The sequence below is a fragment of the Peribacillus simplex genome, assembly GCF_030123325.1.
In the GTDB taxonomy this organism is placed as follows: domain Bacteria; phylum Bacillota; class Bacilli; order Bacillales; family DSM-1321; genus Peribacillus; species Peribacillus simplex_D.
In genome coordinates, this window is the sequence record NZ_CP126106.1 from 1,870,779 (window position 1) to 2,101,464 (window position 230,686).

193 protein-coding genes and 15 pseudogenes (2 of these 208 only partly in view) are annotated in these 230,686 nt (G+C 37.6%); 165 read left to right on the plus strand and 43 right to left on the minus strand.

The features are described 5' to 3' along the window. Nucleotides 1-512: the 3' portion of a stage V sporulation protein K gene (gene spoVK / locus QNH43_RS09030; protein ID WP_076368565.1), read on the plus strand. Its footprint begins 445 nt before the window's first position; the window shows 512 of its 957 coding nt (coding positions 446-957); its start codon lies beyond the left edge, outside the window; its stop codon occupies nt 510-512. A gap of 37 nt (nt 513-549) precedes the next feature. Here spoVK and QNH43_RS09035 read toward each other — a convergent pair whose 3' ends face one another. Beyond that, entirely contained in the window at nt 550-1,158 is a 609-nt protein-coding gene (locus tag QNH43_RS09035; RefSeq protein WP_283917541.1) for a trimeric intracellular cation channel family protein, read from the minus strand. Nucleotides 1,159-1,326: 168 nt separating this feature from the next. Here QNH43_RS09035 and hflX point away from each other — a divergent pair, with 168 nt between their 5' ends. The 4 genes from hflX to glnA all read left to right on the plus strand — a co-directional run bounded on the left by hflX (nt 1,327) and on the right by glnA (nt 5,825). After that, nucleotides 1,327-2,580, plus strand: coding sequence for a GTPase HflX (hflX, locus tag QNH43_RS09040; RefSeq protein ID WP_283917542.1), 1,254 nt, complete (start codon nt 1,327-1,329; stop codon nt 2,578-2,580). 12 nt (nt 2,581-2,592) lie between these two features. Continuing rightward, on the plus strand, nt 2,593-3,861 hold the full coding sequence (locus tag QNH43_RS09045) for a methionine gamma-lyase family protein (RefSeq protein WP_283917543.1): 1,269 nt from the start codon (nt 2,593-2,595) through the stop codon (nt 3,859-3,861). 186 nt (nt 3,862-4,047) lie between these two features. Next, on the plus strand, nt 4,048-4,452 hold the full coding sequence (locus tag QNH43_RS09050; protein ID WP_076368569.1) for a MerR family transcriptional regulator: 405 nt from the start codon (nt 4,048-4,050) through the stop codon (nt 4,450-4,452). A gap of 38 nt (nt 4,453-4,490) precedes the next feature. Continuing rightward, the gene (gene glnA / locus QNH43_RS09055; RefSeq protein ID WP_076368570.1) at nt 4,491-5,825 is read left to right on the plus strand and encodes a type I glutamate--ammonia ligase; all 1,335 of its coding nucleotides are present in this window, start codon (nt 4,491-4,493) and stop codon (nt 5,823-5,825) included. Between the two features lie 112 nt (nt 5,826-5,937). Here the strand turns inward: glnA and QNH43_RS09060 are convergent. Beyond that, a pseudogene (locus QNH43_RS09060) lies at nt 5,938-6,202 on the minus strand (tyrosine-type recombinase/integrase); the annotation flags it as partial. A gap of 380 nt (nt 6,203-6,582) precedes the next feature. Here QNH43_RS09060 and QNH43_RS09065 point away from each other — a divergent pair. From QNH43_RS09065 to QNH43_RS09135, 16 genes and pseudogenes are all read left to right on the plus strand, one after another. Further along, nucleotides 6,583-6,969 carry a peptidoglycan recognition protein family protein gene (locus tag QNH43_RS09065; protein ID WP_283918323.1) on the plus strand — a complete coding sequence of 129 codons (387 nt, stop codon included), beginning with the start codon at nt 6,583-6,585 and terminating at the stop codon, nt 6,967-6,969. 138 nt (nt 6,970-7,107) lie between these two features. After that, nucleotides 7,108-7,377 carry a hypothetical protein gene (locus tag QNH43_RS09070; protein WP_283917544.1) on the plus strand — a complete coding sequence of 90 codons (270 nt, stop codon included), beginning with the start codon at nt 7,108-7,110 and terminating at the stop codon, nt 7,375-7,377. 184 nt (nt 7,378-7,561) lie between these two features. Further along, the gene (locus QNH43_RS09075) at nt 7,562-8,314 is read left to right on the plus strand and encodes a DeoR/GlpR family DNA-binding transcription regulator (protein WP_283917545.1); all 753 of its coding nucleotides are present in this window, start codon (nt 7,562-7,564) and stop codon (nt 8,312-8,314) included. Between the two features lie 553 nt (nt 8,315-8,867). Further along, nucleotides 8,868-9,848, plus strand: a complete 981-nt coding sequence (locus QNH43_RS09080; RefSeq protein WP_283917546.1) for an ABC transporter substrate-binding protein — start codon at nt 8,868-8,870, stop codon at nt 9,846-9,848. An 80-nt stretch (nt 9,849-9,928) separates the two neighbouring features. Beyond that, a complete protein-coding gene (locus QNH43_RS09085; protein WP_283917547.1) occupies nt 9,929-11,494 on the plus strand; it encodes a sugar ABC transporter ATP-binding protein in 1,566 nt (521 codons plus the stop codon). A gap of 80 nt (nt 11,495-11,574) precedes the next feature. Beyond that, nucleotides 11,575-12,477: an ABC transporter permease gene (locus tag QNH43_RS09090; protein ID WP_252281280.1), complete on the plus strand. Its 903-nt coding sequence runs from the start codon at nt 11,575-11,577 to the stop codon at nt 12,475-12,477. A 55-nt stretch (nt 12,478-12,532) separates the two neighbouring features. After that, nucleotides 12,533-13,567, plus strand: a pseudogene (locus QNH43_RS27755) (glycoside hydrolase family 32 protein); the annotation flags it as partial. A 999-nt stretch (nt 13,568-14,566) separates the two neighbouring features. Beyond that, entirely contained in the window at nt 14,567-15,580 is a 1,014-nt protein-coding gene (locus QNH43_RS27760) for a glycoside hydrolase family 32 protein (protein ID WP_434060192.1), read from the plus strand. Between the two features lie 117 nt (nt 15,581-15,697). Beyond that, nucleotides 15,698-16,663, plus strand: a complete 966-nt coding sequence (locus QNH43_RS09100; RefSeq protein ID WP_283917549.1) for a carbohydrate kinase family protein — start codon at nt 15,698-15,700, stop codon at nt 16,661-16,663. Between the two features lie 85 nt (nt 16,664-16,748). After that, a pseudogene (locus tag QNH43_RS09105) lies at nt 16,749-17,099 on the plus strand (iron chelate uptake ABC transporter family permease subunit); the annotation flags it as partial. Nucleotides 17,100-17,358: 259 nt separating this feature from the next. Beyond that, on the plus strand, nt 17,359-19,161 hold the full coding sequence (locus QNH43_RS09110; protein ID WP_283917550.1) for a cache domain-containing sensor histidine kinase: 1,803 nt from the start codon (nt 17,359-17,361) through the stop codon (nt 19,159-19,161). Between the two features lie 5 nt (nt 19,162-19,166). Further along, on the plus strand, nt 19,167-20,333 hold the full coding sequence (locus tag QNH43_RS09115) for a response regulator transcription factor (protein WP_283917551.1): 1,167 nt from the start codon (nt 19,167-19,169) through the stop codon (nt 20,331-20,333). After that, on the plus strand, nt 20,333-21,607 hold the full coding sequence (locus QNH43_RS09120; RefSeq protein ID WP_283917552.1) for an ABC transporter substrate-binding protein: 1,275 nt from the start codon (nt 20,333-20,335) through the stop codon (nt 21,605-21,607). Before QNH43_RS09115 ends, QNH43_RS09120 begins: the two co-directional genes overlap by 1 nt. Before the next feature lie 145 nt (nt 21,608-21,752). Beyond that, entirely contained in the window at nt 21,753-23,216 is a 1,464-nt protein-coding gene (locus tag QNH43_RS09125) for a glycoside hydrolase family 68 protein (RefSeq protein WP_283917553.1), read from the plus strand. A 104-nt stretch (nt 23,217-23,320) separates the two neighbouring features. After that, complete coding sequence (locus QNH43_RS09130; protein WP_283918325.1) at nt 23,321-24,859, plus strand: glycoside hydrolase family 32 protein; 1,539 nt, start codon at nt 23,321-23,323, stop codon at nt 24,857-24,859. A 317-nt stretch (nt 24,860-25,176) separates the two neighbouring features. Continuing rightward, on the plus strand, nt 25,177-26,577 hold the full coding sequence (locus tag QNH43_RS09135; protein WP_283917554.1) for an MFS transporter: 1,401 nt from the start codon (nt 25,177-25,179) through the stop codon (nt 26,575-26,577). A 177-nt stretch (nt 26,578-26,754) separates the two neighbouring features. Here QNH43_RS09135 and QNH43_RS09140 read toward each other — a convergent pair whose 3' ends face one another. Beyond that, a complete protein-coding gene (locus QNH43_RS09140; RefSeq protein ID WP_283917555.1) occupies nt 26,755-26,898 on the minus strand; it encodes a hypothetical protein in 144 nt (47 codons plus the stop codon). Between the two features lie 602 nt (nt 26,899-27,500). On the opposite strand from QNH43_RS09140, the gene QNH43_RS09145 reads away from it, so the two are divergent. The 3 genes from QNH43_RS09145 (at nt 27,501) to QNH43_RS09155 (ending at nt 29,531) form a co-directional block, all read left to right on the plus strand. Beyond that, on the plus strand, nt 27,501-27,941 hold the full coding sequence (locus tag QNH43_RS09145) for a hypothetical protein (protein ID WP_283917556.1): 441 nt from the start codon (nt 27,501-27,503) through the stop codon (nt 27,939-27,941). Nucleotides 27,942-28,636: 695 nt separating this feature from the next. Then, the gene (locus QNH43_RS09150; RefSeq protein ID WP_283917557.1) at nt 28,637-29,218 is read left to right on the plus strand and encodes a cupin domain-containing protein; all 582 of its coding nucleotides are present in this window, start codon (nt 28,637-28,639) and stop codon (nt 29,216-29,218) included. 94 nt (nt 29,219-29,312) lie between these two features. Beyond that, the gene (locus QNH43_RS09155; protein WP_283917558.1) at nt 29,313-29,531 is read left to right on the plus strand and encodes a hypothetical protein; all 219 of its coding nucleotides are present in this window, start codon (nt 29,313-29,315) and stop codon (nt 29,529-29,531) included. 123 nt (nt 29,532-29,654) lie between these two features. On the opposite strand, the gene QNH43_RS09160 is transcribed toward QNH43_RS09155, so the two are convergent. The 5 genes from QNH43_RS09160 to QNH43_RS09180 all read right to left on the minus strand — a co-directional run bounded on the left by QNH43_RS09160 (nt 29,655) and on the right by QNH43_RS09180 (nt 33,293). After that, nucleotides 29,655-30,344: a DUF421 domain-containing protein gene (locus QNH43_RS09160; RefSeq protein WP_283917559.1), complete on the minus strand. Its 690-nt coding sequence runs from the start codon at nt 30,342-30,344 to the stop codon at nt 29,655-29,657. Between the two features lie 620 nt (nt 30,345-30,964). Beyond that, complete coding sequence (locus QNH43_RS09165) at nt 30,965-31,375, minus strand: cupin domain-containing protein (RefSeq protein WP_283917560.1); 411 nt, start codon at nt 31,373-31,375, stop codon at nt 30,965-30,967. A 19-nt stretch (nt 31,376-31,394) separates the two neighbouring features. Beyond that, a complete protein-coding gene (locus tag QNH43_RS09170) occupies nt 31,395-31,523 on the minus strand; it encodes a hypothetical protein (RefSeq protein WP_283917561.1) in 129 nt (42 codons plus the stop codon). Between the two features lie 40 nt (nt 31,524-31,563). Continuing rightward, complete coding sequence (locus QNH43_RS09175) at nt 31,564-32,271, minus strand: SDR family NAD(P)-dependent oxidoreductase (protein WP_076368621.1); 708 nt, start codon at nt 32,269-32,271, stop codon at nt 31,564-31,566. Nucleotides 32,272-32,882: 611 nt separating this feature from the next. Beyond that, nucleotides 32,883-33,293 carry a MerR family transcriptional regulator gene (locus QNH43_RS09180; RefSeq protein WP_230303436.1) on the minus strand — a complete coding sequence of 137 codons (411 nt, stop codon included), beginning with the start codon at nt 33,291-33,293 and terminating at the stop codon, nt 32,883-32,885. Nucleotides 33,294-33,627: 334 nt separating this feature from the next. On the opposite strand from QNH43_RS09180, the gene QNH43_RS09185 reads away from it, so the two are divergent. From QNH43_RS09185 to QNH43_RS09205, 5 genes are all read left to right on the plus strand, one after another. Beyond that, complete coding sequence (locus QNH43_RS09185; protein ID WP_283917562.1) at nt 33,628-34,668, plus strand: NAD(P)-dependent alcohol dehydrogenase; 1,041 nt, start codon at nt 33,628-33,630, stop codon at nt 34,666-34,668. Between the two features lie 175 nt (nt 34,669-34,843). Further along, nucleotides 34,844-35,797 carry an alpha/beta hydrolase gene (locus QNH43_RS09190; protein ID WP_283917563.1) on the plus strand — a complete coding sequence of 318 codons (954 nt, stop codon included), beginning with the start codon at nt 34,844-34,846 and terminating at the stop codon, nt 35,795-35,797. Nucleotides 35,798-36,094: 297 nt separating this feature from the next. Then, a complete protein-coding gene (locus QNH43_RS09195) occupies nt 36,095-37,303 on the plus strand; it encodes a multidrug effflux MFS transporter (protein WP_283917564.1) in 1,209 nt (402 codons plus the stop codon). A gap of 43 nt (nt 37,304-37,346) precedes the next feature. Continuing rightward, on the plus strand, nt 37,347-37,973 hold the full coding sequence (locus tag QNH43_RS09200) for a GyrI-like domain-containing protein (protein WP_283917565.1): 627 nt from the start codon (nt 37,347-37,349) through the stop codon (nt 37,971-37,973). A gap of 323 nt (nt 37,974-38,296) precedes the next feature. After that, nucleotides 38,297-38,512, plus strand: a complete 216-nt coding sequence (locus QNH43_RS09205; protein ID WP_283917566.1) for a hypothetical protein — start codon at nt 38,297-38,299, stop codon at nt 38,510-38,512. A gap of 260 nt (nt 38,513-38,772) precedes the next feature. Here QNH43_RS09205 and QNH43_RS09210 read toward each other — a convergent pair. Next, a pseudogene (locus QNH43_RS09210) lies at nt 38,773-39,165 on the minus strand (FMN-binding negative transcriptional regulator); the annotation flags it as partial. A gap of 42 nt (nt 39,166-39,207) precedes the next feature. Next, nucleotides 39,208-40,110, minus strand: coding sequence for a DMT family transporter (locus QNH43_RS09215; protein WP_283917567.1), 903 nt, complete (start codon nt 40,108-40,110; stop codon nt 39,208-39,210). Nucleotides 40,111-40,269: 159 nt separating this feature from the next. On the opposite strand from QNH43_RS09215, the gene QNH43_RS09220 reads away from it, so the two are divergent. The 6 genes from QNH43_RS09220 to QNH43_RS09245 all read left to right on the plus strand — a co-directional run bounded on the left by QNH43_RS09220 (nt 40,270) and on the right by QNH43_RS09245 (nt 46,252). Then, complete coding sequence (locus QNH43_RS09220; protein ID WP_283917568.1) at nt 40,270-41,646, plus strand: aminotransferase-like domain-containing protein; 1,377 nt, start codon at nt 40,270-40,272, stop codon at nt 41,644-41,646. Between the two features lie 234 nt (nt 41,647-41,880). Further along, on the plus strand, nt 41,881-42,456 hold the full coding sequence (locus QNH43_RS09225) for a LysE family translocator (RefSeq protein ID WP_283917569.1): 576 nt from the start codon (nt 41,881-41,883) through the stop codon (nt 42,454-42,456). A 16-nt stretch (nt 42,457-42,472) separates the two neighbouring features. After that, nucleotides 42,473-43,249, plus strand: a complete 777-nt coding sequence (locus tag QNH43_RS09230) for an AraC family transcriptional regulator (protein ID WP_283917570.1) — start codon at nt 42,473-42,475, stop codon at nt 43,247-43,249. 177 nt (nt 43,250-43,426) lie between these two features. Beyond that, nucleotides 43,427-43,804: an FAS1-like dehydratase domain-containing protein gene (locus QNH43_RS09235; protein WP_283917571.1), complete on the plus strand. Its 378-nt coding sequence runs from the start codon at nt 43,427-43,429 to the stop codon at nt 43,802-43,804. Nucleotides 43,805-44,403: 599 nt separating this feature from the next. Further along, complete coding sequence (locus QNH43_RS09240; RefSeq protein ID WP_283917572.1) at nt 44,404-45,573, plus strand: MFS transporter; 1,170 nt, start codon at nt 44,404-44,406, stop codon at nt 45,571-45,573. 364 nt (nt 45,574-45,937) lie between these two features. After that, nucleotides 45,938-46,252: an MTH1187 family thiamine-binding protein gene (locus QNH43_RS09245; RefSeq protein ID WP_283917573.1), complete on the plus strand. Its 315-nt coding sequence runs from the start codon at nt 45,938-45,940 to the stop codon at nt 46,250-46,252. A 464-nt stretch (nt 46,253-46,716) separates the two neighbouring features. Here QNH43_RS09245 and QNH43_RS09250 read toward each other — a convergent pair whose 3' ends face one another. Then, a complete protein-coding gene (locus QNH43_RS09250) occupies nt 46,717-47,169 on the minus strand; it encodes a hypothetical protein (protein ID WP_283917574.1) in 453 nt (150 codons plus the stop codon). Nucleotides 47,170-47,928: 759 nt separating this feature from the next. Then, nucleotides 47,929-48,558 (minus strand): LysR family transcriptional regulator substrate-binding protein, encoded by a 630-nt coding sequence (locus QNH43_RS09255; RefSeq protein WP_283917575.1) that lies wholly within the window; start codon nt 48,556-48,558, stop codon nt 47,929-47,931. A gap of 26 nt (nt 48,559-48,584) precedes the next feature. Between QNH43_RS09255 and QNH43_RS09260 the strand changes: the two are divergent. The 8 genes and pseudogenes from QNH43_RS09260 to QNH43_RS09300 form a co-directional block, all read left to right on the plus strand. Continuing rightward, nucleotides 48,585-49,004 (plus strand): annotated as a pseudogene (locus QNH43_RS09260) (fumarylacetoacetate hydrolase family protein); the annotation flags it as partial. Between the two features lie 13 nt (nt 49,005-49,017). Further along, nucleotides 49,018-49,407: a 5-carboxymethyl-2-hydroxymuconate Delta-isomerase gene (locus QNH43_RS09265; protein WP_283918326.1), complete on the plus strand. Its 390-nt coding sequence runs from the start codon at nt 49,018-49,020 to the stop codon at nt 49,405-49,407. A 1,060-nt stretch (nt 49,408-50,467) separates the two neighbouring features. Further along, nucleotides 50,468-51,304 (plus strand): helix-turn-helix domain-containing protein, encoded by an 837-nt coding sequence (locus tag QNH43_RS09270; protein WP_283917576.1) that lies wholly within the window; start codon nt 50,468-50,470, stop codon nt 51,302-51,304. Between the two features lie 855 nt (nt 51,305-52,159). Further along, nucleotides 52,160-53,632 carry an aldehyde dehydrogenase family protein gene (locus QNH43_RS09275; RefSeq protein ID WP_283917577.1) on the plus strand — a complete coding sequence of 491 codons (1,473 nt, stop codon included), beginning with the start codon at nt 52,160-52,162 and terminating at the stop codon, nt 53,630-53,632. A gap of 119 nt (nt 53,633-53,751) precedes the next feature. Then, the gene (locus QNH43_RS09280; RefSeq protein WP_283917578.1) at nt 53,752-55,149 is read left to right on the plus strand and encodes an APC family permease; all 1,398 of its coding nucleotides are present in this window, start codon (nt 53,752-53,754) and stop codon (nt 55,147-55,149) included. 47 nt (nt 55,150-55,196) lie between these two features. After that, entirely contained in the window at nt 55,197-56,576 is a 1,380-nt protein-coding gene (locus QNH43_RS09285; protein ID WP_283917579.1) for an aminotransferase family protein, read from the plus strand. A gap of 211 nt (nt 56,577-56,787) precedes the next feature. Continuing rightward, entirely contained in the window at nt 56,788-57,915 is a 1,128-nt protein-coding gene (locus QNH43_RS09290; RefSeq protein ID WP_283917580.1) for a class II histone deacetylase, read from the plus strand. A gap of 888 nt (nt 57,916-58,803) precedes the next feature. Beyond that, complete coding sequence (locus QNH43_RS09300) at nt 58,804-59,868, plus strand: sulfite oxidase (protein WP_283917581.1); 1,065 nt, start codon at nt 58,804-58,806, stop codon at nt 59,866-59,868. Between the two features lie 747 nt (nt 59,869-60,615). Here the strand turns inward: QNH43_RS09300 and QNH43_RS09305 are convergent. Beyond that, nucleotides 60,616-60,786: a hypothetical protein gene (locus tag QNH43_RS09305; protein ID WP_283917582.1), complete on the minus strand. Its 171-nt coding sequence runs from the start codon at nt 60,784-60,786 to the stop codon at nt 60,616-60,618. A 400-nt stretch (nt 60,787-61,186) separates the two neighbouring features. Next, nucleotides 61,187-62,227: a YeiH family protein gene (locus tag QNH43_RS09310; protein WP_434060165.1), complete on the minus strand. Its 1,041-nt coding sequence runs from the start codon at nt 62,225-62,227 to the stop codon at nt 61,187-61,189. Between the two features lie 119 nt (nt 62,228-62,346). On the opposite strand from QNH43_RS09310, the gene QNH43_RS09315 reads away from it, so the two are divergent. The 6 genes from QNH43_RS09315 (at nt 62,347) to QNH43_RS09340 (ending at nt 70,023) form a co-directional block, all read left to right on the plus strand. After that, nucleotides 62,347-63,243, plus strand: coding sequence for a LysR family transcriptional regulator (locus QNH43_RS09315; protein ID WP_283917583.1), 897 nt, complete (start codon nt 62,347-62,349; stop codon nt 63,241-63,243). Nucleotides 63,244-63,737: 494 nt separating this feature from the next. Further along, a complete protein-coding gene (locus tag QNH43_RS09320; RefSeq protein WP_283917584.1) occupies nt 63,738-65,252 on the plus strand; it encodes a long-chain-fatty-acid--CoA ligase in 1,515 nt (504 codons plus the stop codon). A 33-nt stretch (nt 65,253-65,285) separates the two neighbouring features. Further along, a complete protein-coding gene (locus QNH43_RS09325; RefSeq protein WP_283917585.1) occupies nt 65,286-66,341 on the plus strand; it encodes a TauD/TfdA family dioxygenase in 1,056 nt (351 codons plus the stop codon). A gap of 93 nt (nt 66,342-66,434) precedes the next feature. Continuing rightward, nucleotides 66,435-67,727 carry an MFS transporter gene (locus QNH43_RS09330; protein WP_283917586.1) on the plus strand — a complete coding sequence of 431 codons (1,293 nt, stop codon included), beginning with the start codon at nt 66,435-66,437 and terminating at the stop codon, nt 67,725-67,727. A 171-nt stretch (nt 67,728-67,898) separates the two neighbouring features. Continuing rightward, entirely contained in the window at nt 67,899-68,897 is a 999-nt protein-coding gene (locus QNH43_RS09335; protein WP_283917587.1) for a TauD/TfdA family dioxygenase, read from the plus strand. 178 nt (nt 68,898-69,075) lie between these two features. Beyond that, the gene (locus QNH43_RS09340; RefSeq protein ID WP_283917588.1) at nt 69,076-70,023 is read left to right on the plus strand and encodes an alpha/beta hydrolase; all 948 of its coding nucleotides are present in this window, start codon (nt 69,076-69,078) and stop codon (nt 70,021-70,023) included. Between the two features lie 127 nt (nt 70,024-70,150). On the opposite strand, the gene QNH43_RS09345 is transcribed toward QNH43_RS09340, so the two are convergent. Further along, nucleotides 70,151-70,924: an SDR family NAD(P)-dependent oxidoreductase gene (locus QNH43_RS09345; RefSeq protein WP_283917589.1), complete on the minus strand. Its 774-nt coding sequence runs from the start codon at nt 70,922-70,924 to the stop codon at nt 70,151-70,153. Nucleotides 70,925-71,400: 476 nt separating this feature from the next. Here QNH43_RS09345 and QNH43_RS09350 point away from each other — a divergent pair, with 476 nt between their 5' ends. The 4 genes and pseudogenes from QNH43_RS09350 to QNH43_RS09365 all read left to right on the plus strand — a co-directional run. Further along, nucleotides 71,401-72,456, plus strand: a complete 1,056-nt coding sequence (locus QNH43_RS09350) for a TauD/TfdA family dioxygenase (RefSeq protein ID WP_283917590.1) — start codon at nt 71,401-71,403, stop codon at nt 72,454-72,456. 116 nt (nt 72,457-72,572) lie between these two features. Next, nucleotides 72,573-73,862, plus strand: coding sequence for an MFS transporter (locus QNH43_RS09355; RefSeq protein WP_283917591.1), 1,290 nt, complete (start codon nt 72,573-72,575; stop codon nt 73,860-73,862). Nucleotides 73,863-73,898: 36 nt separating this feature from the next. Further along, complete coding sequence (locus QNH43_RS09360) at nt 73,899-74,054, plus strand: hypothetical protein (protein ID WP_283917592.1); 156 nt, start codon at nt 73,899-73,901, stop codon at nt 74,052-74,054. An 85-nt stretch (nt 74,055-74,139) separates the two neighbouring features. Then, nucleotides 74,140-74,351: pseudogene (locus tag QNH43_RS09365) on the plus strand (succinyl-CoA--3-ketoacid-CoA transferase); the annotation flags it as partial. Between the two features lie 103 nt (nt 74,352-74,454). Here QNH43_RS09365 and QNH43_RS09370 read toward each other — a convergent pair. Further along, nucleotides 74,455-75,360: a LysR family transcriptional regulator gene (locus tag QNH43_RS09370; protein ID WP_283917593.1), complete on the minus strand. Its 906-nt coding sequence runs from the start codon at nt 75,358-75,360 to the stop codon at nt 74,455-74,457. 141 nt (nt 75,361-75,501) lie between these two features. Here QNH43_RS09370 and QNH43_RS09375 point away from each other — a divergent pair, with 141 nt between their 5' ends. From QNH43_RS09375 to QNH43_RS09430, 12 genes are all read left to right on the plus strand, one after another. Then, nucleotides 75,502-76,290 (plus strand): SDR family NAD(P)-dependent oxidoreductase, encoded by a 789-nt coding sequence (locus QNH43_RS09375; protein WP_283917594.1) that lies wholly within the window; start codon nt 75,502-75,504, stop codon nt 76,288-76,290. Nucleotides 76,291-76,477: 187 nt separating this feature from the next. After that, nucleotides 76,478-76,954: a 2,4'-dihydroxyacetophenone dioxygenase family protein gene (locus QNH43_RS09380; RefSeq protein WP_283917595.1), complete on the plus strand. Its 477-nt coding sequence runs from the start codon at nt 76,478-76,480 to the stop codon at nt 76,952-76,954. A gap of 225 nt (nt 76,955-77,179) precedes the next feature. Then, nucleotides 77,180-77,962 carry an SDR family NAD(P)-dependent oxidoreductase gene (locus QNH43_RS09385; RefSeq protein WP_283917596.1) on the plus strand — a complete coding sequence of 261 codons (783 nt, stop codon included), beginning with the start codon at nt 77,180-77,182 and terminating at the stop codon, nt 77,960-77,962. 138 nt (nt 77,963-78,100) lie between these two features. Beyond that, nucleotides 78,101-79,243: an acyl-CoA dehydrogenase gene (locus tag QNH43_RS09390; RefSeq protein ID WP_283917597.1), complete on the plus strand. Its 1,143-nt coding sequence runs from the start codon at nt 78,101-78,103 to the stop codon at nt 79,241-79,243. Nucleotides 79,244-79,511: 268 nt separating this feature from the next. Next, nucleotides 79,512-80,867 (plus strand): acetyl-CoA carboxylase biotin carboxylase subunit, encoded by a 1,356-nt coding sequence (gene accC, locus QNH43_RS09395; protein WP_283917598.1) that lies wholly within the window; start codon nt 79,512-79,514, stop codon nt 80,865-80,867. A 206-nt stretch (nt 80,868-81,073) separates the two neighbouring features. Continuing rightward, nucleotides 81,074-81,565 (plus strand): acetyl-CoA carboxylase biotin carboxyl carrier protein, encoded by a 492-nt coding sequence (gene accB / locus QNH43_RS09400; protein ID WP_283917599.1) that lies wholly within the window; start codon nt 81,074-81,076, stop codon nt 81,563-81,565. Between the two features lie 38 nt (nt 81,566-81,603). After that, nucleotides 81,604-83,154, plus strand: coding sequence for an acyl-CoA carboxylase subunit beta (locus tag QNH43_RS09405; protein WP_283917600.1), 1,551 nt, complete (start codon nt 81,604-81,606; stop codon nt 83,152-83,154). 157 nt (nt 83,155-83,311) lie between these two features. Continuing rightward, nucleotides 83,312-85,393: a methylmalonyl-CoA mutase family protein gene (locus QNH43_RS09410; protein WP_283917601.1), complete on the plus strand. Its 2,082-nt coding sequence runs from the start codon at nt 83,312-83,314 to the stop codon at nt 85,391-85,393. After that, nucleotides 85,390-87,570: a methylmalonyl-CoA mutase gene (scpA, locus tag QNH43_RS09415; protein ID WP_283917602.1), complete on the plus strand. Its 2,181-nt coding sequence runs from the start codon at nt 85,390-85,392 to the stop codon at nt 87,568-87,570. Before QNH43_RS09410 ends, scpA begins: the two co-directional genes overlap by 4 nt. Then, nucleotides 87,571-88,605, plus strand: a complete 1,035-nt coding sequence (gene meaB / locus QNH43_RS09420; protein WP_283917603.1) for a methylmalonyl Co-A mutase-associated GTPase MeaB — start codon at nt 87,571-87,573, stop codon at nt 88,603-88,605. 88 nt (nt 88,606-88,693) lie between these two features. Next, nucleotides 88,694-89,542 carry a 3-hydroxybutyryl-CoA dehydrogenase gene (locus QNH43_RS09425; protein WP_283917604.1) on the plus strand — a complete coding sequence of 283 codons (849 nt, stop codon included), beginning with the start codon at nt 88,694-88,696 and terminating at the stop codon, nt 89,540-89,542. Nucleotides 89,543-90,044: 502 nt separating this feature from the next. After that, nucleotides 90,045-91,229: an acetyl-CoA C-acetyltransferase gene (locus QNH43_RS09430; protein WP_283917605.1), complete on the plus strand. Its 1,185-nt coding sequence runs from the start codon at nt 90,045-90,047 to the stop codon at nt 91,227-91,229. A gap of 593 nt (nt 91,230-91,822) precedes the next feature. On the opposite strand, the gene QNH43_RS09435 is transcribed toward QNH43_RS09430, so the two are convergent. Continuing rightward, nucleotides 91,823-93,142, minus strand: coding sequence for a helix-turn-helix domain-containing protein (locus QNH43_RS09435; protein ID WP_283917606.1), 1,320 nt, complete (start codon nt 93,140-93,142; stop codon nt 91,823-91,825). A gap of 360 nt (nt 93,143-93,502) precedes the next feature. Between QNH43_RS09435 and QNH43_RS09440 the strand changes: the two genes are divergently transcribed. The 9 genes from QNH43_RS09440 to QNH43_RS09480 all read left to right on the plus strand — a co-directional run bounded on the left by QNH43_RS09440 (nt 93,503) and on the right by QNH43_RS09480 (nt 103,720). After that, nucleotides 93,503-94,015 carry a flavin reductase family protein gene (locus QNH43_RS09440; protein WP_283917607.1) on the plus strand — a complete coding sequence of 171 codons (513 nt, stop codon included), beginning with the start codon at nt 93,503-93,505 and terminating at the stop codon, nt 94,013-94,015. Nucleotides 94,016-94,096: 81 nt separating this feature from the next. Then, nucleotides 94,097-95,560, plus strand: a complete 1,464-nt coding sequence (locus QNH43_RS09445) for a 4-hydroxyphenylacetate 3-hydroxylase family protein (RefSeq protein WP_283917608.1) — start codon at nt 94,097-94,099, stop codon at nt 95,558-95,560. 28 nt (nt 95,561-95,588) lie between these two features. After that, nucleotides 95,589-96,179, plus strand: coding sequence for an FAD synthetase family protein (locus tag QNH43_RS09450; protein ID WP_283917609.1), 591 nt, complete (start codon nt 95,589-95,591; stop codon nt 96,177-96,179). A gap of 30 nt (nt 96,180-96,209) precedes the next feature. Then, nucleotides 96,210-96,641, plus strand: coding sequence for a RidA family protein (locus QNH43_RS09455; RefSeq protein ID WP_283917610.1), 432 nt, complete (start codon nt 96,210-96,212; stop codon nt 96,639-96,641). Nucleotides 96,642-96,735: 94 nt separating this feature from the next. Beyond that, nucleotides 96,736-97,425, plus strand: coding sequence for a DUF1028 domain-containing protein (locus QNH43_RS09460; protein ID WP_283917611.1), 690 nt, complete (start codon nt 96,736-96,738; stop codon nt 97,423-97,425). Nucleotides 97,426-97,479: 54 nt separating this feature from the next. Beyond that, nucleotides 97,480-98,721 carry a M20 family metallo-hydrolase gene (locus QNH43_RS09465; RefSeq protein ID WP_283917612.1) on the plus strand — a complete coding sequence of 414 codons (1,242 nt, stop codon included), beginning with the start codon at nt 97,480-97,482 and terminating at the stop codon, nt 98,719-98,721. Nucleotides 98,722-99,129: 408 nt separating this feature from the next. Then, nucleotides 99,130-100,590, plus strand: a complete 1,461-nt coding sequence (nhaC, locus tag QNH43_RS09470; protein ID WP_283917613.1) for a Na+/H+ antiporter NhaC — start codon at nt 99,130-99,132, stop codon at nt 100,588-100,590. A gap of 179 nt (nt 100,591-100,769) precedes the next feature. Next, nucleotides 100,770-102,149 (plus strand): aminotransferase family protein, encoded by a 1,380-nt coding sequence (locus QNH43_RS09475; protein ID WP_283917614.1) that lies wholly within the window; start codon nt 100,770-100,772, stop codon nt 102,147-102,149. Nucleotides 102,150-102,238: 89 nt separating this feature from the next. Beyond that, a complete protein-coding gene (locus tag QNH43_RS09480) occupies nt 102,239-103,720 on the plus strand; it encodes an aldehyde dehydrogenase family protein (RefSeq protein ID WP_283917615.1) in 1,482 nt (493 codons plus the stop codon). 255 nt (nt 103,721-103,975) lie between these two features. Here the strand turns inward: QNH43_RS09480 and QNH43_RS09485 are convergent, their stop codons facing one another. From QNH43_RS09485 to hppD, 4 genes are all read right to left on the minus strand, one after another. Further along, nucleotides 103,976-105,133: a homogentisate 1,2-dioxygenase gene (locus QNH43_RS09485; RefSeq protein WP_283917616.1), complete on the minus strand. Its 1,158-nt coding sequence runs from the start codon at nt 105,131-105,133 to the stop codon at nt 103,976-103,978. A gap of 50 nt (nt 105,134-105,183) precedes the next feature. Further along, the gene (gene fahA, locus QNH43_RS09490) at nt 105,184-106,479 is read right to left on the minus strand and encodes a fumarylacetoacetase (RefSeq protein WP_283917617.1); all 1,296 of its coding nucleotides are present in this window, start codon (nt 106,477-106,479) and stop codon (nt 105,184-105,186) included. After that, nucleotides 106,476-107,417 (minus strand): hypothetical protein, encoded by a 942-nt coding sequence (locus QNH43_RS09495; RefSeq protein ID WP_283917618.1) that lies wholly within the window; start codon nt 107,415-107,417, stop codon nt 106,476-106,478. Before QNH43_RS09495 ends, fahA begins: the two co-directional genes overlap by 4 nt. Nucleotides 107,418-107,480: 63 nt before the next feature. Then, entirely contained in the window at nt 107,481-108,602 is a 1,122-nt protein-coding gene (hppD, locus tag QNH43_RS09500; protein ID WP_283917619.1) for a 4-hydroxyphenylpyruvate dioxygenase, read from the minus strand. 241 nt (nt 108,603-108,843) lie between these two features. On the opposite strand from hppD, the gene QNH43_RS09505 reads away from it, so the two are divergent. From QNH43_RS09505 to QNH43_RS09565, 13 genes are all read left to right on the plus strand, one after another. Next, complete coding sequence (locus QNH43_RS09505; RefSeq protein ID WP_283917620.1) at nt 108,844-109,089, plus strand: DUF1450 domain-containing protein; 246 nt, start codon at nt 108,844-108,846, stop codon at nt 109,087-109,089. Nucleotides 109,090-109,265: 176 nt separating this feature from the next. Continuing rightward, nucleotides 109,266-109,907, plus strand: a complete 642-nt coding sequence (locus QNH43_RS09510; RefSeq protein WP_283917621.1) for an Ntn hydrolase family protein — start codon at nt 109,266-109,268, stop codon at nt 109,905-109,907. Nucleotides 109,908-110,253: 346 nt separating this feature from the next. Then, complete coding sequence (locus tag QNH43_RS09515) at nt 110,254-110,928, plus strand: GntR family transcriptional regulator (protein WP_076368675.1); 675 nt, start codon at nt 110,254-110,256, stop codon at nt 110,926-110,928. A gap of 18 nt (nt 110,929-110,946) precedes the next feature. Next, the gene (locus QNH43_RS09520; protein ID WP_076368676.1) at nt 110,947-111,831 is read left to right on the plus strand and encodes a hydroxymethylglutaryl-CoA lyase; all 885 of its coding nucleotides are present in this window, start codon (nt 110,947-110,949) and stop codon (nt 111,829-111,831) included. A gap of 133 nt (nt 111,832-111,964) precedes the next feature. Beyond that, nucleotides 111,965-113,128 (plus strand): CaiB/BaiF CoA transferase family protein, encoded by a 1,164-nt coding sequence (locus QNH43_RS09525; RefSeq protein ID WP_283917622.1) that lies wholly within the window; start codon nt 111,965-111,967, stop codon nt 113,126-113,128. Between the two features lie 199 nt (nt 113,129-113,327). Beyond that, the gene (locus QNH43_RS09530; protein WP_283917623.1) at nt 113,328-114,659 is read left to right on the plus strand and encodes a CitMHS family transporter; all 1,332 of its coding nucleotides are present in this window, start codon (nt 113,328-113,330) and stop codon (nt 114,657-114,659) included. Between the two features lie 225 nt (nt 114,660-114,884). Continuing rightward, nucleotides 114,885-115,421, plus strand: coding sequence for a gamma carbonic anhydrase family protein (locus tag QNH43_RS09535; protein WP_283917624.1), 537 nt, complete (start codon nt 114,885-114,887; stop codon nt 115,419-115,421). A gap of 308 nt (nt 115,422-115,729) precedes the next feature. Continuing rightward, complete coding sequence (locus QNH43_RS09540; RefSeq protein WP_283917625.1) at nt 115,730-116,035, plus strand: YerC/YecD family TrpR-related protein; 306 nt, start codon at nt 115,730-115,732, stop codon at nt 116,033-116,035. Between the two features lie 868 nt (nt 116,036-116,903). Next, on the plus strand, nt 116,904-118,349 hold the full coding sequence (locus tag QNH43_RS09545) for an amino acid permease (RefSeq protein ID WP_283917626.1): 1,446 nt from the start codon (nt 116,904-116,906) through the stop codon (nt 118,347-118,349). A 100-nt stretch (nt 118,350-118,449) separates the two neighbouring features. Further along, a complete protein-coding gene (locus QNH43_RS09550) occupies nt 118,450-118,917 on the plus strand; it encodes a RidA family protein (RefSeq protein ID WP_283917627.1) in 468 nt (155 codons plus the stop codon). Between the two features lie 502 nt (nt 118,918-119,419). Beyond that, nucleotides 119,420-120,829, plus strand: a complete 1,410-nt coding sequence (locus tag QNH43_RS09555; protein WP_283917628.1) for a processed acidic surface protein — start codon at nt 119,420-119,422, stop codon at nt 120,827-120,829. Nucleotide 120,830: 1 nt separating this feature from the next. After that, nucleotides 120,831-121,469: a class D sortase gene (locus tag QNH43_RS09560; protein ID WP_283917629.1), complete on the plus strand. Its 639-nt coding sequence runs from the start codon at nt 120,831-120,833 to the stop codon at nt 121,467-121,469. 92 nt (nt 121,470-121,561) lie between these two features. Continuing rightward, nucleotides 121,562-122,904 (plus strand): IS3 family transposase gene (locus QNH43_RS09565; protein WP_283917481.1). Its coding sequence is split into 2 segments (ribosomal slippage): nt 121,562-122,003 and nt 122,003-122,904, totalling 1,344 coding nucleotides; the frame shifts between segments, so codons are not numbered across the junction. A gap of 93 nt (nt 122,905-122,997) precedes the next feature. On the opposite strand, the gene QNH43_RS09570 is transcribed toward QNH43_RS09565, so the two are convergent. The 3 genes from QNH43_RS09570 to QNH43_RS09580 all read right to left on the minus strand — a co-directional run bounded on the left by QNH43_RS09570 (nt 122,998) and on the right by QNH43_RS09580 (nt 126,260). Then, nucleotides 122,998-123,405, minus strand: a complete 408-nt coding sequence (locus QNH43_RS09570; RefSeq protein ID WP_076368684.1) for a DoxX family protein — start codon at nt 123,403-123,405, stop codon at nt 122,998-123,000. A gap of 495 nt (nt 123,406-123,900) precedes the next feature. Further along, on the minus strand, nt 123,901-124,482 hold the full coding sequence (locus tag QNH43_RS09575; protein ID WP_283917630.1) for a YitT family protein: 582 nt from the start codon (nt 124,480-124,482) through the stop codon (nt 123,901-123,903). Between the two features lie 287 nt (nt 124,483-124,769). After that, nucleotides 124,770-126,260, minus strand: a complete 1,491-nt coding sequence (locus QNH43_RS09580) for a DHA2 family efflux MFS transporter permease subunit (RefSeq protein WP_283917631.1) — start codon at nt 126,258-126,260, stop codon at nt 124,770-124,772. 534 nt (nt 126,261-126,794) lie between these two features. Here QNH43_RS09580 and QNH43_RS09585 point away from each other — a divergent pair. From QNH43_RS09585 to QNH43_RS09605, 5 genes are all read left to right on the plus strand, one after another. Then, nucleotides 126,795-127,613 carry a TIM barrel protein gene (locus QNH43_RS09585; protein WP_283917632.1) on the plus strand — a complete coding sequence of 273 codons (819 nt, stop codon included), beginning with the start codon at nt 126,795-126,797 and terminating at the stop codon, nt 127,611-127,613. Nucleotides 127,614-127,634: 21 nt separating this feature from the next. Then, nucleotides 127,635-128,978 carry an amino acid permease gene (locus tag QNH43_RS09590; protein WP_283917633.1) on the plus strand — a complete coding sequence of 448 codons (1,344 nt, stop codon included), beginning with the start codon at nt 127,635-127,637 and terminating at the stop codon, nt 128,976-128,978. A 134-nt stretch (nt 128,979-129,112) separates the two neighbouring features. Beyond that, the gene (locus QNH43_RS09595) at nt 129,113-130,126 is read left to right on the plus strand and encodes an SIS domain-containing protein (RefSeq protein WP_283917634.1); all 1,014 of its coding nucleotides are present in this window, start codon (nt 129,113-129,115) and stop codon (nt 130,124-130,126) included. A 386-nt stretch (nt 130,127-130,512) separates the two neighbouring features. Further along, nucleotides 130,513-131,295 carry a fructoselysine 6-kinase gene (frlD, locus tag QNH43_RS09600; protein ID WP_283917635.1) on the plus strand — a complete coding sequence of 261 codons (783 nt, stop codon included), beginning with the start codon at nt 130,513-130,515 and terminating at the stop codon, nt 131,293-131,295. Nucleotides 131,296-131,362: 67 nt separating this feature from the next. Continuing rightward, a complete protein-coding gene (locus QNH43_RS09605) occupies nt 131,363-132,091 on the plus strand; it encodes a GntR family transcriptional regulator (protein WP_076368691.1) in 729 nt (242 codons plus the stop codon). Between the two features lie 45 nt (nt 132,092-132,136). On the opposite strand, the gene QNH43_RS09610 is transcribed toward QNH43_RS09605, so the two are convergent. After that, a complete protein-coding gene (locus QNH43_RS09610; RefSeq protein WP_283917636.1) occupies nt 132,137-132,301 on the minus strand; it encodes a hypothetical protein in 165 nt (54 codons plus the stop codon). A gap of 42 nt (nt 132,302-132,343) precedes the next feature. After that, on the minus strand, nt 132,344-132,850 hold the full coding sequence (locus QNH43_RS09615) for a DinB family protein (protein WP_283917637.1): 507 nt from the start codon (nt 132,848-132,850) through the stop codon (nt 132,344-132,346). 299 nt (nt 132,851-133,149) lie between these two features. On the opposite strand from QNH43_RS09615, the gene QNH43_RS09620 reads away from it, so the two are divergent. The 3 genes from QNH43_RS09620 to QNH43_RS09630 all read left to right on the plus strand — a co-directional run bounded on the left by QNH43_RS09620 (nt 133,150) and on the right by QNH43_RS09630 (nt 136,500). Continuing rightward, nucleotides 133,150-133,356, plus strand: coding sequence for a hypothetical protein (locus QNH43_RS09620; RefSeq protein ID WP_076368693.1), 207 nt, complete (start codon nt 133,150-133,152; stop codon nt 133,354-133,356). A 703-nt stretch (nt 133,357-134,059) separates the two neighbouring features. Beyond that, the gene (locus QNH43_RS09625; protein ID WP_283917638.1) at nt 134,060-135,433 is read left to right on the plus strand and encodes an aspartate aminotransferase family protein; all 1,374 of its coding nucleotides are present in this window, start codon (nt 134,060-134,062) and stop codon (nt 135,431-135,433) included. Between the two features lie 206 nt (nt 135,434-135,639). Continuing rightward, a complete protein-coding gene (locus QNH43_RS09630) occupies nt 135,640-136,500 on the plus strand; it encodes a MurR/RpiR family transcriptional regulator (RefSeq protein ID WP_283917639.1) in 861 nt (286 codons plus the stop codon). 74 nt (nt 136,501-136,574) lie between these two features. Here QNH43_RS09630 and QNH43_RS09635 read toward each other — a convergent pair whose 3' ends face one another. Next, complete coding sequence (locus QNH43_RS09635; protein ID WP_283917640.1) at nt 136,575-137,978, minus strand: amino acid permease; 1,404 nt, start codon at nt 137,976-137,978, stop codon at nt 136,575-136,577. A 216-nt stretch (nt 137,979-138,194) separates the two neighbouring features. On the opposite strand from QNH43_RS09635, the gene QNH43_RS09640 reads away from it, so the two are divergent. The 6 genes from QNH43_RS09640 to QNH43_RS09665 all read left to right on the plus strand — a co-directional run bounded on the left by QNH43_RS09640 (nt 138,195) and on the right by QNH43_RS09665 (nt 144,913). Further along, nucleotides 138,195-139,004 carry a nitrilase-related carbon-nitrogen hydrolase gene (locus QNH43_RS09640; RefSeq protein ID WP_283917641.1) on the plus strand — a complete coding sequence of 270 codons (810 nt, stop codon included), beginning with the start codon at nt 138,195-138,197 and terminating at the stop codon, nt 139,002-139,004. Nucleotides 139,005-139,313: 309 nt separating this feature from the next. Continuing rightward, a complete protein-coding gene (locus QNH43_RS09645; RefSeq protein WP_283917642.1) occupies nt 139,314-139,910 on the plus strand; it encodes a TetR/AcrR family transcriptional regulator in 597 nt (198 codons plus the stop codon). A gap of 124 nt (nt 139,911-140,034) precedes the next feature. Next, on the plus strand, nt 140,035-140,742 hold the full coding sequence (locus QNH43_RS09650) for an aspartate/glutamate racemase family protein (protein WP_283917643.1): 708 nt from the start codon (nt 140,035-140,037) through the stop codon (nt 140,740-140,742). Nucleotides 140,743-140,891: 149 nt separating this feature from the next. After that, on the plus strand, nt 140,892-142,211 hold the full coding sequence (locus QNH43_RS09655) for a purine-cytosine permease family protein (protein WP_283917644.1): 1,320 nt from the start codon (nt 140,892-140,894) through the stop codon (nt 142,209-142,211). A gap of 27 nt (nt 142,212-142,238) precedes the next feature. Then, entirely contained in the window at nt 142,239-143,333 is a 1,095-nt protein-coding gene (locus QNH43_RS09660) for an S-methyl thiohydantoin desulfurase family protein (protein WP_283917645.1), read from the plus strand. Next, a complete protein-coding gene (locus QNH43_RS09665) occupies nt 143,333-144,913 on the plus strand; it encodes a hydantoinase/oxoprolinase N-terminal domain-containing protein (RefSeq protein ID WP_283917646.1) in 1,581 nt (526 codons plus the stop codon). Before QNH43_RS09660 ends, QNH43_RS09665 begins: the two co-directional genes overlap by 1 nt. 278 nt (nt 144,914-145,191) lie before the next feature. Here QNH43_RS09665 and QNH43_RS09670 read toward each other — a convergent pair whose 3' ends face one another. After that, complete coding sequence (locus QNH43_RS09670; protein WP_283917647.1) at nt 145,192-145,659, minus strand: DUF2306 domain-containing protein; 468 nt, start codon at nt 145,657-145,659, stop codon at nt 145,192-145,194. Nucleotides 145,660-146,003: 344 nt separating this feature from the next. Here QNH43_RS09670 and QNH43_RS09675 point away from each other — a divergent pair, with 344 nt between their 5' ends. Further along, a complete protein-coding gene (locus QNH43_RS09675) occupies nt 146,004-146,354 on the plus strand; it encodes a hypothetical protein (RefSeq protein WP_283917648.1) in 351 nt (116 codons plus the stop codon). A gap of 115 nt (nt 146,355-146,469) precedes the next feature. On the opposite strand, the gene QNH43_RS09680 is transcribed toward QNH43_RS09675, so the two are convergent. Together QNH43_RS09680 and abc-f are read right to left on the minus strand one after the other, a co-directional pair. Next, a complete protein-coding gene (locus QNH43_RS09680; RefSeq protein WP_076368721.1) occupies nt 146,470-147,303 on the minus strand; it encodes a DUF2935 domain-containing protein in 834 nt (277 codons plus the stop codon). 420 nt (nt 147,304-147,723) lie between these two features. Then, entirely contained in the window at nt 147,724-149,361 is a 1,638-nt protein-coding gene (gene abc-f, locus QNH43_RS09685; RefSeq protein ID WP_283917649.1) for a ribosomal protection-like ABC-F family protein, read from the minus strand. Between the two features lie 447 nt (nt 149,362-149,808). On the opposite strand from abc-f, the gene QNH43_RS09690 reads away from it, so the two are divergent. Then, nucleotides 149,809-150,579, plus strand: coding sequence for a GH25 family lysozyme (locus QNH43_RS09690; RefSeq protein WP_283917650.1), 771 nt, complete (start codon nt 149,809-149,811; stop codon nt 150,577-150,579). Between the two features lie 268 nt (nt 150,580-150,847). Here QNH43_RS09690 and QNH43_RS09695 read toward each other — a convergent pair whose 3' ends face one another. Then, a complete protein-coding gene (locus QNH43_RS09695) occupies nt 150,848-151,027 on the minus strand; it encodes an H-type small acid-soluble spore protein (RefSeq protein WP_076368724.1) in 180 nt (59 codons plus the stop codon). A gap of 419 nt (nt 151,028-151,446) precedes the next feature. Between QNH43_RS09695 and QNH43_RS09700 the strand changes: the two genes are divergently transcribed. From QNH43_RS09700 to QNH43_RS09720, 5 genes are all read left to right on the plus strand, one after another. Further along, entirely contained in the window at nt 151,447-152,196 is a 750-nt protein-coding gene (locus QNH43_RS09700; RefSeq protein WP_283917651.1) for a TerC family protein, read from the plus strand. Nucleotides 152,197-152,533: 337 nt separating this feature from the next. Continuing rightward, nucleotides 152,534-152,746, plus strand: coding sequence for a BCCT family transporter (locus tag QNH43_RS09705; RefSeq protein ID WP_283917652.1), 213 nt, complete (start codon nt 152,534-152,536; stop codon nt 152,744-152,746). A 216-nt stretch (nt 152,747-152,962) separates the two neighbouring features. After that, complete coding sequence (locus QNH43_RS09710) at nt 152,963-154,066, plus strand: endospore germination permease (protein ID WP_283917653.1); 1,104 nt, start codon at nt 152,963-152,965, stop codon at nt 154,064-154,066. Beyond that, a complete protein-coding gene (locus QNH43_RS09715) occupies nt 154,038-155,546 on the plus strand; it encodes a spore germination protein (protein ID WP_283917654.1) in 1,509 nt (502 codons plus the stop codon). The genes QNH43_RS09710 and QNH43_RS09715 overlap by 29 nt, the downstream gene beginning before the upstream one ends. A gap of 5 nt (nt 155,547-155,551) precedes the next feature. Next, entirely contained in the window at nt 155,552-156,685 is a 1,134-nt protein-coding gene (locus tag QNH43_RS09720) for a Ger(x)C family spore germination protein (RefSeq protein WP_283918328.1), read from the plus strand. Nucleotides 156,686-156,836: 151 nt separating this feature from the next. Here the strand turns inward: QNH43_RS09720 and QNH43_RS09725 are convergent, their stop codons facing one another. Then, nucleotides 156,837-157,976: a LuxR C-terminal-related transcriptional regulator gene (locus tag QNH43_RS09725; RefSeq protein WP_283917655.1), complete on the minus strand. Its 1,140-nt coding sequence runs from the start codon at nt 157,974-157,976 to the stop codon at nt 156,837-156,839. 277 nt (nt 157,977-158,253) lie between these two features. On the opposite strand from QNH43_RS09725, the gene QNH43_RS09730 reads away from it, so the two are divergent. From QNH43_RS09730 to QNH43_RS09740, 3 genes are all read left to right on the plus strand, one after another. Beyond that, the gene (locus QNH43_RS09730; RefSeq protein WP_283917656.1) at nt 158,254-159,006 is read left to right on the plus strand and encodes an SDR family NAD(P)-dependent oxidoreductase; all 753 of its coding nucleotides are present in this window, start codon (nt 158,254-158,256) and stop codon (nt 159,004-159,006) included. Between the two features lie 51 nt (nt 159,007-159,057). Beyond that, nucleotides 159,058-159,801: an SDR family NAD(P)-dependent oxidoreductase gene (locus QNH43_RS09735; RefSeq protein ID WP_283917657.1), complete on the plus strand. Its 744-nt coding sequence runs from the start codon at nt 159,058-159,060 to the stop codon at nt 159,799-159,801. 440 nt (nt 159,802-160,241) lie between these two features. After that, entirely contained in the window at nt 160,242-161,441 is a 1,200-nt protein-coding gene (locus QNH43_RS09740; RefSeq protein ID WP_283917658.1) for a C40 family peptidase, read from the plus strand. 378 nt (nt 161,442-161,819) lie between these two features. Here QNH43_RS09740 and QNH43_RS09745 read toward each other — a convergent pair whose 3' ends face one another. Continuing rightward, nucleotides 161,820-162,290, minus strand: coding sequence for a DinB family protein (locus tag QNH43_RS09745; protein ID WP_283917659.1), 471 nt, complete (start codon nt 162,288-162,290; stop codon nt 161,820-161,822). Nucleotides 162,291-163,558: 1,268 nt separating this feature from the next. Here QNH43_RS09745 and QNH43_RS09750 point away from each other — a divergent pair. The 4 genes from QNH43_RS09750 to QNH43_RS09765 all read left to right on the plus strand — a co-directional run bounded on the left by QNH43_RS09750 (nt 163,559) and on the right by QNH43_RS09765 (nt 166,257). Next, nucleotides 163,559-163,681 carry a hypothetical protein gene (locus tag QNH43_RS09750; RefSeq protein ID WP_283917660.1) on the plus strand — a complete coding sequence of 41 codons (123 nt, stop codon included), beginning with the start codon at nt 163,559-163,561 and terminating at the stop codon, nt 163,679-163,681. A 35-nt stretch (nt 163,682-163,716) separates the two neighbouring features. Beyond that, the gene (locus QNH43_RS09755) at nt 163,717-164,196 is read left to right on the plus strand and encodes an MFS transporter (RefSeq protein WP_283917661.1); all 480 of its coding nucleotides are present in this window, start codon (nt 163,717-163,719) and stop codon (nt 164,194-164,196) included. Between the two features lie 552 nt (nt 164,197-164,748). Further along, nucleotides 164,749-165,135, plus strand: coding sequence for an SMU1112c/YaeR family gloxylase I-like metalloprotein (gloA2, locus tag QNH43_RS09760; protein WP_283917662.1), 387 nt, complete (start codon nt 164,749-164,751; stop codon nt 165,133-165,135). Nucleotides 165,136-165,372: 237 nt separating this feature from the next. Beyond that, nucleotides 165,373-166,257, plus strand: a complete 885-nt coding sequence (locus QNH43_RS09765) for a DMT family transporter (protein ID WP_283917663.1) — start codon at nt 165,373-165,375, stop codon at nt 166,255-166,257. A 319-nt stretch (nt 166,258-166,576) separates the two neighbouring features. Here the strand turns inward: QNH43_RS09765 and QNH43_RS09770 are convergent, their stop codons facing one another. Beyond that, nucleotides 166,577-167,263, minus strand: coding sequence for an ArsR/SmtB family transcription factor (locus QNH43_RS09770; RefSeq protein WP_283917664.1), 687 nt, complete (start codon nt 167,261-167,263; stop codon nt 166,577-166,579). A 778-nt stretch (nt 167,264-168,041) separates the two neighbouring features. On the opposite strand from QNH43_RS09770, the gene QNH43_RS09775 reads away from it, so the two are divergent. The 3 genes from QNH43_RS09775 to QNH43_RS09785 all read left to right on the plus strand — a co-directional run bounded on the left by QNH43_RS09775 (nt 168,042) and on the right by QNH43_RS09785 (nt 172,447). Then, on the plus strand, nt 168,042-168,806 hold the full coding sequence (locus QNH43_RS09775; protein WP_076368744.1) for a hypothetical protein: 765 nt from the start codon (nt 168,042-168,044) through the stop codon (nt 168,804-168,806). A gap of 707 nt (nt 168,807-169,513) precedes the next feature. Continuing rightward, nucleotides 169,514-170,926, plus strand: coding sequence for a DHA2 family efflux MFS transporter permease subunit (locus QNH43_RS09780; protein ID WP_283917665.1), 1,413 nt, complete (start codon nt 169,514-169,516; stop codon nt 170,924-170,926). Between the two features lie 630 nt (nt 170,927-171,556). Next, nucleotides 171,557-172,447 carry a DUF4240 domain-containing protein gene (locus tag QNH43_RS09785; protein WP_283917666.1) on the plus strand — a complete coding sequence of 297 codons (891 nt, stop codon included), beginning with the start codon at nt 171,557-171,559 and terminating at the stop codon, nt 172,445-172,447. A gap of 641 nt (nt 172,448-173,088) precedes the next feature. Here QNH43_RS09785 and brnQ read toward each other — a convergent pair. Together brnQ and QNH43_RS09795 are read right to left on the minus strand one after the other, a co-directional pair. After that, nucleotides 173,089-174,453: a branched-chain amino acid transport system II carrier protein gene (brnQ, locus tag QNH43_RS09790; protein ID WP_283917667.1), complete on the minus strand. Its 1,365-nt coding sequence runs from the start codon at nt 174,451-174,453 to the stop codon at nt 173,089-173,091. A 463-nt stretch (nt 174,454-174,916) separates the two neighbouring features. Beyond that, the gene (locus QNH43_RS09795; RefSeq protein ID WP_283917668.1) at nt 174,917-175,063 is read right to left on the minus strand and encodes a sporulation histidine kinase inhibitor Sda; all 147 of its coding nucleotides are present in this window, start codon (nt 175,061-175,063) and stop codon (nt 174,917-174,919) included. 820 nt (nt 175,064-175,883) lie between these two features. Between QNH43_RS09795 and QNH43_RS09800 the strand changes: the two are divergent. After that, nucleotides 175,884-176,471: pseudogene (locus tag QNH43_RS09800) on the plus strand (IS110 family transposase); the annotation flags it as partial. An 852-nt stretch (nt 176,472-177,323) separates the two neighbouring features. Here the strand turns inward: QNH43_RS09800 and QNH43_RS27765 are convergent. Then, nucleotides 177,324-177,479 (minus strand): annotated as a pseudogene (locus QNH43_RS27765) (hypothetical protein); the annotation flags it as partial. Between the two features lie 213 nt (nt 177,480-177,692). Here QNH43_RS27765 and QNH43_RS09805 point away from each other — a divergent pair. From QNH43_RS09805 to QNH43_RS09855, 12 genes and pseudogenes are all read left to right on the plus strand, one after another. Beyond that, nucleotides 177,693-178,277, plus strand: a complete 585-nt coding sequence (locus tag QNH43_RS09805) for a TetR/AcrR family transcriptional regulator (protein ID WP_283917669.1) — start codon at nt 177,693-177,695, stop codon at nt 178,275-178,277. A 111-nt stretch (nt 178,278-178,388) separates the two neighbouring features. After that, nucleotides 178,389-178,736, plus strand: coding sequence for a DoxX family protein (locus tag QNH43_RS09810; RefSeq protein WP_283917670.1), 348 nt, complete (start codon nt 178,389-178,391; stop codon nt 178,734-178,736). 19 nt (nt 178,737-178,755) lie between these two features. After that, nucleotides 178,756-179,955, plus strand: coding sequence for an FAD-dependent oxidoreductase (locus tag QNH43_RS09815; protein WP_283917671.1), 1,200 nt, complete (start codon nt 178,756-178,758; stop codon nt 179,953-179,955). Nucleotides 179,956-180,078: 123 nt separating this feature from the next. Continuing rightward, a complete protein-coding gene (locus tag QNH43_RS09820) occupies nt 180,079-183,315 on the plus strand; it encodes an amino acid adenylation domain-containing protein (RefSeq protein ID WP_283917672.1) in 3,237 nt (1,078 codons plus the stop codon). 29 nt (nt 183,316-183,344) lie between these two features. After that, nucleotides 183,345-186,797: a type I polyketide synthase gene (locus QNH43_RS09825; protein ID WP_283917673.1), complete on the plus strand. Its 3,453-nt coding sequence runs from the start codon at nt 183,345-183,347 to the stop codon at nt 186,795-186,797. A 99-nt stretch (nt 186,798-186,896) separates the two neighbouring features. Next, nucleotides 186,897-187,589: a 4'-phosphopantetheinyl transferase family protein gene (locus tag QNH43_RS09830; protein ID WP_283918329.1), complete on the plus strand. Its 693-nt coding sequence runs from the start codon at nt 186,897-186,899 to the stop codon at nt 187,587-187,589. A gap of 293 nt (nt 187,590-187,882) precedes the next feature. Continuing rightward, entirely contained in the window at nt 187,883-188,035 is a 153-nt protein-coding gene (locus QNH43_RS09835; RefSeq protein ID WP_283917674.1) for a hypothetical protein, read from the plus strand. Nucleotides 188,036-188,064: 29 nt separating this feature from the next. Further along, the gene (locus QNH43_RS09840) at nt 188,065-188,850 is read left to right on the plus strand and encodes a tyrosine-protein phosphatase (protein WP_283917675.1); all 786 of its coding nucleotides are present in this window, start codon (nt 188,065-188,067) and stop codon (nt 188,848-188,850) included. Nucleotides 188,851-189,015: 165 nt separating this feature from the next. Further along, nucleotides 189,016-189,180: a DUF2087 domain-containing protein gene (locus tag QNH43_RS27770; RefSeq protein ID WP_434060193.1), complete on the plus strand. Its 165-nt coding sequence runs from the start codon at nt 189,016-189,018 to the stop codon at nt 189,178-189,180. A 717-nt stretch (nt 189,181-189,897) separates the two neighbouring features. Next, entirely contained in the window at nt 189,898-190,563 is a 666-nt protein-coding gene (locus tag QNH43_RS09845) for a cyclase family protein (RefSeq protein ID WP_283917676.1), read from the plus strand. A 126-nt stretch (nt 190,564-190,689) separates the two neighbouring features. After that, nucleotides 190,690-190,971, plus strand: a pseudogene (locus QNH43_RS09850) (transposase); the annotation flags it as partial. 1,185 nt (nt 190,972-192,156) lie between these two features. Further along, nucleotides 192,157-193,359, plus strand: coding sequence for an IS110 family RNA-guided transposase (locus QNH43_RS09855; RefSeq protein ID WP_283914941.1), 1,203 nt, complete (start codon nt 192,157-192,159; stop codon nt 193,357-193,359). Nucleotides 193,360-193,605: 246 nt separating this feature from the next. Here QNH43_RS09855 and QNH43_RS09860 read toward each other — a convergent pair whose 3' ends face one another. Next, nucleotides 193,606-194,856 (minus strand): MFS transporter, encoded by a 1,251-nt coding sequence (locus QNH43_RS09860; RefSeq protein WP_283917677.1) that lies wholly within the window; start codon nt 194,854-194,856, stop codon nt 193,606-193,608. A gap of 195 nt (nt 194,857-195,051) precedes the next feature. Here QNH43_RS09860 and QNH43_RS09865 point away from each other — a divergent pair, with 195 nt between their 5' ends. The 12 genes and pseudogenes from QNH43_RS09865 (at nt 195,052) to QNH43_RS09920 (ending at nt 205,987) form a co-directional block, all read left to right on the plus strand. Beyond that, nucleotides 195,052-195,903: a LysR family transcriptional regulator gene (locus tag QNH43_RS09865; RefSeq protein ID WP_283917678.1), complete on the plus strand. Its 852-nt coding sequence runs from the start codon at nt 195,052-195,054 to the stop codon at nt 195,901-195,903. Between the two features lie 177 nt (nt 195,904-196,080). Continuing rightward, a pseudogene (locus tag QNH43_RS09870) lies at nt 196,081-197,355 on the plus strand (IS110 family transposase). A gap of 485 nt (nt 197,356-197,840) precedes the next feature. Continuing rightward, nucleotides 197,841-198,023: pseudogene (locus QNH43_RS09875) on the plus strand (DUF6366 family protein); the annotation flags it as partial. 447 nt (nt 198,024-198,470) lie between these two features. After that, complete coding sequence (locus QNH43_RS09880; RefSeq protein WP_283917679.1) at nt 198,471-199,046, plus strand: TetR/AcrR family transcriptional regulator; 576 nt, start codon at nt 198,471-198,473, stop codon at nt 199,044-199,046. 110 nt (nt 199,047-199,156) lie between these two features. Next, the gene (locus tag QNH43_RS09885) at nt 199,157-200,005 is read left to right on the plus strand and encodes an alpha/beta fold hydrolase (protein ID WP_283917680.1); all 849 of its coding nucleotides are present in this window, start codon (nt 199,157-199,159) and stop codon (nt 200,003-200,005) included. A 14-nt stretch (nt 200,006-200,019) separates the two neighbouring features. Further along, on the plus strand, nt 200,020-201,078 hold the full coding sequence (locus QNH43_RS09890; protein ID WP_283917681.1) for an alkene reductase: 1,059 nt from the start codon (nt 200,020-200,022) through the stop codon (nt 201,076-201,078). Nucleotides 201,079-201,246: 168 nt separating this feature from the next. Next, nucleotides 201,247-201,489, plus strand: a pseudogene (locus QNH43_RS09895) (2-oxo acid dehydrogenase subunit E2); the annotation flags it as partial. Nucleotides 201,490-201,531: 42 nt separating this feature from the next. Then, a complete protein-coding gene (gene lpdA, locus QNH43_RS09900) occupies nt 201,532-202,944 on the plus strand; it encodes a dihydrolipoyl dehydrogenase (RefSeq protein WP_283917682.1) in 1,413 nt (470 codons plus the stop codon). A 209-nt stretch (nt 202,945-203,153) separates the two neighbouring features. Next, nucleotides 203,154-203,486, plus strand: a complete 333-nt coding sequence (locus QNH43_RS09905; RefSeq protein ID WP_283917683.1) for a hypothetical protein — start codon at nt 203,154-203,156, stop codon at nt 203,484-203,486. Nucleotides 203,487-203,752: 266 nt separating this feature from the next. Beyond that, complete coding sequence (locus QNH43_RS09910) at nt 203,753-204,766, plus strand: NADP-dependent oxidoreductase (RefSeq protein WP_275732205.1); 1,014 nt, start codon at nt 203,753-203,755, stop codon at nt 204,764-204,766. 10 nt (nt 204,767-204,776) lie between these two features. Further along, entirely contained in the window at nt 204,777-205,793 is a 1,017-nt protein-coding gene (locus tag QNH43_RS09915; RefSeq protein WP_283917684.1) for an NADP-dependent oxidoreductase, read from the plus strand. Nucleotides 205,794-205,795: 2 nt separating this feature from the next. Next, on the plus strand, nt 205,796-205,987 hold the full coding sequence (locus QNH43_RS09920; RefSeq protein ID WP_283917685.1) for an SDR family NAD(P)-dependent oxidoreductase: 192 nt from the start codon (nt 205,796-205,798) through the stop codon (nt 205,985-205,987). Nucleotides 205,988-206,196: 209 nt separating this feature from the next. Here QNH43_RS09920 and QNH43_RS09925 read toward each other — a convergent pair whose 3' ends face one another. Next, a complete protein-coding gene (locus QNH43_RS09925) occupies nt 206,197-206,439 on the minus strand; it encodes a hypothetical protein (RefSeq protein ID WP_283917686.1) in 243 nt (80 codons plus the stop codon). A gap of 492 nt (nt 206,440-206,931) precedes the next feature. Between QNH43_RS09925 and QNH43_RS09930 the strand changes: the two are divergent. The 4 genes and pseudogenes from QNH43_RS09930 to QNH43_RS09945 all read left to right on the plus strand — a co-directional run. Next, nucleotides 206,932-207,069: pseudogene (locus tag QNH43_RS09930) on the plus strand (helix-turn-helix domain-containing protein); the annotation flags it as partial. Between the two features lie 145 nt (nt 207,070-207,214). Next, on the plus strand, nt 207,215-208,000 hold the full coding sequence (locus tag QNH43_RS09935; RefSeq protein ID WP_283917687.1) for an SDR family NAD(P)-dependent oxidoreductase: 786 nt from the start codon (nt 207,215-207,217) through the stop codon (nt 207,998-208,000). Nucleotides 208,001-208,600: 600 nt separating this feature from the next. Beyond that, a complete protein-coding gene (locus tag QNH43_RS09940; protein ID WP_283917688.1) occupies nt 208,601-209,128 on the plus strand; it encodes an RNA polymerase sigma factor in 528 nt (175 codons plus the stop codon). Beyond that, nucleotides 209,112-210,206: a DUF4030 domain-containing protein gene (locus tag QNH43_RS09945; protein ID WP_283917689.1), complete on the plus strand. Its 1,095-nt coding sequence runs from the start codon at nt 209,112-209,114 to the stop codon at nt 210,204-210,206. The genes QNH43_RS09940 and QNH43_RS09945 overlap by 17 nt, the downstream gene beginning before the upstream one ends. Before the next feature lie 846 nt (nt 210,207-211,052). Here the strand turns inward: QNH43_RS09945 and QNH43_RS09950 are convergent. The 3 genes and pseudogenes from QNH43_RS09950 to QNH43_RS09960 form a co-directional block, all read right to left on the minus strand. After that, nucleotides 211,053-211,279 (minus strand): annotated as a pseudogene (locus QNH43_RS09950) (IS4 family transposase); the annotation flags it as partial. A gap of 198 nt (nt 211,280-211,477) precedes the next feature. Beyond that, complete coding sequence (locus tag QNH43_RS09955; protein ID WP_283917690.1) at nt 211,478-212,641, minus strand: DUF418 domain-containing protein; 1,164 nt, start codon at nt 212,639-212,641, stop codon at nt 211,478-211,480. 119 nt (nt 212,642-212,760) lie between these two features. Next, a pseudogene (locus QNH43_RS09960) lies at nt 212,761-213,035 on the minus strand (PadR family transcriptional regulator). A 658-nt stretch (nt 213,036-213,693) separates the two neighbouring features. Between QNH43_RS09960 and QNH43_RS09965 the strand changes: the two are divergent. The 11 genes from QNH43_RS09965 to QNH43_RS10015 all read left to right on the plus strand — a co-directional run bounded on the left by QNH43_RS09965 (nt 213,694) and on the right by QNH43_RS10015 (nt 224,052). Further along, on the plus strand, nt 213,694-213,888 hold the full coding sequence (locus tag QNH43_RS09965) for a DUF6366 family protein (RefSeq protein WP_283917691.1): 195 nt from the start codon (nt 213,694-213,696) through the stop codon (nt 213,886-213,888). Between the two features lie 606 nt (nt 213,889-214,494). After that, the gene (locus QNH43_RS09970) at nt 214,495-215,697 is read left to right on the plus strand and encodes an IS110 family RNA-guided transposase (RefSeq protein WP_283914941.1); all 1,203 of its coding nucleotides are present in this window, start codon (nt 214,495-214,497) and stop codon (nt 215,695-215,697) included. A gap of 648 nt (nt 215,698-216,345) precedes the next feature. Beyond that, entirely contained in the window at nt 216,346-216,900 is a 555-nt protein-coding gene (locus tag QNH43_RS09975; RefSeq protein WP_283917692.1) for an RNA polymerase sigma factor, read from the plus strand. Next, nucleotides 216,893-217,654: a hypothetical protein gene (locus tag QNH43_RS09980; RefSeq protein ID WP_283917693.1), complete on the plus strand. Its 762-nt coding sequence runs from the start codon at nt 216,893-216,895 to the stop codon at nt 217,652-217,654. The genes QNH43_RS09975 and QNH43_RS09980 overlap by 8 nt, the downstream gene beginning before the upstream one ends. A gap of 1 nt (nt 217,655) precedes the next feature. Then, entirely contained in the window at nt 217,656-218,531 is an 876-nt protein-coding gene (locus tag QNH43_RS09985) for an ABC transporter ATP-binding protein (RefSeq protein WP_283917694.1), read from the plus strand. A 5-nt stretch (nt 218,532-218,536) separates the two neighbouring features. Beyond that, nucleotides 218,537-219,799 (plus strand): hypothetical protein, encoded by a 1,263-nt coding sequence (locus tag QNH43_RS09990; protein WP_283917695.1) that lies wholly within the window; start codon nt 218,537-218,539, stop codon nt 219,797-219,799. A gap of 11 nt (nt 219,800-219,810) precedes the next feature. Beyond that, complete coding sequence (locus QNH43_RS09995) at nt 219,811-220,950, plus strand: hypothetical protein (RefSeq protein WP_283917696.1); 1,140 nt, start codon at nt 219,811-219,813, stop codon at nt 220,948-220,950. 293 nt (nt 220,951-221,243) lie between these two features. Further along, complete coding sequence (locus QNH43_RS10000) at nt 221,244-221,663, plus strand: helix-turn-helix domain-containing protein (protein WP_283917697.1); 420 nt, start codon at nt 221,244-221,246, stop codon at nt 221,661-221,663. A gap of 275 nt (nt 221,664-221,938) precedes the next feature. After that, entirely contained in the window at nt 221,939-222,454 is a 516-nt protein-coding gene (locus QNH43_RS10005) for a DinB family protein (RefSeq protein WP_283917698.1), read from the plus strand. 326 nt (nt 222,455-222,780) lie between these two features. Then, complete coding sequence (locus tag QNH43_RS10010) at nt 222,781-223,167, plus strand: MarR family winged helix-turn-helix transcriptional regulator (RefSeq protein WP_283918330.1); 387 nt, start codon at nt 222,781-222,783, stop codon at nt 223,165-223,167. A gap of 51 nt (nt 223,168-223,218) precedes the next feature. Beyond that, nucleotides 223,219-224,052, plus strand: a complete 834-nt coding sequence (locus tag QNH43_RS10015) for an MBL fold metallo-hydrolase (protein ID WP_283917699.1) — start codon at nt 223,219-223,221, stop codon at nt 224,050-224,052. Between the two features lie 451 nt (nt 224,053-224,503). Here QNH43_RS10015 and QNH43_RS10020 read toward each other — a convergent pair whose 3' ends face one another. Beyond that, complete coding sequence (locus QNH43_RS10020; RefSeq protein WP_283917700.1) at nt 224,504-225,280, minus strand: SDR family oxidoreductase; 777 nt, start codon at nt 225,278-225,280, stop codon at nt 224,504-224,506. Between the two features lie 127 nt (nt 225,281-225,407). On the opposite strand from QNH43_RS10020, the gene QNH43_RS10025 reads away from it, so the two are divergent. From QNH43_RS10025 to QNH43_RS10055, 7 genes are all read left to right on the plus strand, one after another. Continuing rightward, nucleotides 225,408-226,319, plus strand: coding sequence for a helix-turn-helix transcriptional regulator (locus QNH43_RS10025; RefSeq protein ID WP_283917701.1), 912 nt, complete (start codon nt 225,408-225,410; stop codon nt 226,317-226,319). Between the two features lie 69 nt (nt 226,320-226,388). Beyond that, nucleotides 226,389-226,739, plus strand: a complete 351-nt coding sequence (locus QNH43_RS10030) for a hypothetical protein (RefSeq protein ID WP_283917702.1) — start codon at nt 226,389-226,391, stop codon at nt 226,737-226,739. A 41-nt stretch (nt 226,740-226,780) separates the two neighbouring features. Beyond that, the gene (locus QNH43_RS10035; RefSeq protein WP_283917703.1) at nt 226,781-227,068 is read left to right on the plus strand and encodes a Dabb family protein; all 288 of its coding nucleotides are present in this window, start codon (nt 226,781-226,783) and stop codon (nt 227,066-227,068) included. Between the two features lie 181 nt (nt 227,069-227,249). After that, complete coding sequence (locus QNH43_RS10040) at nt 227,250-227,561, plus strand: hypothetical protein (RefSeq protein WP_283917704.1); 312 nt, start codon at nt 227,250-227,252, stop codon at nt 227,559-227,561. 239 nt (nt 227,562-227,800) lie between these two features. Next, the gene (locus tag QNH43_RS10045; RefSeq protein WP_283917705.1) at nt 227,801-228,796 is read left to right on the plus strand and encodes a LacI family DNA-binding transcriptional regulator; all 996 of its coding nucleotides are present in this window, start codon (nt 227,801-227,803) and stop codon (nt 228,794-228,796) included. Between the two features lie 193 nt (nt 228,797-228,989). Next, nucleotides 228,990-230,438 (plus strand): sucrose-specific PTS transporter subunit IIBC, encoded by a 1,449-nt coding sequence (locus QNH43_RS10050; RefSeq protein ID WP_283917706.1) that lies wholly within the window; start codon nt 228,990-228,992, stop codon nt 230,436-230,438. A 69-nt stretch (nt 230,439-230,507) separates the two neighbouring features. Further along, nucleotides 230,508-230,686 carry the start of a sucrose-6-phosphate hydrolase gene (locus tag QNH43_RS10055; RefSeq protein WP_283915929.1) on the plus strand. It continues 1,294 nt past the right edge of the window, so the window shows 179 of its 1,473 coding nt (coding positions 1-179); the start codon lies at nt 230,508-230,510; its stop codon lies beyond the right edge, outside the window.

Sequence of the window (230,686 nt, forward strand, 5' to 3'; positions counted from 1 at the left end):
TTAAAAAGGCCATTGGCGGGATCCTATTTATTGATGAAGCCTATTCCTTGGGAAGAGGCGGCGAAAAGGATTTTGGAAAAGAAGCCATAGATACACTTGTCAAACATATGGAGGATCGGCAGCACGAATTCATTTTAATCCTTGCTGGTTATTCGAGGGAAATGGATTATTTCCTCAGCCTTAATCCTGGCCTTCATTCCAGGTTCCCGCTTGTTATTGATTTTCCGGATTATACGATTGAACAGTTAATGGAAATAGCCGATCGGATGCTGCAGGAAAAGGAGTATCTAATGAATCGGGATGCCGAAAGGAAATTAAAAGAACATTTGATCATATTGCGTTCATTCCGGGGACCTATTTCATTTTCCAACGGACGGTATATCCGCAATGTACTTGAAAAGTCTATTAGGGCGCAGGCAATGCGGCTTTTACTGGAAGATTCATTTGAAAAATCCGATTTACTGACGCTAACCAGCCAAGATTTGATTTTCGAGGATGATGAGAAAGAATGACATGGAAAAGCCCACCAATATGGCGGGCTTTTTAAATTTATGTTTTAGGCACCCATTTCTTATTAGGAAGATGCCAATTATTGGTGTAAGAAAGGACTCGCAATATCGTGATGACGGCAAAGAGCGTATAAAGCTGCCATGACTGGGATAATACACCACTGCCTAAAGCCAAGCCTGCAATGATGGCCCATACTACGTAGATTTCTTTTCTGAAGACCAATGGCTTTCTTCCAGCTAGCACGTCACGGAGTATCCCGCCGCCGCATCCGGTTAATGCAGCTGATACAATGATGGCGCTTATTGGATGATTAAGTTCCACAGCATACATCGCCCCTTGGATGGCAAAGGCTGAAAGGCCAATGGCATCACTGAGGTTTCCCCATCTGTCCCAGTGCTTTGAAAGGTTTGTAGGAAAAACAAAAACGATGGTAATGGATACTAAAGCGATGACAAAATAGAAACTTTGATCCCATAACGCTGAAACGGGGACACCAATCAACAGATTGCGGATTGCCCCTCCGCCAAAGGCGGTTATGATTCCTAAAATATAAACTCCTAAAATATCATATTCTTCTTCCATGGCGATGATGGTTCCGCTAATAGCGAATGCAATCGTACCTATGAAGCTTAAAACTTCCCATGTCATATGAATGTCCCTCTATGTCTTTTCGATTTTGATGGTAAAGCCAAATTTGATTTTAGCATGTTATCGGAATTTTTAAAACGGTTAAAAGCTTCGTTTTGAGGAAATTTTTATATATTCAATTTTTTTGTTATGATTAACTGAAATCTACCAGAAGGTGGTGCATGTGATTTGGAAGAAGCAAAAAAGGAAACGGCCGTATTGATTGGGTGTCAAACAAATGAGGCTAATGAACGTTTTGAATATTCACTCGATGAACTGGCTTCTTTGGCGAAGACGGCGAATGGTGAGGTTTTAATGACCATCTCCCAGAAAAGGGAAAGTGTCGATCCGGCTACATATATAGGAAAAGGAAAAGTGGAGGAACTTCGGAATCTGGAAGAGGAGCTGGAGCCGGATTTATTTATCTTTAATGATGAACTATCCCCGAGCCAGATCCGGAACCTTTCGAAACAATTGGAAGCAAGGATCATTGACCGGACACAGCTGATTTTGGATATTTTTGCTCAGCGGGCGAGATCCAGAGAAGGGAAGTTGCAAGTTGAACTTGCCCAGCTCCAATATTTATTGCCGCGTTTGGTCGGACAGGGGACGGCGATGTCCAGGCTAGGAGGCGGAATCGGCACAAGGGGGCCAGGGGAAACGAAGCTGGAAAGCGACCGACGCCACATCCGTGGGAAAATAGATGAAATCAAGCAACAATTAAGTGGAATAGTGAAGCATCGTGAACGCTATCGTGATAGAAGGAAACGTAATAAGACCTTTCAAATAGCACTTGTGGGATACACGAATGCAGGTAAATCAACGCTGTTCAACCGTTTGACAGAGGCGGATTCATACGAAGAGAACCAATTGTTCGCTACATTGGATCCCATGACACGAAAGGCGATTCTTCCTAGTGGATTTACCGTGCTGCTGACGGATACGGTTGGATTCATACAAGATTTGCCCACATCTTTAATTGCCGCATTCCGTTCTACCCTGGAAGAAGTGAAAGAAGCGGATTTGTTGCTCCATGTGGTCGATTCCTCAAGTACGGATTACTTTAATCATCAGAAAACGGTGCAGGATTTGCTAAATGACTTAGATGTCCCTTCCATTCCACAGCTAACGTTGTATAATAAGAAAGATAAGATTCACGCTGATTTTGTCAGGTCGGCAAGTCGTGCTTCATTAATGATCAGTGCCTATGAACAATCGGACCTGAATCAAATCATGGAAGAAATTGAAAAGTACGTGATTGAAGAAATGGTCCCGTATCATGTTTTCCTGCCGTCGAGTGAGGGTAAATTATTATCACAGCTGAAAAATGAAACCATATTGCGCACTCTCTCCTTTAATGAAGAATCGGAAAGGTATGAATGCAAAGGTTTTTGTCTAGCTGATCATCCAATAACCGGGCAGCTGGAGAAATATTCATTATAAAGGGGAATTTTGATGTATCAGCAGTTAACTAATGGAGAAGTGTTGAAAAACATTGCCCAGGAAGTGGAAGCAATGATTTCTCCGTTACATAAGCAAGTGGAAGAACGAATTGAAGAAAATCAATTCCGCGTATTACAAAGTTATCAAGCACATAGAGTGAGTGATTCCCATTTCATCCCGACTACAGGGTATGGATACGACGATATGGGTCGCGATACGCTTGAATTGATATATGCAGATGTATTCGGAGCGGAAGCTGGATTGGTGCGCCCCCAAATTATTTCAGGCACACACGCCATCTCCACCGCTCTTTTCGGCATATTGCGCCCAGGGGATGAATTGTTATACATAACTGGAAAGCCATATGACACTTTGGAAGAAATTGTAGGCATCCGGGGTTCGGGTATCGGATCTTTACGTGATTTTCAGATCAGCTATAATGCCGTTCCGTTAGAGGAAACTGGTACCGTTGATTTCGAAGCCGTCAAACAAGCCATTCAACCAAATACGAAGATGATCGGTATACAACGGTCAAAAGGGTATGCAACACGTCCTTCCTTTACGATTGATGAAATAAGGGAAATGATTTCTTTTGTAAAAGACATTAACCCTGAAATCGTCGTGTTCGTGGACAACTGTTATGGAGAGTTTGTTGAGACACAAGAGCCATGTCACGTCGGAGCAGATTTAATGGCAGGTTCACTCATTAAAAACCCCGGTGGCGGGATAGTGAAGACCGGAGGATACATTGTTGGTAAAAAGGACCTGGTTGAAGCTTGCTCCTATCGGCTAACATCACCAGGAATAGGGGCTGAAGCAGGTGCGTCGCTTTATAGTCTGCAGGAAATGTACCAAGGATTCTTCCTTGCACCACATGTCGTGGGTCAAGCTGTTAAAGGAGCCATGTTCACAGCTGCCTTTTTAGAAAAACTCGGTATGAATACATCTCCTAAATGGGATGCGAAGCGAACTGACTTGATTCAATCCGTCCAATTTAATGACCGGGATAAGATGGTTGCCTTCTGTCAGGCCATCCAATATGCATCACCAATCAATTCACATGTGACTCCATATCCTGCCTATATGCCAGGATATGAAGACGATGTAATCATGGCTGCGGGCACCTTTATACAGGGGGCGAGCATTGAACTTACGGCAGATGGTCCGACAAGGGCTCCATATGTTGCATACGTTCAAGGCGGCTTGACGTACGCCCATGTCAAAGTAGCCGTATTGACTGCAGTGAATGCGCTAATGGACAAAAAGCTGATTCAATTGTAAATGAAAATAGGTTTAGGGGATCCAAATACAATTGGATTCCTGAAAAAGCAATAGTCATAATATTTGAGTAGTAACAAATCATTTAATTTTTCTGAAAAAAACACGTCATAAAATGTAACATCATATTGACAAGTTTAATAACATGATATAAGATAATTTTAGATAAACAAAAGGAGGATGCTAAGAATGAGCGGCAACAACATTCGGCGTTCGATGCCTCTTTTTTCCATCGGAATCGTCATGCAGCTAACTGAGTTGTCTGCACGCCAAATTCGGTATTACGAAGAGCATCAACTTATTACTCCTATGAGAACAGATGGAAATCGTCGGGTTTTTTCATTAAACGATATCGATCGACTGCTTGAGATTAAAGACTTAATCGAACAAGGGGTCAATCTGGCCGGCATCAAAAAGATTTTCACTGTAAAGGAACAGAATTTACCTAAAACTCAAGAATTAGAACAAGCGGAAAAGATAAGACAGGACCTAAGTGACGAGGAGCTTCGCAAGCTTCTGCGTGCCGAGCTTTTACAAGGAAGCAAGCATCGAACATCTCTTCGACAAGGGGATATGTCACGTTTTTTCCAATAAAAATATGATTTATGAATGATTATTAGGGGGAATAGAAATTGGCAAAGTTCACACGTGAAGACATCACTCGTTTAGCGAAAGAAGAAAATGTTAAGTACATTCGTTTACAATTCACTGACATTTTAGGGACAATTAAAAACGTTGAAATCCCAGTCAGTCAATTAGAAAAAGCACTTGATAATAAAATGATGTTTGACGGATCTTCCATTGAAGGATTCGTACGTATCGAAGAGTCTGATATGTACCTATATCCTGATTTAAATACATGGGTTATCTTCCCTTGGACTTCCGAAAAAGGTAAAGTCGCACGTTTAATCTGTGATATTTACAATACGGATGGAACTCCTTTTGATGGAGATCCACGTGCAAACCTAAAACGTGTTCTTGCAGAAGCAAGAGAAATGGGCTTCACAGATTTCAATCTTGGACCTGAACCTGAATTCTTCCTATTCAAACTGGATGCAGCAGGCGAGCCGACTCTAGAATTGAACGATAAAGGCGGATACTTTGACCTTGCACCTACTGACCTAGGAGAAAACTGCCGTCGTGATATCGTTCTTGAGCTTGAAGAAATGGGATTTGAAATCGAAGCATCCCACCACGAAGTAGCTCCAGGACAACATGAAATTGACTTTAAATATGCAGATGCAGTTTCAGCTTGCGATAACATCCAAACATTTAAATTGGTTGTTAAAACGATTGCCCGTAAACATGGTTTACACGCAACATTCATGCCAAAACCATTGTTCGGTGTTAACGGATCTGGTATGCACTGTAACGTTTCTCTATTCAAAGGCAACGAAAACGCATTTTATGATAAAGAAGGTAAATTGGAATTAAGTAAAACAGCTGAGCAATTTATCGCAGGTATCATTAAGCATGCTCCAAGCTTCACTGCGGTAACAAACCCAACTGTTAACTCATACAAACGTCTAGTTCCTGGTTACGAAGCTCCTTGTTATGTTGCATGGTCCGCTAAAAACCGTAGCCCACTAATCCGTATCCCAGCTTCACGCGGAGTAAGTACTCGCGTAGAGGTACGTAGTGTCGATCCAGCAGCAAACCCATACTTGGCACTTGCAGTTCTGCTAAAAGCTGGTCTTGACGGTATCAAGAACGACTTGACTCCTCCAGCTCCAGTTGACCGCAACATCTATGTTATGAATAAAGAAGAACGTGAAGAAGTAGGTATCGTTGATCTACCAGCTACTTTATATGCTGCATTGGAAACATTAAAATCTGATGAAGTAATCAAAGAAGCATTAGGTGAACATTTACTTGAACACTTCGTCGAAGCAAAAGAAATCGAGTGGGATATGTTTAGAACACAAGTTCACCCATGGGAACGCGAACAATATATGTCAATGTATTAATATCTCAAACCCTTGGCACCTTTGGTGTCAGGGGCTTTTTATTTGTGGGTGAAAAGGGAAAATAAAAAGGGTGGAAACTTGTCCACCCACAATTTACCCACAATCAAACGAATTATTTTAAAATATTCTTTGTGTATTCCTCAAATTTATTAATTGTATCTGTTTCAATCTTCTTCGAAATTGTGGGCATAAACATCGGCAGTTATTTGCATGTTGCCGTGTCCTAGACGTTCCTGGATGTATTTCATATTAGAGCCGGACTCTAATAATAAAACTGCGTGGGTGTGCCTTAAACAGTGAATAGGAATCGGCGGATGTTCAGCTTTTTTTAATATCCTTGAAAAAGCGTTAAATAAACTTGATTTAGGCATGTAATTAGTACGAAAGTATTTTTCATTTAACACACGGGTGCATTAATGAAATAAGGAAAAAACGCCTTAAAACGAGGCGTTTTTTTTATGCCGAACAAAAAAACATTCATAATAAAAGGAGTCGATGTGAAATGATCTTTAATAATCTTCCACAATTAGTCGATAAAAGAGGCAAATTAAAGTTAAAAGGCACTTATTCAAAGCGCACGAAAACAATTACTCACCGGGTAAGGCATCATTCATTAACAAAGAAGAATTTGGCTGGGTCTGATGCTGCAAGCTTCGCGGGTTACCATGTAAACACGCTGGGGTGACCTGGAGTAGGATATACATTTATTATCGAGCCTAAGAATGTAATTAATACTCCAAACGGTAAAAGGGTTAGGATTGTGTATGTTCATGATATTGACAGCCGGACTTACCATGTAGGGAGTAGCAATCAGTTCTCCCTTGGTATCTGTGTTGCTGGTGATTATCGATTTGACACTATGGATGATGCCACACTTGCCAGTATTGCAGAACTTCACGCTGCGCTTGTAAAAGATGGGATAGGAAAGTTTGATAATGCCCATAATGAAATGCCAGGTTATAGCTGGAAAGCGTGTTGTGAGTATAACTACAGGGATGCATTTGATTGGAAGGGATCAAAAAATCCATCCAAAACAGCACCGGCACCTGACGTTTATACAATCCAAGAAGGAGACACTTTATGGAGCATTGCACATAAGGATGGAGCGGGTGGCGGGTTCATGCCCTCAAGGCTGCCTAATTAAATAAAGTGTCTAACTTTTTGGGTTCACTTCAGATGAACAGCTCTTTTTTTATTAAAGGGGGAAGATAATCTGATAATAAAAAAAATACATATTTATCGAGATTTGGTAAAATTAATTAGAGGAGAAGGGTGGTTAATCATGAAAAAATATTTAGGGGTTATTTCGTTTGCTTTAATTATCTTGGTTATTTGTGTCTTTGCTGGAACTATAACACAAGTAATTAACCCTGGAGTAACGACTTTTCGTGTATTGATGATTTGTGGAATCATTATATCCTTCTCTTTCTCTTTTCTCAGTGAGAAAGGACTTTGGAGAAAATTAGCTTTAGGTCTTAGTATATTTGTTGGTTTAGTTTACTTTATGGCTGTTGAATTAATGAGAATAATATTCCAGGGTAATGGATTTTAAATGTTTATTGAACAAACAGGTGCGTTACTTCATTACCAGGAGTTGATCAACAGCTCCTTTTTTCTTATGGGGGGGTACCCCTAATAGTTCTCACATGTCACTGCAAATTCTATATACTTAAATTAATTAAACTAGAATACACGAAGCAGCTATAAATAGAAGTGTAATACGAGGAGGAGATATCATGCTTATTACGGAACGGCATCAATTAATTTTAAAGCTATTAAAAGAAAAGGAGAATGTTAAGATTCATGAGCTAGTAGAATTAACGAATACTTCAGAATCTACTTTGCGTCGTGATCTAGACCAATTAGAAAAGCAGAACTACTTAAAACGTGTACATGGTGGAGCTTCACTTTTACATAGTAAACGAGACGAACCAAGTGTGTTTGAGAAAATAACGCAGAACCTTGAGGAAAAAGATAAGATAGCAAAATATGCGGCAGAACTAATTTTGGACGGCGACTGTGTATATCTTGATGCTGGAACAACAACGTATCAGATGATCAAACATTTAAGACAAAAAGATATCGTTGTCATTACAAACGGAATTGATCATTTAGATGCATTACTTGAAAATGATATATGTACATACTTTATTGGTGGATTTGTTAAAAAGATTACCAAAGCAACAGTTGGACGTTATGCATACGAAAGTATAAAAAAATACAGATTTGATAAGTGTTTCATGGGTGCGAACGCTATTCATTATAATTTTGGATTGACTACCCCAGATCCAGAAGAGGCGCAAATGAAAGAAAGAGCCATTTTTTTGTCACGTGAGGCCTTTGTATTAGCAGATCATACAAAATTTGGAGAAGTATCATTTTCTAAGTTTGCAGATTTAAACCAGACAAAAGTTATTACGAATGAAGAAGGTACAATAACGTTAGGAAAATATAAGGAGAAAACAGAAATAATTATTGTGAGGGACTAAAACTAAATTTGCTATCGTTGAAGGAAAGCTGGTATTCAAACTGTCTGATTCAGACATTTAGAATACCAGCTTTTTTTTGAAGGAGATTCTGAAATTATTTTTTTGGGAATTTCCCCCTTTGTTGTATCAATATAATAAAGAATGCTTGATTTATTGTAATGTGGCCAAATAACAAAGAGGGAAAATCTGCTCCATGTAATAAACATTCCATTTGAAAGTTTAATATTTTATGTTATTAATATATTTTTTGGAATAATTGGCGCTATTGACAATTATAAACAGCTTTAATATAATCAAAATCAATCAAAAACAATCATATTCATTCAATTATAATTCTAATATGTAAAGGGTAATTATATTGTTATACAAAAGATGAAAGCGTTATCAATTAATTAAGATGTCATTTGAAAAAACTATCAAAATCAACCATATTTCCATTATTTCAACCAAAAATATTCATTTAAGGAGGTGATCTAGTTTAAGAGATTGAGAGCGGTAACAATTTCTCGTCTGTAGATAATTATTTTCATCTTCAAAAACTAGGGGGATTAATATGGTTAAATATGTAAAAATACTAGGGGTACTAGTTTTGGCGTTTGTAATTGCCGCGATGACGGCATGTAGTGGGGCTAGTGAATCATCAAATGGATCAACAGACGGTAACGAAGGACAAGAAGGTAACAAACAATTAAAGATCGGTGTAGCGGTGGGTAGTTTAGCAAACCCTTTCTTCGTCTCCATGGGTAAAGGTGCTGAAGAAGCAGGAAAAGAATTAGGTGCTGAAGTTCTAGTTGAAAGCGCTGACTATGATTTAGCAAAACAAGCAGCTCAAATTGAAAACTTTATTACGAAAAAGGTAGATATTATTCTTTTAAATGCTGTTGATACAAAAGGAATTGCGGCAGCTGTTCAACAGGCCAAAGCTGCTGATATTCCAGTAGTTGCTGTAGATACTAATGCTGAAGGTGGTGTCGATGCCACTGTTACTTCAGACAACTATCAAGCTGGTAAACTAGCCGGAGAATATGTGATTGAACAATTAGGTGGAAAAGGAAAAATAGCTATTATTGATGGACCTCCTGTTTCGGCTGTATCTGATCGTATTCAAGGATTTGAAGATGCAATAAAGGATACCGAAATTAAAGTAATTGCAAAGCAAAATGGAGAAGGGAATCGCGAAAAGGCATTAACGGTGATGGAAAGTATTTTACAAGCTAATTCATCAGGCTCTATTGACGCTGTATTTGCGATTAATGATCCAGAAGCAATTGGTGTTGAAATTGCTCAAGAGCAAGCGAATCGTAAAGATGAATTTTTCATTGTCGGAGTAGACGGTGCTCCTGAAGCCACAGAAGCAATGGCAAAGGAAGGAAGTACAATTGCTGCAACTTCAGCTCAGTCACCTAGTAACATGATCAAAAAAGCTGTTGAAATCGGAATGAAAGTGAAAAATGGTGAAGAAGTTGAGGAGCTTATTAAAGTTCCAGTTGAGATTGTAACTCAAGATACATTAGATTCTTACAAAGGTTGGTAAGAATCTTTCAATAAATAGGCTGATAAGGATTCCTCCTTTAATCAGCCTATTCAAATCCATATAAGGGGTGAGATAAAGGTATGGCTGTCAATGAAATGTCCCTTAAAGGCCAACAAAGTCTAAAAAAGCCAGTGTTGAATATGGAAGGGATTAGTAAAACGTTCTCAAATGTAACCGTATTGAATAATGTGAGAATTGAACTTTATCCAGGTGAAGTACATGCATTAATGGGAGAGAATGGCGCTGGAAAGTCAACTTTCATGAAAATCCTCGCAGGCATTCATACACCTGATGACAATGGTGGGAAAATCTACTTAAAAGGTCAACCAATTTTATGGAAGGACCCTACAGATGCAAGGAACAAAGGAATTAGTGTTATTCATCAGGAGTTAAATCTTTCTCCTAATTTAACAATAAGTGAAAATATCTTAATGGGTTCGACCTTTCCTAGAAATGGTTTAGGAATGGTGAAATGGGATGAGGTCCATGAACGTGCCCAAGAGGTGTTAGATTCAATGGGGTCGAATCTAAATCCTCGCCAATTGGTTTCGACCTTAAGTGTTGCTCAACAACAAATGGTCGAGATCGCTCGAGCATTATCCTTTAATGCAGAGGTACTCATAATGGATGAACCAACCGCCTCTTTAACAGATAAAGAAATAAAAAAGCTGTTTGAAATTATTGATGATTTGAAAAAGCAGGGAGTTGCCATTGTATATATCTCTCACAGAATGGAAGAGATCTTTAAAATTTCTAATAGGTTCACTGTATTACGTGACGGCGAATGGATTGCAAGTGGGCCGATTGAAGAGACAAATCCTGATCATCTCGTAAAGCTAATGGTAGGACGGGATTTAAAGGACTTGTTTAATCGGTCAAAAGCTTTTGGTACAAAAAATCCAAAGGAAGTTTCACCTGTACTTGAATTGAAAAATGTTTCTGATAACACGATTGTAAAGAATGTATCTTTAAAAATTTACCCAGGTGAAATTGTTGGTTTAGCGGGGCTTGTTGGAGCTGGTAGAACAGAATTGGTTAGGGCTATTTTCGGTTTGTCCGAGGTGAAAAGTGGCGAAATATTGGTTGATGGTCAATCTGTTAGAATCAAATCCTCAATAGATGCTATTGCTAATAGGATTGCACATGTGCCTGAAAGCAGGAAAGAACAAGGGTTATTTTTATCAATGTCCGTAAAAGAGAACATCATAATGGCTGAATTGAAAAAACACGCTAAAGCAGGAATTGTAAGTTGGAAGCAAGCAAATGAAAGCGCTAACCAATATATTGAAGACTTAAATATAAAAATAGCTTCCCCAGAACAGCAAGTATCAAACTTAAGTGGTGGGAATCAACAAAAGGTAGTGATCGCTAGGTGGCTATCAATTGCACCAAAGGTATTACTACTTGATGAGCCAACACGAGGGGTTGATATAGGTGCCAAGACTGAAATCCACAAGATAGTTTCAAAGCTTGCAGATGAAGGGTTGGCCGTTTTAATGATATCATCTGAACTTCCTGAAGTATTGGGGGTAAGTGATCGAATACTTGTCATGAGTGAAGGAAGGTTAACAGGCGAGCTTTCGAAGGAAGAAGCTACACAGGAAACAATTATGCGTTTAGCTACCAAAGGGGGGAGAGAGAAATGAGAGGGAATACGCAAACTATTACACATTCACAACGCCAAAATATAGGAAATGTCCTTTATTCTTTATGGAATAGGCTTGGCATGATCATGATTTTATTATTATTGTGTGTAGTACTTTCATTTACAGCACCAAATTTTTTAGATACAGCCAATTTATTGAATGTATTAAAACAAGTTTCTATTATTGCTATTTTAGCTGCTGGGATGACAATTGTTATTTTAACTGGTGGTATTGATTTATCAGTTGGTGCAACAGTTGCTCTATCTGGCGTTATCTCAGTCATGGTCTCTTCTGCAGGAGTTAATCCTATTATTGCGATGTTATCAGGCGTACTAGTAGGGTATGCAGTAGGACTGATTAATGGATTTCTCACAGCCAAAGCAAAGTTACCAGCATTTATTGTTACACTAGGCAGCTTCACATATGTTCGTGGACTCGCTTATGTCATTAGTGGTGGTTATCCAATTGTTTTACAAAACGAAACATTTAAATTCATCGGTGGTGGAAGTATTTTTGGAATCCCCACTCCTATTTATATCATGTCTTTAGTATATGTTGTGATGTTTTTTGTTCTTAAATATACGATGTTTGGTCGTCATATATATGCGATTGGTGGCAATGAAGAGGCAGCTCGGTTAACTGGAATTAAGGTTGAAAAGTCTTTAATCAATGTGTATTCGATTAGTGGTTTACTAGCTGGTTTAGGAGGAGTCGTTTTGGCGGGAAGGTTGTTTTCTGGACAGCCAACTGCTGGTCAAATGTATGAATTAGACGCAATTGCTGCTGTTATACTAGGAGGAACAAGTTTAACAGGTGGAAAAGGGAAAATAATAGGAACAATTATTGGGGTTTTAATTATGGGGGTAATCAGTAATGGGTTAACTCTAATGGATGTCAACTATTATTGGCAGTTAGTTGTAAAAGGTGGAGTTATTGTAGCAGCCGTTTTATTAGATCGATTGCGCGGAAATGGTCCAGCATAACGATCACATGTCATTTTAGATTTTAAAAAAGGGATGTGAAATAAAAGTGAAGAGGATTATTAGTATTCTACTAATATGTTCAACTGTCACTTGTTTACCATTTAATAGTGCATATGCAGAAGACCCTGGGTATTATAATGAACCATACCGTAATCAATTTCATTTTTCTCCTGAAGCTAACTGGATGAATGATCCGAATGGTATGGTTTTTTATAAAGGTGAATATCATTTGTTTTATCAATATCATCCGTATGGAACGACATGGGGACCGATGCATTGGGGGCATGCTGTCAGTAAAAATCTTGTAAATTGGGAGCATTTGCCGATTGCTTTATCGCCGGATGAAAACGGTCAGATTTTCTCGGGGAGTGCTGTTATTGATTGGAACAATACAGCTGGCTTTGGAAAAGAAGCAATGGTTGCCATCTTTACGCATGCAGGGGATAAGCAAGTCCAAAGTATAGCGTATAGCCTAGATAAAGGAAGAACTTGGGAAAAATATAAAGGGAATCCCGTAATGCCAGACCCTCCTATACAAGATTGGCGCGATCCTAAAGTATTTTGGCATGAAGAATCAAACCAATGGGTTATGTCGTTGGCGGCTAAGGATAAGATCATGTTTTATACCTCACCTAATTTAAAAGAGTGGGAGTATGCAAGTGAATTCGGCGAAGATGGTGGAATACAAGCAAATAGCTTAGACAGAACTTCTTATACCATGTCATCCCAGACAGGTGAATCATTTAGCTATGAGGGAGATATTACCCTTAATGAGAAGAATGGGAGAGAAGGGACAGGCGGTTTAGTTTTTCGGTCAGATAGGAGTGCAAAGAACGGCTATGTTGCGAGCTTAGATGCCAAAAACGATGTCATAACATTAAGTAAGAATGTAGATGGAACAAACGAGGAAATTGCGAGAAAACCTTTTACCCTCAAAACTTCGACTACCTACCATGTGAAGGTGGAAACAGATGGGGATCAAATTCAAGTCTCTGTAAACGATCAATCTGTTATAAAAAAAACAGATATGGAATTCGATTATGGATACTATGGATTGTCAGCGTGGAATTCAACGGCTGCCTTTCGAAATGTGGAGTTCAAGAATACATCTAACTTTGAAACCAATTTATCAAAATGGACAGATGTAAACGGAAGCTGGGAGAACACGATGGATGGAAAAACTGGAACCTCTACGGAGGATGCTTTTGTAATGAGTGGTCAAACAGGGGATAACTTTTTTTATGAAGCAAACATTGAGATATCTGGGGAAAAAGGTGGCAATGGAGCTGGCTCGCTCGTTTTTCGTGCAAATCCTAATGCAACAAACGGTTATATGGCGAATATCGATGCTTTAAACGATACAATAAAAATCATGAAAATTGAAAATGGAGACATATCCATTCTAGCTGAAAAAACAATAAATCTAGATACAGATAAAAGGTACCATTTAAAAGCAAGCACTCATGGAAAAAATATTAAAATTTCTTTAGATGGTAATCTCATTCATGATGTAAATGATTCAACTTTTTCATCAGGGCTTTTTGGCTTAAATGTTTGGAATTCATCCACGTTATTCCAAGATGTTCAAGTTGGTAAGAACATCATGACAAATGAGAAGGAAATTACTAATCATGATTTTGAGACAGGTGATCTAACTGGGTGGAGTACAATCGAAGGTAATGCTTTCACAAAAGATCATGTGACAAATGTACCATCATACTGGGGAGGGGATTTCGGCCACCAAGGAAACTACCACTTATGGGGGTTTACTGATCTTCAAAAGGGAGATGACGCAACAGGTGAACTGCACTCCTCATATTTTAAACTAGATGGCTCTGGAGAAATCAACTTTCTGTTGGGCGGTGGTAATGATATCAACAACCGCTATGTTTCGTTAGTGAGAGCCTCTGATGATCAAGAATTAATTCGACAAGCCAATACCAAATTTAAAGAAGAAAAATATCAAAAATACGTCTGGGATGCTTCTAAATATATTGGAGAAGTGTTATATATTAAAGCTGTAGACCAAGCTACAGGTGGTTGGGGTCATTTAAACATGGATGATGTTAATGTTTATAATGAAGGGGCCATGCCAAATGAAGTAGACCAAGTTGCCAAAGAGCCTGAGAAAGACGATTCGAAAGAAAGCGGCATCCTTACGGACTGGTCTGCTGTTTCTGGAGAGTGGGTACCTTCTACTCATGGTAGTAACGGAGGGATTTGGGAATGTCCTACTCTAATCGAATTACCAATTGATGGTGACCCTTCAAAAACAAAATGGGTGCTACAGGTAAGCATTAATGATGGCGCTCCTGCAGGCGGGTCAGGTATGCAATATTTTGTAGGTACCTTTGACGGGAAAACGTTTAAAAATGAAAATCCTTCCGATCAAGTGTTATGGACTGACTACGGGGCAGATTATTATGCCGCAGTAGATTGGAGCGGAATTGAAGGTAAGAATGGCGAAAAATATTGGATTGGCTGGATGAGTAATTGGCAATATGCAAATAACACACCAACTTCGACTTGGAGGAGTTCAACGACATTGCCAAGAAAGATGGAGCTAACTCAGACAAATGAAGGTTTACGTTTAAAACAAACACCTGTTTCTTTAAAATCCATTCGAGATAAGAGTGAAAAAATTTCATATAAAAATAAAGTCATATCTGGTGAAAGTAATCTCCTATCTAAACTATCAGAAGATACATTTGAAATGATAGCTGAGTTTGATGTAGATGATATAAAAGCAACTGAATTCGGCTTTCAAGTTCGTAAAGGAGCAACTGAATATACGACTATTGGCTATGATGTTACCACCAAACAGTTATTCGTAGACCGTTCAAGTTCAGGAAGCTTTGATTATGGGAACAATGTGGTCGGTAAGCATGACGGACCGTTAAATGCATTAAATGGGACTGTGAAAATGCATATTTTCATTGACCGATCTGCTGTAGAAGTGTTTGGAAACAAAGGTGAAACGGTTATTTCTGATCAAATTTTCCCGGATCCATCAAGTAAACGATTACAAATTTATAGTAAGGGTGGAGAAGTTACATTAAAGTCTTTGAAAATATACCCTTTAAAGAGTATATGGAAAAGATAATGACTAAATTTCAATCCTATTAAAGAGGGGTTGATAGTAAGAGTTTATGAAGGCTGTCGAAAATGATCGATAGCCTTTCAATTTACCTAAATCACAAGAATGGAGAGTGTAATGTAAATGAATAAAACAAACCGCGCAGTCATATGCGTTGGGGAGCTTTTGATCGATTTTTATTGTACAGATATTGATGTTAATTTAATAGAAGGTAATCATTTTCTAAAGAAAGCCGGGGGTGCACCAGCGAATGTCGCAGCTACTATTTCAAAGCTAGGTGGGGAAGCGAGTCTTATTGGAAAAGTAGGAAATGACCCATTTGGATTATTTTTAATAGAAACGATAAAAGAGGTGGGGGTTGATACATCGATGATTGTTACTGACGATTTAGCACCAACTACTTTAGCATTTGTTTCTTTACAAGCAAATGGTGAAAGGGATTTTGTATTCAATAGAGGAGCGGATCGAAATTTAACAGAGGATAACTTATACCTAGATAGATTAAGTGGTGCAAAGATCATTCACTTTGGATCTGCAACTGCATTTCTGGAAAACCCTTTTAAAACAACTTATTTAAAGGCAATGGAATTTGCAAAAAATAGGGGGATATTTCTATCGTTTGACCCTAACTTTCGACATGATTTATGGAAAAATAGAGTGGCAGAATTTATTAGTTTAGCTAGAAAGGGTATATCAATGGCTGACTTTGTAAAAGTAAGCGAAGTAGAGCTTGAACTAATCACGGGAAAAATGGATAAATATGATGGAATAGCAATGCTCCATCATTTAGGGGTAAAAATAGTGGCTGTTACCCTTGGATGGGAAGGCACTCTTCTTTCAAATGGAAGTGGAATGAGTGTAATAAACAGCGTCGAAGTAAATTCAATTGACTCAACTGGTGCTGGTGATGCATTTGTCGGTGCTGCTTTATTTCAATTTGCAAATCTTGAGTCCTATGACACAATTCTTAGTGATTTTAGTAAACTTAAAGAGATCATTCTTTTTGCAAATAAAGTAGGTGCCGTCGTGTGTACGAAGGTAGGAGCGATTTCTTCTCTACCAAACGAAGAGGATATATATAAGATTTAGTCTTCATCGTATTGTTTCGGATTGTGAAAGAATCGCGGTACACCTGGCTTAGGAGGTCTAGGTGCATCGCGATTTTTAGTTTATATTTACACTGTACAAAGCGAATCGGCTGAATCTTCTTGGGATGAGTGGACATGTGCCGATAGGCATAGGTGTCTCAGTTAAAAAAGAAAGGGCGGTCCTGCTGCTGACTCGGTTGCACTTGCAGCAGCAGCTGTCTCTGTCACAGGAGGCATCGCCTTCGTCGGGCTCATGGCTCCGCACGGTTTGACCTCGAAATCAGCTCTTCCTGCCGGTAGCGATTCTGATCGGCGCCTGGCTGCTGCTTCTAGCAGATACCATCGGGAGAAACATTGAACCCGAAGGCATACCTGTGGGGATTATGATCGCTTTAATAGGGGCTCCTTATTTTATGTATTTGTTGATGAAGCAGTAGGAGAAAAAGCACATATTATTGTAAAAGCTGAAGATGTCTTCAGCTTTTTTGTTTGACTTATCATCTTCAAATCTCTGGCGCAGCGCAGATTGGAACATAATATAAGCCCGAACTGCGAAATATAAGGATACATGCCCTTACATGAATCCTACTTAAGCATGATTGACTTGGTTTTTTGATTTGATATAGTTTTAGGATGCTAAAGTGAGCAAATAAGATCAGACTAAAAAAGAGCCTTCTGCGAAAGGGGGTGCCTCCTGTGAAAAGCATACAAAGCCGCTTATTGATCATGCTGCTGATTTTCATCGTTTTTCCCTATTTCCTGTCCGTTTTTTTCATCTACACTTATACAAAAAACAGTGTGGAGCAGTATGAACTTGAAAACAGCCGGGAGCAGCTACAGAAAAATGCGGATGAACTGGAGCAGTATTTTGACGACATGATTGATTTTCCATATATTCTGTATCGCAACCCTGATCTGTTTCGGATTTTTAATAACGGCTTTGAAGACTCCATTTATTTCAGCCCCAAGACCATGGAAAAGAGTCTCGAAACCTTTTATCTAATGAGAAACGAATTCCGGCAAATCCGTTTCTATATTGCTAAAAACAATGAGTCATTTACAGTCTATAATGCAGTGGTCAGCACACACAGGTATCAGCCGAATTTTCTGAACCAGGACCCGATCAAACAGCTGTATACATCTGACTCACAATATTTGATTGAGCCGCCCCACCCTCTTGAGAATTACAATAATGCAGCCATTGTTCCAAAATCGGACAAAACGATGGTGATGACTTTTCACCACAAAATTACAGACGTTCTTTCTAAAAAGTTTCTTGGGATGATTACAATCGACATTGATTTGGGCGAGTATGCCCGCATTTGTAATAACCTTGTCCAGGGAGACGCATCTTCTGTCTTGCTTATTGATTCCTTTGATCGCGTCATGTATGCAAATGATCGTGCCCTGATTGGAAAACCTCTTCCTGCAGATGAAAAGCAGCGTCTTAACGGGAATAGGAGCCGGCATGATGACGATATTCTCTTATCAAAGGAGTTATCAGGTTCACTGAAAGGCTGGAAATTGATTAAGATCATGTCGAGTCAGGCTTTATATGAAGATGTCAGGAAAACCGCCTATACCAATATCCTTGTCGGCATCGGTGTAGGAATACTGGGTTTGTTGATGATAGGCATTATCTCAAATAGGATTACACGTCCCATTACGAGGCTGAGCAGCAAAGTCCGCTCCATTGAAGGCGGAAATATGAATGTTCCTTTTGATGATACCAAAAGCGATGAAATTGGCCATTTGGAGTCACATATGAAGGATATGATGAACCGGATCAATTCCCACATTGATCGTGAATATAAGCTTGAAATTGAAAACAGGAAGAACCAGTTCAGGGCGTTAAAATCACAGATCAATCCTCATTTTCTGTTTAACGCTTTACAATCCATCGGCGCTGTTGCCCTCAGGTCGAATGCACCAAAGGTCTATCAATTGCTGACTTCGCTGTCCAAAATGATGCGCTACTCAATGCAGGCAGATCAAAGGGTACGGGTTCGGGATGAAGCTGAGTATGCAAAAGCGTACCTCTCCCTTCAAACAGAGCGTTTTGGTGAAAATGTAAGTTACTCGGTCAATATCGATGAGTCCATTTTGGACATGACTATTCCAAGTATGATTCTCCAGCCCCTAGCAGAGAATTTCTTTAAACACACGTATGAGGAAGGTTACAGCAACGCTCATTTGTCCATTAACGGGGAAAAACAAGGAAACGATCTGTGCTTTACTGTAGAGAATGATGGTCCGGGTCTGACGGAAGTAGAGCTTCAGACTCTGCGGGAACATATCTATACACCCCCTTACGAAGGGACTTATTCGCTTGAACATATAGGCCTGAAGAATATTCGTGACAGGCTGCTTCTGGGGTATGGACCAAGTGCAGAAATGAAAGTAGATTCGAATGACGGACAGGGGTTTTCTGTCAGCATGAGGATCCCGATAAAGACCGTCCTTGGGAATGATAAAGACTTACTTCAGGAAAGGAGATGAACACGGTGAAAGCACTGATAGTCGATGATGAATTCAATGTGCGGGACGTCATACGCCATTTAGGCCAGTGGGAAACATACGGCATCACCAAGCTATTTGAAGCTAAAAATGGCCATGAGGCAAAATCACTGATTGAGAAAGAACGCCCGGAGATTATCTTTACAGACGTGAAAATGCCCGGTATGGGCGGAATCGAACTGATTGAGTGGCTGGATTCCATTTCCTATCCGGGGAAAGTTATTTTCATTACTGGATATAACGATTATTCCTATATGCGCAAAGCCATTCAGCACAGCAGCTTTGATTACCTGCTGAAGCCTATTGAGTATGAAGCGTTCAATCATACACTGGAAAAATCGGTACAAGCCTGGAAGGATGACTTTGAACATGCTGAAGTGCTGGAAGATGTGAAAAAACTGCGGAGAAACCAGTTAGCCACTGCGATATGTCTGGGGGACCGTTCAGACGCAATCAGCCTTGCCGAGTTTCTTCCTGAATCGGAGGGCTATCAGCTGACACTGCTCTCCTTTTACCAGATGCACAATCCGGATCTCTATATCCAAAAGCTTTCAGATGAGCTTACGGACCGCAAATTAGGAAATGCGTTTTCCCTTCAGACGGATCTTAACCTCTGCCTTGTTATCACCATTCGCAATCAATGGCTCTCCGTTGAGGAATGGATCAGCAAGGAGTTCGATATCCCTGTAAGGCTTGTAACTGAAGAGCAGGTCGAAACTTTATCGGATATCAGGACCTCGTTTCAGGCTCTGCAGAAAAAGTTCGAGGAACAAAACTTCCGAACCATCCACCGTCTGGATGAAATAGATGCCGCCCGCCGGATGGAAGACATGGTTTCCTATGTTGACATGTATTATATGGAGGATTTGAGTCTGGAAAAGCTGTCGAATGTCTTCTTTTTAAGCCGTGAGCATATCTCAAGAAAATATAAGCAAGAAACCGGAATGACCCTGTCCAAATACATCACGGAGCTTAGAATCAGTCAGGCAAAATCGTGGCTGAAAGAAACAGACAAAAGCATTTACTCCATCTCGACCATGCTTGGCTATCAAGATGAAATCTACTTTTCAAAGCTATTTAAAAAGGTCGTCGGCATGACGCCTTTTGAGTTCAGGAACAGGAACGATCAACATGAATCTAAAGGGGTGACATGATGAAAAACAGGTTTTTATCCCTTTTGTTAATCGGAGCCGTCAGCCTGCCTCTTTCTGCATGTCAGGACGTAGCCCCACCAAAAAAAACGGAAAAGACTGAGCGGAAAATCACGCTGGATTTAAGGAATCCGAAAGTGGAAATCTCCACTCAATTTGAAGAAATGACGCGTGCTTATGAACGGGAAAATCCCCACGTCAATATCAGGGTGTATACTGTTGGAGGCGCAATGGATGACCTCGCCGACCTAAAAGCCGAAATGGCGACCGGCACTGGTCCGGATATCTTTACAAACAGCGGCTATGAAAATGCCAAGCTGTGGCGGAACTATCTGGAGGATCTCTCAGGGGAGCCCTGGATTAATCAAGCATACAAAGAAGCCCTGACGCCGGTCACATTGGACGGGAAAATTTACGGAATGCCGGTTAACCTTGAAGGGTATGGCTTTATCTATAATAAGGATCTATTTAAACAAGCTGGCATTACTGAACAGCCTGCCACTCTTTCTGAACTGACAGCAGCTACCGAAAAGCTGCAGAATGCAGGCATTACTCCCTTTGCTACAGGCTACTATGAAGACTGGAAATTGGGCGACCATCTGTTGAATGTTGCTTTTGCCCAGCAGAAGGATACTGATGCTTTTATAAGAAATTTAAATAACGGAACGGAAAAAATCAGTACCAATCAAACATTTAAGGATCTCCTTGCCCTGCTGGATCTCACCATAAAGTACGGAAACGATAATCCTCTGACAACGGACTATACAATGGAAGTGAATCTGTTTACCTCCGAAAAAGCAGCCATCATTCAGCAAGGCAACTGGATTCAGCCGATGATCGATCAAGCTGCGCCTGACATGAACATCGGTTTTATGCCGATTCCGATTAATGACCGACCTATAGAGGAAGCCCTTGTCGTCAGCGTTCCAAATTATTGGGCTGTAAATAAACAGTCCATTCCTGAAAAGAAAAAAGAAGCCAAGAAGTTTTTAAATTGGATGGTGTCGTCAGAACAAGGCAAACGGTTCATGACAGAAGAATTCAAATTCATTCCTGCGTTTAAGAACATTAAAACTGATGATATAGGACCGCTCGCAGAAGAAACTCTTCGAAATTACAAAGATGGGAACACCGTCCCATCTAACTGGTTTCACTTCCCTGTTGGAATTAGAGAAGAATTCGGAGCCGCGACTCAGCTCTATGTCGGGAAACAGCTGAGCCGCAATCAGCTGCTCAATGAATATCAGAAGTCCTGGGAGAGGTTTTCGAAGGAATAGCCTCTTGCCGGGGCTTTTTTTGCCTTCCACAATTGCGATATCAATATACGACTAAATTCCAATCAATATGTGGCATACCTCTCTTTTCAGGAATCACCTATAATTCTATTGTACTAGCAAATACATAAAACCAGGAGGAAGACTTATGAACTTTAGCAGGATTGCCACACAGGCAACAGCAGTAATACTCAGTACTGGCATTCTATTAAGCGGTACTGTTACCCAATCATTTGCAGCTACAAAGGATCCGTCAGATTACAAAGAAACGTACGATACTTCACAAATCACTCGTTCAGCTATGAAAGATATGATTAATCAGCACGGTGATACTAGATATACCATTCCTAAGTTTGACGAATCCACAATTAAAAACATCCCTTCTGCCAAAAAAGTAACGGAATCAGGAGAAACCATTGATTTAGATGTGTGGGATACATGGCCATTGCAAAACGCTGATGGAACTGTTGCAGAATACAAAGGATATCATATCGTTTTTGGATTAGCAGGCGATCCTAAAAACGCGAGTGATACGTTCATCTACATGTTCTACAAAAAAGTGGGCGACAATTCCCTTGATGCTTGGAAGAATGCTGGAAGAGTATTTGATGACAATGATAAAAACGTTCCAAATGATCCTTACCTAAAAGAGCAAGCCGAAGAGTGGTCAGGTTCTGCAACCTTCACTGAGGACGGGGAAGTTCGCTTATTCTATACAAACCGTGAACCGTATATACCTGAGTCAGGAAATTATGGGAAACAAACCTTAACGACCGCTCAAGTAAACCTTTCAGAGCCAGATTCAAAAACATTAAAAGTGGATGGTGTTGAGGATTACAAATCCATCTATGAAGGCAAAGACAGCAAGTACTATCAAACTGTAGATAAATTTGTAGAGGACGGAAATTCCGCTGATAATCATACCTTCAGAGACCCTCACTATGTAGAAGACAACGGCCGCAAATACCTTGTATTTGAAGCAAATACGGGTACAGAATATGGCTACCAAGGCGAAGAATCGCTATACAATAGAGCTTACTATGGCAACAGCAATAAATTCTTCCAGGATGAAAAAAGCAAACTTATGCAAAGCCCTAAAAAAGAGTTAGCTGAACTTGCAAACGGTGCAATTGGAATTATTGAAATAAACGACGATTATACATTGAAAAAAGAAATGAAGCCATTGATTGTTTCAAATACGGTCACAGATGAAATCGAACGTCCAAACATCTTTAAAAAGGACGGCCAGTGGTATTTATTCACAAGTTCAAGAGGATCAAAAATGACCATTGATGGAATCGATAATCAAGATATTTACATGTTAGGCTACACGTCTAATTCCTTAACTGGTCCATATAAACCATTAAATAAAACGGGCATCGTCCTGCATCAGGATCTAGATCCATATGACATCACTTGGAACTATGCTCACTATGCGATCCCGCAGGCTGGCAGTGATAATGTTGTAGTGACTAGCTACATGACAAACAGAGGTTATTTTGAAGACAATAAATCCACCTTTGCCCCAAGCTTCCAGCTTAACATTAAAGGGAAAAAAACATCGGTAGTAAAAGACAGTATTCTTGAACAAGGCCAGATTACGGTTAAGTAGTTACCAGTGAAAAGAAAAAGAAAATGTCAGGAAACTTGGCATTTTCTTTTTTCTATTTTAAAAGAGAGAAGTGGTGAGTTTAAGTGAACAAAAAGAAATATAAGATGGTTGGATTATTCATTCTTGGATTATGGATGGTTATTAGCACAGGAATTTTGATTCATTCATTTTATAAAACAAAAGAAGCTAATCCGCCAGATAAGGTAGAAAAGCACTCATACCGGGCTGCCTACCATTTTACTTCTCCTGATCATTGGAAAAACGATCCACAGAAGCCAGTTTTCTATGAAGGAAATTATCATTATTTTTACCTTTATAATGGAGATTACCCGAATGGCAACGGCACAGAATGGCGACATGCCACCTCTAAAGATTTGGTTCACTGGAAGGATGAAGGAATTGCCATTCCAAAATATACGAATCAAAATGGGGATCCATGGACAGGGTCAGTCGTTGTAGACAAGGAAAATACAGCTGGGTTTGGGAAAGACGCTTTTGTGGCGATCGCAACACAACCCTCAAAGAATGGCCAGAAACAAGAACAATTTCTATGGTACAGTACGGACAAAGGAAATACGTTTACCTCTTACAGTGACGAGCCTATTATGAAAAATCCAGGAACGAAGGATTTTAGAGACCCAAAAATCATCTGGGATAACACGAATCAAAAATGGATCATGACCATGGCCGAAGGATCGAAAATAGGTTTTTATGAGTCGGATAACCTGAAAAATTGGCGCTATACGAGCAGCTTTTCCACTGAGAACAATGGAGTTTTAGAGTGCCCTGACCTTTACCAGATCCGCGCTGATGACGGGACAGTAAAGTGGGTGCTGGGAGTCAGTGCAAACGGAAAAGCAGCAGGGAAGCCAAACACCTATGCATACTGGACAGGAACGTTTAATGGAACAGAATTTCTTCCAGATAACAATGAACCGCAATGGCTAGACTACGGTTTCGATTGGTATGGCGGAGTAACGTTTGAAGGTGTCAAGGCAAGTGACAAATTAGACAAACGCTATGCCCTCGCTTGGATGAATAACTGGGCCTACGCCGATAATACGCCGACATTAAAAGAAGGGTTTAACGGAATGGATTCGATCGTCCGTCAAATTGAACTAAAGCGTGAAGGCGAGAACAAGTATTATCTTTCTTCACAGCCTTCAGAAGCATTAAAAGAATTGACAAGCTCAACGAATTCTTTTGATAAAATCGAAGTGGATGGCTCGGAAACACTTGATGTTAAAGGAGATGCCTATCAAATAGAGGCAGATCTATCATGGTCGGATTTTAAGAATGCAGGATTCAGGCTCAGGGAGTCAGATGATCAAAAACGCCACGTTGACGTAGGCATTTCTGCAGAAGAAAATTACTCTTATGTCAATCGAGCATTCACAGATCAACCTGACGAAACGAATCAGTTCGTTGAAAGTACTGCACCATTTGATGCCAGTAAGAAGAAGGTTCATTTAAAGATTCTCGTCGATAAAACGAGTATTGAAGTTTTTGTGGATGATGGAAAGGCTGCTTATTCAAACTTAATATTCCCTCATCCTGAAGATAAAGGAATTACTCTCTTCTCCGAGGGCGGCAAAGCGATCTTTAAAAATGTGAAGGTTACACATTTTGATTCGATTAATTGAACCTCATCTGAAAGACATCCCTTACGGGATCAGTGATTTCTTTATTCCCCTGCTTTCTTCTCGAAGCAGGGGATCTTTCAACCAAAAGAACTATTGTAAGCAAAAAAATGAATATTTTTCTGTTTTTTGTATCAAAATAATTCAAAGGCTTTTCGATTTCTGGTGAATTTAGTCTAATGTTGTCGGAACTGTTTTCATAAGAAGACAAAATTTTATTTGGGATATAATCGGAAAAACACCCAAAATATGCTTCTGCTCCAGTCTGACTTTATTTCTCATTCTTGCATATTTGTATCCCATGGAGATGATAGGATTAAATGAAATTTAACAAGAAAAAAATCAACGTTGTAGATATTCAAAAAGCGAAGAAAAGTGTGTTTGCTACAGGGGTAGGAAACGCTATGGAGTGGTTTGATTTTGGTTTATATTCCTATTTAGCTGTTATCATTAGTCAAAACTTTTTTAGTGCTGTTGAGAATGATGAGCTAAAATTAGTGTTCACCTTTGCAACATTTGCGATTGCCTTTTTAATGCGCCCAGTAGGCGGTATTATATTTGGTAAAATCGGAGATAAATTAGGAAGAAAGGTCGTTTTAACAACCACGATTATTTTAATGGCTTTTTCAACATTACTTATTGGTTTATTACCTACATATGATCAAATCGGTATATGGGCACCTATACTCTTATTAATAGCTAGAATTATTCAGGGTTTTTCAACTGGTGGCGAATATGCTGGTGCAATGGTCTATATTGCAGAATCTTCTCCAGACAATAAACGTAATATGCTTGGAAGTGGATTAGAAATTGGTACGCTCATTGGTTATATACTCGCTTCACTACTTGCCAGTACACTCTTTATCATTCTATCTGATCAACAGATGGCCTCATGGGGTTGGAGAATACCGTTTCTACTCGGCTTACCTTTAGGGCTTATTGGGTTGTACTTAAGAAAAAGTTTAGAAGAATCACCGATTTTTGAAAATGAACTTTCTGATGTTGAAGCCCAAGAGGAAAGCTTCCTATCTATTTTTAAAAATCACAAAAAAGATATTCTTGTATGTTTTGTAGCTGTTGCATTCTTTAATATTACAAGCTATATGCTATTATCATACATGCCTTCTTATTTAGATGAGATTATTGGATTATCCAGTACAGTAGGAACCCTATTAATTACGATTCTAATGATTATTATGGTGCCACTTACTTTAATGTTTGGAAAGCTCAGTGATAAAATTGGAAATAAGACTGTTTTCTTAATCGGTTTAGGCGGATTAAGTCTATTATCTGCCCTTGCTTTTTATTTAATAAACTTGAATGCTTTAGTATTTATTTCGTTAGGTATTCTAATTCTAGGTGTTCTGCTTTCAATTTATGAAGGCACAATGCCTGGATCGTTACCAACCATGTTCTATACTGATATTCGATATCGAACTTTATCAGTGACTTTTAATGTCTCGGTTTCAATATTTGGTGGAACTACCCCTTTAGTTTCCACATGGTTAGTTCACCAAACGGGGAATAACTTAGCACCTGGTTTCTATCTAACAGCCGTGAATATTATCGGATTTTTAGTGATATTATTCTTGTTCAATAGTACTTCAGGAAAATCCCTAAAAGGTTCTTACCCAACAGTTGCTTCTAAATCTGATTATCAAGAAGCTGTTGAAAATCCAAAAGATTCCCTATGGTGGAAAACGGAACAAAGAGAAAAATAAATGGAATTAAAAAGCACCCATTCAATGGGATGACTACCCGAAATACAGACACTCAAACATGAGCGCCTGTATTTCGGGTTTTTGTTTTACTTATTGAGGTGTTCACGAATAATAAAGTAGATTAAAAATTTAAAAAAGAATTAAAAGAACTAATCTACTTAAAAGCGATGGAGTTATTTAAAGTTGAGCTTGAAGTTGCTCTTGTTTTTGTTGCTGTTGTTGAAGCTGGAATTGAATATTTTCTAATTTACAGTTACTATCATCGTGATGGTCATGATCGCAGTGTTTTTTCTTCTTACAACAATCATCGTGATAAGACATAAAATTATCACTCCTTTTTTTGCTATACTTTAAGTTACTTTTCAAGGTCGCATTCTTTTGGACAAGTATCCCTGTATTCCTATTATATGAACATTTTCAAAAAATGAATGAGATTCTCCCTATTAAAAATTAAATGTAGAGTGAAATTCAGAAATTATACTAAGTATGGTTTGCTCCGCATTCCGTCTTTTGTTGAAATATATATCCTAAGCGTCTACCCCGTTGGGTAGGCGCTTTTTAATACCTTCTTTCGAGGTGCCTATTTGCAGAAAATCATGCAACAAGTATTAATTTTTACATCTATTTTGGTGCCAATCGTAGCAGTGATGGTTCAGGTGGTTAAACAGACGGTTAATTTGAGTAGGTTCAGTTGCCTTTCCATTCACAGATATGGATATTGTATTAAAGTTATGGGCCTGGGCTTTCGCTGGACTAGGTTGAACTGGTTTTTATGAGTTAATTGCAAAAGAGAAGGAACTTCAAAAAAAGCTGCCCATGGGTGGCATTTTATTTTAATGCAATGTAAAACGTATATTGTATACTTTGTACAATTAACTGGGCAAGATATTTAATATGGTTAAAAAGTGAAGAAGGAGTGAAGTATGCTTTTTCATATTTTTGTTGGTTTTATACTTCCTTGGGTATTAGGGTTATATTTGTTTAGATATCAAACAAGGCTTTTCATTATTTTTTATCCGATTGGTTCAGCGACAAGTTTTCTAATAAATGAAATTGGATTTGCTTACTTTTGGAAGATGGATAAAGAAACTGGTGCAATTTTATATGATTTAGGCTTTTATCCTATAGCGTGTTGCTTATTTATTGCCAGCATACATTTTGAAAAAATGTTTGTTATAACAAACTTTTTAGTTTTTACATTAGGTACAAATTTCTTTGAATTAGTAATAGTCCTACTTGGCAAATTAGAATATCGGAATGGGTGGAATATATATTGGTCTGCAGTCAGTTATTTACTGGCCTATTTAATAGTTTATGGTTATTACAAAATAGTACAGAAGTATTTTGCATTAAAAACACCCTAATGATTTAGGGAAATGATGAAACGCTTTAGGGCGTTTTTCTGTTACCCAAATTGAAAAAATTAAAAGGAGACGATGGAAAATGACGTTAGCATTGCAAACGTTATTGGATCGTTCAATTAAAAACATGAGTTCAGGTATTAATTCAGTTGTGAAAGCTCAGCATTAGAAATGATTAAACGTACCTACAAAGAAGGTATTTATGATCAAATCAGCGCAGGTTATCGCTCCATGGAAGAACGGGCAGCCCAAAGGTGACAAATGCTAAGCCAAAAAACAGCCGTTATGATGCCGGTCTTGTTGTGGACGTTTATAAAGGCCCTAAAACCAAATCAGTGCTAATTAAAGCTCATAAAACAGTACTTAATAAGCAGCTCTATAAAAAAATGTTATGGATGTTAAATGGGAAGCTAAAACTAAGTCTGCCATGCTGCACTTTATTTGGAAGGATTTAACCCTGCCTCATCCGATTCTATCTTTGGAAAAGGTACTGAGTCGGCTTTATAAAAATTTCAGAAGGCACGTAGAATTTCTGCAGATACGGAAAGCTGGTAAAGGCCCTTTACTGAATTTTTTGCTGCATAATCGAGAGCCCTTACTCGCTTTGAGTAGGGGCGTTTTATTTATAGCTCTGTTTAAAGTACATTCACTTAACAAGTGCATATGATAATTTCAAAAACTGTGAAGGGTTGAGAAAGATGTATTATGTTCCTTATATCCATCCCTATCAATATCAAAATCCATATTACGTTAACGTACCAATGTATAACTATGTAAGAAATCCTGATTATTGGAGTGTTAATAATGCTAACCAATTGGGTTATTTACAATCATCAAACGGAAGAAATAATATTGAGGTAAAAGATTATGGACCAAAACCATTTGTGGTGAATATCAATGACGCTACGAAACAAAACAATACCTACCGTACGGCTTTATGGACAGGAAAACACTTGCAAGTTACATTAATGAGTCTTAAAGTTGGTGAAGATATTGGTTTAGAAATTCACCCTGACGTTGACCAATTTTTACGTATTGAACAAGGTCAAGGGTTGATTCAAATGGGTAATAGACAGGATAATTTAAACTTCGTAAAAAACGTCTATGATGATTTTGCAATAATGATACCTGCTGGTACATGGCATAATGTAACCAATACAGATAATATTCCGCTAAAACTTTATTCGATATATGCTCCTCCTAACCATCCATTTGGCACTGTTCATGTTACCAAAGCAGATGCATTGGCTGAAGAAGAAGGTCATCGGATATGGCAATAGATTAACCCTTAAAAAAATCCCTTCCCTTTAACTTGGAAGGGATTTTTTTCTGATTTTAATGGGGACGTTCGTTCGTATGTAATGGATGTAAAGGATGGATTTTTCTGATGGGGACAATTCGTGTCAGAGATGGCAAGCAGCATTGATTATGCCAGGACATAAAGCCATAAATAAAAAAATAGGTGAGGTTGAGGGAAATTCAAAAGATTTGCATGGATACTGTGTGTATATTCATCGTGTCACAAATTATGTATTCAAAAGAAAGATAGTTCCTTTGAGTATATTCAGTTTGGTGAAATCATTATTAGTGTAATCGTTGAGGAATAATAAAAGCCCTTACTCACTTGAGTAGGGGCTATTGTTAACTTCCGTTAAAGGGTGTAGTTGAATTTTTGATTGCAAAAAACAAAAAATCTTCAAATTTTTTATTTGTATATTAAGAATTTTTTTGGGGATATGGCTGTATATAGAATCCAGCTGTTTCTGACCATTCTCCATATAGGATATTCTCAAATGTTTTATAATTTCTTTTCTGAAGCTCTTCCATAAGCCACTCTTTTGATTTTTTCATGGATTGAAGTTCTTCCTCTTTTATTTGGCCTTTCTCAATTACTAATATAGAAGGGGCTTCATCATCAGGATTGAGACCAAGAATATCTGGTGTGACGCTTCCTGCCTTAGTATAAAGATTTACACTAATTTCCCCAGCAGGCTCAAGATATAAATCACGCACTTCCCGGAGAGTAAACACACCCTGTTTCCGCAGCATGGTACGAATCTGTTCAAGATCCAGGTGGTTTTTTTCCATTTGCTTTATATCAAATTTGCCATTGCGAATGATTAAAGAAGGGCGTCCTTTGAGCAGTTTCTTCATGCCATCTCTTTTTAGAGCGCAAACCTCCATGATATATATGGAAATTCCCCAAAGGCAAATTGCAAATACAATCTGCCAAATGGACACTTTTTGGTCGTAAATACCTTCTTCTAGAATGCCGCCTAATACTAAAGCGTAAATAAAGTCAAAAGGGGTTACCTGAGACATTTCCTTTTTTCCAAGAAGTCTTGTCACTGCAAGGAGACCAACCAGCCCAATTATCAGCTTCATTGCTATTTCCAGATAAATCATTATATTATATCACCTCATTTTCTTTCTTTTCTTTCTCTCTCCCCTTTAAACGATCATTTAAACCAAATAGTCTTTCGAATACAAAAAACCCCTTCTCAATCGAGAGGGGATTTTAAAATTATCTATATATTTCTTGAAGAAGACTTAGATTCTAATACAATAAAATACATAAGAAGTGGAGGAGTAACTAAAGTTGTAACAATAATAACTATAAAAATCGATGTGAAATAGTCCGGTAATAGTAAAGTCTCTTGAAGACCAGTCGCAGTTAATATTAAAGCTACTTCATCTCTAGAAACCATGCCTGAGCCATTCATTAATGAGGAGTTACCTGTGAAGCCAGTTAGCTTAGCCCCTTATGCTACCCCGATTAATTTAGTTAAAGTAGCGACCAAAGATAGAATAATAATAAATCCTACTTGGTTTCTGCCCCCCACTAAATGAAACATTCAAACCTATGCTTAGAAAAATGAAGAACCTTGAAATTGGCATGATTCCACAAATACCCATGAACAGAAAAAAGGATATGATGCAAACAGCCAATGCCATCATCATCAACCTGTGAAAGGTAAAATGTCCGGCAAGGACCCTGTGAAAGAGTCCAAGAAGTATCCGGCCAATTATTTTAATCTGTGATATTCCTCATCTGTTACTGGTTCCAACCATTCCGGCGTACCTGCAGTAACTGCAATGTGTTCAAACCAGCTGTCTTTTGTAGCACCATGCCAGTGTTTTACACCATCATGGGTAACAATAACATCTCCGGCTTTTAAGAATTGAGCAGGTTTTCCTTCTTCTTGGTACCAACCTTCGCCACCAGTCACTAATAAAAGTTGAAACCCATTACGATGAATATGCCAGTTATTTCTACAACCTGGTTCAAAGGTTACGTTCCCAACACCAACATTTACTTTGGGATCTGCAATTAATGTCTTAAGATAACTTTGTCCGACAAAAAATTGAGCAAATGCTTCATTTTTTTCACCCACCGGGAAAATAACGCCATTTTTTACTTCTTCATGCTTTGCCATTTTACTACCTCCAATAACTTCATTTTTTATTATTAACCATCTTGAACAGGAAAATTATCCTTTCCTTAATGGCTACATCAGATAGTTGCTCAATAGGAAAGGCAATTGCACCAGCAATGCGGTCAGCATCAATTGCGGATGGTTTCATCCAACACAGCTAAACACTTAATATTTCTTAAACTGTATTGTTACCAATCCATTAGTTTTCCACCTCTGAAAAATTTTCCGTTTGGTCCTTCAGATCCGATTGTTGCTAACCATAAGAAAGACTCAGCTGCTTGCTTAGGTGTCGTCGGGGCAGATGGTCCACCCATCTCTGAGCTTACCCATCCTGGATCGACAGCGTTTATTTTAATATCACCTTTGACTTCTCCAGCAAGCAATTGTGTCAATCCGTTTAAGGCAAGCTTAGATAACTTATATGCTCCCACTCCTGGATATGACAATTGGCTCATTACGCCATATTCTGAGGAAACATTAATAATTCTGCCATAGCCGTGTTTTTCCATGATGGGAATAAAGGAACGGATTACATGGTAAACTCCAAAAAAATTGGTTTCCATTGTTTTCTCCAGAATGGAAGGGTCCATAGCCACTAACTTTTTATCCTCATCCAAATACACGCCTGCATTATTAATCAATACATCTAATCTTCCATATCGCTCATTTACAGTGATCGCGGCCTGAAGAATGCTTTCTTGATTGTCTACATCCATTACCAGAAAAGATACGTCTAAATCAGACTTCTTAAGTTTATTGGCAATTTTATGACCCATTATTGGATCTCGACTTGTCAAGATGACCATAAAACCTTCCAAAGCCAATTGTTTGACCAGCTCATATCCAATTCCTCGATTACCGCCAGTGACAAGTGCAACTTTTGTATCCTTTAACATTTTCCAATATCCTCCCTTTTTTGCCTGCTAATCATAGGCTAGCGTAGGTTATTGCACAATCTAGAAAAATGAAGGAATCAACCCTATTCCCCGAAGAATCTTTAAAAATATCATTTATCACGCTTCGTAGTAATTATTATTAGTTACATGACTAAGTATAAGGGTTAGAGTGGACTCTAATTCAAGGGGGGAATTTATAAATAATAAATAATTTTTCTATTGGCTTATTGTTAACTTTGGCTCTTTTCGTAAAGATTGTTGTTTTTAAAACGAAACGATTTAAGGTTGATTGGAGCGCAAGTGCGAGACTCCTGCGGGAGCAGCGGGACAGGTGAGACCCCACAGGCGTTTTCGCCGAGGAGGCTCACCGCCCGCCCCGCGGAAAGCGAGCATCTGGAGGGGAAATCAACCACACCGCTTTACTTGGTAAATAGCAACAAAGTATGCGAAAACAGCCTTAACTTTAGATTTGGTCACTTTGTATCGTTAAATGAAGTGGGAGTAGAGCACATGCGGTGGTTTTGGAAAAGCATTGCTTTATTGGCACAGTAAATATCATAAATAGAGCAACCGATCCTACAAATTAGGTTTGAAGGATCGGTTGCTCTATGTTAATTAAAATTCCCAATTTTATCGTTTTTATGAATATCTTCCGTTCCAGCCTCCAAGGCAGTTTTATAATAGTTACATTTAAGGTTTATTAGTTCCATAGTTTTGTTCATTTCTTCCAACTGTGCTTCTACAGCAGCTTTACGTTCTAAGAACATGTCATATCTTTGCTGTAAGGTGGAATCCCCATCAGTACACCAATCGATGAAATTTTTAATTTCTTTAATAGGCATCCCGGTGGATTTAAGACATTCAATGATTTTTAAAGCGTTAATGTCGGATTCCTTAAATAGTCGTGTTCCGTTAGGTGTTCGTTCTACAAAAGGCAAAAGTCCCTCCTTGTCGTAGTAACGTAAGGTATATGTTGTAAGGTTCAATTCTTTTGCAACTTCACTAATTGAATATTTGTTCATTGTTTTCACTCCTATTCTCCTCGAGCATAAATTTCGAGTTAACTCTAAGGTGTGAAGCGATTTTATCATGGGTATTGCTGAGTGTCAAAATCACCTTTTAACTACATAAATGTGTTAAAGCCCTCTATTGCTAGCTGAATTGTCACCTGAACGAATGGGAAAAAAATATAAAAAATGACTTGACTTAGAGTTAACTATAAGGATTAACATTGATTTGCAAGAGAAAAGAGGGGGGCTAGAAATGAGGGAATGAAAGCTTTCAAACCTAATTTTTCATTTCTTCTTTAGTCACAAAGCATTCTCTTGAAAAATACATTTAATTGGAGAGTTTTAAATGGTAACTGCTAAAGCAAGAGCTGTCGACGGTCCTGACAAACCGTTTCGAACAGCAGAAATTAAAAGACGTGACCTAGATTTACATGATGTTTTAATTGAGATTAAATTTGCAGGCATATGTCACTCAGACATCCATTCTGCGCACGGCGAATGGGGTCCCGTTAACTATCCACTTGTCCCGGGGCACGAGATTGCGGGAATCGTTACCGATGTAGGAGCTGAGGTAACAAAGTATAAAGTCGGTGACAGAGTAGGGGTCGGATGTATGGTTGACTCCTGTGGAAAATGTGAGAACTGCCTTAAAGGGGAAGAACAATACTGCCTTAAAGGACATGTTCCAACTTACGCTGGTGTCGACAAATATGGTGAGCCTACACAAGGTGGTTATTCAACACATATCGTCGTAACCGGGGACTTTGTTGTAAGAATTCCCGATAACATTGAACTTGACGTCGCAGCACCATTACTTTGTGCAGGCATTACAACCTACTCACCATTAAACCATTGGGGAGCTGGTCCAGGCAAGAAAGTAGCGGTTGTTGGCTTGGGAGGTCTTGGCCATATGGCAGTCAAGATTGCACATGCTATGGGTGCAGATGTGACCGTTCTATCACAAACATTGAATAAAAAAGAGGACGGCTTGCAGTTTGGCGCAGATAACTACTATGCTACTAGCGACCGAGATACATTTGAGAAGCTTGCAGGATCTTTTGATTTAATCATCAACACAGTAAGTGCAAAGATTGATCTTGATGCGTATTTCTCCTTACTCACCCTTGATGGCACTATGGTGAATGTCGGTGCTCCTGGAGAGCCTTTATCCCTAAACGTGATATCCCTCATCGGTCATCGTCGTTCATTTGCAGGTTCCGCGATTGGTGGCATACGTGAAACTCAGGAAATGTTGGATTTCTGTGCAAAACATCATATTGTTCCAAAGATTGAAGTAATCTCTGCTGATCAAATTGATGAAGCATATGAGCGTGTTTTAGCATCGGATGTAAAGTATCGATTTGTTATTGACACTAGTACAATCTAAGTTGCTAAATTACGGTCTAAACTGCCTGTAAGACAGCGTTAGAACAATCTATAGGTGGATTATATAAAAAATACTCCTTATCAGCCGAACTTTATAGTTAACATGTGGTTAATATCCATATTACTAGCTGTTTGTGGTATCTCTTAAAAAAATTGAAGAAGAAGGCGATGAAAAAGTGTCACAGACAGATAACTATATTTTTGAGTTAAGTAATAAAGTAACCAGAAAATCCGTTTCATACAAAAACAGGTTTGGAATCAAAATTGCAGCAGATCTTTACACACCAAAGGATTTTGATGAGACAAAGAAACACGCAGGTCTTATTATAGGTGCGCCTTATGGTGGTGTAAAAGAGCAGGGGTCTGGTATTTATGCTCAAAACATGGCAGAGCGTGGTTTTGTAGCTCTTACATTTGACCCATCGTACAACGGATACAGTAGTGGAGAGCCACGGCATATTTCTTCTCCAGATCTATTCGTAGAAGATTTCAGTGCAGCCATTGATTATTTAGGTACACGTCCATTTGTAGATAAGAATCAAATTGGTGCAATAGGTATGTGTGGTAGCGGTGGTTTTGCGATCAGTGCAGCGCAGGTAGATAGGCGCATCAAGGCTATAGCCACTGTCAGTAAGTATGATATATCCCGTGTAGCAGCCAACGGCTGGAAGGATTCATTTACTGAAGAAGATCGCAACAGTATACTGGAAGCAATTGCCGAGCAACGTTACGTGGATTTTGAGGCAGGCCAGCCAACGCTCGCCCAGCGAGGAGCACCTATTGGATTTGATGAAAATACAGACCCTATTGGTCGCGAGTTTGGCGAGTTCTATTCTACGCCTCGTGGGTATCACCCGAACTCCATTACTCAATTTACCGTAACAAGCAGCATGTCATTTATGAACTTCCCTCTGCTTACACACATCAAATCGATTTCGCCGCGCCCGATTTTGTTTATCATAGGCGAGCACGCTCACTCACGTTACTTTAGTGAGGATGCTTACGTATTAGCTGAAGAACCAAAAGAGCTGTACATCGTTCCAAATGCAGGACATGTTGATTTGTACGACAAGACAGATTTCATTCCTTTCGACATGTTGGAATCATTCTTTTCCGAGAATTTGAAGTAATGAACATAAACTAACGGGGGCATTGAACCAGAAGGATTATGCCCCTGTTTGGTTTTTCCTGGCACTAAAATCAGTTTAATATACGTATATTGCTTCTCAAGGTTAAAGAAGAGAACGGATCTTCTTATTGGAACATTGTAATTGCACAATTTCATACTAGCAAATAGTTCCGGATTTCTTAAGATAAGTAATATTAATGAGCAATAAACGGTTAAATTACTGTTATTATTGCAGCTTCCTCATTTAGCAGTATACCCCGTGTCAAACAAAATAGAATGCCAAAGGAGCTGTGTATATATGGATTTTAAGACTTCTAACAATTCTTTTAGAACTGCCTTGTTGTTAGCAATATTTTCTGCACTGGGGCCATTTACCGTTGATATGTATCTCTCATCGCTGCCCCAAATGATGAATGATTTTAATACAGCGGCATCTTTCATTCAAGCGAGCCTAACTGCCAGTTTGTTAGGGTTAGGTCTGGGGCAGCTCGTTGCAGGTACTTTAAGCGATGTTCATGGCAGGCGTAAGCCTTTGCTAATTTCGATGCTGCTCTATTTTATTATTTCTATAGTATGTGCATTTTCGCCAAGCATCGGTATATTTATTGTTTTACGCTTCATTCAAGGATTTGTTGCTTCCGCAGGGCTTGTTATTTCTCGCGCGATTGTTCGTGATCGCTACAGTGGAGTAGAAATGGTCAAATTCATGGCATTGTTGACGATGATTAGTAATGTCGCTCCATTGATTTCCCCTACTGCTGGAAGCGCGGTGACTACGTTCACTTCATGGATCGGTGTGTTTATTTTTCTAGGTTTTTTAGGGCTTTTTTTAACAGGCATATCCATATGGGGAATAAAAGAAAGCTTGCCTGTTGAGCAGCGTGTTCCCAGCAATTTTAGGCAAGTATTAAGAAACTATGGTTCCTTGCTTCGAGATCGGAGCTTTATGGGGTATGCGCTTGTCAATGGCATATTGTTCTCTGGTGTATTCGCCTATGTTGCCGGCACTCCATTTATTTATCAAAATATGTATGGCAAATCGCCTCAACTGTTTTCGGTTCTTTTTGCCTTAAATGGGCTTGGGATTATTCTGGGATCACAGCTTGTCAAACGACTGGCAGGGAGGATGGACGAACACCGTATCTTTCGGATTGGACTGCTGTTAGCTTTCATCACTACCACTGTGATCTTGTTTGTCGTGCTAGTTCACGGACCTTTTGCTGCTTTGTTCATTGCAATCTTCTTATTCGCAGCAGCTATTGGAATGATTGGACCGGTTTCATTTACACTGGCTATGGAATCACAAGGGCATATTGCCGGGAGTGCGGCCGCCATATTAGGCTCGCTTCAATTTGCGTTAGGGGCTGTTACTTCCCCTTTAGTAGGTATCGCCGGAGAAAATTCCGCCGTACCCTTCGGAATAACTATTTTTATGACAAGTATTCTGGCTGTTATCTCCTACGTTATCTTGGTGAGAAGGTCATCAACAGCTTCACAATATATGTAACTTTCAAACATCATGAAAAAGTATAAAGAAGGGAACAAAACTAATGAAATACGAATGGAGAAAACAAGAAAAGAATTTATATATTCCAAAACAAAAACCTGAACTAGTAACAATTCCAGAACAGAAATTTTTTTTGATAAAGGGAAAAGGAAATCCAAATGAGCATGTATTCGCTGAAAAGATAGGTGTTCTTTATTCATTGGCTTATGCGGTCAGAATGATGCCGAAGCAAGGATACACTCCAGATGGATATTTTGAATATACTGTATATCCATTAGAAGGAATTTGGGATTTAACAGAAGAGGGAAAGAAATTAGATACATTGAATAAAGATGAATTATTATATACTATCATGATTAGACAACCAGATTTCATAACAAAAGAAATAGTAGAGAGAGCATTTGAAAATGTAGAAAAAAAGAAACCACATCCATTTCTAAATGATGTAAAGTTCGGTACCTTTCAAGATGGTTTATCAGTCCAAATGCTTCATGTAGGTCCTTATGATGATGAACCTCAAAGTTTTAAATTAATGAATGAATTCATAAAAAATAATAATCTTGAAAGAACCGCATTACAACATAGAGAAATATATCTTTCAGATTTTAGAAAAGTTGAACCTGCAAAATTAAAAACCGTTTTGAGATATAAGGTTAAGCCAATAGAATAGCATAATCTCTTAGCTCCTAACATGAATTCATTATTTAATGTAGGAAAGATGTTAAGTAGTGTACTTAAAGTTACAGGCATCAATAGGGTGTAAGAGACCATAAAAAATGAAGTGAACCTATAAAGTTTTCCATAATCGGCTGTGATTGTGTTCGGGTGCTATGATAATATGGCTCATAGTTAAATGAGGGTGTAAAAGAGGAACTAAACAGCCCACCATTATTATATATTTTACCTTTTGAAATACATCTATTACTTGGGGTGCTTTTCTTTGCAGGGAATTTGTCCCTTTTGTCAAATTAGTTAAACAAAGGGGATGAAAAAATGAATGATGATTATGAGAAAATCGGTATTTTATTATCCAATATGACAAACGAAGTAGTGTCGAGTAGAGTAAGGGTTAGAGCTATAGTAGAATTACTGGGTGAAAAAGGACTAATAACCCGCGAAGAATACGAAGATAGGTTTAAAAAGGTTTTTGAACGAGATGCAATTTCGTATAGAAATGATCTATTGAAAGAAGTCAAAATTGATGAATAAAAGGAGAAGGCATCCACTAATTTGGGTGCTTTTTTTATTGCGGAGAACGATGAACCATGAAGCATGATGAAAAAAAGAAACCGGTTAAGAAGCCAGTGAAGCCAAGAAGTGGAGATCTGGAAGACCAATGAATATGAATGCTTTTACAAATAAGTATTTTACAATATGAAATTTAAGCTAGAAGATTCCTAATGTGCAAAAAGGAAAAGAGCGTTAATCCTTATGTGATCAACACTCCCGTTAGTGCAGTACCATTCATGTTATTTTTTTAGATTTGATTTCATTATTAATGAAATCTGTTGCTCATTCGCATTTGAAATTTGTTCCAGTTGATTAACAATTAACTTTTGTTTTTGCAATGGATGATTTTGGCTTTAACTTAGCTTTCCCTTCTATTTTGTTGATTTTTATTTTGCATCCTTGGACTACTTTGTTCATTCCAGCGAGAAACTCAGCATCTACATCTTGCAAACCGCTGTCAGGAGCTTCGTACTTCGATACCAAATCATGTAGGACGCTTATTAACTCATGTTCATCCTCTTGCAGTTCGCCTTTCTTTCTCCGTAAAAATGAACGGTCACTTAATTCCATGTTGGTGCTGCTTTATCCGTGTCATACCAAGATGGAGAGATATAACAATGCAGGCTATGAAATCTATACAATTTTTAGTCTTCTATAAGCTAACTTTCATTCAGTTACCTTTTCTCTGTTACAGCTCCGTTTTTTGATACGGGAGCATTCTTGCCTAATATAACAGAAAAGACAACAATCACTGCTATTACAAGAGTGAAAATTGTGATGGATTCATCTAGAAATACAGTTGCAAATAGAATCATCAAAAATGGTTGTAAATATTGAACCTGACTAACTCTTGCTATCCCGCCCAAAGCCATTCCGCTATACCAAGCAACATATGCTAGAAATTGACTAACCACTGCGAGATAAATAAAACTAATCCAAGCATGTATTGGGGCATGAAGCATTTCAGTTGTCAGATTCAGCCCAACTGGAATAATGAAAAATGGAGCACCGATCATAATTGCCCATGCAATCACTTGCCAGCTACCTAATTCTTTCGCTAATTCTCCCCCTTCTGCGTAACTAAGTCCCAGAATGATCACTGCTGCCAGTAAGGCTAAATCGGCCAATTGCAATTGGCCGAATCCAAGATGAAGTGCATACATAATTACCGCTAAAGAGCTGATCATACTTGAAATCCAGAATTTGAGAGATGGGATTTCACCTGCCCTAAATATAGCAAATCCGGCTGTCGCTAACGGTAACAGAGCCAATTCCACAGCTCCATGAGAAACAGGCAAGGATTCCATTGCCCAAGAAGTGAGGAGAGGAAATCCTAAAACTGCACCAAAGGCAACAATGAGTAAACGTTTGAATTGTCGAAGAGTAGGTGGTTTTTCCTTTCGAACAATCAGTACAACGGCTACTAAAATAGCTGCTACGACTGTTCTTCCTAAACCAACGATCGTCGTCCCAAAATATTCTACTGCAATACTTGTAGAAGGGAGTGTTAAGCTAAAACAAATGACCCCCACTAATCCCAATAATAATCCGAATTTTTCTCTTGTTTCTCCCTGCATCTTTTCTGACCCCCATTTATACTTTGTACCACACCTGTACCGTTTTTTTACTTATCTTAAAAACAGTTTTGATATAATTAACATACTATGAGTACATTCAATAAAAATAAACCATTTTTTTACCTATCTGTCCTGGTACAGTTGGAGGGGGATCATTAAATGAATTCAAAATATATAAAGATCATGGAAGACATTAAGCTTCGACTAGAAGATGGTTCGCTAATTTCAGGCAGTAAACTGCCTTCTGTTCGTCAGTTATCTGAGTATTTTTCATGTAGCAAAAATACGGTCATTAAAGCATATGTAGAACTTGAAAAAGAGCATTTAATTTATTCTGTTCCTAAAAGCGGCTACTATGTTGTGAATGAATACCAAAAAGCGACGGAAGAAAATGAGGTGATTGATTTTTTGTCTGCCGGTCCAGATAAAAATGTTATGCCCTATGTGGAATTTCAACATTGTATGAATCAAGCAATTGACCATTATAAAGAAGAGCTTTTTACATACTCTGATCAACAAGGACTTTACTCACTAAGAGTACAGTTGGTGAAATATTTGCAAAATTTACAGGTTTTCACTAAACCAGAAAGGTTAGTCGTTGTATCTGGCTCGCAGCAAGCCCTTAATTTATTAGTGTCCATGCCATTTCCAAATGGAAAAAACAATATTCTAATTGAACAGCCCACTTATTTCGGATTCATTGAGTCGATCAATCTGCATCAAACTACTACTTTTGGAATTGAATTATCAATGGAAGGGATTGATCTTGATCGTCTGGAATACATTTTTCGAAATAATGATATAAAATTTTTCTATATTATCCCGAGATTTCACAATCCACTTGGACATTGTTATACGAATAATGAAAAGAAAAAAATCGTTGAGTTAGCTGAAAAATACGATGTATATATTGTGGAGGATGATATATTAGGAGACCTTGATCCAAATCCAAAATCAGATCCTTTATTTTCTTTTGATCCCTCTGGGAGAGTGATCTATATTAAAAGCCTTTCAAAAATTTTTCTCCCAGGGTTAAGGGTTGGTACTGTCGTTCTTCCTGCTTTAATGATTAACAATTTCATACGATATAAATTCAGTTCGGATTTTACTAGTTCAGCACTTTCTCAAGGCGCGCTAGAAATCTATTTAAAAAGCGGTATGTTTAATAGCCATCTGAAAAAAGTTAAAGAGGTATATAGGACTAAAATGCAAATTCTTCAAGAAGCATGTCAATTATTGCTGCCGGCCAATACTTCTTTTTCAAAACCGACTTCCGGATTCTATCTATCCATCAGTTTGCCCGAAAATGTGAAAGCAAAACAGGTGGTCCATATGTTAAATGAGCAGCGTATATATGTTGATGATGCCTCAAGGATGTTTTTAGCAGAATATAAAAAGGAAAATCTCGTTCGATTATGCATCTCACAAGTGAACGAGAGTCAAATTAAACTAGGGGTAGAGCGATTGGCTCAGTGTATTGCTTTACTTGACAGTAGAAAAAAACATAATACGCCAAATAACTTTTTACTCATATAGTATTGGTGAGTTTTCCCTTAGAAATTTAGCACTGTTCTTTTTGAGTTCATAATGATAATGAACCTTTATGTGCTCCCATTTCATATAAGGCAAGATGAAGGGGTAAAGCCTGTAGAATGATTGAAATATTCAGTATGTTTTCTATGAAGTTACTCTAATGATCCTGCAATAATATACTATATACCAATTGATTTTAAGATGTAATATATGGGTTACTTGAAAGGAGTTTTCCTCATGAATATTACATCTTTTTTAATTTACTGTTTTATTGTAACTTTTACACCAGGGCCTACTAATATCGTGATATTATCCACAGTGCATAATATGGGGACAAAGAAGGCGATGGAATATACGTATGGAGCAACTATTGCTTTTGGATTATTACTTGTTATTTCCGCAATGCTAAATACTATGCTAGTAACGATAATACCCAAAATTTTGATCGTTATGCAGATAATCGGAAGCTTTTATATGTTCTACCTCGCTTATCAAATTTACAAAATGGATACATCAAAACCAACTGTAAACCAAACTGCCACTTTTATATCAGGCTTCCTTATGCAGTTTTTAAATCCTAAGGTGGTTCTATTTACAATGACTGTAATTCCCAGCTTCATTATGCCACACTATACCGCAATGCCTGCAGTGACAATAAGTGTTGTTTCTATAACCATAGTTGGATTTTTAGCATTTATTACATGGGTTCTTTTCGGTACGTTCTTCAAGGAATTTTTACAGAAGCATGAAAAGTTTGTTAATGCCGTGATGGCATTATCTTTAGCTTATTCTGCTATAATGATTTGGTTATAGATAAGGGGTGAATGGATTGGACAAATTTATCTATAAAAAATCTGCAGGTATTACGGCGTTGTCAGCCAGTATTACTGATTTTACGTATAAAAAGCACTCTCACAAGGAATATGCGATAGGTGTAACATTGCGTGGTATTCAACATTATAACTTGGATGGAAGTTTACAATTGTCATATCAAAATGGTGTTATGCTTTTTAATCCAGAACAGGCACATGACGGAATGGCACATGATAAGGCAGGTCTAGATTATGTTATGCTATATATTGAGCCACAATTGCTTTTAGAGGTTATTGAGAAAAAGGATTTAGTTCGATTTTCAACTCCCATTGTATATGATTATAGAATTGAAAAAAGAATATTAAATCTTTCTAATGCTATTTTAAGTGAAAAAGATGAGGCTTTGTGCAGTGAATTACTCTTATCCCTCGCAGATAGCCTTATTCAAACTAATCTTTCTACAGACTTTAAGAAAGATAACGCTTCAATTAGAAAAGCAAAGGATATGTTTCATACCAATTTAGACAATGTACTTAAACTTGACGAGATATGTAAAGAGCTTAATTTATCTAAATTCCAGTTTATCAGATTATTCAAGGCGCATACTGGAATTTCACCATACCAATACTTTCTTAACTGCAAGATAGAACGTGCAAAGCAGCTAATAGAAAAAAACGGAGATATTTATTCAGCAGTTGCTGATTGTGGTTTTGTTGATTTACCCCATTTAAATAAACATTTTAAAAGCGTATATGGAATAACGGCATTTGAATATATGTCACATTTAAAATGAGGAGGGGTAAATTCAGACTAATTAACAAGGTACCAAAAATTACAGCATTTTAAATTAATGATTCCACACTAGACGTTACCACGGCTATCTAAACTGAAAAACTTCAAGAAATATAATGACGGAAATCGTGTATGTCTACACGATTAAATTTGGATAAAAATAAAAGGGGGAATAAAGTTGTCTTTAAACGTAGGGGATGTTATTACATTTGAACGGACATTCACTAAAGAGGATGTTGAATTGTTCACAAAAGTATCATGGGATGAGGGGAATCACCATATTACTCCCGATGAACAGGGGAGACTTGTTATTCAAGGGTTGTTGACTGCTTGTTTACCAACAAAAGTTGGTGGAGAAAACAATGTACTGGCTCGTACCATGAATTTTGAGTTTATTAAACCAGTTTTTACAGGAGATACAATAATATGTGAAGTAACGATCGAAAAATTTGAAAAGAAAGATAATGGTAGAATATCTATTTTGGCAACTTTCCTATGCACAAACCAGAATGAGGAACAAGTATTAAGAGGAAGCTTTGCGGGAGTCATATTATAACCGTGTATACTTAGCTGCTTAATTTTATTCTGATTATTGTTTTTGAACTGATTCTATAGCGCCTACCCCGAAGGTAGCAGCATGGGTGACTGAGACGCAAAACTACACAGGGGACAAATGGGGGGCGACTGTCATTATCGGTGTGCAAATTCGCTAGATATAACAGTGAACATAAGTGTAAATCCAAATGATGATATAGTTACAGTATTTTGATTATTCAGATAATTGGTTATTTAAGGAGGAATAGCGATTATTAGGTTGTTATCTTTGCTTTCAATGAGTTTTAGTAATTTTAAAGCATCCTGTCGAGGATGTTTTTTTATTGGAATAAATACACAATGATAAAAACTTTGATGTTAATTCCTGTAGATTGACAATAAAGTTGCTACATTTACAATAAAGTCATTTAATTTTAAATAAAGCTGTTTAAAAATTAGCTTGTTTATAAGGAGGGGTTCTGATATGATTGTTTGATAAATTTTTTAAGGGGTTTAGAGAGGGTGAGTCAATTGACTAAAAACCTTAGACAATTGAAAAATGTTTCGGTGTTCCAAACGCTTCTAACTTAGAAAAATAATTTAGAAGCGAGGAATAGCTATATGGAAAATCAAAGAATCTTTAATAAATCATTTCTTTTTTTATTTATAAGCAACTTTTTAGTTTTTATTGGGTTTGAAATGTTGCTGCCTATTTTGCCTGCCTATTTGTTAAGCATGAATGCATCTTCCATTCAGGTAGGTCTAGTCACATCATTATTTACGATAGGTGCTGTTTTAATCAGGCCTTTTGTAGGTTACTATTTAATTGATAACCAGAGGAAAAGTCTGGCCATTTGTGCAAGTGCAGCTTTAATGATCATTACGATACTATATCCGTTTCTTAATATTATATGGCTTCTGCTATTGTTACGGCTTTTCCATGGTGCTGCGTGGGGTGTATCAACCACAGCTTATAGTACAATAGTAGTGGATTTGATTCCTAAGAAACGCTTAGGAGAAGGAATAGGGTATTTTTCTATATCCACAACGGTCGGAGCTATCATTGCACCGAGTATAGGTATTCTTATCTATGACTCTTTTTCCTTCGATATTTTGATATGGTCATCAGCAGTACTGAGCTTATTGGCAGTAATTGCGCTTCAATTTGTATCTTCACCTATTAATGTAAAGCGTAAGAAGAAACCCTTTCGCTTTTTGGATATGATTTATGAAAAAGAAGTATGGTTCCCAGCATTACTGACGGTTATTACAACACTGGGTTTTGGGGCCATCATTACATTTTTGGTTCTTTTTGGAAAACAAAAGGGAGTAGATCATATTTTTCTATTCTTCCTTATCAATGCAACTGTCTCAACTTTACTACGTCCGTTCACAGGGAAATGGTATGACAAAAAAGGGCCTTGGTCTATTATCATTATGTCAGCTGTGTTAGGATTTTTTTCACTTGTTATCCTGTCTTATATGACAAATGATTCTCAACTTATCATTGCGGCGATTTTATTTGGGGCAGGTTATGGAACTGTTATGCCATGTTTACAAACATGGACTGTTCAAAAGGTAAGTGAAGAAAAAAGAGGAGCAGCCAACGCAACCTTTTTTTCCAGTTTTGACGTTGGTGTTGGAGTTAGCGCATTTGTATTAGGAATTTTAGCTGAATGGATCAGTTTAGCGATGATCTTCAGGTTTGTTAGTCTAAGTTTTATTGTTGTTGCGGTTTTAGTCTATAAGGATTATATAAATGAAAAGTATGGCATGAATAAATCGATCTAAAACAAATCCACCTCTATTTTAATAGAGGTGGATTTGTTTGCTGGAATTATAATACCAATACGGCTATAACTGGAATATATCTAGTTCTACTCGTACTCCTATAAGGGATGTATAAAAAAAGCAGCTAATGACCTAGTCAGCAGGACAAGTGTTAAAAATCAACGATTCCTTTTTTATTTGACCGGTTTTACAGTAATTTTCTTGCCAGTAGAGGTGCTTTCATTTACGAATCTCAAGCTTCGAAGCTCATATCAAATTTCCCAGGTGCGAAGTTTAAGTTATAATAGTAAAAAACATCCGTCTATATAAGATGGATGATGTAAGCTTCTTGATTGAAATACATATAAAGGATTGGTGAATAAGAATGGCAATAGTTGATGTAACGGTTATTCCTGTCGGTACACAAACTCCAAGTGTTAGCAGTTATGTGGCAGATATTCAAAGAGTATTAAAGCAATATGAAAATAAGGGAGAAATCCGTTTTCAACTGACTCCCATGAATACAATCATTGAAGGCGAGCTGCCTAAATTGTTTGAAGTGATCCAAGCGATGCACGAAGTGCCGTTTGAAAAAGGTCTTGCTAGAGTTTGTACGAATATCCGAATCGATGACCGTCGTGATAAAGAACGCAGGATGGAAGACAAAGTAAAGCGAGTGAATGGCATGCTTGAGGAATAGTGAATTGTATGAAAGGGCATAAGGTCAAGATAATAGTTCATAGCTGTTTGGAACCAGAGGAATCCTTAAGAGACTTCATGCGGATACTTTCTCAGTGTAGTGAGCAATTATACAAACACCTCGATTTTCGTCAATATATTGCTGTTTTCGGAGATATATCCTGAATCGCGTCGATATATTGTGTTTTTCGGAGATATATCTTGAATTTCGTCGAGATATCGCTGTTCTTCTGGGATATATCCCGAGTTTCGTTGATGATTTTCAATTAAAGTCAATGTATTAATAGCTTTAAAGCCTTGGTATTACTGATTCCTCAGTTCCCAAGGCTTTTTTATCATTATTTAATGAAAGGGAGCTAACTAACTGGCCGCATTTCATACATTTCCATATTATATCTTGCATAGGAGATTAGGTATTGATATAAATAGGGCGCCAAAAAAGATATAAACAGTTGTCTAGATAATTTATAAACGTTCGCCATAAAGCTCTTTTTCTTCATTTGGATGAAAAAGAGTGAATCCTTTTGAACAATACACAAACCTTCTATCTATCTCGAATCCAGCCTTATTCAAAATTTCAACTGTCCCATGTGAACCAGTCCCAGCATACCCGCAACTACAACCAGATAGGTGTAGCTCATTTCCTTTTTTGTCTATAAGGATGAGATCGCTATCGAGCAAAATATTATCTTTATTCATTTCTTTAGTAATTTTAGCAATTTTAAAACGATCAAAATGATCTTTAACTGCTTCGAATAATGCAATACTTTTATTGGTAATACCGCGGTCTTCGCCGTAATCTTTTATGACGAATACTTCCCGCTCATATGATTTCTTATATAGATGGTACTTTTGGTAAGTGACGTCATTAATTTTATAAATTAGTGGACTATCACTATCCATTTTTTGATTAAACATTGCACCCCTCCTAAATAGTTAGTTTATTAAGTTTATTAGGAGAAAAAGAGATTAGTACTAAGAATCTGATATGAGGCAAAGTTTTTTCATTTTTAATTTTCGTTATGGAATTAATAGGAATGATCATGATGTCTAGAAGGGTGTGAATGGGGCTGTAATTTTCATGATAATTTCAACTATAGCAGTAATATTTACAGAGATAAAATTAGTTTCCTCAAATGAATGATAAGGGCAAGAAGAAATCTAGACCCATTCTACTTCTCTCGTTGTCATAAGCCAAAGCTCCTGGCGGGGGGCTTTTTTACTTGTATAAAAAGCAAAGCATATATGGAGGTGACAGATTCGAAAAACAAAAAAGCAAGATTTATTAAAGTTTTCCTTGTTGCCACACTGCTAAGTGCGTAGTCGCTTTCAAACTCATAAGCGGTCCTGTGTTGCGGTCATTCTAATTTCAGCAGTCGGTTTAAAGTTAGCAGTTTAATTGTATACAGTAAAACAGAAAATAAATAATATCCCTTAGTAAACAAAAAGATATTTGGGTATAGAGGAATCAATATGGCCAGTTTGCTTGGTATAAAAAAGTTATCGCAAGTAATGGTCAGGAATTAGACTGCAAATAATTAGTAAGAAGGCCAATTCATTAAGTCTTACATGTAGATTTGATGAATTGGCCCTTTTTGGGTTTAAAAGAATATTAATATCTTTCAAGTGGATGATAGTCTCTTCCTTGTCTGTACAAAACAATATGTCTATTTACCTTTACTGGTTAATGGTAGGATTGAATGTCTCAATAAACCGTTTAGCACTTTTCGATAGGTAACGGTCTTTCAGCCAAACCACAGCAGATTTTGATTCAAGGATGAAGTCTTCTATTTCTATTATTTTTAACCCGTTGAGCGGATAAGACAGCAAAGCTGATTCTGGCAGTAAAGTTGCTCCTACTCCTTCCCTTACAAGAAATAAAAGTATGGCTGCATCTGGACACTCACAAATAATATTGAGCTCAAACCCGCGTTTTTTATATTCATCCACAACTAGTTCATATAATCCTGCGCCGCTTGTCTGCTGCAGCAGCATAAGGGGAATCTCTAAAGTATCCTTCATTTTCATTGTTTTTGGCAATTCCCATTCACTCGGCATGACTAATACAAACTTATCTGTGGGCAAAGGAAGAAAAGAAAAATCGCTCATATCGATAGGAAGGCGTACTAAAGCAAAATCAATTTCTCTGTTCCGTAGATATTGAGCTAAAAGAAAAGAATCTCCTGACTTTATATTGAATGTCACAAGAGGATACTCTTTACGAAAGAATCGAAGCCTTTCAGGGATATAAGAAAAGCATGTTTTTACAGTGCCGATTGATAGTGACCCTATGAGTCCGTCATCCACTTCTTTTACTTCTATCTCGGTTTCGCTATACGATCGCGAATGATTATGCCATTCGTGACTATTTGGAGAATTATTATCGCCCTAATTTGAAAGTGAAAAATCGAGATACATGTACACCAATTGGACCATGGCTTGTCGATAAAGAGGATATTGCAGATCCAATGAACCTGAAGCTACGTACGTTTGTAAACGGCAAGCTGGCACAGGAAGGTACGACTCGCGACATGATTTTTGATATCCAAGCACTTATTGAATATTTAAGCAGCTTTATGACGTTAAATGAAGAAGACATTATTTTAACCGGCACACCGGAAGGGCTTGTTGATACAGCTGTTGGCGATGAAGTTGTGACGGAAATTGAAGGAATCGGACGGCTTGTTAATACGATTGCTGGCGATAACATTTTTTTAGGAAAGGAAAATGAGAAAGCCGTTATTGATCGGTGAAAGGGATGAAAACATGCCACATATTATTGTTGAATATACCGATAACTTAAGAAAAGAAGCAGACATTCCCAATTTACTCAAAGAATTAAATAGTGTTTTGATTAGCCGTAGCGATATTTTTCCGACTGGAGGGATCCGTTCAAGAGCTTTTGAACTTAAGGATTATCGAATAGCAGACGGTGCAGAAAACGATGCATTTGTTCATACGATTTTGAAAATCGGATCGGGTCGGTCGGATTTGGATAAGAAAGGGGTCTGTGACGAACTATTCGAGGTAATCAAGGGGCACTTTACCGACCTGTTTGCCCGACGTTACCTGGCTTTGTCCATGGAGCTGATTGAATTTATTGAGGCTGGCACTTATAAGCACAACAATATCCATAAGCGTTTCAGAAATAGTTAGGTGCAAATACGAAAATTACTCGTATATTTTCGTGTATTGACTATTAAAGGGCAGGTTATCTCATGAAGGAAGCCTGCCCTTAAAAAGTGAGTTATTTTAAAATTACTAGATCTAGACTTTTATTCTATTAGCTTTATAACTATATTGTACACATACCTCTTATTTGGACGGCTATTATAATCTGAGTTTTTTGTTTTTAGGAATGGATTTTTAAATGTTTTTACATCTAAACTTAGACAATAGGGAAGAGGATGCAGGATGGTTTATATAAAAATTTTATTATTTATTGGAATCAGTGCTTGTTATTTGTTAACCGGATATTTGTCTTTCTTGAAAGAAGAAAGAAAAGAAAAAAGTAAGCAGAATCAATATGATATTAATATTTAAACTCCTGCAAAATTAATTCACTCCTGTTACCAAGTATCAACTTGTTGGGGAAACTACATTTTTCAGAAGCAAGGGACAATCCCCGACAATACTAGATAGGCTTTGTGAATCCAAAGGACCCATTATGAGAAAATAATTAGATGTGGGACATGGTTTGCTGCGATGAATTATGTTTAAACCTTTGTCCTTTCCATGGTTTTGAAAATACCTTTCAATTTGTTACTCGTTGTATGATTTGATAATGGGAAGTTGAAAAAGTACTTACATTGATAGAAGGATTATACATGAATCTATGGATTTTGTAATTTTCCTTATTTATAAGCTGCTCTGATAAATAAATTGAAAATATGTAATCATTTAGTTATGATTCAGATAAATAAGAATATCGACGATTGTTCGTTTTGCACATATGGTATCTTAACTAAAATGATAGCCAAAAATGCAAACACTCTCTTATTTCTTAACCATATTTACTATTCGGAAATGACTCGGATTTTCTGTGTGGTTCCCATGCCATTAAAAGATTTTTTAGCGCTGGTTCCTTTATAATCCTTAGCTTTTTAATTTTCTCCATGCTGTAAATACTATTATTTAGACCCCTTACAGTAAGAAAATTTATGGGTAATCATGATTATTAAAATGTTGAAAAGCATTAAAAGGAGAGATATGAACTGTGATTAATCTTCAGCATACAAAAACTAATAGTTACCTCCCATTGCAGCCGGAATTTGAAATTCTTACGGATTATTATTTAGAGCATAAAGAGAGAAATAAACAAAATCAATCTACTATCCTTTTTTATCAATTCAAAATGAAAAAAGATATGTTCAATGTCATCACAGTTATACCTGATGGTTGTATTGATATCCTATTTTGCTGTAATGAGAAAGCACCATTCGCTAATGTATGTGGAAGCGTATTACAGACCAAATCGATTAATCTTCATGCCGACAATGAATACTTTGGGGTAAGGTTCATGCCAAATCAAGAAACACATAAAATGAATTACTCCATGAAAGAAATAATCGATAAAGAAGTGCCGTTACTTGACATGGTTTCATTGGATTCCCAGATTGTTGAAAGACTAATCTCTGAGCGGAACTTTTTAGGTAAAATTAATCTATTTAACGAAACAATTAGAAAGTTTATTTTTAATGTCGATTCATCCTCTAAAGCAATAGAATATGCACTACATAATATTTACATGAATAGAGGAAATATCACAATGATCCAATTGGCAAAAGAGATGGGGTATTCAACTAGATATTTGCGTAAACAATTTGAAGAACATGTAGGGATTTCACCAAAATTATTCAGTCAAATTGTGAGGTTCCAATCTTCCATAAGCATGCTCCTCAAAATCAATCACTGTACGCTCAAAGATGTTATTATGGAAAATGGCTATTATGATCAAGCACATATAATAAATGATTTTAAAAATTTTGGTTATATGACACCCAATAAATTCACTGAAAAATTCTCAGCAGGGTATACATATTCTAGTTTGTAAACAACGTGGGCGAATGAAGATGATATAAGTAGCTCATACAAAAGAGAGCAAATACGTGCACATAAAAACCTGTTTAAACAGACGATGAAAAATGAGTATATTTAGAAATGGCCTTTTCTCGGTATTAAATCGGGGAAAGGCCGTAAATTTTTCTCCGAATTTCTTGATCTTGTTATCAGGCTTTGGTTGTGGATTGGAGACCTTAATCTGAGTGAATCAAGGCATTCTTGCAAAAGTTTTCCGTTAGTTGAATCAATTTCAAAGTATATCTAAGACTGCTGATAAATAGGAAAAGTAGAGCCCTGTGCAATGAAAGTAATTCAGTAAAGTATCGCTACATGCTGGTATGAAAGCTTCTTCTCTCATAAATGACAGAAAAATTGTATCGGCCTCTGCCAAAAACCATGGAAGCAGCATGTCAGGCTATCGGTCAATACATTAATTACTATTATAACGAGAGATTTCAGGGTTATCAAAAGCTTTTGGCATGGCTCCTATGCATAAAAATCCTAAATACTACCGAATCTCTTCGGCCATAAAAAGGCTTTTTTTTCGTAGTCATTCGTTGAAAAGTCTATAAATATTTACATTCAAACAGTTTCATTCAGGTTAAATTATCTAAAAAATAAAAATTATCTAAATGTTCCGCTTTCTCCAATAAAAATATTTTTGTTTTTGATATTGTTTAATTAGCAAATTGAAATACTTTATTGAGTTTTGGATCTTTTTATAACACTTGAAACAAAACGATTATAAAGTATTTATCAATTCTTTTTAACGAGAGTTAATAAGAATTGGTGAAATTTAAAAGTATCTTGTTAAAAATTTTTTCACAAGGGGAGAGTTACTATAACAATGACAAAAGTATATCAACTGTTTATTAATGGAAAGTGGGTTGATGCCCTCTCGGGTAAAACATTCGAGTCAATTAATCCAGGTACGGGAAAAGTAAATGCTATTGTGGCAGAAGCCGGAGTGGAAGACGTAGATCTTGCAGTAAAGACAGCGCGACAAGCGTTTGAAAAAGGTCACTGGGCAGAGATGGATCCAAGCGAGCGCGGGCGCTTGCTGTATAAGGCTGCATTAAAAATGCGGGAAAAATCTGATTTTCTTGCTGAAGTAGAATCGTTGGATAATGGACTGCCTATTAAAGAAACAAAATTTATCGCCATGCCAGCGACGATCGATGTTTTGGAGTTCTACGCTGGATTAACAAACAAAGTACATGGAGAAACCTTGGCATCTCCGGGAAACCGACTTAATTATACGTTAAGAGAACCACTCGGCGTTATTGGCGCAATTGTTCCGTGGAATTTCCCTTTAATGCTAACAATGTGGAAGCTGGCTCCAGCGCTTGCAGCAGGAAATACTTTGGTCATTAAGCCAGCTGAACAAACACCGGTCAGTATATTGGAGTTAGTTAAAATATTCAAGGAAGTAGGACTGCCTGACGGTGTTATTAATGTTGTTCCTGGTTTTGGACATACAGCGGGGGATGCCTTAGTTTCTCACCCGGGGATTGATAAGATTGCCTTCACGGGATCCACTCGGACAGGACAGCTAATCATGCAATCAGCCAGTAAAAATTTAAAGCCCGTTACCTTGGAATTGGGTGGGAAGTCGCCAAACATAATTTTTGATGATGCGAGTTTGGAAGATGCAGTGAACATGTCTGCCTTTGGTATTTATTTTGCGCAAGGACAGGTATGTGCAGCGGGATCCCGCATATTTGTTCAAGATTCTATCTATGACCAATTCATGGACTTGTTTGTTAATAAAGCTCAATCAATACGTGTCGGCAACCCTCTTGAAACCACTACTCAGATGGGTCCACAGGTTTCAGATAAACAGTTACAGCAAATTGAAAAGTACGTATCGATTGGTTTGAAAGAAGGAGCAAAACTTGTGACTGGTGGAGAACGCTTTACAGAGGCAGGGGATGGTTATTATTTTACGCCGACAGTCTTTGAAAATGTTACAAACGATATGACGATTGCCCGCGAAGAAATCTTCGGACCTGTTGCTTCTATCATTCGATTTAAAGATGAAGCCGATGCTCTTGAAAAAGCAAATGATACCGTTTACGGACTGGCTTCAGGGGTTTGGACGAATGATTTGAAGCGTGCTCATCGAATGGCCCGCGGAATCAAAGCCGGAACAGTATGGGTAAATTCATACAGTTACTTAGATAGCGTAGCACCTTTTGGCGGTACAAAACAGAGTGGCTTTGGACGTGAATTGGGAACACAGGCTATGGATATGTATACTCAAACGAAGCATGTGTGGGTTGACCTGAATGAAAAAGCCTTGAACTGGTATGGAGGATAAAATTCACCTTTTATAAGCCAACTTGTTATAACACCCAGTTAAATTACGCTTAATTAATCCCCATTCGCTTGCAGAAGGTTTAATATCTCTCATGATCCGCCACGTATTTATCTTTGGAGGTGTATATTATAGAAACGCAAAAATCAAATGAGAGTGTACCAATCGCACCTGGTACAACAGATTTAAAGCGAACTTTAAAGATGTGGGATCTAGTTATTTTCGGGTTCGGATTTATGGCGCCAGTTGCTGCGATGTCACTATTTGGAATTATAACATTAGCTTCACAAGGACACTCTGTACTTTCCTATATTATTGGATTTGTTGCCATGTTATTTACAGCGTACAGCTTCGGGAAAATGGTGGAAGCTTATCCTGTTGCCGGATCTACTTATACTTATGCACAGCGTGCGCTTCATCCAAAGTTAGGGTTCATAGCTGGATGGGGAATGATACTCGATTATCTTTTAATTCCAATGCTGACTTTTTTAATCAGTGCTAATTTTGCGAACGCCCTTGTACCGAGTATCCCAATTTGGGCCTGGATTCTCATCTTTGCCTTACCTATTACAATTGTAAATATAATCGGTATAGAGATTGCAGCAAAAGTAAATTCAATCTTAGTCCTCCTCATGGTCATAGCTGTATTTACATTCATTATCAGTGCCAGCCAATATATTGTGAAGGGCAATCTTTCACTTATTCAATTTAATGCCCTTTATAACCCAGGTACATTTTCTAGTGGTGCGGTCATTAGTGGGGCTGCTATTGTTATTGTTGCCTACTTAGGGTTCGATGCCATTACTACGTTGGCAGAAGAAACAAATATAGAGGGAAAAAAAATTGGCTCGGCTATTATGTTTACCTGTATCATTCAAACCATTTTTTATGTTTCAGTCACGTATTTGGCTGTGATCCTGCTAGGAAACTATTTGTCTATTCAAAATCCAGATACAGCATTTTTTAATGTTCTTGATATTATTGGCGGTTTATTCCTTCAGACCTTCATTACACTTATGATCATAGTTTCTGGAGTGGCAAGTGCATTGGTAAGCCAGTCAGCAACAAGCCGGTTGCTTTTGGGTATGGGACGAGACAATGTAATCCCTATTAAGTTTTTTGGGTACATACATCCAAAATACAAAACTCCGGTTAATAATATTCTATTAGTGTCTATCTTGGGAATTATCGGTGCTGTATTAATGAACATGAAACTAGTATCAGATCTGGTATCATTTGGCGGGTTACTGGGATTTACTTTTGTAAATATAAGTGTGATTAATCACTATTATTTTAAAAATAGACAAAGAAATATCTTTAAGTTTTTAATTGTTCCGCTAATCGGTATATCGGTCTGTTTATATATATTATGGGGCCTTTCAATAACTGGAAAAGTGGTGGGATTTACATGGATGGGGATTGGTTTTATATATCTTATAGCAAGATCTGCGTATTCAAAAGAATTAAGAGGCATCAAACAAAGGCTGATCAACAAATTGGTTAAAGATGAAAAATATTAATTATTTTTTTAGAATATAAAATTAAGATACTATAGGAGGAAATAATTATGTCACAAGTTTATAAACAACATAACTTGACCCATAAACAATTATCCGAAATTGATAGAAAACACTACCTACATCCGACTACACCACCAAAAGCTCATCATTTATCTGGGCCATCGACCATTTTTTCGGAAGGAAAAGGAATTTATCTTAAAGACCTAGAAGGCAAGGAGCGCATCGATGGTGTATCCATGCTTTGGAATGTCAACCTTGGTTATGGCAACGAAGAGCTTGCTGAAGCCGCAAAACAACAGATGCTCCAGCTTTCATACAGTTCTTCATTTAGTGGACAGTCAAACGAACCAGCAATCCTTTTGTCTCAAAAAGTAGCTTCGTTGGCACCTGGTGACTTGAATGTTTGCTTCTTTACATCTGGAGGATCAGAATCTAATGATACTGCCTTTAAATTGGCTCGCTTTTATTGGAAAGTAAAAGGGCAGCCACACCGTACAAAAATTATTTCACTTGAACAATCATTCCACGGTGTTACTCTAGGAGCCACAAGTGCAACAGGTATTGAAGGCTTCCAAAAATTCACGACTTCCAATGCTCCAAACTTCCTTACAGCTGCAGCACATGCTTTAAAGGCTGAACTTGGTGATAAAAACGATCCAAATTATGCACGTTCCATTCGCGGACTGATCGAATCAGAGGGAGCAGATACCATAGCTGCTGTCATTTTGGAGCCGATTCAAGGGGCTGGTGGAGTTCGATTCCCTCCAGATGGATATCTCCAAGCAGTACGAAAGCTTTGTGACGAACATGGTATATTATTGATTGCAGATGAGGTTATTTGTGGATTTGGTCGGACAGGTAAGATGTTTGGTGTTGATAATTGGGATATGGTGCCTGACTTTTTATGTGTTGCAAAAGGTATTTCAAGTGGATATGCACATCTTGGAGCAGTTATTATGAGAGAACATGTTAGGGAAGCATTTGTACAATCAGATGAAATGATGTTCCATGGATTTACGTATAGCGGCCATCCGATGGCCTGTGCTGTTGGGTTAAAAACAATTGAAATTTTGGAAAGAGATAATATCGTTGAAAACAGCAGGCAACGTGGCGAAGAGTTATTAAAAGGTCTTAAGTATCTGGAAAGTAACCATAAACATGTAACAAATGTAAGAGGTCTGGGTCTTCTAGCGGGAATTGAGCTGTTAAAAGATCCCGAAAGTGGATTATCTTTTGATCCATCAGAACGTGCAGCAGGGCTTTATACAGACTTGTGTATGGAGTTAGGATTACAATTACGTTATTTTGATTGGAAGGGTTCAAACACCATTGCTCTTGCACCGCCACTTATCATTAGAAGTAATCAGATTGAAGAGATTATCAACAGAATGTCAAATGCCCTTAAAATATTTGAAAAACAAGTGTAGTCGAAAGTAAGTCCGTGGATAGGTGAAATTAATGGTTCTTTTATTTTTTGGTGGAGCAGGTACATTGGCAGTTTCATCCGGAATAACTTCTATTATCATGACAGCGCTTGCAAGTATATCAATAGTATGATTCGAATGTAATTAAATAGCGGGATGCCAAGTTCTTGCTTGTTATTTATATATATGTAGTGCAGTTAAGGGAGGAGTTACAATGGGATTAATGACGGGATTTATATATGATGAAAGTTACTTTTGGCATGACACTGGAAATGGTGCATTATTTCTGCGACCCGGAGAATGGATTGAAGCTGACGAACACGGTGAGAGTCCAAAAAGTAAAAGACGAGTAAAAAACCTTTTGGAACGAAGCGGCTTTATGAACGAGTTACAGGTTATTAAACCACGTGCAGCCACAAGAGAAGAGATTGAGAGGAACCATAGATCTTCGTATGTAGAAAAAGTTAAACAATTAAGTGATGCAAATGGTGGAGATGCAGGTGATTTAGCTCTTGTTGGAAAAGGTTCTTATGAGATAGCACTTTTATCTGCAGGTGGTACAATAACCGGAGTTGATGCAGTAATGGCAGGGCATGTTCAAAATGTATATGCTCTTACAAGACCTCCTGGACACCATGCTGAAAAGGAGAAAGGTATAGGCTTTTGTTTGTTTAACAACGTTGCAGTGGCTGCACGGCATGCTCGTGAAAAATATGGTTTAAAACGTATCATGATTTTAGATTGGGATGTACATCACGGCAATGGAACAGAAAGTTCATTTTATGATGACCCTGAGGTACTAACTGTTTCCATTCATCAAGAACTTAATTTCCCACCTGATAGAGGATTTGCCGAACATATAGGTGAAGGTCAAGGAAAAGGGTTCAATGTAAACATCCCTTTACTTGCTGGAACTGGCAATGCGGGGTACATTTATGCATTAGAAAAAGTTGTGCTGCCTTTAGCAGAGCAATTTGAGCCTGAGCTTATTATCGTAGCAGCTGGTCAAGATGCAAGTGTATTTGATCCACTTTCCCATATGATGGTCACCGCAGATGGATATGGCATGATAACTTCAATTGTGAAGAATCTAGCTGAACGTATTTGCGAAGGGCGCTTAGTCGTTTGCCATGAAGGTGGTTATAGTGCTGCATATGTACCATTTTGTACATTGAGAATAATTGAATCTTTAAGTGGATTAAAAAGTAAGGTTACAGAAGATCCATTTTATGAGTCCATTAAAGGACTTCCTACGAATGTGTTGGCAAAGCACCAAAAAGAGGCGGTTGAAAAAGTAATAAGTATTCAGTCACAGTTTTGGCGATTTTTAGTCAATCAATAGTTTGTAAGAGTAAAGAGAAAAATTGCAGCAAGATAAAAGCGGATAAAAAAAGAAACAACCGTTAACCCCATTATGGGTTAAACCCTATTTTAAATAGTTTCAGAGCATCCGTTCATTGGGTGCTCTTTCTTTTAGGGTAAGAAGGGGAATTGAGGGTATCCAAGGTTGTTAGAAATCACATAGGTATTCAGCTAAACCCTTAATTCCGAACAATTTTAAGTGAATTTATATGGTGTTGAAAAAGAGGGTTACATATGGAAAACTCATTCAGTTCCATTTCACAGAAAGCAGCTTTATTAAATAGGTGCCAGTTGAAGCAGAAGAATATGACAACCCCTCTTTGACATAACATTTAGGAAAAAGATAAGGGTGTGACAATGCTGAGTAGGAAGAAAAACGACCAAATCGTTATTTATATAATAAAAGGCTCAACAATTAAAAGGTTTTTAATCCTAGATCTAATTATTGGATCAGGAATTTTTTATGTGGTTAAATTCATTTCTTCAAGCGTATTAATAGCGAGTGCGAGCAGTTTTATTGGAACAGAAGGAATTAAAAAGGCACCGAAAGTTCTAAAAAATGCAATTGGATTAATAACCTAAGAGCTGGAAAATGGGATTGACTCCTGACCTTACTAGTTGCATATTCGAAATAATAAGGATGTAAGTTAATGGGGTTTGAATCATAAAGAAGGAACTGGATTTCATGTTTGATTTTGAATTTATCGAAGCTGCCAAGAAAATTCACAGCAAATTGCCATTTAAATATAGTTCAATATGATCGACCTTAAGATTAGTCAAACTGGATTTAAACAGATTGTGTGTAGGATAAAATGGGCAGTGACGAACGTATACATCTATAATGATTCATATTAATTAGGAGGGAATCATGAGAAAACCTCAAAAAGTGAAACCTTATTTAACTACACGTAGTTTGCTGCCTGAAAATCAGGAAACACCGATTCAATTCATCAATAATGATAGTATGGAAAACCAATTATTTTATAGAAGGAACCACTTTTCTTATCCGACTCTTACTAATTCAAACTATTGGCTCCCTATAAATGGGTTAGTATCCGTTCCTTTACTTCTGTCCATGCAAGACATTCTTCAATACCCATCAATAACGCTGGAAGTTGTCCTTGAATGCTCGGGAGACAAGCGTAATCTATTCGAACCTAAAATATCTGGGGAACAATGGGGGAAGGGAGCCATTAGCCAAGGGAGGTGGAAAGGTGTACCATTAAGGACTTTACTTGAACTTTCTGGACTAGGTGATGGGGCTAAAGAAGTTGTCGTGGAGGGTTATGATTATGGAAATAGGACCGATCTAGATGAGGTTTACACCTACACCAGGAGTTTGCCTATCGAGAAAGCACTGCATCCGGATACCATTATTGCATATGAGTATAATAATCGGCCCATTCCTTTTAAACATGGTTATCCACTGAGGTTAATAGTTCCGCAGTGGTATGCAATGGCATCTGTTAAGTGGATAAAGCAGATAATTGTTATTAATTCAAAATTCAATGGGCCCTTTCAAACAATTGATTACGTGTATTATCCAAATGATGACAATGATCAAAATGCATTTCCAGTCACTACAATAAATATCAATTCGACCATCCAAAAACCGCTGGATATGGACATTATAAATACTGGCAATCATGTAATAAAAGGGATTGCATGGACAGGAAAAGGAGTTATTACAAAGGTGGAAATTAGTATGGATGATGGCTATACATGGAGAAAAGCTGATATATTACCTCGTAAGAATATTGGTTATGGATGGGTTAGCTGGTCATTCGAATGGAACATATTGAAAAAAGGTGAGTACACGATTAAATCCAGGGCAACAGATTCATTTGGTCAAGTTCAACCTAATATACCTTATTGGAATAAAAAAGGTTATGGGTATAATGCCATTGATAAAATTAAGGTTAAGGCAGAATAACTTTAATTTTAATTTAAGGAAAGAAAACGGCTGAAGAAACTTTTGTTACCCTGGTAGTAGAATCAAGAAGAAATATAAGTTACCCAATCGAGTTCAGGGATAGGAGGAAAAATCAGCCGTGATTATCTTCTCATGGATTAAATCGATTGAGTTAATCCATGAAAAGAAAAATTAAAAGGAACGTAAAATATCCTGAATGAACTAAAGGGCAATATAGTTCCATAAGAATACTATGTCATTCTAACAACGCGTTAGGCTAAATTCACCATTTTCGAATTTTTGACCGTTTCCCCCACAACCCTCATTTACACCACAACAACAATTTATTTTTCGTATGTTCATATAAATAAAAAAGGTACTCCTTTTCCTTAGAACATTACCTACCACTGACCAGTATCCTGAAACTACACTAGAGAATGTTCGTAGTAGAATCATTTAATCAAGTTATGGACTGGCAGCTGTTCTTCTACATCCTAATTCACCTACAGGTCAAGGTGAACCCTATTCACCTTTTCTACAGATTTTTTGAACCATAATGGCCTATCAATGCGGACTTCCAATGCTTTTTGTTATTTATATACAATGCATTACCGTAACCTCCGTAATGAAAATTGACATTGTGTAACCTGACCCATCCTAAACAAACCATCCCAATGAGCGGATGAGTCCTTTAAAACGAATCCAGCGATGAAATGCCTTGGTATCGTCAACAATATTCGAAAGGTATCATGTGATAAGGAATCTAAATTAAAACGGATACTCATTTAATCCTGTGCCGAAAAGATCGAATTCAGGATTTCTTGACTGAGTTATTGGAGGGGCTTCGGATTGTTCATTAGGTGAGCTGACAGCAGCTTCACCTTCAACTGACTCTACAGAGGTTTCGTGATTATCTTTATTCAATGGGTTATCAAGCATACTTATAATCATCTCCTTTTTCATTAGATTAACGTAATTATAAATTCCCTAGATATTTTAATTTTATGCTGAAAATATGGTGATGACAGGAATGCGTTGATCCTGTTAAGACCTTGTAAGCAATCGTGTCGTGCGGTAATCCGTTCCAAACTCTAAGAGTTACTCCCACTTTGGAAGGTAAAATAGTTATTTCGAAAGCAATAACTTTACTAAACACCATTAAAGAACTAAGAATTAGTTGAGCAAAACCCTACAGGAATTATTCAGAATTTCAACAAGAAAAATACGTTTTTGCTTTGATCCATGCATCTATAATGAGTTGAAAAAATATTCGGTTAGAACATATTCATGACGTCATATATGTATTGCAGTGGGTAAAAATCCACCTTTTTACTCTTTGTTAAAGACTAATATACGTTAGTGATGATAAAAGTAATGATGTAATAATAATGGCAATAAGTGGCCGTATTGCTTTGGTACGTAATTCTTTCAAGCTAATATTTAATCCTAATCCGGTCATTGACATTGTTAACATAAATGATGTGAAGTCTGCAATATCAGACAACACTTTTTGTGATACCATTACCTTATTACCAATGATATAGCTTCCCACAAAACTCATAATGATAAAGCCAATTAAAAACCATGGAAACTCGAATCTTGCCTCCCCTTCTTTTTTTCCTTTCTTTTTCATCCAAAGCATGAGGATAAAGCAAACCGGAATTAATAGGAAAACTCGTGTAAGTTTGGCAAGTAATGCGTGAGCAAGAGCATCCTGGCCTGCCGGGGCAGCAGCTAAAGCAACATGGCCTATCTCGTGTAGGCTGATTCCAACCCAATTTCCGTAGTTCATAGGACCAATAGATAAAAAAGGATATATTAACGTATAGATTATTGAAAACACTGTGCCGACTAATGCGATGATGCCTACTCCCATAGCCGTATCTTCATCTTTTGCTTTTATTATTGGCGATACGGCCGCGATGGCAGCCGCACCACAAATGCCTGTGCCGACACTTAATAATAAAGAGAGATTAAAATCTGCCTTCAGCCATTTTGCAATGATCATAAGAATAACAATTGAAAAAATGATCGTTATTGTCCCTCTTAGCAATAGAGGGAAACCCTGATGAAATATCACAATCATGTTAAGCTTTAATCCATAAAGTATGATGGCAAATCTCAATAGTTTTTTTGATGAAAATTGAATACCAGTACGTAATTTTTCCGGATATCCAAAGACCTGTCTATAAACCACAGCTAGTAAAATGGCACACGCAAGAGGTCCAATATGATTTAGACCTGGCAACGCTGCCAAAATAAAACCTAACACGGCTATGATCAATGTAAAACCAATTCCAGAAATCAAAGAAACATTTAGCTTTTTTGCCGCTTTTTTCTGCTCATTTGGACTGGGAGTTATTAACGCTTTTTGTTCCAATGTTTTTCAACCCCTTATTTGGATTATTTGTAATTTATCGTAACTAATGATTTACAATAAGGAAAATAAATGATTATTATAGTTATAATAAGTAAATACGATAGTTAGAAGGGGAACATATGGATCAACTATTATCTGTATTTATATCTGTAGCTGATAAAAGAAACTTTTCCAGGGCAGCGGAAGAGCTTCATATGACTCAGCCGGCAGTCAGCCAGCAAATTCAACAATTGGAAAAATATATAGGTTCGAAGCTGCTTCTGCGAACAAACAAATCTGTCCAGCTAACTAAAGCAGGGGAAATAGTCTATTTACATGCTAAAGAAATAACAGGTTTGTATAAACGAATGTCAATGTTAGTGAATGAATTAAATAACGAGCCAACAGGACCATTAAAAATTGGTGCCAGCTATACCTTTGGAGAGTATGTATTACCACATATACTTGCAAGAATGAAAAACCTATTTCCTAATATCTTCCCTTCGGTACAGATTGGCAACACAAGGGATATTGCCAAAGCAGTCACAAGTCATGAGATCGATGTAGGAATTGTAGAGGGGGAAATTTCTCTTAGAAATATATATATAAAATCCGTTTCCACCGACCAAATGTATATCGTGGCAGGGGGTAAATATCCAATTTATTTCAATAAGGAAGTTACACTAAGACAGGTAGAACAAGAGAATTGGATTGTCCGTGAAGAAGGTTCTGGTACAAGAGAGGCAACAGAAACATTATTTCAATCTTTACAAATCCGTCCTTCCAAGTTAATGGAGTTCGGCAGTACACAACTTATAAAAGAAGCAGTTGAAGCCGGGCTTGGCATTAGTTACTTATCTGAACTTACTGTTAAAAAAGAAAGAATGCTTGGTACCATTCAAGTATTAAATGTCAAAGGGACACCGATAAAAAGAAATTTTTCAGTTATTACAGAATCTGTGGAATTGCATACGAAATCTATGAACTTATTTATTGAGTTAATAGAAAAATATCTAAAGAACCAATTATTGCAATAGCCCTATTTTATAAATTAATAAAAAAAGACAAAGCTCTTTACTGGGGCTTTGTCTTTTTATTTGGCTCTTTTCGTAAAGATTGTTGTTTTTAAAACGAAACTATTTAAGGTTGATTGGAGCGTAAGTGCGAGACTCCTGCGGGAGCAGCGGGACAGGTGAGACCCCACAGGCGTTTACGCCGAGGAGGCTCACCGCCCGCCCCGCGGAAAGCGAGCATCTGGAGGGGAAATCAACCACACCGCTTTACTTGGTAAATAGCAACAAAGTATGCGAAAACAGCCTTTTATTTAGAAGTTGATGCAGAGATCATAAAGTAGCCCTCGTGTAATCTTGAATTTCCTTCTTGATATTATTAATACTTACATACAAATTAAAATCTTTAATTTTATTTAATTATAATTTATGAGTATACTTAAAATGTAATAATATTTAAAAAATTCAAAATAGTAGGTATTCAAAGCCTCCTATGTGAGAAAAGGGGTGGAATTCATTTAATGGGCTATAACTTAAACGAAAATCTAAAAAGAAGCGCAAGTAATTTCCCAGAAAGTATCGCTTATATCTTTAGAGATAAAAGTGCTACTTATCAAGAACTAAATCAGAAGGTGGATCGATTGGCTGCTGGTCTGTTTGTACAAGGAATTAGGAAGGGAGATGGAGTGGCTCTTATTTTAGGGAATAGCCCTGAATTTCTCATTGCGTTCTACGGCATTTTACGGCTTGGTGCATTCGTTGTTCCGATTAATCCTTTGTATACCCAAGGGGAAATCAACTACTTTTTAGACAATAGTCAAGCCAAAGCGGTCATTGCTCATGTATCTGTAGAACCGAAGTTATCAGAAGTAAAAAAGCAATTGGAAAATCTGAAGCTTGTGATCTATACCGAAGCCAATGATCAGGAATCGACATGGGAGCATCTCATGGAAACAAGCATTAATGTTTACGAAAGCCCTTACATTGATGAGGAAGACCTTGCAGTCATTCTATACACATCAGGAACAACCGGGAAACCAAAGGGTGCAATGTTAACGCATCGGAACCTGGGTTCAAATGCGGATTCCATTTCAAAATTACTGGAACTCGATGTTAATGATCGTATCGTAGCTGTTCTGCCAATGTTCCATGTATTCTGTATGACAGTTTGTCTGAATGCACCAATTGCTTGTGGGGCAACAGTCCTGATTCAGCCTAAATTCAGCCCTCATGACGTGGTCAGCACCATCCGAGAAAAAAAAGCAACCGTGTTTGCTGGAGTACCTACGATGTACAGTTTTATCAACCAATTGCCTGAAGCGATTGCGGAGGATTGCCAATCTATCCGCATGTGTATCTCCGGAGGTGCCTCGATTCCGGCAGAGCTGCTGCATAAATTTGAAAACAAGTTTAATGTTTCTATCTTGGAAGGATATGGGCTTTCGGAAACTGCTCCTCTCGTCGCTATTAATCCTTTAAAAGGGACTCGCAAACCAGGTTCTATCGGCTTGAATATTCCAGCTGTCCAAAGCAAAGTTGTAGATGAGTTCGGAAAAGAATTGCCGAGAGGAGAAGTTGGGGAATTAGTTGTTCAAGGGCCCAATGTAATGAAAGGCTATTTGGGGATGCCGGAAGCTACTTCAGCTGCTTTTAATGACGGGTGGTTTTACACTGGTGATCTCGCAACAATGGATGAAGAAGGATACATCTATATTGTTGACCGCAAGAAGGACATTATTATTGTTGGAGGTTACAATGTATATCCTCGTGAAGTGGAGGAAGTCCTGTATCAACATCCTGCTGTGGTAGAGGCGGCCGTAATCGGAGTCCCAGATCGGGAATACGGAGAAAGTGTGAAAGCTTTTGTGGCAGTCGAGGATGAGCAGATCACCATGAATGACATTATTCAATTCTGTCAGGATAAGCTGGTGAAATACAAGCTTCCTAAACGAGTGGAATTCTTTAAAGAGCTGCCTAAGAACTCAACAGGGAAAATTTTGCGCAGAGAGTTAAGAGAATTGACTGAAGTGAAGTAAGAAATGAACCAACTTATTAAAGGGGGATTAACTATGTCAACCATTTTAAAGGAAAAAGTTAAAGGGCAAGTAGCGTGGAAAGGCACTGACCTGGCTAAAGATGATTCATGGGTTTATCATTTGTCTGAAAAAACGATTGCCTCGCTTGAGAACGCTTTAGTTCAAGTTAAACAAAAGGGTTTAAAAGCACCTGATTTTAACAAAGAGGATTTTCCGATTCCTGATATTTATGATGAAATCGTTTACTTTGTTGAAGAGCTGGAGAATGGGAGAGGGTTTCTATTAATTCGTGGATTACCCATTGAAAGGTATACAGATGAAGAAGTCAGCATCATTTACTGGGGTCTCGGACTTCACATGGGCATTCCGGTTTCGCAAAACGCAAATGGTGACCTCTTAGGGCACGTCAAAGATCAAGGTTTTAGCTTAGAAAATTCTAATGTGCGTGGTTACCAAACGAAACTGCATCTTCCGTTTCATGCTGATGGATCTGATGTTGTTGGATTATTAAGCCTGCGAAAAGGGAAATCTGGAGGTCACAGCAGTATCATCAGTTCGATGACTGTTTACAATGAAATTCTGGAGAAGAACCCGGAATATCTAGGAGTTCTCTGTCGTCCATTTTACTTTGATCGTCGTGGGGAGGAAGCGCCGGGAGAACCTCCAGTATTTTCATCATCAATCTTTAATTATTATCAAGGAAAACTGAGCTGTAGATATGTCCGTTTATTTATCGAATCAGCCCAAGCAAAAACAGGCATCCAATTGTCAAAAGTGGAAATTGAAGCATTAGACTTACTGGATTCACTCCTTCATGATGAGAATTTACACTATAACATGATGTTGGAGCCAGGTGATATGCAGTTCGTCAATAATTATACGATTCTTCACTCACGTACTCAATACGAAGACTATGAAGAGCCGGAACGCAAACGGCATCTTTTAAGATTGTGGTTAACGATGCCAAATGGCCGGGAAATTTCCCCGGAATTCGCGATGTTTATTGATGAAAATACGGGTAAACCAGGTCGCGGCGGCGTACCGCAACGTAAAACAACATCTGGCGGTATTGTAGAAACCCTGAAGTGATTTTTTATAAAACGTTTAGTGAGAACGAGTGGGAACACCTTTTCAGAGGTCAGAAAAAGGTGTTCCTTATATAGGAAAACGTGGGGGATTTACATGACAAGCACTCCAAAATATTCTTGGATTATCTTATTATTTCTAGTTCTTAGCGGGATGATCAACCAAGTGGATAAAATAATCATTGGTTTGGTTTCCGTTCCTTTAATGAAAGAGTTACATTTAAGTCCTTCGCAATGGGGAGTCGTAGGAAGTTCTTTCTTTTGGTTCTTTACCTTCTCCTCTATTATTCTTGGCGGCATGGCCGATTCGAAAAACACGAAAAAAATGTTAACTTGGATGTCGTTGATTTGGTTGATAGTCCAATTTCTCACCCCTTTCGTTAGCAGTTTGTCCATGCTTTTGTTAACCAGAATGATTTTGGGAGCTGGTGAAGGCCCTGCACCCGCACTATCCACGGCAATCATGGGAAAGTGGTTCCCGAAACATAGGCACGGCATCGGCTTTGGTGCGGTTCTATTAGGAACGACAGGGGGATCTGCGATCGCTTCACCATTATTAATCTCCTTGATTGATCATTATGGATGGAGATCTGCATTTATAGCGATGGGTATTCTGGGACTGATCGTGCTGGTTTTATGGATGATTTTCGGTAAAGAAAGTCCTCAGGAAATCGGCTGGCCGTCGATACAGCAAAAGGAGCAGCAATCATCGAGCCTCTCTAGAGTTTCTTGGAGTCAGTTTCTTCCGCATCTATTATCTAAAAATTTTATTCTAATCGTTTTGTGCGGGGGGTGTGCCTATTGGTTATTGTCCGTACAAGCGGTATGGCTTCCAGCCTATTTCACCAATATTCAACATTTTAATGGTCAAACACTAAAATTAGCCGTGTCTTTACCTTTTCTTTTTGCAGCCTTTTTCCAATTAGGATTTGCCATTCTATCAGATAGGCTCTATCGTAAAACAAGAGATATTCGTAAAGCGCGAATAAATCTTGCCGGTATAACGATGATGTTATCCGCTCTATGCTTATACTTAGCAAATGCCGCGAATTCCACGGAGATGTCCATATTGTTCTTCACCCTTGCCCCGGGATTTGCGTATGTCATTCTTTCACTCGCACCCGCAATATTGATGGAGTTTTTTTCTCCCAAGAATATTGGAAAGGCACAAGGGACGTTCATTGCACTTGCAAGTTCTACAAGTATTATTGCGCCACTCGCATTTGGCTATCTTATTCAAAATGCAGCGACTGAGGCTATCGGATACGGATACGCATTTAAAGCCTCTTCTTTAGGGATGCTCATTATCGGATTATTGTTTTGGATCGGTGTACGTCCCGCAAAGGAAAGCCACACAATAATTGAAACAGATGAGCAAGTGAGTATTTAAGGGATATAAACGTAGATTGAAAGATTCTTAGTAAGATTACATTAATCTAACTTAATTATAAGTTACAAAAGATAATTTCATTTAATTAATAATAATAAGTGCACCATGAATAATAAATTCGAAATATTCAGTCAATTATAGTGATTTAACAAATATAAAGGAGGACTATGTATGTCAGTTATTTTAAAGGAAAAAATTCAAGGGCGTTCAGCGTGGAAAGGTATCGAACTAGCAAAAGATGATTCATGGATTTATTATTTGTCAGAGAAAACCCTTGCAGCTCTTGACAAGGCTGTATTACATGTTCAACAAAAAGGGTTAAAGGCGCCAAATTTTAACAAGGAGGATTTCCCAATTCCTGATCTCGCTGATGAAATTGCGTATTTTGTTGACGAGCTGGAGAATGGGAGAGGCTTTCTATTGATTCGTGGATTACCAATGGATCAATATACTGACGATGAAGCTAGTACTATTTACTGGGGTCTTGGACTTCACTTGGGCCTACCGATCATCCAAGGAAAAAAGGGTGAACTCTTAGGGCATATCAAAAACATGGGTAAAGACTTTAATGATAATACAACAGTAAGAGGTTACCAAACGAATGTAAGACTTGACTATCACACAGATCTCGCTGATGTTGTCGGCTTACTATGCCTTCGTAAAGCGAAATCTGGCGGTTTAAGCAGCATCGCTAGTGCGATGTCTATCTATAATGAAATCCTGGATAATCACCCAGAGTACCTTGAAATTCTCTATCGTCCATTCGCCCATGATCTTCGTGGGGAAGAAGCACCAGGCCAATCTCCAGTAGTTCCATCACCAATCTTTAGCTATTATGATGGTAAATTAAGCTGCAGATATATGCGTCAATATGTCGAATCAGCACAAACGAAAACAGGTATCTCTTTGTCTAAAGAGGAAATCGAAGCATTTAATTTTATAGATTCCCTTACTTCTGATAAAAACTTTCATATTGATATGATGATGGAACCGGGTGATATGCAATTCGTTAATAATTATACCGTTTTTCATTCACGTACACTATTTGTAGATTATGAAGAAGATGACCGCAAACGTCATTTATTAAGATTGTGGCTCATGATGCCAAATGGCCGAAAAATTGCTCCAGGCTTCGAGTTTTATATAGGAGGAGCACCTGTAATTAGATAAAAACCGGTGGTAAAGAAAATCACCAATATTTCTTGTATGGTGATTTTATTCAACGAAAATGATGAATAAAATCACCATTTTATGTTTTTATTTTGAAGTGAGAGTTTCGTGACAGGACTAATGGCTTCACATATAGACTGGGTAATTTAAAAATAACCTGAAGTGAGGATGATGTTTTTTGGCAAATTTAGATCCGCAAGCAGAAAAATATTTACAAGCATATAATCATCTGCCACCTATTCATACTATGGATCATAAGTCAGTAAGAGAGATGCTTTCTAAAGCACCGCGTCCTGCTGTAAAATTGGAACCGCTTTCAAAAGTTGAAGATTTCATGATTCCGGTAAGCCAGGATGAAACAATCAAATGTAGGGTATATATACCGGAAGGGCAAGGTCCTTTCCCTCTATTTATTTACTACCATGGTGGTGGATGGGTTCTAGGAGACATTGAATCAACGGATGCAAGCTGCCGAATGATAGCGAATCGAACGGGTAGTATTGTTGTATCCGTAAACTATCGTCTTTCTCCAGAATATAAGTTTCCGACTCCAGTAGAAGACGCCTATTCTGCATTGCAATGGGTTTTTGAAAAAGGGACTTCATTTAACGGAGAAGTTTCTCGATTGGCCGTTGGAGGGGATAGCGTGGGTGGAAATCTTGCGACTGTAGTTACGATGATGGCGAGAAACAAAAAAGGTCCAAACATCAATGCACAGGTCTTAATCTATCCTGCGACAAATCTTGAGTTCAATACGGAATCCCATCGAACCTTTGCAAAAGGATTTGGTCTTGATCGCGAGCAGTTGATTTGGTTCCGAAATCATTATTTAAGGAATAATGAGGACAGGTGTAATGAGTATGCTTCCCCCTTGGTGGCTCAAGATTTAAGTGGTCTCCCGCCGGCACTTGTTATTACAGCGGAAAATGATGTACTTCGGGATGAAGGAATGGCCTATGCTGAACGACTGAAAGATTTTGGCGTTCAAGTTGAATATGAATGTGAACCGGGGATGGTCCACGGTTTTTTTGCACAAATGGCCATTTTCTCAAAGAACATAGAATTGACTGTTTCTAAGATCGAGAAGTTCTTGAGTTCTTTAAAATATACAATAGGGATAGATTGAAAGTAAATGTTCTAAATGAAGCGAGCCTCAGATTTTAGTGAGGCTCGCTTTTTAAAATAACCTATTTAATTTTTAAATGGAGATTATTGATAATCATTGAAACAGTAACAAAAGCAACCCTAGGCATTTAGTAATAAACGGTATTTCCGATTCCACCGGTTACCGAAATGACATCTCCAGTTATCGATGCCGCCAAAGGTGAGGCTAGGAAGGTAACGACATAAGCAATTTCCTCTGGTGTAATCAAGCGGCCGAGGGCATTCATTGATGCTGCCTGGTGTATAGTTTCCTCATTAGTGACACGGTCTCTAAATGTTTCCGTATCGACAATCCCTGGATAAACAGCATTGACAGTAATTCCGTGCTTTCCTAATTCTATTGATGCGGATTTTGTCATATGGACAACAGATGCATTACGAGGACCGGAACTAAAATAATTGCCGCCAATTCTAGCTGCCAGACCACTAATATTGATAATACGTCCCCAATTATTTTGGATCATATAAGGAGCAACAGCCCGGACACAACGAAAATAGCCCATATACTTTTCTTCAAAATCTTTCAAGATAAGTTCATCTTTAATGCTGTTAAAGTCCTCTGGTTCATGGCCCCCGACACGGGCTCCACTGTTGATTAAAATATCAATGCTTCCCATTTCTGCTGCTGATTTTTCAACTAAATTCAGGATGGAGTCAGGATCATTAGTATCTGCCACGATTGGATAAATATTTCCGTTGGTTTCTTTGGACAACTCGTCTGCTGCATTCCTTAGTGAAGGTTCGTTTCTTGAACAAATCGTACAATCCACACCTTCCAAAGCCAACTGACGGGCAATGGCTTTGCCAATCCCCCTGCTTCCTCCAACGATAAGTGCTTTTTTTCCAGATAATTTCAATTCCATTGTTCAACCTCCTGTTTCGAATTAACTTGTATTAGATTCTGATTGAAAGTGATTTATTGGAATATTTAATCATTTCTATCTTTGATTTTATCTATAAATGTTAATTATATAAAATTAAAGATATTAAATTGCACTTAAGTTTTATTAATATAATGATATTTGTTGTAAAATTGCATGTACAACGGAGTTATATTTTCCATTTATTAGTAGAGTTAATTTGCAAATTAAAAATTTTAATTTTATTTAACTGAAAATTATGAATATAATTAACGGAATAACATTTATTACAGTCAGAAGCTATTTAAAGCGCTTCCATGAAAAGAGAGGGGGGAACAAGGAACATCATTTATTAAGGAATAATTGTTTGTATAAGGGTTTGAAGATAGTGGAAGTCGCTTTTAAGTAGGATAACAGCCCAGACTTTTTCATTAGGTACTATAGTTAAAATTGAAATAGAAAACGAAGGAGGATTCTCGGTGCCGTCTATTTTAAAGGGAAAAATTCAAGGACCAGTAGCTTGGCAAGGTATTGATTTAGCTAAAGATGATTCATGGATTTATTATTTGTCAGAGAAAACGATCGCAGTTCTTGAAAGCGCTTTATTCTATGTGAAACAAAAAGGGTTAAAGGCACCTGATTTTAACAAGGAGGACTTTCCAATTCCGGATCTTTCTGACGAAATAGCCTACTTTATAGACGAGCTGGAAAATGGGAGAGGATTTCTATTTATTCGTGGCTTACCAATTGAAAAGTATACCGATGAAGAAGCAAGCATCATTTACTGGGGTCTCGGAGTCCACCTGGGCATCCCGGTAACGCAAAATGCAAAAGGTGATCTATTAGGACATGTTGTTGACCAAGGTCTCGACATTAATGATTCAAATGTACGTGGTTACCAAACGAATGCTCATCTTCCCTTTCACCCAGATGGATCTGACGTAGTCGGATTATTAAGTCTTCGAAAAGCTAAATCTGGCGGTTACAGTAGTATCGTAAGTTCCATAGCGGTTTACAATGAAATTCTGGATAGGTACCCAGAGTATCTTGGAATTCTCTATCTTCCATATTTCTTGGATCGTCGTGGTGAGGAAACACCTGGTGAATCGCCTGTTTATTCATCACCAGTATTTAGTTATTACGAAGGTAAATTAAGCTGCAGATATAACCGCGGATATGTCGAATCGGCACAAGCGAAAACAGGTAGATATTTGTCAAAAGTTGAAACTGAAGCATATGACTTAATGGATTCCCTCCTACATGATGAAAAAATGCATTTTGATATGATGATGGAACCGGGTGATATGCAATTTGTTAATAATTATACTGTTCTTCATTCACGTACTGTATATGAAGACTATGAAGAACCCGAGCGCAAACGTCATTTATTAAGATTGTGGCTCACGATGCCAAATGGGAGAGAAATAGCGCCAAACTTCGCGATGTTCATTGATGAGAAAACAGGGAAAGCGGGTCGCGGCGGTATTCCGGAACGTGAAAAAACAGCTGGGGGTATTGCAGAAAAAAAGAGGTAATGTGTTTTATAAATATAAAGAGTTCAGACGAGGTTAAGAATGGAAGGTTTTACATTTAAAAACTATTAAAGCACCAATTGATTCATGTTAACGGAATAGAAGGGGCGATTATTAATTTGAAAACACCTAAATATTCTTGGATCATATTATTAATTCTTGTAGCTTCCGGCATGATCAACCAGGTTGATAAAATTATCATTGGTTTGGTTTCTGTTCCTCTAATGGAAGAGTTACATTTAAGTCCTTCACAATGGGGAATTGTCGGAAGTTCGTTCTTTTGGTTCTTTACCTTTTCCTCTTTCATTCTAGGGGGAATGGCCGATTCAAGAAATACGAAAAAAATGTTTACTTGGATCTCGTTTGTATGGTTGATTGTTCAATTTACCACACCTTTTGTTTCCAGTCTGTCTTTGCTAGTAATGACAAGAATGGTCTTGGGAGCAGGAGAAGGTCCTGCCGTTGCTATATCAACTTCAATAATAGGAAAATGGTTCCCTAAACATAGACATGGTATAGGCTTTGGCGCTGTCCTCTTTGGTGCAACAATCGGGCCCGCGATTGCTTCGCCATTATTAATCTCCTTGATCAATGGATATGGGTGGAGATCTGCTTTTATAGCAATGGGGATTGTTGGACTAATGGTGCTAGTTTTATGGTTGATTCTTGGTAAAGAAAGCCCAAAAGAAATCGGTTCGTATGCTTTTGATCAAGAAGATGAGCACTCAGTAATTTCTTCTAATGTTTCTTGGCGTCAGTTTCTTCCGTATCTTTTATCTAAAAATTTTATTTTTACCGTTTTGTGTGCAGGTTGTGCCTATTGGTTATTGTCCGTTCAAGCGATATGGTTTCCTGCATATTTTACCGAAATTCAACATTTTGATGGGAAAATGTTAAAACTTGCAGTGTCTTTACCTTTTCTTTTTGCTGCCATTTGCCAAATTGTATTTGCCTTGTTATCGGATAGGCTTTATCGCAAAACAGGAGATATTCGTAAAGCACGAATAAATGTTGCAGGGATTACGATGGTGCTATCCGCTATTTGTTTATTTCTTGCAAATGCCTTTAATTCTAGTGCTATCTCCATTCTATTCTTCATCCTTGCTCCGGGTCTTGCGGTTGTTATTCTTTCACTCGCACCCGCCATATTAATGGAATTCTTTTCTCCCAAAAACATTGGAAAGGCTCAAGGGGCCTATGTTGCTCTATCAAGTTCAGCAAGCATCATTGCTCCGCTCATATTCGGGTATTTTATCCAGTATGCAGCAACTGAGGCAATTGGATATGGTTATGGCTTCCAAGTAACTTCTTTGGTCATGTTCGTAATCGGATTATTGTTTTGGAGCATTGTCCGTCCCGCGAACCGAAGTCAGACAACGGTAAAACCTGAGGAACAAGTTATTGTATAAAAATCATTATAGGTGAAACAAGGAGGGAAATAAACTATGTGTAAAAATGAAAAGGCCGTTTCTGAGATGGACTGTTGTGTATTGTGTCATGAAGAATTAGCTATTATGGAGCAAAATCGCAGTAAGTGCTGGAGTTGTCAGGATAAGATATCCGAGACTTACGCTGATGATCATATTGAAGTGGAGGATTAAGTAAATTAAAGTTTAATTTTAATTAATTAATACTTATGAGTGTAATTTATACTTTAAAAGATTCTAATAATTAAGTTAATAATGCTGTTCCCTTCCTTTGACAGGTCAAAAGGTTATAAATCGGCTGATTACTGACTTGGCTGTATTTGATTTTACTCCAGAGGGATTGATTCTCGCGGAAACTCAAGAAGGTGTTTCACTTGATGAAGTATAGAAAAGACGGAGGCTTCTTTTACGATCAGCGCCAATTTGACATGTGGTAATGGGGATCGCCAAAAGACATCTATTACAAGGTAAAGGGATAACACTGCTCATTCCTGTAAGGGGAGAGATATAGATATTTAAAAAGAGAAGCTTTTTCGCCCACCTTGGAACGAAGAACCTTCTCTTTTTTTCTTTTTTAATTCTTCATTATTTCTGATTTTAAATAATGAATATATTTGTTGGCAAAAGTGGACAAATGTTTATTCTCTGATCGAACTAACCCTAAAGAAATATTTACAGTCGGATGATAGACCAAATCAATTGGAACGATATCGCCATTAATGATAAGGGGATAGTTTTTCATTACGAAATCAGGAGCAAATGTAATTGCCAAGTTTTCATTGATCGCTTGGAGAACTCCATCCATATTATTTGAAGTAAATAGGATTTTCAAGGGCTTATATTTATGAAAGAAATCTTGTACAAAATACTGCATGAATTCACCCTTATATGTAACGAGAGTTTGATCAAGAATATCTTGGGGAGTTATAGTGCCAAGAATGGCTAAGGGAGAATGCTTAGAAACATATACTTTCTGCTTTCCTTCGATTAATGCTTCAAAAGCTATTCCTTCCATGTTTATGTTCAAATCACTTGAATACGTAATAAGTCCAATGTCAGTCTTATGCTGTCGAACATCTTCAATTACAGCAGATCCACTTTTATCGGAAACCTCCAAATTCACGTGTGGATAATCATGTCTAAACGATGCAATCGCTTTTACCAGGAACGTCATCAATCCGGGTAATGACGATATTTTTAGTTCCCCCACTTCCGTGGAATTCAATAAGTTAGCAGTCACTTTTATTTCCTCAAGTTTTTTTTGTACTTCATAGGCGAGTTTCAAAATGATTCTTCCTTCATCGGTTGGGACAGCGCCATGTCCCCGTGACCGCTTAAGAACTTTTATCCCCAGCTCCTTTTCCAAGTTGGTTATGGACTGGCTGATGTTGGATTGAGTCACATGGAGATTCTGTGCTGCGATGGACAGGGAACTGTATTTTGCGACTTCTACGATATATATTAATTGTTCAATATTCATGACCATTCTCCTTTTTACATTAGTAATACTTACTTACCATATTAAAATCTTTAATTTTATTTAATTATAATTTATTAGTATAATCAATATCAATAATATTTAAAAATCTTTGAATATTCTAAAAATAGGAGGAGAACTAGAATGTCAATAAACCAATTGTTTGATTTAAATGGTAAGACAGCAATCGTTACCGGAGGAGGCAGCGGGTTAGGGCGTGTAATGGCATTGGCGTTGGCAGAAGCCGGAGCAAACGTTGTAGTATGTTCACGGCGTTTAGAGGTTTGCGAAGCAGTTGTAAAAGAAATCGAGGCGTTAGGAAGACAGGCACTCGTTCTATCGGTGGATGTCACAGATCGGGAATCTGTCGTTCGAGGTGTGGAGAAAGCGGTTTCTCATTTTGGGGAAATCGAAATTTTAGTGAATAGCAGCGGAACAGTTTTTGAGTCTCCTGCTACGGATATGCCTTTAGAACAATGGCAAGCTATGCTGGATACGAATGTGACAGGAACATTCTTAATGTGTCAGGAAGTTGGAAAACATATGATTGATAACGAATACGGTAAAATCATTAATATTTCTTCTAGTATCGGCTTTAAAGGTGTTGACCCGGAAGCTGTAGATTCTGTCGGATATACAACTAGTAAGGGTGCAGTAATGACTTTAACGAAGGATCTTGCTGTTAAGTGGGGCCGACATGGAGTGTACGTAAATTCCATTGCCCCTGGAGTTTTCACTACAGGAATGAATAACCCAGAAATACCGGGAACACTTGTACACAAAGCAGGCCCTTTCATTGCCTCACAAGTTCCAGTTAGAAGATTAGGCAGTGACAATGATGTGGTAGGTGCACTCCTTTACCTTGCTTCAGCTGCATCTGATTATTGTACTGGACATATTTTGACGCTTGATGGTGGACTTGGGGCTAAGTAAATTTCATTCAAATAACGTGATTACGTAAATTAATCATACTTAATTGCAATTAAAAAATACCAATTTTACTTAACTGATAATTACAAATATACTGAAATTAATAAATTCAAACTAGTTATTTTGCTTACTGATGAAAGCGATAACAATATGCGGATTTATTAAATATTATTGGAAGAGGGGATTTTAAGTGAGTAATTTAAAAGATGTAAAAGAAGTAGAAGTATTTCATGCAGGGAATGTTAGTGTAGATGAATTGCCTTGGATTCCATATTTTGGGGATTCTAAATTTAAATTGCTTAAAGCCAACCCTGTGACAGGACAGACGGTTACTTTATTAAGTGTTCCTGCGAAAATGCAGCTTCCGGCCCATTTCCATCCTGGAACAGTCATTGTATATACCGTCCAAGGGTCTTGGAGATATCTCGAGGAGCCTTGGATCTCCAAACCTGGTGACATGGTTTATGAGCCTGCAGGCTCCAAACATACGCCGATAGCGGTAGGGGATGAAGATGTTATCACCTTCAATATTGTAGAAGGAACATTAGACTATTTGGGTGAAGAAGGAGAAATTCTTGCCAGAGACAATTGGGAAACATTCCTGAAAAGATACTATGAACATTGCGCGGCTGAAGGAATTGAACCTATTGATGTGACTAAATTTTGATACTTAAATTTATAAAAAAAGGAGAAGTCGGCGTCCACATGACGAAGAGGCTTCTCTTTTTTCTGAGCTTTTTCATTTTCTAATATTAGTAATAATAATTTATACATTATTTTTTTTAATTTTATTTTATTAAAACTTATAAGTATAATCATTAATATAATAATATTTTTACAATTTCCAATATTCAAATTTAACAAATAATAATGTTGGGAGGAATAATGTTAAATGACAGTAGAGACGGTTTTGATTACTGGTGCTACAAAAGGGATCGGATATGAATTCACAAAAGTATTTGCAGAGCATTGTTATAACTTGGTATTAGTTGCCAGAGATTCGGCGTTGTTGGAACAACAAGCCGAGAGTCTAAAAAAGGAATATGGCGTGCAAGTGAATACTTTTGCCGGCGATTTGAGTAACCATACAACGGTAGAGAGCTTGCATCGATACTTGAAAAGTGAGGGAATCGAAATCAATATTTTGATTAATAATGCTGGAGCTGGCGGATTAGGGTTGATGACGGAATTGGATATTCAAAAAGAAATGGAATACCTACAGCTCAACATGATCTCGCTCACGTATTTAACTAGACTTATTGCGGATGACATGGTGAAACGAAAGCAAGGTAAAATTTTAAACGTGGCTTCAACAGCAGCTTTTCAGCCAACTCCACGGATGTCGATGTATGGGGCCAGCAAATCTTACGTCTTATTCTTTACGGAAGCAATTGCGGAAGAACTTAAAGGAACCGGAGTTCAAGCTTCTGTATTATGTCCCCCTTCTACCAAAACGCCGCTCACGCAAGGGTTGGCTTCAACAAGAACAAAAATTTTCATTAAGAACTTAATTGAACCGGAAGCTGTTGCCAAGTGCGGATTTGAAGGGTTAATGAAAAATAAAACTGTTATCATTCCAGGCTTTAAAAATAAACTCATGGCTAAATCTGTGGGATTGCTGCCGAGGAAATGGGTAACCATCTATACCCGAAAGCTTATCGAACAAAAAGTGTAAATAGCATTATAGTCCTGTCCTTGAAAGGGTTGGAGTTTTTAAAAGTATTATCTTTATAGATTTAAGATGGAAATAGCTTACATAGTTTTTCAGAGGATATCTTGTTAGGAATAACAAAATCAAAAAAGGGGACTAATGATGAATTTTTTATTATCTAAGGAACATCAAATGATGCAAAAAATGGTGCGAGAGTTTGCTCTCAACGAATGTGAACCTACTGCTGCTCAACGTGATGAAGAGGAATACTTTGATATCAAGATTTGGCAAAAGATGGCGGAACTTGGTTTATGCGGCATTCCTTGGCCAGAAGAGTACGGAGGTGCAGGTGCCGATTACTTGAGTTATGTGATTGCGGTGGAGGAATTGTCACGGGTGGACGCTTCAATTGGGACCACGCTTTCCGCACATACATCGTTAGCCGGATGGCCGGTTTACAAGTTTGGAACGGAACATCAAAAGCAAAAATATTTGCGGGCCATGGCGGAAGGAAAAAACATGGGTGCGTATTGCTTGACGGAATCTGGATCTGGATCTGATGCCAGTGGAATGCGAACAACAGCCGTTCTAGAAGGAGATGAATGGGTCTTGAACGGATCGAAGGTTTTTATCACCAACGGAGGCTATGCCGACACTTATATCGTTTTCGCACAGACCAACTCGGCACTAAAGCATAAAGGCATTTCGGCGTTTATTGTGGAAAAGGGCTTTCCAGGTTTCTCTGTAGGAAAGAAGGAAAAAAAGCTGGGCATTCGCTCTTCCGCCACGACTGAGGTCATTTTTGGGGACTGCCGCGTTCCAAAGGACAATCTCTTGGGCCAAGTGGGGGAAGGGTTCCAGATTGCCATGATGACTCTTGACGGCGGTCGGAACGGAATCGCTTCCCAAGCTGTTGGAATCGCTCAAGGAGCATTTGATAATGCTGTAGCATTTGCAAAGGATCGCGTCCAATTTGGCAAACCGATTAGCTCACTTCAAGCTATTCAATTCAAATTAGCCGATATGGCCACAAAAATCGAAGCTGCCCGTTTATTGACGTATCAGGCGGCATGGCGTGAGGATCAAGGAATTCCTTACGGACTTCAATCTGCAATGTCCAAACTATTTGCTGGAGACACCGCCATGGAAGTAGCGGTGGAGGCCGTTCAAGTATTCGGCGGATATGGATACACAAGGGAATACCCGGTAGAACGTTATATGAGAGATGCTAAAATCACCCAAATCTATGAAGGGACGCAAGAGATTCAGCGTCTTGTTATTGCCGGAAATCTGCTTAAAGCATAGAAAAAACTCAAAATTAACGAAAACAGGAATGTAATCTATTAAGATCCCGAAGCCCCTATCTTTCAAGTAGCGGATAAGGGATTGTGGGGATTTGTTTGAGGTGATCCGCTTCTGACGAAAGAAATTAAAAAAGTTCTAGTAAATTCTTAAAAAATATCGGGATAGAACATGTTTTACTCCTGATTCATGAGTGCATCTCTTCTTAATAAAAATCTGCTCTAAATGAAGTGAGTGATAGACAAAAATAAATTTTGGAAAGGAAATGTATATGTTTAAAAAGGTTCTTATTGCTAATCGAGGAGAAATTGCTGTCCGTGTGATTAGGGCTTGTAAGGAAATGGGGATATCTACGGTCGCTGTATATTCTGAAGCAGATCGTGAAGCTCTGCATGTACGTCTAGCAGATGAAGCCTATTGCATTGGACCACACCTATCATCTAAGAGCTACTTGAATATGAAAAATCTATTAATTGTGGCTCAACTATCTTATGCAGATGCTATCCATCCTGGCTACGGATTTTTAGCGGAAAGTGCAGAATTTGCCAATATGTGTATTGAGAACGATATCATTTTTATTGGACCATCACCTGAGGCAATCAGTAAGATGGGGGCGAAAGCGGTAGCCAGAGAAACGATGGAAGCTGCGGGTGTACCAATTGTTCCAGGTACGGATGGAATTATTGATGATATTGACGACGCTGTGGTCACAGCAAGAAGTATCGGGTATCCCGTTATTGTTAAAGCCACTGCTGGTGGTGGTGGAAAAGGGATGCGGGTTGCTGAATGCGAGGAAGAGTTAAAAAATGCGATTTCAATGGCGCAGCAAGAAGCAGCTACAGCTTTTGGTAATGCAGGTGTTTATTTAGAAAAGTACATTGAAGAGCCTCGACACATCGAAATCCAAATTATGGGTGATTCCTTTGGCAATGTCGTGCACTTAGGGGAACGTGATTGCTCAATCCAGAGACGCCATCAAAAGCTAATTGAAGAAGCGCCATCCCCTGCACTTGATGAAGAACTAAGAACGAAAATGGGAGAGGCGGCATTGAAAGCAGCGAAGGCCGTACAATATTCAGGGGCAGGCACGATTGAATTTTTACTAGATAAACATAAAAATTTTTACTTTATGGAAATGAACACACGTATTCAAGTTGAACACCCAGTTACAGAACTTATAACAGGAGTAGACTTAATCAAAGAACAATTACTTGTTGCCTCAGGTCATAGGCTATCTGTCAAACAAGAAGATATTCATATCAATGGTTGGGCGATCGAATGCCGGATTAATGCAGAAAATCCTGATAAAAAATTTATGCCATCCCCTGGGAAAATTGGATTATACCTACCTCCAGGTGGATTTGGAATCCGAGTCGATAGCGCAGTTTATCCAGAATATACGATCTCACCATTTTATGATTCGATGATTGCCAAATTAATCGTACATGGAAAAAATCGTGAAGAAGCAATTGCAAGAATGAAGCGAGCCTTAAGCGAGTTCGTCATTGAAGGAATTGATACTACAATCGCTTTCCACCTTCGCTTATTAGAACATCCGGATTTTAAAGCTGGTAATTTTAACACGAAATTTTTAGAGATGAATGATTTAACGGTTTCCACTAAGTAACTTGTGATGATTTGAAGTATGCAGTGGCACTGGATTATTTAGTAAAGAGAAGAGGTAATGGTGGAAAAACAATTTTTTGTAATTGGTGATGAGAATGACCGGATAATCGGGACTGAACCTATGGGGGAGATTTCATAGTTCCTAAGAAATCTGAAATGAGTAAAGAAAAAATAACAGAAATTAAATTATAGAAGGAGTGTTTCCTCATGTTTAAAATGAATGACATTAAAGAATTAATTCGAGCAGTGGACCGTTCTACAATTGGAGAATTAACGATTAAAGGTGAAAATGATCAGCAAATAACAATTAGTAAACAAATGAATGTCGGACAAGTAGCGCTTATCGAAGAAACACAAGTCCCAGCGACTATTGCTGCCGCACCTGTGAAAGTGGAAGCCGCCCCCGTTCAAAAGCAGGAAGAAATACAAGCACCAGCGACAGATACTGAGGACACATCGGTTCATAAAATTACTTCCCCAATGGTGGGTACATTTTATGGGGCTCCATCACCTGATTCTGATGCCTATGTAAAAGTGGGAGATCAAATAAAAGAAGACACGGTGCTTTGTATTGTTGAAGCCATGAAGCTTATGAATGAGCTTGAAGCGGAAGTTAGTGGTGAAATTGTTGAAATCTTTGTAAAAAATGGTCAGCTTGTTGAATACGGCCAGCCCTTGTTCCTCGTAAAAACAGCATAAGCAATAAAATTTAACACGGATAGGAGAGGACTCACAGCATGGATATGTTCGATAAAATCGAGACCATGGAAGAGCGACGGGAAAAAGTGAAGCTGGGGGGCGGTTATGCACGGATTGATGCCCAGCATGATCGTGGGAAGCTAACTGCAAGAGAGCGTATCGAAATATTAGTGGATGAAGGGACATTCGTTGAAATAAACCCATTCATAGAAAATCGCGGCCTTGAGTATGGATCCGGGGAGGCTCCGGGAGAAGGGGTTGTTACAGGGTACGGTAAGGTTGGTGGGTGCCTTATTTTCCTTTTTGCTCAAGATTTTACTGTTTTCGGCGGAGCCCTAGGCGAAATGCATGCGACGAAGATTACCAAAATCATGGATTTAGCAGCAGAAAATGGAGCACCTATAATCGGATTAAATGACTCAGGTGGAGCACGAATTCAAGAAGGTGTTTTATCACTAGACGGATATGGACACATTTTCTATCGAAACTCCATTTATTCAGGCGTAATTCCACAAATTTCAGTGATAATGGGACCTTGTGCCGGGGGGGCTGTTTATTCCCCTGCGATTACAGATTTCGTTTTCATGGTAGAAAAAACAAGTCAAATGTTTATTACAGGCCCAAAGGTAATTGAGTCGGTAACGGGGGCAAAGATTAACAGTGAGGATTTAGGTGGTGCGTCCGTTCATTCCACAATAAGTGGAAATGCCCATTTTACCGGACCAACAGAAGAAGACGTTTTAAACGAAGTCAGGAGATTAATTGGCTACTTGCCATCAAACTATGAAGAAAAGCCACCCTACAAAGAGCCGGTAAATAAAATTCCGTTAGATGAAAGAATCGATGAACTTCTTGATGTTGTCCCGATTGATGGAACGAAGGTTTATGACGTGCGTAAGGTGATTCATTTAATTGTCGATGATCAAGATTTCATGGAAGTTCAGCCGAAATTCGCTAAAAATATTGTCGTTGGCTTTGGCCGTATAAACGGCGATACAGTCGGTATAATCGCAAATAATCCGAAGATGATGGCTGGTGGTCTTGATATTGATTCATCTGACAAATGTGCTCGCTTCATCCGATTCTGTGACTGCTTTAAGATTCCATTAATTACATTTGAAGACGTGAGTGGCTTTATCCCAGGAATTCAACAAGAGCATGGCGGGATTATCCGGCATGGAGCGAAAATTTTATATGCCTATTCGGAAGCTTTGGTTCCCAAAATTACAGTGATTCTTCGAAAAGCATATGGTGGGGCTTACGTTGCCCTAAACAGTAAAGCAACCGGGGCAGATTTAGTATTTGCTTGGCCTAACGCAGAAATTGCGGTTATGGGACCAGCCGGGGCGGCCAATATCATTTTTGCAAAAGAGATTAATGAAAGTACAGATCCGGAGGCCTTTAGGCAAGAAAAAATCAACGAATATCGCGAACGGTTTGCCAATCCTTACGTCGCATCAGCTAATGGCATTGTTGATGATGTAATTGACCCGAGGGATACAAGAAAAAGTATCGCTAGTGCATTGGAAATGCTAAAAAACAAGAAGAAAGCATTACCTAAGAAAAGGCATGGAAATATCCCTTTATAAACCTTTTCTTTAATGGTTTTTGAACTACCTATATTAATAGAAGAAAAACGTGTGAAGACGACAAAAGAAAAAACGCCTACCGTAAAATGATATAGAAGGGAGAGAGCGATAGCATGGGGATTGATGCTTACCGCAACTTAAAATGGATAAAAAAATAGTGGACCAATTTTCGGAATTTGAGATCCCAAGTAATGAACAGTGGCGTGACCTAACAGAAAAATCTTTAAAAGGAGCTTCTTTTGAAAAAAGACTTATTACAGAAACATATGAAGGAATTTTACTTCAGCCGATGTATCGAAAGGAGGATGCTGCCAATCTTCCTTTTCTGCAGTCCTTGCCAGGTATGGCCCCTTTTACTCGCGGCACTAAAACGCTTATAAATGGATGGGAAATCAATCAGGAAATCAATGTTGGAATACCCGCTTCTTTTAATAAAGTAGCACGGCATGACCTTAGCAAGGGGCAAACCTCATTAAATATTGTCCTTGATACACCAACGAAACGTGGAATAAATGCGAGTGAAGCTACTTCAGAAGTAGGGAAAGCAGGACTATCGATTTCAGGGGTAACCGATGTAGCCGATGCACTAAAAGATATTGACTTTGGTAATGTTCCTATTCACATAGGTGCTGGGGCAAATTCATTGCCACTACTTGCTTTGATTATCGCTCACCTAGAACAGTCCGGACGAGAAGTGGAGGAATTACATGGGTGTATAGGGATGGATCCACTCGCGGAACTAGTAGAAAATGGAACATTAGCTTACGAGTTGGAAGATTGTTATACATTGATGGCCGACATAACAAAATGGGCAAACGAGAATACCCCCCATTTACAAACGGTTCTAATCCAAGGAAATGTCTATCATGACGGTGGAAGTAGTGCGGTTGAAGAATTGGCTTTTTCCTTATCAACAGGTGTCGAATATTTACAAGCACTAACTTCCCAAGGAATTGATATAAATAAAGCCGCCAGCAGTATCCGTTTTTCGTTCTCAATCGGTTCCGGTTATTTTATGGAAATTGCCAAACTTCGGGCCGCAAGAACTCTTTGGGCCAGAATTGTAGAAATGTTTGGTGGGAATGAAGAAGCCCAGAAGATGACGATGCATGCACGAACATCCGCATGGACAAAAACAGTTTTTGATCCCTATGTGAATATGCTGCGCGCTACAACAGAAGCATTTTCTGCAGCAGTCGGTGGGGCTGACAGCATTCATGTTAGTTGCTTTGATGAAGCGATTCAAAAGTCTACCGCTTTTTCACGACGAATTGCAAGGAATGCCTCCATTATTTTAAAAGAAGAGGCTCATATTGCGAGGACAATCGATCCAGCCGGTGGCTCTTGGTACGTAGAAGTACTTACAAATGAGGTTGCCAAAAAGGCATGGGGACTTTTCCAGGAAATAGAGAGAAAAGGTGGGATTTTCCATTCGTTAATAAAAGAATTCCCACAAAATGTGGTTCAACAAACAGCTTCAAAGCGAATGAGGAGCATCGCTCACCGAAAAGATATATTCGTTGGTACCAATATGTATGTGAATTTGGCAGAAAAAGGGGTAGATTGGATAGCGTTAAATGAAACGCCTCAAATCAATGATCATATCATTCAAGTAGCAGGCCGAGCACATATATCGGTAGGAAGTTTAGCCGTAATCTCAAATAAAACAGAGACCGCGATCCAAGCAGCAAAACAAGGTGCATCGTTAGGTGAAATAGCCAATGCAACAGGTATGAAGTCAGAAGCTGTGGTCTGTGTTAAAACAATCAAGCCAACCAGAGGTGCACTTCAGTTTGAAGAACTTCGTCAATCCATTGATGAGATGGCAGAGAAAACTGGAAATCGACCGATTGTATTTCTAGCAAACTTAGGACATATTTCAAATCATAAAGTGCGAGCGGATTTTGCTGCAGGATTTTTTGAAGTAGGCGGTTACGATGTTATTCAAAACAATGGCTTTGGTTCTATAAAAGAAGCAGTCGAGGCAATCGTTGTGTCCATGGCAGATATTGTCATCATTTGCGGGAAAGATGAAGACTATCAACAAGCTGCTATTCCACTTGCAATGTCTATTAAAAAAATGGATGCACAAATAACCATATTATTAGCAGGAAAGCCTAGTGAAGTAGATGAAGTAAGATTTAAAGAGGCTGGAGTAGCTGAATTTGTTCACGGTGGCTCAAACTGCTATGACGTATTAAGTCAACTTCTACAGAAGAAAGGAGTGGCTGTTTCATGACAAAACCAGATTTTACTAAAGTAGCATATACAGATGAAATAGAAGGTGCATTTAGTGAATGGAGTAAACATGCTGAGAAACTTTCTGGAATGTCTTTTGATAATTTAGCCGTTCCGACTTATGAAAAAATTGATGTAAAGCCTCTATACACAAATATGGACACAATAGGAATGAATCATTTAGATTATGTGGCGGGAATAGCACCATTCTTTCGAGGTCCGTACCCAGCTATGTATAAATCACAACCTTGGACGGTTCGTCAATATGCTGGCTTTTCTACGGCGGAAGAAAGTAATGCGTTTTACCGCAGAAACTTAGCTGCAGGACAAAAAGGGCTTTCGATCGCCTTTGATTTAGCTACACATCGTGGGTATGATTCGGATCATCCTAGAGTCGTAGGCGATGTGGGAAAAGCCGGCGTTGCCGTTGATTCCATTCTAGACATGAAGATTTTATTTGATGGAATCCCATTAGATAAAATGTCTGTTTCCATGACGATGAACGGAGCTGTCCTGCCGATCATGGCTTTTTATATCGTGGCAGCTGAAGAACAAGGAGTTCCCCAAGAGAAGCTTTCTGGAACCATTCAAAATGATATTTTAAAAGAATATATGGTTCGTAATACGTACATTTATCCTCCAGAACCGTCAATGAAAATCATAGCAGATATCTTCGAATACACGTCCCAGCATATGCCGAAATTTAATTCCATTAGCATCTCCGGTTATCATATGCAAGAAGCGGGGGCTACCGCCGATATAGAGTTGGGTTATACCCTTGCAGATGGATTAGAGTATGTCAAAACGGGTTTAAAAGCAGGGATTGATATTGATCGATTTGCTCCACGTCTTTCCTTCTTCTGGGCAATCGGAATGAATTACTATATGGAAGTGGCTAAAATGCGTGCAGCCCGTTTAATTTGGGCGAAGCTAATGAAAAGGTTTTACCCGAAAAATGAAAAGTCGTTAGCACTTCGAACCCATTCGCAAACATCTGGATGGAGCTTAACAGAGCAAGACCCATTCAATAATGTTTCACGTACCTGTATTGAAGCGATGGCTGCTGCTCTTGGTCATACACAATCCCTACATACGAACGCACTGGATGAGGCGATTGCCTTACCGACCGATTTTTCTGCCCGAATAGCTCGAAATACCCAATTATACCTTCAGGATGAAACGGGGATAACCAACGTATTAGACCCATGGGGCGGCTCCTATTACGTGGAGTCGCTTACGGCTGAATTACTTGAAAAAGCCTGGGAACATATTGAAGAAATCGAAGCACTTGGCGGAATGGCAAAAGCCATTGAAACAGGACTGCCAAAGATGAGAATTGAAGAAGCGGCTGCTAGAAGACAAGCGCATATTGATTCTGGTAAAGAATCGATCATTGGAGTGAATAAATACCGTTTAGAAAAAGAGGACCCTCTTGAGATATTAGATATTGATAATACTGCTGTCCGTGAAGCGCAAATTCGCCGCTTAGAGCAGCTTCGGGCAGAAAGAGATAAAGCAAAGGTGGAAGCAGCACTTCAAGCGATTACAAAAGCGGCTGAAACTGGAGAAGGAAACCTTCTAGAGCTAGCGGTAAATGCAGCTCGCTCTAGAGCGAGCCTAGGAGAAATTTCGAATGCATACGAACAAGTAGTAGGGAGACATAAAGCAATTATTCGTTCTATTAGCGGAGTGTACAGTGCAGAGTTTGGGGAAGAGGAACAAGTGAAAATTGTCCGTGAAATGTCCGATCAATTTGAAGAGAATGAAGGCCGACGCCCTCGGATCATGATTGCAAAGATGGGACAGGACGGGCATGACCGTGGAGCTAAAGTGATTTCGACTGCATTTGCAGACCTTGGTTTTGATGTTGATATTGGTCCCTTATTCCAAACACCAGAGGAAGCAGCCTTACAGGCCGTGGAAAATGATGTACATGTTTTAGGGATGAGCTCTCTTGCTGCTGGTCATAAAACATTACTTCCTCAAGTCGTGGAAGAGCTGAAGCGTTTAGGCCGTGAAGATATTGCCGTCGTGATTGGCGGTGTTATTCCTGCTCAAGATTACAGTTACTTAATAGAAAAAGGAGCGGCTGCCATATTTGGACCAGGAACGGTTATCCCGATTGCCGCACAACAGGTGATAGAAGAATTAAATCGTCGTCTCGGATTGGTCACTTAAATGACAGAAAAAGAAAGCATTCAATCCAAGCAACTCTTATCGCCAAGACGAAGACACCTTACGGTTGATGATTATGTACAGGGTGTGATGAATGGAAATCGTGCAATTATTGCTCAAGCGATCACCTTAGTTGAAAGCAATTTACCCAAACACATGGAAATGGCACAAAAAGTGCTGAAAGAACTGATTCCATATACAGGAAAATCAATTCGAATCGGCTTTACAGGCGTTCCTGGGGCTGGTAAGAGCACGTTAATTGAATCCTTTGGTATGATGCTCTGTGAGCAAAATCACCGTGTAGCGGTTTTAGCCGTTGACCCAACTAGCAGTGTATCTAGAGGAAGTATTCTAGGTGACAAAACAAGAATGGAACATCTTTCTCGCCACCCACATGCATATGTTCGACCGTCCCCGTCAAGTGGGACGTTAGGAGGGGTCACCAGAAAAAGCCGTGAAACCCTTCTTATTTGTGAGGCAGCAGGGTATGACGTAATAATCGTGGAAACCGTCGGAGTCGGCCAAAGTGAAATAACCGTCCGTTCCATGGTGGATTTTTTCCTAGTTATTATGCTGACTGGTGCAGGGGATGAGCTACAAGGAATGAAAAAAGGGGTGATGGAATTAGCTGATGCTATTTCCATTAATAAAGCGGATGGCGAAAACAAACAAGCTGCCATGAATGCAAAGGCGGAATACAATCGCTTCCTTCATTTCTTACAACCAATCACCGAGGGTTGGGAAACAAAAGCATTTACTGTGTCTGCCATAACGGGTGAAGGTGTATCCAACATTTGGAGAGTCATTCAGAAATATAAACAAGTTACCAGTAGGAATGGATGCTTTGGAAAAAGAAGAAAAGAACAAATGATTGACTGGGTTCATTCTATGATAGAGGACCAATTAAAGGCGAGATTTTATGGTAATCCATCGATGAAAAAAAACATTACTAAAATGGAAGGATTACTTCTTAACGGCCATGCTTCCCCCACACTCGCAGTCCAACAATTATTCAAAATTTATGATGAAAATGGATAGGGTAAGGAAGGTTTTTCATTAAGAAAAGAAAAGGATACCGGGTATAGCCTTATAAGCCATTAGAAAGTATAGAAAGGTGGAAATGTTCTTGGTAAGAACGATAGGAATAGTGGGAGCTGGAACAATGGGAAATGGGATTGCTCAGGTAGTTGCTGAGGCCGGTTATCAAGTCATACTTCAGGATATCGATGAAAAATATGTACAAGTAGGACTAGATGCAATAGAAAAAAATCTCCACAGTAAGGTCACTAAAGGAAAAATGGAAGGGAAAGAGGCACAGGAGATATTATCGCGAATTCATGGCACAGTGAACTTGCATGACTTGTCAGAAGTTGACGTTGTTATTGAGGCAATTATTGAAAAAATGGAAGTGAAAAAGGAAATATACAAACGCCTTGATTCGATATGTAAAGAAATTACAGTTTTAGCATCCAATACTTCTGGTTTAAGTATTACGGAAATTGCAGGCTCTACGAACAGACCCGATAAGGTTCTAGGAATGCACTTTTTCAATCCAGTCCTTGTGATGGAGTTAGTAGAAATTATTAAAGGATCGCGTACATCGGAGGAATCTATTCAGTTGATCAGTAATTTGGTTGATCGTTTAGGAAAAAAGAGTATTTTGGTTAATGATGCCCCTCTGTTTGTAGTGAACCGAATATTAGCATCTATGCTTAATGAGGCAATCTTTCTTCGGTACGAAGGAACTGCTAGTGCTGAGGACATTGATCAAGCAATGATGTTAGGAGCAAATCATCCAATCGGTCCTTTAGCATTAGCAGATTTAATCGGACTTGATACGTTGTTATACGTTATTGAAACTTTATATTCCGAAACGGCAGATTCCAAGTATCGGCCATGCCCGTTACTTAAGAAATTAGTAAGGGCAGGACATCTAGGGAAAAAGAGTGGGATAGGCTTTTATAGTTATCAATAGATTAGTAATTTATCGGATAATAAAAATAAGTTTCCAAATCAAGCAATTCAAATGTTTGTTAAAGGGTACTAAAAAAAGCAATGTGAAAATAATGAACCATTGGGAGATATTATATCGTTCTCGTAAGCATTCAGTTAATCAAAATGTTTTTATTTCCAGATACTATAACGAACCACAAACTTTTGTGGAAGAAATGGTCAATCAGAAAGAACGTTTAAAAGGTTCTGCTTTACACATAAATATAGCAGGAAGCCCTTTATTGTATGCACGAGAAGGATATTTCCCTTATTTTCAAGTTAAGACATTTTTATCCACTTCAATGTTAAAAATGTAATGGAAAAAGGAACTGCGATTATATCCCAATCAATCTATCGGAAATTCCAAAATGGAATTTCTGTAGAAGCGATTCGGTATAAAATTAGAAGGTAAAATAAAGAAATGGAAAAGATGTTTTCCATCCATCAAATCGAATCAAACAATCTTCAATAAAGGAGAATGAATTATGAGTCATGTTTATATTTTAGGCGGATCCAGGACGCCGTTCGGGAGTTTTGGAGGGGTATTAAAGGATGTTTCTGCTATCGATCTTGGAGTGATCGCAACTAAAGGAGCCATTGAAAAAAGTAATATTTCAGTTGAAGAGGTTGAGCATGTTTTTGCAGGGAATGTGATACATACTTCGAAAAATGCCTCCTACCTATCCAGGCATATTGCTTTGAAAACTGGGATTCCAGTAGAGAGCCCCGCTTTAACTCTCAATCGTTTATGCGGTTCTGGATTGCAAGCGGTCGTATCGGCAGCTCAGTCGATCCTTTTAAAGGATGCTGAAGTCGCTCTAGCCTTGGGAACCGAAAATATGAGCCAATCTCCTCACGTATTACGAGATGTCCGCTTTGGTACGGGTTTAAAGTCTCCAGAGATGGACGACATGCTTTGGGCGACTTTGAGCGATGAATATATAGGGTGTGGGATGGGAGTAACAGCGGAAACGCTTGCTGAAAAATATGAACTAACCCGAGACGATCAAGATAGTTTGGCTGTTCAATCACACCAAAAATCAGCAAAGGCCCAACTGTCGGGGCGATTTCAACAAGAGATTTCCCCTGTCACGATATTCACCAAAAAAGGAAAGGAAATAACCATTTTAGAAGACGAACATATTCGCCATAATACTTCAATTGAAGGATTAGCGAAACTGAAACCAACTTTTAAAAAGGATGGGACCGTAACGGCAGGTAATGCCAGTGGTATTAATGATGGGGCAGCTGCCTTAATACTTGGAAGTGAATCCTTCCTTCAAACCAATCACAATGTGAAGCCATTGGCAAGAATCATATCCTGGGGAATTGCGGGGGTAGACCCAAATATTATGGGCATTGGACCAGTTCCTGCTAGTCAATTAGCTTTACGGAAAGCAGGACTCAATATTAAAGATATCGATTTGTTCGAAATCAATGAAGCATTCTCTGCCCAGTATCTTGCAGTAGAGAGGGAGCTTGGGTTGAACCGGGAAAAAGTTAACGTAAATGGTGGAGCAATCGCATTAGGTCATCCAGTTGGGGCTAGTGGAGCTAGAATTATATATTCATTGGCACTAGAGTTAAGGAATCAAGGAAAGAAGTATGGACTAGCCTCCCTCTGTATTGGAGGAGGACAAGGAATCTCAGTAATCATTGAGGCTCTTTGAACATGTGAATCTTTTATGGAAGTAAGCATAATAGGAAGCAGCCAATAGCTAGCGAGTTATTATAATATCTTTGAGTCTGAAAAGAGCAAATACATTGCTCTTTTTCTTACTTTGGCCAAACTTTGCGAACATGACATATTTGCTACCCTAAACTATCAACTTTAAAAGATAATCGGAATTAGATAGGTGGGGGAACTAAGTTGTTTTTACCTACCAAACCCAGTAGGTAATTTTAAACGCCCTAAATGGCATTTAAAACCGTAGACTAAAGTCGGTCTATATAAAAGTTAAAACAATAATGTTGATTGGATCGCCCGCGGAAAGCGAGTCCCTAGAGGAAACGTTCAAATTGTAAACCTTTAAAAAGCTGTAGACAAACTCGATTATCGAGTTCGCCTACAGGCTGAAACGCTCTAAATGGCGTTTTGTTAATGGTAGGGTTTATCTACAAGATTTCTTGAATCTTTAAAAATACAACACACAAAACTTCCGATTTACCCTTTGAAAGGAGCATTTAGCTCCTAATCTAATTTGAAATGTAAGATGTGGGAATTCCACCCTTAGGAATATGGTGCCCTCTATTTTTCCCCGGTCTATTCCGTTGTAGTCTCCAATTCACTATTAACCCGATATATCTTTCTAGGTCTTCCTTTAGCTGTAGGTGCTTCTTCACCAATTATTTCGGCAATCTCCTGCTCGACTAAACCATTAAGAATTCGCCGTGCGTTCCGGGGGGTCATTTTTAACCATTCTGCAAGAATTGATGCTGTTATAGAGTGGTTCCCCGTTCTTTTTTGTACAGACAAAATCTTGTTAAGTGTTGTAATCGTGACTCCACACTGTTTAAGTTTTTCACTGATTTCCTTATTCTCCGTCCGATAGCCAAAAGAAATGCTTTCTTGTTCTTTAAGAGGACCTTCAATAATCCCTCTATCATCTACAAGGAATGCACAAAAAGAATCGTAATTTTGTGCATGATTTAAAGCAAGTCGTGCATTTTCCTCCGCAGCCAATGCAGTTTCCCCATAGCCGATCCCAACATTCGATGGTAATTCCGATATTAAAGCTAATTTTTCCAATAGATCCCCAATTTGTTGCCCTGTTTCTTTTATGGAACCTCTCGTGGAGAAAATTACAAATGTTCCAACCCCAAGAGGTACAAAAGTGCCGAAAATCGATTCGGAAAAGTTTAATACGGCATCTTGTACCTTTAAGTTCAAGCGATGTAAATCGTAGGATATGGTGTGGTGATTCATGTTTGTATCCATATTCTCTACCTTGATAAATATAGCAGCAATTTGTGATTGTTTAAAATGAAGGGTTTCCCATTTTTGGATCGCTGTTTTTAGCGTTTCACGTATGTTGCTACGTGTAGGGGTAACTCGATAAACAGGAATTCCTTGTAACTTCAATTTTTCGTATACAAAGTACAGACAGGTAATGCAAATATCAACTTGTCCCTCTTTAAATAGTTTTTGATGAAATGCAAGAAGATCCTGGAGAGTAGTATCATGAAGATATTCATGAACATGAATATCTTCATATGAAATGCCCAGATCATGATATGTCTCATATACATCACTTTCTTTAAGCAAATCTATACTCATCCGATTGAGGCTTTTAGAATCTTTATAACCTACTTCCACCAACGTTTTTGTTAAGCTTGCCCCATCTAAGTTAAGATAAAAAAAAGGTTGTTTGGAACCGCTTTTTTCAACAAAAGGATAGAGGGCTGGACCCGCAAAAATCCAAAGGTCGACCAACAGTTGATTTTGTTTCACGATATTTGTCGCCTCTTCAGCATTTTGATATCCAAATGGAATCGGGTACAGTCTGTCGGAGTATTCTTTTGCAATATCGCATATAATCTGTACATAGTCACTTGGACCAACAATTCCGGCTTTTATTTTCATAGTCGAACACCACCTAATAGAATAACTTGCAAATTTTTCAAAAATGTTATGTATTATATAGGGAAATATATTAATTAATCGATTAATTCCAGCATTTTGCTTACTAATTTGTTAGGGTTTTCTTTAATTGATTATAACAATTATAGTAAACATTAGTATATATGTTGAATGAATTGCTCTATTGCAACAAGCAGCATTTCTTCCTTTAAAAGAAACGGACCTTTAATGGATAATCAAGAAAAATAAAATTATAAGAATTGTTAGAAAATTCAGTTGACATTCCGCTGGATTTTTTTTATGATTTATTTAAGGAACACATTGAGAATAATTCCTTAAATAAAAAAGGGGGATGCATTTTATATGAGTAATAACTCTTCTCGGGATAATCAATCGTTGCAGTTAGTGAGTCCTGAATCGTTTAGAAATGTAATCAGTCATTTCACAAGCGGAGTATCGATAATTACAGTAAGGGAAGGTGAAATAGATTATGGGATTACTGCCAGCGCAGTTAGTTCTGTGTCTCTTGAGCCTCCAATGCTACTTGTATGTGCCAATAAAAATACAGGTACATGCCATGCTATTTCGAAAGCGGGTTCATTTACTGTAAACATTCTTGCTGAAAACCAGGGGGAGCTTGCGATGCAGTTTGCCAGGTCGAACACTGAGAAGTTCAAAGGTGTGGAAATGTCCTATGGCGAACTGGGTAACCCCGTTTTAAATAACACACTTGCCCAGATTGAATGCCGGGTGGTCGAAGAAGTAACAGGAGGTACTCATTCCGTCTTTCTGGCGGAGGTTCAAAAAGCCCATGCACTCATAGGGGATCCGCTCGTGTATTTCAAAGGAGAATTTGGCTCGTTCAAGAAAGCTTAAAACTGAAGGAAAACAAGCTGTTTGTCTAAGCCCATTCAAAATGAAAATTGGATAACAAATCATCTAAAAGGAGGAAATAGTATGGCTTTAATGACTGGTAAGCAATATCGTGAATCATTGAATGACGGCAGGGAAGTATTCATCGATGGGGAAAGGGTCAAAAATGTAGCTGAACACCCATCATTTAAACCGATAGTTGATGTGAAAGCAAGAATGTATGACATGCCCTTTGAACCTGAAAATAAGGAGAAGTTAACAACTAGATTGGAAGATGGCGAAGTCGTTTCACGAGCGTATAAAGCTCCAAAGACTAAAGAGGATTTAACTGGAATCCGCAATCACGTGGAAACCGTGCTTGATGATCTTGGCGGAGTGGTATACCGTGTTGGGGATGAAACGATAGGTGAAATGTGGTCCTTATATGACGCGCAGGATAAATTAAATGAAATTAACCCTACTTATGCGAAAAATATTGCGAATCATATCGATAGAGTGGCAAGAGAAGATTTGTTCCATGTTTCCGCTAATACGGATCCAAAAGGTGACCGAAGCAAACTTTTTAGCGGAAAAGATGGCGGAACCCTGCTGCATGTTGTTGAAGAAAACGATAAAGGAATTGTCGTAAAAGGTGCGAAGTTTGAAACGGCTGCCGCCTATGCTCACCAGGCATTCGTTAAACCGACTATCTTGAATTGGGAAGCCGGAGAAGAAACTATGGCGCCATTCGCTTGTGGATTCATCGCTGATATGGGAGCTCCCGGATTAAAGCACATTTGCCGTACGTCTCTCGGGACAGGAAAAAATGATACAGATTATCCGATCTCTACAAAATTTGAAGAAATTGATACATTGCTAATATTCGATAACGTACTAATTCCATGGGAAAATGTCTTGTTCCATCGTTCATTAGCCTCTGCAGCGTACATTCGTTCCACACTGCATCGGTATTCTGCCTTTAACTACGTCCTAAGAGTATTGCGCAGAGCAGATTATTTGCTAGGAACGGCTTTATTGAACGTTGAACAAACAGGTCTGACAAAGCTGCAGGCAGTAAGGGAAAAAATATCTCAGCTTATTAATTATCGTGAAGGAATTAATGCTCATTTAACAGCAGCTGTTGCAAATGCGGAAGTCAGCCCCGGAGGTTTAATGATGCCAAACCAATCTCTTCTGTACACTGGCCGTGTATTTGCACTATCTAATTTCCCGGCGATGGCGCATTTAACAAGGGAACTCGTAGGAGGGCAACTAGCCGTTACACCAGATTCCGAAACGTTTGCAGATCCAGTGATTCAAGAATATGTTGATAAGTACTATTCCGTTGGTGAGTGGAGCGCGAAAGAAAGAGGAAAATTACTATACTTTGCGAGAGACCTCTTGAATTCTTCTTACGCAGGCCATAGAACTACTTTTGAATTGTTTGCTCAAAGTCCTCCATTTGCTCAACAGATGTCAGTTTTCAATAGCTTCGATATGGAAGCACAGCGCGAAATGGTTCGTAAAGCAGCGGATTTAAAAGCGGCTATTACTGTTACTAATCAGTAATCTTGAATATAGAAAGGGGAAGTTTTCATTGGAAATACATACACAAGGCACCTTACAGCTTTCTGAATCGGTTCTATCGATTGGTGCACTCGACGGCATCCACAGGGGGCATCAAGCATTGCTATTAAAGGCAAAAGAACGGGCCATGAAGCTTGGAGTTCCTTTTGTTGTATATACTTTTGATCCTCCTCCAAAAGTCTTTTTTAAAGGATGCCAACTGTTAATGTCAGTGGAAGAGAAGCTTCAGCGCCTCGAAATGCTAGGAGTTGACCATGTTATAGTCGGTCCATTTGATGAAGCGTTTACTCAAAAGGAAGTTCCGGTATTCATTGAAGAATTAAAAGAAATAAATCCCATTGAAATCTGGGAAGGCCCTAACTTCTTATTCGGAAAAAATAGAAAGGGCACCATCGATGTATTACGCCGCTATTTTAAAGTAGAAGTGTTACAGCCCCTGACATGTGAACGAGGTGAAATGATCTCTTCTTCACGCATTCGCAAGCTTTTGCAACAAGGAAACTACCCTCAGGCAAAAAAGCTGCTAGGGGCCGAGTGTTTTACGATGATTTCAATGTGTGAGAACCCATATGCCAGAAAAAATAGGTTGGAAATTCAATAATATAATAAGAAGCAAGGGAGAATTAAGAAAATGGAAATTAAAAGATACCGTAAATTTGAAACGAATAAATTTTATCCAGCTGATATGGGGGAGGAATCTCATCACGTAGCAAATGAGTTTTCTATGGTTGTCCGTGCTGGAAACCGTATCTTCATGAGAGGGCAAACTGCATTTGATCTGGAAGGTAATTTTCACGGGGAGAATGATGTTACTGAACAGACAGAGAATGCTTGTCGCTGCATCAAGCAGTTGCTTGAAGAAGCAGGGGGGCGAATGGAAGACGTTTGCAAACTCACAACTTATGTCACTGATCGTTCCTATCGAAAAGAAGCCTACGCTGTTATTGCTAAGCATTTTAAAGGCGTATATCCAGTTAGTACAGGACTTGTCGTCAATGGGCTGGCTCTTCCTGAAATGCTGGTGGAAATAGACGTCGAAGCAATTATTAGCGGTAAGGAATAAGGGGATATGTCGAATATAAAATAAATGAATGGAGCAGCAACTATTGAAAAGAATCATGCTTGTTGCTCCTTATTTTCTCAAGGGAGGATTAAAAATGAACATAACAAGTACGTTTTCCGTGGCAGGACGTTGCTCTAGAACAGGAGCTTTAGGAGCTATTGTCACTTCCAGCAGCCCAGCTGTTGGGGCAAGATGTCCCTGGGTCAAATCAAATATAGGTGTCATCCTGACGCAAAATGTCACAGATCCCAGACTAGCAGACATAGGACTTTCAGCTTTGGAAAAAGGTTACGGCGCCCTGGCGTCAATTCGGACAATGGTGGCTGCCTCGGACTTTCCTGATTTTAGACAGCTGGCTGTTGTCGATACGAACGGGGAATCAAGCGTGTTTACAGGTGAAAAAGCGCTTGGAGTACACGGGGACTATTATGCTGATAATGTTGCCAGCATAGGTAACCTGTTAAGCAATCCAGAAATCCCAAAAGCGATGGGCCAACATTTTCTTGAACGGAAGGACCTTTCTTTACCTGAGCGCTTAATTTCAGCTCTTGAACTCGGTTTTAACATGGGAGGGGAGCTTGATCAAGAACATTCTATTGCACTCTTGGTCTATCATCCGGATACTCCGTTTGCTTATGTAGATCTGCGTGTTGATTATAGCGATGATCCACTAAATGATTTGAAAAAACTATGGGAGATTTATAGTCCGCAAGCGGAAAATTATAAATCTAGGGCAATTGAGCCGGAGCTTGCACCTTCCTATGGGGTAAAAGGTGACGAATAAAAGGTAACGCTAACCAGTTTGGAGTTCCTGGGAGAAGGGTGGCAGTGAGCAGCTATGAAAATCGATATTGACCGTTTATTGTCGGACATCAAGGAGTATGCTGAATACGGAAAAAATGATCAAGGAGGGGTGACAAGGCCCAGTTTTTCACAAGCCGATCATGAAGTGCGTGCACGGTTTATAAAGGAATTAGAGGACATGGATTTAAAGGTCACTATTGACGGGGCCGCCAATATTTGGGGTAGGCACAAGGGGAGTGGAAAAAAACAAGGCAGTATTGTCATTGGATCACACCTTGATTCCGTTCCGAATGGAGGTAAGTATGATGGCCCGTTAGGTGTTCTTATGGCGAAAGAAATTATTAAAACATTAATTGAAAATAACGTGATTCTTGACCATGACTTGGAAATCGTTTCATTTACGGCAGAAGAATCGAATGATTTTAACTTATCAACGTTCGGAAGCCGTTCTTTCGTCGGCCGATTGAAAATCGAGATGCTGAAAGATGTCTTTGATTCAACAGGTGCCCGGCTTAGTGAAGAACTGATTAAAGCTGGGGGAGGCCTTGATAAATTCCCAATGATGAAGGAAATGGGAAAGAACAAAAAGGGTTTTATTGAACTGCACATTGAGCAGGGACAGCGGTTGGAAAGTAAAAATATATCCATGGCGGTCATCAACAGAGTTGTCGGAACTTATCGAAGTAAAGTAAGGGTTATCGGGCAGTCTAACCACTCCGGTACGACAATGATGGAACATCGGAAGGATGCATTGACTGCTGTAGCTGAAATGATCCTTGAAGTGGAACGTCAATGCCAAGAAAGTAGCAGCAGTGTAGTTGGAACAGTCGGTAAATTGAATGTTTTACCGAATGCAGCAAATATTATTCCAGGACAAGTTGATTTTATCTATGAAGTCAGAGGAGAAACAGAAGAGGGAATTCAACATAAGGTCAACTTAATACAGAGCGCTTGGGAAGAAATCGCCAGGAAAAGAAAGGTGGACATTCAGCACCGAGTTTTTCTTGATCAAAAACCAGTTGTTTTGGATGAGGATATTGTTCATATATTACAAAGCACAGCTCATGAGATGGAAGAACCTTTTATGACGTTCTCCAGTATGGCGATACATGATGCAGCTCATATGGCAATGATTACAAAATCAGCCATGGTCTTCGTGAAAAGCGTTGATGGGAAGAGTCATTGTCCGGAAGAATACAGTCTGCCTAAGGATATTGAAAAAGCCGGTAACTTAATTTTGCAGGGAATTATGAACATTGATCGGGAATTGACGTAAAATTCCTCGGTTTATGAGTTCAAGTTTTTAAATAGTATAGTCAGCTTTACATGATGGCTCCGAATTTTCATGAAGGATATTTGCATTTTCAAACAAATAAGCTCCTTGCTGTTTTTTTCTATTAGAAATATTGCTCCGTTCGTTACTTTTTACAAAAAATGATAGAGTAATACCCTCTATTAATAAATAAGTATGGCTTTAGAGATTAAATAGAGTTAAATTCTATTATGGTAGCTTTTTAATTACATGATGCCAATTTAAAAAAGTCAGGGGGATTGATTAATGGCATTTGTAACTGACAAACGCTCATTTTAACCGTTTGAGATTGTAAGCGCTATCAAATTTTTAAAAAATTCTTAGATAGTAATCGAAACTTGAAGTTAAAAAGTAAACGGGGAGTGAGAATGAGTGAAACAGGAAAACAATGTGAATGTGGTGAAAACCCCTTCTAAATGGCTTGCTTTAATACCAATCGTGTTTATGGCATGTGCACTGGCAATTGGAATTGGTGTTTATGGTGCTGATACACATGTACCCCTTTTAATAAGTACGGTCGTTGCAGTGATCGTCGCTTTGAAGCTTGGTCATAATTGGCATTCAATTGAAGAACATTTAGTAAAAACAATTAGTGTATCAATTAAAGCCTTACTGATACTAGTGATAATCGGGGCCTTCATTGGAGCTTGGATGGCATCTGGAATTGTGCCATCGATGGTTTATTATGGATTAGGGGTCGTATCTCCAACGTATTTTCTTGTTACAGCCTGCATCATTTCTGTTCTTGTCAGCATCGCTGGAAATGCCTGGTTTGCTGCTGGTACGATTGGAGTAGCGTTAATGGGAATTGGGCATGGCTTGGGTGTTCCATTACCGATGGTTGCTGGTGCAGTCGTATCGGGTGTTTATTTCGGTGATAAGATGAGCCCTTTATCGGATGTGACGAACTTCACCTCGGCGGTTGTGGGTGTAGACCTTTTTGAACATATTAGGAACCTAATGAACACTACATTCCCCACACTCATTATTTCGCTAATGCTGTATGCATTTCTCGGGTTTAAATTTCGTGGAGAAGGTGCAGATTTGTCACAGGCTGAAAAGATTCAAGGAATTCTTTCAGATCAATTCGTTATCTCGCCGTTTTTATTAATTCCGTTACTATTTATTGCGCTAATTTTCATTTTGAAGATACCGGCCATTCCTGGCTTGACTGTCGGGGTCCTTATTGGTGGGGCTTGTTCCCTATTTGTCCAAAAGACTTCGTTAGGTAATATGATTAACATCATGAATAATGGTTATACTGCCAAAACGGGTTACAAAGTTACGGATGAATTGTTAAACCAAGGTGGGATTCAAGATATGATGTATACGGTTTCTTTAATCCTTATCGCTCTATCATTCGGCGCTATTCTCGAAAAAGCGAAAATATTGGAAACTCTTCTTGGTTCGCTGCTTCGGAAAGTAAAACGGACAGGCAGCTTAATTACAGCGACTGCTGGTACGTGTATCGCTTCAAACATCGTAGGATGTGACCAATTCATGTCCGTTATTATCCCTGGACGCATGTATTTGAATGAATATAAAAAACGGGGGCTGCATCCGAAATTGCTCGGACGTACATTGGAAGATTGCGGGACAGTGACAGCAAGTCTTATTCCATGGACTACTTGTGGTATTTTTATGTTTTCTGTTCTAGGTGTTTCTCCGATTGAATATGCGCCGTATGCATTCTTTTGCTATATCAGTACTTTTGTAGCTATCGCTTTTGGATATTTAAATATAAAAATCAACCGTTTAGAAGTAGAAGAACTAGCTGGAATAAGAAGTGATAATAAAGATAAAGATCTCGAATCTTCTTTTCCAATGGAATAAAAATCATATAAAACAACCGGGTTAATTATTCAGATTATTGACAATAGTCTAATTATAATATATATTTTTATTTAAGGAATAATTCCTTATTTGTTCTCAATATAAATTTTACTAGGTTAATAGCAAAAGTGTTTCATTTTAGGGATTTTAAATAGTTATTACATTGGGAGGTATGGAACATGGTAATTTCTAAAACCGAGTCGAGAATCGAAAAATTAATTGAATCAGACAAAAAACATTATCTTCATCCAACGACTGTACCTAAATTGTTTATTGAAAATGGCCCAAAAATAATTTTTCAAGAAGGAAATGGGATCCGTGTAACAGACATTAAAGGTGATACATATATTGATGGCGCTTCCATGCTTTGGAATGTGAATTTAGGACATGGAAACAAGGAACTTGCGCAGGCTTCATATGATCAGATGTCTACTCTTGCTTACAGTTCTTCATTCTATGGCTACTCAAATGAAAAAGCTGTTCGCTTGGCCGAAAAAGTAGTTTCCGTTGCACCTGGTGATTTAAGTGCTATCTTTTTCACATCCGGTGGGTCGGAATCAAACGATACGGCTTTTAAACTAGCACGTTTTTATTGGAATTTAAAAGGTCGTCCAACAAAGAAAAAAATCTTATCGATAAGCCGTAGCTACCATGGTGCAACGGTTTCTGCTGGAACAGCAACTGGCATAGATGCTTTCCATAGTTTTGCAGGTTCAAGAGATGCCGATATGGTGAGGGCAAAATCACATTTGACTAATTGTGAGCTTGGCGATAAGAATGATCCGAACTATGAAGGATGCATTCGTGATGTCATCGAAAAAGAAGGAGCGGAAACCATCGCTGCCCTAATCCTTGAACCAATTCAAGGTGCAGGAGGAGTTCACGTTTCTCCTGATGGTTATTTAAAAGCAGTTAAAGCCCTGTGTGAAGAAAATGATATCCTGATGATTTCTGACGAAGTCATTTGTGGATTTGGCCGTACCGGAAAAATGTTCGGTGTCGATAACTGGGACGTTGTGCCTGATATCATGAGTGTAGCAAAAGGGATTACGAGCGGTTATGCCCAGCTTGGGGGCGTTTTGGTTAATAAAGAAATCAGAGATACTATCGTTCAATATGATCAAATTTTAGGTCATGGATTTACTTATAGCGGACATCCAACAGCTTGTGCCGTTGGATTGAAAACGATTGAAATTCTCGAACGCGACAACATTCTTGATAACGTTAACAAAATGGAGAAAGAGCTGAAGAAAGGGTTTGACTACTTAACGGATAAACACCGGTATTTCACGAAATCAAGAGCGGTCGGCTTGCTTGCCGGATTTGAGCTTCAGCAGGACCGTGACTTGGATGTACCATTTGCAGAATCAGTCAAACCAGCTTCGTTTGTCGTTAATCAGTGCTTCAAACACAAATTGATTTTAAGAGCTGCAGACTTTGAAAAGGGCAAGGATATTGTTGCCATTGCTCCGCCGCTTATCATTAATAAACAAGAAATATCGGAAATGATCAATATTATCGATACAGCAGTGACTGAATTTAATAAAACCATTAATTAAATGATTGGATTCATACAACATGCTAGAGAGCTAGAAGGCTTAGCCGCTCGATCTCTGGCATGTTTATTTTTAGACTGGAGGAACCAAGAATGGCGAACCAAACACTTGAAATCAGCAATAAGGTGAGTGAGTTTTTAAAAGGTAAGAAAAAGTTGTACATCGATGGAAAATTTGTGGAATCGTGTTCTTCAAAAACATTTGAAACAATTAATCCAGTTACTGAAGAAATATTGGCGACAGTCTATGAAGCGGGAGAAAAAGATATAGATTTGGCAGTTAAGGCAGCAAGGAAAGCATTTGATGAGGGGCCATGGTCAAAGATGAGTGCCGCTGAAAGAGCAAAGTTCATCTTGAAATTAGCTGACCTTATTGAAAAACATCAAGAAGAGCTGGCACAATTAGATACTTTGGACAATGGAAAGCCAATAAATGAAACACGGTCCGTCGATGTACCAGGTACGGTTGAAACGTTCCGGTATTTTGCTGGTTGGGCGACAAAGAATATGGGGCAAACAATTCCTGTTTCCGGTCCATTCTTAAACTATACTCGTCACGAACCAGTCGGAGTAGTAGGACAAATTATACCTTGGAACTACCCTATTAATATGGTTTCATGGAAAGTGGCTCCGGCTTTAGCTGCAGGCTGTACGGTTGTTTTGAAGCCCGCTGAACAAACTCCGTTATCGGCACTTTATTTTGCAGAACTTGTTGAAAAAGCAGGATTTCCTGCAGGAGTTGTTAACATTGTTCCTGGATTCGGTGCGAAAGCCGGTCATGCAATAGTGGATCACCCAGATGTAAATAAAGTTTCGTTTACTGGCTCGACGCCTATCGGGAAGCAAATAATGAAACAAGCCGCAGATTCAATGAAACGGTTGACGCTGGAGCTTGGGGGAAAGTCCCCTAATATCATACTCCCTGATGCTGACCTTTCAAAAGCGATTCCCGGAGTGTTCAACGGCATTATGTTCAACCAAGGAGAAGTTTGCAGTGCGGGGTCGAGAGTATACGTTCAGAAGGATCAATTCGATGAAGTCGTTTCCGGTATGGTTTCCCTAGCTGAAAACGTTAAGCTTGGAAATGGATTGGATACAGATACGACCATGGGGCCTCTTGTTTCAAAAAAACAGCAAGACCGCGTGTTTGAATTTATTAACATTGGTAAAGAAGAAGGAGCAAAAGCAGTAACAGGCGGAAGAAAATCGGATAAAGGTTTCTTTGTCGAGCCGACTATTTTTATTGATGTAGAAGAATATATGACGATTGCAAAAGAGGAAATCTTCGGACCAGTCGTCGTTGTCATGCCTTACGATACGGTGGAAGAAGTCATTGAACGCGCAAACAACTCTCCTTACGGTTTAGGTGCGGGTATCTGGACAGAGAACGTGAAAATGGCACATAAAGTTGCTAATCAATTAAAATCAGGAAATATTTGGATTAACTGCTATGATGTAATAGACCCTGCCTCTCCTTTCGGGGGATATAAACAGTCGGGATTTGGTAGAGATTTAAGTGCCTATGCTTTAGAAAGTTATACCGAGGTGAAGAGTGTTTGGGTAAATTTGGAATGAATATAGTTTGTGGTGAAATCACTATCAAACCGTATTTAAATATAGCTATTGATAAGAATAAAGATATAAAAGAAAACCAGTTTACAAATTTGTTTTTTGCTTAGGGATCTATATTTACAGTCATCGGTTTTTTAAAGGAAAAATCGCTTATTGCGAAGACCTATTATGACAACAAAGGCGCCGGAGCTTGTGGGATTCTGGCTCCGGCTTTATTTCATGAATGATATAGTGATGAACTGATCGAAAACACAGTTATTATTTTGGCAGCCAGCTGCTCATATACTCATCATCTTCTATAGCGTGTGCTTCTTTTACGATATACAGCGGACGGAATGTATCGACCATGATTGCTAATTCACGCGTTTCTTTTTTACCGATACTTGCTTCAATTTTACCTGGATGCGGACCATGAGGTAAGCCGCTTGGATGAAGGGTAATCGATCCGGTTTCGATGCCGCGGCGGCTCATGAAGTCTCCATCCACATAATATAGTACTTCATCACTTTCCACATTGCTGTGGACATAAGGAGCAGGGATGGCTTCTGGGTGATAGTCATACATACGTGGTACAAATGAACATACAACATAATTATGTGCTTCAAACGTCTGATGAACTGGCGGTGGCTGATGAACACGTCCGGTTATTGGTTCAAAATCATAAATGCTGAACGCATAAGGGAAGAGGTAACCATCCCATCCAACCGCATCAAGCGGATGAAAATCATACGTATAGGATGTGATCATGCCTTGTGCACGCACTCTGATTTCATATTCTCCTTTTTCATCTTTAGGCTCCAATTTTTCTGGTGTCCGGAAATCACGCTCACAATATGGTGAGTGCTCAAGAAGTTGGCCAAACTCATTACGATAGCGTTTTGGTGGTACAATTGATGAATTCGATTCAAGGATGAAAAAGCGAGCTTCTTCTGATTCCAGGGCTACGCGATACGTGGTGCCAATCGGAATGATGAGATAGTCACCTGGCCAAAAGCTTAGTTCACCGAAAATACTTTCGATTTTGCCTCTTCCTTCATGGACAAACAACATTTCATCACCCTCACCGTTTCGATAAAAGTAATCCATTTGCTGGTTAGGGCGAGCAACGCCAAGTGCAACGTCATCGTTTGCCATGAAAATTTTGCGAGCTTCAAGAAAATCGCCGCCAACTTCCGTATTCCATGTCCGGAAATGACGATGTTTTAATGCATCTTTTTCTTCATATTCATAACGAACATCACGAATTTTTTGTGCTTTTTTTACTTGTGTTGGTTGATTGATATGATAAATGAGTGACTGAATACTCGAGAAACCTTTCGTACCCATCAATTGCTCATAATATAGGCTTCCGTCCTCCTGGCGAAACTGAGTATGACGTTTATGGGGAATGCTACCCATTTTAACATAATGTGTCATTGCCAAAACTCCTTCCATGTAACTATCTTTTTCATTTAGTAGATTAGTTGCTACATCTTCACTTTTTGGGTACCCAAAATCTTTGCCTCCGAAAGGGCTGGCAAAACTTGACCGCTTACTTCACCAAATCCAATTCGATACCCATCTCCTTGACACCACCCACTGATAGTCAACTTGTCCCCATCCTCAATCCAGCTTCGTTCGCCCCCGCCCTTAAGTTGAAGCGGTTCTGTGCCGCGCCATGAAAGTTCAAGGAGGCTGCCTCGTTCTTCACGGCTTGGACCGCTGATAGTCCCAGATCCATGCATGTCACCAGGACGGATATTACAGCCTGTAATGGTGTGGTGAGCGACTTGCTGAGCGATTGACCAATACATATAGCTAAAGTTGGTATTCGTAATTCTGGTTGCTTGTTCTGTATTTTCTGGTGTCAAATGAACTTCAAGTTTAATATTAAATGCCCCATCCTTTGTTTGCTTCAAGTAGGGAAACGGCTCTGGATCTTGTTGTGGTCCACCAGTACGAAAAGGTTCCAGTGCTTCTAGCGGCACAACCCATGGCGAAATGGATGTGGCAAAGCTTTTAGAAAGAAAGGGGCCAAGAGGCTGGTACTCCCATGCTTGGATATCACGTGCACTCCAGTCATTTACGAGAACGAGCCCGAAAACATGATCTTCTGCCTGATTAACTGGAATTGGTTCTCCAAGAGGGTTGCCAGGTCCAATAAACCAGCCCATTTCAAGTTCGAAATCAAGCTGTATAGATGGACCAAATACTGGATAATCTGCACCCGTTGGTTTGCGTTGTCCCGAAGGGCGACGCACATGGGTACCACTTGGTACGATGGAACTGGCACGTCCATGGTAACCAATCGGCAAGTGTGTCCAGTTTGACATGAGGGCATTGTCTTTCCCTCTGAAAATTGTACCCACATTGGTCGCATGCTCTCTTGAGGCATAGAAATCTGTATAGTCTCCAATATCTGCAGGAAGAAGCATCTCTACATCTGTCAATGGGTGAAACGCTTTCAAACGAAGCTCTTCATTATCTCGTAAATCAGGCGTTTTCGAATCCAAAAGGTATTGAAGTTTGTTACGTACAGCAGTCCAGACCGGACGGCCAAGTGACATAAATTGATTAAGAGAGGAAGAGGAAAAAACTTTTTTTTCTTCTGCACCGGTCCCACTTAGCAATCCAACTTCATCGATTACAGATAAATCAAGAACATAATCACCGATGGCTGTACCGGCACGGGGGCTTTGCCCTTTTTTTTGGAAAATGCCGTATGGCAAGTTTTGAATTGGAAAATGTGATTCTGGTGTTGTCTCAATAAAGGAATGTTTCATCGTACTGCCTCCCCATGAAAAATAGTAAGCTCTCCTAGTTCTTCCCGAGGCTCATTAAAGCTGCAGCTTCCATATGAAGCTGCAAAGAAACTGCGCGCTTTGAAGATATCGGTCGAACTGACAGTAAAATCGCGCCAGGAAAGCGAGTCTGTTGTAAATGAAAAATTTGTTGGGTCTTCATCAAGCAAAATGGCTTGAATGGTTGCTGTATTGACAGAACGGCTATATGCCATAATAGAAGCGGTAAATACGTTAACAAAACCATGCATGCGTGTTTCCACTTCCGTTCGGTACTGGCGAATCGGATGGTGCAGTCCTGCTGTGAATTTAAGTGCCAGTTCTCGTTTCTGGCATTCGTGAATAACGAATGCGGCTTGTTTGACAGAAGGAAACAAATTAGCCGTGATTCCACCCATGCGCATTTTGATACCTATACGTTTCAGAGATTTTTGATTAATCGAATGGATGGTTTCCAATGTATATAGAAGTTGATCATTCGTTCCTGTCATTTCACAATAAATGGGATAACTCCCTGTTCGTTTTTCAAGATTCTCTAAGAAGGAAGAATTAATCTGTGGTGGAAGCGGAAACTCGATTGCTTCTATGGTTCCCGCGGTTTTATATGTTTCTAAAAAAAGTCGGATAGCTTCCATTTCGGTTTCGATTTCTTCGGATTTCGTTAAAATTACAGATAACCTAAGTGGATATTGATCATTAAACTGGGCTTTAAATGGTATAAGTTCACCCAATCGTGAAGCAGGAATAACAAACGTGCCGAGCATCCAGCTGTCCGATTCATGGATGTATGCATGGAAATTTGAAATAGCTTTTGGAAGCGGAAGCGCGGCCGGTGGAAATAGACCTGCATAATCAATAAGTTCGGTCATAAAATGACTGACCGCTTCTTCCCTCCACTTAACATTTACTTTAGTTAACAACTACCTCACACCTCCTATTAAAGGAGGCCATACCGTGAGAGACAACGGTATGACCGTTCCAAATCAAATATTTCCGCGAAGTTCTTGCTCACGTTCAATCGATTCAAACAATGCTTTAAAGTTCCCGTCTCCGAATCCAAGTGCACCTTTACGCTGAATGACTTCGATAAACAGCGTTGGACGATCAACAAGTGGTTTAGTGAAGATTTGTAGCAAGTAGCCTTCATCATCACGATCAACCAAAATATTAAGTTCTTGAAGTCGTTTTACATCTTCATCAATATCTCCTACACGATCGGCAAGTTCTTTATAATAAGTCTCAGGGGTATTTAAAAATTCCACACCATTTTCTTTGAGGGCAGCCACCGTGCCGATGATATCGTTTGTCAAAAGGGCAAGATGCTGAACACCTGGTCCATTATAGTAATCTAGGTATTCTTGAATTTGAGACTTGCGCTTTCCTTCCGCAGGCTCATTAATTGGGAACTTAATGCGTCCTGTTCCATTCATCATGACTTTTGACATCAAAGCAGAGTACTCGGTCGAAATGTCTTCATCATCAAAATGCTTGAGTACTGTAAAACCGAATGCACTTTCATAATAGTTTGTCCATTCTTCCATAACTTCCACATTACCAACAAGGTGGTCAACACCAATTAAACCGGTTGGTTGAGATATAAATGTGTCCTCGCGAGCTTCAAACCCTGGCATAAATACGCCTTTATAATCGATTGGTTCAATAAGCGTATGTACTGTATCCCCATATGTACCTAGAATCGCTTTTTTCACCTTGCCGTTTTCATCTTCTTCCACCCATGGTTCCCGAAGAGCGATGCCACCTCGTTCTATCGCACCCGCAAATGTTTTATCCAGATCTTTTACGAGGAGGGCGATATCTTTTACACCCTCGCCATGAAGTTTAATAAACTCGGCAACGTCTGTATCGTCTGATAAGGTGCCTGTTAAAATCAATCGGATAGCACCCTGTTCCATCACGTAAGATACACGGTCACGGGAACCTGTTTCTAATCCTTTATATGCTACAAGTTTGAAACCGAAAGATTTTGCATAGTAATAAGCTGCCAGCTTTGCGTTCCCTGTATAGATTTCTACGTAATGAACATTCTTTACCGGGAACAATTCTTCTTTTTTTGCTTTAGGTGATACTACCATTTTTTCTGACATTTTAACCTCTCCTTTATCATTTTCAACTTTTAAGAAACAGAATTTTCGAAATTCGGATTCTGTAATGTTTCACATCTTAATCTATAAAAATCCGACGCGCAAATATGTGTTTTAACGCGTTTAGTATTTATGGCATCAGTCTTTTAAACCGTTAAAGCGAATGTGCGTTTGAGTGTACTCTTGCAAACTATTGGTTAATCCAATTAAAATGTTGGCAACAAAAAACGAAGGGGAGTTAACCATGAAAATTAACATAAAGTTCTGTCCATGTAATTTTGAAGACGAGTTGGAAACTATAAAGGGAAAATTAATTGAGCGCAGCGACTTGGAGGTTATTGAGGATAAGTGCTTGTTATATTGCGGTCAATGTTTGATGGAACCATTTGCACTTATAAATGGTGAAAATATTGTTGCTGACGATCCGGATGAACTTTATAAAAAAATCAATCAATATGTGGCTAGCATTAAACCAAGGGAAACTGTGTAAAACGAAGAAAAAAAATTTTTTGATAGATGTTTTGATCGAGAATTGTATTTTTATTGTTGTTACCATCCGCAAACTTGAGGCCTTCAGAAGGGATCTATGTATGATAAAATATAAGTATGCCCTACTCCAAATTGATGATAGTAGGGCCTTATTTTTATTCTGAAGGGAATTTAATTATGACTGCATTAATTGGTAAAAAGTTCGAAAATGGTGTTTTTATCATGGCTGATAAAAGAATAACCTACAGAGGGACCGAAAACTTTAGTGATGATGAAAAAAAAGTAATAGTATTAAATCAAAATGTGATCTTTGCCTTTGCGGGTGTTAAAAATATCATCGATATATGTATGGAAGAACTAAAAATGTTTTCTCTTGGAACAAGTTCAATTGAAGAAATCGAGGCTCAATCACAAAGAATTTTTAGAAATTCATTGGAGATGTTCAAGAAGTTATATCCTGAACAGGATTATGCAACTGTTTATATATTGGCAGGGGTTACAGCTGATGGTATACCTCGTGTCACTTACTTCTCTTCAGATGATGATTTTCAAAAAAGCAATCCTCTCGATTTTTTTTATAAAACGTTTCCTAATACAGAAATGATGTACCTTCGGAATTATTTAATAAATGAAGTGGATGACACCAGAACAGATATGAGTTATTTTATCAATAAATTTTCTTCAGCCATCCGTCAGATAAACAATGAAAAGGTCAGTAAGGCTACGTATTCTTTATTCTTAACGAAAAATGGCTTATTTGAGATAGACGTTGATGAGGATGGAATTATTAAGATTGACCATATGAATCTTGATTGTTAAAAGAAAGAGACTTGCTGCTCCCGGCAGACTCTTTAAGGATGAGAATTGAGAAAACTATTTAACTTTAACGCAGTGAAAGATAGCTGTTTTGCAGAATGTTCGCTTTAGAGTATAAGCTTGCAGGAGTGGGGAACTTGTAATAATATTTAGAAAAATTGTGAAAATTAGTGTATAAACACTATTTTCACAGTGAAGGGCAGGTGGAATTAAAAAACGAGTATATGTTATGATGCTGACAATATAAATATCACACTATAGTCAAAAACAACAAATTGATTTATGATGATGTAGACATGTATTTTTTTGTATACATTATCTGAAAATTTTGATTACGGATGTGATAAAAATGAAATTAAAAACAGTACAGTCGCAAACTCTTCAAAATCAAGTTTATGAATATTTACATGAACAAATTGTAAGCGGGAACATACCACCTGGCCAACGAATTGTGGAAGGAAAAGTTTCTCAGGAAACAGGTGTCAGTAGAAGTCCAATCCGAGAGGCGATCCGCAGGTTAAACAGTGAAGGATTAGTTTCCGTCAGTCCAAGAGGCGGAGTAAGAGTGTACCGCGCAACTTTTTCAGATTTTAAATATCTTTACGAATGCCGGTTAAGCCTGGAACCTACAGCAGCTTTTTATGCCGCTTCACGTATGAATGAAAAACAGCGTAAACAATTGTCAGATTCAGTTGATAAAATGAACCTCATGGTTGATAAGAAAGAGCTTGAAAAATTAAAGATCCTAAGCAGCCAATTTCACTACCTGATTGTGGAGGCAAGTGGCAATCCTTATTTGCTGAAAATGATGAATCAGTTAAATTCATTAATTTCTTTTTATCGAAATGCCGTATTGAATATCCCTAAGAGAATAGAAGAGGGGGCAGATGAACATAAAGCGATATGGAATGCTATAAAAAATGAGGATGGGAAAGCTGCAGAGGAGTTAATGAAGGCACATATTCAACGTGATTATCAATTTTATGTTTCCATGTACTCAGGTGTTAAGGATGACGAATATTAATAAAAGGAGAGTGAAAATATGATTTTTCCAGAAAAACTTAAAATTCGTGATGTTACATTGAGAGATGGTCTGCAAAATGAGCCAGTTTTTGTAGAAACCGATCAAAAGATAAATAAAATTAAAAATTTAATTGAAGCAGGATTTGAACGTTTGGAAGTCACGTCCTTTGTTCATCCAAAGTGGGTTCCTGCGATGCAAGATGCGGATGAATTAGGACAAAATCTGCCAATGGCTCGTGGAGTAGAATATGAAGCTTTGGTCCCGAATAGACGGGGATTAGATAGGTTCCTAAATTCAAAGATACACAATGCGCTTTTTTTCCTGTCTGCGAGCACACAGCATAACCAGGCAAATTTAAATAAGAGTTCCAATGAATCTTTAATTGAAATAAAAGATTTAATTGAAGAAACCACTAAGGAGGGTAGAAAAACAATTGGTGCAATTTCAACCGCATTTGTTTGTCCGTTTGCTGGGATCGTACCGTACTCAGAGGTGGAAAGGATCGCAGAGTTCCTGGTTAATAATGGGATTTGTGAATTGGGCCTGGGAGATACAATCGGCAAAGCAACACCGAGACAGGTATATGAATATTGTAGCCGTTTAGCAGAGAAATTTCCGGACATTCCTATTGGACTTCATTTGCATGATACATATGGATACGGTTTGGCAAATGTTATGGCTGGGATACAGGCTGGTGTTCATTTAGTTGATGTAGCTCAAGCTGGTCTAGGAGGATGTCCGTATGCTCCTGGTTCTCCAGGGAATATTCAGGCAAGTCGTGTAGTGGAATTTTTAGAAAAACAGAACATCAAAACGGGTTTGGATTTGGAACAGGTAAAGAATTTAGATAAAGCATTCCCTCAGCTGTTGAATAATGCTAGAAATTTTAAAAAAACTGTATAAATTGATTAGGAATGGAAAGAACCCCGCAGTTAATTGTATACGTTATCTGAATATTCAGTAAATTTAAAAAATGACATTTTACCTTATTAGGGAAACAAGAGTGAAATGTTAATAATTGAAGGGCGGTAATCCTATGAGAAAACCTTTAGAGGGTATTAAAGTTTTAGAATTAGGTAACTTTGTAGCAGCTCCATTTGCTGGGAAGATTTTTGGTGAATTTGGTGCTGAAGTGATCAAGGTTGAGGATCCTAATAAAGGGGATTCTTTACGAAATTGGCGAGTGATGCATAACGGAACGTCCCTGTGGTGGTACGTGCATGCAAGAAATAAAAAATCTATAACTCTTAACCTTCGTGAAGAAGAGGGGCAGGAGATGGTTCGGGAGTTAGCAAAGGATGCAGATGTAATTATTGAAAATTTCCGTCCAGGAACGTTGGAGAAATGGGGAATTGGCTATGAAGATATTAAGAAAATTAATCCCAGTATCATAATGACAAGGATTTCTGGTTATGGTCAAACAGGTCCTTACCGAAATAAAGTAGGATTTGGCAGCGTTGCCGAATCAATGGGTGGTCTCCGATACCTGACAGGATTTCCTGATCGTCCCCCAGTTCGAGTTGGTTTAGCAGTTGGAGATTCCATAGCAGGTTTATATGCAGTGAATGGTACGTTAATGGCATTAAGAGCGAGGGATAACGATCCATTAAAAAGAGGACAATATGTGGATGTGGCTCTAACTGAAGCGGTATTTTCTTTGCTGGAAGGCGTACTGCCAGAATACGATTTAAAAGGAATAATAAAAGAAAGAACAGGTGCTACATTGGAAGGAATCGCTCCTTCAAATACCTATATATGTGCAGATGGAAAATATATCGTCATTGCAGCAAATAGCGATAGCATTTTCAAAAGATTTGCGCATGCGATAGGGCGACCAGAATTTTCGGAAAATCCGACTTATTTAACCAATAATGGCAGAGCTGAAAATGCGGAATATCTAGATCAAGTTATTGAAGAGTGGACTAGGAAACACTCACAAAAAGAAGTGCAAAAAATATTAGACGAGGCTGGTGTGCCGGTTGGGCCTATTTATAATATTGAAGATATTGTAATGGATGAACACTATCAAGCACGTGATATGCTTCAGACGGTCACTTTGCCGGATGGGGAGCAGGTACTAGTTCCAGGAATTGTACCAAAACTATCAGAAACTCCAGGTAGCATTGAATGGATTGGTCCTGAACTGGGACAACATAACGACGAAGTCCTTGGGGAAAAAAAATTGAATCAGCAAAAATAGTGCACTTTATTTTTGCTAGATATATCATAAAATTTCATGCCTGTCTGTCGGCCTATAGAGGTAGAAAGGGAATGAATACCTTTAAACTATAAGGGGTTATAATGCTCTTATTCTGACCTGAAAAAAAAGAGATGGTTACAGTGGATTTCCGGGTGATTTTTGAAAGCGGTACCAATAACGAACCTTGGGGAGGAAGTTTATGTTATCTATTTTAGGATTTGCAATGATTTGTACCTTCTTATTTTTGATCATGTCAAAACGTATATCTCCGTTTATTGGCCTAACAATTGTACCTATCATTTTTGGTTTAATCGGAGGGTTTGGACCAGAATTAGGGACATTGATAATGGAAGGTATTCAAAATGTTGCGCCTACCGCTATTCTTTTGTTATTTGCCATTTTGTATTTTGGTGTCATGGTAGATACAGGGTTATTTGATCCCTTAACCTCAAAAATTATTCAGTTAGCTAAAGGAGATCCACTAAAGATTACCGTAGGAACTGCTGTGTTAGCGGGAATAATAGGGTTTGATGGTGATGGATCCACGACGATGATGATTGTTGTAACAGCTTTCCTTCCTCTATATAAAAAAATGGGGATCAGTCCTATCATATTGGCCTCCATTACAATCATGCAAATTGGTATCACAACACTTGTTCCTTGGGGAGGACCTGCTGGCCGTGTAGCGAGTGTGTTAAATCTTAATCCAACTGAATTATATCTTCAAATGTTGCCAGGAATGCTTGCAAGTTTGCTGTATGTTATTGCCGTTGCTTATTTTATCGGTTTGAAAGAAAGAACTAGATACAAAAAGATAAATACAGAATCTTTATCATTACCTGAAGCAAGTATAATAGATGCTGCAATTGAAAGCGCTACAATAGAAAATATCTCACCAAAAAACACAAACATTAAGCGTCCTAAATTAATTTGGATCAATTTCCTTTTATCAATCGTTATTATGATTGCCATTGTACTAGAATGGTTACCTGCTTACGTACTCTTTATCATTGGTACCGCTCTAGGACTGCTCATTAATTATCCAGTCTTAAATGATCAACGAGATCGAGTCGCCGCTCATGCACCCAATGCAATAGCAGTGGTTACCATGGTTTTTGCTGCTGGGATTTTCTCGGGAATTTTCAAAGGTACTCCAATCTCTGAATCTATGGCACAATCGATTGTTTCCATTATCCCTACAGACCTTGGTCCATATATGGCTTTAATTACTGCGGTTGTTAGTGCACCTGCCATCTTCTTGATTGGTCCTGATGGATTTTACTTCGGGATTCTGCCAGTCCTGGCTGAAACTGCTTCTACTTACGCCATTGATACTTTATCAATTGGAACAGCTGCATTATACGGAACCCCTTTTGGTATTATGGGTCCACTAGTAGCATCAGTTTATTTATTGATTCACATAACTGGAATCAGCCTAGGTGACCTTCATAAATATGCAGCAAAATGGTCTTTAGGGATTTTTCTTATTTATATCATTGTAGGAGTGATATTAGGGACAATCTCTTTCTAAAAATGAATACTTAACAAAATCATTGGAGAGAAGGAAGACAAACTCCATTGGTGGCTGTTAATAGTTAGGTGGAGACATATTAGGGAACAAGCCGTGGAAGTTGTATGCAGAGGCCAGATTTAAGATTTCTATTCTATATTAATAGTGTTTAAGAAAGGTTCCGAATAGTGGTTGCTTTGGTTTTATTCTGGAATAATTAACATATTTTAAAAGGAGGAATGAATAATGATTCATAAATTTAAAGGACACTACCCCAATGTACATCCAAGCGCATATATAGCCCCGGGAGCACAGTTAATTGGAAACATAGAACTTAAGGAAGATACGTCTGTTTGGTTCAATGCCGTTTTAAGAGGAGATAATGAGAAAATAACGATAGGAAAAGGATCGAATATTCAAGATGGTGCAATAGTTCACGTGGATCCAGGTTTTCCAATTAAAGTCGGAGAAAATGTTACTGTCGGACATAACGTGGTTCTACATGGCTGTACTTTAGAAGATGGGGCATTAATTGGTATGGGTGCAACAATTTTAAATGGGGCAGTAATCGGAGAAGGCACTCTAATCGCAGCGGGGGCACTAGTTCCAGAAGGAAAGATAATTGAACCGGGTGTTTTAGTAGCCGGAGTTCCCGCCAAGGTCATCAGAAAACTTACACCAGAAAACATAGAGCGGGCAAAAGAAGGAGCATCCCAGTATATCAAAAATGGCGCTCTATATAAAGAAGAGAACATAAGCGAAAAAGAGGAATCATTTAAATAATTTGCATGCACTGTACGTAAAAAGTGAGAAGGCAGACTGTCCGCAAGATTGGACGAGTCTGCTTAAATATTAATAAAACGGTAGAAAGGTTTGAATTGAAAAAGCCAAAAAAACTTGCTGTATATTTATTTGAAGAGCCTTTTGAATGGGTGTTTAAGGAAACATTTGCCGTTGATTCCTACTTCCAAGTGTGATCAAAGTGCCAGTCAGTTGTAATTGGTTCCCGGTATAAAATATGAGCGCACCCCCATTGTGACGATAAATTTTTCTTCTAATATATATCATAATAGATATAATGGAGGTAGGTTATGTACAAAAATAAATTGTCTGAGAAAAACATAAAACAATTATTTAAGGCTATCCTTTCATTACAGACACAAGAAGAGTGTATGGCTTTTTTTGATGATTTGTGCACAATGAATGAAATAAAAGCTTTTACCCAAAGACTAGAAGTTGCTAGAATGCTTCAGGATGGCTTTACATACGAAGGTATTGAGGCAGAAACTGGTGCCGCATCAGCTACTATATCAAGAGTTAATAAACTATTGAATTATGGGAGTAATGGTGGTTATCAGATGTCGTTAGATCGCATGGATAATACTAAAAAATTGTAAGAGTTTCGGCAGTTGGGGACTGATATTTTGGGTCTAGATCATTCTTTAATTTTTCTGATAAAATATCAATATAATATAGAGGAAACTCGTCAATAAATAGCTTTTCGATTTCTTTTAAAACATACAACACTTGGGATTGTAATATACAGTCTCTTTTTTTGTTTGAAAAAGTGTCATAGCTTAGATAAGGTAACGCTTGTCCAAACACTTGCATAAAATATAAATAAGGCGTGAGGAAGCACCTGACGTCACCTTAGACTGACTATAGTCAGTCTTTTTTTCGGAAGAAAACTTACCCAATACTTAAAAGAATAGATAACATTTTTAAATATTATAAAAACAAGGAATTCTTCCACATGAACCACTCGATTCCCGGTATGTAATTGTATGTATGTATCGTTGGTCAAAATAATTTGGCTTGTTTAAAAATCGAAAGAGTATGTGGATTTATAGAATTGTTGGTTTATTAGATGTTTAGTAGAGTTCAATGTTATTTTACTGAAAAATTGAGTCACTTAAAATTCTGAATATTCAAAAGATATTGTTGACATTAATAATGATGGCTTGTAATATTTCATTAAAGGAATATATAAGGATATATTCCGAATGTTACCAACTTCATTGTGTAAGAATATAAGAGGAGGAACAGAAAATGACTTAAAGAGGGCGTTGAAATGAAGAGAATTTGTAGGTTTGTCACCGAAAACTTTCAGGATACATTCCCCATTATGTATAGTCCTTAGTGCTAGTAATCGAAGATAATCTTAATAAGTCGAAGACACCCCTTCAGTAAGTAGAGTAGATATGCTAGTACCGTGAAATGGAAAATCGGCTGAAATTAAACCAATAGTAAAAGGAAGGTGAAACTATGGCGGATAATTACACCAAGCAGGATTCATTTACACAGGACAAACTCCAAAACACGTTAAAGAACCGGCACGTAACAATGATAGCACTCGGTGGCATCATCGGAGCCGGGCTCTTCGTTGGAAGTGGTGCGGTCATCAATTCAACAGGGCCGGCGGCTGTTATCAGTTATACTTTGTCAGGAATTCTCATGCTTTTAATCATGCGCATGATAGGTGAAATGGCAGTGGCACAACCATCTGTCGGTTCAATTTCCGAATATGCACGGTCAGGATTGGGGAATTGGGCTGGATTTAGTGTTGGCTGGCTCTATTGGTATATGTGGGTGATCGTGGCTGCAATTGAGGCTGTAGCTGGTGCAGGAATACTTGTGAATTATTTTCCGGATATTCCACCTTGGATATTGTGCTTGGTATTATTAGTGGTGCTCACTTTGACCAACCTTTACTCGGTGCGTTCATTCGCTGAAACTGAGTTTTGGTTCGCATCTATTAAGATATTCGCGATAACCTTCTTCATTGTCTTTGGAGCCATATATACTCTTGGGCTATGGCCTGGTGAATCACCCGGTCTCTCGAACCTGTATACAGCAGGCGGCTTCTTTCCAAATGGGATCGTTGCAGCTCTAGTGGGAAGCGTTACTGTACTTTTCTCGATGGGAGGGGCAGAAATTGCCACCATTGCAGCTGCAGAGTCCGATCAGCCGGCAAAATATGCGGCGAAAGCTACCAATCAAGTCATGTATCGAATCTTATTCTTTTATATCCTCTCTGTCTTCTTCATCGTTGCAATCGTGCCATGGAATTTCGAGTTTGCTGGCATTGCTATTCAAAGCCCGTTTGCGATTGCACTAGAACGATTAGGTATTCCTTTCGCTTCTTCGCTAATGCAAGTAGTCGTTCTTACCGCAGTACTCAGTTCGCTTAATTCTTGTCTGTACATTACGTCTAGAAGTTTATTTACCTTAACCAGACAGGGAGACGCACCAAAATTTCTCATCAAACTTAATAAAAGGGGCGTTCCGGTCAGGGCAATACTGGCAGGGACGGTCTTTGGATATGTAGGCGTTGTTTTAAACTACTTTTTTCCACGGACAGTTTTTTTATTTTTAATCAATTCCGCTGGGGCAATTAGCCTATTCTACTATTTGGTGCTCGCTTTCGCTCAAATCCGTCTGCGACGAAGGTTAGAACAGGAAGCTCCTGAGAAATTAAAGTTGAAAATGTGGTTATTTCCCTATCTGTCTTATGTAGCCATTATCTGGATGTTCGTAGTGCTTATAGCAATGGCATGGATTCCTGGTACACGTTCGCAACTTCTTCTCAGTTTAGCGAGTTTCGGTGTGATTCTTGTAGCCTATTTAGTACGGTCTTGGTACAGTAAACGGAAAAATGGGCAGATTGCTGAAGAGAGTGAGGACTATGCCGATGCTACTGTAGGTGAGTGAAAACGTTAATTTTTATGTTGTGGGAAATCCCCAAGAATAAATCTTGGGAGGACATTATTTAATTAGGTAATAAAATAATGAACTGGAGGTATTGGATGTTATGACAGGACTGGGAGAAGTTAAAAATTCAGGGATTAAGAGATTTAGAAAGTTCAAAACAGATCAGTATTATCCTTCAACGTTGGGAAAGCCGGAGCATCATATTGTAAACGAGTTTAGCATGGCAGTAAGGGCAGGAAACAGAATCTTCTTAAGAGGGCAAACTGGTTTTGATTTAGACGGTAATTTTCATGGGATTGGAGATGTGGTGAAACAAGCTGATCAGGCATGTAAGTGCGTTAGGCAGCTTATTGAAGAAGCGGGCGGTTCAGTCTATGATATTTGTAAGATTACCGTGTACTTGCTTGATCGGGAAGATCGAAGTAAAGTTTATCCCGTAATAGCCGAACATTTTAAAGATGTTTATCCTTGCAGTACTGGTCTAATAGTAAGTGGTTTTGCTATGCCGGAAATGCTAATGGAGATAGATGTTGAAGCTATGATTAGTGAAGGAAGAATTGAAAATTAATAGGTATCGCTATCAATGAATGAAATCAGTCAGAACGCAAACCCTTGAAACGTAAGGGTTTGCGTTTTTTTATATTGTGTAATGGATGTAACCTTTAGGGGGAGGGGACCATACTTGTGAGAACTACAATAAAAGTGTGTGAATTTCTTGTTATGAAAAGGCAGAATAACACGAAAGTGAAAATATTAGAATTCGAAAAAGAATAAGACTTACAAAAAGTAACTACCCCTCAAAGCTTAATTCGCATTAATTAATTTTAGTAGGCATACGAAAATTAAAAATTCTTTTATCTAGAGGCACAGTTTTTGTAATTCGATATATTAATAGGAAGAAATACGTCATTATAAGCGTAAATAGATGTATGTGCTGTTAAAAAGTTTGTTAGCAAAGTAATTAAGATAGCAATTTTCCCTTATTGGAAAAAATAACTTCATTGTTAAATTATTGTTATTGAATTATAATTTTCTTGAAACATATGAAATGTTATGAATAGGAGAAAAGTATGAAAAAACTGTGGACCATTTTACTTTCATTTACGTTGTTAATTAGCTTATTCCCGCAATTAGCGATGGCAGCACCAAGCAAAAATTTTGAGCAAGAACTCACAAAGTATTTAAAGGAGGTAAGCCTTGTTAGAGGTTTTGAAGTGACGAAGGATGATATTGAAACGTCTCTTTCTTTTTACGATGAGAGTATTGAAAACTTTGAATCTATTGATGATCTTAAAGATGCCTTGGGCGAAGTTATTAAAGCGGATTTAAGTAATTTAGATGTCATTTATGAAGATTATAATCTAACTAATGAGAGCCTAATTAAACTATTGCATGAAAATGGCGAAGAACTTGACGATTATATTTTTATCTGGGACCTCGATGAGGCTGTTTATTTCTATGCAGAAGAGGGCGATTTTGAACGCGATCCAAACTTTGACAAAGAATTTGTCAATTATTTAGCCAAGGTTAGCAAAGAAAGAGGCTTCGAAGTAACAAAAGAAGATATCGAAGCGTCATTGGAACTCTATGATCTTAGCACGGAAGAATTCGAATCTGTCGCTGAGCTTAGCGAATTCTTAGGTGACGTGATAAAGGCAGACCTAAGCAACTTAGATTATTTTAATGAGAATTATGGATTGGATAAACAAGCGTTGCTTCAAATGTTGGAAGAAAATGGTGAAGATATTAACGATTATATTTACATAGATAATCTTGAAGAAACTGTTTGGAACCTTACTGGTGGGGGAATAGATGGTGAAGTTGCCGAAGATTTCCTTCCTATTTTCGAGGAAGAACTCGGTTTAACGGAAGAAGAATTACAGCGGCTTGAAGACCACTTAATGTCTTTGGAAGACCATCTTTCCAATCCGGAAACAGTCAAGCGACTTGAAGAATTGGGCAACCGCATGATGGCTTTCGAGGAATTTGATGTAGCAACCGAGCTTACAGCTGAACAGATAGCTGAAATGGCATCAATCTATGAAGAATTACTTTCCATCTTTAAGCTGAATGTATCCTATTCCCTTGTGAAAAGTGGCTCGGAATCCCCTGTAACCCTTTTGGATTTAATGAAATTGGAAGAACTGAAAGGTGCTAACCTGAAAATAGAGATATACTCTACTGACGGAAAGTTCCTGGCTGATCTTTTAATAACAGGTGATATGGTAGATTCCGACACACTTACCAATGCAGGCGGACAAATAAAGGAATCTGCTAAAGAGGTGCAAAAGACCATTGAAAAGGCACCAGTTGCTAAACCAGTAAAACAAAAGATCAGCACTCATACTAATTCGGAACATCAAACTGTAAAAGGGGCTAAACTACCAAATACCGCTTCCGATTATATCCCTAATGCCCTTTTAGGACTATGCATTGTCTTGTTCGGAAGCTTGATGTATCGAAAAATCAGGAAAGCTTAATATGAAACAATTAAAGAAAAGGCGGTTGCTTCTGCTTTCTTGCACAATTGCCATCATTTTATTTGGGGTTTGGTTTTCCACATCCAATATGTATAAGTTTGCAAAAGGCTACTTTCTTTACAAGACTCATACTCCAAGCAGCCAAGTGAATGAAACTGTTCAGAAGCCACCAAGTAGTGAACCAATAAGTAAAAAAACAACAAAGAAAGAGCTATATCCTGTCCGCCCTAAAACGGGTGAAGAAATCGGGGAACTGTATATACCCAAACTAAAAGCCAAACTCCCTATTTTCCATGGCACAAACGAGGATGAATTGGAAAAAGGCGTTGGTCACTTCGCAGGAAGTGTACTACCAGGTGAAAAAGACAATTCCGTTCTTTCCGGTCATAGAGATACGGTATTCCGTAAACTCGGGCAAGTTGGCGAAGGAGATTTGTTGATTGTAAGAACATCGGCAGGCGAGTTCACATACAAAGTCAACAAAGTTCGAATTGTGGATAAGGATGATCGCACCGTTATCGTACCAAAGCCACGGGCAACGCTAACAGTCAGTACCTGTTATCCCTTTGATTATATCGGGGCGGCACCTGAACGCTATATACTTGTCGCTTATTTGTCTTCAAAAAAGGTAAGTTCTTAATAAGCAACTTTTTATGTTCTAAAAAAAGAGTCCCGATAATGAACTGCACCCCAATTGTTAGACACCATCTAACAATTGGAGGTGCTTTTTTTATGACAAAATATTCATTAGAGTTGAAATTAAAAGCTGTCCTTGTTTATTTAGAAGGAATGGACTCATTTAGAACTGTAGCCAATCAATTTAATATCAGTTTGACTCCTTTAAAGCAATGGGTGGCGCATTATAAAGAACATGGGATAGATGGGCTAATGTCTACCTATACAAATTATGATATTAGCTTTAAGATGGATGTACTAAACTATATGAACGATTTTGGAGTGTCTAGTACCCATGCAGCTGCTGTGTATAACATTGCTTCTCCTTCTACCATTACTAATTGGCTAAAGCAATTGGAGGAGTACGGAGTTGACGCTCTTGAAACGAAGAAAAAGGGGCGTCCATCCATGAAAAAAGAAACGAAGAAAAAACCAGTAGAAGGGTCATTAGAGGCGTTACAGGCTGAAAATGAAAGATTACGTGCAGAGAATGCATATTTAAAAAAGTTGAGAGCCTTAGTTCAAGAAAGCGAAGCGTCCGAACGCAAAAAGCGAAAGTAGTACATGAGCTAAGGGGAGATTTTAATTTAAAGCTACTTCTGTCCGTCGCAAATCTGGCAAGGAGTACCTATTATTATTGGATAAACGCCTTCGGGCGTCAGGATAAATACGAAGAAATAAAGCCAGTTATTCAGGAGATATTTCATACGAATAAAGGGAGATATGGGTATCGACGCATTACATTGGAATTACGTAATAGAGGGATTTCAATGAACCATAAAACGGTCCTTCGATTGATGAAGGAGTTGGGACTAAAGTGTCTGGTCCGTATGAAGAAATACCGTTCATACAAAGGCAAGATTGGAAAGGTTGCGCCTAATATCCTCAATCGTAATTTTAAGGCAACAAAGCCAAATCAAAAATGGGTTACGGACGTAACTGAATTTCATTTACACGGTGAGAAGTTGTATTTATCGCCCATTCTAGATTTATTTAATGGAGAGATCATTGCTTACAATATCGAATCACGTCCTGTTTATCCCTTAGTCTCCAAGATGCTAGACCAAGCCTTTATGCGATTGGAATCGAAAGATTCCCCCGTTCTCCATTCAGATCAGGGCTGGCATTACCAGATGAAACAATACTCACATGATTTGAAAAGACATAACATTATACAAAGCATGTCCCGCAAAGGAAATTGTTTAGACAATGCCGTCATAGAAAACTTCTTTGGCTTACTGAAATCGGAATTACTTTATTTACAGAAGTTCGACAGCATGGAGCATTTCAAAAAAGAACTGGAAGATTATATCCATTATTACAATCACCGACGAATCAAAGTAAAACTAAAAGGCATGAGCCCAGTAGATTACCGGGTTCATGCCCTCAAGGTTGCCTAATTAAATAAAGTGTCTAACTTTTTGGGTTCACTTCATATCGGGACTCTTTTAATTTCCAATTCTTCTTATATGAGACGAGATTATTTCACATTATTATATTGTTAAGCTATCCTTATTGCTCAAAGTGCTCGATGTAGCGGATTTTAATATTTTATGATGGTAAATATAAGAGCCGGCTATCAATATATATCCGATAATGAAAAGCAGCCATCCACTGGCAGGGTCGCCCACTGATATGCTTGAATACATAGCACCCGTCAAATCAAATACAAAACCGGCATAAGCCCATTCCTTAATTCTCGGAAAACCTGGAATGAGTATTGCCGCGACACCTAATAATTTGGCTATTCCAATGAAGGGCAGAAGGTAGGTTGGATAACCTAAATGATCAAATAAAGCGACTGCATCGGGAACAGACATTATATCCGGAATAGAACCCAAAACCATTAGTGCCACCAAAAGCCCTGTGAAAATCCAATATATAATTTTTATTTTTTTCATTTATTCAAATTCCCTCCCTTAGGTTGACATTTTAATCATATTCCGCTTTCCTTTTTTTAATGCACTCTATATTATTGAACTTCAACAGTCATGGCGCGATTCTTTAATAAGAATCGCGCCACGACTGTAGGCAAACTCGAAGAAAAGCGAGTTTGCCTACAGTTTTTTTCTTGAAAAATATTCTGATAATTTCAACAATCCGATCCCAAGAGTAAATGTGCGAAATCATGTGTGCAGCACGAATTCACGAGTAAATAAGCTGAATTCACGAGTAAAAGGCCAAAACTCACGAGTAAAAGGGCCAAACTTACGAGTAAATGGTGCGAAATCACGAGTAAACGCGAGAAATCATGGGTGCAGCCCGAACTCACGAGTAAACTGGGCGAAATCCCAAGTAACTGTGCAAAATCATGGGTGCAGCACGAACAAAATGTATATCGATAGGGGGATATGCTTTGATCAGTCTTCCCTGTTGCAGCACTTGTAGGTATGGCTTTATCTTATAAAAATGTTTATTGCCTTAAAAGAATTGATAAAGGAGACGCATATGCCGACACAGGAAATCGTGATGAGTGAATACATTAACTTTAAGTCATTCAATATAATAATTCCCGCAATTACTATGAGTGAATCAATAATAAAAATAATGATTCCAGGATTAGTTGCTGTGGTTTTAGCGATTAATAGTGCCAGTAAATCCACTCCACCGGGGCTAATATGTTGTCTCAGCATAAAACCAACACCAATCCCAATCGTCATTCCACCGATAATGGCACTCGTTATGATCGGTAGATGAACCAAACCGTTTAGTGGTGTTAGCCAATCAATAATGGTTGAAGTAAAAGCTAACCCAAGGATGGCATTGAAGAAATAAGACTTGTCGTATAGAAGAGATACAAGGTATATGGGAATGTTGATCATGATCATGGTATGTCCAACCTGGATTCCCCAAACATATTTGATTAACAAACTTATTCCGAATATCCCGCCATTTATTAGATGAATGGGGACAATGAACAGATTAAGACCTACTCCAATGCAAAAACTTGAAAAAAGCAGAGTAACGAACTTTTTCATAAAAACATTCCCCTTGTCCAAATCATTATCTTAAAATATATGAGAGGAATGTAAATATATACTTAGTATAATGAAAGTACCATTGCAATTTGTGTATTGTTTGCTTTGCTCCCCAAATGATGTTCTGAAATTTAAATGGATGCCGTCACCTTGAGCACATGAATTAATTTGGCAAAAAAAAAGAGACACTCATAAAAAGTGTCTCTTTTTTTTGCCTTAATGGGGCAAGTCAGTTTTATAAGAATTTTTTATACCTTGGAAAATAGGTTGAATTTAGCCTTGTTTATTCAAGCTCTTTTTTTTGATAGGCGATTTGTAATGGTATCTTCTTGAGGTGAAGTTTGCCGTATATAAAAGGCCAGTATGAATGCAACTATGGTCAATCCTGTTGCAATCATGAATGCATCATCCACTCCCATTACGCTACCTTGTTTAATGGCCATGGCCATTTGTGATGTATTATCTGGTGATATGTTTCTTTGAGATAAGATTTCCTGAACATGCTTCGTTCCCTGGTTTGTCATGATGGAAACAAAGAATGCCATGCCAACAGCACCTGCTACCATTCTCAATGTATTGACCATTGCTGTTCCATATTTATTTAGGCTAAGTGCCAATTCATTTAATCCAGCAGTGAAGATGGGCATCATCAGTATCGACATTCCGAACATTCTAATAGTATATACCCACACCACATAAGAATAGGACGTATCTGTTTCAAGCCGCGTTAAAAGATAGGTTGTAATGATAGTGATGGCAAGTCCGCTCACCGCAAGCCATCTCGCACCAAATCGATCGAACAGCTTACCTGTGATAGGAGACATGATCCCCATTAAAATCCCGCCAGGCAATAGCATGAGACCGGATTCCATCGGGGTAAACCCCCGGATATTCTGCATATAGATTGGCATGATGATCATTCCAGAGAACATACCCATAGTTGCGATGATGTTGATAACCGTCGTTAAAGTGAACATCCGATACCGAAAAATTCTAAATTCCAAAATAGGATGGGATACAGTAAATTGCCTCCAGACAAATAAAACTAAACTGATTCCCCCAACAAGGAACATCGTCAGTACTTCGGGACTGTCCCATCCCTTGGTACCGCCTGTAGCGAATCCATATAGAACTCCGCCAAATCCGATAGTGGAAAGAATTACACCCATTTTATCGAGTTTAGGCCGACTCGTTTTCCCTACTTTTTTGATGATGAAAATGGCAAAGATGAAGTCAAGCAATGCAAATGGGAAAATGACAAAAAACAGAACCCGCCAAGAGTAGTTTTGTATAATCCATCCTGATAACGTCGGTCCTACAGCAGGGGCAAAATTCATCGCGATACCAAATATGCCCATTGCGAAACCGCGTCTGTTAGGTGGAAATATAGTGAAAATCACATTTGTGATCAAAGGGAATAAAATCCCCGCCCCGGCGGCTTGAACCACACGTCCAATCAATAAGACGGAGAAGCTGGGGGCAATTCCACATAGGAAAGTTCCTAAAGCGAAAAGTCCCATCGAAGCAAGATATAGTTGCCTTGTATTGAAACGTTCCATTAAGAAAGCAGTGATAGGGATGACGATCCCATTGACCAATAGGAAGATTGTAGTAAGCCAGTTAGCTGTTGCAGCTGAGATTTCAAAGTGATTCATTAATTGAGGCAATGCTATATTAATTAAAGTCTGATTTAAGAAAGCGACTAGAGCCCCAGCCAGCATCACCGCAAACATGGGACCCGTACGAATTTTAGTGATGGCTGTTTTGTCGTGATTCATTATTATGGCACGTCCTTTCCGCTAGGATAGTACGTATTGTACTGTCTGCTAGTTTTTAAAATTATAGAAGTTAAAGCGACTTCACTAAGTTTATAAGTGAACCAACCTATATTTTCCAATGATATACCCCATCTTAAGGAGATTAACCTCAATTCACGGCTTTTGGAGGTGTTTATTCTTCATTAGCAACTTACTTGACAATAACCAGGATATATTCTCTTTTTTAGGAAATCCCCCAGTTTAACATCCATTCTACAGGTATACCATACTTCGAACAATAATCACCAATCTAATACTTAATACGTATCAGAAAAATTGTTTCCTTTAGTATAAATACTTTAACATTCTATCATTCGTATTCACTAAATAATAGTTAATTGATAAAAAGGTGTGATGGGCAATAAAATCACGCCTTTTCCGTATGTTGAGAATTAATGTTTTTTAAATATTCAAAATAATCATTGCAATCAATGTACTGTTTAATTATAATACAAAGCATAACAAATAAAAAGTCTTTATGAGGAGGTGAAATAATTGAACATTGCAGGGATGAATATCACTTTTAGGCATTTCCCTTTTCATTATTTTTTGGATTGCATGGATCACCTTGAGATTAAAAGCATTGAATTATGGGGTGGGGAGCCACATCTATATGTTTATCGCAACATACTAGAAAATATAAGAAGTTTGAGAAGGGAAATTAAGTCCAGAAATATGAAAATCATCTGCTATACTCCAGAGCAATGTATCTATCCTTATAACATTGCATCCTCGGATGCTCATTGGCGAAAAAAAAGCATTGAATATTTTATGGACAATCTTTACGCCGCGCTGGAGTTAGACACAAACATGATGCTTATCACTTCTGGAATAGGGGACTTTTCCGTCTCACAAGAGGAATCATGGAAGTATGCGAGTGACTCAATCTTTCAATTAACCAAAGTAGCTGAGATGGAAGGTTTGATTCTTGCTTTAGAGCCATTAACAAAATATGAATCCAATCTGGTAATAGACTCTATAGGGTTAAAGAAAATGTTAGAGGAAATCCAGTCTTCCTCATTAAAAGGAATGATCGATACAGTTTCGATGCATCTGGCAGGTGAAACCCCTGATGAGTACTTTTCCTTCCTTCCCGAATTAAGCCATTTTCACCTAATGGATGGAGATGGTCAATCAGATTCGCATCTGGCACTAGATGATGGGGTTTTAAATTGGAGAGAATACTTAACAAGCCTTAAAGATCATCGTTATAAAGGAAGTTGTACTCTAGAGATTATGGGATCAAATTATTATCAAAATCCAAGGGTTGCAATCATGAAATCTATTGAAAAAGTAAGGGAATTGGGAATTTAATCTAATTTGGAGGAACTCTTTATGAGTAATGGCACACTTACAAGAAAACTGGGTTTTTGGTCTGCTCTGGCTATTGCTGTTGGAACTACTATAGGGTCGGGTATTTTTGTCTCATCAGGTGATGTTGCAAGGGCTGCGGGTACTCCTTCCATTTCTATTCTAGCCTGGATAATAGGCGGGGTGATTGCCATACCGCAAGTAATGGTGCTGGCAGAGTTATCGACGGCATACCCCCAAAATGGAAGCGGTTACGTTTATTTAAATAAAGCTGGATGGAGGCCTTTGGCATTTTTATATGGATGGGCCACTTTCTGGGCTTTGGATCCTCCATCAATATCGATTATGGCATTAGCGATTGTTTCTTATTTAGCAACCTTTTTCCCATTTTTCTCAGGAGTGGCCGGGAAATTATTGGGTATTGCGATCATCCTGCTCATCACATCGATTCATTATCGAAGTGTGAAAGAGGGAGGTCTTTTCCAAGTCATGATCACGGCTATCAAAATCATTCCTTTCCTGATTGTCATTGTCCTGGGAATCATGTATATGAACCCTGGTAACTTTACTTATACTCCAGGACCTGGTACCCAAAATTCAAGTTTAATAGGTGGTGTATCTGCAACCACATGGGCATATACGGGGATGGCCGCGATTTGTTTCATGGCTGGGGAGTTCAAAAATCCAGGGAAAATACTTCCGCGGGCTCTTATTAGTTCGGTATTCATCGTGTTGGCTTTATATACGCTGCTAGCCGTTTGTGTCATAGGCTTGATGCCATTTGAAGAATTAATGAACTCCAATGCGGCAGTTTCTGAAGCTGTTAAATATATTCCGGGATTATCTGATATTGCCTCATCATTTGTGGCCATTACGGCGATTATTGTTATCTTGGGTTCGCTGAGCTCTTGCATAATGTTTCAGCCCCGCCTTGAGTATGCAATGGCAAAGGACGGACTATTCTTTCAACGCTTTGCAAGAGTCCATCCTAAATATGAAACTCCAAGTTTCTCCATCATCGTTCAGGTTACGTATGCATGTATTCTTGTGTGCTTTAGTAATTTAACGGTGTTACTAGGCTATTTCACACTGATCCAATTGATTATTAACATTATGGACTTTGCCGCTGTTTATAAATGTCGTAAAAGGGATGATTATAACCCAATCTATCGTATGCCAATGTGGAGATTAACGACGGTTTTAGCTATTCTTGGAGCATCATGGCTGGCCTGGGGAACATTTACTTGGGCGCCAATTCAAGGAGTGATTGCAGCGTTGATCGTTATCGCAACAGGTCTGCCGGTTTACTATTATTGGGAAAGGAAATATGGATCAAAGAAAAATAACGACAGCGATATCGTCGCTTAGCAGAATGCTAAGGGAAGTTAGGCCTCTTCGATGAACGCCCTAAAAATTTAAAATAAAACAATTGTGAATTTTATTATGTTTGAATATAATACAAGACATAACAAATAAATGAAGATACAGGGAGGAATATATTGATGCTAAAGTTTGATGAGGGGTTATTTCTTGATCTTGTAGAAAAAGAGGGCCTTGCTTTTAGAGGTCAGATTGAAGAAATCGTAGATGGAATCACAAAAAGGGGCTACAGCAATATTTTCCTGATCGGGGCTGGTGGCACCATAGCCATGATGTATCCATATGAATACATTTTAAAATCAAATTCTACCATTGATGTCCATGCAGAAATTGCTGCTGAGTTCATGGTCATGAATCATAAGCATTTCAGCAAAGATTCAGTCTGTATTTTTACATCTGTATCTGGGACAACTCAAGAAACAGTTGCAGCGGCTGAGTATTGTAAAGCAAAAGGGGCTACTACAATCGCTTTAGTTGCAGAGCCAAATACCCCGTTAACACAAATTGCGGATTACTGTATAACGACAGGTTCTGAAACGCACTCTTTTGATACTTTCTTTATGCTTTTGTACATGTTCGTCTTCCGTTTCATGTATAACAATAATGAATTCCCACAATATGAACAATTCACGAAGGAGGTTTCTCTACTTCCACGTGCAATTCTGGATGCCGTTAAATCTTTTGATAAAAAAGCAGAGGAATTTGCCATTACTCATAAAGACACGGATTACCACATGATGGTCGGTTCTGGTAACCTATGGGGAAACACTTATTCATATGCGATGTGCATTTTAGAGGAAATGCAATGGATCCAAGCGAAATCCATCCACGCGGCAGAGTTTTTCCATGGTACGCTTGAACTTGTTGTTGAAGATACAAGTGTTATTTTACTAAAGGGAGAAGACGAAACAAGACCGCTGATGGACCGTGTAGAGAGATTTGTAGAAAAAATCTCAAAAAATATAACGGTTATTGATACCAAAAACTTTGATATGGAAGGCATCAGCGAAGAATTTAGAAAGCACTTTTCTGTTAGTATTAACTGGGCAGTATTAAGTCGAATCAGCGTTTACCTTGAGCGTGAAAGAAATCATCCATTAACACTTAGAAGATACTATCGACAAATGGAATATTAAGATATGTAGAGCATTACTTAGTAGTGCTCCAGACTGTATCTTAAAAAAAGTTCCAACAGATCAAAAAAAACATTCCAGTTGATTGGAGCGGGTGTGCGAGACTCCTGCGGGAAATACGTGCCCAAGGGAGACCCCACAGGCGCACAGAGCGCCAAAGGAGGCCCCCTTTCCGCCGACTGTCTGCCAAGCCTCATCAAAGCATGAGCCAATGTGGTCTTGGCTAGCCAGTTATTCGGCAGGAGTGTCGCAAATCTCTACAATTCAGAGGGTGTTTCGTTTCATTCTTAAAATCAAGTAAAAAAACATGAAGGATTCATTTGACGTCAAAATGGAGCACTACTTAAGTAGTGCTCATTTCTTAAGTTCAAAGAAAGCGGGGGAAAATGATGAGAACGGTTTCAGTCGGAGATAACTGTATGGATGTCTATCAAAAGAGCGGGGAGGTCTATCCTGGCGGTAATCCTTTAAATGTGGCTGTCTATTTAAAAGGGTTAGGTGCTGAATCTGCTTATATTGGCTGGGTGGGTTCCGATCAATATAGTGAAAAAATGGTTCAAGCGATTCTGGGAAAAGGCGTTGATATAACTCATCTTTCGAGGAAAGAAGGAAAAACAGCGGTTACTTTTGTTGAAATGGTAGGAAGTGACCGGAGGTTTGGAGAATACGACGAAGGTGTCATGGAACATTTCTGTTTAACGACGGAAGAACTCCAATACATTCAAACATTTCAGCTCATACATTCAGGGATTTGGGGACATGCGGATAAGTACTATTCCTTTTTTAAAGAAAAAGGAATGCTCACGTCTTTTGATTTCTCAGATCAGCTTGATCACGATTTAGTGAAGACTTTGCCGCAGTTTGTTGATTATCCTTTTTTTTCTTATACGAAGGATGATGCCTTTATCCGCCAATTTCTAGAGGATGTAAAAAATCAAGGATCTAAAATTGCGGTCGCCACTTTAGGTGAAAATGGTTCACTTGCTTATGACGGTATTCAATTTTATCAATGCGGTGTCGTTGAAGCGAAAGTGGTGGACACTATGGGGGCGGGGGATTCCTTCATTTCTGGTTTCATTTATGGAATATTGAATGGCAAATCTATCGGCAATTGCTTGGAATTGGGAACAGAGTCTGCTGCGAAAACAATTAGATATTTCGGTGCGTGGTGACTGGGACTGGATATAATGTATAATAGATAGTAAATAATAAATTTTGACGGATAAGGATGAATATAATATGAATTTAAATCCTTCAACCCCCCAGCCATTATATATGCAAATAAGGCAAATGTTGAAGAATGATATTCAGAACGGTAAATATAAACCAGATGAACAGATCCCAACCGAAGCGGAGCTTTGTGAAACTTATAGCGTTAGTCGCATTACCATACGAAAAGCAATAGAGGAATTGGTGAAGGAAGGAACGCTGACACGTATTCCGCGCAGAGGTACCTTTGTTGCATCTAATAAGTTCCATAATGAATTGTTATCGATAAGTGGATTCTCGGAGTTTAGTCATCAGCTTGGGATGATACCTAATTCCCGGATTTTAAGAAGTGAGGTCATACCAGCGCCAAAAGATGTTGCAGGTCATCTCCTCATTGAAGAAGGTAGCCCCGTTCTCGAACTTGAGAGACTCATGTATGTGAATGATCGTCCGCTTTTCTACGATACCGCTCATTATTCGTTAATTCGTTTTCCGGATTTAGAAAAGAAGATTGCAAGGGATGAATCAACTTATAAAATCCTTATGGAAGATTACCATACAGAAATAGTCAGTAACGATAAAATTATAGACGTGATTGGTGCTACAAAAAACTATGCTAAATTTTTAGAATGTGATATTGGCGCCAATTTATTTAGAATATTAAAGACCGCCTTCGATGCAAACGACCGGCCTGTGCATCTTTCAACGTTCATGTGCGAAACCAACAAGGTCAATCTGACTGTTCATCGGGCAAAATAGGTCATGCCAAATTATTGGCATGACCTATTTTTGTGTATTACTCCTTCAACTCTCATCATCCAATTCTTCTTCATTGATCAATGCATATAAAATATCATTACAATTAATACATAAGATTTTTTTGTTATCTAACAGAATACCGTTTAGAAATCCAGCAGTACAATATACTTTACGTGCACAGCGAACACAAGTGCCAACTAGTTCGTCCATTGATACATCCCCTTATTCAGGAATCGGATATTGTTTGGTTTTCTATTTTGAATAAAGGTAAAGGCCAAAATCTTGCATAACGGAAGTGTGCCCCATTTGCCGCAACATGGTAGCAATATTGCCACGATGATATGATCCGTGAGTGACAACGTGTAATACCGATTCGGAAATGGAAGTTTCAAGCAACCCAGCATATGGGTTATCCACGACAATTACCTTATCCGTATCCTCTGTACTCAGTATTGCTTTGTTTCTGTCGTATAAATCTACAAATATTTTTTTCATTTCCTCAATACTTTTCTTTTCAACCTCTTCTCTTGATTGATTGGAACATGCCATTGCTTCATCCATACTTTTACCCGAGATAATGTCAAACCACGCATAATCTGTGAGATAAATGTGAGACAACACTTTTGAAACCGACGAAAAACCACTCTGAATTTCCTTATGGTAAATGTGCTGCGGAAGTTCATTTAACCGATCGATGATGACTCCGTTTGCCCACGAGTGATAGTTATACATTTCTAATACTGGCTCGGGATGATTCATTAAAAAACCCCCATATACACTAGTTTTTTCGTATTCAACAATTTATGCAGTAAAAACAAAAAAATACACGAATGTATAATTATTAATATGCTGTTCTCTTATATATAACAATTCCCCCTAACCGTTCGTCCGCTCATCGCGAGTTTCCAATGTATAAAAAAGAGGATTTTGAGATAATACGGACTACTTATCACTCTGATTAGAAAAATGAATAGTTAGTGGAGGTCACATTAGAGTATTTTTTCTTGCAGGAAAACAGCTCCTTATATCGAAATGATAGTAAAGGAGATGGTATTTTTATGAATCTGAGGATCAAATATAGGCTTTATATCCATGTAGACGGAAAACTTATTCCAGAACAGTATGACCGATACGAGATACTAAATGTCAGGGAAGGTATAGATCCAAATGATACTAAGGATTACCAAGAGCTTATTAGTAAATTGAGTAAGTCGATTAATCGACCACTAAGTGAATTTGAAATAAAAAACTATGAAACAATGTAAGTGCAGTTAGTATTCTAAAATTTTCTCCTTCATTAGAATGAAAATCAAAATATAAAAGTGAAAATATTTAAAGAGAACTAGTTTCAGTCTCATTTTTCTTCTTTACTAGTTTAAAATGTTGTAGGAATCTGAGTGAGCACCGCCTGATGTATCTCTAAAAATAAAGACGGTGGTATAGACTTGCTCCGGTAGAGGACAGGGGACACAGACATGATTGAAGTGCATGATATATAACGCCAATTAAGCGCTCCATTTTCTTGGAGCGCTTAATTGGCGTTTACTCATTAAAATCAGATATCCGTCGGAAATATTGTTTAAGGCTTATTTATTGAGAGAAATTGTTTCTGATTTTTTGAATGGTCGTTGAAGCGCTTCATCCGAATGGGCTGGCAGTTATATTTGTGAACAAAAAACCTCCTTATTGACCTTGACTTTGTAATATTTATTTCATATTATATTTTATAATGAAATGTTTATTTTAATAATTAGAAAATTCACTATGGGTACAACCGGAGGTGAATGAGAAGCTTGGAATGATGGTTGGTGGAAGCAATTTCAAAGTGTATGCCTTATCATCTTTTATCTTCTTATGGTCGGGCTGGACCTGGCATTTAATAGAAGTTTGATTAAATTGTAAAAAATATCTTCTATTATTTATCAATCCTTTCGCATGAAAGAAATCTATAAAAAGGGGAAATTAATTATGATACTACACGAGAAGAATTCATTGTCAGAAAAAACGAAAAAATCAGCTGATTTATTTGAAAAAGCTTGTGAAGTGATTCCGGGCGGTGTCACAGCACATATTAAATACTTTCCGCCACATCCCTTAATGATGGAAAAAGGAAAAGGCAGTAAGTTATATGATGTAGATGGCAATGAATATATCGATTATTTATTATGTTATGGAGCTCTTATATCAGGTCATGGTCATCAACAAGTATTTGATGCTGTGACAAAACAAATGTTAGAGTCTGGAACTACCATATTCGGTACGCCTCACAAGATGGAAACAACAATGGCGGAAAAATTAGTAGGGTTATATCCTGGGATTGAAATGGTACGTTATACGAATTCGGGCTTAGAAGCTACACTTCTTGCAATTCGTACGGCGGTGGCTTATACCGGAAAACCGAAATTGGCAAAGTTTGAAGGACATTATCATGGAGGATATGATCAAGTATTAGTGAGTGTTAACCCTGATATGGAACAGGCAGGTAACGCAACAGCTCCTAAAGCGGTAGGAGAATCAAGAGGAATACCAGATTACTATATTGAAAATACCGTCATTCTTCCATTCAATGATTTAGAATCTACCGAGAAGATTTTACGTGCCCATGCACATGAATTAGCAGGTGTTATTTTAGAGCCAATTCAAGGAGGGTTCATACCTGCTGAACAAGAATTCATGGAAGGACTTCGTAGAATAACAGAAGAACTTAATATAGTGCTTATTTTCGATGAAGTAAAAACAGGATTCAGGATATCAATTGGGGGAGCTCAAAAAGTATATGGCATTAAACCGGATATCACTACCTTAGGAAAAGTTCTGGGCGGCGGATTCCCAGTAGGGGCCATTGGAGGTAAAAAAGAAATAATGATGATTACCTCTGCTAGAGGCGGACGAGATATTTTAACAGCTGGAGCAGATAATGCAGATAAACAAAATCCGTTATATCATAGTGGAACATACAATGGTCATCCGACCATATTGGCTGCCGGTTTAGCAACTATTGACTTATTGGAACAAGAAGGAACAATGGAAGATTTGTTTGCTAAGACGCAATCTTTACGTAAGGAACTTGAGAATGTGTATAAAAAACACGGCTTAAACATGCAAACAGTCGGTATGGGCAGTATCTTTAACATTATCTTAGCCGAAGGCCCGATTAAAAATTATCGTGATATGGGCAGGGCAAATACGAAGTTAAGAAAAGAGATTGACTATGAGTTATTAAAATTAGGTATTTATACAAAGCCGCTAAATCGTTATTCGATGTCTGTTGTACACACGGAGGAAGATATTCTTCGAACTGTGGAAGCGCATGACGAAGCCATTGGGCGGATCCTGAAATAATTCAGCTTAACTGAGTGTCAGATGGAAAGCAAAAGGCCCGATCAAAGCGATTTTAATTGATCTGGCCTTTTTTAATTCCACCATGGCACTTGCAATTAACTTGACAAAAAAGGATGAAAAAACCTATTGTTAAATTATAATCCTTCACAAAAAGGAACTAGATACTCCTACAATACATAAATATAATTAAAGGGGCGCTCTTTTTAATGTCAAACGTCTATCAAAACATCGCTGGACAAATAGGGGAAATGAGCAAGTCCCACGTGAAAATAGCTACATATATTTTAGAGAATCAAACGACCGTTCCTTTCTTTACAGTTGGGAAATTAGCAAAAATGGCAGGCGTCAGTGATGCCACTGTTGTACGGTTTGCAACCTCGCTTGGCTATTCAGGCTATCCAGAGATGCAGCAGTATATGCAGAATTCCGTTAAGCAGCAGCTGACAACGACAGAACGACTGAAGATGTCACAAAAAGTATACAATAAAGAGTCTTCAGGGGTATACGAAGTTTTCCAAGATGACATCGCAAACATAAAATCCACTATGGAGAAATTGGATGAAGATGCATTCCATGAAGCAGTGAAATGCTTATTACAAGCGAGACGAGTATATGTTATCGCAAACCGCAGTGCCACTTCCCTAGGCGTGTTTTTGGAATATTATCTTCAAATTGTTTTAAATAATGTGGAACTTCTGCAGTCATTGGAGAATTCATCGGAAAAGTTATATAATTTAGGTGAAAAAGATGTAGTGATTGGCGTCAGTTTTGCACGATATACGAAAAGCACAATTCAAATGTTTTCGTTTGCAAAGGAAAAAAATGCGACAACAATTGCCATTACTGATAATTTACTCTCACCGCTTATTCCTCATGCGGACATTCCGTTGACAGCATCCAGTCAGATGCCCAGCTTCATTGACTCTTTCGTTGCACCATTAAGCTTGATTAATGCTTTGATCATGTTTGTCGGAAAAGAGAAGCAGGAAGATATACACGATCGATTAGAAGTTTTGGAAGACATCTGGAGTCATTTTGATGTTTTTCAAAGAAAGAAAATGCAATAGAAAAAAAGCCTTACTCTTCCAATGTGGAAGAGTAAGGCTATTTAATTTATCACATAATGATATTCCGCCATAGCTTATTTCAATGGAGGCAAATTACTGGATCGTTTACTTTTCTCGTCTGCGCTACTGATTTCCTTTTTTCCGAAAAAATGAGTCAACACAATGATTACCCCGGTTAGTAATAGTGTTGAATATAGTTGGCTTCTTGTAGAATCGATAAAAGCCATGGAAATTAAAATGATGGAAATCCCCAGGATCGTCGCATATGTCAAATATGGGAACAACCACATCTTCACTTTCAGAGCATCAGGATTCTCTTTTTCCAATCTATTTCTCATCCTTAACTGAGAAATGGAAATAACCAAATAAACTAGCAAGATAATCGCTCCTGAAGAGTTAACCAGAAAGAGAAAAACCAATTCAGGCGAAACATAACTCATCACTACAGCAATATAAGAAAATATGGTAGCTGCAAAAACAGCTCTGGCAGGTACGCCATTTTTATTCAACTTACTAAAATATTGTGGGGCATCCCCTTTTTTTGCTAAAGAGAAAAGCATTCGGGATGTTGTATACAATCCAGCATTTAGACATGATAAAACAGCAGTTAGTACGATGAAATTCATGAGGTGAGCTGCAAAAGGAATGCCTAGGTTTTCTAAAACGGCAACAAATGGACTTTGTAATACATTGGCAGAATTCCATGGAAGTAATGTCACAACTACGGCTATTGATCCTACATAAAAGATCAAGACACGCCAAATTGTACTATTAATGGCTTTAGAGACGGACTTAACAGGATCCTTTGATTCAGCTGCTGCAATGGTCGCTACTTCTGTACCGGCAAAAGAGAAAAATACAGTGATGACTCCAACGAAGACGGAACTTACACCATTAGGGAAAAAACCCCCGTTTTGTACAAGGTTAGATATTCCAACCGTCGATTCTCCTGAAAATCCGAATATATAAGATACTCCTAAAATTAAAAAGGCGATGATGCTCGCTACTTTAATCATGGCAAACCAATATTCAAATTCTCCAAAGGATTTCACTGAATAGATATTTGTTAAAGTCAAAGCGATTGTCAAGGCCAAAGCAAGAAACCATAAAGGAATACCTGGGTACCACATATTGATGATGGCTGCACCTGCAATGGCTTCAATGGCAATAACGACAACCCATTGAAACCAATAAAGCCACCCAACCGTAGTACCTGCCCAAGGGCCAATTGCGTCCCGGGCATATTCTGAAAATGAACCACTTGATGGATTGGAAGTGGCCATTTCACCAAGGCTCTTCATAATCAAGAACACTAATACACCGGCAATTACATAAGAGACCAAGATGCCAGGCCCGACCTTATGTATGGCAGCGCCACTACCTACAAAAAGACCTGCACCAATGACGCCTCCGATTGCAATCATTGACATGTGACGAGAACTGAGTGATTGTTCTAAATCATTCTGTTGTTTTTTCATGTAAGACCTCCCCGAAAAATGTTGTGTAAAAGCTTACAATTACCCTACCGAAACTGGATTGATTATAGTTTACACAATTTTTAGATTTTTTGAAATAAAAAATTCAAAATTATATACAAAAAGAAATAATCATTGCTTAATTAAATGAAATAAAATATTATTAAATTAAACACAGATTTCTAAAAAATCTGATAATTTTCATTTGCAGAAAAGGATGTGCTTTTGTTGATTAAGGTTGCTGCAGTTCAATTACAAGCTATCCCTGGTGAAAGGGATAAAAATATTAAAAATTGTATAGAAATGGTTGAAGAGTCGGCTAAACAGGGAGCTGAATTAATCGTATTACCTGAACTTTGGGTGAGTGGCTACTATTTATCGAAGGAGCAATTCGAATCGTTGCAAGAGGTTCCGACTGGAGAAACTGTTACATTATTTCAAAAGCTCGCTAAAGAGTTAAAAGTAATACTCATCGTCCCTTTTGTAGAGGGAGAAAATGGAAACCTTTACATATCCTTAGCTGTAATTGAGTCAACAGGGGAAGTCATTGCCACTTATCGAAAATCATTTTTATGGGGAAGAGAGAAGGATATATTTACTCCTGGTGAGAAAGCCTATAATGCAATAGAAACATCGAAAGGGAAAATAGGTGTTCTTATTTGTGCAGATATTGAATTTCCTGAACCAAGCCGGATTCTAGCTCTTCAAGGTGCAGAACTTATTATTGTTCCTTCAGTGTGGAGTTACGGAGCTGAAACAAGATGGGATATTCAACTTCCGGCACGTGCACTCGATAATACGGTTTATATTCTTGGAGTAAACACGGTTAATGAGGGAAGTTGCGGAAAGAGTAAACTTGTCGCTCCGACCGGTGAGGTCCTATGTGAAGCTTCAAGATCAGAGCAGAGTATTCTAATTCATGATGTGGATTTTTCAATTATATCCGAGGTGCGAAATGAAGTTCCTTATCTGGATGATTTAGACAAGAAATTGTGGCCGAATGAGTTGTTATTTGCATTGGAAAAATAGATTTTTTCAAAATTCATTAAACGAATCACGTGGGTCTATAACTAAAATCTTATAAAAGTTTATTAAAATCCATTTTTCATTATTAAATGATTAATGGATTTTTTGTTTTATTAGGAATTATAAGCAAAATAATTTTTGAACCATGAATCGGCTTTTTCGAATTATCATGCCAAAGGTCAATGTATTGATCCCTGTACAACTACAGTTATCACAATGATAATTATTAATCGGGGAAAAATTTCAGAAAATTATTGTTTTTCTGAAATATACACTTTATAATTTACCTAACAAACGTTAGGTGGGGATGAATTGAAAAAGCAAGAATTGATAGATGCAGCCCTTTTGCATTATTCACTACATGGATATCAAGGAGCTACCATGAAGAAAATCGCGGATGAAGTGGGAATAAAACCAGCATCCATTTATTTTTTTTATAAAAACAAAGAGGAATTATTTATCGCCGCTTTTCAACATTTACTTGATAACCATTTAGCCGAAATGAAACGAATTTTAGCTAAAACAAGTTCACGATCAGTTGATCGGATTTTTAGCGAAATGCTTCATGGGATCGTTAAGTATCACAAAAATGATGAGCGAGGGACTATGGCGTATATATCGTTAGTTACGTCACCCATTCCGGAAATCAAACTATATTTACAAAAGTATTTGTTGCATTTTAATGATTGGATGGCCAGTTCACTTGAGGATCTATTGAGGCAGAGGTATCCGAGCATTTCTGCAGACGAAGTGGACCAAATCATTAAGCAATTTGTTTTACTCGGGAATGGATTATTCTGGGGTATTAACTTGTATGAGGGACAAGATTTAATGGAACAAGTTCATATTGCAGATCGTTTCATCAGCTCCATGTTTAGTGATATAGAAAGGAAATATGTGAAGTCATAATTATGGCAGGAATGGATTAGTTGCTAAAAGGGGGTGATATAAATAATAAAATCATGACAAGGAAAATGGTTCAGCATGTCTATTAAAAACAAAGGAGTGTATTCCAATAAAAATTAAAGTGATCATGCCAGTTATATCGGATATTTTTAATGAAGAAATTAGAAAAGAGATTAAATCTTATGTTTCTGAAAGCACTGAAGTAGGAGTTTGCAACCTTGATTATGGACCTGAATCAATTGAAAGCGAATATGATGAAGCACTATGTATACCTAATTTCCTGGAAAAAGCAAAGCAGGCTGAAGAAGAGGGGTATCAGGGTGTAATCAGTGATTGTTTTGGAGATCCGGGTGTGAAGCCTGCAAGAGAAATATTGGATATTCCCGTTGTTGGGCCGTGTGAGTCCTCCATGCTTGTTGCGAGCTCACTGGCAAAATCCTTTTCGATTGTAACGGTGCTGCCCAATGTTGTGCCCATGATTGAAAATATAAGTAAAACTCTAGGTGTGGATGGGAATGTCGCCTCCATTAGATATGTGAATATTCCTGTTCTGGAAGTTCAAGACAAGGAAAAGTTAAAAAGTGCGTTGTTTGAAGAAATGATAAAGGCGATTGAACATGACAATGCCCATGCTTTAGTGTTAGGGTGTACAGGCTTTATGGGTGTTGCAGCGGAGCTTCAGGAACGATTATCGCAAAATGGTTATGATGTTCCGGTTATTGATCCCGCATTTGCAGCTACAAAGATGCTTGAAATTTTAATTGCTATGGGGGTTAAACAAAGCCGCTTGACCTACATGACTCCACCTTCTAAACAGAGAACAAAAAGTTCATAAACTTTTTTGAAGAAAACGAAAACACCGAATCTTGTAAAGTGAATTAACGGAATATTCAGGATATTTAAGATTCAATATAGCTTGAAAAAGGCAGGGAAATCTCCAAGTTGATCGATAAAGCTGAGGAGTAATTCATAGGGGGTGAGTTTATGGAAGATCGTACAAAGTTGGGAGACGATTACTCTCTATCGAGAGTTCCACAAAATGCGAGATTGCCAATGTGGGATATCATGATTGTCAGAGTCGGTGCCCTGGCTACACTTTCTCAATTTATGCTAGGAGCGGCGTTAGGATACGGAATGACTTTTTGGCAGGCGTTTTGGGCCATGATGTTTGGAAGTGTCATTTTACAAGTTATAAGTTTTCTAATCGGTTATGCCGGTGCACGTGAAGGGCTTTCAACTAGTTTATTGTCGCGTTGGACAGGATTCGGCAGGTATGGTTCGAGTATCATTGGCGCGGTCATTGCTTTTTGTACAATTGGCTGGTTTGTAGTACAGAACACTGTTTTTGCTAATGGATTGGTCGAAGCCACCGACGGTAAATTGACCCTCCCAATTGCAGCTGCCATTACCGGATTAGGTGTAACGGTGCTGGTTATATTTGGTTTCAAGCTATTGAGCATGACAGCCAAAATTACCGTTCCTGCCTTTCTATTGGTGGTAGGGATTGGCATCTATCAAGTTCTTAGTGATCATTCCATTTTCAGTTTAATGGGAACGCCGCCTCCGGGAGAGAGTCTTTCTCTGGGAGTGGGTGCAACAATGGTTGCTGGAGGATTCATTATTGGTGCCGTAATCACACCTGACTTCAGTCGGTTTGCCCGAAATGGTAAGGATGTTTTTTGGATGACTACCATTGGTACGCTAGTGGGTGAACTTGGGGTGGGAATGATCGCTGTGTTAATGGCCCATGCAGCAAAAACGAGCGATGTCGTCAGCATCATGCTACAAACGTCTGGCTGGCTTGGCGCTGCAGTTGTCGTTTTTTCCACAGTGAAAATTAATAACGTAAATTTATATTCCTCTTCTCTTGGCTTTACTAATATTTTCGATTCTGTTTTTAAGGTCAAGATGAATCGAGGACTCGTTACACTTGTAATTGGTGCTATCGGCACTTTGCTTTCCATTATGGGCATTCTCGATAGATTTGTAGACTTCCTTGTTTTACTTGGAATCATGATACCTCCAATAGCCGGAATTATGGTGGTTGATTACTTCGTGCTTAGAACGTATCGAAAAGCCCTTGATGAAAGCAGGGAAAAAGGAACATTGCCATCTGATCCTGAAAAATTGAATCCAGTTACATTAGTTGCCTGGGCAGCAGGATTTGCAAGTGGCTATTTCATTACAGTTGGCATACCATCTATCAATTCCCTTCTAATAAGCGGCATTATCTATTACGCAGGTGTGTTATTCACAAAAGCCATCAAAGGGAAAAAAGAGAATAGGGATCATATCGCATCATAATTTTTGAAAATCGGGGGTTGTGAGAAAATGAGGAGATTAGGTAAACAGGAAATTGAAGATATAGCAGTAGGTGCGGCTTTACTCGGAACGGGTGGAGGAGGAGATCCTTACATTGGTAAACTAATGGCTTTACAGGCAATTGAAGAATACGGGGAAATCACATTGTTGGATGTGGATGAAGTTCCTGATGACGCACTAGTAGTTCCTTCCGCGATGATGGGGGCACCGACGGTAATGTTGGAAAAAGCTCCAAGTGGTGAAGAGGCAACAGCCGCTTTCAAAAACCTCGAAGCTTATTTAGGAAAAAAGATTTTTGCAACGATGCCGATTGAAGCAGGCGGAGTGAATTCGATGGTGCCACTTGCACTTGCTGCCAAACTTGGCTTGCCTGTAGTGGATGTTGATGGAATGGGAAGAGCATTCCCCGAATTGCAGATGGTCACTTTTTATTTGGATGGAATTGCAGCCACTCCGATGGTTCTTGCGGATGAGAAAGGCAATACGTCACTGCTCTCAACCATAAACAATGTTTGGACGGAAAGGATTGCCCGTGCCGCAACGATTGAAATGGGCGGTTCCACCATGACAGCCATCTATCCAATGACAGGAAAGAATATAAAGGAAAGCGGAATTAGAAATATACTAAGTTTAGAAGAACAAATCGGCAAGACAATAAGGCTTGCAAAGCAAAACAATGTTGATCCAATAAAAGAAGTGTTGAATAAGGCGGACGGGTTTGAATTGTTCCGTGGAAAAGTGAGTGATATCAACCGCAAGACAGAGGCGGGATTTGCTAGAGGTGTGGCAACATTCGAGGGAATCAATGAGTATAAGGGAGAAAAACTCGAGGTGCGATTCCAAAATGAACATTTAATTGCACAGACAGAGAAACGCTTGCTTTGTGTCACTCCAGATTTGATTGCGGTGCTTGATGCAGAAACAGGCTTGCCAATCACTACTGAAGGGATCAGATATGGAGCAAGATGCGTGGTGATCGGAATGCCATGCCATCCTAAGTGGCGAACGGAAAAGGGAATTGAAGCTGTAGGCCCAAGATACTTTGGCTATGAAGTTGGTTATGTACCTATTGAAGAACTAGTGAAAAAAGGAGGGATAGCATAATGGGTGTTTATCGAATAGGAATTGATGTCGGGGGAACCCATACAGATGCAGTGCTTTTAGATCAATATAATCAGGTCATTTCGGAAACGAAATCGCATACAACGGAGGATGTTTTCATTGGCATCTATACAGCAATGAGAAAAATAATCGATGATGCAAAGGTTCCGGTGGAGCAAATTAAGTATGCAATGCTCGGTACGACCCATTGTACAAATGCTATCGTTGAACGAAAGAGATTAAACAAAATCGCAGCAATCCGTATTGGTGCACCGGCTACTTTAGCAGTTAAACCGCTGATTGGCGTACCTGAAGACCTCTGCGCAGTACTCGGAAAATACGTATACCTAATCCGCGGCGGACATGAATATGATGGCCGTGAGATTGTTGAATTAGATGAAGCCCGTTTGTATGAAATTGCAGAAGAAATCAATGGGAAAGTGGATTCCATCGCGATTACATCTGTCTTCTCACCTGTATCGCAAACACATGAACAAAGAGCAAGTGAAATTTTCAAAGAAGTGCTGGGAGAAGAAATTTCAATTTCTTTATCTTCAGAAATTGGTTCAGTCGGTTTACTGGAAAGGGAAAATGCGACGATTCTTAATGCTGCTGTCGTAAATGTCGCTAAAACGACTGCTGACGGATTCATCAATGCCCTGAAGAATGAAGGAATTGAGGCAAAAGTATTCTTTTGCCAAAACGATGGGACATTAATGTCAATTGAATATGCGGTTAAATACCCAATCTTCACTGTTGCTTGCGGTCCGACTAACTCATTAAGGGGAGCATCCTATTTGAGTGAGTTAACAGATGCAATCGTTGTTGATGTTGGGGGGACAACAACAGATATTGGTGTTCTAGTTCAATCGTTTCCAAGGGAATCTTCTTTGGCAGTAGAGATTGGAGGAGCCAGAACAAACTTCCGGATGCCTGATTTAATTTCGATTGGACTTGGCGGAGGGACAATAATCCGCATAGAAGATAATGGAGAGTTCACAATTGGACCCGATAGTGTCGGTTACCGACTGCCAGAAAAATCCTTGATTTTCGGAGGTGATACTTTAACGACAACTGATGTTGCTGTGGCTCTTGGTAAGGTGGAACTTGGGGATGCTTCAAAAGTGGCTCACCTTGATAAGGAATTATTAAATAGAGTCTATTTAAATATGGTCAATCTGGTCGAAGAAGCCATTGATAAGATGAAAACAAGTGCTGCACCAGTGCCTGTCATTCTCGTTGGAGGTGGAAGCATCCTTTTACCTGAGGAATTAAAAGGTGCATCTGAAGTCATACGCCCGTTACATTCAGGTGTAGCAAATGCCATTGGGTCGGCTATCTCACAGGTTAGCGGACAGATTGAAAAAGTATATGCACTAGCTGAAATAGGAAGGGAAACAGCATTGGAACAGGCAAAGGAAATAGCGATGTCAGAAGCGATCAGCGCCGGAGCCGATCCCGAAACGCTTGTTATTGTTGATATAGAAGATGTACCTTTAGCGTATATGCCTGGGAATGCAACCCGTATTCGTGTGAAAGCAGCTGGTGATTTAGCCCAGACTGAAATGAATGAACTGGTGTAGCAGGCAGGGGTTTGTAAATTTTACTGTGCAGAGGGAGCTTTACTTTTTTCAGTAAGTGGAAAAGGCAAGGCGCTATGCTAACACAGATAAATAAGCTTATACACTAACTTGTTTGCCGAATTACATTGAATATAAATGTTTTTGATTGGCGATAATTATATTAATGTACTACCCCCTAAGTGGTACTCCTCCATTGTTAAAAGCCCCTCTCTTAATCGAGGGGCTTTTTTTGTGTCGGGAATTGTTAAATAAATTTGTAGGAGCTTTTTGGACTGCATTTAGATTGAATTGGATTTTTTATACTTCTGTCCAACCAAAAATATCAGCGGTGAACCTATAATGCTTGGAAGAAACCAAAAAATTAATGGGTTCCATTCATTCAAGAAAGTTATATTGGGTACATTCACTACAAGAATGGCAGTACAAATGGCGATATAGGAACCGAGCATCCCGCTAATATGGGATGCAATCCAGTTTTTCCATTTCTTCTTACCAGCAAGATAGCCTATAAATGCGAAAGAATATGAAAATATTCCAATGAAAAATAAATATGCGCTGCTTTCCCAATTCAATATTGCCATTGTCAGGGATGTGACAAAGAGTACAACATATGCACTGTGATATATTTCACCACAAATTGAATGCATACCTCTTTTTTTATTTGAAGACATAGCACCTATTCCACTAACAAGACATATTGCTCCAGCGAAAATATGAATGAATAGAATGATCTGAAAGATAAGCATCTTTCCTTTCGTTAAATAATCATTATCATAACGTAACAGATTAAATATTTATTTTATTATAATACAAATATTTACCAAAATATGAATGTTATTTTGCAAAGAACAAAATCAATTTAGTTATGGAAGATGAGTTTCAAAATACAATGGAACATCCTTTGCAAAAAGGGTTCAGGCGCTGTTTTTGTTGCGGAAAGCCGTCAGTGAATCCGTTTTTTTTGTTAATTTTTATCTTTTGTACAAAGGCAGTGCCCGCTCAAATAGGCAGTATGCGTGGTCCTTTTTAAGGATAAAGGAGGATTTTTCGTTTCATTTGAAGAATGTTTTGGGGAATGGGGGTGGATTATTTGCGACAACATATTGAACAGGACTTATCTAAAGATGATATTTTTAAAATGATCGTTAAGCACCTTGATGTATTTCCGTTGACTAGTCTAGAGGCTATTAGAGAAGTGATCAGAAGTTCATTAAAACAAAGAGGCTTGATAGGGGGGATGAATAAACAATCAGGAGCCGCTAATGTAGCATATAACCGGAAAATATCAGACCAGGATATCCAGTTATTAAATGATTGTATTTGTGAGCTTTTATATAGCCGCATTATCCAACCTGGTATTAATGAAGTTAATCAGGATTTACCATGGATTTCTGTTTCTGATAAAGTGAAACTTAAAACATTGGTGAACTCATTGTCTTAACCTTTTACATATAAAAGCCCTTCTCTTAATCGAGAGGGGCCCATTTTTATTTGAATTTATTAATCCATCATAGCAAGTTTTTTAAATCCATTATTTTTTTTATCCTTCATCTCAATTAAGTATATGTTTCACCTGTAAGGTGGGATTCAAACATATCGATGATTTCAAGAAAACGTTCAGCTTCACGGAAAACGTGATCCGCCAATAAAGGATGGATAATGCTCTTGATTTTGCATTCTTCGATTAAATCTCTGGCGGTTTTCTTAAAGTCTCGAAGTGATACGACGGAAACTCGGTTCTGATCTAGAAATTGATCCAAAAGAGGAGCGGTTTGAGATTGCGGTTTCATGGACTCTAAGTCCACAGCTTGAAAGACTAATTGATCAAAATCATTGCTAAATCCTCGCGCCATATCCACCAGCTTTCTTTCCGAGGGATCAAGAAGGTGTCCGATGAATTTTGCATGATCCGCCATGATCCTTAAAAAGAAAACATTTTCTTTGATGATGGCATCTGCAAGTGGTTTCAATTTGCCCTCATTTAATTCTTTTAATCGTTTTCTGAAATAATTGGCTTCCCTGCTGGTATGGTCGACTAAAAGCGGGAAATTGTTTGCACCAGGCAATTTACAGGTGAGTATCAACCCCAATACCTTCCTTTTGAATAAAAATATTCCTGTAGCGGCTTGTTGCACTTCCGAGTTAAATCTCCTGATCTGTTCTGGATCAGTTTGATTTGTTAATGAATGGGATTGCTGTTCTATCCGTTCAAATAAATGATAAAACTGATTTGCCTCCTCAATTAGCTGTGTATCTTCACATCTAAAACCTAGTCTTAAAAATAACGAGTGTTCCTTCATTATTCTTGACCAAAAACGAATCTCATCCAAAGAGCGTGCAACAAACATTCCTGATTTATTCCTCATAGCTTCCTGTATGTCCTCATTCATAACTAAAGCCCCCTTTTTAAAACAAAACCATCATTGAATCTTATTAACAAAGGGACATTAGTATTCTGCTCAATTTGAATATGGATAAAATTAATTATATATCCTTTTAGCGCCTCGAACCAATCGGTGCTTGTTGGCGTTTTTTATGATGAGTTCTTATTGTAATCTCTTGAAGGGGGATGCCATTCATCCATGTTCTTGCCGTATATGTGATTATTTGCATTTTTGCGAGAAAGGAAAATGGATTTTGAACCTAGGATGGCACCAAAGGCAAGTAACATTAAAGATTCAAAGGGGGAATCGAATACCATGTATTTTCTAGAAAAAATTTCGGCAGCCGCTCTGTATAAAAACCCTTAGACTTTTGCCTAAGGGATCTCACATTTTAATCCAGCAGTATCATTAGGTTGCTATTGATCGTCATTTGTCACTAAGTTCATTTATTTTTTTCGTAAGCTCGTTAAATTTCTGGTCGAGTTCTGTGTACGCTTTATCGTTTGGAGTCATAAAGCTAAGCTTTCCCAAAACTTCTTGTCTTTCTGTTTCAAGTGTTAATCGTAGTTCTTCCAGATCATCTCTTTGGGAGGATGATTCATACAATTGTTTTTGTATGTGATGATTTGAAATGATGAGTTTGCTGCTTGTCGTTTTTTCGAGAAAATATCGATCATGCGATACGACGATTAGCGTTCCAGTATACTGTGCTAAGGTATCTTCAAGTTGTTCCCGTGAAGCTAAGTCCAAGTGATTTGTCGGCTCATCCAAAATAAGCACATCTTTTTCTTCCAGGATATATACCATTAACTTACACTTCACTCGTTCACCCATACTCATATTTTTAATGGGTTCTGTCCATTGAGATGCCGTGAAGCCTAAATGCTTCATTAAAGTTTGAACGTTACCTCTCGACTCGAAAGATTCTTTATGAAATAGCTGGGAGGGTGTTAGTTCAAGTGGCAAATCAAACACCTCTTGCGTCAAATAGCCAATTTTTGCAGATGGTGAAATCCAAACATTGCCCGCAAAAGTTTCATGACCAAGAATTATTTTTAGTAATGTCGTCTTTCCGCTGCCATTGGGACCTATTATGGAAACCTTCTCACCATGCTGAATCGTGAAATTGACGTTTTTAAATAGTGTTCGCTCGTTAAAACCCTTAGTCAAATTCTTAACTTCCAAAAAACGTTTTCCCGTCTTATTTTTTGCTTTAATTGAAAAACGTACATTATATTCGGATTCAACAGGTTCAGCTTTTGCTTTTTCTAGCTCTTTTTCAAGACGCTTTTGTTTAGATTTTACCTGTGCATCCATTCGTTTTGCTTTTACGCGATAGTATTCCTTAACTCCTTCCTTTTTCGTCGATTGGGAATGGGCTTTTTTTGACCAAGAAGTGATTTCATTCATTTGTCCCTCAATCCGTTCAACCATTTTTTGCTGTTTTTCATATTCACGTTGTTGTGTAAGTCTTTTTTGTTTGCGAACCTCCATATAACTAGAATAATTCCCTCTGTGTTCAATTAGCTTTTTATCTTCAATCGACCAAATTTTCGTTGCAACAGCATCCAAAAAATAACGATCATGCGAAACAAAAATGATGGTACCTCTATAATTTTTTATTTGTCCCTTGAGGAATTCTAAGCTGTCCTCATCAAGATGGTTCGTCGGTTCATCTAATAGTAAAAGGTCTGCATCCATAGAAAGTCCTTTTGCAAGTCGGGCTTTCAGTTTTTCTCCCCCGCTTAATTGCTGGAATTCATGGCCTGGTACATTCATTTTATCAAGTAATTTAACTTCGGAAGGGGTCTTATCTTCGGAAGGATGCGACACGACTTCTTGTTCAACCATAAAAACTTTCAAGTCTTGCTGCAGCCATTGGAATTGTCCACGTACAGGCTCTAAATCATGGTTAATTAATTGCAACATCGTAGATTTACCGGCACCGTTTTTGCCAATGATACCGATGATTTCCCCTTGTTGAACACTGGCATTTACATTCTCAAAAATGTTTACGTCCATTACTTCATAGCTAATATTGGTTAATTTTAATAATTCTTTCATATAATTCATCCCTCTCCTTAATGGGAGGATAAAAAAAATCCTCCCAATTCATATGGAAGGATTAGCCGTACCTGTGCATTGTCAAATAAGAGCTATTTGAGTATAGCTCTGTAATTTATAGAAAATGGGCAGACTAATCCTATTTCGTATGATTTGAAATATGTGATTTCAAATTTAAAAAATAAGATTAGTTAATCATCGGCCACCCATCATCCCTTCTGATAGTAATAAAATCAGTATAGCATAAAATGATCTTTAAAAACAAAAGGAAACAGCATAATGTCAATCCAATTTCAAAGATTTATTATTGTTTTAACTCCATCAAATATCTTATGATAAGGTGAAGCAATAGGACTGCATTTTTACTAAATGATGTGTTATAGGGGCTTAGTTAAATTCATGAAACATTTACCGCCATAGGGTTGTTTCCTTAAGGAGGATATTAATATGGAATATATAAAGGGAATCGATGTTTCACATTGGCAAGGTGCCATTAATTGGGGGGAAGTTGCAAAGGCTGACGTGAAGTTCGTGTTCATTAAAGCAACAGAGGGAACGAGTTATTCTAAGTTATCCTATTTCAAAGAAAATGCACCACAAGCATTGGCAGCTGGATTGAAAGTCGGGGCCTATCACTATGCAAAGTTTGCAACTGTTGCAGAAGCAAAGGCTGAGGCAGCTTATTTTTTAGATTCAATCAGCTCTTTTGCTTTAAATTACCCTGTTGTTCTTGATCTTGAGGAAAATAAAAAAAGGGCAAAGAAAAAAACGCTGACCGATGCAGCATTAGCTTTTTTAGAGTCTATTGAACAAGCTGGATATACGGCCATGCTGTATACTGGTAAATACTTTCTCGAAAATAGTTTGGATGAATCAAGGTTGACGAATTACGCATTGTGGATTGCCAGATACAACAGCACGTTGGGACGTAGCGCAGATATTTGGCAGCATTCTGATTCGGGTAAAATAAGGGGCATCAGTACAAAGGTGGATTTGAATATAGCCTATAGGGATTTTACAAATACAATAAATACTTTTAGGAAGCACAACTCCCTTGCATTGAAAACCGAAACAACGACAACTTATACTGTAACAAAGGGCGACACACTTAGCTTCATTGCAAAAAACCATAACACAACTGTAAAATCCCTTGTTAGTCTTAACGGAATTAAAGACCCCGACAAAATTTATATCGGTCAAAAATTAAGGTTGAAATAAATAAAGGCTCTTCTCATTACGAGAGGAGCTCAGTTTGTATAATTAAAAAACAGAGTAGATTGGAACGGAAGGTCCGAGACTCCTGCTTAGAAAAGCGCGTTCAGGGGAGACCCCGCAGGCGCAAAGGCGCCGAGGAGGCTCCCGGACCGCCCGCGGAAAGCGAGTGCCTGGAGAGTAAATCAACGTTCAAATTGTACAAACCCTTAAAATACTGTAGATAAACTCGACTCATCTCATTACGAGAGGAGCTTATTTTTTAATATATTCCTTATATTTCTTTAAGTTCGTCAATTGCTACTTCTGATCTTTCCTCTAATGGTCCTCTTAAATGTACGGTAGCCGTTCTTCCATCTTCATTTAAATTATCAATCCATACTGAGGTGCCATTATATCTCACCTCAATGTCGGATGAAGAAGAAAGTATCTGTTTTACACGCTTAACATCCACATATATCCCTCCCTGCTGATTAGTCTACCTATTATTTGGGGAAAGGCTTAATTTTATTCGTTTATTCAGGGATTAATGTTGCAACTAATTCATATAAGGCTAGATGATGTTTAACCTTCCGTGTTATTCTTAATCTTGAAAATATTGTAAAATGGATCTTAACGTGATGAATTTTGAAAAAATGCAGACTGGAGTCAGTTTTTCTCAATGGGCTAAGTCTAAACAAAAAAGAATATGTTATAGAGCTAACGGATGCCTTGCTTTCAAATAGGGGAGTGCTTCGTACCTCCTACTCAAATGGAGTTCATGGGACGGAAGGGTTGAATAAGGAAGTAGTTAAGATGGGACAATATTGGAGGAGAAAGTGTTGTTTGGTTTGAAGTCCATAAGCATTCTATACATGTTTTAAGGGGGGTATCATGGAATTATCGTTATTATTGGAATATGGCTGGGTGTTAATTATTCTAATTTTTTTAGAAGGATTATTATCTGCCGATAATGCATTGGTTTTAGCCATTATGTCAAAGCATTTACCAAAAGAACAGCAAAAAAAAGCGATTAATATTGGGTTGCTTTTAGCTTTTATATTTAGGATTGGTGCAATCTTTATTATTTCGTACCTTTTCCATGTTTGGCAAGTTCAAGCAATTGGTGCTGCCTATTTGATTTTCATCTCATTAAAGCATTTACTAAAAAAGGACCACGGGGAGAAAGAGGGAAAAGGGAAAAGCTATCGCATGACCGTTGCGCAAATTGCATTGGCTGATATTGCTTTTGCTATCGATTCCATTTTAGCTGCAGTCGCTCTTGTCATTGCCTTGCCAGATACACCAATGGGTGATATAGGAGGTATGGATGGGGCAAAGTTCATTGTCATTTTATTAGGAGCAATTGCAGGTTTAATTGTCATCCGGTTTGCAGCAGGATACTTTGTTAAGATACTGACGGAGCGACCTAGCCTCGAAACGGCAGCCATGTTAATCGTTGGCTGGGTAGGGGTTAAGTTATTAATGCATACCCTTGCGCATCCAGCCGTGCACATTATCCCGCACGATTTTGTTGAAGGACCGATTTGGAATATCATCTTTTGGTCAGTCATGCTTCTTATTGCTATAGGCGGATGGGTTTTATCTGGAAAAACAGTGAAAAATGATAGGCAAAATGACTAATGTTATCAGAATAAAAAAGAGTGGAAATACCTTAGGGTTAATTTTTGTAAACCTATGTTTTTAAATAGGATTTTAAGACCGACTTCCAATTTCGGTCTTTTTTTGCCTCCAGGCACTTCCTTTCCGCGGCGTTCCGGGAGCCTCCTCGGCTCCTTTGCGTCTGCGGGTTTACTATGGACTCGCTTTTCTAGGCATGAATCTGGCATATCTGTTCCAATCAAGTATTAACTTTTAGATAAAAGCCTTTTGCCTACAAATTGAGGAGACCACGATATGTGGTCTCTTTTATTAATGTTTAACAAATCCTGTTTGTAAAACATGTATGAAATAAATAACCATGATTTATTTATCCAAACTTGTAGCGTTTTCAATGATGTTCGGTGGAGGACTGCATGCTCTTCAATCAGTAGTGGTCATTACTTCCGTTCCACTCATCTTAATAATGGCGATGGCATCGATATCGCTCATTAAATGGATAAAAGAGGATCAGGCCGGAAGCGGCAGTATAGAAAAAACTATCAATGGAGAACCTACAAAGCTAACATCTTAAAGTATCATTCAAACTCGGAGGATACAGTATATGGGATAAATAAAAACAGGCACCAGCTAAAAAAACAGCTGGTGCCTGTTTGACGTGATTTGTAAACAAAAAATGTCACAAAATTATTCAGCGCCAAGATGGCCTAACTGTCCATTAATGAAATGATGCACCGTATGAATAAAAACAAAAATGCCTCCTCATATTAAAAGTGAGGGGATGTGTCACATGATAAAAAGTATATCTACTTTTCAAGCGACAATGGTGCTGATACTATCCATTGGGTTGATGAACCATGTTATCGTTTTGCCTTCTCTGCTTGGGGCATCCGGAAGAGATTCATGGATCAGTACTTTAGTCACCGGGATGCTTTTTCTATTATGGCTTCCCATGGTTTATTGGATCATAAATAAAACAAAGCAACAGCATATCATTGGCTGGCTTCATACACACAGTCACCCGCTCGTTGCCTGGTCCATAAAAATCCTTCTTTTCTTCTATCTTTTATTAAACTTGTTTGTCACTTTATTTAGCACATTTTCCTGGGTGAACAGTACTTATATGATTCAAACGCCAGAATATATATTATTTATACCTTTCATCATCCTATGTTTTATTGCTGCCGAGGCTGGAATCAAAACAATAGCCATTGCCGGGGGATTGGTTTTGCCTCTTGTTGTGGCACTTGGATTTATGATAATGACGGCAAATATACAGTTTAAGGATTACTCCTTGCTTTTCCCTATTTTTGAAAATGGGATTGCACCTGTTTGGGACGGGGTCGTAATACTAGGCGGAGGTTTTACAGAGATATTTCTACTCGTTTTGGTTCAACAGTTTGTAAAGACAGAAATAAAGTTCAGGAGTTTACTTTTTTTAAGTTTATTTCTTTTGTTTATCAGTATGGGACCGATAATAGGCTCCATTACGGAGTTTGGTCCGGTACAGGCTGCCAAAATCAGCAATCCTGCATACGCTCAATGGCGTTTACTAACCATGGGTAAGTATTTGAACCGGCTGGATTTTTTATCAATATACCAATGGCTTTCAGGTGCATTTATCCGTGTATCTTTATCGATATTCCTAATGGGGGAACTGTTTCAAATTAAATCAAGGAAAATAAAAAATATTGTATTGCTTGCTATATCAGTCTCCTTGATCATTGCACTTTGTATACCAATCGACATTCCAACATACAGGAATTTTACGGAACGATATTATTTTAAATTGAGTGTGATCAGCATTTTGTTTATAACCTTTTTCATTATCATGGTCATTTTTTTGAAAGAAAGGGTGAAAAAGAATGGAGCCTCTATTGAACAAGGAAAATAAGGGGAGTTCTTCGGAGATCCAGCTAAAGACGGAGTATTTCAATGAATTATTCGGAATGAGCTCGGATGTAAAATTCAAAAAGCATACCATTACATCTGAAGCGAAAACAGATCCGCCCCTTATATGCACTTTGATTTATTCAGAGGTGTTGGTAGATGTCAAAAAGCTGTGGGAATCAGTAGCACGGCTTGAAGGTAGTGTATTGATAAATTCTAAACTGACGGAAGAAGAGGTTATTGAGGATCCGCAAGACGAATTTAAGGTCAGTAGGGTTTTCCCTTCCTACACTTTAAAAGAAGGTGTGGAGGAAAACGTATTTTCCGGGATGGTCCTGATGCTATTTGAAGAATTGGAATTATTATTTATGTTTTCCCTACCAAGCATCCCGAATCGAAGTCCCGAGGAAACAAGTAGTGAAACTTCCATCCGAGGTCCACGTGATGGATTTATCGAAGATATCTCTGTTAATTTAGGGTTGATCAGAAAAAGATATAAAACTGCATCACTCGAAAATCAAGCATATACCATTGGGGATAGGAGCAAGACAAAAATCAATTTATTATATGTGAGAGATGTTGTAAATCCAGAAACCATTGAAAAAGTAAAAAGGAAAATCTCCTCAATAAACACAGATATCTTGTTGGGAACTGCTGAACTTGAAGAATTTTTATCAGACAGTAAGTTCAAACTGATCCCGTTTTTTGATTATACAGGGAGGCCGGATTATGCTGTAGCCAGTTTAAATAATGGACGCTTTGTCATTTTAGTGGATGGGTCACCAACTGCCTTAATTGGGCCAGGTAATATTACACTCTTGTTAAAAGCCGCGGAAGATCGTCATACTCCTTCTTACTATACAAATTTCGAATATTTCTTTCGCATTATCGGACTGCTGGTATCCATATTTCTTCCAGGTTTTTATATAGCACTAGTATCATTTCAATTAGACCAGCTCCCCTTCTCATTTCTGGCGACAATAACCGTATCTAGGTTTGGATTGCCTATATCACCTCAACAAGAGGCTTTCTTGATTTTGGGTTTATTTGAGCTGTTTCGGGAGGCAGGAGTCACACTCCCAAAAGCAATCGGTCAATCACTGGCTGTTGTGGGTGGATTAATCATTGGCGATGCGGCAATTAGAGGCGGGATTACATCACCGACGATGTTGGTGGTGGCAGGTACTACTGCGGTAGCCACCTATACATTAATCAATCAATCATTAGGTGGAATCGTAAGCATGGCCAGGTTTTTTGTATTATTTCTCTCTTCTGTTTTAGGTTTATTCGGATTTTTTCTCGGTGTTTTCTCCATTGTCCTTTATTTATCAAGGCTGCAGGTTTATGGTTTACCCTACTTAGCGCCTATCTCACCATTATCCTTGAAAGATCTAGGGGGCGGTGTCTTTGTGAAGCCATATCTCTTTAGGAAGAAACGAGCCGAAACGCTGAAAACCAAGGACAATACAAAAGGAAATCGCTAATGAAAATGATCCTTAGAATTATACTATTTGTATTGAGCCTTGCTCTTTTAAGTGGCTGCTGGGATACCAAGGATATTCAAGATATTCAATATATAAGTGCAATGGGAATAGATTATCAGAATGGTCAGTATGTCATTTATGTACAGGTGACGTCTTTTGCCGGTGTGGCTAAACAAGAAGGCCTGGAACCAAAACCAACAACTGTTTGGGTAGCCAAAGGGCGAGGGGATACAATGAACGAGGCCATGAATGATATTTATAAAAGGTCAAACCAGTATATTTATTGGGCTCATGTTAAATTGATCATTTTCTCTGAAAGCTTACTAAAACATGGATTGGTCAACGTAAACGATCCCATTTTAAGATTTCAGCAAATCAGGGAAACAACTTGGTTATATGGAACCGATGATTCCTTAGAAAAGATCCTCTTTGTCAATAGTTTATTCGGCTCTTCAGTGCAAACAAGCATTTTCAATCCGAAGGATATTTATAAATTAAGATCCTTTGTCGAACCCATCAGGATCCAAAGATTTTATACGCAAAATTATGAAACGGGAATGACAATAAAACTACCGAAGATTTCGTTAAAAAATGAGGTGTGGAAAGCAAAAGGAAAATCACAGAACACCGTTAAACTAACAGGGGCCTATTTTATTAAAAATAATCAACTGATGGGGGAGATTGCAAATAAACATCTTGGGGGTATGAGATGGTTAACAAAATCAACGGTAAGGTCCCCAATTGGAATAAGTATCAACAAAAACAAAAATGTTCAAATATCGCTAATGAGGCCAAAATTCAATATAAAGCCTATCTATGTAAATGATGAAGTAGAATTCGATATTTCAATTGAAGTAGAAGGTGCCGTAATGGATATGGAAGAAAACATCTCCTTACCCCGCCTTAAAGAAAAAATACAGAGGGCATTAGAGAAAGAAATTAGGGATACCTACAAATATGCTCTTGAAAAAAATATAGACATCTATAATTTAGAAGGAGTTATCTACAGAAAGGATTTGAAAAAATGGAAAAAATTTTCTAAAGAGGGTTTTAGCCTTAATGAAGAATCCATCCGTAATATTCAGGTGGATATTGCTATTAAAATAACAGGCGATTATAAATATGAGTACATGAATTGACACTTTTGGAAGTGGATCGCAGGCTGCCATGACAGAATCTTTCTTCAAAGTCCAATGATTATGATATGGCAGCTACTGTAAATGATAGATCCGACAACTAACTATGTAAGGATTTATTTTGACCTACATAACGATTAAAGGAAATCAGATTTTACTTTAATAGACCAAAACGAAATCCATAGACTACGACTTGTGTACGGTTCTTGGCTTTAAACTTTGTCATTAAACTGCTTATATAATCCCTTATAGTATGCTCGCTTAATTGCAATAATTCGGCCATCTTTTTATTGTTACACCCCTCCGCCAGCAAATTTAAAACCATGGATTCCCGTTCCGTCAATTGTAGATCTGTATCAATGGAAACCTCATCATCCTTTCTTGATAAATATAAGCCTAAACGTTTTCCGACCCGTTCAAGTAAAGTTAGTTCATCTTTTGAATAATCGAATTCCTCTCCTAATTGATCAAAGGTCAGCCAGCCAAAAACTTGCTGGTCATGAACGATCGGCACAAATATGACAGATGAAAGATTAAACAAGGCTATATGTTCCTTTTTAATATAATGATTGGGATCCTTTAAGAATACAGGCTTTTTTGAATTGAAAACAAAGGATTGCTTCAAACTGAGTTGCCCTCTCATGCTTTGAACCTTGGGCAGCTCCAATCCAATGGTGCCATAAAATTGATTGGACCAAGGAATATAAGCATAAAAAACACATCTTTTATAGTGAAAGAACTCTTCACATTTTTTTAGGATATGAGCAAAATCCTTAATTCCTGATGAGTTAATTAGAAGCTCATCTAACTGGTCTAATAGTTGCAGCCTTTTAAGTTCAGCATTTTCTTCGTGGGTTTTTGAAAGTTGCATTGGTTCGACATCCATCCATTTGTTATAGCTATGGATGAGATGAGTGAAAATGGATAATAAGAACATTAGAATGGAAAAGGTATGGGCATGTTTCAGGTTGGCCATTAAGGTAACGATGGACTTTTCAAAGATTAATCGGAACATGCTGAAATGGTTCACATTTAAAATGGGTAAATGTGATTGAAGCCAAGTTTCCAGATGCTTATCGTATGTTTCATTTATGTCTTCGATTATTGGGGTAGATAATAATAGTAGAAATGATTCGAGTAATGTTTGTATCACCTTACGTTCATTTTCTAATATAAGGGGCTCTAGATTCAAATAAATATTGATATTTTCTTCAATTTGTTTGTTATGGCTTTTGATGAATAATATGAATTGCTGAAACGATATCTCTTCAAAAGCATGGGAGGGCTGGGTCATACAGGTCTCTTCTCCTTAAACGAAATACCCCTATATAAGGGGGATACTTACCCTATTATTATACAGCATATTATAGGATAGTATTTCAAAATGCGAGGAGTAAAATAAAGGCATAGACAGACAATGAAGCTTTCTTTTTAGCGGCATCCCATTTATATGGATGGGCAATTGTTAAAGTCAGCTTCATTTACTTGTATAGGAATACTTGTCCAGTGAGAACCTCTAAGGATGAGGATTCCAGTATCAGGTAAATAAGTAAAGGAGATCTGATGAAATCATGAGACTTGAAAACAAAGTGGCAATCATCACTGGCGGGGGTACAGGAATCGGGAAAGAAACAGCTTTGCTATTTGCCAGGGAAGGAGCAAAAATCGTCATCACTGACATAAACCAACAATCCGGTGATCAAGCTGTGAAAGACATTCAGGCCATCGGCGGAGAGGCCCTAGTCATTCATCATGATGTAAGCAATGAAGAAGATTGGAAAAAGGTTGCAAAGGAAACGATCGATACCTTTAATAAGGTGGATGTTCTGTTCAACAATGCGGGTATTTATATCATAAAACCGGTTGCAGAGATTGAACTGGAGGAGTGGAATCGTCTCATGTCGATTAACGTGACCGGCGTATTTTTGGGAATGAAGCATATTATGCCACTGATGGCGAAACAAAATAAAGGTTCAGTCATAAACGCTTCTTCCATAGCAGGCTTGATTGGCGCACCTGGTCATGTTTTATACGGTGCAAGCAAGGGAGCGGTGCGGACAATGACTAAAGATGCTGCTATCGAGTATGCTTCAAAAGGGGTCCGAGTTAACTCGATTCATCCAGGATATATCGATACCGGGATGGCGGACTATGCATCTGAACAAACGGGCAGTTCAAAAGATGAATTGGGTAAAGAATTCCCGTTGGGACATCTGGGCAGCGTCAAAAATGTTGCGAATACAGTGCTTTTCATTGCCTCGGACGAATCTTCCTATACTACGGGTACTGAATTTGTAATAGATGGCGGAGCGACTGCTCGCTAAAATTTCTTTGTAACGGATATTGAAAACGAAAAAACTAAGGAGTGTTTAAATATGAGATTGGAAAATAAAGTGGCGATCGTTACTGGGGGAGCAAGCGGGATTGGAGCAAGTACGGCTCAATTATTTGCAGAAGAAGGAGCAAAGGTGGTCATTGCCGATTTTGCTGATCATGGACAAGCTGTGTCAGAAGAGTTAAATGGAAAAGGGTATGATACTCTTTTTGTTAAAACGGACGTGACAAATGAAAATGACGTAAAGAATATGATTGAAGAGACAGTTAACAAATATGGAAAACTGGATATCATGTTTGCAAACGCAGGGATTGCAAGAGACGGAAACATCCATGAGTTAAGCTATGAGCAATGGCAAAAAACAATTGATATTAATTTATCCGGTGTCTTCCTATCCGATAAATATGCGATAGAGCAAATGCAAAAACAATCTACAGGCGGCGCCATTGTCAATACAGGTTCCATCCATAGCCATGCAGGGAAACCGGGGGTAACAGCCTATTCTGCTGCGAAAGGCGGGGTCAAACTATTAACACAAACGTTAGGTTCGACTTATGCCAGAGATGGCATTCGTGTCAACGCAGTCTGCCCAGGATATATTGATACACCACTTATTGCCCAAGCACAAGGTGAGATCAGGCAAGGTTTGATCGATTTACATCCAATCGGCCGTTTAGGCAGAGCGGAAGAAGTGGCGAAAGCTGTTCTCTTCCTTGCAAGTGACGATGCATCATTTGTTACAGGCACAAGCCTTATTGTAGACGGCGGTTATACGGCGGTATAATAAGGGCACGTCTGGTTCTTTCAAATAGTCAAATTCGTTTTTGCGATATTTACATGGAATATAGAGCTTCTTCCGTATGATGATTGGTGTCCGTATACACCAACCATACTGGAGGGCTTTTTTTTTTGCATGTAATTTTATGTCTATTGAGGATACTTTTAGACTTTTTTTTAGTGTGCGGCGATAAATAAGGCCAAACGGATAATTCGATTACAATCTAGATCGCTTAATAGCTCTCTATAACTTTTATATACGTCCGGGTATCTCCCAGTAAGTATATACACCATTTCCTTCCTTTTTATATAAATTATATTTAGTTCAATAATAAAAATGGAAGTAAATCCAATTAATAGTATTTTTATGTTAAAGTTGTAAAGTTGATATTTTATTACATAATTTCATTAGGAAGGAACAAAATCTGTTGATAAAGGAAGGGTTAAATGGCGAAAAGAATATTACGTAGTATGTTGCTTTTATTACTAGGCATGGTTAGTTTTTCTTTTTTATCTGGCTTAAAAGTTGAAGCGGCAGATCGAGTGCATACTGTATCCTCTCAAGAAACGGTAGAATCGATTGCAGCGATCTATGATATATCGACAGAGCAATTAATGAATATGAATGGTTTACCGGATGGTAAGTTATATATTGGCCAGAAGTTAACCATTCAGACTGCTTATACTCCTTCGAACTATCAGTGGTCAGAGAGAGGGAAACAAATTGGGAATTATGCGAAATCTTTTACAGGATTTAAAAAAACGGCTGGAGAAGAGACACCTATCAAAGGGTTTGATTCTAGCGGATTGATTCATTGGGTACTTTCCCGACAAAAGGTGCCTATCGACCGTTTGTCAGTTGAAGGCTATTATAAGCAAGGAATGGATACAAATACGCCTAAGGCTGGAGATATTATATTTTTTCTGGAAAAGGGAAGTTCAAAAGCCGTGACCGCTGGGATCTATCTGGGGGGAAATCAGTTCATTAATTCTGGATACGGAGCAGAGACGGTTCAGGTGAGATCTACCACAGAAAAATATTTTGCACAATACCAAGTCGAGTATAAAACGTATACACCAAAAGGAGAGCATGTCGTTCAAAATAATGAAACACTTAAAAGTATCTCGGATAATTACGGTGTATCGGTGGATACAATCAAAAAGCGTAACGCATTACCAACTGATGGCTTGATGCAGGGACAGTATCTTCAAATATACAGCAATCCCTTGTATCCATTTTATACAAATCAAGTGGCTTCCTATGATAAAGCTTATGATGTCATAAAGTATGCCTATACTCTACGTGGATTTACCTATGTTTTCGGAGAATATGATCCGATGATTGGAATGGATTGCAGTGGTTTTATCTATTGGGCCATGAAGGAGCAGGGCATTTCCCTTAAACGTGGTTCGGCAGCGGACTACTATTCCTCGCTGCCGAAACTCAGCGATCCAAAGGCAGGGGACTTAGTATTTTTCAGAGATACAGACTTAAGTCATGAGATAACCCACGTCGGTATTTATCTAGGGGATGGTCGCTTTATTCATACAACAAGGAATACTGGAGTTCATATATCTGATCTTACTTCAAGTTATTTTACTCAGAAGTTCGAAAGTTTTGGGCAAGTCCAAGTCAATATGGACTAAGATAGCCACGAGAGAGTTAGACTATTTGAATTTTCTAGTCATATTATTCACTTAAGGTTCACCTTAAACAAAATCCCGTATACTTATTGAATACGGGATTTGTGTTTGATCTTCTCCTTTAGTTGAAGAAGGAGGCACCATTAACGAACGTTTATGGTGAGAGCGTTTTTAAAAGTTTTCACTTTATGACAGGTTAATTGAAATAATAATTACGGGGCAGAATAGCTCAATAAAAATGGGTATAAGGGTGTTCAATAGTTTGTGGAGTAAATGAAAATAGAGAATGTTATGGAGACTGATGATGTAAAAAAATATATCAAAAGAAAAAACCAGCTTTATTAGACTGGTTTTTTCATCTTAATATAACACTTTGTTAAATTAGTTTTTAAGACTTACATGTTCAATCATACGCTTCATTGCCTGAATTTGCCCCATATGAGTCGCTTCATGCATTAATGTTAAACCTGCAAGTTCTATAACAGTCTTACAACCTAGGAATGGTGTATCCAAATCTCGATCTAGCTGTTCAGGAGGAATTTGCTTTAAACGAGTTAATTGATCTTTCAACTGTACAACCAGCTCATCCATAGCAGGTATATTCCCTGTCCAATCAGCTGGTTTTGTGCCATTCCCAAACAATTCTATATAATTCGTGGGAAGATGTGTTGTTACATGCGGGAAACCAAACATCGTTTGTTCTGTAATTGTCAAAACGTGACCAGTATGCCAATGAATTGTGTTATTAAAACCTTCTGGCTGCTTATCGGTTTGTTCCTTAGCAATGGATTCTACATTCTTGATGAAGTATTCTCTTGTCATCTCAAATTGCTTAAATACAAGTTGATTCATCTTTTTCTCTCCTCTCATTAACAAAAACATCCATATTATACCAGTAAAAAACGGAAAAGAATATGGTTGAAACTTCCTGAAATTAGTTCTATGTCAACCGGTTCTTTTTCCACAATAGGGAGCGATCAAGAATCGCTTTACTTATAGAACTTACGGGTGAGTTATTTTATTTAAGGCTCAATAAAAATAATAAATCCAATTGCACCCTTCCATTTTATTAGCATTCTTACAAAAATAAAAAAGTCCCATAAGTTTTTTTGTAATTAACTGAAAATTCAATATATCCTCTTTAAATACTAATTTATATTTGTTATACAATTGTAAAATTATACATCTTCATTTTCGGTATAATGGGAATTATTAGAAATTTATTGTGGTGTATGAATATTTACCAATAGGGAGCTATTCATTTCTTCAAAATTCTGGAATTTTATCATAAGGGCGCTCTAACGTTCCCAGAAAGTTTGATGATTCCTGGAATATAAGGGAGGCCACCCCTTACCCGAATGTATTCTAAATATGATTTAGTGCAGTATAACGCCAATAGAAAGGCGAAAGATGCAGTGTGTTCCAAACTAAGTAAGCCTAAAGGATATGAATGTGAGGAATTTCGATTTGCCACTTATGAAGGGGCTGGAACTGGAGATGTAAGACACTCTGTTTGATACATTCCGAAAGCAGCGAATAATACACATGGACGCTGGCTCGGTGCATGGTATGCATATGATCGGCTTTTGCACAAAGATCAATTTTATATTGGATTTAATGAGTAACTGTCGCTGTGTCGGTTGGATGAGACTTAAGAGTTTGTACCGAACCACGTATTTCCCTTTTTCTCTTGAATCGGCAGCCAGTGAGAGGTTGTTCACGCTCGCTATTGGGTGAAATTCCCGAATGTGCCCGCCGTATAGTTTTAGCAAAAATCAATGGTACTTCCTCCTGAATAGAGTCCTCGATATAAGTACATCCATTGAAATCCTTTAGACTTATCAAGACTCAGTTAAAGATTGACAGCTATATAACTTTGGTGAAGAACGCCTGCTTTTTGGCTTAACCACCATACAAGGCTATTAAATCTTTAGCTTGGTAAATTGTTCGTCCTTTGAACAAATCTACTTTTTTGGCTAGTTCTGGAGACAAAGAGTGTTGTCAATTCCTGTGAACTACCCCTTAAATAAATGTCGAATGTAGTTATGATACCCTCAAAAGAATCAACTATTAGAAGTAATGTTTGAGGGTAAAGGTATTAAAAGGGAGGCTAATTGTTTTTGAATATAATAGATATTGATCAATTGCTTTTAGCAACTGAAGAACTTGCTGAAGAGTCAATTCCATTTCATCTCGATGCATTTGATATTGATCAATTATTAGATAAAACGGATAACTGGTAAAGAAAAGCATACCCGAATGAAGTGAACCCAAAAAGATGATCCCGGCAATAGCGTCGGTGGCATTCTATATTAACGCCGGTTATGTACTGGATAAAGTGAAAGTTCGTCGGGAAAAATGGATAGGGGGCTTTAGTGGCTTAGGTCTGGCATTATTCGTTTATCTCATGTTTCATGCAGAAACGGTTACGGGAGTTATCATCTATCAAACCATTATACCTATATTTTCCGCAGTCTTATCCACTATTATTTTTAGTCTGCCGCTGAAGTATTTACCGGAAGCAATAGGAGGTACGGCATTGGGTGTGGTCAATTTAGGGATGCAAGTGGCTAGCTTCATCGCTCCTTTGACGATTGGTTTAGTCATAGACGCTTTCGGTGGTTCATTTAATGGAGCAGTTTGGTTATTGGTTTCATTCGGAGTCGTTTGTTTTATCGCTTTTATGACCTTGAAATCGGGAAAGGAAAATTTCATGACTGAAAAAATGCAGGTCAATAGTGGAGTTCACATAAAATGAAATACTTCATTTTATTACTAATTATAAAAGTTTGTTAGTTAAAACAAACGCGTATATAGAGAGTGGAATAAGTCTCCTTGTAAGCCTGATGTTACTGAATTTCAGTAAACAAGGCTTTTTATTTTTGGCCGCTTTTGCATAATTTATTGCTATTTACCAAGTGAAGCGGTGTGGTTGATTTCCCCTCCAGATGCTCGCTTTCCGCGGGGCGGGCGGTGAGCCTCCTCGGCGTAAACACCTGTGGGGTCTCACCTGTCCCGCTGCTCCCGCAGGAGTCTCGCACTTGCACTCCAATCAACCTTAAATCGTTTCGTTTTAAAAACAACAATCTTTACGAAAAGAGCCTTATTTTTTTATACGACTTTAGCAATAATGTGCTGCAATTAATCTAAATCGTGGAGTGTTAAGACCTATTTCCGGAAAAAGGGAAATGCATGTACCAGTATCGTGAGTAAAGTCCTAAGGAAGCACTGAAATCTAAGTTTTTATTAATGTATAACTTTGGTAAAATTAGATTTTAAAACTAACCAACATCTTTTAGGGAGGAAGCAAATGAAGGTAAATAAAATACATCATGCAGCAATAATTTGTTCCGATTATGAAAAATCCAAAAACTTCTATGTCAATATTTTAGGGTGCGATATCAAGAAGGAAACTTATCGGTCTGAAAGGAAATCATATAAATTGGATCTAATGGTCGGAGGGGAATATCAGCTGGAATTATTCTCATTTCCTGATAGCCCCCATCGTCTTAGTTATCCTGAAGCTAGAGGGCTTAGACATCTCGCTTTTGAAGTGGAAGATATTAATCAAGCGATTGAGGATTTAGAAAAAGAAAACATTTCAGTCGAACCTATCCGTGTTGATGAGTTAACAGGAAAAAGGTTTACCTTTTTTTGCGATCCGGATGATTTGCCTCTTGAAATATATGAAAAGTAGGGATTACAGGCAAAGAGGGCTTTAAGGCATGAAGTTTAATAGAAGGGATAAAACTTCAACAATTGAGGTAAACTCTTTTTTTAATTTGATTTCAACAGATGGATATGATGATTCCCATTGATAGGCCGATACTATTGAATTATCTCCACTTGTATTCCATATTTCGATGAGAGCTGAAATGATCAACAGCTATAATATCTGTAGATCGGTCATTTAAATATGTCAGGAGATAAAAAAATGAATGTTTACAAATTTACACTGTTGATACTTTTAACGACTTTTTTAATGGGTTCTTCTTTTGCAGTGGTTAAAATGGGTCTGCCTTATTCATCCCCATTATTATTGGCAGCATTACGCTTCACACTTGCCGGATTCATAATGGCGATGATCGTAATCTTTTTAAAAAGACCGCATCCAAACTCTAGAGGGGATTGGATTAAAATTCTTATTATCGGCACTTTTCAAACAGCCGGAGTAATGGGGTGCATTTTCCTGAGTTTACGCACTATTACGGCAAGTGAATCCTCAATTCTTACATTCACGAACCCGTTGCTTGTTGTTGTATTCGGTACCATCTTTTCACAAACACGTTATAAACTATATCAATGGATTGGAGTTTCATTAGGATTAGTTGGAGTAATTATAACGATGGGGGCTCAACTTGAATTTAAGGTTGGCATTCTTTTCGGCATTCTTTCTGCTGTTTTCTGGGCCATTTCCACCATTTTGGCAAAAAAATGGGGAGCGATTTCCGATACATGGGTATTATCTGCTTATCAGATGCTTTTTGGCGGTTTACTGCTTTTACTTGGCAGCTTTATTCTTGAAAAACCTTTTTTCATAATGAATGGTCATTCGTTGTCCATTTTATTATGGTTAAGTATCATGTCATCAATCGTGCAATTCGCTGTTTGGTATTACCTTTTACAAAAGAGTGATCCAGGAAAAACAAGTGCCTTTTTATTTTTGGCACCTTTCTTCGGAGTATTATCAGGGTGGGCACTATTAGGTGAACCGATATACACTTCACTCCTTATCGGCGGACTGTTTATTATCATGGGCATCTATCTTGTTAATAGCAATTTCCAAAAGGAAAATAAATTTGTTAAAAGAGCTTTATAGTAATTGCATGGATCGTCCTAAGCTGCTAAGGACAGAAAATCCCTCATGAAAAAGAAAAGAGCCTCTTTACTTTTGGCTCTTTTCGTAAAGATTGTTGTTTTTAAAACGAAACGATTTAAGGTTGATTGGAGCGGAAGTGCGAGACTCCTGCGGGAGCAGCGGGACAGGTGAGACCCCACAGGCGTTTACGCCGAGGATGCTCACCGCCCGCCCCGCGGAAAGCGAGCATCTGGAGGGGAAATCAACCACACCGCTTTACTTGGTAAATAGCAACAAAGTATGCGAAAACAGCCTTACTTTTTCACGAGGGATTATTAAATTATACCTCTATGCAAAAAACTTCCTTAAATCCTTCTTTCCCTTTAGACGTTACTTTTACTGCGCGAATAGATGGAACACGGACTATCCAGCCTAAATCAAAAAAATGTGTAAGGAGCCCATTTCCTAAAGCACCGCCAAGATGATGGTGACGTTCACTCCAGTCTAAACATGAGTGCGAAAATGAACGGCGTTTTTTCCTTAAATCAAGTAAATCGATGCCGAATTCAGAAAAAAAATGATCTCCTTTGGATGTGACTGTAAACTCGCTCTCTTCTTTTTTCAAATATCCGGCTTTCAACATCGATTCAGTTATTTGGACTCCTAGTTTTCCTGCCAAATGATCATAGCAAGTCCTTGCTCCCTTAAGCAATTTGGCTTGGCTTGATTGTTTTAAAGACCGAACTTCAGGAGGTGGGGAAATGGCCAGAAACGATTCTAAAATCTGCGCAATTTCTCCATTTGCTAGCTGATAGTAACGATGTCGTCCGTGCTTTTCAACTTTAACAAGGTTACCTTCCATTAATTTAGAAAGGTGAAAGCTGGCGGTTTGTGGTGTTATTACAGCCATCAATGCCAATTCACCTGCCGTATGAAAACGCCCATCCAGTAAACTTGCAAGAATTGTTGCACGTGACTTTTCCCCAAGAAGGGAGGCTACCTCCACCATATTTGGATTTATACTCAAAATAGTTACCAACCTTTCTACCGGTATTTTAGTTGAGTTTTAGTTTGAATAAGCTGAACGCAAAGTAAATAGCATTAAAAGTATGTAAACTTATTTTTCTATTATACAGTACCGCTGCCCTGGTGATATTTTGTATATTCACGATTCCCGCTTTAAATATATATTAAAAAGCGGAAACGGTTATTTTGCGTTAATTATTTCTTATTTCTTGCTTGTACTTCCTTTTTAATATCTTATAAAGCTTTCTATAAATAAGTACAGGACTTAACAGGTACATGACCTGATAAAGAAACCGCCGAACTAATGGCTGAAGCTCTGAAAATTCTTTAAGGCTGGATATGGTCATTTTAGAATTTACAGGGCATTAAATTCTCTGGAGAAAAAAGGGATTCTATATATCTTATCAAATCCGATCATTTCTCATCAGGTAAACAATTCCAGTTTGTGGAAGGCGAAAACATACACAATCGATGCGAACCAGTTGAGTGCTGTATTACAAAGGTGAACCTCAAAAATTAGAGGAATTCAGAGCTTTTAGACCTTCGCAATTTGTTAAGACAACAGTAAATCATAACGAATATGCTTGTGGAAGTTAAACAGAAGAAAGACTGTCTATCCTTTGGATAAGCGTTTTTTAATGAAGTATATTCTTTGTGAACTAGGCATACATTTTTACAAGCTCACTAACAGGAAATGTTCCTTAATAGTCTTGGAATAAATACCGGTGAATAGTCCCTTTTTGTCGAATTTAGTAGTCAAATAGGAGGGAATGAAGAGTATGAAAATATCAGACGTTGGATTTAAAGGTCAAGTTTTTGGATTTATAAAGTTCACACCTTTTGTGGAAAGTTTCTTGTCCGGAGATTTATATATGAATAATTTCAAAAAGTATATTGATATGGAAAGTGCTTCAGGGGAAAAAGGTGTAGGGGACAAATTTGAAGCGGCACATGTTTTTACGGAATTAACAATGAATTTCTTTACTCAAGATACCCATGAATTAATCATGTCGGGGCGAACTAAAAAAATGAATTTCAGAAAAAATATAAATGAAAAAAGACCATTATATTGTATGTTTGCAATTGTCGGCGATATGTTAAAAGTGGTTAAGGAAGATGAAAAGTATTTCTATACCAAATTTGATTTACCTAATGAACAAATCGATAAAATGATCAGGGAGTTCGGAGATAGCTTGATTTTTGTTACTCCATCGCAATTTATTGACAGAATTACTAGAACGCTCAATGAAAAAGGTTATGCTTACAGAGGGGGCTTGGTAAAATATGATGATTATAACATCAATTCCTCCGCTAGGATGAGCTCTTATAAAAATCAAGGAACTGATATTTATTTTTGGAAAGATAAATATTTTGAAAATCAATATGAATATCGCATAGTCCTCACAGATCAAGAAGTTGATGAAGCTTTAATCGTGAACGTAGGTGATATTTCAGACATTAGTACTATATTTAATGCAAATGAATTTTTCAGTGATAAATTTGAAATAAGATTACGAAAGAAAAGAAATCCAAGCATCCATTAAATTGGGTGTTTTTTATTTGCAGGAGTGAAAAAGAGAAAATATTGAACTTTTTAAATAGAAGAGTTAAATTAACCGGGAATTCTAAGATTTAGCATCCACAAGGGGGTTAATGACTCGTTTATATTCACTAGTATTGGTTTTGTCTGTTGGGTTTATAAATATGCCCGATCCAGAAGATAATTTGTTCAGCAAAAGAACCATTATCTACATATGTTTTTCCGCCTTATTCATAGTTTTTTATAAATATCAATAGCAGATAGTGGTCAGTTTCAGAGAGGTTTTTTGTTGAATTTTGGACTCTATTGAATGGCGCTCTCTTAAAAGATCCATAAATGGTTTAAAGTCAAAACGCGGAAAACATACGTTAAGCAAATTTCGACAATGTAATTGCAATGGTGATTAGTGGTTATAAGCCAGTTAAGTTTTTATGCAATAAAAAGTCGATCATTTGATAAAAATGTTTTGATGTCTACTGCGGCTATTTGATCTGCTCTTATAGGGTCCGTATTTGGCTCAACAGCAACCCTGTGACTAAGCCAATACGCAACGCGTTCTTCAAAGGAAATCCCCTTTTATTTGTAGGGAAAGTAATGATTTTATGCCGACTTATTTGCTTTAATTTTAAACAGCAAATAACTGGATATCTGATGTAAATTCGTGTAATCTACAAAAGGATGTTTTTTCCTAATCGTAAAGGGGGACCATAATTGAGTTCAACAAATAGTAAACAGACAACAATTGTTGCCCTTTTGCTTGCGGGTACATTTATTGCGATCTTGAATCAAACATTAATGATTACCGCGATTCCTCCTGTAATGGAGGAAATGAATATTACGGCAAATAGTGCACAGTGGCTAACAACCGTTTTTATGCTGGTCAATGGGATCATGATCCCTGTGAGCGCGTTTTTATTGGAGCGCTTTACCACCAGACAGCTTTTCCTTTCAGCCATGGGGATCTTTGCTATTGGTACATTGGTAGCGGGGCTAGCTCCTAATTTTGGAATGCTGCTGCTAGGAAGGATGATTCAGTCGAGCGGAGCCGGAATTATGCTCCCGTTAATGCAAACAGTCTTCCTAATGATTTTCCCTGTTCATAAACGGGGAGCAGCCATGGGACTGGTCGGTCTGGTCATTTCCTTCGCGCCGGCTATTGGGCCAGCTTTGTCGGGCTGGGTTACGGAGACCTACTCATGGAGGGTGTTATTCTTTATCATTCTTCCAATTGCCATTATTGATATCATAGTTGCGTTCTTCGCTTTAAAAAATGTAACAGAAGTTACACGGCCAAAAGTGGATGTGCTTTCGATTGTTTTATCTTCCGTAGGTTTCGGTGGATTATTGTATGGATTTACAGCTGCAGGTAATTATGGCTGGACAGACGAGAGTACCGTCATATCCCTAGGCATTGGCACAATTTCACTTGTTTGGTTTATCAAAAGGCAATTGCGATTGAAGCATCCAATGCTGGAGTTCCGTGTGTTCACGTATTCATTATTCCCGATTGCCATTATTATTGGAGCCATTACCTTTATGGGTCTGATAGGTGCCGAAACGCTCATCCCGCTATTTATGCAAAACATGCGAGGATTTACTGCGTTTGAAGCGGGATTGGCGATACTCCCTGGAGCACTTATTACCGGATTAATGTCCCCGTTCATTGGACGTATTTTTGACCGGATTGGGGCCAGATGGCTGGTTATTGGCGGATTACTTCTCATAACCGCTTCCTCCTTCACTTTTATGGATGTTGGTCCTTCGACAAGTTTTACATTTATTATGGTCATGTACAGTATTCGGATGTTCGGGTTAGCCATGGTTATGATGCCTGTTTCAACGGCCGCCTTAAACCAGCTTCCAAAACGGTTAATCGCCCATGGTGCAGCAATGGATAATACGATGAAAATGATTGCCGCATCTGTAGGTACTGCAATACTTGTTACTGTAATGACATCAGCTACCGAAAATGCTCAGCAGCGTCCCGAGATAGTCCATCCTGATATGTATGGCGCGCAAATCTCATTTATTGTCATCGCTGTACTTTCGTTAATCAGCTTCCTCATTTCTTTTAAAATAAAGGACCAAAAATCAGCACGAAAAGAGTTCGGAGAGAAGAATTAAAGATTTGAATGATTTTTTTAAAAGCTTGAAAAGAATCACAATATAGATTCATCTACTTGTGATTCTTTTTAAACTAAAAATCCTTTTTTTAGCCGCCAGGCTCCTCACTTTAATATGATTTTCCCGCAATTACCCGCTTATTCCCAGGGTTACATTTTGAATGTATGTTAACGGATAAATGAAGTAACTTAGGGATATAAAAGAGGGGGAACAAGTCATCCAGATGATTTGTTCCCCCTCTTTTATCATTTTCTTTATTTATTAAAAGAAGTAAACATACATGAATTAAATGTAGGTGTAAAAATATCTTTTATTAAATCTGGACTATTTTTCAAATCCATATTCTTTAAACCATTTTCGAAACTGGATCTTTTAAGAGCGCGCCATTCAATAGAGTTCAAAACCAGCAAAGAACCCTCTGAATATGAAGACCTTCTCTATCTATATACTCCCCAAACCACAAATGAATCGCATGGCGTTCTTTTTCAAAAACTTTCTCCAAATATATCTCTGAAGTGGAAAGCTGCTCTCTTCATAATCTGATAGACATCCACTCCATTATAAAAATATCGTTTGATCGAATACCCACGTCTCCAATATCGTGTGAAATTTGGCCAGGCGGAAGCAGTCTTGTATCATGAGGAATTGACGAATGGGAAGCATCGTGATGTTCCCATAAAATTAGTGGATAATCAAGAAGGATGGGAAGGGGATCGAAACTCTTATCTTCTTGCTACCACCCCATATATAGGGGAGACTATCCCGATGATTGAAAATAATGTTTTAAGTAAAACTCTTCTGCAAAACCGTTTTTATTTTGAAAACGCCCCTGCAATTTGTTGGTTTGATGGTAAAATTCCTGGAACTTTTATTTACATTGGGAACATTCAAGGGACTAAAAAAATGAGACAAAGTAATTATGGTGGCACCTGGGATGAAACAACAGGTATGGAAGCCCTTTATGAGTGGCGTTGGATCAATGACAGAGATAACTTTGAGAAAGAAATACTAGAGGAGGAAGAGCGAAAGATCGAACAACTAATGGATAAACCGCAGAAACCAAGAAAGATGATGACAGATGAATCCTTTTGGTACATAATTTCTCTTCTAGATTGGGAGTCAGTTAATGATGAGGATGAAGTTATAGAAGTGGCTGTTAGAGAGCTTGAGAAAATGGGAGTAAGGAATATTAAGCAGTTTGAAGAAGCGATGTCCTACAAACTTTATTTATTAGACACAAAGGAACACGCAAAAAACATAGGCGAATATTCATACAGTAAAAACAAGGATGATTACTTCTCACCTGATGTGTTTTTATACCTTCGATGTGAAGTAATTGCTAAAGGAGAAGGCTTTTTCAATGCGGTTTTAGAATACCCTGTACTTATGCCTAAGGAGAATACATTCGAACCATTGCTTTCCATAGCAACTGAAGCATATGAAAGGCTTACAGGAAAAGAGTTTCAGTATATCACTGGATGTGATTATGAGACTTTCTCAAATGTTGTAGGTTGGAAATAACTTTGCAATCTTCAACTCCCATGAAAATTAAAAAAGCTCAAAATCCAGAAAAAAACACAACAAAATAGACCCAGTAAAAACGCTTTTTAAAAAAAGGCTGAGCCTTATGAGTGATCTGATTGAGTTTGGTAAATCGTTAAACAAAAACCTCCAATCATTGCAAATTAAGTGAAGGCTAGCGCGACGACCAAAAAAGGATTAATCTCCCATGAGTGCTACCCATTAAAGGCGCGACAGTCGGTGGTACACCGTGGTCGTCGGAGTCAGACTAACGGATGGGCTCAAAGGCACCATAGTTCATCGACCTTCCTCTCCCAGCCGTAGAATCAGTATTGACCGTTCTGAACCATTTTCATTCTCTGTGGTGAAGCGCTGATTTTTGCGCTTCATGGATGGCTAACGGGTGCTTTACTTCTATATGAGGCTGGACACAGATCCATTTTCTATGCAACTATCGGGGCAGTTTAGTGGAATAAAGAAAAAGGCCCAATTTCTCAATTTTAATGCTGAGAAATTGGGCTTTTTAATATCGAAATTTCCTTAACGTTGTAAATCTGCATTTTCCTAACGCTACCCCTTATAGAACTAACAGGTGCCGTTCGATTAAAAGGTCAACCAGTAAAAAAACTGGTTGACCTTTTTTAAGAAATTTTTTTTCTTTTTACTTTTCTAGTTGGATGATTAAGACCGAATTTCACTCGTATTATGCTACTGCTAAACCCTATAAATCCTCCAACAATTGCTGGAATAATCCACCCTAGTCCGACATCGTACAGAGGAAGAATTTCATTAAAAAAATTATTAATGGATGAAAAGCGTATACCAGCTCGATTTAATCCGTCAAATAAACTAATGATAAATGTTAAAAGTAAGCTTCCTTGATACACTTCAGCTTTCCCTTTAAATAAAGAATGAAAGAATGTCAAGAAAATTAATACAATGGCTAATGGATAAATAGCTGTTAAGAGAGGAATAGAAACAGCAATTAACTGTGTTAGTCCAATATTGGCAACTATTGCACTAAAAATAGATAAACTAATAGCAATTGTTTTGTAAGGTACCTTTGGAAATAGTTTATGAAAGAATGAAGAACAAGATGTAACAAGTCCTACGCTTGTCGTTAAACAAGCTACTGTAATCATTAATCCTAATAATAGCCCACCATAAGCTCCAAAATAATAATTCGAGACTTTTGCTAAGATAGTCCCTCCATTTTCTAGGTACCCAAGTTTTTCTACACTTGAAGCACCCATATAAGAAAGAGCTGAATACATGGTTGCCAGGATAAAGGCAGCAATTCCAGTTGCTTTTCCACAAACAACCATAATTTGTTTTTTTGTTTTAGCACCTTTTTCTTTTATGGCATTAATGATGATGATGCCAAAAACAAAAGATGCAAGCGTATCCATTGTTAAATAACCTTCTCTAAACCCATTAAAAAATGGTTGAACTGTATAATCCTTAACAGGTGCTTGAAAATCTCCGATTGGATGATTAAAAGCAACTACTACTAGGATTCCAATGAACGTTAACTTGATTGGCGTTAATATTTTCCCTACAATTCCGACAACTTTCGCGGGATTGATCGAAAAAAGGCACGTAATGCTAAAAAAGATGATGGTAAAAATAAGTAAAGGTAAAGGGCCTGAATTTTCGGACAAAAAAGGTTTTACACCGATTTCAAAAGAAACGTTTCCTGATCTAGGCAAAGCAAATAAAGGACCAATGGCTAAATAAAGAACGATTGTGAATACAATACCAAATACAGGATGTACCCGACTTGCTAACGACTGTAAATCATCTTTTCCCGAAAAACCAAGTGCTAACACACCAAGTAACGGTAAGCCAACTCCTGTTATTAAAAACCCTGCATTTGCTGACCAGATATTTATTCCTGCTGATTGACCAAGCTTTGGTGGAAAAATTAAATTTCCTGCCCCAAAAAATAGAGCAAATAACATTAAACCAATAACTAATATAAATGAAAATGGTACTTTAGTAGCCAAATTAAAACCTCCATGAAAGAACTAAATTTTACTTTTTCAAAAAGAAATAATTTTCAAAAAATTAATCACAAACTAAATACATAAGATTGTATTGTATTATGACCTGATAAAATTAATTTCCATATAAATTTCAAGTCTTTCCTTTTGGGCGGCCTTATTTAATATGCAATAACTAACAGGTGTCTTAGCCTAATTGGAACTGTCTTTAAGGCAGCTTTTTCTTGGCAGTTTAGTTCATGAAGGACAAATGAAAGTTTAGATCGAAATTTAAGTAAGAGATTTAATGAATTCTAAAAGTGGATTTGAGTCAATAATTTGGACACTAAAAATTTAAATCTTAGAGAGTTAGTTAGTTTTACAATTTGAACAAGTCTTATTAAGAGAATTGATTAATAAGGAACAAGAATTATTAGTTTGGGTTAAAAAAGAAGAGCAAAGAATTACAGTTTCAAGCTAATACTAATTAGTTACCCCTATCTTTTTGAAGGATAAGGGGTAGACCTCTTCTCTTCAATTCTTCTTCTAGAACGAGGATAAAATTTTTATTTAAGTCTAATTCAATTGCTTTAAGGTACGAGTCTATCAATAGTTGATCATTTAATTTTTTCATATCTTCCCTCTTCTATTTCTTTAAAACCACGTTTAAACATACAATAAAATGTATTTAATATTAAGTGATAAATAATAATATAATAACTCAAGAAAAATAAGATAAATTATAGTAATTAATAATTTACGAAGGTAGTCTCTAACTTAAAATATAGAGTAAACTTTTTTGCAACAAATAGGGTTCATATTTATTCTATATTTCAATCTACATTAAACAACATAAACCTACATCATTAAACACAATATATTGAACTTTTCTAGTTTACATAATACTATTCATTACAAAACAGTTAAAAATCACCAATTATAATAATAATTTATTTTGATGTTTAATAGACGGTTCTGTAGATTTCAATTAAGTGGTTTATTTTTGAAGGTCGTAGCTTTCATTGTTGTAGCTTTTTCCTATTCAACTAAAGGGGATTTACTTTCAATAAGGGGTTGCTGCGGTAACCTTTTTTTACTGAATTAACGGGGCAGCATTCCTGTAATAAATGAAAATTAGTATTGAGCACATATCTCTTATTAAACAAAACCAGCTAAGTTTGTGATTTAATACACTTAAACTAACAGGTGGGTTCGTATTATAAGGTTAGCCAGTTTTTACTGGTTGACCTTTTTTTAATAGAATCTATTATATCAGTAGCCAGGGTAGGACGTACGGGTGCGTGGGACTTGATCCCGTGAACTAAACTGTCCGCCCCCTACTTGTAGAAACATGTTTGAGGCTGGTTGGGACGTAGATCTCGTATAACAAGCGTAGCTATAACACTACATGGAGGACTAGGGGTACTGGTTAGTAAGTAGAGGAGGGAAAAACAATGAATCCAGTTGTTGGTCTGGATGTGGCAAAGGGAGAGAGTCAAGTTCAGGCATGTTTAGATCAATCTATACCGTATGGAAAGAGCTTTTCAATGAAGCATATCAAAGAGGAACTAGATTGTTTTTTAGACTTTTTAAAAGAGATTGAAGAGGTGACAGGGCAGATGCCTATGGTCATTTTAGAATCTACAGGGCATTACCATACTCCTGTTATTCAATACTTGGAGGAACAAGGGGTTCTATATATCTTACTAAATCCGATTATTTCTTATCAGGCAAAGAAGACCAGTTTACGAAAGGTAAAAACAGACGCAATCGATGCGTATCAGTTGTGTGTGCTGTATTATAAAGGTGAACCTCATAAAATTAGAGGGATTCAGCTTTTAAACCTTCGGAATTTGTCCAGACAACAGGAAATCGTAACGAATATGTATGTGGAAGCTAAACTTCAGTTTCACACCATTTTAGATCAAGTGTATCCTGAATACCGGAAGGTTTTTGGGGATCTATATTCGAAGGTTTCTTTATTGATGTTAAAGAAATATCCTACTTCAGAGGCGGTATTTATAGCCGGAGAAAGTAACTTATACACCTAAAAGATATTGTAAAAATCCAGTCTCTGCTTAACTCATTAGAATTGAACAAAAAGCAGTTAGAAAAGGTAAACGAATTTCGTAAACAATGCAGGAATGACATAAAATCTAAGGTTTTGAAAAGAAGACAAGCTCATCTTATACATAGAATTTAATAAATTGGATTAGTTGGAACGCCGTATGCGGTGAAAGTCGCACCTACGGTGTGACAGGGGAAAAGGGAGCGATAATTTCAAACCCTTACCTATCTGTATCATTAAGGATCACTAAAAATAAATAAACTATTTTATAAACACCGTAAACTAAATCAAAAGAAAAGAATCCATTTTGTTAATTTTTTTCAAAATGAACTCTTTTTATTTTCACTAATATGGGGTTCAGGAGGTCCTTTTGATCAATCTTTATTTCAAAGCTACATCTGCGCCAAATAAAATGTAAAGTGATATTAACATTTTTGATGAAATGACATTAAAGTACTTATGCATTCTAGTTAACAAATTATCCTTAAAATCGATTTATCGATCAATCATACACTTTTGCAATAGAGGAAGAAATCATATAGTTTCTCCCTTGCATTGATTGATAAAAGACTAAAGGAGATAATTAATCAAACACTAGAAGAAGCTTAAAGAAAAAAGCCGATTTTCCCTTTACTAAGGGAACCATCGGCTTTTTTACATTTACGAAATTCGTTTGTTTGCATAATAGAGATGATTAGAATGAGGATGGAAGCAGGTAGATATAAGCTTAAAATTTCTTATGAATACGACAATCCTTAATGTGACCATCATCCATCCGTTAACTTTCTGAATAACAGGTAGGTATTTGTTAAGTTTTCAGATTTTATTAAGAGACTGGGGCTATACTACCGCAGCAAGGAGAAACGGTATGCTGATCAAGTGAATAGATGAGCAGAGGCATCATGCCTATTATTAAGATGCCGCTTTTGCTGGCCAGAATTAAGATAGACGAAAGGGTCAGTCCAATACAAGGTGACCAACTTAACCCAAAATGATGCCAAACAGTATAGAACGGGCAAAATTCACTCTATTTAAGGAAAAGAGAGTTTCATATAACATTCTACATTTTGTGAAAATTAATTTTGGTAAAATACGTTAATAATATTTTTATTTTCCAATATTTCAATAATATGTTATTGTTATTAATGAGTAACATTACTTTGAAGTAATAAAAATAGCAATGAAGGGAGCTCAAATGGTTAAAGAAAAAGGTTTAAAAGGAAAAGAGACTAAAGCACGTATTAAAGAAGCAGCAACATATGAATTTGCTACTCATGGATTTTATAACACAAAAGTAAGTGACATTGTTAAACGTGCAAACCTAACTCAGCCTGGGTTTTATCTCTATTTTTCTAGTAAAGATGCTATTTTTGATGAATTAGTCATGGATTTTCGAAATAAGTTACACATGTTGATTGAAACTCAACGTTTATCTCCAAAAATTGAAAAAGAAGACCTTACTCAACGAATCTTAATTTCCATAGAAATATTATTTCAATTTTTTATAGATAATCCAGATTTAACGAAAGTCGGTCTAATTCTTGCCCATGATTCAGAGTCTTTTAAAGGAAAAATAATTGAATTATTAGCAAACAATTTAAAGTATGAACAGCAATCCGGATATTTTCGTTCAAATTTGTCGATGGATATCACAGCTGTTTGTATTTTCGGGATGATTGAACAATTAATTACTTCATGCTTAATGAAAAATAAAAGTAATCCAAAAATATTAGCAGAGGAAGTTGTAAATTTGGTGATAAAGGGCATAGTTGATCAATAATAAGAATATTTAGCAAGCCTTCATTTTTGTTATCTTTTTTTCAACCTTTACAAAGTTGATGTAGGGAAGAAATCCAACAAATTTGAAATGATTTAGGGAGTGAATTAGGAAATGATAATAAATATTTTACAGATTATCTTGGCGGCTTTTATAGGTTTAGGTGGAATAATTAAAGTAATGAGATTGAAATTTCAGGTCGAACATTGGAATGAGTACCAATATCCAATGTGGTTTATGACGGTTACTGGAATTATGGAAATAATTGCTGCAATAGCAATTATTATTGGTTTCTGGAATCGTAGTTTTGCAATCATAGGTAGTTCAATAGTCATGGTATTTATGCTTGGTGCAATCTATACGCATATTTTTAAGGTTCAACAACCATTAACTACGGCTATCCCTTCAACAATTTGTTTAATATTAGGTATTATTCTAATAGTCCGTTATTACAATAATTAAAAATTGAGGATGTGTTTTTATGTTAAGTCATTCAACATCTTGCTGCGTAGTTGGTGGTGGACCTGGAGGGGTTATGCTTGCTTTACTGTTGGCACGAAAAGGTATTCCAGTAACATTGATCGAACAGCACAAGTCGTTTAATAGAAGCTTCCGTGGAGAGGTTTTCCATTCTTCAATAATGGAAATAGTTGATGAATTAGGGTTAATTAATAAATTATTCGAAATTCCCCATACTAAAATATACTCAGCAAAGATAGATTCTCCACATGGTTCAATAGTGCTTGATTTCACAACATTACGTTCGAAATTCCCACATTTAACTACAATGAGTCAGTCACAGTTTTTAGAGTTTATTGTATCTGAAGCTACTAAGTATGACCATTTCAAGTGTATTATGGGAGCAAAAGTGGTGGAGTTATTGAACGAAGACAATAAAATAAATGGAGTTAAAATACAAAAAGATGGAGAATTTCATGAGATAAGATCAATTTTAACAGTAGCTGCCGATGGTCGTAATTCGACTATTAGTAAGTTGTCGAATGTGTCACCGACTGAATTAACTAAACCTATTGATATTATTTGGTTTCGATTGCCACGTCATTCTACTGAACCAGAATACATGTTTAATCGTTCTAATCATTCTAATCAGTTAAATATGCTTGCTTGTGTAAATAGAGGAGATTATTGGCAAATTGGAATGTTTATTCCAAAAGGTTCGTTTAAAGAGATTAGAATAAAAGGGATGGAAAATTTACATCGTGCACTATATGAACTTGTACCAGAATTTTCAGATCGAATTTCATCCTTAAAAAATTGGGATCAATTATCTGTTTTATCTGCCTCTTCAAGTAGACTAAAACAGTGGTATTTACCAAATTTACTATTTATCGGAGATGCAGCACATACAATGTCGCCACTTGGTGCAGTCGGTATAAACTATGCCATTCAGGATGCCGTAGTTGTTGCAAATGTGCTTTCAGCTCCTTTAAAGTCTGGTCATGTTTCTCTGAAAGATCTAGCTAGAGTTCAAAAACAACGAGAATTACCTACAAAAATAATTCAAGCTTATCAAGGTGTTATGCAAAAACAAATAATTGACCCAATACTTAAAGATAAAAACTCTTCTATTGGTTTTAAACTAGTTAAGCGATTTAATTTTCTGCGAAAGCTAATTGTTATTCTTGTAACATCTGGATTCAAACGTGTTCGAGTTCAATGATTTTCGATCCTTATAAGTTATAAAACTATTATTCATTTAAACAAAAGAGAAACGACTATAAACATTTACTTTTCTTATAAAAAGTAAAAATACATATAAGTTATTAAAATTAAGGAGAAAATTATGTTAAAAGGAAACCAGAATTCAACAAAAAAATATCACTTAACACCAGTTCAAAAAACGCTTTTTGCACACCATCAATTTTATCCTCATGATCCATCTTATAATTTAACTTATTGTTATAAAATTGAAGGAAGAATCAACCTAGAAAGATTTACAGAAATATGGAAAATGATTTATGGAAGTGCTGGCGTTTTTAAGGTTCACTTTGAACAACAAGAAGGTTTACCTTTCCAGGTATATGATTCAACACGTGCGATCACATTAGATGTAGAACACCTCTCTAGCTCATTAACCAAAGAACAATGGGAAGAGAACGTTATACAGTATACCAATGAAGTTTCTCAAGCTGTTATTAATATAAATGAATGGCCGCTTAGTAAATTTAAAGTGTTTTATAGTAATGAAAATATAAGTTATTTTTTAATGTGCTTTCCTCATATTATTTTTGATGGGTATAGTGGTTTTGAAAAATTCAACCTCTTTTCTTTTTATTATAATAGTAAAAAAGACTTAGATGAAATAGAAATAGAACTTAAAGAAGAGATAGAAGAAGAGGCTTATTTTACAATAAATCACGAAGAATTCCTTAAACATAATCATCGAGCTTTATCATATTTTAAGGAAGAATTAAAAGATTTTGAAGCGCTTCAAATTGAAGAATTAGAACAGAAAAGAGATAAACATGGGAGATTAATAGGTCAGGAGATGAACTTTGATTTTCCAGCGGATTTATCAGAGAAAATTAGTACATATATTAAAACGAACAATCTTTCTGATTTTAGTTTCTTCTTATCGACTTATTTTATTATGGTTCATAAGCTTTTTAGCAAAAATAAAATAGTAACTGGAATACCACTAGCCAATCGTTCTAGGAAAAACAAGAAAATATTTGGGTATTTTGTAAATAGTTTACCTCTAGGTATTAATATTCAAGAACATGATTCTTTTCAGGACCTATGTCTTGCTGTAAAACGAAAGACAATGTCTCTAATAAGATATCAAAACTTTGACATCTCATCTCACATCAAAGAAATACTTCCAGAGAAGCCTCATAAAGTATCAGATAAATTTAACACTTTATTTACTTTTTATACACAAAAACTTGCCTTTGATATAACGGACTGCAAGGTAACACATATACCAATTCGTTCAGAATATCTTAACTTTCCGTTAAGCTCAAGTGTAGAAAAAATAGAAGATATATACAGAGTAAAAATACAATATGGCTCCTATTTAAAAGATGCCCATTTAGAAAACATATTTACAGCGTTAATAAAAATTATTTTAAGTGAAGATAACAAAAAGATATCAGATATTCCATTGTTAGAAGAAAAGGAGAATAATACACTTCAAAGTTTGTTTAAAGCTAATAAACATTTTCCACTACCACATACACTTCACGATATGTTTATAGAGCAAGTTTTGAAGTCCCCTAAAAAAGTATCAATTAAGAACGGGGAAGAGCAATGGACTTACCAACAGTTAGATGAATTATCTAATCAAATTGCTCACTTAATTAATGAAAAATTTCCGAAACAAGAGACGAACATCGCAGTTTCGCTTCCGCGTTCACCATCCCTAGTAGCAGTTATTTTGGGGATTCTTAAATCTGGAAGAGCTTATGTTCCAGTCGATCCAATTATGCCTGTTGAACGCTTAGAATATATTTTATCAGATTTAAATTTTCCTCCATGCATAATTGATAATGATCTACTAAATAAGATGCAAGATAAAGAAAATTTCTATTGTTGGAAAGAACTTGAAATTGAAATTGTAGACATGCCTAAATCTTGTCCAGATGTAGTTTCAGATCCTGAGCAGCTAGCTTATATTATCTATACATCCGGTTCGACTGGAAAACCTAAGGGTGTAATGGTTTCTCATTATAATGTTTTAAGATCATTTAAGGCTGTTGAAAAAGATTTTCGTTTTAATGAAGATGATAGTTGGTTTTTATACCATTCCTATGGATTTGATCCTTCTATATGGGAAATATTTGGATCACTTTTATTTGGAGGAAAGCTAGTGATTGTCGATGAGCTAAGCCGAAAAGCTCCCGATAAAATGTTTGAACTAATGGTAAATGAAAAGATAACCGTTTTACAAATGACTCCATCTGCTTTTAGCCAGTTAATAGAGGTCGTTAAAAATCAAGAAGGTAGAGCTCCATTATCGTTACGTTATATCATCCTTGGTGGAGAGACTCTGCATTTTAATATTTTGAAACCCTGGATAGAAATCTATGGAGATAAACAACCTCAGTTATTCAATGTATATGGACCAACAGAAACAACGATTCTAGCTACATATTATCCAATTAAACATAATGATTTAGAAAATCCTAATTGTAGTATTATTGGATATCCTTTAACAGATGTAGAATTATTTGTGAAGAATCAATATATGGAAAACTTGCCAATAGGTATACCAGGAGAATTGTATATAGGTGGATCGGGGGTCTCAAAAGGTTATTATAACCGAGAAGAATTAACAAAGACACGATTTTTAGAAGGTATTTCGGATCAAGGAAATGTTTATCGAACTGGCGATGAAGTGAAGATGTTACCGAATGGTACATTGGAATTTATTGAACGGATAGATAGGCAAATTCAATTAAGAGGCTACCGTGTTGAATTAGGAGAAATTGAGTTCACTTTACAGCAACATTCTGCTTGCAAAGATAGTGTCGTAATTGTTCATACTTTTAAAAATAATGATACTCGACTAGTCGCTTATGTTGTTTTGGACAATGAACATAAACTTGATGAAAGTGATTTGAAGTTATATTTACGTACCAAATTACCAGAATATATGGTGCCATCTCTTATTCTTGAGATACCTTACAAACCAATGACAGTGAATGGGAAAATAGATTATGCAGCATTACCTGCACCTTTACTTAAAGAATCTAGTAATTCATTAGAAGATATGTCAATTAAGGAAAAGATCAAGACAATTTGGAAGGAAGTTTTGAAAGTAGATAATGTGAATGATTATGATAATTTCTTTGATATTGGCGGTACCTCTTTACTAATTACAGAAGTATATTTTAAGTTGAACGATAAGGCTAAATACAAAGATTTTTCTATGGTGGATTTATTTCAATACACAACACCACTATCGTTGGCAGCATTTTTAAAGCAACTCGAAGAACCTTCACCAATAAAAGAGAAAGTACCAAAATTAAATAATAGAAAAGAAGCATTAATGAGAAGAAAGTTAATAAACAACAAGTAAAAAGTATCTTTAAGTGAGGGAGTACAATAATGAGTACACTGAATGTTGAGTTTACCGATATCGCCATTATTGGTATGGCATCTAGATTTCCTGGTGCAAAGACGCCGTGTGAATTTTGGGATAACCTTATTGCAGAGAAGGAATCAGGATATACATTTAATGAAAATGAATTGGAAAAATCAGGGGTGAAAAAAGATTCATACAATAAAAATGAATATGTGAAAAGGGGAGTAGTATTAGAAGACATTGAATATTTTGATGCGGACTTTTTTGAATTCACACCTAATGATGCTAAATTAACAGATCCACAGCAAAGAATATTTTTAGAATGTGCATGGGAAGCATTAGAAGTATCTGGGTATCCTTCTAATGCCAACCCGAGAAATATTGGTGTATATGGTAGTATGAGCCCAAGTACTTACTTGCTCCGTAATATATGTCAAAGTAAGGAATATGGAAAGGATATTTTAAGTTATCCAGTAATGCTTGGAAATGATAAAGATTTTCTGAGTACCCGAGTATCTTATAAATTGAATTTAACTGGACCAAGTCTTTCTATTCAAACAGCATGTTCTTCATCTTTAGTAGCAGTACATGTTGCTTGTCAAAGTTTAATTAATGGAGAATGTGAAATAGCATTAGCTGGTGGAGTAAGCATAACAGTTCCACAGCAAACGGGATATTTGTATAAAGAAGGTGGAACATTATCCAAAGATGGTTATTGTAGATCATTTGATGATGAGGCTACTGGAACAGTGAAAGGAAATGGATGTGGTATCATCCTATTAAAACCACTTGAAAAAGCTTTGGAAGACCGAGATACAATACATGCTGTTATCAAAAGTACAGCCATTAATAATGATGGAAGATTAAAGATAGGATTCACAGCTCCAAGTCCAACAGGTCAAGCTAATGCAATCCATGAAGCAATTGAAATGGCTGGTATTACACCAGAAGATATTGAATATATTGAAACACATGGCACTGGAACTTCTTTAGGTGATCCAATTGAAATCAAAGCATTAAGTGACGCATTTTCTACTACAAAAAAACAATTTTGTGCAATTGGTTCAGTAAAGCCTAATATTGGTCATTTGGATGCTGCTGCTGGAATAGCTAATGTGATTAAAGCAACTATGGTTCTAAAGGAAAATACAATTCCTAAAAGTATTCATTATAAAACTCCTAATAAGAAAATTGATTTTCAAAATAGTCCATTTTACGTTAACGAATCGTTACAAAGGAGAAACAAAGAAAATCCTTTAGTCTATGCAGGGGTCAGTTCTTTGGGAATGGGAGGAACCAATGCTCATGCGATATTACAGAAGGCACCGGAAAGGATTCCAGAAACTCAAGTAGGGCCACATATCCTCATTTTGTCGGCTAAAACTGAAAATAAATTAGAACAAATGATTGATCAATTGCAACAACATATTAAAACACATCCCGATCAAACTTTATCAGATATTGCTTATACTCTAGCAGTAGGACGTAAAGTGTTTGATGCTAGGACATACATGGTTTGTCACGATAAAGAGGAGTTACTGGATGAATGTAAAAGTAACCAAAGCGAACAAACGAACCAAGTTTCAGAAACTAATTTAAAACCTTATACATTTTCCATTTCGGCAACAGCTAATCGAAAATACTATGTTCAATTATATAATGAATTAAACGCCTATCGTTTAAAAGTGGATGACTTAATTCAACAGATTGAAACAAAGTCAAATATAAGTTCATTGAAAAAAAATCTATTAGAATCGGATCATGAGGATTTTCGTTGTTCAAGTGAAGATATTCTTCTTCAATTTGTTTGTCTACATTCAATTACAAAATTACTGCTTGATTTAGGAATTCATCCTACAAAAATCAACTGTTCTGATCAGATTTCAGATTTTGTCGCAGCGTCTATTGTAGGAATTTGGAGCACAGATAAAGTAATCGATAGTTTACTAAATAAATTGTATGGCTTAGCTAATAGACAACAAGTAATTTCAACATCTAAGGGAATTAAAGTGATTTCTTCTAGTGGCAGAGATATTCAAGCTGTTATTTCTAATCCGGATAGCCATTGGATCGAAAGATGTTCCGTTTCAGATCCTAAGGGATTTACTGAACATCTCTTTAAAAAAGAAGTAACCATGTTTTCAATACCAATTATGAATCCTGAAAGCTCTCCTGCATTTGCCTTTTTAGATCTAATGGGAAAAATGTGGATTTTAGGCACCGAAATTGATTGGTCATTATTGTATGATAATCAGGCAGTAGGGCGCATACCTTTACCGACTTATCCATTTGATAAAAAGAAGTTTTGGATTGATATTGATTCCAATTTTGAAAAAGAAACGAAGACAAATAATATTAATATAGGGTCAGAACAAAACGATTCACTAGAAAAACAAATCACATATATATGGGAAAAAAGTTTAGATATTGAAGGTATTCTTCCAGATGATGACTTTTTCCTAAACCTTGATGGAGACTCCCTTACAGCAATTGACATTATAGCGGATATAAAGAGTAAATTAAATATAAATGTATCGATGGAAGAGTTTATGACCCATTCGACTTTAAAAAGTTTAATCACTCATCTACAAACTCTACATCAGAGCCAAAATCTCTTCAAGCTGAACTCGGAACAAATTGTATTGAAAATCAAAGATGGAACGCAGCCAAGAAATCTATTTTTCATTCACCCTTCAGGTGGAACTGTAATGATTTACAATCAGCTTGCTAAATACTTAAATGAACACCCTACGCTATATGGAATTCAGTTTCCTGTTGAGTTGTTGAATTCATCAAATTTAAGTATGGAGCAACTTGCAGAGCGTTATATATCTGAGATTCGAAAAGTTCAGCCTAAAGGTCCGTATCTTATTGGGGGTTATTCTTTTGGAGGGAACCTTGCCTTAGAAATGGCCTTGCAATTGCAACAACAAGGGGAACAAGTATCTGATCTAATTATGATCGATAGTTTTGTACCTTCAACTTATAATAGTCAGAACATAGACAATGAAAAGTTTGTAAAATCTTTCCCGATTTTAGTAAATACATTATTTAGATCTAAGAAAAGTTTGGGGAATAAGATGATAGAACAGCTTCAAGAACAAACACTAGATGAAATGATAGAGTCTTTATGTAAATTAAATGTTATTCCAAAAGAATTTCCAGTAAGTGATTTGAAGCAATTTTTTGAAATATGGTGTATGAATATTCAAATACTTCAAAAATATAAACCTCAAAGCAAATTTATGGGAAGTATATTGATCTTTGATGCAATAGAACGAGGTTCGGATCTTAATGATCTTACGAAATATTTGGGTGAATTAGACATTAGTAAAGAAGAATGGAAAAATTACATTGATGGTAACCTAAATGTTATTTCTCTTTCAGGTGACCATTATTCAATTTTTAACATACCCAATAATTTGCAAATTATATGTGACGAAATCGAAAAGAACCTTTCTTTAGTATTTGTATAAAGGTTAAAAAAGGAAGTGTAAACTTTACCTTTATAGGTTCTCCAGTTAGTGAGTTTTCTTTACAGAGAGATAAATGTTTATTGGAGGAAAAAATTGGGTATGGAGATTCAATCAATACAGTTAGAATCAGTTTTAACAAAAAAGGAAGTTATTCCTGGTTTAGATGTGTGGTTTGGTAGTTTAATTCAACCTAATTGGATTAAGAGGAGATTAAAAGAATATCTTTTAAATGAAGAGAAAGAGCGTGCAAAACAATTCATTGACCAGAAGTCTCGATCTCGTTATATCATAAGCCGCGGTTTATTAAGATGGATTATAGGAAAATATATTAATGATTGTCCTGAAAATATTATGTTTAAATATAACCCATATGGTAAACCATATCTTGATGAAATCCATCGAACTGGGATATCTTTTAACTTGTCTCACTCTCACGATTATCTTTGTATAGCAATAGGGAGTGGGAAAGATATCGGGATTGATGTTGAATTTGTAAGGCAATTATTTAATTTTATTTCAGTTATTGATTATATCTTTACAGAAAGAGAAAAGCAGACCTTTTTAACTCTTGAACACTCAAAACAATGTGAGTTTTTTTATGAAGTATGGGTTCGAAAAGAAGCCTTTGTAAAGGCCATTGGCAAAGGTTTATCCTATTCATTAACATCATTCGATGTATTAGATCTAAATATCGAGATAAAGGCTAAAAATGGTCACTTAACAGCATGGGAAATAAAAGAGTTAAATCTCGATACTAATTACAAAGCAGCTGTGTGTTACAGAAATATATAGCAAAAAAATATTATTTTCTAAATTAATATGAGCAGTTTAATTAAAAATGATTTCTTTATTAGAAGAAATTAAAAATTAATGACTATCATTATTGCAAATAAATACTCCTTTAAATGGACTTTTATGTCTTAACGGTATTTAGATTTATGTCTTTAGTCAAACAAGTGGGGAAGTCATCCCCGCTTTTTATTTGGATTCTTAATCATTACGTTAAATGTTAATTAACAAAACTAAATCGTTATTTGTAAAAACGCGTTGAACCCTAATTAGGGGGGGGAGTTAGGGATAAAGATGTGCAAAAAGCATTAGAGATTTCCCCTAATTTACAACATAAAAAGATAAAGAATGCAGGTCATACTTTGCATTTAGAAAATAAAGAAGAAGTATTAGCCGTAATTGAACCTTTTATAAAAGCTTTCATTCAAGTAAAACAAAATAAAAGGTAATCTGACTAAATAATAATGGAGAAATGAGAATGAAAACTGCAGAAAACATATACCAATTTGAAAATTTATATAATTTCCGTGACATTGGAGGCTTTAAAACCAAAGATGGTTGCCACGTGAAGACCGGTATCCTATTCCGTTCAGATGAACTGTCTCGATTGTCTCAAAAAGATGTAGAAAGTTTTCATCAAATAAATATAAAGTCAATTTGTGATTTAAGGACGCTTCAGGAACAACAATCAAAAGTCAGCCGTATCCAGACTGGAAAGGAAATTCAACTACTAAACGTATCAATTCATGATAAGAGCAGAGAGTTTACACATCTTGAATTCTTTAAGTTTCTAGTTAGTAAATCCAATACCATTGATTTTGAAAAAATAATGAAAGAAATGTATGACCATATGGCATTTGGTTGTTATAAGGAAATCAATGAAGTTATCACGTTTCTTTCAAATCAAAAAAGTTTACCTGCTCTCATTCACTGTACCGGAGGGAAGGATCGTACTGGGTTTATATCAGCCCTTATCCAATTACTTGTGGGGGTGCCATATGAAACGGTGATAAATGAATACCTTTTATCTAATCAATTAATTGCGAAACGTATGAAAAAGATAGAAACGTTTATTCAATGGATGAGTTTGTTCCAAATGTCTTCAGAGCGTATAAAACCAATCTTAGAAGTTAGACGTGATTACTTAGAAGAAGTGTATAACAAGATTATAGGGCAATACGGTGACATTGAAAATTACCTTCGTCTGGCTTGTAAGGTTCCCCAAAGCAATTTAGAGAACCTTAAGCAATTATTGATTGAATAATGGAATCAACTATATCTTATGAATATAGAACGTACGGAGGCGTTATGATGGATATGAGTAATTACCGGATTAGTGAAGAAGAAATAAAGAAAATATTAAATGAATATTTTGAGGGGGGACGCCTAAAACAGATACCAAAAAAAGAATGAATACCTTAGTATATATATATCTGAAAATTTTCAAAAGGGTAAATATTATACTGAAAAGGAAGTAAATGAGGTATTAAAAGATATATTTGATGACTTTGTAATGATAAGAAGATACTTAATAGATTACAAACTGTTGAATAGAAATAAAGAAGGCACAAGATATTGGGTAGTAGACCCCTAAATAAAAAATATAGCTATATAAAGGTAAGTATGGATACGTAACAAGTAACCCCAAATCACTATGCTAAAACCTGTTTAACCTGAAATAAAGTAAGATAGCATGTTAATCAACGGTCCTCATGTTCCTTTTAAATCAATGAGAAAATCCTTTATTGAGGAGCTTTCTAGATAAAATAATTATTTAATAATTAGTAACATGTCAACTAATTATATAGATGAAATACTATTAAAAAACTTAAAAATGGGGTGAAACGTTTGGTTCTTAAGAAAAATGCAACGTCCACATTATGTCTTTTCGGATTGCTTTTTGTGTTAAGTTCAAATTACTTGTTATATCATTCCTTTTTTCAAATCAATTCATCATCTCCTAATTTAAATGGAATGGTAGTAGGTTCTATTTTAAATTTAAGTCTCGTTGTTCCTTTATTATTTTTAGGCTGGCAACGTAAGTTCAGCTTGAAGTATTTTATTATGTTAATGCCAGCAGGTCTCATTCTCGCACGTTTTATCATCCCAATAGAATATTTGTCCTCTTTTGGGGCAATTATATATGGTTGGGTGTTAAAGTAGAGGACATATTATTTGTACTTAAAATTTTATTTGATTGACAATATGTTAATTAGGATTGTATGAAGTATACACCTTTAGAAAAAGAAAAATAATGAAATTCCCATATATAAGTTGTTTTTATTAATGTGAACAGAGGAGGGGATTTAGTATGAAGAGTCAAAAATATATTGATTTGAGTCATACCATTCAAGATGGCATTATAACTTATAAAGGGCTTCCTGCCCCAATCATTTGTGATTATTTAAGTCGGGAAGAATCTCGAAAACATTACGAAGAAGGTACAGAATTTCAAATTGGAAAAATAGAAATGGTGTCTAATACAGGAACTTATATTGATGTCCCTTTTCATAGGTATGTTAATGGAAAAGATCTATCGGAAACATCAATTGATAAGATGGCTGGTCTAGAAGGAATCATTGTTCATATTGATGAAAACAAAAAAGAGATTGATGAGGATGTGTTTTATGACCTTGCTATGGAAGGAAAAGCTGTTCTTATTCACACAGGTTGGGACCAATATTGGAATACGGATCAATACTTTGAAAATCATCCGTATTTAACTGAGAAAGCAGCACAATATTTAGTGGATAAAAGAGCTTCTTTAGTTGGGATTGATTCTGTAAATATAGATGATACGTCAGGTAAAGATCGTCCTGTACATACAACTTTATTAGGGCGAGAAATTCTAATCGTTGAACATTTATGCAACTTAAAAGAAATTTCAACTGAAAACTTTTTATTTTATGCTGTTGCTCCAAAAATCAAAGACTTTGGAACTTTTCCAGTTAGAGCCTTTGTAGAAGTTTCAAACTAACTATAGTTATTTGACATAGTGGCATTTATATTATTGTTATATTCACAGGGAAGATCAATGATATCCTTAATCCGTGAATTTTGTTTTTGCTTTTAATAATTCCTGTTAATGAAATTAAAATATTTAAACAAGATTACTAAACGGGGACGAAAGAAATTGAGGGCTCTCTTATTCCGGGCAGCCATGATACTGGTGGCAAAGAACAAGGCTTTTAAAGCTCTTCATATATATTACACAACACGTTCTCACAATCCCTTAAAGAAAATGCAATCTCTGATAGCCTTGTGTAACAAGCTTATTCGAATTCTGTTTTCAATAGGTAAAAAACAATTTAGGTTTCAAGAAGACAAGATGTTAAAGGATATCCCTCATATGGCAGCATTTGTAGTTCATCAAACAGTCGCATAACTCATCGGAATTTAAGGTTACACGGTCATTTAATTAACTCTCATTTGAAAGTGAAGCACGGATTAGTCGGCAAAGCAACTAACGTGAGGGCTTAGCTCCTGTGAGGCAGCATGACCGACATCCACCTCATGGAAAGGTTGAACGAAGGAATGATAGGGCAATTGACCCGTTGAGACATGGGAGGGAAAGCCTCCAGGGGCGGCGTGGAGAATGTGCATTATATGGATATGGAGTGTTGTACAACTCCTTTATTTCACTATGCCTTCACGAAATCTTCATGTCCTGAAATCACTCCATTTAACCGTGAACTTAAATTCAATGGTGATGAAATTCTGCGAATAAGCGAGTATTTGTGAGAAAATCGTATTAAACTGAGGGAGTTGAAGAGTGCTATTTGATTTTTATTCAACAATTGGGCCATTTAATGGAATAAGGTTATTGAACGGGTAGATTTTAAAAAAGTATTATTAAATACTTCACAAAACATAAAGGTAAATTGTGGTAATATGGATAAAAATACTTAGAAGTCCAAGGAGAGTGTTATTAGTTGCTTGATTATGAGCGTTCTTTGTCGTTAGATTTCGAGGAATCTTCGTATATTGAAAAGGATGGTTATCAGTGATACTGTCCTTATGGACATCCAAACCACATGCTCTTTCAATGATTACATCCATTGAAATCTTCCTTTCTAGGCTTGGAAATTGGAGGCTGGTGCAACAATCAGAATTAGGATTAATCTACCATAGGTGCTTCCCGTAAGGGAGCGACAGTTTGTGGTGCACCGTGGTCGTTGGAGTCAGACTAACGGATGGGCTCTAAGGCACCATAGTTCATCGACCTTCCTCTCCCAGCCTTAGAATCATCATGGACGCACTCAATACATTTTCATTCTTTGTGGTGAATCGCCGATTTTTGCGATTCATGGATGGCTAACGGGTGCGTTCGTATTATAAGGTTAGCCAGTTTTTACTGGTTGACCTTTTTTAAATAGAATCTATTATATCAGTAGCCAGGGTAGGACGTACGGGTGCGTGGGACTTGATCCCGTGAACTAAACTGTCCGGCCCCCTACTTGTAGAAACATGTTTGAGGCTGGTTGGGACGTAGATCTCGTATAACAAGCGAAGCTATGACACTGCATGGAGGACTAGGGGTACTGGTTAGTAAGTAGAGGAGGAAAAAACAATGAATCCAGTTGTTGGTCTGGATGTGGCAAAAGGAGAGAGCCAAGTACAGGCATTTTTAGACCAATCTAAACCGTATGGGAAGAGCTTTTCAATGAAGCATACCAAGGAGGAATTGGATCAATTTTTAGACTTTCTAAAAGAAGTTGAAGAGGTGGCAGGGCAGATGCCTATGGTCATTTTAGAATCTACAGGGCATTACCATTCTCCCGTTATTCAATACTTGGAGGAACAAGGGATTCTATATATCTTACTAAATCCGATTATTTCTTATCAGGCAAAGAAGTCCAGTTTACGGAAGGTAAAAACAGACGCTATCGATGCGTACCAGTTGTGTGTGCTGTATTACAAGGAGGATTTTGAACCTCATAAAATTAGAGGAATTCAGCTTTTAGACCTTCGTAATTTGTCCAGACAACAGGAAATCGTAACGAATATGTATGTGGAGGCTAAACTTCAGTTTCACACCATTTTAGATCAAGTGTTTCCTGAATACCGGAAGGTTTTTGGGGATCTATATTCGAAGGTTTCTTTATTGATGTTAAAGGAATATCCTACTTCAGAGGCGGTATTAACGGCCGGAGAAAGTAGACTAGCAGAGAGTGTAATAGAGTTCTGTCCTAGCAGATCGGGTGAATGGGCGTGGGAAAAAGCAAAAAAAATAATGAATTCCGCATCTCGAAATCCATTTCAAAAAAACGTGTATGAAAGTCACGTAATCAATCTTCGTATGTATATTGAGTTGCTTTTTCATTACCAGGGACACCTTTCTGATTTGGAAGATCGTATAGTGGCCCTGGCAAATGAAATGGAAGAATATAAGATCATCCAATCGATTCCCGGTATCGGAGAAAAAATCGCAGCCACGATTATCTCAGAAATTGGTGAAATCGATCGGTTTAATCATCCGAAAAAACTGGTTGCCTTCGCTGGAGTGGATCCAAGTGTTCACTCATCGGGTAAGTTTACGGCAACCATTAATCGTATTACCAAAAGGGGTTCGAGCAGACTACGTCACTCTCTGTATCTTGCCGTACTATGCGGCATAAGAAGTTCAAGGAACAAAAAGCTTAAAGCCTTCTATGATAAGAAAAAATCAGAAGGAAAACCTGCCAAAGTGTCAATCGTTGCCTGTATAAATAAGTTACTTCATTGGATTTATGCTATATTAAGCAGAAAAGAAACGTTCCTAGATTTAGCCTAATTAACGGTTTTGTGAAACAGAGAAAAATCCTTCCAAAAGGGTTTTGGAGGGCTATTTGGCATGGCCAAAAATAGTATATCATAAGGGAAATGAAAATATTAGAGAAAGATATTGACATCCTATTAGCTGGTTTAGTTTATAAGGAACACAAAAATGATCAATCTTTTTTATAAAACAATAATCCAATTAAATAGTATAAGGGCATGTTTTGATTAATCTTTTTCAAAACATGCCCTTTCTATTTATTCATTTATCAAGGTTGTTTGTATTAATTTGATCAAACTTTGTGGTGATCCCATGATCCATTCTTTTTTTTATTTTTACTCTGTATAAATTAATCGCTCCCAAAGCTACAGATATTCCGGCCAAATATAGGGCTTGTTGATAACTGTTCAATAGATTAACGACTAAACCGAATAAAGAGGGTGCTATGACAATGAATAATTGATTTAATGTCAATGCTGAACTCACCGTTAACCCTATAAAACGTGAATCCGATTGCTCTGTGATACAAGCAATAAAAATGGAATACCAACCAATGGCTACAAAACCCAAAAGAAAACAAAATAATAGCATCAAGATTTCCATTTGAACAGTCATGATGAGTGGCAGCATCACTGTAAGAATTACGGTAACAGCCATCACAATAAGCAATAATCTTTCCCTTATACCTTCAAAGAATTGATCACTCGCCCATGCGATGACTACCCGTCCAACCATACCACCTATTAAAACGACGCTTAAATATTTTCCTGCCTCTGTTAATGAATAGCTCCCTTCGTTATGCAAATAACTCATAAAATGCGCAATGATAATCATCTGTAATGACATCATCACAACACCCACTATATACATCGGATATAACTCCTTATTATTTTTGATGACATTCATTTTCTCCTTGAACCCGACCGAGGTTGATCTCGTTCCACTCGTTCTTTCTGGTTCGTTATATAATAATAAGAAGATCAGCCCTCCCATTATTGCTACGATCCCTTGTACTACATGTACTGATGACAAATTGAAATGATAATATGTATAGGGTAAAACTGCAGAGGCTAGAGATCCTCCAATCGGTATTCCCGTCTGTCTTATCCCTAGAGCCAGACCTCTATGTTCGTTTGGAAACCATTTTACGATGGCCGTGCTTCCACCGGTTTGAGCACTTCCGTACCATATACCGACCAACAATAATAAAAGCAGCAATACCATATAATCATAAACAAAAACTAGCGTTAAAGCTGAGAGGCCCAATAAAATGTTCCCCCACCCGATAATGTGTTTTTCCCCTTTTTTATCCATCAAGTAACCGAACGCCAGCATTGAAAACATCGGACCAATATTGACCGCTGAAACAATGAAGCCTGTTTGAAGTGGTGTTAAATTCCATTCAATTTGATAAAATGCAGCGATGGGTCCCATGCCATATGTCACAAAGGTTGCTGCAGTTTGTGATAACGTGGCCACCAATACGATTAACCATTTATAATATGTATGCATTAAGAAATTCTCCCCCTATGCTTGATGTATCGTTCAATAATAATTAGGTGGGATAAATTCTTATTTTTAGCTTCTAGCATTATCTAGTCTCCCTTACTTATTAAGCTAACTAGAGTTTACTCTGACTGCCCAGAAGCGTAAAATGGAGGAAAATGATAGGGTTCATAATTTTTTTTTATAGGGTGTGCAAACTATATGAACATCAAAGAAATAGCATTGAAAATTGAAATATTAAACCGTCAAAATTTAAGTAAGTCTGCAGAAATCACGAACTATACTCAATCCGCCCTTACGGCTAAAGTGAAAAAAATTGAGTCGGAAATTGGAAAACTTGTTTTTAAACGCACGCCCCAAGGATTGAAAATCACTAGCGTAGGAATACAGTATAAAAACTATCTTCAACTTATTTCACAAGAGTACGAAGAATTTTTAGAAAACATTGGTGCCTTTCAAACTAACTCTAAAGTGGATTTTGGCACATCACATACAACCTTGAAAATCTATGGTGCCCATATCGCGAATACTTTGAATATGAACGACATTCAAATGGATGTGGATTTCGCCGTAGATTCCAGTAATGCCATAAACCAAAAAGTGCACAATTCCGAATTAGATTGTGCACTCATTAGTGAACCTATTAAGAAATATCCCGACTTAACTTATGACATCGTTGCAACTGAAACATTCGAGGTCATTTCAAGTAAGGACCATATCATCAATTTTGATTGGGAAACACCTATTACATTGCTCGTATTGAGTATAGGTTGTATGTATACAAGAGCTGTGACCGAATGGCTTATGAATAATCAAATACCATATAAATTAAAGGAAATAAAATCAATCAGCAGTATCCAAGATTTTTTGCAAATCAGGAATACCATTGCAGTATTGAATACTAAGCTTATAGATTTATATAACTATACAAACATTCACTATTACAAATTAAGCTTTAACAATGTCATTAATACCGTTTTCGTTTATAAGATGAACGACGGCGAACAGAACCATATCTTACAATTTAAAAATGTTCTAAAGACGATTGGTTAATTAAAAAGGGGTTTTATCTTTAGAGTTGCTTTGGCAGCTCTTTTCTTATGGAACTATCGGGGCAGGTTAGCATTCCTGTAGATTGTTAAATATCAGGTTTGAAAAAAATAGAGCCCCTCAGTAAGATACGAGTATAGAGTCCAATCTAACTCAGAGTCTTAAGGAGGAAGCCCTACTATGAATTTTAAAATGCAAGACAAACAAAATCAACTAATAGAAAGAATTTCCGATACACACCTTATTGTTGGTGTGGATATCGCTCAACAACTACACGTTGCAAGAGCAGTTAACTTCCGTGGAATTGTAGTTGGAGACCCTCTTACATTTGAAAATAATGAAGAAGGGTTCCTTAAACTATTAAAATGGATTCATGATTTAAAAAGATTAAAAAACTTAGATGCAGCAATAGTAGGTATGGAGCCTACAGGCCATTACTGGATTAACCTTTCAAAATGGTTATATAACCAAAACATTGAGGTTGTAACAGTCAATCCCCACTTAGTAAAAAGGAATAAAGAGAATCGTGATAATACCCAATCTAAGAGTGATAAAAAAGATGCGCTCGTTATCGCGGATATGGTCAAAAACGGCTACTATTCCTTTATTCACCCATCATCAGAATCCTTTGAGAAGCTTAGAGTTCTAATGTCTAATCGTGATGTGATTGTTAAACGTCTCGTGATGTCTATTAATCAAGTAAATCGATGGGTGGATGTGGTCTTTCCTGAACTCAGACAAGTGTTTAAAGATGTAACGTGCAAAGGGGCGATCGCAACCCTTCGTTTATTTCCTACACCGGATGAAATATCTTCACTAGAAACACTAGATGTCATGAGGGGTTGGAAGTCTTTAATGAAATGACAACCAGGACCCAAGAAGGCTCAATTACTAATCAATCTAGCAAAATCCTCTATTGGGACCGGACAAGCTCTTGATGCTTATAAATTCCATTTAGAACAATTATTAGAGGAATATGACCTCGCTGTCAAACAACTCGAAAGAGTTGAACAACAAGTTAAAGAAGTTCTCTACAAAATCCCATTTTCAAAAAAACTACTTATGATTAAAGGAATAAGTGAAGTTTCATTAGCTGGGATACTGGGTGAATCAGGAGATCTAAGTGGTTTCTCTCACGGAAACTCTCTATTACGGCATGCGGGATTACATCTAGCTGAAGCAAGTTCAGGCAAATGGAAAGGTCAGATTGTCATTTCAAAGCGTGGAAGGTCAAGACTACGACGATTCCTCTACTTAGCAACTATGAGCCTTGTGATGAATAACCCTGAGTTTAAAGCCGTCCATTCCCATAATGTGAAGGTAAAGAAGATAAAGAAAATGAAATCAATCATGAAACTGATAGGTAAACTAGCAAGGATTTTTGTAGGAATAGCACGACGAAACGAGTCTTATTGTCCAAATAAAGTCCAAGTATTAGTCCCTTTAGCAGCATAGAAATAAAACATTAGTTATATAGAATGTATCATTAAAAATAGTTAACTTTAATTTTGAATGTTGTCTTATTCGTAGGATTTCAAATATGTACGAGTACCAGGTTTCTTGAACAAAAGGGCACTGTGACCCATCAGGTTAGCATAACTGGCCTCCACCCCTTGGATAGGCATGACGAAGGAATGAGAGGGCAATTGACCCGTTGAGACATGGGAGGGAAAGCCTCCAGGGGCGGCGTGGAGATGTGCATTATATGGTAAAATATGGAGTTATAGCCTGACTCCTTTATTTAACTATGCCTTCACGAATCCTAACTGACCTGAACTCATTTCATTTACCCGTAAGTCTAATTACAAGGGTTATGAAATCCTGCGAATAAGTGAGCATTCGAGAGATATTCGCATCAAACTGAGGGAGTTCAACAAGGATAATGGTTGTTAGTGGTAAAATTTAAAAGGACTGGTGCTTAATATACAGGGGGTGTTCAAATGGGGGAAGATAAAGAAACTCCTGAAAGAAGAAGAGAAAAATTAAGACAAGAAGAATTAAAAAGAAATCCTTCTAGCAGCATTCACGGTGGAGGTCTTGCTGATTTAGTTGGTAGCTTAGGTTGGAAAGGTACGGGAATTCTTATTCTTTTAATCATCATCGGCTTTATTTTTGTATCACTCTCTTCAAGTAATGGTTGCTTTACTTCAATAACAGGGGTTGCTGTGGCAGCCTTTTTTGTATGCAACTAAAGGGGCAGTTTGGTTGAGTAAGGGCTCAGATGGTTTTTTCTAATTGCTGTTTCTTGTTTATTTGGTATGAGTGCATCTGAAGAAGAGTTTGATCCATTAATTGAAACAGGGGAAGAAAACAATCATGAAGAAACTAAACGAATAGAAGAAATGTTTGGCGGTACCCCTAAGTGAAAGTTAATGGATAACATTGTGATATGTAGCAAATGTGTTGGGGATTATTGGTTAGTTATAATTCTTTACTAATCGTTCTAAAAAGGGTATTATTTAATCATGGTTTGAAATTCATGTGTTTATTTTAGAACGTTCATTCTATAATGGATTATGACGTTTGTTTTTGTTAGTATTGGTTCATGGATTTTTTAAAGGAGAAATAAAATGGCTAGAAGTAAAGAGTTTGACGAAAAAGCAGTATTAAGAAAAGCAATGGAGCTTTTCTGGGAACAGGGTTATGAAAAAACATCCATGCAAGATTTGGTGGATCATATGGGAATACACCGCAGGAGTATATATGATACATTTGGTGACAAGCGTTCATTGTTTTTAGCTTCCCTTAATCACTATGAAGAGCTCATCGTCAATGAGATGGAAAGGATAATTAGCAGCACTTCATCCATTAAACAGACGATACGTGATGTTTTTATGTTCATACTGAATTCCATTGAACAATACCCAAAAGGTTGTCTATCAGTAAATGCAGCCATAGAATTATCTTTACTGGACAAAGAAATTGGACGCATAGTTACAAAAATGTTTAACCGTACTGAAGATATGTTTAATAACCTTATAAAACGGGGCCAAACTAATGGAGAGCTATCAAAAGAAATCGATTCTGATAACACATCTCGTTTCTTACACAACAATTTGGTGGGTATAAGAGTACTAATAAAAACTAATTACAATAAAAAAGAATTAGAAGGCATCATCACTCTAGCACTTTCAGTGTTGGACTAGCTTTCTTTTTTTATCCTTTTTAGAACGTTCATTCTAGAAATAACATGAAACAAACCATCATAAGGCATGCTTATAAAACCGTTTTTTAATTTCTAAGGAGGAACACAAAAATGACAAACTTTAAAATACCAACAGAATCAGAATTTATTGAAGCAGATGGAACTCGTTACGCATATAGAAAATTTGGTACACAAGATGGTATACCAGTAGTATTTCTTGTTCACTTTAGAGGAACGATGGAAAACTGGGATCCAAACATGCTTGAACCTATTGCAAATACCCGCCCAGTAATCTTATTTGACAATAAAGGGGTTGGTGAGACCGATGGACTAACGCCTACTACAATTGCTGATATGGCAAAAGATACAGCAACATTTATAAAAGCTCTTGGGTTAGAACAAGTTGACATTCTTGGTTTTTCCATTGGTGGCATGGTTGCACAAGAGCTAGCTTTACAAGAAGGAGATTTAGTAAGAAAAATTATTATGGCAGGTACTTCGCCTGAATCTGGTATTAATCCAAATCCAGAGATTTTTGAAAGAATGAATCGTCACGGCGGAACGGAAGAAGATGGAATAAATGATTTTATGTTCTTTTTCTACGCACAAACCGAAACAAGTAAATCTGCAGGAATGGCTTCATTACAAAGAATTTTTAATCAGAAAAAAGTAAACAGTTCGGAACAAGTAAAAGAGGCACAATTACAAGCCATTGCAAAATGGGCTAAACAAAAATCTAATCATGATTATGAATGGTTACAAAACATCAAACACCCTGTACTTGTTACTAATGGTGTTAATGATGTGATGGTACCGACTAAAAACAGTTATATCTTAACAGAGAAATTACCCAAAGCACAGCTGATTATATATCCTGATTCTGGTCACGGGCATCTGTTTCAATTTCCAGAACTATTTGCAGAACACGTAAATTCATTTCTTGATTCTAATTCTTATTAAAAAGGAGTATTCATATGAGCAGATTATTTGAAAAAGTTCGTATCGGAAACGTTGACTTGAAAAATCGTATAGGAATGGCTCCGATGACTAGAAGTAGAGCTTTACCAGATGGTACGCCGAGCGATTTAGTAGCAGAGTACTATGGTCAGCGTGCTTCAGTCGGTTTAATTATAAGTGAAGGAACCCAACCTTCAGATGATGGGCAAGGTTACACTAATACACCTGGTATTTATACAGAAAATCATATTAAAGGGTGGAAAAAAGTAACTACTAAAGTTCATAGTGAAGGCGGTCATATTTTTGTTCAGCTTATGCATGTGGGACGTGTATCACACCCTGATAACACACCTCACCACCGCCAAGCAGTTGCACCGTCAGCTATTGCACCTGGTGTAGAAATTTTCACGGCAGAAGGAATGAAAAAAATTCCAACACCAAGAGAATTGAGTGAGCTTGAGATAAAAGATGTTATCAATGAGTTTCGTTTAGCAGCACGTTCAGCAATTGAAGCTGGTGCAGACGGAGTTGAAATTCACGGAGCGAATGGTTATCTGATCCAACAATTCCTTAGTGAAAACTCCAATCATCGTCAAGATGCATACGGTGGTACGATTGAGGGGCGTTCTCGATTCGCTATTGAAGTTGCTAAAGCAGTTGTTGATGAAATAGGAGCAGAAAGAACAGGCATACGTTTTTCTCCTCAAGGAACCCTGCAAGGCATTGATGAGGGGGAAAATAGCCTTGAGATGTATCGTTATTTAATAAGTGAATTAAATAAGCTTAACCTTGCATATCTGCATTTAATGCACTTTGGAAACGAGCAATTCCTAAAAGATGTGCGTCAACTTTGGGATCAATCACTTCTTGTTAACCGTCCAGGTCGTCCTCTAGATCAACTTTCGTCTGATGTAGATAATAATCTTGCAGATGTTGTCACAGTAGGCACTTGGGTACTAGCTAATCCAGACTTTGTAGAACGGATTCAATCAGGTGCTCCCCTAAACGAACCTGATAAAAACACGCTCTATGCAGGAGGAAAAGAAGGTTATACAGATTATCCTTTTTTAAAATAATTTATTTAATATGAATATCCCATCTAGGGATATTCATAATCTTTTTTCTTAGGTTCGTTATGAAAAGATACATGTGCGTTAAATAAAAATGTGGAGGATTGTAATGAAAGCTTTAGCAATTGAAAACTACGGTAAAAAACCGAATTTTTTAGACTTCCCTATGCCCAAAATGAAATGAAGGGTGCATCATGTACGACTTCAAACATTTGTTCAGCCGGCGGAGAATGGGATAAACCTGTTATTAACCATCCTGAAGTAGCTATTCTTGGGGTTGGCCGTATTGCTGAAAAACCAATTGTTCGAGATGGTGAAATTGTAGAAGCGTCTGTACTTGCTCTTTTATTAAGCTTCGACTACAGAATAGATCGACGGAGCTACAGCAGAAAGCAATGAATGAATCATATTAAGTGATTATTAAACGACCCAAAACTATTGTTAATGGAGGCGTAAGTAATGGTTGTTGGAGATTTCCCAATTGAAACAGATACTATAGTCATCGGTGCAGGTCCTGGGGGTTATGTTGCAGCAATTCGTGCTGCCCAGCTGGGACAAAAAGTAACAATTGTTGAAAAGGAATATTTGGGGGGTGTATGTTGTAATGTCGGCTGTATTCCTTCAAAGGCATTAATTGCCGCTGGTCACCGCTATGAAACAGCTAAGCATTCGGATGCATATGGGATTACAGCAGAGAATGTAAAGGTTGATTTTTCAAAAGTACAAGAGTGGAAAGCTAGTGTAGTGAAAAAGTTAACTGGCGGTGTCGAAGGACTATTAAAAGGAAATAAAGTTGAGATTGTACGTGGTGAAGCATTCTTTGTAGGCCGTAATTCATTACGCGTAATGGGCGAAAAAAATGCTCAAACATACACCTTTAAAAATGCAATTATTGCAACAGGATCGCGTTCAATCGAGTTGCCTACATTTAAATATTCAAAACGCGTTCTAAATTCGACTGGTGCCCTCAGCTTAAATGAAATTCCTGAAAAAATCGTTGTTATTGGCGGCGGTGTTATCGGAATCGAACTTGGCGGTGCCTATGCAAACTTTGGTACCCAAGTAACGATTTTAGAGGGTGCAGATGAAATTTTAGGCGTAGGTTTTGAAAAACAAATGTCAGCCGTTGTTACGAAGAGTATGAAGAAAAAAGGTGTAGAATTTTATACCAAAGCAATGGCAAAAGGTGTAGAAGAAACAGAAAATGGCGTCACTGTAACCTTTGAGGTAAAAGGCGAAGAAAAGAAAATAGACGCTGATTATGTGTTTGTAATGGTCGGACGCCGCCCGAATACGGATGAAATAGGTCTTGAACAAGCCGGCGTAAAAATGACAGACCGTGGACTTATTGAAATCGATAAGCAATGCCGCACGAATGTTCCTAATATTTATGCAATAGGTGATGTTGTTCCAGGTCCACAATTAGCACATAAGGCATTCTATGAAGCAAAAATTGCTGCTGAAGCGATTGCCGGACATCCATCTGAAATTGATTATATAGGCATTCCAGCAGTCGTATTTTCAGATCCTGAGCTTGCAACTGTAGGTTATACTGAACAACAAGCAAAAGATAAAGGTATTGAAGTAGTAGCTGCGAAATTCCCATATGCGGGAAATGGACGTGCCTTGTCACTTGACAGCACAGACGGGTTCGTTAAGCTTGTAACTCGTAAAGAAGATGGACTTGTTATCGGAGCGCAAGTTGCCGGAGCAAATGCATCAGATCTCATTTCGGAGTTAGGTTTAGCTGTTGAAACAGGATTGACTGCAGAAGACATCGCTATGACAATCCATGCCCATCCAACACTTGGAGAAATGACAATGGAAGCTGCCGAAGTTGCACTTGGAACCCCAATTCATATCATTAAATAATTATTGGATTATGTACCGAACCAATCAATTCAAACAGTAGTAAATTATGCAATCTATACTCCAGAAAAGCGCCCTTTTCTTGAATAACTAAAATATGGTCTCAGTCGTAAAATCACTTTATTCTTATTGAATTAACGGGGAGTTCAATAATAACTCACAACCATCTTGTAAAAGAATTAGCTCAATTCGATTTAGCTTACCTTCATGTCATGCATCTTGGAAAAGAAACACTGCTACGTGAAATTCGTTCAATTTGGACGAATCCATTATTAGTCAATCGAGCTGGACGGGCTCTAGAAGACCTTAGTGTCGATCTTGATAATGGTCTTGCTGATATGGTACCAGTCGGTGCATGGTCATTAGCTAATCCGGATTTAGTAGAACGGCTTAAAGAAGGTGCTCCATTGAATGAAGCAGATCCTACAACATTCTTTGGTATCGGAAGCAAGGATTATACGGATATCCTACGATATGAAAGAATTAGAATCTCAAGAGGGGGAAGTATAGTTTATATAAAAAATCAAGGTTTCACAAACAGTTAGGAAGTTGAGGGAATTGCTAACTCCTCTATTCTCTCACTGGCAAGATGAAAGAACGATGATCTTCAACCATCTGTAGAGGGACGTTAGTCACCCAATACGTAGATGAGGCGGGGAATGAAATTGCTGGTGAACAAGGTCCTGAAGTTTATCACTACCTTGTAAAAGAATTAGCTCAATTCGATTATGGCAAGTAGACAGTGAAAATAATAAAAATAAGGTAAAGAAACCTAATAAATGTAACTCAACGTAAGGATGCTGATGAAAAAATGAAAACACTCATGAAAGCAGCTCAGATCACCAAGTACTCAAAAAATATCCATGCCCAAGTCAATGACATTCCAATTCCAGAAATCGATGATAACGAAGTCTTGGTAAAGGTCAAAGCTGCGGCGGTCAATCCGCTCGAAATGTTGATTATCACAGGTAGCGTGAAACTGATTCAAGATTATGAATTCCCATTAACGATTGGTAATGAATTGGCAGGCGTTATCGAAAAAGTCGGAAAAAATGTGACAGACTTTCACGTTGGAGATGCCATCTATACACGTCTCCCACTAGAAAAAATTGGTGCTTTTGCGGAATATGCCGCAATTGACGCTGCTGCAATTGCACCCATGCCAAAAAACTTGTCCTACGTGGAAGCCGCTGCTGCAGCACTAGCTGGACTCACAGCGTATCAAGGTCTACATGAAGAACTTGAAGCACAGTCTGGTAAATCTGTTTTCATTCCAGGTGGATCGGGTAGCTTTGGTCAAACGGCTGTCCCAATCGCAAAGGCAATGGGTCTAAATGTCATTGTTAGTGGCAACTCAGAAGCACGCGAACGCACTTTGGAAATTGGTGCAGACCAATATTTGGAATATACAACAGAAAACTATGTTGACTTGTTGGCGAATGTGGATTACGTGATTGATACACTGGGTCCTAAAGAATTTGACAATGAATTGAGTATCATCAAACCGGGCGGAAGATTGCTCTCTCTCCGTACAGGACCAAATAAACGTTTTGGAAAAGACAGAAACTTTCCATTGTGGAAACAAAAGCTATTTTCCATTGCTGGCGCAAAGTATGACCACAAAGCCAAGAAACACGACGTGGAATACCATTTTATCTTCGTTCGTTCTGACGGCGCACAACTCAAAGAGATTACCAAAATCATTGAAGAAAATAACATTGTTCCAGCAATTCATCCAACACTATTTACCATAGACAACGTAAATGAAGCGCTAGAACTAGTCGCAAATGGACGACCAAAAGGGAAAGTGATTATTAATTTTTAAGGGGAACATGATGAAAGCAGTCCAAATAAAAAGCTACTCGAAAAAGCTAGAAGCTCACATCAACGATGTGCCTATTCCAAGAATAAACAAACATCAATTGTTAATCAAAACAAATGTGGCGGGCGTTGACCCACATCTTATATTGGCTATTACCGGAAAGGTGCGCATTTTTGACCACTATGATTTTCCGTTGACACTCGGAAATGAACTTTCAGGTGTGATTGAATCGGTTGGCGAAGCGGTGACAGACTTTAAAAAGGGCGACAGAGTATATGCGTTAATGCCACTAGATACAATGGGTGCCTTTGCAGAATATGTTGTTGCTGATGCAAATAACGTTGCGAAAATGCCAAAACATCTTACTTTTGAAGAAGGGGCTGCCATTCCATTATCGGCTTTGACAGTTGTTCAAGCATTCGATGTACTGAACGTGAAACCTGGCGCAAAACTGTTCATTCCTGGTGGAACAGGTGGATTTGGGCAGATTGCAATTCCGTTTGCGAGATCAAAGAAGCTTTTTGTAGCTGTCAGTGGTAGTGAATCATCTCGTCATTTAGCGCTATCCGTTGGTGCTGACCAATTCATCGACTATCAGAAGCAAGATTATGTTGAGGTGCTGAAAGATTTCGATTACGTGATTGATACCCGTGGTGCAAGTGAGTTCAGGAAAGAATTGCGTGTTTTAAAACCTGGCGGAAAATTATTGTCATTAAATGCTGGTCCAAATGCACGTTTTGCAATTCAGCATGGCGGATTTTCAACGTTGCAGAGGCTTCTTTTCGGTGTGATCGGAATGCCGTTTGATATAGCGGCACATCTTCAACGGAAAACGTATGATTTCTTATATGTTCAGCCAAATGGCAAACAACTAAAAAACATCACCCAGTGGATTGATGAAGCGGGCATCAAACCAACCATTGATTCGACATTTGCTTTTCGGCAAGTGAACGAAGCTATTGCCAAAATCGCAAAAGGGAAAGCTCAAGGAAAGATTCTTATGACTATACAAGAGGGAGAAACAACATAATATTGACAAATCGAACTATTTTAGTAAAGGGCGGGACGTCTGGTATAGGCTCGGCAATTGCGAAAAAGTTTCTTGAAATGGGCAACACGGTGATTGTCACTAGTCGCTCGAAGCAAAACATTGACCAAGCAATCAGAGAAAACCCTAATTTTAATCGGCATTGCTGCGGATGTCAGTTAAGTGAAGTCGGTTGACCAGTTGACGCATCAAATCAAACAACAGTATCCGAAACTAGACCTCCTGTTTAACTCAGCTGGCATGCCATTTATTCGCTGAAGAAGTCACAGGGGAAAATTAACCGCAGAAATTGGATAGGCCTGGTTTATGATCCCAAGTAAGACCTACAGGGAGCATATAAATACGTCGTGGAAGAAGAGGACCTCTGCACATTTAATATAGTTTGTTAAGGATTCATCCCAGTCTTTAAATTGTTGAGAAAGTACATTTTTGCTTCTTGAGGTTGATCGAATGGAATGCCACAAGTATCCAACCATTCTTTTGCAGCTTTAAAACTTAAATATACAAGGGTATTACCATCTCCGTTTAACTGAGCCATAATACCCTTGTGGTCAGAAAGGGCAAATAATTTTCCTCGACTATTAAAAGCAGCAATCTCAGGATGTTTAGTTTTAACATCTTGCAACATGATTTCCACCATAGTCAGCCCTGTATATTGAGCCAGCATCTGGAGAAGGGAACGAATATAGAAAAGGCACCATCTGAACCAACGACTAAATCAACCGTATCTATATATCCATTCTCTAATCGAAGCTCATGTTTACCATTAAGAGTATCTACTTCTCTTACTGATATTATGACTGATTTGTTGGAGAATGGGGGCTGCGGCATCCACTTATCTTTGTCCCCTAAGTGGAGTAGGTAGTTTAGCCAAAATAACAAACTGATGGATTATCAATGTGATTGTTTGACATAGATAATAAATCGAATGGCATCAAAAACATGGGGTCGGGTCATGATATATTGGCATACAGATTGTAAGTCAGCATGTATCTACTCTCAACTTAAAACTTGTCTTTCCTCTGAAGTTAATCAATCTGAGCAACATTTTAGAGTTAGGAAAAATTTACGAAGAACATAAAAACCTACGTAAAGATTATGTCAACGGGAGGGAGTTGGAATGGCTCGAAGCAAAACGTTCGAAGAGTCCGCGCTATTGGATAATGCTATGAGGCTTTTTTGGGAACAGGGCTACGAGAAGACATCCATGACTGATCTGGTCGAGCATATGGGAATCCATCGCAGAAGCTTGTATGACAGGCGAAGCTAACCACTTTGCCTGATGACGGTCCGACCAGCGGATTCTTCTATATGGATAACCAACATCCATAGTCACAATCCGAGATTAGTAACGCTGCAAAACGGTTTAAAGTTTTACACTAAAAATAGAGGTGGGCTGCAAAATGAGAAAAACTGTTCTTATCACTGGAGTGTCGGGTGGGATTGGCAAAGAGTTGGCGGATCGTTTCGCCAAAGATGGACATGATATGGTCCTGGTGGCGCGCACCGAGGGTAAACTTTTGGAGTTGGCGAAGGAATATCGGAAAAAATATGGCGTCCAAGCGACGGTCATCGCCAAGGATGTAGCGTCACCCGGAGTGCCGGAGGAGATTGTCGCGGAGCTTAAGGAGAAGGGAATCGTCGTCGACTACCTTGTCAATAATGCAGGATTCGGTTTGTACGGGACATTCTTGGAAACGAAGTTGGAGCAAGAGACGAATATGATTGACGTCAATATCAAGGCTCTGACTATTATGACGAAGCTGTTCTTGCCAGATATGGTCAAACGGGGCCAAGGAGGCGTCATGAATGTGGCTTCGTTGGTGGGTTTTTTCCCAGGACCTATGATGTCTGTTTACTACGCGACGAAGTCGTACGTGCTGTCGTTCACCGAGGCTCTGGAGAACGAGGTGAGCGGCACGGGCGTGACTGTGACGGCACTTTGTCCGGGGCTGACGTCAACCGGATTCGTCGATCGTTCGGGTATGGGCGCCTCGAAGCTGTTCCAAAGTGGCACCATCATGGAGGCCGGGCAGGTGGCTGAGGAAGGGTACCGAGGCTTCTTGCGCGGCAAGACGCTCATAATGCCAGGGGCTCGCAACCGGTTCGTGGCATTCATTCCACGGTTAATGCCACGCAAGATGGTGACCCGTATGGTCAGAACCATGCAGGACAGAACAGGGCATTGACCTAATGGAGGGCGGTCAGGAGTGGCAGTTGATTACACGGCCTGCGCCATCCCAGCCAAGAGCTCGTGGTCTCTTCAGTTTGTCGACAAAAGGGGGTCGGAATTAAAACATTCCGAACCCCTTTTTGTTTGGTAAAAAATATTTTTAAACCAGAACCAAAACCGATCTTTATTGAGACTTTTATTCAGCCTCTAAGGATTACCCCATTATTATTCTAATCTCACATATTCATTTAACAGTCATTCGCATAAAAAAAGTTCGTAAAAGTACACTTTTACGAACTTTTTTTGAATTGTACTTCTTTAAAATAGACTCTGTAAACAATGCTTTGATTTTTCTTCTTCAACTAACGGGGCAGGATAGTTCCATAAGAAATACCATTATTAGATCTAACGAGGAACTTATTTGAAGGATGAAAACATGAGCTTGGAGCATGATTTTCACCTTATTTCTAAGACAACTGATATAAACATCAGTTCTATAAAAGAACGAAAAAGTCTCTAATCTAAACTTTTAGAGATTTTTTTTATGTAAAAACACAACTTTTATTTAGTTAATACGTCTAAGTATTGAACATTCAAGAAAAGGAGGGTTGGTAACTTGTCGAAGTACAGAAAAGAAGAAATTGCAGATTGGTATGACCAACATAGTAAATCCATTTTAAGTTTTATTTTATTGATGGTTAAGGATTATCAACAAGCAGAGGATTTGACCCATGATACCTTTGTAAAAGCGTATTTATATCATAATTCATTTAATCAGCATTCCAGTGAAAAAACATGGCTATTCAGTATCGCTCACAATTTAACGGTTGATTTTTTAAGAAAACGCAAACCCAGCAGGTTCTTTAAAGAAGTGTTTCTTTTGCAAAAGGACAATAACTCATTGCCTGAAGAAATGATTCAAATAAAAGAGGAATCATTTGAACTATACAAAGCGTTAGGGGAAATCAAAGATACATATCGAAAGGTGATCGTTTTAAGAAAAATCAAAGGTTTTTCTATTGAGGATACGGCAAAGATATTGGGCTGGTCTGAGAGTAAAGTTAAATCGACTCTTTTTAGAGCTATTCCAGCATTGAAAAAACAATTAATAAAGGAGGGGTATTTGGATGAAAAAGCAATATGAAGATACTGATTTTGATAGTTCCTTAAAGAAATTAAATTCCGATCTAATGTGGAAAACAAAACAAAAACAAGAATTGAAAAACCGAATCTTAACTGATATTGAAAATTTGGAATCCCAAGAGAGAAATAAGCACCCTATCCTATCCACTCGTATCAAAAAATTAAGTTGGATCAGGAAGTTAACATACTCTGGTATCGCGTTGGTCATATTATTTAGTTTATTTATTGGCTCAGCTTTTATCTCCCCTGCAATGGCAGAGGTTATGTCAAAAATCCCTTATTTAAATAAAGTGTTACATACAAAAGATATTTTTATATCGATACAAGAAAGATTAGAGAACGAGGGTTATAAAACTAGAATAGGTACTAATGGAGATAACAAAATAGAAATAAGAGTAGATGGGTCAGAGCAATATTTTCAGGATGTACGTAAAGATGTAGAAGAAACTGCCTTGGAGGTATTAAGGTCGAGAGAATATGACGGTTATACAATCAAGGTAATTAAAAACAAGGTCATGGATGAAGAAAAACCAAGTCCAGAAACAATAAAGCAATATGAAGAAGCTTCAAAAGTTCAAAGAGCTTTGGATCGAGAATTGAAAAAGCATAATTATCATGATGTTACTACCCAAGTAGGTACACTGAATAATTCAGGTGATTTAATGATTAATATTGGGATACCTACTACTGAAAAAGATGCTGAAAAAATAAAAGAACTGGTTCAAAATGTAATAACGAAAGAAACGGATCAGAAATATACATTAGATATCAACAAAATTAACTTAAAAATAAGAGAGCAGGAAAATAGGTGGGGTAGAGTCATAAGTACAATTATTGATGGGCTGTATAGCAAAAAAGAATATCAGGTAAACGGTTTTTCTTTTTCAGCGCATCCTCAGCCGATGACCTTATATATTAAAACCACTATATCTTCTTCTAATCCGGATAGTAAACAACTTGGATCTAAAATTGAAAATACAATTAGGGACTTTTTAGAATCGGAAGAGGTTAAAAAAACCATAAAAGATGATGAATATAAAATCATTGTCTATAGTAAAGATAAGCAGCAAATAAATTAAACATTGCTTAACACCATACTAATGTAAACTAGCATGCTTATTTTTTTAAAAGCTAACCTGGTACGTTAGCTGAAGATCGGAGCTGTCTTTAGGCAGCTTTTTCTTGTGTGCCAGGCATGGCAACTATCTGAAAACTGGCCGATAAAAAACGAATTAATGAATTTGTGAAGAAATCTACTTAAACTAACGGGTGCGTTAGCTGAAGATCGGAGCTGTCTTAAGGCAGCTCTTTCTTTATGGAACTAACGGGGTAGAGTTTAGTATGAATAATGTGGATTTAAAATAAAGTCGTACCGTTTTAAAGAAAGTTATACCGTTTGTAAAAAAGTCGCACCGTTTCATTCCTTTTCTATTAAAGAATTCTAAATGATTTTTAATCAAATTTTTTTATAAAATGGATTCTTTTTTTGTGCCGTAGAATATGGGTTTGTTGAACGTTTTTGATTAAATTGTATTTTAAAGCTACATGAAATGAGAGTTGACGCAAGCATAGTATAATTTACAATATTTAGACACATATTAACTATTGAAGTTAATTATATGCCCGAAGGTGGAGATAAAGTGTTACCTACACGTCCTATAATGGTTACATCAGAGGAAGCTGAAGAAGTAGGCGGTTTACGACCACTTAGTAATAAGGAACGTACTAAGATCTCTAAAATGTTTCAAATATCAGAAGATGAGATCACAACGTTACCCTTCTTTATTTTTTTTAACGGAGTAATGAATCCTAGAGGATGAAAGTCGAGAAAGCATAAGTGAACCAAAAGAAAAAAGACCATTATTTTTGGTCCTTCTTAGGGTACATCGTCCATATATTAGGTTTTCGTATATCCTCTATTTCTTTTGTTGATTGAGTCCTACTGGACTCATAGAGATACCTGTGTTAGCTTCTAATCGACTACACAGTTGTGTCAATGAAGTATGAGCTATGTTTTGGCTTAGCCATTACATAGAGCCACTAATTCTTGTGCACCATATTTACTTCTTCGTTGAACAAATCAGATTTTTCTAGCTAATCGTTGCAATTCTTTAGAAAACAATTCTAGTTCATCAGAAATCGATAAATTCATACTAAAAACGCCATCCTTTCTTTATATTTCTACAAAAAGAATAGCGTTTTTTTCGTTTTATGGATCAATTTCGCTTTCGCTTGATGGTGAAGGGGCGCTACCCCTGTTTCCATTAGTACACTCCTTGCTTTATTAGTAGCATCCTCCATTTAATTCAGTATAGAAAGCCTTATCTTCATTTTAGATAGCGATTTCTCATTAATCCGACAGCTTTTGCCGTTTTCCGTAGGTCAATGTTCGCCAAAGCCATTCGAAAGGTCCAAGCCGAAAATTCTTAAGCCATAAATTGCTGAAAATGATTTGCACTATAAAAACACCAATGCAAATTAATGCGGACTCGTACAGTGCTATTGATCCATATAAGCGCATGATAAAAAAGATCACGAACCCAATTAATGTTTGAGTTAAATAATTGGTTAAAGCCATCCGTCCGTATAAGCGAAGCGGGGATAGAATCTTTTGAGCAAGGCTCACACGCAGTAAAAGCATTAAAGTTGTCATGTAGAAGGCCGATAAAACTATTCCGCCTGCTTGTAAATAAAGCGTTTCGAAAGCTTTTATTAAAGCAATTGGATCTTCAGCAACTTGGCAATAATACAACAAGCCGATTAATGGTATACTTGCAAGGCCTGAAGCTACCTGAATCTTCTTTAACGGTTTAATAAACTGTTCAATATGTTGAAAAACCCCTATTTTCCCTGTATATAATCCGAGTAAAAATATACCTAAAAGCAAAGGTATAATAAGCAGATGTTGAGGTGTTTCAGTTAAAACTTCGGCGTTAAAATGCCAGATAAGCCAATCAATATACCCTAGTGTATGATAGGCTTCAATCTTCGCTTCTTTATGAAAAGAACCATGCAATAAAGAAGGATCATTCAAAACCATAAAACCGGCAAGACCATGGACAAGAATGATAAATGCTGATATAAGCGAGACTCCCCATACGAGTATTGTTTTCGGTTTGCGGTTATAAAAGAATAAAAGGAAATAGCCGGTAACCGCATATAACAACAAAACATCTCCTGTCCAAAAAAACAGCCGGTGAATGATTCCGAAAAGCAATAAGAAAAGTAATCTGCGAGCGAAAAGTTTTTTGCCGTATCCCTTTGCTTCAGCCCTCGACATAAAAATGAAAAAGCTTAACCCAAACAAAAAGGAAAACAGAACAAAGAATTTATTGGATATAAAAAGATTTAAGAATATTTCAACCCACTGATTTATCGTAACCTCTTCTTTTTCAAGCGGGGTAAAAATACCCAGCATAATCGGCAAATTCACCATAAAGATTCCTAACAGGGCAAAGCCGCGTATACAATCAATCGTACCAATTCTTTCTTTAATCAACAGATTTGTATTCATAATAGCTCCTTTCTATAATTAGGAAGTGTAAAGCAGTCTATTTTCCACACTATTACAATTTAGTACTGTTCAATAAAAGGTACCTTGCTAAAAAATAAACTAACACACTATCCTGTTTGTTAGTTTGAAAGATAAAGTTTTTTGCTCAGCAAGTTTTTTTTAGGTAATATCACCCCGTCAATTAATTCAAGCACATGACTTCTTCCTTGCTCAGATAGCTTGTAATATTTTCTTAAAGACCTTCTTTGGTCTCAACAAGATAGGTCGAAAAATAACCTTCCTTTGTTAGTCTTCTGAGCAAAGGGTAGATCGTTCATTCAGCAATCAAAAATTTCTCTGAGATGTTTTAAACAAGTTCATACCCATAGTGGTCTTTATTCATCGATAAAGCCATTACACATAAGGTTAAAACACCTTTCACCCAATTCTTTATTAGGAAGTAAACAATGAAAGGTAGTTTGCAAAGAACAGTATTGTTTAATGCATGGTACCATTTAATAACATTATATTCCATAACTATTAAATAATACAAGGAAGTTTACTCCTCGTAAACAAAGTGTGAGCACCAGGTAAATAGAAGTAAAAAATTGTTAGCGAACCGACAACTGCAGATTCCTCCTAGAATCATTTGACACCAAAATTGAAAAAAACCTACCTTTTTGGCTAGCTCTTGGAGAGCTTGTGAAGACAAAGATCGTTGTCAGTTCCTGTGAAAGAATAAGTTCGTCTGAAATCTCGCGACACATAAAAAACACCAACCTTTCCATGATATTACAGAAAGAATAGCGTTTTTTTGTTTTGGGGGTAATGATTTGCCTTAGCTTGATGGGTATGGGGTACCGCCAACATTATCTATTCTTTCAGATACATTATTAATTTAGATTGTGAAATAACACACTTAAACTAACGGGTGCGTTAGCTGAAGTTCAGAGCTGTCTATAAGGCAGCTCTTTCTTTATGCAACTAAAGGGGCAGGATAGTTCAACAAGGGTAATGGGTATTTGTGGTAAAATCTAAAAGGTATGATTGTTTAATTTACAGGGGGTGTTCAAATGAGTGAAGATAAAGAAACTCCTGAAAGAAGAAGAGAAAAATTAAGACAAGAAGAATTAAAAAGAAATCCTTTTAGCAGTGTTCACGGTGGAGGTCTTGCTGATTTAGTTGGTAGCTTAGGTTGGAAAGGTACGGGAACTCTTATTCTTGTAATCATAATTGGCTTTATTTTTGTATCACTCTTCTTAAAGTAACGGATGCTGTAATTCAATAACAGGGGTGGCTGTGGCAGCCTTTTTTATGGAACAAACGGGGCAGGCTAGTTGGATTACCTGCCAAAGAATAGGAGTGGTTTGTATTTATGGCAATAACAAAGAAAAGATTTTTCATTAGTTATATAGTGGGTTTCATACTCATGTATATTGCAAGCTCTGGTCTGCAATACTTCAGGGGGCAAACGATAAATTGGTTAGGGAATTTAGCATACGCATTCTGTTTCGTAGCATTTCATTCCCTTTTTAGTTGGTTATGGGGAGATTTTGATAAGAAAAAAGCCGATCACTAATACATAGTTTGTGTTAACTCTACAATAAGTCTTATAGAACTAACGGGTGCGTTCGTATTATAAGGTTAGCCAGTTTTTACTGGTTGACCTTTTTTAAATAGAATCTATTATATCAGTAGCCAGGGTAGGACGTACGGGTGCGTGGGACTTGATCCCGTGAACTAAACTGTCCGGCCCCCTACTTGTAGAAACATGTTTGAGGCTGGTTGGGACGTAGATCTCGTATAACAAGCGAAGCTATGACACTGCATGGAGGACTAGGGGTACTGGTTAGTAAGTAGAGGAGGAAAAAACAATGAATCCAGTTGTTGGTCTGGATGTGGCAAAAGGAGAGAGCCAAGTACAGGCATTTTTAGACCAATCTAAACCGTATGGGAAGAGCTTTTCAATGAAGCATACCAAGGAGGAATTGGATCAATTTTTAGACTTTCTAAAAGAAGTTGAAGAGGTGGCAGGGCAGATGCCTATGGTCATTTTAGAATCTACAGGGCATTACCATTCTCCCGTTATTCAATACTTGGAGGAACAAGGGATTCTATATATCTTACTAAATCCGATTATTTCTTATCAGGCAAAGAAGTCCAGTTTACGGAAGGTAAAAACAGACGCTATCGATGCGTACCAGTTGTGTGTGCTGTATTACAAGGAGGATTTTGAACCTCATAAAATTAGAGGAATTCAGCTTTTAGACCTTCGTAATTTGTCCAGACAACAGGAAATCGTAACGAATATGTATGTGGAGGCTAAACTTCAGTTTCACACCATTTTAGATCAAGTGTTTCCTGAATACCGGAAGGTTTTTGGGGATCTATATTCGAAGGTTTCTTTATTGATGTTAAAGGAATATCCTACTTCAGAGGCGGTATTAACGGCCGGAGAAAGTAGACTAGCAGAGAGTGTAATAGAGTTCTGTCCTAGCAGATCGGGTGAATGGGCGTGGGAAAAAGCAAAAAAAATAATGAATTCCGCATCTCGAAATCCATTTCAAAAAAACGTGTATGAAAGTCACGTAATCAATCTTCGTATGTATATTGAGTTGCTTTTTCATTACCAGGGACACCTTTCTGATTTGGAAGATCGTATAGTGGCCCTGGCAAATGAAATGGAAGAATATAAGATCATCCAATCGATTCCCGGTATCGGAGAAAAAATCGCAGCCACGATTATCTCAGAAATTGGTGAAATCGATCGGTTTAATCATCCGAAAAAACTGGTTGCCTTCGCTGGAGTGGATCCAAGTGTTCACTCATCGGGTAAGTTTACGGCAACCATTAATCGTATTACCAAAAGGGGTTCGAGCAGACTACGTCACTCTCTGTATCTTGCCGTACTATGCGGCATAAGAAGTTCAAGGAACAAAAAGCTTAAAGCCTTCTATGATAAGAAAAAATCAGAAGGAAAACCTGCCAAAGTGTCAATCGTTGCCTGTATAAATAAGTTACTTCATTGGATTTATGCTATATTAAGCAGAAAAGAAACGTTCCTAGATTTAGCCTAATTAACGGTTTTGTGAAACAGAGAAAAATCCTTCCAAAAGGGTTTTGGAGGGCTATTTGGCATGGCCAAAAATAGTATATCATAAGGGAAATGAAAATATTAGAGAAAGATATTGACATCCTATTAGCTGGTTTAGTTCATTAAGGAACACAAAAATGATCAATCTTTTTTATAAAAGAATAATCCAATTAAATAGTATAAGGGCATGTTTTGATTAATTCTTTTTCAGAACATGCCCTTTCTATTTATTCATTTATCAAAATTTCTTGTATTAGTTTGATCAATTAGTTTCAAATCTAAATAAGATAAATTTTAATAGGTTATTGGACGTAGAATAATGAACAGGGTTTTATAACGTGAATGGTAACAAAAAATAATTATTCAAAGCGCCATGACATGTGTTCAGAAAAGGACGAGTTTCTGAACTTAGGTCTCGCTGTTACCTTTCTAGCAATATAAAAAAGTTAGGCAAAATTACTAAGGAGGAATTATTTCTTAGTCTTTTTTTGCTTACATTTACTTGATTAGGCTTATCCGAGTGATTATATTATGATTGTTTAAAAAAGTTTTGTGTTTTATTAAAACTTTTCCTATTCTCTTTTCGAATATATAAATAGAAGCAGCAATATGGGGAATATGTGGTGAAAATATGGATCAAGAGAAGCAGTGGATCAAAAAGATAAAAAGAAATGCAAACAACGAAGCAGCTAATAAGTTAATATCCAAATATTACAAGGAAATGTATACCTTTGTGTACAAACAAACTCTGGATGCTGAGCTATCACTAGATTTAACGCAAGAAATTTTTATTAGTGTCTTAAAGTCAATCAATCGCTTTGACGATTATAAAGCTTCATTTAGAACATGGCTTTATAGGATAGCTTCCAATCGGCTAGTAGATTACTTCAGGTCGAAAAACTATAAATATTGGCAGCTTTCAGAGTCTATTGATGGTCATGATTTTGAGGATGAGGAGGATGTGACAGTTTCTTTGGAGTACAAAGAGGATGTTGAAAAAATCACTTCAATCGTTAATGAGTTGGAGACTAACTCACAGCAAATTGTTCGACTTAAGTTATTTGCAGAGTATACGTTGCAGGAAATTGCTGCAATTGTACAAGTTCCCCAATCAACAGTTAAAACAAGGTACTATGCGGCGTTGAAACTGATAAAAAAAGAAATGAAGGAGCATCGATATGAGTAAAGAAAAATTTCATATTCCTATGCCCGATGAACAGACAATCCAATCTGAGATCAAGCATATTGTCGCTGCAGGAGTAAAACAAAAGGAGTCTTTCCCTTCCTATCTTTATAAGCTATACAAACAAATTGGAATGAAAAATTTACTGCCAACCCGTTTGGATGAAATTTGCATCATCTTATCAGTCATGGCAATTTTGATTTTCCTATCAAGCAGTTTTTCCGAATCGAAAGGGATTCGGGAACAGAATCTCTATGCCTTTACCTTTCTCCTTTCGCCTTTGCTCTATATGTCTCTTTCTGTTTATCATTTTGCACAAAAAGTTCAATCAGCTACCTATGAAGTAGAAATGGTTTGCAAATATAGTCTCTATCAGATTACAGCATTTCGAATGTTAGCTTTGAGTGTAATTTCGATTTTTATTAATATCATCAGCATCTTTTCCCTTGTTATGATGTACGACGATCTGAACTTTTTTAGAGTGCTAATAATATCCATTACATCCTTGTTTTTGTTTTCCATTCTCTTTCTGTTTGCCTGTATGAAGAAGCAGTCTGTAACCAGTGCCACCTTAGTGATTGGCAGTTGGGTTGTGTTAAATTTTGGATTTAGGTTAGTAGACAGTCATTTATATGAAGGATTTCTAATGAAGGCACCTATTCTCGTTTATGTGCTTGTTCTAATTATCAGCATTTCTATCTATATCAAATATTTAAACAAGTTGGTCTACTTAAAACCATCGGAGGGAGTTCAATAATATGTTAGTCGTGAAAGATGTAAGTAAACAATATGGAAGTTTTTCTGCATTAAAAAATATGAATCTGGAGTTTAACGATGGTGTCTATGGACTTCTAGCACCAAATGGCGCTGGTAAAACAACTTTAATCAAAATGCTTGTGACATTAATTTCGCCAAGCAAAGGAGAAATTTTATATAACGGAACAAATATTGTTGATTTAGACGAGGACTATCGCGATATCCTTGGATATTTGCCACAGCAGTTTGGCTATTATAAAAACTATTCTCCGAAGCAATATTTATTATATTTAGCTGCGTTAAAAGGCCTTGACAAAAAGAACGCCTTAGAAAAAATATCTGAGTTATTAGAAAAAGTGGCTTTAACAGACGTTGCTAATAAAAAAATGAAGAAGTTTTCTGGAGGCATGATACAAAGGGTTGGGATTGCACAGGCTCTCTTAAATGATCCAAAAATATTAATTCTGGATGAGCCAACAGCCGGTCTGGATCCAAAGGAACGTGCACGTTTTCGACAGCTCCTTACAGGACTTGCGCGAGAAAGACTTGTCATTATTTCTACTCATATTGTCTCTGACATCGAGTCGATTGCTAATGAAGTGATTATGATTAAAAATCAGCAACTATTATATAAAGATTCCGTCGAAAAGATTTGCAATACGCTTGATGGACATGTTTATGAAACATCAATTAGCTATGAACGACTGGAATCTTTCCGTAAACAATATGTTCTTCTTTCAGAAAAGCAGGAACATGGAAGCATGATTGTCCGGTTTGTCCAAAAGGGAAAAACAGAGGCAGACTGGATTCCAGCAAATCCCCATTTGGAAGATGTCTTCCTTTATGAATACCGTGATGAATTGTTGACGGATCTGTAATCGCCATGAGAATTATTTTTCACGAATGCAAAAGGGCATTCACTTCGCCTATTATTCTAGCTTTGTTGATTTTGTTTAGTGCTTATAACATTTATTTAATCTATAACTCTTCTGATTTTAAAGAAGAATTGCATGTTGCCAATGAATTGGCTGAAACATATGGAGTAAACATCACGGACGAATCGCTCTCAAAATTAGATCAAGATTTACAAAAAGATCTAGCTGATTTTAACATGATAACGGAGAAAAAATCGTCTCAGACATTTGGTAGTGTTGTCGAGTTTTTTGATCAGCTACGTTTTGAAGATCAAGAACTATATACGGAAGATGAAATACGTTTTTTCCATAGTGTGTACTTAAAGGAAATGTATGCCGGAACTGCGGAAACAATCGATGCATCTTATAAAGAATTCGATATTGAACGCATTGGTGAGTCTGAAATAAGTAAATATGAATTGAGTGGTACTGCTGCAGAAACATTAAAAAAACAATATGCTGCATTCGCCGATCGATTTGATGAATTGCAAGAAAATGAGGAACACACACATTGGTTTTTCGCTGGAAAACAATATTTCATGCACACACTCTTATTTAAAACTGTGTTCAAACATATTATTCTTGAATCAATCATATTGATTGTGCTGGCAACTGCCCTGATTACGAATTATGAGTTTGAAAATAGAACTCATCTTGTTTCATACACAGCAAAAAGAGGTCGGCGGTTAATGGTAGATAAATTGGCTGCATCCTTAATTGTCGCTATGGGTATAACTACATTTTTACTCATGATTACGCTTGGTACGTATTTTATGGTTTACGATTACTCACATTTATTTAAAAGCTCAATAAGTAGTGCCTTTAATTGGGAGAAAAATTTTCCTTATGTGTCATGGTGGAATATGTCGTTTTTGACATATTTAATTTTTGGAATCATCCTTATGTATGTTTGTATGCTCTTATTTTCAGCTATTACCTTTACCATTTCGGTCATTAGTAAAAACAGTTATTACACATTTTTCCTCTTTGGAGCTATATTTGCAGTTCTTTTCATGCTTCAAGGATTCGTGCCCACTAGTTCTAATTTGATTTTTATTTCTGGTTTCAACTTATCTTCGCTTGTGTTAAATCCACAGGTATGGTTCATGAGCAGTAAAGGACTGCTTTTGTTTAAAAATTATGAATTCATTACGGTCTCTGTTTGGACAATGATTATTCTAGTGTTATGCATATTTTGTTTAAAAAGATTTAAAAAACAGGCTATCGTATAAGGAGAATTTCAATGCAAATAATTATAAATGAAATAAAGAAGATCCTGAATTGGAAGATGATTTTAGTCCTCTTCCTAGTCAATGCTGTTTTGTATTTTTTGCTGATTAATTTTCATATTGAGAATTTCCCTAATGGAAGACCTGATTTAGATTCGTACAATATTAGTGTTGAAATGATTAGGAAATATGGAATAAACATGGATGAAGAAGAGATGGCTGATTTCAAAAAAACTTATGACAATCAAGTGAAGGAGGCAGACCAATTTTTACAATCAAGCAAAGAGTTTAGGGATGCTGGTATCCGGTCTTATGAGGAATTCCGAAATATGGATCTTGAAAATGAGAAGCAATCAGTACTTCACGGAAAAATATTCTTCGATGAAAAAGTGGACATGTTCTGGGAACTTCAAGAACGAGAAAGATTAATAGAGTTTCATGATCAGAATAAAGATATAATAAATAACTCTATTAGTGATGCGAATCCAAGACAAAAAGAAAGATTACTAGAAATAAAAACAAATGGAAGTTATGATGTTTTCCCAGAAACCGTATTTTATAATTTTAAGGATTTCATTTTGAATGTCACAATAGCGATAATTGTTAGTGTAGTTATGGTGATGTCACCTATCATTATTCAGGATCGTTCTCGGCAATTAATCGACCTGCAATATACAGCGAAAACTGGAAGATCGCTTTATAAAAAGAAAGCAGTTGCTGGATTGCTGTCCACATTAATCGTAATCACTGCACTACTGGCAGTCTATTTCAGTATATATTCTTTAAATAATACAGCCATGTTCTTTTCAGTACCCATTTATACCTTTATCGGTGAATACTATTGGTATGATCTTTCGTTTATTCAATACATTGTGTTAACAGTGATAGCCATTTATATATTGGGAATCGTTTTTGCTTTACTTGCCATGTCCTTTTCAACTATTGCTCCGAATTTCATTGCACTGATTGGCGTTCAAATTCCAATCGTACTTGCAATGCTCGCTTTTGGGCTAGGCTATTTAATTAATAGCATGATTAGCTATGGTCTTCCTAAATGGTTAGTTCCTATAAGCTACGGTGTATTAATTGCTGTGAGTGTACTATTCATAATCCTTCTTTGGAAACGGGAAAGGAAAATGGATATTGTTCAGTAGAAACCCATTCTATATCAAAATCAAATCCAAAAGCCGATTCTTCCTTATCGTAAGGAAAATCGGCTTTTTACATTGAGAAATTGGCTTACCGTATGTTTTCCGATTTATTGGTAGGACCCCGTTTATGTGTTGCTTTATTTTAAAGCAACATTATGAAAAAAGAACTGGTTCTTTTCATATATACGTGCAAAATAACACTTAAAATCAGCGCAAGTTATCGCCTAAAGTGACACTAAGCGTTTGTGGCTGTTTTTCCATAATTGTTATAAAGTGGGGCTAAGAGGTGAGGGTATATGGAATTGGGAGAACAGTTGCAAAAGTTAAGAGAACAAAAGAACATGTCTAGAGAAGAACTAGCTCAAGAAATGAATGTATCTAGACAGGCAGTTTATAAGTGGGAGAACAATAAGGGATATCCTGATATTGAGAATCTTATAAAGTTAAGCGAACTATATGAGATTACATTAGATGAACTGATTAAAAATGATCGTACATTTCAAAAAAAAATAAGTATTGATGAGGATAAAAAAAAGGAGAATGATCTTACAGGTCCTGGCTTCTATATAGGTATTATATTCGTATGTTTTGGCCTTTTTATTGACTTAGGCTCCTATTCTATCGGTATTACCATTTTGGTTTTTTTGACAATGGCGTTTTATGAAGACTTAAAAAAGATATTTTGGTATGTAAAGAAAGATTTTAACGAGCAGTAGAGTTTTAAACAAAAAGCCTTTATGAAGAATATTCGTAAAGGCTTTTTGCTTCTGATTAAATCCATTATGGTAACTTAGTTTTTACATATAACTGTTTGATCATTAAAGTTTCCTTAATCAACTAAAGGGGCAGTTTAGTTGAAGAGTGCTGTTTGATCTTTATTCAACAATTGGGCCAGTTTGTGGAGGATTTTAACAGGATTATTTAAAAAAGGATTTTGAAGTCTTTTGGTGAAAATTAAATATTAAATCTATAAAAGATGGAGGTTGTTGTTATGTTGAAACTGTTTCAATATAACTGGCAAGTTCGTGATGATTGGTTTACATTGTGCGAAGACATACCGGATGAAGAACTATTAAAGAAACGGGTCGGTGGGTTCGGTAGTATCCTACATACCCTATTTCACATTGTAGATGTGGAATATATGTGGATCTTAGGTTTGCGAGGTGAACCAGTGCCTGAGGAGCCATTGTTTGAGGATTATGCTAGCTTACAAAAAGTGAAAAATCTTTCAGCTCAATACCATGAGAAAGTGAAGCCATTTGTGACATCTTGGACAAATGAAATGGAATCTCGGAAACTTTCAGAAACTGATTTCAATGAAGAACCGATTAGCTCTAGAGACGCACCAATCAGGCGCCGAGTCATTGAATGTACACACGGAGAGATCATACGTCACGTCATTGTCCACGAAATTCACCATATTGGCCAGTTATCTATATGGGCACGTGAAATAGGAAAGGAGCCTGTTTCCGCAAATCTGAGAGGAAGAGGGCTATTCGATAATTAGACTGCCTTTGCCAATTTCATAAACGGGCGCGATTCTTGAATAAGGTTAGCTTTTCTTATAGAACTAACGGGGGCTTTAGTTCATTAACAGGGGTTGCTGCGGCAGCCTTTTTCTTATGGCACTAACGGGGCAGGATAGTTGAAGAGTGCTGTTTGACCTTTGTTAAACAATCGGGCCATTTAAAGTAATTGGCGAGCTGATCAAAGGTTCCCTTGACAAATAAATAGTTTAACAGCTAAACTAAAGGTATGAATAGGGAAAATTCTGAACAATCAAACAACATGTATAGTATGAAAACAGGAAGCCGTAATCTAGGTCGTTTATTTATGCAGCTCCAACGACTTGAACGTCATCCTCGCACCTTTGGAGACGCAGGCCCCTTGACGCCAAGTGAAATTCACACGATTGACGCCATTGGTTACGATGGTGGTATCCTCATGAGTGAACTGGCCACCCGTCTCAGTGTAACGAAAGGTGCGGTTACGCAGATTATCGGACGTTTAGAAAGCAAAGAGCTCGTTAAGCGTTCCCCTCACCCGGATGATTCTAGGGCGGTAATTATCTCACTTACTGAAAAAGGAAAAAGTGCTTACCGAGTCCACGAAGAATTACATCTGAATTTTTACAAAGAGCTTAGCGCTCAATTAGACCAAAAGGAGATCGAAATTTTCGAAAAATGCATTCAAAAGCTAAATGAGTTTTTGCAGAAATAATTTTTTTGAACATATAGTTTAGAATCTAAACTACTTTAAGGGGGATTTTTTATGAAGGTTAAGGCAACAGTTCTTTCTGAAAACAGTGTGTTCAGTAACCTGGGAGCGATTGCGGAACACGGTTGGTCTGTTTTTTTGGAAACGGATCATGGTAATTATCTCTTCGATACTGGTCAAGGTAAGGCACTGCTCAATAACGCGAAAGTATTCAAAAAAGATTTATCCAGTATTAAAGGAATTATACTGAGCCATCATCATATCGATCATACTGGTGGTCTGCTGGCTGCCGTAAAGGCAGTTGAGGCAAAAACAGTTGATGTTTTTGCACATCCTGACCTGTTCAAAGAAGGATATCTTGTTCGGATGGGTTATAAATACATCGGAGTCCCTTTTTCTAGAGTTGACCTTGAAAGCTACGGGGCCAATTTTAAATTCAACACGGAATTTACCGAAATCGCTCCAAATGTTTATCTAACAGGTGAGGTTCCTCGATTATCAGATTTTGAACATGGCGATACCGATATTGTCCAGCAGACGGAAGAAGGTTATATCCAAGATCAGGTTATGGACGATCAGTCCATTATTATCAAAACGGAAAAAGGTTTGTTTGTCATTCTAGGATGTTCTCATGCAGGCATCGTCAATATTCTCAATTATGCAGTCCAAAAGACCGGTGAAAACCGAATTCATACCGTTATCGGCGGCACTCATTTATGGTGCGTAAGCGACGAACAGAAGGAAAAAAGCATTCAAGCGTTGAAAGAATTGAATATTGAACGCCTTGGAGTGTCCCATTGTACCGGCTTCGAGGTAAGCATGAGCTTAGCTCAAGAATTCGGACAAAAGTTCTTTTACTGCAATGTGGGAACAGTTGTAAAAGTATGATCAAGATTTTTATAAAAAGGGGATCTTATCTTAAATCGCATCTTGACAATGGGGGCCGCTTATGACGTTTAATCGGTGGCGGCTCCATGGTAAGTAGTGATCATAATGATGTTCACGTTGACCCCAATTTTTTTTACCAGGAAACCTTTACAAATCATTCTTAGATGGGAAAAATACTAATTGTATTCAAAAAACAGGAAAAATTACATTTGAGGAATTTCTAAGAAATAAGATAGATAGAGGTTTTTTTTTAGTAAGGTTGTTGCTTCGGCAACACTTTTCTATTTGTGGAACAAGATTGTGAAGAAATGTACTTAAACTATAGGGTGCGTTAATTGAATAACGAAGATATTTGGAGAGCCTCATCTTCAATAAAGATATAATTTTGAAGTGAGTTTTAAGGACCTTGTAAAGGTCCTTAGTATTTTGTATTACTATGGTAGGTACCAATTTAAATGGTAGGTATCGTCCCACCATCTACTTTATATTCGCTGCCTGTAATCGACTTTGCTAAATCCGAAGCAAGAAATGCTACTAATTCAGCAACGTCTTCGGGTTGTCCCGGCCTCCCTAAAGGTATTCCTCCAAGTGAATCCATTAACTCCTCTAATGCTTTTTTGCGTGAACCATATTTTTCTGCTAGACGATCAATCATTCGGTCAGCTGCTTCTGTCTGAATAAAACCAGGAGCTACAGTATTCACTCTTATTCCGCTTGATGCCAATTCGTTTGACAGTCCTTTACTATAGTTGCTTAATGCTGCTTTAGCTGCGGCATAAGCAAGGGTCGATTCGTATAAAGGCAATGTTCTCTGAATAGAAGAAATATGAATAATTATACCCTTTCCTTGTTTCATCATTTCGGGGATTAATTCTCGATCCAGCCGAACGGAAGGGAATAAATTCCTATTAAATGCTTCCAACCATTCTTCCTCATTAAGAGCCAGTACCCCGCCAGCTGGCGCGCTAGAACCACCAATATTATTGATTAGAATATCTATCCCTCCTAGAAAGTCAAGAGCCCGTTCCGCCAGCAATTTTATTCCTTCAACCGATGTTAAATCAGCAGGGATAAACAAATCTGCATTGGTTTTTCCCATAGGTTCTGTCCTTGCGGAAGTAACTACGGTTGCTCCCTCTCTTTTTAACTTATCTACAATTGCTTTACCCATACCCTTAGTTCCGCCAGTTACAAGTGCTCTTTTTCCTGTGAATAATTGATTGGTCATAATGAATCTCCCTTAATTTATTAATTTGATTACAAGTTGTATACTAACAAACATAATATGACAACAATATGTCATGTTAAAAAAACTTAATCCTGCAAATAAAGTCAAAATAATTTGAGGTAAAAGAATGGCAATGAATAGATATTTTGAAATTGTTTATATCCTACTAAATAAAAAAAACATAACAGCAAAAGAATTAGCGGAGCGTTTTGAGGTGTCAACACGTACGATTTATCGAGATATAGATGCTTTGAGTGCTGCTGGAATCCCGATTTATAGCAGTCAGGGGAGAGGAGGAGGAATTTCACTCATAGATGAATTTGTTCTTAATACCTCTCTTTTGTCTGAAGCCGAACAAAATGGCATCATGATGGCACTTCAGGGATTAACAGCAACCTCTTATCCTGAAGCGGATGAATTGTTATCCAAGTTGAGCATACTTTTTAAAAAAGAAAAAAGGGATTGGATTGAAGTCGACTTTTCACCGTGGGGAAGTAAAAAAAATCAAAAAGAACTTTTCCACTTACTCAAGGAAGCGATTTTTTCCAATCGAATAATCAAATTTATATATTTCAGTGGGAATGGAACTAAACGTAGAAGAACGGTAAGCCCTAATAAATTAATATACAAAGATAAATCCTGGTATGTAAATGCTTATTGTTTAGACAATAGTGCCAACCGGACCTTCAAAGTAAATAGAATGAAAGAAGTCGTAATGACAGAAGAACTTTTTATAGCAAGCGAAATGATTAAAATTCCTTCTGATAATGAGGAAACAGGATTGGGGAATCTTATTGAAGTACAATTGAAGATTGCTGCTAGCGGTGCTTTTAGAGTTTATGATGAGTTCGAGGAAAGTGACGTCGAGATAAATTCGGATGGTTCTTATACTATTAGAGCCAATTTTCCAGATAGTGATTGGTTATTAAGTTATATTTTATCCTTTGGCAGCCATTTAAGGGGTGTAGAGCCGGAAGGTCTCCGTCAGAAAGTTACTGATGAGTTAGAAAATATGAAAAGGTACTTATTTTCGGAATAAACTAGACATAATGGTGTCAAGTTATGAATGGTATATTAGCCTTGACTAGACAATAGGAGGCTAACGAACATGATTAACTTACCAGAACCGATTGTACGATTTTATCAAATGGCAAATAATGCTGATGAGAATAATTTTAAAAGTATCTTTACACATGACGCCATAGTATTCGACGAAGGGAAGGAAATGCTAGGTCTTGAATCAATAGAAAAATGGTCGAAAGACTCCATTTTCAATCCAAAGATACATTTTAAAACCTTGTCATATAAAAAGAGAGATAGGTTTATAGTTGTTACCTCAGAGGTTGATGGGAGTTTTGATAAAACGGGATTGCCCAATCCTTTCCTTTTGGATATACATTTTAGTGTCGTAGAAGAAAAGATAAAAGAACTGATCTGTACAGACTTCAATAGCATTTAACTATTTTTTTTAATGGACTGTCTAAGAAGGTGGAGTAAAAAATGGTGATGAATACGTTACTTATCAAACTAAAAGAGCCTAGTAGTGAAAATATCAGTAAGACCAAGGAATTATTAGAGAAATTGAAAGTAAAAATACCTGATATCAGAGACCTTAAGGTAAAGATGAATAGTCGCCAATCAGAATTGTCCTACGACATGGTCCTCAATGTAAAATTTGACTCTTTAGAATCTATGGAAGCGTGCCTATTGAAAATGAAAGGATCCTTTAAAATGCAGCTAGCTGATGTTTTGTTGTCATATGGGAACATGACTCCCTCTATAAAATAACATACACCGATTAGGATAAATTGTGAAATGTGAATAAATGTACTTAAACTAACGGGTGCGTTAGCTGAAGATCGGAGCTGTCTTTAAGGCAGCTTTTTCTTTATTAAACTATCGGAGCAGGTTAGAACAATAAGTCCTATGGTATAATTCTGCTAATAGTTGAGTTTTCGGGGGTAAGTCAATGAATAATCAAGATTATTTTAATGATGAAAACTATACTGGTAATCACCTTCATGTAGATAATTGGAAATATGAGTTCACTCCATATATAGAAGCAATTGCTTGGGTAAGAAAAGACAGTCCAATGGACTTGTTTTTTAATGATTTTGCAGATGATAAGGAGTTTCAAGCGTTATTTAGTGATAAAGAATACTATTATAATGAACTTATGGGTGTATTTTTTGGTAATGTTAAAACTAATCAGGAAGTATACGAAATGTTTCGTAATTGGGTTGATGGAGTGCTATACCCATTTAGGAAGAGAGCTAAATAGAAAAGAAAGGATTTTTTCTCTCTTAATGGTTAGTTCTATTTATCATTGTATAAATGTAACCTCTTTACTAATTTCCATATTTTACACCTCCTACTTGGACGTGAATGCGTTTACATTTAAATTTGCAATGATAACGTTGTAAAATTTCCTGTTTAAATAATCAACTATATTCACCTCTTAATTTACTAAACATATTGGTGTATAATAAATAAATCCATATAAAGACGGAGATGAATGCTTTGGTTACAATTACTGATATCGCGAAGCTTGCCGGAGTTGCTAAGAGTACAGTTTCACGTTATCTAAATAATGGTTCTGTTAGTGAGGCAACGAAAAATAAAATCGAACGTGTGATAAATGAAACCAGCTATGCTCCTAATGCCTTCGCTCAAAGTTTAAAAGCAAAGAAAACTAATATAATCGGTACCATCGTACCGAGACTTGATTCGTATGCTTCTTCTCATACGTTAATTGGCATTGATGAACAATTAAGAGAACTAAATTATCAAATGCTGATCTCAAATACCGGTCAGGATTTAAATCGGGAAATTGAAAATATTTACACACTGGCTAAGCAAAAGGTTGCGGGAATGATTTTGCTTCCATCCCAAGTTACCGACGCCCATTTAGAGGCCTTCAAAGAGCTGCACTTGCCCGTTTTACTGGTTGGTCAGCAGCATGAAACAATTCACAGCATCATACACAATGATTATGAAGCAGCATATGATCTCGGAAAACATGTGCTGGAAAAAGGTCACCGTAAGATTGCTTTTTTGGGCGTAACAGGAAAAGATATTGCTGTAGGAGTCATGCGAAAAAAAGGATTTCAGCGGGCGATAGATGAAAAATCAGACTGTGAAGTAAGGTATTATGAAACAAGCTTCAGCATAACAGATGCATTAATCAATGTCCCTTCTATTATTGAAGAATTCACTCCCTCTATTATCGTATGTGCAACTGATAATATAGCGATTGGTGCTTTGAAAGCAGCTTATTTAAGAGGTTTAAAAGTCCCAGAAGACTTGTCGATCACTGGATTTGGAGGTTATGAAGTAACAGAGATGATACACCCAGGCATAACTACAGCGAAATTTTACTACAAAGAAGCAGGACAAATGGCAGCTAAAAGTATCGTAAAGCTTGTTAACGGGGAAGAATTACCAAAATTATCTCTATCAAAATATAAAATTATTGAAAGAGAAAGCGTTGACAATCGTTTACTACACCGATTATAATCAAAATGAAATCGGTTACCAAATATTTCCCCTCTAAAATGTAACCGGTTTCTGTGAATCAACTTGTTGATATTATATTTTTTTGGTTTATGTTGGAACCGGTTCCGTCACTTAATATATTCATATATTTTTTTGGATTCAAACGGAACCGGTTCCAAGTCAGCGTTTATAAACGTTTAAAAGGAGGATCATTATGAATTATAAAGAAGTATCCCAGGAAATATTGGAGGCAATCGGCGGGAAAGAAAATGTGGCAGCTGCAGCACACTGTGCGACTAGGCTCCGCTTAGCTTTACATGATGAAGATAAAGTCGATCAAGCAAAACTAGATGAGATGGATGCAGTAAAGGGAACATATTCAACTGGAGGACAATACCAGATTATTATCGGTGCGGGAACTGTTAATGAAGTATACAAAGAGTTTTCAAAGCTAACTGGACTTACTGAAATGTCGACGAAAGATGTAAAAGATGCTGGTTCGAAGAAAATGAATCCGCTTCAGCGCTTTGTAAAAATGCTTTCTGATATTTTTGTTCCTATTATTCCTGCAATTGTTGCCGGCGGTCTATTGATGGGGATTAACAACTTGCTCACCGCACCTGACTTATTTATCGCAGGGAAATCCATTGTCGAAGCTAACCCGGGATTCGCAGATTTAGCAGCTCTAATTAATACATTTGCCAACGCAGCATTTGTATTCCTTCCAATCTTAATCGGTTTCTCTGCCACACAGCGGTTTGGCGGAAATCCTTATCTGGGTGCTACACTTGGAATGCTAATGGTTCACCCTGACTTATTGAATGGTTGGGGATACGGAGGAGCCTTAGTAAGCGGTGAGATTCAGGTCTGGAATATTCTCGGATTTGAAATTGAAAAAATCGGATATCAAGGCACTGTGTTGCCGGTACTTGTTGCTTCCTTTATTTTAGCAAAAATAGAAACGTATTTGCGAAAAGTCATTCCTTCCGCACTAGACAATATTCTAACACCATTATTGACAATTTTTATTACTGGTATCTTAACGTTCACAGTAGTAGGACCGATTACTCGTGCTACAGGGAACTTATTAACAGACGGTCTCATTTTCTTATATGATGGAACTGGTTTTATCGGAGGAGCTATATTTGGACTTCTTTACGCACCAATCGTTATCACAGGTATGCATCATAGCTTTATTGCTGTAGAAACACAATTACTTTCTGATATTTCAAAAACTGGGGGCTCTTTTATTTTCGCAATTGCAGCAATGTCCAATATTGCTCAAGGTGCAGCAACCCTTGCAGTTACTTTCATTACGAAAGATAAAAAAACAAAAGGTACGGCATCTGCAGCGGGAATTTCGGCTCTTTTAGGGATTTCAGAACCTGCAATGTTCGGTGTTAACTTAAAACTGAAGTATCCATTTATTGGAGCAATTATAGGTTCAGGAGTGGCTTCTGCTTTCGTCACCTTCTTCAAAGTAAAGGCGATTGCACTTGGCGCTGCAGGTTTACCAGGGATTATTTCCATCAAAACAGATACAATTATCTTTTATATAATTGGTATGGCCATTTCCTTTGCTGTAGCCTTTATCGCAACATTCAGTTTAGCAAATCGGACAGATAAAAAAGTTGCTGCCCTTTCTCGAAAAGAAGCAGCCTAATTTATTAATATGAAAAGGGCTGTTCGAAACAAGGAACAGCCCTCTGATTTTTTAAAGGAGTCTGATCACATGGGATGGACAAAAGAACAGCGTTATCGCCGCGTTGAAGATGTTAATCAGGTAGAGCTACAAAATTTGCAAACAAGAGTAAATGAATGCACATGGCGACAAACCTTTCATATACAGCCTTTATCCGGCCTACTTAATGACCCTAATGGCTTCTCTTTTTATCATGGCGAGTACCATTT

Coding starts and splice junctions, on each gene's coding strand:
- QNH43_RS09035 (WP_283917541.1), bottom strand. CDS start 1,158: ATGACATGGGAAGTTTTAAGCTTCATAGGTACGATTGCATTCGCTATT.
- QNH43_RS09045 (WP_283917543.1), top strand. CDS start 2,593: ATGTATCAGCAGTTAACTAATGGAGAAGTGTTGAAAAACATTGCCCAG.
- QNH43_RS09050 (WP_076368569.1), top strand. CDS start 4,048: ATGAGCGGCAACAACATTCGGCGTTCGATGCCTCTTTTTTCCATCGGA.
- QNH43_RS09070 (WP_283917544.1), top strand. CDS start 7,108: ATGAAAAAATATTTAGGGGTTATTTCGTTTGCTTTAATTATCTTGGTT.
- QNH43_RS09075 (WP_283917545.1), top strand. CDS start 7,562: ATGCTTATTACGGAACGGCATCAATTAATTTTAAAGCTATTAAAAGAA.
- QNH43_RS09080 (WP_283917546.1), top strand. CDS start 8,868: ATGGTTAAATATGTAAAAATACTAGGGGTACTAGTTTTGGCGTTTGTA.
- QNH43_RS09085 (WP_283917547.1), top strand. CDS start 9,929: ATGGCTGTCAATGAAATGTCCCTTAAAGGCCAACAAAGTCTAAAAAAG.
- QNH43_RS09090 (WP_252281280.1), top strand. CDS start 11,575: ATGATCATGATTTTATTATTATTGTGTGTAGTACTTTCATTTACAGCA.
- QNH43_RS27760 (WP_434060192.1), top strand. CDS start 14,567: ATGCCAAATGAAGTAGACCAAGTTGCCAAAGAGCCTGAGAAAGACGAT.
- QNH43_RS09100 (WP_283917549.1), top strand. CDS start 15,698: ATGAATAAAACAAACCGCGCAGTCATATGCGTTGGGGAGCTTTTGATC.
- QNH43_RS09120 (WP_283917552.1), top strand. CDS start 20,333: ATGAAAAACAGGTTTTTATCCCTTTTGTTAATCGGAGCCGTCAGCCTG.
- QNH43_RS09125 (WP_283917553.1), top strand. CDS start 21,753: ATGAACTTTAGCAGGATTGCCACACAGGCAACAGCAGTAATACTCAGT.
- QNH43_RS09130 (WP_283918325.1), top strand. CDS start 23,321: ATGGTTGGATTATTCATTCTTGGATTATGGATGGTTATTAGCACAGGA.
- QNH43_RS09135 (WP_283917554.1), top strand. CDS start 25,177: ATGAAATTTAACAAGAAAAAAATCAACGTTGTAGATATTCAAAAAGCG.
- QNH43_RS09140 (WP_283917555.1), bottom strand. CDS start 26,898: ATGTCTTATCACGATGATTGTTGTAAGAAGAAAAAACACTGCGATCAT.
- QNH43_RS09145 (WP_283917556.1), top strand. CDS start 27,501: ATGCTTTTTCATATTTTTGTTGGTTTTATACTTCCTTGGGTATTAGGG.
- QNH43_RS09150 (WP_283917557.1), top strand. CDS start 28,637: ATGTATTATGTTCCTTATATCCATCCCTATCAATATCAAAATCCATAT.
- QNH43_RS09155 (WP_283917558.1), top strand. CDS start 29,313: ATGGATTTTTCTGATGGGGACAATTCGTGTCAGAGATGGCAAGCAGCA.
- QNH43_RS09160 (WP_283917559.1), bottom strand. CDS start 30,344: ATGATTTATCTGGAAATAGCAATGAAGCTGATAATTGGGCTGGTTGGT.
- QNH43_RS09165 (WP_283917560.1), bottom strand. CDS start 31,375: ATGGCAAAGCATGAAGAAGTAAAAAATGGCGTTATTTTCCCGGTGGGT.
- QNH43_RS09170 (WP_283917561.1), bottom strand. CDS start 31,523: ATGAAACCATCCGCAATTGATGCTGACCGCATTGCTGGTGCAATTGCC.
- QNH43_RS09175 (WP_076368621.1), bottom strand. CDS start 32,271: ATGTTAAAGGATACAAAAGTTGCACTTGTCACTGGCGGTAATCGAGGA.
- QNH43_RS09180 (WP_230303436.1), bottom strand. CDS start 33,293: ATGAACAAATATTCAATTAGTGAAGTTGCAAAAGAATTGAACCTTACA.
- QNH43_RS09185 (WP_283917562.1), top strand. CDS start 33,628: ATGGTAACTGCTAAAGCAAGAGCTGTCGACGGTCCTGACAAACCGTTT.
- QNH43_RS09195 (WP_283917564.1), top strand. CDS start 36,095: ATGGATTTTAAGACTTCTAACAATTCTTTTAGAACTGCCTTGTTGTTA.
- QNH43_RS09200 (WP_283917565.1), top strand. CDS start 37,347: ATGAAATACGAATGGAGAAAACAAGAAAAGAATTTATATATTCCAAAA.
- QNH43_RS09205 (WP_283917566.1), top strand. CDS start 38,297: ATGAATGATGATTATGAGAAAATCGGTATTTTATTATCCAATATGACA.
- QNH43_RS09215 (WP_283917567.1), bottom strand. CDS start 40,110: ATGCAGGGAGAAACAAGAGAAAAATTCGGATTATTATTGGGATTAGTG.
- QNH43_RS09220 (WP_283917568.1), top strand. CDS start 40,270: ATGAATTCAAAATATATAAAGATCATGGAAGACATTAAGCTTCGACTA.
- QNH43_RS09225 (WP_283917569.1), top strand. CDS start 41,881: ATGAATATTACATCTTTTTTAATTTACTGTTTTATTGTAACTTTTACA.
- QNH43_RS09240 (WP_283917572.1), top strand. CDS start 44,404: ATGGAAAATCAAAGAATCTTTAATAAATCATTTCTTTTTTTATTTATA.
- QNH43_RS09245 (WP_283917573.1), top strand. CDS start 45,938: ATGGCAATAGTTGATGTAACGGTTATTCCTGTCGGTACACAAACTCCA.
- QNH43_RS09250 (WP_283917574.1), bottom strand. CDS start 47,169: ATGTTTAATCAAAAAATGGATAGTGATAGTCCACTAATTTATAAAATT.
- QNH43_RS09265 (WP_283918326.1), top strand. CDS start 49,018: ATGCCACATATTATTGTTGAATATACCGATAACTTAAGAAAAGAAGCA.
- QNH43_RS09275 (WP_283917577.1), top strand. CDS start 52,160: ATGACAAAAGTATATCAACTGTTTATTAATGGAAAGTGGGTTGATGCC.
- QNH43_RS09285 (WP_283917579.1), top strand. CDS start 55,197: ATGTCACAAGTTTATAAACAACATAACTTGACCCATAAACAATTATCC.
- QNH43_RS09290 (WP_283917580.1), top strand. CDS start 56,788: ATGGGATTAATGACGGGATTTATATATGATGAAAGTTACTTTTGGCAT.
- QNH43_RS09300 (WP_283917581.1), top strand. CDS start 58,804: ATGAGAAAACCTCAAAAAGTGAAACCTTATTTAACTACACGTAGTTTG.
- QNH43_RS09305 (WP_283917582.1), bottom strand. CDS start 60,786: ATGCTTGATAACCCATTGAATAAAGATAATCACGAAACCTCTGTAGAG.
- QNH43_RS09315 (WP_283917583.1), top strand. CDS start 62,347: ATGGATCAACTATTATCTGTATTTATATCTGTAGCTGATAAAAGAAAC.
- QNH43_RS09320 (WP_283917584.1), top strand. CDS start 63,738: ATGGGCTATAACTTAAACGAAAATCTAAAAAGAAGCGCAAGTAATTTC.
- QNH43_RS09325 (WP_283917585.1), top strand. CDS start 65,286: ATGTCAACCATTTTAAAGGAAAAAGTTAAAGGGCAAGTAGCGTGGAAA.
- QNH43_RS09330 (WP_283917586.1), top strand. CDS start 66,435: ATGACAAGCACTCCAAAATATTCTTGGATTATCTTATTATTTCTAGTT.
- QNH43_RS09335 (WP_283917587.1), top strand. CDS start 67,899: ATGTCAGTTATTTTAAAGGAAAAAATTCAAGGGCGTTCAGCGTGGAAA.
- QNH43_RS09345 (WP_283917589.1), bottom strand. CDS start 70,924: ATGGAATTGAAATTATCTGGAAAAAAAGCACTTATCGTTGGAGGAAGC.
- QNH43_RS09360 (WP_283917592.1), top strand. CDS start 73,899: ATGTGTAAAAATGAAAAGGCCGTTTCTGAGATGGACTGTTGTGTATTG.
- QNH43_RS09370 (WP_283917593.1), bottom strand. CDS start 75,360: ATGAATATTGAACAATTAATATATATCGTAGAAGTCGCAAAATACAGT.
- QNH43_RS09375 (WP_283917594.1), top strand. CDS start 75,502: ATGTCAATAAACCAATTGTTTGATTTAAATGGTAAGACAGCAATCGTT.
- QNH43_RS09385 (WP_283917596.1), top strand. CDS start 77,180: ATGACAGTAGAGACGGTTTTGATTACTGGTGCTACAAAAGGGATCGGA.
- QNH43_RS09390 (WP_283917597.1), top strand. CDS start 78,101: ATGAATTTTTTATTATCTAAGGAACATCAAATGATGCAAAAAATGGTG.
- accC (WP_283917598.1), top strand. CDS start 79,512: ATGTTTAAAAAGGTTCTTATTGCTAATCGAGGAGAAATTGCTGTCCGT.
- accB (WP_283917599.1), top strand. CDS start 81,074: ATGTTTAAAATGAATGACATTAAAGAATTAATTCGAGCAGTGGACCGT.
- QNH43_RS09405 (WP_283917600.1), top strand. CDS start 81,604: ATGGATATGTTCGATAAAATCGAGACCATGGAAGAGCGACGGGAAAAA.
- scpA (WP_283917602.1), top strand. CDS start 85,390: ATGACAAAACCAGATTTTACTAAAGTAGCATATACAGATGAAATAGAA.
- meaB (WP_283917603.1), top strand. CDS start 87,571: ATGACAGAAAAAGAAAGCATTCAATCCAAGCAACTCTTATCGCCAAGA.
- QNH43_RS09430 (WP_283917605.1), top strand. CDS start 90,045: ATGAGTCATGTTTATATTTTAGGCGGATCCAGGACGCCGTTCGGGAGT.
- QNH43_RS09435 (WP_283917606.1), bottom strand. CDS start 93,142: ATGAAAATAAAAGCCGGAATTGTTGGTCCAAGTGACTATGTACAGATT.
- QNH43_RS09440 (WP_283917607.1), top strand. CDS start 93,503: ATGAGTAATAACTCTTCTCGGGATAATCAATCGTTGCAGTTAGTGAGT.
- QNH43_RS09445 (WP_283917608.1), top strand. CDS start 94,097: ATGGCTTTAATGACTGGTAAGCAATATCGTGAATCATTGAATGACGGC.
- QNH43_RS09455 (WP_283917610.1), top strand. CDS start 96,210: ATGGAAATTAAAAGATACCGTAAATTTGAAACGAATAAATTTTATCCA.
- QNH43_RS09460 (WP_283917611.1), top strand. CDS start 96,736: ATGAACATAACAAGTACGTTTTCCGTGGCAGGACGTTGCTCTAGAACA.
- QNH43_RS09465 (WP_283917612.1), top strand. CDS start 97,480: ATGAAAATCGATATTGACCGTTTATTGTCGGACATCAAGGAGTATGCT.
- QNH43_RS09475 (WP_283917614.1), top strand. CDS start 100,770: ATGGTAATTTCTAAAACCGAGTCGAGAATCGAAAAATTAATTGAATCA.
- QNH43_RS09480 (WP_283917615.1), top strand. CDS start 102,239: ATGGCGAACCAAACACTTGAAATCAGCAATAAGGTGAGTGAGTTTTTA.
- QNH43_RS09485 (WP_283917616.1), bottom strand. CDS start 105,133: ATGACACATTATGTTAAAATGGGTAGCATTCCCCATAAACGTCATACT.
- fahA (WP_283917617.1), bottom strand. CDS start 106,479: ATGAAACATTCCTTTATTGAGACAACACCAGAATCACATTTTCCAATT.
- hppD (WP_283917619.1), bottom strand. CDS start 108,602: ATGTCAGAAAAAATGGTAGTATCACCTAAAGCAAAAAAAGAAGAATTG.
- QNH43_RS09505 (WP_283917620.1), top strand. CDS start 108,844: ATGAAAATTAACATAAAGTTCTGTCCATGTAATTTTGAAGACGAGTTG.
- QNH43_RS09510 (WP_283917621.1), top strand. CDS start 109,266: ATGACTGCATTAATTGGTAAAAAGTTCGAAAATGGTGTTTTTATCATG.
- QNH43_RS09515 (WP_076368675.1), top strand. CDS start 110,254: ATGAAATTAAAAACAGTACAGTCGCAAACTCTTCAAAATCAAGTTTAT.
- QNH43_RS09520 (WP_076368676.1), top strand. CDS start 110,947: ATGATTTTTCCAGAAAAACTTAAAATTCGTGATGTTACATTGAGAGAT.
- QNH43_RS09525 (WP_283917622.1), top strand. CDS start 111,965: ATGAGAAAACCTTTAGAGGGTATTAAAGTTTTAGAATTAGGTAACTTT.
- QNH43_RS09530 (WP_283917623.1), top strand. CDS start 113,328: ATGTTATCTATTTTAGGATTTGCAATGATTTGTACCTTCTTATTTTTG.
- QNH43_RS09535 (WP_283917624.1), top strand. CDS start 114,885: ATGATTCATAAATTTAAAGGACACTACCCCAATGTACATCCAAGCGCA.
- QNH43_RS09540 (WP_283917625.1), top strand. CDS start 115,730: ATGTACAAAAATAAATTGTCTGAGAAAAACATAAAACAATTATTTAAG.
- QNH43_RS09545 (WP_283917626.1), top strand. CDS start 116,904: ATGGCGGATAATTACACCAAGCAGGATTCATTTACACAGGACAAACTC.
- QNH43_RS09550 (WP_283917627.1), top strand. CDS start 118,450: ATGACAGGACTGGGAGAAGTTAAAAATTCAGGGATTAAGAGATTTAGA.
- QNH43_RS09555 (WP_283917628.1), top strand. CDS start 119,420: ATGAAAAAACTGTGGACCATTTTACTTTCATTTACGTTGTTAATTAGC.
- QNH43_RS09560 (WP_283917629.1), top strand. CDS start 120,831: ATGAAACAATTAAAGAAAAGGCGGTTGCTTCTGCTTTCTTGCACAATT.
- QNH43_RS09570 (WP_076368684.1), bottom strand. CDS start 123,405: ATGAAAAAAATAAAAATTATATATTGGATTTTCACAGGGCTTTTGGTG.
- QNH43_RS09575 (WP_283917630.1), bottom strand. CDS start 124,482: ATGAAAAAGTTCGTTACTCTGCTTTTTTCAAGTTTTTGCATTGGAGTA.
- QNH43_RS09580 (WP_283917631.1), bottom strand. CDS start 126,260: ATGAATCACGACAAAACAGCCATCACTAAAATTCGTACGGGTCCCATG.
- QNH43_RS09590 (WP_283917633.1), top strand. CDS start 127,635: ATGAGTAATGGCACACTTACAAGAAAACTGGGTTTTTGGTCTGCTCTG.
- QNH43_RS09595 (WP_283917634.1), top strand. CDS start 129,113: ATGCTAAAGTTTGATGAGGGGTTATTTCTTGATCTTGTAGAAAAAGAG.
- frlD (WP_283917635.1), top strand. CDS start 130,513: ATGAGAACGGTTTCAGTCGGAGATAACTGTATGGATGTCTATCAAAAG.
- QNH43_RS09605 (WP_076368691.1), top strand. CDS start 131,363: ATGAATTTAAATCCTTCAACCCCCCAGCCATTATATATGCAAATAAGG.
- QNH43_RS09610 (WP_283917636.1), bottom strand. CDS start 132,301: ATGGACGAACTAGTTGGCACTTGTGTTCGCTGTGCACGTAAAGTATAT.
- QNH43_RS09615 (WP_283917637.1), bottom strand. CDS start 132,850: ATGAATCATCCCGAGCCAGTATTAGAAATGTATAACTATCACTCGTGG.
- QNH43_RS09620 (WP_076368693.1), top strand. CDS start 133,150: ATGAATCTGAGGATCAAATATAGGCTTTATATCCATGTAGACGGAAAA.
- QNH43_RS09625 (WP_283917638.1), top strand. CDS start 134,060: ATGATACTACACGAGAAGAATTCATTGTCAGAAAAAACGAAAAAATCA.
- QNH43_RS09630 (WP_283917639.1), top strand. CDS start 135,640: ATGTCAAACGTCTATCAAAACATCGCTGGACAAATAGGGGAAATGAGC.
- QNH43_RS09635 (WP_283917640.1), bottom strand. CDS start 137,978: ATGAAAAAACAACAGAATGATTTAGAACAATCACTCAGTTCTCGTCAC.
- QNH43_RS09650 (WP_283917643.1), top strand. CDS start 140,035: ATGCCAGTTATATCGGATATTTTTAATGAAGAAATTAGAAAAGAGATT.
- QNH43_RS09655 (WP_283917644.1), top strand. CDS start 140,892: ATGGAAGATCGTACAAAGTTGGGAGACGATTACTCTCTATCGAGAGTT.
- QNH43_RS09660 (WP_283917645.1), top strand. CDS start 142,239: ATGAGGAGATTAGGTAAACAGGAAATTGAAGATATAGCAGTAGGTGCG.
- QNH43_RS09665 (WP_283917646.1), top strand. CDS start 143,333: ATGGGTGTTTATCGAATAGGAATTGATGTCGGGGGAACCCATACAGAT.
- QNH43_RS09670 (WP_283917647.1), bottom strand. CDS start 145,659: ATGCTTATCTTTCAGATCATTCTATTCATTCATATTTTCGCTGGAGCA.
- QNH43_RS09680 (WP_076368721.1), bottom strand. CDS start 147,303: ATGAATGAGGACATACAGGAAGCTATGAGGAATAAATCAGGAATGTTT.
- abc-f (WP_283917649.1), bottom strand. CDS start 149,361: ATGAAAGAATTATTAAAATTAACCAATATTAGCTATGAAGTAATGGAC.
- QNH43_RS09690 (WP_283917650.1), top strand. CDS start 149,809: ATGGAATATATAAAGGGAATCGATGTTTCACATTGGCAAGGTGCCATT.
- QNH43_RS09700 (WP_283917651.1), top strand. CDS start 151,447: ATGGAATTATCGTTATTATTGGAATATGGCTGGGTGTTAATTATTCTA.
- QNH43_RS09705 (WP_283917652.1), top strand. CDS start 152,534: ATGATTTATTTATCCAAACTTGTAGCGTTTTCAATGATGTTCGGTGGA.
- QNH43_RS09710 (WP_283917653.1), top strand. CDS start 152,963: ATGATAAAAAGTATATCTACTTTTCAAGCGACAATGGTGCTGATACTA.
- QNH43_RS09715 (WP_283917654.1), top strand. CDS start 154,038: ATGGAGCCTCTATTGAACAAGGAAAATAAGGGGAGTTCTTCGGAGATC.
- QNH43_RS09720 (WP_283918328.1), top strand. CDS start 155,552: ATGATCCTTAGAATTATACTATTTGTATTGAGCCTTGCTCTTTTAAGT.
- QNH43_RS09725 (WP_283917655.1), bottom strand. CDS start 157,976: ATGACCCAGCCCTCCCATGCTTTTGAAGAGATATCGTTTCAGCAATTC.
- QNH43_RS09730 (WP_283917656.1), top strand. CDS start 158,254: ATGAGACTTGAAAACAAAGTGGCAATCATCACTGGCGGGGGTACAGGA.
- QNH43_RS09735 (WP_283917657.1), top strand. CDS start 159,058: ATGAGATTGGAAAATAAAGTGGCGATCGTTACTGGGGGAGCAAGCGGG.
- QNH43_RS09740 (WP_283917658.1), top strand. CDS start 160,242: ATGGCGAAAAGAATATTACGTAGTATGTTGCTTTTATTACTAGGCATG.
- QNH43_RS09745 (WP_283917659.1), bottom strand. CDS start 162,290: ATGAATCAACTTGTATTTAAGCAATTTGAGATGACAAGAGAATACTTC.
- QNH43_RS09755 (WP_283917661.1), top strand. CDS start 163,717: ATGATCCCGGCAATAGCGTCGGTGGCATTCTATATTAACGCCGGTTAT.
- gloA2 (WP_283917662.1), top strand. CDS start 164,749: ATGAAGGTAAATAAAATACATCATGCAGCAATAATTTGTTCCGATTAT.
- QNH43_RS09765 (WP_283917663.1), top strand. CDS start 165,373: ATGAATGTTTACAAATTTACACTGTTGATACTTTTAACGACTTTTTTA.
- QNH43_RS09775 (WP_076368744.1), top strand. CDS start 168,042: ATGAAAATATCAGACGTTGGATTTAAAGGTCAAGTTTTTGGATTTATA.
- QNH43_RS09795 (WP_283917668.1), bottom strand. CDS start 175,063: ATGAAAAAATTAAATGATCAACTATTGATAGACTCGTACCTTAAAGCA.
- QNH43_RS09805 (WP_283917669.1), top strand. CDS start 177,693: ATGGTTAAAGAAAAAGGTTTAAAAGGAAAAGAGACTAAAGCACGTATT.
- QNH43_RS09810 (WP_283917670.1), top strand. CDS start 178,389: ATGATAATAAATATTTTACAGATTATCTTGGCGGCTTTTATAGGTTTA.
- QNH43_RS09815 (WP_283917671.1), top strand. CDS start 178,756: ATGTTAAGTCATTCAACATCTTGCTGCGTAGTTGGTGGTGGACCTGGA.
- QNH43_RS09820 (WP_283917672.1), top strand. CDS start 180,079: ATGTTAAAAGGAAACCAGAATTCAACAAAAAAATATCACTTAACACCA.
- QNH43_RS09825 (WP_283917673.1), top strand. CDS start 183,345: ATGAGTACACTGAATGTTGAGTTTACCGATATCGCCATTATTGGTATG.
- QNH43_RS09830 (WP_283918329.1), top strand. CDS start 186,897: ATGGAGATTCAATCAATACAGTTAGAATCAGTTTTAACAAAAAAGGAA.
- QNH43_RS09840 (WP_283917675.1), top strand. CDS start 188,065: ATGAAAACTGCAGAAAACATATACCAATTTGAAAATTTATATAATTTC.
- QNH43_RS09845 (WP_283917676.1), top strand. CDS start 189,898: ATGAAGAGTCAAAAATATATTGATTTGAGTCATACCATTCAAGATGGC.
- QNH43_RS09855 (WP_283914941.1), top strand. CDS start 192,157: ATGAATCCAGTTGTTGGTCTGGATGTGGCAAAAGGAGAGAGCCAAGTA.
- QNH43_RS09860 (WP_283917677.1), bottom strand. CDS start 194,856: ATGCATACATATTATAAATGGTTAATCGTATTGGTGGCCACGTTATCA.
- QNH43_RS09865 (WP_283917678.1), top strand. CDS start 195,052: ATGAACATCAAAGAAATAGCATTGAAAATTGAAATATTAAACCGTCAA.
- QNH43_RS09880 (WP_283917679.1), top strand. CDS start 198,471: ATGGCTAGAAGTAAAGAGTTTGACGAAAAAGCAGTATTAAGAAAAGCA.
- QNH43_RS09885 (WP_283917680.1), top strand. CDS start 199,157: ATGACAAACTTTAAAATACCAACAGAATCAGAATTTATTGAAGCAGAT.
- QNH43_RS09890 (WP_283917681.1), top strand. CDS start 200,020: ATGAGCAGATTATTTGAAAAAGTTCGTATCGGAAACGTTGACTTGAAA.
- lpdA (WP_283917682.1), top strand. CDS start 201,532: ATGGTTGTTGGAGATTTCCCAATTGAAACAGATACTATAGTCATCGGT.
- QNH43_RS09905 (WP_283917683.1), top strand. CDS start 203,154: ATGCATCTTGGAAAAGAAACACTGCTACGTGAAATTCGTTCAATTTGG.
- QNH43_RS09910 (WP_275732205.1), top strand. CDS start 203,753: ATGAAAACACTCATGAAAGCAGCTCAGATCACCAAGTACTCAAAAAAT.
- QNH43_RS09915 (WP_283917684.1), top strand. CDS start 204,777: ATGAAAGCAGTCCAAATAAAAAGCTACTCGAAAAAGCTAGAAGCTCAC.
- QNH43_RS09925 (WP_283917686.1), bottom strand. CDS start 206,439: ATGTTGCAAGATGTTAAAACTAAACATCCTGAGATTGCTGCTTTTAAT.
- QNH43_RS09935 (WP_283917687.1), top strand. CDS start 207,215: ATGAGAAAAACTGTTCTTATCACTGGAGTGTCGGGTGGGATTGGCAAA.
- QNH43_RS09945 (WP_283917689.1), top strand. CDS start 209,112: ATGAAAAAGCAATATGAAGATACTGATTTTGATAGTTCCTTAAAGAAA.
- QNH43_RS09955 (WP_283917690.1), bottom strand. CDS start 212,641: ATGAATACAAATCTGTTGATTAAAGAAAGAATTGGTACGATTGATTGT.
- QNH43_RS09965 (WP_283917691.1), top strand. CDS start 213,694: ATGAGTGAAGATAAAGAAACTCCTGAAAGAAGAAGAGAAAAATTAAGA.
- QNH43_RS09970 (WP_283914941.1), top strand. CDS start 214,495: ATGAATCCAGTTGTTGGTCTGGATGTGGCAAAAGGAGAGAGCCAAGTA.
- QNH43_RS09975 (WP_283917692.1), top strand. CDS start 216,346: ATGGATCAAGAGAAGCAGTGGATCAAAAAGATAAAAAGAAATGCAAAC.
- QNH43_RS09980 (WP_283917693.1), top strand. CDS start 216,893: ATGAGTAAAGAAAAATTTCATATTCCTATGCCCGATGAACAGACAATC.
- QNH43_RS09985 (WP_283917694.1), top strand. CDS start 217,656: ATGTTAGTCGTGAAAGATGTAAGTAAACAATATGGAAGTTTTTCTGCA.
- QNH43_RS09990 (WP_283917695.1), top strand. CDS start 218,537: ATGAGAATTATTTTTCACGAATGCAAAAGGGCATTCACTTCGCCTATT.
- QNH43_RS09995 (WP_283917696.1), top strand. CDS start 219,811: ATGCAAATAATTATAAATGAAATAAAGAAGATCCTGAATTGGAAGATG.
- QNH43_RS10000 (WP_283917697.1), top strand. CDS start 221,244: ATGGAATTGGGAGAACAGTTGCAAAAGTTAAGAGAACAAAAGAACATG.
- QNH43_RS10005 (WP_283917698.1), top strand. CDS start 221,939: ATGTTGAAACTGTTTCAATATAACTGGCAAGTTCGTGATGATTGGTTT.
- QNH43_RS10010 (WP_283918330.1), top strand. CDS start 222,781: ATGCAGCTCCAACGACTTGAACGTCATCCTCGCACCTTTGGAGACGCA.
- QNH43_RS10015 (WP_283917699.1), top strand. CDS start 223,219: ATGAAGGTTAAGGCAACAGTTCTTTCTGAAAACAGTGTGTTCAGTAAC.
- QNH43_RS10020 (WP_283917700.1), bottom strand. CDS start 225,280: ATGACCAATCAATTATTCACAGGAAAAAGAGCACTTGTAACTGGCGGA.
- QNH43_RS10025 (WP_283917701.1), top strand. CDS start 225,408: ATGGCAATGAATAGATATTTTGAAATTGTTTATATCCTACTAAATAAA.
- QNH43_RS10030 (WP_283917702.1), top strand. CDS start 226,389: ATGATTAACTTACCAGAACCGATTGTACGATTTTATCAAATGGCAAAT.
- QNH43_RS10035 (WP_283917703.1), top strand. CDS start 226,781: ATGGTGATGAATACGTTACTTATCAAACTAAAAGAGCCTAGTAGTGAA.
- QNH43_RS10040 (WP_283917704.1), top strand. CDS start 227,250: ATGAATAATCAAGATTATTTTAATGATGAAAACTATACTGGTAATCAC.
- QNH43_RS10050 (WP_283917706.1), top strand. CDS start 228,990: ATGAATTATAAAGAAGTATCCCAGGAAATATTGGAGGCAATCGGCGGG.